The organism is Rhizobium atlanticum, from assembly GCF_030182485.1.
Taxonomy (GTDB): Bacteria; Pseudomonadota; Alphaproteobacteria; order Rhizobiales; family Rhizobiaceae; genus Rhizobium.
The window spans coordinates 226301-454199 of the sequence record NZ_JAQJCJ010000001.1; the positions used below are offsets into that span (position 1 = coordinate 226301).

A 227899-nucleotide genomic window follows, 5' to 3' on the forward strand; every position below is an offset into this window, starting at 1 on the left:
AACACCCATCACGGCATGACCAATGCGGTTGTCATGCCGGCGGTGCTGCGCTTCAACCGCGCCGCGATCGAGGAGAAGATCGGCCGTGCAGCCGCCTATCTCGGCATATCGGGCGGCTTTGACGGCTTCTACGACTATGTGCTGACGCTTCGTTCCGAGCTCGGCGTGCCGGAGACGCTGACGGCGATGGGAATCGCGCCCGACCGCATCGACGAATTGTCGGCCATGGCGATCGAGGATCCGAGTGCCGGCGGCAATCCGGTGGCGATGACGCTCGAAAATACCAAGGCGCTTTTCAAGGATTGCTTCTGACAAGATCGCGGCGGACCTGCAGACCGGCCCGGAAAGCTCTTGCTTTCCGGGCCTTTTCGTCTCGGAAACATTCTGAATTTTAGGGATGTGAAAAATAAAGGCTGCAATTTCGCCGCGCGCGTTCGCAATTTGTTAACCATGATTGTAAAGGATGGGTTAACCGCACGATGCTCCGACAGTGCGCACAAGAGCGATGCCGGCTCGCGCCATTTCCTCCGAGGACCGAACATGCCAGTCATTACATTCGCAAATACCAAGGGCGGCGCCGGCAAGACGACCGCTGTTCTGCTGCTCGCGACCGAGCTTGCCCGTCAGGGCTATCGCGTGACCATTCTGGATGCCGATCCGCAGCATTGGATTTCACGCTGGCACGAGATATCGGGGCACGTGCCCAATATTTCGGTGATCGATTTCGTGACGACCGCCTCGCTGCCGCAGCATATCAGCGAGAACAAGCATAATACCGACTATTTCATTGTGGATCTGCCGGGGGCCCGCAATCCGCTGCTTGCCACCGCCGTCGGCCTTTCCGATCACGTGCTGATCCCGATCCAAGGCTGTGCCATGGATGCGCGCGGAGGCGCGCAGGTGCTCGAACTGCTGCAGTATCTGGACGAGAAGGCGGGCATCAAGATCGGTCATTCGGTGGTGCTGACCCGGGTCAACTCGATGGTGACGACGCGGGCGCTGCAGCTCGTCAAGTCGCTGCTCAGCGAGCGGCACGTGCCGGTGCTGGACACGGCGATCATCGAACGTTCGGCCTTCCGCGACATCTTCGACTGTGGCGGCACGCTGCAGACCATGGACCCCACGCGCGTCAGCAATCTCGACAAGGCGCGTGAGAACGCCACCTGTTTCGCCGAGGAAATCATGCGCAAGGTGCCTGTTCGGTTGACAGCCTCGGCTCGCATGGCGACAGCGGCCTGAATACCCAAGCATTGAAACAGAAAGGCTGTCGGAGCGATCCGGCGGCCTTATCGTTTGTGACCAGTTTGGCTTTGGCTCAGTCGACGAACTCGACCGTCACACCGGGCTTGACCATTTTCGCAAGCTCGGTTGCATCCCAGTTGGTCAGGCGAATGCAGCCGTGGCTCTGGGTGCGCCCGATCTTGGAGGGCTCTGGCGTGCCGTGGATGCCGTAGGTCGGCTTGGAAAGCGCCATCCAGACGGTGCCGACCGGGCCGTTCGGGCCTGGGGGGATGTTGAGGATCTTGTCGTTGGCGCCCTGCTGAAAGTTGATCTTCGGGTTGTAGGTATAACCGGGATTGAACGCGACGCGCTCGACCGTCACCGTGCCGGACGGGGAGGGGGTGTCGGTTGAGCCGATCGAAGCGGGGTAGGCGGCGATGAGATTGCCGGCGCCGTCATAGGCGAAAACCTGTTTGCGCCCCTTGTCGGCGATGATGCGGGCGACCTCGCCGGTCTTCATCTCGCCTGGATTGACGACCTTGATCACCGTGCCGGGAACGCTGAAATCGGCGCCGGGGTTCATCTCCTTAAGGAAGGCCTCGTCCATATGGAAACGCTCGGCCAGCATTTCAGTGGTCGAGGTATAGGCGAGCGACGGCAGCAGCGCCTTATGCGAATAATCTTCCGGGATCTCCGCGACGAAGGGGCCGGCGGCATCGGCCGGCGTGATCGTATAGCTGACGACGGGCAGGCCGCCGTTCATGCGCAGCTCTTCCAGAATGGCATCGGTGTCATTGGGATCAAGATTTGACCCCGTCATCTGATTATAGGCATAAATGCCCTTGGTGACGTTCGAACCCATGTGCCCGTCGATGACGCCAGGAGAGATGCCGGCGCGGTCGAGGAAGACCTGCAGCGCGACGATCTCGGGCTTCGATTTGTTCTTCAGCGTGATCACGGGCTCGTCGGGTGCTGCCTTCGGCGCATCGGCGGGCGGGATCTGCTGATCGGGATCGATCGAGGCGTAATCGTCGCCCGACTGCGGATTGCCGATGCTGTTATCGTCCGGATAGGGCTCCTCGCCGAGCGGCAGGCGCTCGATCGCTGCGTCGCGCGGAATGCCGCCGGTGACGGCGCCACGCTCGGAATAACGCGTGTCGCCATAGGGGTTGTCGTCCGCATAGTAAGGATCGTTGCCGCCTTGGTCAGCATAGACCTCGCCTGGACGGGAACGGGGCGGATAGTAACCGCGGGCGCGCATTTCGGTGGCGACGACGTTGCCGTAGGCGTCGATCAGCACGCGGTTGCCGCTTCGGTCGCGAGCATAGGCAAAGCCGCGGGGGACATAATCGAGGATTTCGCCGTTCGGCGTGACCAGCACGACATCGCTCTGGCGGCGGTCACGAAACTGCTGCGCGCCAGCCTGCGGTGCTGCAGCCGCAACGGCTGCCAGCAGGGCCGCAAGCGAAAATGCCGACTTCAAAAAGCGATTCACGTCTCACACCTCGAACAGTGACTGGCCGACACACACCCGCGAATTTTGACGCTAGTGTGGAATTTATGAAAGCGTGCTGAACAAAATATGAAAATCCCTAAGATTTCCTTTTACTCATAAACGTTTGCATCCTTGTGTCCGTTCCGCAAAATCCACGGTTGCGGCAAAAGCGCAAGAGGAGAACGGCGCCGATTGACGAAGGCCAGTGCGAAACCTAACGCTACGGCGGCCGATAAATCCTTGAGGAGACCCGAGATGATTGAATTTGCCGCTGCAAGCGGGCCGCGCCTGATGCTCGATGAAACATCGGTGCTGGATATCGGCGGATGCATCGTCGACGGTGTTGACATCGCGCCAAAGCGCGCCATTCCCGACGATGGGGATCCGCGAATCGACCACTCGCTCGAAGGTTTTCTCTTCACCTGCGGGCCGGATCATATCCGCCATCGCCAGACGATCGCCGGCCGTGCCGACGGCAAGGTCTATCCGCTGCACGGATCGGCCTCCGGCCACGCCGCCAAGATCCTGTGGACGAAATACGAGAATGGCAATGCCGAATGCCGCGCCGATATCGACATCATCACCGTCGAGGGATTGCCGCAGCGCATCGAGCGGCTGTGGCGGATCGACGGCGTGAACGGCGAGGTGCGGCTCGAAGACCGGGTTATCAATACCAGCGATCAGGTGGTGCCGACCTTCCTGATGTACCATATGAATGTCGGCGGCAGATGGCTGGACGACGGCACGCGGCTCGAAGGCCGGATGCTGGAGAATGGCGGCTTCCCCTGGACATTCGGCGAGGAGCCGGGCGGCATCTTCTGTGTGCCGGCGACGGCGACGGCGGAGGGCTTGGCGGAAGTCCGGCTCGGGCCGATCGCCGCAATCGGCGGCAGGACGCTCAGCGTGCGCTTTCGCGCCGATACGCTGCCTTATCTGCAGGTCTGGCGAAACCAGAAGGCGCCCGCTCATATTATCGGCATCGAGCCGGTGTCGCATCGCTGGGTATCGCGCGACGAGCTTCAGGCGGCCGGTGAATTTAACATGCTCGCCCCAGGCGAAAGCCGCAGCTATGCGCTGACCTTTGCGTTCCTGTGAGTGAAGTGTTGTTGACGCTTGCGGGCCTCCCGTCGTAGACCATCAGCCCACGATCTTTGAGGAGACAAGACGATGGATATTCGCCAGATCGACGATGAATATTCGGTTTCGGGGCAGATCACGCTTGAGGACCTCGACGAGATCAAGGCGCTCGGCTTCAAATCGATCGTCTGCCATCGCCCCGACCATGAAAGCCCCGACCAGACATCATTCTCCGTCATCGAGGCGCGTGCCAAAGAGCTCGGACTAGATATCGCCCACGTGCCGGTTGGACCGATGGGCGTGACAGAAGAGGCGGTGCAGGGAATGGTCGACGCGCTCGATGAATTTCCACGGCCGATGCTCGGCTACTGCCGCTCGGGCGCGCGCTCGACGGCGATCTACCAGAAAACCCACCATATCCGCAGTTGAGCATCGTGCGGGACGCTGATTTTCAGGCGCTGCTCCGCAGCGCCGCCACTTCCAATCACCCAGGAGACGATAATGAGCATTAAGCGTATCGACGTCGGCGCACGTATGAGCGGCGCCGTCATTCACGGCAACACGGTCTACCTCGCAGGCCAGGTGGGCGAGGGCGAAAGCGTCACCGATCAATGCAAGTCGGCGCTCGCCGAAGTCGACCGTCTGCTGGCGGCCGCCGGCAGCAGCAAGTCGAAGATCCTGCAGACCCTCGTCTATCTTTCCGACATTGCTTATTTCGGCGAGATGAACGCAGCCTGGGAAGCCTGGATCGATCCGGCCAATCCGCCGGCACGCGCCACCAGCGAAGCCAAGCTCGCCGCGCCGAAATACAAGGTCGAGTTCATCGTCACGGCTGCGCTCGACTAAGGTCGCCGCAGTTCCGTCTCTCAAAGCCGGTGGGGCAACCTTACCGGCTTTTTGTTTGCGCGATTTCCGAAAGCGTTCTGGTCGGTGTGATCGCTTCCGGATCGAGCTTCACTTCGATGATCGCAGGTTTGCCGCTTGCGCGTGCGCGCTCGAAGGCGGGAGCGAATTCCTCTGTGCTTTCCACCGTCTCGCCGTGGCCGCCATAGGCGCGGGCAAGGGCTGCGAAGTCGGGGTTGGTCAGATCGGTGCTGCTGACGCGACCGGGATATTCACGCTCCTGGTGCATGCGGATCGTGCCGTACATGCCGTTGTTGATAACGATTGCGATGATCGGCAGATCGTAGCGGATGGCGGTTGCGAATTCCTGACCGTGCATCAGGAAGCAGCCGTCGCCAGCAAAACAGATGACCTCGCGCTCGGGAAAGAGCCGCTTGGCGGCCACCGCAGCCGGCAGGCCGTAACCCATCGAGCCGGAGGTGGGGGCTGCCTGTGTGTTGAATCGGCGGAAACGATGGAAGCGGTGCAGCCAGGTGGCGTAGTTGCCGGCGCCATTGGTGAAGATCGTTTCCGGTCCTATATTACTTTCGAGCCACTCCATGATCGGTCCCATATGGACGGCGCCCGGACCCGTGGCCGGCGGCTTCGACCAGGCGAGATAGACCTGATGCATATGCGCGGTCCGCTCCGCCCAGCGCGGCTCGGCTGGGGCTTCGAGATCGGCGAGTGCTTCGACAAAATCGGCGGGGCTGGCGCAGATGGCAAGATCGGGACGATAGACGCGGCCGAGCTCCGACGGGTCCGGATAAATATGAACGAGCGACTGGGCCGGGTAGGGGATGTCGAGCAGCGTATAGCCGGAGGACGGCATTTCCGACATGCGGCCGCCGAGCAGGATCAAGAGGTCGCTCTCCTTGATCTCCTTGGCGAGCCCCGGATTGATGCCGATGCCGACATCGCCGGCATAACAGGGGTGAAGATGATCGAACAGCATCTGTCGGCGGAATGAACAGCCTACCGGCAGCTGAAAACGTTCTGCGAAGGTTGCGAAATCGGCGACGGCATCGGCATCCCATCGCGTGCCGCCGAGGATTACCATCGGCCGTTCGGCTTTGAGCAGGCGCAGATAAAAATCGTCGATCTGGCTGCGGCCGGGATGGGCCTCGACGCTGGCATAATGCCTGGCGCGGGGCGCCTCGACCTCGTCGCGCAGCATGTCTTCCGGCAGTGTCAGCACTACGGGGCCGGGACGGCCGGAGGTTGCGACCGCAAAGGCGCGGGTGACGAATTCGGGAATGCGGGCGGCGGCGTCGATCTCACCAACCCATTTGGCGAATTCGGTGAAGGCGCGGCGGAATTCGACCTCTTGAAAAGCCTCCCGTTCGCGCGCCTCTCGCTGCACCTGGCCGATCAGGAGGATCATCGGGATCGAATCCTGCTTGGCTATATGCAGGCCGGCGGAGGCGTTGGTGGCGCCGGGGCCGCGGGTCACCATGCAGATGCCCGGCTCGCCGGTGAGCCGGCCCCAGCAATCGGCCATCATCGCCGCCCCGCCTTCCTGCCGGCAGACGAGGACGTCGATATCGCTGTCGCGCAATGCGTCGAGAACGGCGAGGAAACTCTCGCCAGGCACGCAGGAGAGACGTTTGACGCCATTTGCCTTCAGCGCCTCGACAATCAACTCCCCGCCAGACTTTTTCATGATGATACCTTCTTCATGACGATGCCTTCCTCTCAAGCTCGGCCAGTTCCGCCAGAATTTCCTCTCTATGCTCGCCGAGACGCGGGCTGGGCCTGGCGTAGCGCAAAGGTGTTTCCGACAGCACGACTGGCGTCCTGACCCCGGGGATGACGGTGCCGGCGGAATCGGCAAGGTCGATGCGCAGACCGCGAGCTTTCACCTGCGGGTCGGCGAACATTTCCTCGATCGTGTTGATCGCGCCTGATGGAACCGCGTTCTGCTCGCAGGCCTTCAGGAGATTCGCTTTCTGCCATTTCAGCGTCTCGGTGGAGATCAGGCGGCGCACCTCGCCGCGGTTGGCGACGCGGGCTTTGTTGGTGGAGAAACGCTCGTCATCCGCGATCGTCTCCAGGCCGAGGATGGTAGAGAGGCGGCGGAACTGGCCGTCGTTGCCGACGGCCAGGATGAGATAACCGTCGGCCGTCGGTACGACTTCATAGGGCGAGATGTTCGGATGGGCGTTGCCGAGGCGGGTCGGTGCGGCGCCGGAGACGAGGTAATTCATGTTCTGATTGGCGAGCACGGCCGATTGCACGTCAAGCAGGGCCATGTCTATCAACTGGCCTTCGCCGGTTTTCGAGGCATGGATCAGGGCGGCCTCGATCGCCGAGACGGCATAGATGCCGGTAAAGATGTCCGCGATCGCCACGCCCGCCTTCATCGGCTGGCCGTCCGGCTCGCCGGTGATCGACATGAAGCCGGACATGCCCTGAACGATGTAATCGTAGCCGGCGAATCCGGCATAGGGGCCGGTCTGGCCGAAGCCTGTGATCGAGCAATAAACGAGCCTCGGGTTCACCTCGCGAACGCTGTCGTAATCGAGCCCGTATTTGACGAGGCCGTCGACCTTGAAATTCTCGATTACCACGTCGGCAGTGGCTATGAGACGACGGACGAGCTGCTGGCCCTCAGGGCTCTTGAGGTCGGCGGTGATGGAGCGTTTGCCGCGATTGGTTGCGTGGTAATAGGCGGCCGAGAGATTTTCGCCGTCCGCACCTTCGACGAAGGGCGGCCCCCATTGGCGAGTATCGTCGCCGCCGTCGGGATTTTCAACTTTGATGACGTCGGCGCCGAGATCGGCGAGCATCTGGCCCGCCCAAGGGCCGGCCAGCACGCGGGCAAGCTCAATCACCCGGATGCCGGTAAGCGGCGGCTTTTTCGTCGCGGTCTCGGTCATGGTCCTCCCGTCCAGTGTCTACGGCGCCAGCGTCACCTCAGATGTATCGGATACGGGCTTTGAAGCAAAGCGGCGCTCTCGCCAGAGGATGTAGAAGCCCGACGCCATGATGATCGTGATGCCGAGCCATTTGACGGCATCCGGAAAGTCACCGAAAACAAGCCAAGCGAAGATCGTAGCTGAGACGATCTCGAAATATTGCAGCGGTGCCAGCGTCGACGCCGGTGCTGCCCGATAGGCGTAGACGCCGAGGATTCCGGCTGTGGCGGCCATAGCCCCGACGCCGGCGACATAGAACCAGGCGCTGCCCACGGGCATGACGGGATCGAAGAGATCGGAGCCGCTTCCTTCACCGATAAAAAGCAGGAGGGTGCAGAAGAGCAAGCCCCAGATGCCCATCTGAAACTGCATCGACCAAGGGTCCTCGCTGTGTGAGAGGACGCGGGTCATCAACACGAAGGTCGCGACGCAGAGCGCCGTCAGGATGGGCAGGAGCGCGATGTAGCCGACCTCTTCGAAACTCGGCTGAATGATCAGCATCGCCCCGAAGAAGCCGACGCCGCAGGCGGTGTAACGCCGCCAGCCGATCGTCTCCTTGAGGAAAATGCCGCCGAAGATGGTCACGATGATCGGCTCGATGAAGAAGATCGCGATCGCGTCGGCGACCGCCATGTATTTCAACGTGGTGACGAAAGAGATCATCGAGACGGTGATGATGAAGCCGCGGATGGCGTGGAACAGGCTCTGACGCCAAGAGAAATCGGCAAAGCTGCGCCGCCATAGCACGATCGGCAGCATGCAGAGCGCCTGCACGACGAAGCGCCCGGCGGTGATCTCGGCTGACGGGACGGTTACGACGGCAAGCTTGGCGAAGATATCGATGAGCGGCGAGACCATCACCGACAGAAACATCAGCGCCAGCCCTATTGTCACTTCGGAGGCGGACGAAGCGGCGCGGGCGGAGGGGCTACTCATGACGGATTCTTTCTGGCTTTGGATGTCGCGAGTGCCTCTTCGCACCAGTCCGCGAAGGCTGCGATCGCCGCATCGGCGCCAATTTCGTTCAGCGTCTCATGCCGCATACCCTGATATATCACTGTACTGATACGAGAGAAGCCTCTGGCTTTCAAATTGTTTGACAGCCAGCGCACGGCTTTTCCACTCTCCGTCGCGGGATCATCGGCGCCGCCGACGAGATGGATTGGCATATCACGCGGCAGCCGATCCAGATGGAGTTTCTGCGGCGCGCGAAAAGTCAGCTCGAAGAGATCGAGCCAGAGCGAGACTGATGCGTCAAAGCCGCAGAGCGGATCGGCGATATATTTGTCGACTTCATCGGCGTGGCGCGACAGCCAGTCGAACTCGGTGCGGCGGTCCGGGATCGATTTTCCCCAAGCTCCGAAGGTGAGCTTCGGCAAGAGGCCGCTCGGGACGTCGGAGCCCTTCAGCATACGTTCCGCAAGGAGGATCGCCTGGGCGGCTCGGCCGGCAAGGCCGACTGCGAAATTCGAATTCCAGACGGCGACAGCATCGAAGTCGGAGGGAGCGGTGACGGCGGCATTGAGCGCGATGAGGCCGCCCATCGAATGGCCAAATAGGATCACCTTCAGGCCGGGATTGCGCGAGGCCGCATGGGCGCGCATGGCAATGACGTCGCCGATCACCCGATCGACGCCATTCCAGCGGGCGAAGCGGCCGATCGGCGCATCCGGCGCGGTCGTCTCGCCGTGGCCACGGTGATCATGGGCATAGACGTGATAGCCGCGCCCCGCCATCGCCTCGGCAAAGCGGCCATAGCGCTTCGAATGCTCCGCCAGGCCATGCGATATCAACAGGATGCCGCGTGCCGGAGCGGCGGCTTCGGCATGGTGATAGGCCAGAGACGCTTCCCCTATGGCGAGCCTTTGCGTATCAGAAAACATCCGGATCCTCCCTGCCGCAGCAGAGCAGATCGCTACTGCATAATTCCTTAAAGCGGAATCGATTTAAGCAGAATATTCTGCAACCTAAGTGCGACAGCGTCCGTGCGTAACTCAAGAACAGGGAGCTTCCCGGAATAGCCGACTGTTTCCGACGACGCAGTCGAGAACAAATTCCAGGATAGTTGCGATTCAGGGTTGCTGCCGTTTATGCTTTGTGCTTATCTGTTCCTGCATTGTTCTTCTTTGGGGGTTGAAATGAGCAGCATGCAGTTGCGTACCTTTACATTCGCCGTGTCGATGATCCTTGCCGGCGCTGCCGTGGCGCAGGAGGCCGAGGGCCGTACCCGTTTCATTCTTGCTGCGAGCTGGCAGCCCGCCTTCTGCCAGACGAACCAGAAGAAGCCCGAATGCGCCAGCCAGACCGGTGAGCGCCATGACGCGACGAATTTCTCACTGCATGGCCTGTGGCCGATGCGGCAGGATTATTGCGGCGTCAGCGACGATCAGAAGGCTGCCGACAAGGACGGCAAATGGGATACTTTACCTGATGTCGCGCTTTCGGCCGAGACGAAGGCGTCGCTTGCAAAGGCGATGCCCGGCACGCAGTCCGGCCTCGAACGGCACGAATGGATAAAGCATGGCACCTGCACGAAAATGAGCGTGGAGGATTATTTCGGCGTCGGCGTCCATCTGGTGGATGCGCTCAACACATCGGCCGTGCGCGATCTATTTGCCGCCAATATCGGCAAGACGGTCAAGGCGGAGGCGATCAAGGCTGCTTTCGACAAAAGCTTCGGGCCGGGTGCGGGCGAGCGCGTCAAGATGAGCTGCCGGCGAGCCGGCAGTGTCAGGGTGATCAGCGAGTTGACGATCGGACTGTCTGCGGATGCGGGAGCGGCATCGGCCAAAAGCGCAAGCCTTGCCGATCTGATCCGGGGCGGGGGAAAAACCTCGTTCGGCTGTGACGAGGGCGTTGTCGATGCGGCGGGCTTCTGACCGGAATCCGGCGTAAACGGGTTTCGGCGTTGCTCACAGGCGCTGTTTCGCCTACATAGCGGCACGAAACGAAGTTTCCCGCCCGGAGCAGCGCAGCATGGCACGTCAATTCATCTATCATATGTCCGGCCTCAACAAGGCCTATGGCAACAAGAAGATCCTGGAGAACATCCACCTTTCCTTCTACCCGGATGCCAAGATCGGCATCCTCGGACCGAACGGCGCCGGTAAATCCACTGTGCTGCGCATCATCGCCGGCCAGGACAAGGAGTATACCGGCGAAGCCTGGCTCGCCGAGGGTGCCACAGTCGGCTATCTCGAGCAGGAGCCGAAACTCGACCCCACCAAGACGGTTTTCGAGAACGTCATGGAAGGTGTTGCCGCGAAGACGGCGATCGTCGATCGTTACAACGAATTGATGATGAATTACTCTGACGAGACAGCGGAAGAGGGGGCGAAGCTCCAGGACATCATCGACAGCCAGAACCTCTGGGATCTGGAAAGCCAAGTCGAGATGGCGATGGAAGCCCTGCGCTGCCCGCCGCGCGATGCCGAGGTCACCAGCCTGTCCGGTGGTGAGCGCCGCCGCATCGCACTCTGCCGCCTGCTGCTCTCGCAGCCGGATCTGTTGCTGCTCGACGAACCGACTAACCATCTGGACGCCGAAACCATCGCCTGGCTCGAAAAGCATCTGCGCGACTATCCCGGCGCCGTGATGATGATCACCCACGATCGCTACTTCCTGGATAACGTCACCGGCTGGATCCTCGAACTCGATCGCGGCCGCGGCATCCCTTACGAAGGCAACTACTCCGCCTATTTGCAGGCCAAGGCCAAGCGCATGCTGCAGGAAAACCGCGAAGAGGCATCGCGCCAGAAGGCGATCAGCCGCGAGCAGGAATGGATTGCTTCCAGCCCGAAGGCTCGCCAGGCCAAGTCGAAGGCGCGTATCAAATCCTACGAGCAGTTGGTGGAGGCGGCCGAGAAGCAGCGTCCCGGCGACGCGCAGATCATCATCCCGGTCAGCGAACGGCTCGGCCAGGTGGTCATCGAGTTGGAAGGCATCACCAAGGGCTTCGAGGGTCGCACGCTGATCAACGACCTGTCGATCAAGCTGCCGCCGGGCGGCATCGTCGGCATCATCGGCCCGAACGGCGCCGGCAAGACGACCCTGTTCAAGATGATCACTGGCCAGGAAAAACCGGATAGCGGCTCGATCCGCATCGGCGAGACCGTGCATCTAGGTTATGTCGACCAGAGCCGCGACGCGCTGGCCGCCGACAAGACGGTCTGGGAGGAAATCTCCGGTGGCGCCGAAATCATCAAGCTCGGCAAGTTCGACATGAACTCGCGTGCCTACTGCGGCGCCTTCAACTTCAAGGGTGGTGATCAGCAGCAGAAGGTCGGCAATCTCTCGGGCGGTCAGCGCAACCGCGTGCACCTCGCCAAGATGCTGAAGGCCGGGGGCAATGTTCTGCTGCTCGACGAACCCACCAACGACCTCGATACGGAAACGCTCGGCGCTCTCGAAAACGCGCTCGAGAATTTCGCCGGCTGCGCCATCATCATCAGCCACGACCGCATGTTCCTCGACCGTCTGGCGACGCACATCCTGGCTTTCGAAGGCGAGGGCCATGTCGAATGGTTCGAAGGCAATTTCGAAGATTACGAGCAGGACAAGATCCGCCGCCTCGGCCCCGACGCCCTCAATCCTGGCAGTCAGGCTCACAAGCGCCTGACGCGCTGATCCTGCTTTATTTCTGCTTGCAAAGGCCCCGGTTAGACCGGGGCTTTTTCATCTCAGGCCCTGTCGCAATTTGCGCAGGCAATTTCGCGAACAGTGTGAATTCCCGCTTGCCACCGCTTTTCAAATCACATAAAGATATCTTTATATCTTGATTGGGCTGATGATGAGCGAACCTTTGAAGCTGGGACTGGATGGGCTGGTGGACGTCTTGAAGGCGGCCGGCGAACCCACGCGTCTGCGTCTTCTGGCGCTTCTCGACGGCGGCGATCTGACGGTGACCGATCTTACCGAAATTCTCGGTCAATCGCAGCCACGCATCTCCCGCCACCTGAAACTGCTCGGCGAGGCTGAACTGATCGAACGCTATCAGGAAGGGGCCTGGGCCTATTTCCGCCTCAAACAGGACGGCAAGGCGGCCATGCTGGTGCGGGCATTGCTGAGACACGTCTCCGAGAATGATCCGACCATCCTTCGCGACGGCGAGCGGCTTTCACAGGTCAAGCGCCAGCGGGCCGAGCGGGCGCAGGCCTATTTCAGCCGCAACGCCGCCGAATGGGACGAGCTTCGTCGCCTGCACGCGGCCGATGAGGAGGTCGACGCCGCCGTCATTCGGCTGCTCGGCAACCAGCCGATCGATTCGCTGCTGGATCTCGGCACCGGCACCGGCCGCATCCTCGAACTCCTGTCCGGGCTCTACCGCCGCGCCGTCGGTGTCGACGCCAGCCGCGACATGCTGAGCGTGGCGCGCGCCAATCTCGACAAGTCGCGTATCACCAAGGCGACGGTGCGCCACGCCGATATCCTCAACCTTCCGTTCGAGGGGCAGGATTTCGACCTGGTGACGATCCATCAGGTGCTGCATTTCTTCGACCAGCCGGAGATAGCGATCGCGGAAGCGGCGCGCATGCTGCGGCCGGGCGGGCGGCTCGTGGTCATCGACCTCGCACCGCACACGCTCGAATATCTCCGCGACGAACATGCCCATGTCCGTCTCGGCTTTTCGCACCAGGCGATGTCCGACTGGCTGCGCAAAGCCGGGCTCGACGTCGAGCAGGTCGTCGATCTTCATCCGGGTCAGCAGGGCGGGCAGGGGTTGACGGTCACCGTCTGGCTCGCGCGCGATCCGAGGCGCCTCATGGCTTCGCAGACCAGCGAAGGCGCCGAAGCTACATTTGCCGGGAGAGTATGAACATGGCTTTGAAAAGCGAAGGACGCGGGCGCAACTTCGGGATCTCCTTCGAGTTCTTTCCACCGAAATCGGAAGAAATGGAGGCGCAGCTCTGGGATGCCGTCGCTAAGCTGCAGGACTGGGATCCGGATTTCGTGTCGGTGACCTATGGCGCCGGCGGCACCACCAAGGCGCCGACGCTGTCGGCGGTGACGCGCTTCCTGTCGCAGACGCCGCTTGCCACCGCTTCGCACCTGACCTGCGTCGGTGCGACGAAGGAGGAAACGCATCAAATGATCGATACGTTTCGCAAGGTCGGCGTAAAGCATTTCGTGGCGTTGCGCGGCGATGCGCCTGGCGGCGTCGGTGCGCCCTATCAGCCGCATCCCGGCGGTTACGCCAATGCCGCGGAACTGGTGGCCGGTCTCAAGTCGGTCGGTGATTTCGAGATTTCCGTCTCCGCCTATCCGGAAAAACACCCGGAAAGCCGTGATACGGCCGCCGATATCGAGATGCTGAAGCGCAAGGCCGATAACGGCGCTGACCGGGCGTTGACGCAGTTCTTCTTCGACAACGACAATTTCGAGCGCTACCTGGAGCGGGTGCGCGCCGCCGGCATTTCGATCCCGATCGTGCCCGGCATCATGCCAATCCAGAACCTGACGCAACTGAAGCGTTTCGCCGGCGCCTGTGGCGCGGTCATCCCGGCCTTCCTCGATGAGCGTTTCGCGGGCTTCGACGACAAGCCTGAGGATCGGGCAAAGGTCGCGGCCGAAGTTGCTGCCGAGCAGATCGAGGATCTCGTCCGGCGCGGCATCGGTGATTTCCATCTCTATACGATGAACCGCGCGCCGCTGGTTTCCGCGGTGCTCGACAACCTCGGCTACTCCCGTCGGGCGCCAAAGAGCGCGGGCGCCGCCGCCTGATCCTTTCAGATGTTCAAAAGTGAAAAAGCGCATGTCGGGCGGGACATGCGCCTTTTTCGTTGGCGGATTGATCAGGGGAGTTTAGGCACTATCAGCGCTACCAGCCCGTCAGCTCAAATAAAGAGCATGGACAGGACGAAAGCAAACGCTGCACTGACCAACAGAACATTCAAGGATTGCGTGAGTCCCATGTCTGTCTCCTCGCGTTAACCGGCCGATATTATGTCTGAAATATGTCGATTGAAAAGCGGATTTTATGCTGCGCTGCCGAAGCGGCCGGCGGATGAGGCGAATAGTGTTTTCGCAAACTATTGATATCACGAGATGATTTCGTGCTTATTTTTGTTCACAGATTTTAACGCGGCGTTAAATCGGGCGATTGCGGATTTACCTATGCGCCCGAAACATGGCGGCTCGGCAACCGGTTGAAAACATAGGGAATATGCAACCAGCTTTCAGGCAGCTTTCACCAGCAGGCGGTAGGCGCGGCCATCGAGGATGACAAGGCCCAAACCGATCAGCGCCATGCCCGCGAATTCGCCAACCGCCAGCCGTTCTCCGAGGAAAAGCACGCCGAGCAGGATGGCGCTCGGAGGCACCAGCAGGGTAACAAGCGAGGCGTTGGTGGCGCCCGCCGCCGCCATGATCCGGAAATAGAGAATGTAGGCGAAGGCGGTCGACACCAGCGCCAACGCCAGGACGGCGAGCAGGATATCGAGCGGCGGCAAGGAGAGCGTCCAGGGGCGATCGGCCATTAGCGACAGCGGCAAAGTGATCAGCGAGGACGCGGTCAACTGGCCGGCTGCGGTGACCGGTGCCGGAACGTCCTTGAATCGCTTGCCGTAGGTGGCTGCGAACCCGTACGAGATGGCGGCAAGCACAGGGAGCAGCAGCGCCCAAAGGGGGGCTTGGCCGCTGGCCGACAGGCCAGGGCCGACCAGTACGATCGTTCCGGCGAGGCCGACGAGGCAGCCGGCGATCTTGGCCGAGGACAGCTTTTCGTCGGAGGTGAGATAATTGGCGATCAGCACGGTCCAGATCGGCGTCGTTGCGTTCAGGATCGCCGCAAGGCCGGCGCCGATGCGGGTCTGGCCGAAGAAGATCAGCGCATGCGGCAGGGCATTGTTGATCAGCCCTAGGATCAGGAATTCGCGCCAGCGGGCTTTCAGGGTCGAAAAGATATCGAAACGGCCGGCGATATAGACGTGCAGCGCCAGCCCGGCCAGCAGCAGACGGAGGAAGACGAGCGTCAGCGGCGGGATATGCTGGACGGCGATGCGCGCGAAGAAAAAGGAGCCGCCCCAGATAAGACCAAGCAGGAGCAGCAGGCTCCAGATCCAGGCACTCATTTGGCTGTCCATGCCATCTTCCTCCATCCAAAGCCGCATCGTCTAGACCCGGCGTCGCTCCTCAGCATTATGCTTTAACGCGGACGGTAAGCGGCACCACCCGTTTCTTGCGAAACGAGCGGCGGGAGTGGCAGAGGCGATCAGAGAGCGTTGAGAAGGGCAGGCGTCGCCCAGCCGTCGGCCGGTATGCCCAAGCGCTGCTGTTCCTTCTGGATTGCGATACGCGTGCCGGAACCGAGAATACCGTCGATCTCGCCGACATCGTGGCCGAGTGACTGCAGCTTGGTCTGCAGCGTCTTCATCTGGTCGTTGGCAAGACCCTGTTCCGGTGTGCCCTTGAGATAGGTCGGGGCGCCGGAAAGGCGGGTGGCGAAATAGGCGGCCGACGTCGTGTAGATGAACGATTTGTTCCATTCGAGATAGATCTTGAAATTGGGATAGGCGATGAAGGCCGGTCCCATGCGGCCCTGCGGCAGGACCAGATCGCCCTCCAACTCACCGAAGGCCGTGTTTCCGTCGCGCGGCTTGACGCCGAGCGCGAACCACTCGCTCGCCTTCATTGCGCCGCCAAGGCCGGATTTCTCCCAAGGCAGGTTGTCGGACAGGGTGACTTCCTGCAGCCAGGGCTGACCGCGCTCGAAGCCGAGATGCTGGATGAATTTCGCTGCCGTCAGAATGGCGTCCGGGCCGCTCTGCTTCAGGCGGACATGGCCGTCGCCGTCGCCATCCATGCCATAGGCGATGATGTCGCGCGGCAGCATCTGAACCTGGCCTATCTCGCCGGCCCAGGCGCCGGTGTTGGTGGCGGGGTCGAGGTCGCCGTGCTCGACCATCTCGATCAAGGCGATCAGTTGCGGGCGGAAGAGCTCCGGGCGGCGGCAGTCGTGCGACAGCGTCACCAGGGCATTGCGGGTGTTGAAATCGCCCTGGACGGCACCGAAATCGGTTTCCATCGCCCAGAATGCAGTGATCACGCCTGGGGGAACGCCGAATTCCTGCTCGGCCCGGGCAAAGACGTCGGCATATTGCTTCATCTTCTGGCGGCCGATGTCGAGGCGGGCCTGGCTAACGGTACGCTGCGAGAATTCGAGGAAGGTCTGCTTGAAGACGCCCTGGGCGCGGTCCCGGCTCAGGACCTTGGGATCGATTTCGGCGCCGGCCAGCGCCTCGTCGGCGGCTGCGGCGCTGGCGCCTGCGGCCACCGCATCAGTCTTGACGCCCTGGAGGAAGGCCGACAGATCGCCGCCGCAGGGAGCTGCTGGAGCCGAGGCCGTGGGCGCCTGCTGGGCGGCCGCGCCGCCTGCAAAAGCAAGGGCAAACAGGAGGGCGAGTGCAGAGCGGCTTGTGAGCGAGCGGTGCATGAAGGCGGTCCTTATAGCAAATGGATATCCGTCGCTTTCACAGAGGAATGTGACGGAAGCAAGAAAGATTGAAAGACGTTACTAAGAATTTCTATCCTTGGAAACGGCCGCGACCCAATTGTTCCAGTTCTTCGCGCTGCCGGCAAAGACGTTGATGTCGGTCGGCCCCTTGATGCCTGGAATAACGCCGGTCGAGGTATATTGCCAGAAGGCCCAGCGTCGGTCGGAATAGGTCACTTCGGGATGTTTCGCCACCGAGCGGACCCAAAAATGATAATCCTGGAAATAGCCCGCGAGATTGTCGCGGTGGAAATCCACCGAAGTATAGATGATCGGGCGCTTGCCGTAGTAAGCCTCCAGCCGGTCCATGAAACGCTGCATTTCGGAGCGCACCGTTACCGGGTCGGGACGATAGCGGCAGGTCTTCGATTCGGCGTTCCATTCGACATCGAGCACCGGCGGCAGGCGCATGGCCTCCTTGGGCACGTTGCGGATGAACCAGTCGGCCTGCTCATCGGCCGAGGAGCAGAAATAATAGAAATGGTAGGGGGCGTGCGGGATGCCGGCGGCGCGCGCCTCGCGCCAATATTCGTCGAAGCGCGGATCGACCCTGTCCTTGCCTTCCGTCGCCTTGATGAAGGCGAAGCCGACGCCGGAATTCCTGACCGTCGCCCAATCGATGTCACCCTGCCATTTGGAGATGTCGATGCCGTGGATCGCGTTCTGCTGCGGATGCTTCGGGCCGAAATCCTGCGGATCGGTGTCCTGGAAGCGCGTCTTCGGCTTTATCGATGCGGTTTCGAGATAGTCATGACCGGAGGAGGAGCAGCCCGCCAGCAGGATGGCCAGAGGCAGAACGCAAAACAAAAGCCGGCGCATGGGTATCCCGTCGTGAACCGAATGATCTCCTTGCCCCACAGCCTGACCTTCGAAAATGACGAGCCCAGCAGAGGAATAACCCTCTTTTCATCATATCAACGTAAAAAATCGGTTAGTTTCAAGCGAATTATGAGCGCTTGCTGATAATGGCCGCCCGCCAGGCGTAACCGCCGCCGACTGTTTCAAAGGACAATCGCGCATTGTGTTCCTCGGCCTGCGCTTCCAGGACCTCCTGCAAATCGGCGCGCGGAGTGACATGGAATTTCGCAAGCCAGGCCTGCAGCATGCGGCGGAACCAAGGCGGCAGGCCTTCCTGCTGGCCGAAATCGACGATATGCAGCTGGCCGCCGGGATTGAGTGCGGCGATCGACGCATCGACGGCGCGTTCCCAGTCCGGGATCATCGACAGGGCATAGGAGATCAGGATGCGGTCGAAGCCGCTGACGCCGAATTCGCGTGGGGTAAACGCCGTGGCATCGGCGACGCGGAATTCCGGAATCGTCGCCTTGGTGGCGAAGGTCTTGCGAGCCGAGATCAGCATTTCTTGGGAAATGTCGAGGCCGAACAGCTTGGCGCTCGGGAAATGCCTGTGAGCCAAAGCCATGTTGCGGCCGGTACCGCAGCCGACTTCGAGCAGGGTGCCGCTGTCTGGCACGTCGAGATTGCGAATCGTGTTGTCGCGGCCGAGGAGGTAATATTTGCGGGTCAGGTCGTAGATATGGCGCTGGTAGCGGTACATGCCATCCATCAGGCTGGCATGTTGATTGCTCTTTCCTGCCGTCTCGGCTCCGATCTTGCTCACGCCTTCTTCCCGTAAATGTGGAAGCCGCCGTAGATCGCCGAGCGATCCAGCGCGGTCAGCTCTCGCGACTTCTCTTCGAAATAATCCCATTGGTCGTGGATCGAAGGTGACAGACGGCCTTCGATGATGCTTCTTTCGGCGGCGGTACGGAAGATTGCGCGAGCGCCTTCGCGCGCCGTGCGGGTGATCTCCCGCCAGACGTCGTTCAGCTGTCCGTCGGTCATCCAATCCTGCGCGTCGAGCAGGATATAACGGTCGCGGGAAGCCGCCGGCTCGCGGGCCAGAAGTTCGGTGAAGCTTGCGTGGTGGACGTTGACGCGGTCGATATTGGCGCGGATCACCTCGTAGTGCTCCGGCTTCAGATAGGTTGGCAGCGGGCCTTCTTCTTCGGTGCCGTAGCGGCGACCGAAGGCCTGCCAGGCGAAATAGTTGTCGCGCATCGGGAAATGACAGGCGAGCTTTTCCAGGCGATGCTTCAGCACCGGCGCGATCGAATGATCGTCAGCAAGACTTACGAGCTCATCATATTGCTGCGGCGGAATGCCGAGGCCGAAGAGTGAGCTTTTGCGGCCGGTGATCCAGCGTACGACCGGCTTTTCGAACAGGGGTGCGATCTGCTCGTCGAAGAACTGGCGCTGCTCGCGGATCGAACGAGTTTTGGTCATTTCGCGCAGCTTGACGCCGTGCAGACGGGCAAGGAGGTGGGCAGCACCGATGAAGCGGCCGAGCAGGCCGGTTTCATAGATGTTGCGGTCGAAGACAGTGACGCGGCGGCGACCGAACTTGCGGCCGTTCCAGTAACTGCGCGTCGCCTCGTCGAGTTTGGCAGCGAGATGCTGATCATAAGCGCGGCTGTTCGATTTCTCGTTCGGCATCGCCAGGAAGCGGATGAGATCGGCGTGACAGGGAAGGTGCTTGAAGGCGGCAAGCTTCAGGCGGTTCAGCGCGATATGGTGCGGGTTGAGGTCGACGACGTCGATCGAAGCCGGCGCCTTGGAGAGATAGGCGAGCATGTTGCAGCCGCCCGAACCGATGGTGACGATGCGGTGATTGGGCTTCAACTCCATCGCCTGCATGTCGAGATCCGGATCCTCCCAGATCTGCGGATAGACGAGGCCGGAGAAGAGAAGACCGAAGAGCCGCTCGGAGAAGCCCTCCTTCGAAAAAGGCTTGTGGCGGAGAAGGGCGTCCTTGAGTTTCCGGTTCTTGCGGAAGCCGGCATCCGGTGCAAATTCTGACATGAGTCTGTCACCTTTTTAGCGTTCAGGGCGTGTAGCGCGCCACTGCTACAGTTTGATGACGTGGGCTGTGGGCCTGCGCCGTTCGAGAACATCGCCCTCCTCGGAAAGTGATTGGGTGACGGAATATTCTTCGCACCGCGCCCTTTCCGGCAGCCGGAATTCCTGCTTCTCTCCAAGCATTCGGAGGAATGCCATGCGATTTGTCCTGCGTGTCCTGAAGGCGCTTGCTCTCCTTGTCGTTCTCATCGTCGTTGCCGGCGCCGCCTGGCTGTTCGTCCGGCCGCCGGAGCTTCTGCGCGTCGGCGGCGGCTATGCCGCCAAGATCGTCTGCTCCAATGTCTTCATTGCCGGCCGGGAGGCGGATGATGTGCTCCATGACGATGTCCAGGCGCCCGGAAATCCGTTGCTTCGGCTGATGAGTGTAAGCGTCAATCGCGAAAACAGCCGTGTGACGGCGCGCTTCATGGGGCTGTTCGCGCCGAGTTACGCCTTCTATCGCAGCGGTCTCGGTTGTACGAGCGTGCCGGACGGCGACTTCGAGGCGGCGGCGAATGCCGTGCCCTTCGATGCGACGGTCAAAGCGGAGACGTATGATGCCTTATGGCCGCAGGGCGAGGGCGTAGGTGATCCCGACGAGAAGATCGCCGCGCTGCTGGGCGATGCCGGACTTTCCGGCCCGGCGATGCGGGCGATCGTGGTGGTGCGTGACGGCCGCATCGTCGCCGAAGCCTATGGCGCCGGATTCTCGGCGAAGACGCCGCTGATCGGCTGGTCGATGACGAAGACGGTTAATGCCGCGATCCTGGGACGGCTGATGCTCGACGGCAAGATCTCCTTCGACGATGATCATCTTCTGGCGCAGTGGAAGGACGATGCGCGCGCCAATATCAAAGTTTCCGACCTGCTCGGCATGGAGAGCGGCCTCGCCTTCAATGAGAATTATGGCGAGGTCGCGGATGTGACGCGCATGCTCTATCTCGACCCCGACATGGTGTCGTTGCCGGCCAATGCCCCGATAGAGGCGCCGCCGGGGCAGCGCTTCCGCTATTCGAGCGGCACGGCGGTGCTCTTGTCGCGTATCTGGATGGACAGGGTAGGCAATGCGCCGGCAGCCTTGTCCTATCCGCACGACGCGCTCTTCTCCCCTCTCGGCATGACGAGTGCCGTCTTCGAACTCGACGCGCGCGGCACCTTTGTCGGAAGCTCCTATCTCTACGCGACGGCGCATGATTGGGCCCGCTTCGGGCAGTTCCTGTTGCAGGATGGCATGTGGAACGGCCAGCGGCTGTTGCCGGAGGGCTTCGTCGGCGCCATGCGCACGCCGACGGCGGCGTCGAACGGCCGGTATACGCAAGGTCAGGCCTGGCTTGCGCCCGGTGGCTCGAGCGCCGCGTTCGGGCTGCCCGAGGATACGTTCTGGCTCACGGGGCATGACGGGCAGAGCATGGCGATCGTGCCTTCCGCCAATCTGATCGTCGTCCGGCTCGGCCTGACGCCGGGCTGGCTCGGCTATCAACCGCAGACGCTTCTGAAGGCAGTCCTGGCGGCGTTGCCGCAAGCGCGAGCGCCGCAACAGCAAGCCGAATCACACCGGCAGGCTCAGCCGCAGCCGTAGGCTACGACCGCTGTTTCAATTGGTTTGTTTTGGTAGCTGCCAGGTTTCAGTAATTACCCTGGGCGACATCATTCATGCCCTTGCGCTTGGCGTCGTAGTAATAGCCGCGCGCATAGAGGCGGACAGCGTCGTCTTCCTTGTTGTCGGAGACGAGCCAGGCGCCGCGCAGATATTTTGCGGCATATTTAATGTTGGTCTCGGCGTCGAAGAGGCCGCCCGGCGCACCGTCATAGCCCATAGATTTGGCGGTGTTGTATTTGATTTGCATGAGGCCGAAATAGCCGCGCTTGTTGTAAGCCTTCGGATTGTAGCGGCTCTCGCGATGGACGATGCGGTGGAGCAGCGTCTCGGGAATTTCGTAGATCTTCGAATATTTCTGGATGAGCTTGGTGACGAAGCTCTTCTCGACTGTCGGCGCATCGTCCCTGTCGTCGTCGCTGAACATCGGGGGAGCCGTCGGCGGATCGATCGGTCCTGACTCGTCGAAGCCGTAATCCATGGAACGCGGCGTGGTGTCGACTGCGGCAAGTGCTGCAAGCGCGCTGTTCTGCGGGGTGGCGGCAAAGGCAAGCTGCGTCGCCGGCTGTGACGGCGTTCCCGGGCGCGGCGTCGGCACGACGGATTGGATCGCTGTCATCTCGGGCGTCAGGGGGATCTGCGCATAGGCCGCCGGCTGTATGCCGGCCTGCATGGTCAGATCGGCAGGCTGGGAGCCCGGCGCGGTCGGCATCGCCGTTGCTGTGAGCGACGGAGCTGCCTGGGGAAGAACGCTGCCGGCGATCGCCTGGCCGGCAGCACCTTCAGCTGTCGGGACTGCGGCAAGCATCGCATCTTCGCCGGGCTTCGGCGTCGGCACCACGGTCTGAGCGGCTGTCAGTTCGGCCTGAGAGGTATATTCGACGCTCGTGCAGCCGGTGATCACGCCGCAGCAGAGCACCGTAGAAACGACAAGACTGCGTTTCAGGCCGGACAATCCGATCGCTACCATTCCGTCACTTTCGTGAAATCGCGCCGCCCCGGCAGCGTTATAAAAGTTACTAAAAAGCTTAAACCCGATGACCCCATTAACCTATTCGTTGCATTCCGGCAACCACGGAATATTTCTAAGCTGCAATAGCGCGATACCCGGATTTCTAAGCCGCAATACGGCGATACCCAGCCGTGACGGCGCCTGCAGCGATCAGCAGGGTGCCGCCGGTGCGGTTCACGGCGCGCTGAACGCTCGCCTTGCGAATCAGTCCGCGAGCGGAATGGGCCAGAAAAGCGTAGGTGGCGGCGTTGAGGATCGCCAGCACCAGGAAGGTCGCTTCCATGATCGCCATCTGCCCGAAGAAGGGCAGGGTCGGGTTGAGGAACTGTGGCACGAAGGCGACGAAGAAGACGATACTCTTCGGATTTAGGGCGGTGACGATATAGGCGTGGAGGAAGATCTTAAGCGACTTTTCCTCCGGCAGATTGTCGTTGTCGGCGACCGGCTCGCCAATCACCGGAGCCCGCCAGAGCTTGATTCCCAGCCATATCAGGTAGGCGCCGCCGATCCACTTCAAGAGGGTGAAGAGGGCGGCGGAGGTGGCGAGCACCGCGCCGAGACCGAAGAGGGACGCGGTCATTGCGGTGAAGTCGCCAAGCGCCACGCCGCTCACCGTCGCAAAGGCCGTCCGGCGGCCATGACCGAGCGCATAGGAGACGACGAGCAGTATCGTCGGTCCCGGTATGGCCAGCATGATGGCGGATGCGGCAGCAAAAGCGAGCCAGGCTTCAAGCGACATGGAATCTCCTCCTATTCCGTCGGGAACAAGCAAAGACACCATATTAGCCGTCCGTCAATCATGCTTCTTTGTATTTCTGGCCTATATTGTGCATGACTTCTGCAAACCATGCCGCCGACAGGTCAAAAGCTTTGCCACCTTTGATGCGGGGAAATTCTATAGTGCGCAACTTACCGTTCTGCGCTTCGTCATGGCCGGTGACGCCGGAAACCTTATTGAGCGCGCTTTCGACGGCGAGATCGACCATACTCTGGATCAGCCTGAGGTCGTCGGCATTGGCAGGGGCCGAGCGAGCGAAATAGCCCGATTTCTGCACCAGCGAACGCTCTGCGTTCAGCAGGCTGGCGAATTGCTTCTGGAACCAGGCGCCGACATTGATCGTGTCGATCTTCACGTGACCGAAAGCGTCACGCTTGACGGTCTCACCCGCAGCTTCGCGCTCGGCGACGATGGCGTCGAGGCAGGCGCCTTCCGAGACGAAGACGGTGGCATGGCCCGTGCGGTCCATGATGTCCTTCAGGCGGGCGGCCTCGGCGTCGAGGTCGAAGGCCATTTCGGGCAGATAAACGGCGTCGATGCTCTTCAGATGCGCGTCCATCATCAGGCCGTCGACATATTGGTTGCGGCTGGTGCGCTGAAGATAGGCACGGGCGGTGGCTGCCGTCAGCCAGCCGCAATGGCGGCCCATCACCTCATGGATGACGAGCGTGCGCGGCGCGGCCGTCTGCTCATTGCTGACATTGTCGAAGAAATGCGCGCCGACTTCGGCGGCCGTCCAGGCGCCGAGCGACTGGCGGATGGGGACGACATCGTTGTCGACCGTCTTCGGCAGACCGACGACCGTCAGGTCGTAGCCGTTGGCGGCGAGGTAGGCGGCAAGGTCGGCGGCGGTGGTATTAGTGTCGTCGCCCCCGATCGTGTGGAGAATGGTAATGCCGTCATCGGCAAGACGCTCGGCGGCGACCCTCAGCGGGTTCTCGCCTTCCTTGACAAGGCCGCGCTTGACGCAGTCCGCGGCATTGGTGAGCTTGACGCGGCTATTGCCGATCGGTGAGCCGCCATATCGGTGCAGCAGCGGCGCCGTTTCCCGCATTTCACTGGTGATCTCGATGCGGTCACCGAGCAACACGCCCTGATAACCGGACTTATAGGCGACGATGTCGATTTCGGGCGCGACGTCGCTGTAGCGTTCGATGAGGCCGCCAACTGCGGAGGAAAGACAGGGCGCCAGGCCTCCGGCGGTCAGCATTGCGACTTTCTGTTTGGCCATGATCCCTCCTATGGTGTTCAGTGCGGCAGCGTTAGCTAGCGCATGGATGCGGCAGGGAAAGGGCTCTGTAAAGTAAAGAATTTACGAAAAAAGCGGCTTTTTGCCGGGTTGAACGGCGAAGGTGTCGCGAAGTATCGATATAATCGTTTCAAGCCTGCTTTGCTTGTCGGGAACTGTTTGTGGAAATCGGCGGCTAAGTATCGAGTGGAATCGTGCGGCACTTTCTTACGGCAGATCCGGCGAAAGCGACCGACGGCTTGCTGCGATGCAATAATTACCGAATTGTGAAAACTGTTTTCGATCCTATGACCAATCGTCGCCTTGCAAAGGCTCAGATTCTTTGGTCAAGCTGATTGCTCATACCTGACAGCGTGCGAGAGATTTTCGATGTCCTTCTGGGAAAAACTGTTGAATGCCATTGGCAATACCGCGGGCAATGCGCTTTCCGCGGTCGTCGAGGCGATCCGAACGGTTTTCGAAGGAGATCCCGAAACCCGGCGCAAAGTGGCGTTTTCTGTGGCGATCATTGCGCTTTCGGCCAAGATGGCCAAGGCCGACGGCGTCGTCAGCGAGAAAGAGGTCGAGGCCTTCCGCGAGATCTTCGAATTTCCCGAAGATCAGGCCAAGAATGTTGCCAGGCTCTATAATCTCGCACGCCAGGATGTCGCCGGCTACGAAGCTTATGCCGAGCGGCTTTCGACGCTCTGCGTTACCTGCGCGGCCAATTGCCCGGTGCTGGAAGACGTGCTCGACGGCCTGTTCCACATTGCCAAGGCCGATGGGCTGATTCACGAGAAGGAGCTGAATTTCCTCAGCCATATCGCCGAGATCTTCCAGATGAGCGAGACACGTTTCGAGCAGATCGCCGCTCGCCACGTCTCGTCCGGCGGCGATCCCTACAAGGTGCTCGGCGTGTCGCCTTCCGACGACTTTCCGACGATCCGCCGCCGTTACCGCGGCCTCGTCAGCGAGCACCACCCAGATCGACTGATCTCGCGCGGGGTGCCGAAGGAGTTTCATTTGATCGCCAATGAGCGCATGGCCGCGCTGAACGCAGCCTATGCGGCGATCGAGAAGGAACGCCGCGCCGCATGACCTCTTTCGAGGCCGATTACCGAGGCGCTTACGTGCGGCCGTCTCCCAACCACGGCGAGCGGGCGGACGGGCGCCGTCCCGATATGATCCTACTGCACTATACGGGTATGCCGACGGCCGATGGTGCGCTCGACTGGCTCTGTCGGGACGAGAGCCAGGTTTCCAGCCATTATTTCGTGCACGAGAATGGCGAGGTGATTCAGCTCGTGCCCGAGGCGCGGCGCGCCTGGCATGCGGGCAAGAGCAGTTGGCACGGCGAGAGCGATATTAATTCGCTGTCGATCGGCATCGAAATTGCCAATGCCGGTCATCCCGGCGGCCTTCCCGACTATCCGAAAGAGCAGATCGCAGCAGTCATCGAATTGTGTCACGACTGTGTCAAACGTTGGTCGATTGCGCCGGAAAGAGTGCTCGGGCATTCCGATGTCGCACCGATTCGCAAGGTCGATCCGGGCGAAAAATTCCCTTGGGCCGAGCTTCATCGGGCGGGTGTGGGCCATTGGGTCGAGCCAGCGCCGATCACCGGTGGGCGTTTCTTTCAGCGCGGGGACGCCGGCCAGCCGGTGCAAGCGCTGCAGTCGATGCTGTCGCTGTATGGTTACGGCACTGAGATTACGGGGGAATTCTCCCAAAAGACGGCCGGCGACGTGGAAGCCTTCCAGCGACATTTCCGGCCCGAACGGGTGGACGGGATCGCCGATTTCTCGACGATCGACACGCTGCACCGGCTGCTGTCGGCGCTACCGCGTTACTCCTGATTCTCGGCAATTACTGAAACGCGAAATTTCGCATCGCAGCGCGAAATTCGGCCTGCCACATCATTTCCCTATTATCTCCTCATTGCGATGGTCTAAGAACGTCCGCCAAGCGGTGCTCGGGGTTGTTTTTCGAGTTAAACCACGGGCGGTATGTGAAACGATAAGAATTACCGTGAATCCCGATCGGTTCTTGATCTGGTATTCATTGTGACAGCGAGGCGCGCGTCCGGAAATTCTTTGGGTCGGAGTGTTCAAGACTACATGAGAAAACTGATTGTTGTTGCTGCAACATGCGTTGGCATGGTGCTGGCGGGAAATAGCTTTGCGTTTGCGAATGATTGGGGTGTGCGAGCCGATGCGCCGGTGAAGAAAGTCGAGCGTCCTTCGAAGAAGGCAGAGCGTCCGTTGAAGAAAGCGGAACGTTCGGTCAAGCCGGCGAAGCGTCCGCTCAAGACGGCGGAACGCCCGCTGAAGACGGTCGAGCGCCAGAGCGGTTATCCCGTCGCCAATGTTTCCGGCAATTCCTATTCCGCGCTGATCAGCAAATATGCGAACCAATATGCTGTACCGGTTGCGCTTGCGACCGCGGTCATCCGCGTCGAAAGCAATTTCAATCCGAATGCACGCGGCAGCCACGGTGAAATCGGGCTGATGCAGATAAAGCCTGCAACGGCCCGCATGATGGGTTATTCCGGCAGCGCCAAGGGCCTGTTCGATCCGGAAACCAACATCAAGTACGGCATGAAATATCTGGCTGCTGCTCATGATCTCGGTGGTGGAGAGACCTGCAACACCATCCTCAAGTATAATGCCGGCCACGGCGCAACGCGCATGAACCCGGTCTCGAAGACGTATTGCGGTAAGGTCCTGGCAATGCTCGACTGAACCGCCGAGCGGACCGGAGGAAAATCCTCCGCCGCTGTTTTTGCGATATGAATCGGCACGCGCGCCATGATATCCCAGCTGGAAACGAGGTGGGCCACCTCGAGATGAGGTGAGATATGGCAGTCGATTTCAGGTTCATCGTCATCGGGCGCGGCATGATGGGGGCGGCGGCGGCACGGCACCTCTCCTCCATGGCCGACGGCATCGCGCTGATCGGCCCGCCGGAGCCCGAGGAGCGCAAGGTCCATCACGGCGTCTTTGCCAGCCATTATGACGAAGCACGCATTACCCGCACCTTCGACGGCAATCTTACCTGGGGAACCTTCGCCGCGCGGGCGCTCGGGCGCTACCGCGAGATCGAGGCGAAGAGCGGCATTTCCTTCTTTTCGGAAGTCGGCTGCCTCTTTGCCGGTCCGCCGCCTAGGGATGAGCAGGATTTTCTTCTGAGGGCGCTGGCCGTCAGCCGGAGGCTCGGCAGCGATATCGAAACCGTCGCGCCGGCGGAGCTCGGGCAGCGTTTTCCCTATCTTACCGTCGGTCCTGATTTCAGTGGGTATTTCGAGCGCAAGCGCGCCGGGCACATCAATCCGCGGGCCCTGGTGCGCGCGCAAGCCAGGCTTGCCGAGGAGGGCGGCGTCTCGCTGATCGACGCGACCGTGACATCGGTGCGCGATACAGGCTCCCATGTCGAGGTGACGGCCGGCGACAGAAGCTACAGCGCCGAGCGCGTGTTGGTCGCGGCCGGGGCTTTCAGCAATTTCCACGCCCTGCTGCCGCGTCCCGTCGATTTGAGAGTGATGGCTCGCACCGTTGTCTTCTACGAAATCGGCGAGCGCGAGATGGCGGTTTTCGGCGATATGCCGTCGACCATCGTGCTTGGCGACCGGGAGGAGGACCACATCTATATCCTGCCGCCGGTGCGTTATCCCGACGGCAAGACCTATCTGAAGCTTGGCGGCGATACCGAAGCGCTTTCCTTCAGCCGGCTGGAAGAGGCCGGCACGTGGTTCCGTTCCGACGGCAGCGTGGCCGAGCGCGATCATCTCTCGCGCATCGCCCTGCAACTGATGCCGGAGCTTGCCGGCTGTCCGGTCACGTCGGCTCCGTGCGTGGCGAATTTCACGCCGACCGGTTATCCCTACGTCGGCTTCACGCCGTCGCCGCGGGTCGCAGTGCTGACCGGCGGCAATTTCGTCGCGGCCAAATCCTCCGATGAACTCGGGCGTCTCGGCGCCGTGCTTCTCAGGGAAGGGCGGCTCGGGGATGAGGATTTCGGCCGCGAGCTGACGCCAGTCTTCACTTGAGAGGAATATCATGGCAGTCGATTTCAAATATATCGTCGTCGGCCGCGGGCTGATGGGAGCCGCTGCCGCGCGGCATCTGGCGCGGCAGACGGATGGTGTCGCGGTGATCGGCCCGGACGAGCCTGGTGATCGCAAGGCGCATCAAGGCGTTTTCGCCAGCCATTACGACGAGGGGCGCATTACCCGCACAATCGATCCCGACCGCAACTGGGCGCTGCTCGCCAATCGCTCGATCGGTCGCTACCGGGAGATCGCGAACGAGAGCGGCATCGACTTCTATCGGGAGGCCGGCTGCGTCGTCGTCGCGCCTGATGGAAGCGATTATCTTGAAAGGACTCGGCAGGCCGCCGTTTCGCTCGGCGTCGAGACCAGGCTTCTGGACGTGGGCGGATTGAAGACTTCATTTCCCTTCTTTGCCTTTCCCGCCGGCAGTGCAGGTGTGTTCGAGGCGAGGGGCGCCGGACATATCAGTCCGCGCAAACTGGTGAATGCGCAATCACTGCTGGCAGAAAGGGCAGGCGCGACTGTCATCCGGGATCATGTGGTCTCGATCCGCGAGGAGGGCGGGCTGGCGACCGTCAACACTGCCGGAGGCCTCACCTATCGCGGTGAAAAGGTGCTGCTGGCGGCGGGGGGATTTTCCATTGCGGAGAATCTGTTGCCACGGCCAGTTGCCATGACGGTTTACGGCCGGACCGTCACGCTATTCCAGGTCGGCGAGGCTGATGCGCTCCGGCTTGGGGCGATGCCGTCACTCATTCTCGACGTGCCCGGCATCCACATCTATCTGCTGCCGCCGATCCGTTATCCCGATGGCAAACTCTACCTGAAGATCGGCGGCGATCCCGACGATCTGATTTTACACAACGACATCGAGATGCGGGCCTGGTTCAGGACCGAGGGGCGCGAGAGCGTGCGCTCGCATCTGCAGCGCATCGTCGCCGACCTCGTGCCTGATATGACGCCGCTGTCGATTTCGACGGCCGCCTGCGTCGTCTCGTTTACGGAAAGCAGCTATCCGATGATCGGCTATACCTCTTCGCCCAGGATTGCGGTGCTGACGGGCTGCGCCGGCACCTCGGCCAAGAGTTCGGACGAAATCGGCAGGCTCGGTGCGGAGCTGCTTTTGTCAGGCAGAATCAACGAACAGGGCTACTCCACGGATTTCACACCTAATTTCCGTTAAGCCTGTCCCCTATATTTCAGTAGCAATTACGGGCTCTCTCGTTTATGGGAGCCCTGCCAGTTGGCCGGGCAGCCGCGCTTTACCAATGCCGAAAGGCGGTAAGGTGAGGAAAGTCCGGGCTCCACGGAAACACGGTGCCGGATAACGTCCGGCGAGGGCGACCTCAGGGAAAGTGCCACAGAAAGCAAACCGCCTGTCATGACAGGTAAGGGTGAAAGGGTGGGGTAAGAGCCCACCGCATCTCCGGCAACGGATATGGCACGGTAAACCCCACCGGGAGCAAGACCGAATAGGGATGACGCGGCGGGCCGAAAGGCTCTCCGGCCGGTTTCCAGGCCAGTCATCCGGGTGGGTTGCGTGAGGCAGCGTGCGAGCGCTGCCCCAGAGGAATGGCTGCCACGTTCCGGTTCACGCCGGAGCCATACAGAACCCGGCTTACAGGCCAACTGGCGATTAACATCCGTGCTGCTGCAGGGCCGGGACTTCACCCTAAGCTGCTGAAACCAGCTGTTTTCAAGCTAATATTAACACACTTTCTGGCTGTTTGTTTGTGTCACGCTACCAATGCGCGCCATGCTGAAAATGACGCCGCTAACCCTTTGTTAAACTTAACAGCTTATAAATGTTTGATCACGCGTCCGTTGCAAAACGGGCGTATCCCATTGACGCCCATATGGTCCCATGCTATCCCAAATGCGCACTGCATCAGGGCAATCATTTGCCCATTCATCGCAAAGCAAAGGCGTCTTCCTTTCCGGATGCGTCGGGTGGGATTTGGCTCATCCGGCTTGCGAAGCTGTGCCTGATATTGGGACTTTCGGGCGTCTTTTTGTCCGGCTCCCTGCGGAAACGGATGTTTCGAGTCATGAGCCGCTTCCTTTCGAACGCGACCAACAGGATCGACGCCAAGGGCAGGGTTTCCGTGCCCTCGGCATTCCGTTCCGTGCTGGCGCAGCGCAACGTCCAGGAGCTCTACTGTTTCCAGGACTTTGTGTTTCCGGCGATCAGCGTCGGCGGCCCGGATCTTCTCGAAAGATTCGAGCGGCAGATTGCTGCGGAAGATCCGTTTTCGCCGGACGCGAACGCGATGTCGCTTCTGATCCACGGAGGCGGGGTCTTCATGAAGCTCGATGCCGAGGGGCGGCTAATGGTCACGGATTTCATCCGCGACTTCACCGGCGTCTCGGACGAAGTGACCTTCGTCGGTCGGGCGGATCATTTTCAGCTCTGGCAGCCGCAGGTATTCTTGGCTGCGCAGGCGCAGGCACGAGGGGAGCGCAAGCTGGCGGGCAAGCGTTCCTGAAGGAACGAGGGAACGGAATGGTGACGAATCCTGGCGGAGGTTCAGCTGATGCCGGTGGCGGACCGGTTCGTCACATTCCTGTTCTTCTCAATGAAGTCCTCGCGGCGCTCTCGCCCGCACCCGGCAAGCTGATTCTCGACGGTACATTCGGCGCGGGTGGTTATAGCGCGGCCATTCTTGCGGCCGGCGCCGAGGTGATCGCGCTCGATCGCGATCCCAGCGCAATTGCCGCAGGCCAGGCCATGGTTGCCGCCCATGCCGGTCGTCTCACGCTCATTCACTCGCAGTTCTCGAATCTCGCCGATTATGCGCCGCGGGGCGGGCTCGACGGCGTCGTGCTCGATATCGGCGTCTCTTCCATGCAGATCGATGAGCCCGAGCGCGGATTCTCCTTCCAGAAGAGCGGGCCGCTCGACATGCGCATGTCGGCAACAGGTGTTTCGGCCGCCGATGTCGTCAATCGCGCCAAGGTCGCGGATCTGATCCGCATCTTCCATTTTCTCGGTGAGGAAAACCAGGCGCCGCGAATCGCACATGCGATTGAGAAGCGGCGCGAGGAAAAGCCCTTCGAAACGACCCGCGATCTTGCCGGCCTCATTGAGCTGGTCACCCCGCGCAAGATGAAGGACAAGATCCATCCCGCGACGCGCGTCTTCCAGGCCTTGCGCATTTTCGTCAATGACGAGCTCGGGGAACTGGCGCAGGCATTGTTTGCGGCGGAACGAGCTCTGAAGCCCGGCGGCCGGCTCGTCGTCGTGACCTTTCATTCGCTTGAAGACCGCATCGTCAAGAAATTCTTCTCCGACCGCGCCGGCAAGGCGACGGGCTCGCGGCACCTGCCGGCCGCACATGAGCGGGCGGCGACCTTCACGGCGATCGGCAAGCCGATGGTTTCGGCGAGCGAGGCGGAGGCCGAAGCCAATCCGCGCGCCCGCTCCGCCAAGCTGCGCGCAGGCCTGCGGACGGAGGCGGCCGCCGAGGCGGCGGATATGTCGCTCTTCGGGTTTCCCAATCTTGCCTCTCTTGGAAAGCTCGGAGGTTGACATGCTGAAAACGTTCGATCTCGTGCTCATCGGCGTCATGACGGCGACTGCCGCCGTCACCTACACGATCAAGCATCGCGCCGAATTGAAGCTCGAGGAGGTTCATCGCCTCGAAGCCGAGATCAAACTCGAGAAGGACACAATCGATCTTCTCAAGGCCGATTGGGCGCTGCAATCGCAGCCGAACCGGCTGGAGCGGCTGGTCAACGCCTACAATGCGGAATTGCAGCTGCAGCCGACGGATTCGACGGCGCTCGTGCATGCGAAGGAGCTGCCGATGCTGAAATCCGAGGTTCCGGTACCCGACGTAACGGAGGCCAAAGCCGGTGCCAAGGGTGCGACCGTGGCCAGCGCCAAAGGCGCGACCGGCAAAGCGCAGCCCCCGCCGATGCCCGTGCCACGCGGCGCAGCACAGCAGCGAGACGCTGTCGAGCAGCGTGGTGTGGTGGCGGATGAAGCAGACGAGATCGAAACGGGGTCGGTGGAATAATGTCGTTTCTTTCCCGCATCATGGTCCTGAAGAGCCAGGCGCATTTCTCCGCCGGCGTCTATAACCGCTTCGGCGGCCCTTCTGCCGGCGTGGCCATCGAGGGGTCGCGCAAGAAGAAGACGGGGCAGGCAAAAAGCCGCGTAGGGCTGCTGATCCTTGGCTTCATGGGTCTCTATGTCGTCATCGGTGGCCGTCTGGTCGAATATGCCATGAAGGATCAGGAGGTCGTCTCCAGCATCCTGCCGCCCGACCGGCTGATGGCCTCGCGGCCCGACATTCTCGATCGCAACGGCGAGGTGCTGGCGACCGACATCCGAACGGTCTCGCTGTTTGCCGAGCCGAACAAGATCGTTGACGTCGACGAGGCGGTGGAGAAGCTTGCAACTGTTCTGCCGGAGCTCGACGTCAAGGACACCTACAAGAAGCTTTCCGTCAAGAGCTCGCATTTCGCCTGGCTGCGCCGGCAGCTGACGCCGAAGCAGCAGAGCCAGATCCTGGCGCTCGGCATTCCCGGCATCGGCTTCCGGCCGGAGAAGCGCCGCTTCTATCCCGGCGGCTCGACCGCGGCGCACATCCTCGGCTATGTCAACATCGACAACCGCGGCGTGGCCGGCATGGAGAAGTTTATCGACGACCAGGGGCTCGCCGATCTCGCCTCGGTCGGGATGACGAGCGACCAGCCGCTGGAGCCGGTGCGGCTGTCGATCGACCTGCGCGTGCAGAACATCGTTCGCGATGCGGTCGTCAACGCCGTCAACAATTTCCAGTCCAAGGGGGCCGGCGCGGCTGTTATCGACGTGCACACCGGGGAAGTGCTCGGCATGGCATCGGCCCCCGACTTCGATCCGAACAATCCGCAGGAGGGCGCCAAGGAAGGCTGGCTCAACCGGATGACGAACGGCACCTTCGAAATGGGGTCGACGTTCAAGACCTTCTCGCTGGCGATGGCGCTCGACAGCGGCAAGGTGAAGATGTCGGACACATTCGACGCCAGCAAGCCGATCTATATCGGCGGCTTCACCATCCATGACTTTCACGGGCAGCGCCGCTGGCTGACTGTTCCCGAAATCTTCCAGTATTCCTCGAACATCGGCACGGCGCGCGTGATCGATCTCGTCGGCATCGACTCGCAGAAGGATTATCTGACCAAACTCGGCCTGTTGACGAAGATGCAGACCGAGTTGCCGGAAGTGAAGATGCCGAGCCAGCCGCGTGTCTGGAAGAAAATTAATTCGATCACGATTTCCTTCGGTCACGGTGTTTCGACGACCGCGCTGCAGACGGGCGTGGCGGCGGCTGCTCTGGTGAACGGCGGCAAGCTGATCGAGCCGACATTCCTGCCGCGCACCCGCGAAGAGGCCGATCAGATCGCCAAGCAGGTGCTCAAGAAGTCGACCAGCGACGAAGTGCGCTACCTTCTGGATTTCAATGGCTACAAGGGGTCGGGGCGCGTCGCCCGCGTGCCGGGCTTTGCCGTCGGCAGCAAGACGGGTACGGCGGACAAGGTGGTGAACGGGCGTTATTCCTCGACGCTCAACTTCAACTCCTTCATCTCCGCCTTCCCGATCGATAATCCCCAATATGTCGTCATCACCTTCTGCGACGAGCCGAAAACAGGCGAAAAGCAATATGGTGGAACGATCTCCGCCGGTACTGCCGGCCCGATCGCTCGTGAGATCATCCGCCGCGCGGCTCCCATTCTCGGCATCGAGCCGAAATTTGGGGAGGGCGGTTCGGCCTTGCTGGTGTCTTATTGAGTGTGAATGAATACCGACGCCGATTCGCGAGGGGTGAACCGGCTTCAAGAGAGAAAAGTGCGTTCGATGAAATTGCGAGACCTGGCCGGAGATCAGTTTCCGGAACTTGAAGCACAGCTCGAAGGCCCGGCAGGCTTGCTTGATATCTCAGGCCTGTCTTCGGATAGCCGCAAGGTGGAACCGGGCATTGCTTTTGTCGCGGTCGCCGGCACCAAGGCGGATGGCGCGGGCTTCATCGCGGATGCCGCCGGCCGCGGGGCGGCCGTCGCGATCACCTCCCAGGCTGTCGATGCTCCCATCCCGGTGCTTGCGGTCAAAGAACCGCGCCGCTTTCTTTCCATCGCCGCCGCCCGCTTTTACGGCAGGCAGCCTGAAACTATGGTCGCCGTCACCGGCACGGCAGGCAAGACTTCGGTCGCCTCTTTTACCCGCCAGATCTGGGCACATGCCGGTCATGCAGCCGCGATGATCGGCACAACAGGTGTCGTTTCGCCGACGCGCAATGAATATGGCGCGCTGACGACGCCGGATCCGGTGTCGTTGCACAAACTACTGGCCGAGCTCGCCGACGAGGGTGTTACGCATGCCTCGATGGAGGCTTCCAGTCACGGCCTCGACCAGTGCCGTCTCGACGGTGTCAGGCTCGCCGCCGCAGCCTTCACCAATCTCGGCCGCGATCACATGGATTATCATCCCACGATCGAGGCCTACATGTCCGCCAAGATGCGGCTGTTCGATACGCTGCTGCCGAAGGGTGCGCCGGCGGTCGTCTTCGCGGACGATCCGTGGTCGGCGCAGGCCATCAAGGTGGCTGCCGATGCCGGTCATGACGTCCGCACCGTCGGGCGCAGGGGTCAATATCTGTCACTGAAACGCGTCGAGCATTTCCGCCACAAGCAGACGGCCGAGATCCATATCGGTGACGAGATCTTCGAGGTGGATATTCCACTGGCCGGCGATTTCCAGGTCGCCAATGCGCTGGTCGCGGCAGGCCTTGCCATGTCCACGGGGGTCGAGCCGAAGGTCGCGATGGCGGCGCTTGAAAAACTGGCCGGCGCGTCCGGCCGCCTCGAACTGGTCGGCCATACCAAAGATGGCGCACTCGCTTATGTCGATTATGCCCACAAGCCGGATGCGTTGGAAAATGTGCTGAATTCGGTGAGGCCCTTCACCACCGGCCGCGTCATCGTCGTCTTCGGCTGCGGCGGCGACCGCGACCGAGGCAAGCGGCCGATCATGGGTGAAATCGCCTGCCGCCTTGCCGATGTCGTGATCGTCACCGACGATAATCCGCGTTCGGAGGAGCCGGCTGCGATCCGGGCCGAGATCATGGCGGCAGCAGGTTGCGCCTCCGAGATCGGCGATCGCGCCTCGGCTATCCGTGAGGCGGTTGGCATGCTGAAATCCGGCGATACGCTGATCGTCGCCGGCAAGGGGCACGAGGAAGGGCAGACGATCGGGAGCGTCACACTGCCGTTCTCCGATCATGCGGAGGTGCGCAAGGCCTTGGAGGAACTGAAATCTTGAGCTGGCTCTGGACGACCGAGGACATGATTGCAGCAATGGCGGGGCGCCCTTTCGGCACTTTGCCCGAAGGCATCACCGGCATTTCCATCGACAGCCGCTCGATTACATCAGGCGAAGCGTTCTTCGCCATCAAGGGTGATCGTGTCGACGGTCACGACTATGCATCGATGGCGATGGCGAACGGCGCGTCGCTTCTCGTCGTCAGCGAGGCGAGGCTTCCTGCCCTCGGCCGCCTGACGGTACCGATGATCGTCGTCGACGACGTGCTGGCGGCACTCGGGCGTCTGGGGCAGGCTTCTCGCGAGCGCTCGCGGGCAAAGATCATCGCCGTCACCGGTTCCGTCGGCAAGACGACTACCAAGGAGATGCTGCGGCACGTGCTGTCGCCATCGGGCAAGGTGCACGCCTCCGTCGCTTCCTTCAACAATCACTGGGGCGTGCCGCTGACCCTGGCGCGGATGCCTGATGACACGGATTACGGCGTCTTCGAAGTCGGAATGAATCATCCCGGCGAGATCCGACCGCTGGTGGCCATGATCCGTCCCGATGTCGCCGTCATCACGACGATCGCACCGGCGCATCTCGGCAATTTCAAGAGCATAAAGGAGATCGCTGCCGCGAAAGCAGAGATCTTCGAGGGGCTCGAGCCCGGCGGCCATGTTGTGCTCAACCGGGACAATGACCAGTTCAATTTCCTCGATCGAACCGCGCAGTCGCTCGGCATCGAGCATATTCATTCCTTCGGCCAGCATGCCAAGGCGGAATTCCGGCTGGCGGAATTCAACGGTGCGGACGAGAATTCGACACTATGGCTGACGATCGGCGGGGAGACGCTGGAGGTGGCGATCGGTGCGCCGGGCCGTCATATCGCCGAAAATGCGCTCGCTGCTCTCGGTGTCGTCACGATCGTCGGCGTCGATCTGGACAAGGCGATTGCGGCACTTGCGACGCTGAAGCCGGAAAAGGGCAGGGGCAAACGCCACCGGCTGTCGATCGGCGGCGGTAACGGCAGCTTCACGCTGATCGACGAGAGCTACAATGCCAATCCCGCCTCTATGCGGGCGGCGATCGCGTTGCTCGCAGCTGCCGAGCCGACTGGGCGCGGACGCCGTATCGCCGTGCTCGGAGACATGCTCGAGATGGGCGAGTATGCCGAAAAGGTCCACAGCGATCTCGCCGGACCGCTGCTTGCGGCCGGCATCGAACATGTCTGGCTCGCAGGCGCCGAAATGGCTGCGCTGAAGGAATCACTGCCGGAAAGCGTCCACGTCCAGTATTGCGAAAAGACGGACGACATGACGGACTATGTCTTGAATTCGGTCGCTCCGGGCGACGTGTTGATGGTGAAATCGTCTCTGGGCATTGGTTTCGGCAAGATCGTCGCCGCGCTCCTTGACAAGTTCCCGCCATTTGCCGACACGCAACGCGAACTTTGATCGGGTAAACAAGGGGCCCTGAATGCTGATCTGGCTTGTCGAACTGTCGGAATATTTCAAATTTCTGAATCTGTTCAGATATATCACTTTCCGCACAGGGGCCGCTCTCTTCACCTCCGCATTGATCGTCTTCCTGTTTGGGCCGACGATCATCAATTCGCTGCGCATCCGCCAGGGCAAGGGCCAACCGATCCGCGCCGACGGGCCGCAGACGCATTTCAAGAAGGCCGGCACGCCGACCATGGGCGGCCTGATGATTCTTGCCGGCATCGTCGGCGCTTCGCTGCTCTGGGCCGATCTTTCCAACGTCTATGTCGTCGCCACGCTGCTGGTGACGCTGGGATTCGGGGCGATCGGCTTCTATGACGATTATCTCAAGGTGACCAAGCAGAGTCACAAGGGCTTCTCCGGCAAGGCGCGCCTCGGCATCGAGTTCGTCATTGCCGGTATCGCGGTCTATTTCATGATGCGCACGGCCCTTGCCTCCGGGGCAGCGGGCTCGACCTTTGGCTCTTCAATCGCCTTTCCATTCTTCAAGGACTTCCTGATCAATCTCGGCATCATGTTCGTCGTCTTCGGCGGATTCGTCATCGTCGGCGCCGGCAATGCCGTCAACCTGACGGATGGCCTCGATGGGCTTGCCATCGTACCTGTGATGATCGCCGCCGCCTCTTTCGGCGTCATCGCCTATCTGGCCGGCAACGTCGTGTTTGCGAACTACCTGCAGATCAATTTCGTGCCCGGTACCGGCGAGCTTGCCGTCGTGCTCGGCGCCGTCATCGGCGCCGGCCTTGGCTTCCTTTGGTTCAACGCGCCTCCCGCCGCCATCTTCATGGGCGATACCGGCTCGCTTGCCCTCGGCGGCACGATCGGCACAGTTGCCGTCGCCACCAAACATGAGATCGTCATGGCGATAATCGGTGGTCTTTTCGTCATGGAGACGCTGTCGGTCATTATCCAGGTGGGCTTTTTCAAGATGACCGGCCGGCGCGTCTTCCTGATGGCGCCGATCCATCATCACTTCGAGAAGAAGGGCTGGACCGAGAGCCAGGTGGTGATCCGTTTCTGGATCATTGCCGTCGGCCTCGCTCTGCTCGGCCTCTCGACGCTGAAACTCCGGTGAGGCGGCGATGATCCCGGTCACGACGCTCAAAGACAAGAAGGTCGCGCTCTTCGGGCTCGGCGGCTCCGGTTTTGCCACTGCCCGCGCGCTGGTCGCCGGCGGCGCCGAGGTGACGGCCTGGGACGACAATCCTGACAGCGTCGCCAAGGCCTCGGCGGAAGGCATCAAGACGGAGGATCTGCACAATATCGACTGGGGTCAGCAGGCGCTGTTCGTGCTGTCGCCCGGCGTGCCGCTCACCCATCCGAAGCCGCACTGGACAGTGGACCTTGCGCGGGCGGCCCGCGTCGACATCGTCGGCGACGTTGAGCTCTTCGTGCGCGAGCGCCGCGCCCATGCGCCGGATTGCCCCTTCATCGCCATAACAGGCACCAACGGCAAATCGACGACGACGGCGCTGATCGCCCACATACTGAAATCCGCAGGCTACGACACCCAGCTCGGCGGCAATATCGGCACGGCGGTGCTGACGCTCGATCCGCCGAAGGCGGGACGCTATTACGTCGTCGAATGCTCTTCCTACCAGATCGATCTGGCGCCGACGCTGAACCCTTCCGCGGGCATCCTGCTCAATCTGACGCCCGATCATCTCGACCGTCACGGCACGATGCAGCACTACGCCGACGTCAAGGAACGCCTGGTTGCGGGCAGCGATGTCGCGATTGTTGGCATCGACGACAGCCATTCGGCATTGATTGCGGACCGCATCGAGCGGGCTAATGTCAAAGTGGTCCGCATCTCGCGCCGGAGTGTGGTGGCTGACGGTATTTATGCCGAGGGCACCAAGCTCGTTCAGGCCGCTGGCGGCGCCATGCTGCCTTTCACCGATCTCGACGGCATCCAGACGCTGCGTGGCAGCCACAATGCGCAGAATGCCGCCGCGGCCGTTGCCGCCTGCCTTGCCATCGGGGTTTCCGCCGACGCCATCCGCGCCGGCCTTGCCTCCTTCCCCGGCCTTAAGCATCGTATGCAGCCTGTGGGCAAACGAGGCCGCGTCGTCTTCGTCAACGATTCGAAGGCGACGAATGCCGATGCGGCCGCACCGGCGCTTTCAAGCTACGATCGCATCTACTGGATTGCCGGCGGCTTGCCGAAGGCGGGCGGCATCACGACGCTGGCGCCCTATTTCCCGCGCATCGCCAAGGCCTATCTGATCGGCGAGGCGGCGGCGGAGTTCGCCGCCACCCTCGGCGAGGCCGTGCCCTACGAGATCTCCGGCACGCTGGAGCGCGCAGTCGTACATGCGGCGGCCGACGCGGAGCGCGACGAAGCTGCTGCTTCCGCCGTGATGCTATCCCCGGCTTGCGCAAGCTTCGACCAGTATAAGAATTTCGAAGTCAGGGGCGATGCCTTCGTCAGCCATGTGGCCGCCCTTGACGGAATGACGATGCTGATCGATCCGGCAATAGGAGAGAAATGACATGGTAAGCCGCGCGGAACGTGGGCCTCTGGCCGATTGGTTCTGGACCATCGACCGCTTCTTCCTGGCGATGTTCATCTTCCTGATGGGCATCGGCTTCATGCTGTCGTTTGCGGCATCTCCAGCTGTTGCCGAGCGCATCGGGCTCGAACCCTTCCATTTCGTCAAGCGTCATGCGGCCTTCATGATCCCCTCGATCGCCGTCATGCTCGGGCTGTCCTTCCTGACGCCGCGCCAGGTGCGGCGAACCGCAATCCTGCTCCTGATCATCTCGCTTGCGATGATGGTGCTGGTGCTGTTCGTCGGCCAGGAGGTCAAGGGCGGCAGGCGCTGGATCTGGATCGCCGGCCTTTCGATCCAGCCGTCGGAATTCATGAAGCCCGCTTTCGTCGTCGTCTGCGCCTGGCTGTTTGCCGAGCATGCGCGTCAGCCTGAAATCCCCGGCAATCTTTTTGCCATTATCTTGTTCGGCATTGTCGCCGCGCTGCTCGTTGCGCAGCCCGACCTCGGCCAGACCATCCTGACGACCGCCGTCTGGGGTGGCATGTTCTTCATGGCCGGCATGCCTTGGATCTGGATCATGCTGCTCGGCATCGGCGGCGCCGGCGGTCTGCTCGGCGCCTACTACGTCTTTCCGCACGTTGCGCTGCGCATAGACAAGTTCATGACCGGCGAGGGCGACACGTTCCAGATCGACACGGCCCGTGAGGCGATCATCCGCGGCAGCTGGTTTGGTCAGGGACCGGGCGAGGGCATTGTGAAGCGCATCATCCCGGACGCGCATACCGACTTTATCTTCTCCGTCGCTGCCGAGGAATTCGGCATCGTCTTCTGCATGGCGCTCGTCGCGCTGTTTTCCGTGCTGGTGCTGCGCGGCCTGTCGCATGCCTATCGCGAGCGCAACGATTTCAACCGTTTTGCCGTCGCCGGTCTCGTGCTGCAGATGGGCATCCAGTCGATCATCAACATCGGCGTCAATCTCGAGCTGCTGCCGGCAAAGGGCATGACGCTGCCGCTTATCTCCTACGGCGGCTCGTCCATGGTGGCGATCTGCGTCACCGCCGGCTTTATTCTGGCGCTGACGCGCCATCGCCCGGAAAAACGTGCGCAGGACCGGAGCCTCTTCCGCGTCCCGCACGGAATGCCCGCGGAGTAAGAGGTCATGAGCAAAGGCATCGTGCTGCTTGCCGCCGGGGGGACCGGCGGCCACGTGTTCCCGGCGGAGGCGCTGGCCTTCAAGCTGAAGGAGCGTGGTTATTCGGTGCATCTCGTCACCGACAGCCGAGCCGAACGTTATGCCGGCAAGTTCCCGGCCGAGCAGATCCATGTCGTGCCGTCGGCGACGATCGGCTCGAGGAACCCGGTCGCCGTCGCCCGCTCGCTATGGACGCTGTGGAGCGGCATGCGAGCGGCCAAAAGGCTGATCCAGCGGCTGAAGCCGGTGATTGTCGTCGGCTTCGGCGGTTACCCAACCGTGCCGCCGCTGCTGGCCGCCACGCGGCTCGGCGTTGCCTCGATGCTGCATGAGCAGAATGCGGTCATGGGCCGGGCAAACAAGGCGCTGGCTCCGCGCGTCAAGGCGATTGCCGGCGGCTTTCTGCCGGAAAGCGGCGATGCTTTTTCCGAGAAGACGGTTGCAACAGGCAATCCCGTGCGCCCGGCGATCCTTGCTGCGGCCGAGCAGCCCTACCTGCCCTCGCATCCCGGCGAGCCGTTCAATCTTGTGGTCTTCGGCGGCAGCCAGGGCGCGCAGTATTTTTCCAAGGCCATGCCGACGGCGATCAGCCTGCTCGACGACGGCCTGCGCGCACGGCTCAGGGTGACTCAGCAAGTGCGCCCTGAGGATATGGAGATGGTCAGCGGCTGCGTCGCCAAGCTGGAGATGGGAGCCGATATCGCGGCATTTTTCAACGATATGGCGGAACGCCTTGCCCGGGCACATCTGGTGATCTGCCGCTCCGGCGCCTCCACGGTCTCGGAAATCTCCGTCATCGGACGCCCGGCCATTCTGGTGCCTTATCCGCATGCGCTCGACCATGATCAGGCGGCAAACGCCGCCGCGCTGGCTGCGACCGGAGGAGCGAAGGTGATCCCTCAGTCGGAGCTTTCGCCTGAACGCATCGCCTCTATACTGAGCCATGTGATGAACGATCCGGACAAGCTTTCGCACATGGCGGCGGCGGCCAAGCTCGCCGGAAAACCGGATGCGGCGAACTTGCTTGCCGACATGGTTGAGGCTATTGCCGCCGGCAAGACAGTCTCGGAATTCAAGAGGACACGCGCATGAAACTGCCGAAGGCGATCGGTCTCGTCCATTTCATCGGCATTGGCGGCATCGGCATGAGCGGCATTGCCGAAGTGCTGCACAATCTCGGCCACAAAGTGCAGGGATCGGATCAATCAGACAGCGCCAATGTGCAGCGCCTGCGCGACAAAGGCATTGAGGTCTTCGTCGGCCATCGCGCCGAAAATCTGGGCGATGCCGAAGTCGTCGTCGTTTCGACGGCGATCAAGAAGAGCAATCCGGAACTCATCGCCGCGCGTGAAAAGCTGCTGCCGGTGGTGCGCCGCGCCGAAATGCTTGCCGAGCTGATGCGCTTCCGCAATGCGATCGCCATCGGCGGCACGCACGGCAAGACGACGACCACCTCGCTGGTCGCCACCCTGCTCGAGGCTGGCGGGCTCGATCCGACAGTCATCAATGGCGGCATCATCAACGCCTACGGCACCAATGCCCGCATGGGCGAGGGCGAGTGGATGGTGGTCGAGGCCGACGAATCCGACGGCACCTTCCTGAAGCTGCCCGCCGATGTCGCCGTCATCACCAATATCGATCCCGAACATCTCGACCATTACGGCAGTTTCGACGCCGTGCGCGCCGCCTTCCGGCAGTTCGTCGAAAACGTGCCGTTCTACGGCTTCGGCGTCATGTGCCTTGATCATCCCGAGGTGCAGTCGCTGGTCGGCCGCATCGAGGACCGCAAAATCATCACTTATGGCGAGAACCCGCAGGCCGACGTGCGTTTCAAGAATGTGCGCATCGACGGCACGCGCTCTATTTTCGACGTCGAGATCCGCCGCCGCCGCACCGGCCAGAGGACCGAGCTCAAGGGGCTGGTCATGCCGATGCCCGGCCGCCACAATATATCGAACGCCACGGCGGCGATCGCGGTCGCCAACCGGCTCGGCATATCGAGCGAGGCTATCGCCAAGGGGCTTGCCTCCTTCGGCGGCGTCAAGCGCCGCTTCACGCTGACCGGCGAATGGAACGGCGTGCAGATCTTCGACGATTACGGCCACCATCCAGTCGAGATCAAGGCGGTGCTGAAGGCGGCCCGCGAGGCCTGCAAGGGGCGCATCATCGCCGTCCATCAGCCGCACCGTTACACGCGTCTCGCCAGCCTGTTCGAGGAATTCGCCGCCTGCTTCAACGACGCCGACAGCATCTTCCTTGCGCCCGTTTATGCGGCGGGCGAGGATGCGATCGAAGGTATCGACTCGATATCGCTCGTCTCGCGCATCAAATCCGGCGGCCATCGCGACGCCCGCTTCCTCGCTTCGGCGGAGCTTCTGCCGCAAATGGTTGCGGAGGTTGCAAAGCCTGGCGATTTCGTGGTTCTGTTGGGGGCTGGGAGCATCACATCATGGGCAGCAGCACTGCCCAAGCAACTGGAAGGCCTATCGGGAAAGTCCGCATGAAACAGGTGAATGGGGAAAAGCTTCTCGCGTCTCTCGGAGACGGTGTAAAGGATATCCGCGGCCGGATCACGCCGGATGCCCCCATGGATCGCGTCACCTGGTTCAGGGCCGGGGGGCTGGCCGAACTGATGTTCCAGCCGCATGACGTCGACGATCTCATTGCCTTCCTGAAGATATTGCCGGAAGAGGTGCCGCTGACGGTGGTCGGCGTTGGCTCCAATATCCTGGTGCGCGACGGCGGCATTCCCGGCGTGGTGCTGCGCCTGTCGGCCAAGGGCTTCGGCTTCGTCGAACTGGCCGGTGAAAACCGCATCCTTGCCGGCGCCATCTGCCCGGACAAGCATGTCGCGGCGATGGCGATGGACAATGGCATCGGCGGCTTTCATTTCTTCTATGGCATACCCGGCGGCATCGGCGGCGCGGCGCGCATGAATGCCGGCGCGAACGGCGTCGAGACGCGTGAGCGGCTGATCGAGGTTAACGCCGTCGACCGCAAGGGCAACAAGCATGTGCTTTCCAATGCAGAGATGGGCTATTCCTACCGGCATTCAAAGGCACCCGCCGATCTGATCTTCACTTCGGTGCTGTTCGAGGGCTATCCGGAAGACCGCGCCCAGATTCGCGCCGAAATGGACGCTGTGCGCAATCACCGCGAGACGGTGCAGCCGGTGCGTGAGAAAACCGGCGGCTCGACCTTCAAGAACCCGCCGGGCCATTCGGCCTGGAAGCTGATCGATGAGGCAGGCTGCCGCGGCCTCGTGATCGGCGGCGCACAGATGTCGTCGCTTCACTGCAACTTCATGATCAACATGGGCCAGGCGACGGGCTACGATCTCGAATATCTCGGAGAGCAGGTGCGCCGTGAGGTCTTCGAGAAAGACGGCATCAAGCTCGAATGGGAGATCAAGCGCCTCGGCGTCTTCATGCCCGGTCGGGAAGTGCGCCCGTTCCAGGGCGTGACGAGCGAATAAGCTATTCTACTGCCTGTTTGAGGCCTTCGCGCGGGGTGACGACGGGTGACCAGCCGAGAACGTCGCGCGCTCGGGATATGTCGACCTGCAGCGAACCACAGAGGCGCTGATAGACGGCTTCCTTCCCGAGTGCCTTTGCCGCCATGTGCAGCAGTGCAGGCGGGAGGGGGGCCAGCATCGGCTTGACGCCCATCCCCGCGGCAATTCCCCTGATGAGATCAGGCGTCGAGAGGTCCTCGCCATCTCCAGCAAGGAAAGTCTCGCCCGCAGCGGCGGGATGGTCCATGCAGGCGATGATCAGATCGACGAGATTTTGCACTGCGACCAATGTGCGGCGGTTCTTTAGCGAAGCGAAGGGGAGCGGCAATTTCCTGCGGACAAGATTGACGAGCAGCGCGAAGTTGCCGCGTGCGCCGGGACCATAAACCAGCGGCGGGCGGATGATGACGACTTCCATGCCGGTGCGCGCTGCGATTTCGCGCAGGCCGATTTCGCATTCCAGTTTCGAAATGCCGTAGGGATCGATTGGGTTCGGCCTGTCGTCGTGCCGGAACGGCCGGTCGGTCTCTTCTCCGTTGACCTTGATGGTGCTGATGAAGACGAACCTCTGCACGCCGGCGTGGGCGGCTTGTTCGGCGAGATTGAGCGCGGCGGCGGTGTTGACCCGGCGGAACTCCGCTAGCGGATCGGCTGCGCGGTCGTTCATGATGTGAACGCGGGCGGCGAGATGGACGATGACGTCGACGCCTTCAAGCGCGGCTGTCCAATCGGTTCCGTCGGTAATTTCAATCGGAAAATGCGCTACCTCAGGCGGAAAGGGAGAGGCCTGGGATCTCGTGGTCGCCACGAGCTCGCAAGTCTTGTCTATGTGCAGTCGTTTGACAAGCGGACTACCGACGAAGCCGGCTGCGCCGGTGACGAGGCATCGCATGATTTTCTCCCTGCTCACCCATGCGTCTTCGCTAGCCGGAAGTGATATCGGCATCAATAGAAAAGCGGTGACCGCGCCGAGACCCTTTGCATTAATCAAATCGAGTCGCTGGCCGCCGCCTCACTGTTGCCGGTATCCGGCTGAGAGATGACACCCGATTCTGTTGACTGATTCCATCGCGACTGAGCGCAATTGGGTATGTCGTTGAATGAATGGGCTTTTTCGATTCCGCTCGGGTTCAGTTCCCGGGCGCGAAGGGAATGGTTGCACAATCAGCAAAAGTTAAAAGGCCGCATAACTCCGGGCTAACAGTTAACGAAAGTAAACACTTCATTAACCATAATGATGCTCTAATGCATGTGAGGCCCGGCAAAGGCGCGAACGACGCAGACAGCTTCGCGCAAGCGTCGATTTCAAAAGTGGAAGTTATTTTTGGGGGTGTTGATGAGTCGCAAGCATGTCGCTGTCCTGATGGGCGGATTTTCCTCGGAAAGGCCTGTCAGCCTTTCCTCGGGAAAGGCTTGCGCAGAGGCCCTCGAAGCCGAAGGCTTCAAGGTGACGTGCATCGACGTGGCGCGCGACGTCTCCGAGAGGCTCGCGGCGCTGAAGCCCGATGTCATCTTCAATGCGCTGCATGGGCCCTTCGGGGAGGATGGCACCATCCAGGGTATCCTCGAATATCTCGAGATCCCCTATACGCATTCGGGCGTGCTTGCCTCGGCTCTGGCGATGGACAAGGACAAGGCGAAGCTTGTTGCCGCTGCCGCCGGCATTCCGGTCGCCGAATCGCAGGTCATCAATCGTTTCGCTTTTCCTTCGGTGCATCCGATGAAGCCGCCCTATGTGGTGAAGCCGGTGCGTGAAGGGTCGAGCTTCGGCGTCGTGATCGTCACCGAAGATCAGACGCATCCGCCGCAGGTCGTCAGTTCGCCCGAATGGCGCTATGGCGAAGAGGTGCTGGTCGAGCGCTATGTCTACGGCCGCGAGCTCACCTGCGGTGTCATGGGCGAGACTGCGCTCGGTGTCACGGAGGTGGTGCCGCAGGGACACAATTTTTATGATTACGATTCCAAGTATGCTGCGGGCGGTTCAAAACACGTCATCCCGGCGAAAATTTCACCGAATATTTACCAAAAAATACAAACATTGGCGCTAAGGGCGCATCAGGCAATCGGTTGTCGCGGCGTCAGTCGGTCCGACTTTCGTTACGACGATCGTTTCTCCGAAGACGGCGAAATCATCTGGCTGGAGGTCAATACCCAGCCAGGCATGACTCCTACCTCGCTCGTGCCCGAAATGGCCGGTCATGCCGGCTATTCCTTTGGTGAGTTTCTCCGGTGGATGGTGGAGGACGCGTCTTGTTTGCGTTGACGGTCAAGAGGATAGGGCGCCCCAGCCATCATGCTGTGCTTCCGATCGTGGAAGTCGAAGAGCGGTTCGTGCTGCCGCGTCCGCTGCGCCGCGTCACTCGTTTCTTGATCAGCCTCGGTAGCGGCCGCATCTACATTCCGGCCCATACCGGGACGGTGTCGGCGCTTGCCTTTTTGGCTGCGACCGGCCTCTACGGTATGTCGCTCGGCGGTCACACCGAAGCCGTCGCGCAGGCCACGACGACGGCCGCAGGTTTTGCGATCGAGGATGTGAAAGTCTCCGGCAATTCGGAAACCTCCGAAATCGAGATCCTGCAGCTGATCGGCCTCGACGGCACGACCTCACTGGTCGCGCTCGACGTCGATGCGGCCCGCCGGAAGATCGCGCACCTTCCCTGGGTCGAGAATGTCGAGGTTCGGAAGATCTATCCGAGGACAATCGAAGTGAAGCTTAAGGAGCGTGAGGCCTATGCGATCTGGCAGCACGGGCAGGAGCTTTCGCTGATCGAGAAGAACGGCAGCGTCATTGCGCCGTTGCGCGACAACAAATTTTCGTCGCTGCCGCTCGTCGTCGGCCGCGACGCCGAGACCGCGGCGGCTTCGCTCGACGACGCCTTCGCGAAGTGGCCCGACGTGAAGGCCCGCGTGAAGGCCTATGTCTGGATATCGGGCCGTCGTTGGGATCTGCACATGGATAACGGCGTCATCGTCAAGCTGCCGGAAGACGGCATCGATCAGGCGCTGGCGACGCTTTCGAAGTTCGACAAGGAGCATCAGCTCCTGGAGCGGGACATCGCCGCGGTCGATCTGAGATTGCCCGACAGGACCGCGATCCAGCTGACGCCGGAGGCGGCGGTCCGCCGGCAGGCGGCGGTAACGGAGCGTACCAAGGAATTGAAGAAGGCGGGGCAGAATATATGAGCTTGTTCGGTTCATCCCATTTCGGATTGCCGCGCTTGAAGCCGCTTTCGTCGAAGCGGTCGCATGTCGTTTCGGTGCTCGACATCGGCTCGACCAAGGTCGTCTGCATGATCGGCCGGCTGACGCCGCGCGAGGAAAGCCAGATCCTGCCGGGCCGCACGCACAATATCGAAATCATCGGCATCGGCCATCAGCGCTCCCGCGGCATCAAGACCGGCGTCATCGCCGATCTCGATGCGCTGGAAGGCGTCATCCGTCTTGCCGTCGATGCGGCGGAGCGTATGGCGGGGCTGACCGTCGAGAGCCTGATCGTCAACCTGACGGCCGGCCGCCTTGGCAGCGACATCTACACCGCGACGATCGATCTCGGCGGTCAGGAAGTCGAGCTTAACGACCTCAAGAAAGTGCTCTCGGCTGCCTGCCAGCAGTCGCTGCGCCAGGACCGCTCGGTGCTGCATTCGCTGGCGACCGGCTTCTCGCTCGACGGCGAGCGCGGCATTCGCGACCCGCTGGCAATGTACGGCGATGCGCTCGGCGTCGACATGCATGTCGTGACCGCGGAGCGCTCGGCACTGAAGAACCTCGAGCTTAGCGTCAATCGCGCGCATCTTTCTGTCGAAGGTATCGTCGCGACGCCTTATGCATCGGGCCTTGCCGCTCTCGTCGACGACGAGGTCGAGCTCGGCTGTGCGGCGATCGACATGGGCGGCGGCACGACGACGATCTCGGTCTTTGCCGAAGGCAAGCTCGTTCATACCGATGCCGTCGGGCTCGGCGGCCATCATGTCACCACCGACCTCGCCCGCGGCCTTTCGACCCGCATCGAGGATGCCGAGCGGCTGAAGGTCGTGCATGCCTCCGCGCTCTTGAATTCCTCCGATGAACGCGAGCTGATCTCGATACCGCCGATCGGCGAGGATGATCGCGACCAGCCGTCGCAGGTACCGCGGGCGCTGGTTTCGCGCATCGTATCGGCCCGAATCGAAGAGACGATGGAACTGATCCGCGACCGTATCCAGCGTTCCGGCTTCAGCCCGATCGTCGGAAAACGCGTCGTGCTGACGGGAGGCGCGAGCCAGCTGACCGGCCTAGCCGAGGTGGCGCGGCGCATTCTGGCCCGCAACGTCCGCATCGGCCGGCCGATGGGCGTCTCGGGACTGCCGACGGCGGCCAAGGGCCCGGCCTTTTCGACGGCCGTCGGCCTGATGATTTATCCGCAGGTCGCGGACATGGAGACACATGCGTCACAGAGCGGTCTGCTCATGTCGCTTGGGGGAAATAACAGCCGCATAGCCCGCATGGGCCAGTGGCTGAAGGAAAGCTTCTGAAATTTGCGTAATTGGCCGGCGTGGCGATGCGGCCAGAGAGAGAAGGAACAGGTACCATGACCATCAAGCTGCAAAAGCCTGACATCACAGAGCTGAAGCCGCGCATCACCGTGTTCGGCGTCGGCGGCGGCGGCGGCAACGCCGTCAACAATATGATCACCGCAGGCCTCCAGGGCGTCGACTTCGTCGTTGCCAACACGGATGCGCAGGCGCTGACGATGACGAAGGCCGAGCGCATCATCCAGCTCGGCGCCAACGTCACCGAAGGCCTCGGCGCCGGCTCGCAGCCGGAAGTCGGCCGCGCGGCCGCCGAAGAGTGCATCGACGAGATCATCGATCACCTGAACGGCACGCATATGTGCTTCGTCACCGCCGGCATGGGCGGCGGCACCGGCACCGGTGCTGCTCCCGTCGTCGCGCAGGCCGCCCGCAACAAGGGCATCCTGACGGTCGGCGTCGTCACCAAGCCGTTCCATTTCGAAGGCGGCCGCCGCATGCGTCTGGCCGAGATGGGCATCCAGGAACTGCAGAAGTCTGTCGACACGCTGATCGTCATTCCGAACCAGAACCTCTTCCGCATTGCCAACGACAAGACGACCTTCGCCGACGCTTTCGCCATGGCCGACCAGGTTCTCTATTCCGGCGTTGCCTGCATCACCGACCTGATGGTGAAGGAAGGCCTCATCAACCTCGATTTCGCCGACGTCCGCTCGGTGATGCGTGAAATGGGCCGTGCGATGATGGGCACCGGCGAGGCCTCCGGCGCCGGCCGCGCGTTGCAGGCAGCCGAAGCGGCAATCGCCAACCCGTTGCTCGACGAAACCTCGATGAAGGGTGCCCAGGGCCTGCTGATCTCCATCACCGGCGGCCGCGACCTCACACTCTTCGAAGTCGACGAAGCTGCGACCCGCATCCGCGAAGAAGTCGATCCGGACGCCAACATCATCCTGGGCGCCACCTTCGACGAATCGCTCGAAGGCATCATCCGCGTCTCGGTCGTCGCGACCGGTATCGACCGGGCGATCAGCGAAGCCGCCGAGCGCAACTTCCAGCCGGCCGCCAGGCCCGCTATCCGTCCCTCCGCGGCTGTTGCTCCGGCAGCGGCCGCAGCTCAGCCTGCGCCGGTGATGCAGGCACCGAAGGCCATCGATCCGATCGCGCAGACCATCCGCCAATCCGAGATGGAACGTGAGCTCGAAATTCCGGCCCCGCGTGCCAGCGCCCCCGTCCAGCAGCCTGCTGCGCAGCAGGAAGTCTTCCGTCCGCAGAGCAAGATCTTCGCGCCTGCACCGGAAGCTCCGGCCATGCGGCCTCAGGTGCAGCAGCAGGCTCCGGCGCCGGTAATGAGCCAGCCGGTGATGAGCCAGCCCGTCCAGCATCAGCCCATCCAGCAGCAGCCGATCCGACAGGAGCCGATTATCCGGCAGGCGGCTGAACCGGTGCGCATGCCGAAGGTCGAGGATTTCCCGCCGGTCGTCCAGGCTGAACTCGACCACCGCACCCAGCCGGCTTCGGCGCATCAGCAGGAAGAGCGCGGCCCGATGGGCTTGCTCAAGCGAATCACCAATTCGCTTGGCCGCCGCGACGATGACGCGGTTGCCGCCGACATGACCGCCGCACCGCCGGCCGCATCGCAGCAGCGCCGTCCGTTGTCGCCGGAGGCAAGCCTCTATGCGCCACGCCGCGGCAATCTCGATGATCAGGGTCGTGCAGTTCCGCAGGCTCGCATGATGCAGGAAGACGATCAGCTGGAAATTCCGGCATTCCTGCGCCGCCAGTCGAGCTGAAATATCGCGGCCTTCGGCACCGTTCATGCCCGGGATCCAGGTCCCGGGCATTGCTGTTTTCGGCCGAGAATTCCTGAGCGATATCAATCGTGTGACTTCGTAACAAAACGAAAGAAACAGTGATTTGGATTGGAGCGCCGGCGCACGTAAATATGGCGCAAGAAAACTGCGCTGGGAGTCGTCTAGACGAGGCTCTTTCTGCAGAAAGAATGATAACCGCGCCGTGGCACCAACCGCTGGAGCGGAAAAATAAAGGCAGATTTTATGGCTATTGGCTTGCTGGGTTTTCAAACGACGGTATCGCGTCCGGTGACGCTCTCGGGCATCGGCGTTCATTCGGGCGCGAATGTCTCGATCACGCTGAACCCGGCCGAAGCGGATACTGGCGTCGTTTTCCAGCGCCTGCATGATAATGGCGACATCACCGAACTGAAGGCCGTCTCCTCGCAGGTCGGCAATACAGACCTCTGCACGGTGCTCGGCTTCTCACCCACGCATTCAATCGCGACGATCGAACATGTCATGGCCGCCGTCTATGCGCTCGGCCTCGACAATGTCCTCATTGAGGTGCAGGGCGCAGAAATGCCCATCATGGACGGCAGTTCGCTGCCCTTTGTCGAAGCGATCGAGCAGGCCGGTCTCATCTCGCTCGGCGTCAAGCGTCGCTATATCCGCATCACCAAGCCGGTGCGGATCGAGCATGGCGGCTCCTGGAGCGAATTCCGTCCCTATGACGGCACGCGCTTCGAAGTCGAGATCGATTTCGAATGCCCGCTGATCGGCCGGCAAAAGTGGGCCGGCGACCTAAACGCCGCCGTCTTTAAGTCCGAACTTTCCCGCGCCCGCACCTTCGGTTTCATGCGTGATGTTGAACGTCTCTGGGCATCGGGACATGCGCTCGGTTCTTCGCTTGAAAATTCCGTCGTCATCTCGGACGACAATACCGTCATCAATGTCGAAGGCCTGCGATATGCCAAGGACGAGTTTGTTCGCCACAAGACGCTTGATGCCGTTGGCGACCTGTCTCTCGCTGGCGTCCAGTTCATCGGTTGCTACCGATCCTATCGTGGCGGCCATAAGATGAATGCCAATGCTTTGAAGGCGCTGCTCGCCGATCCCTCCGCCTACGAGGTGGTCGAGACCTCGACGCCGCGCCAGCGCGTCGCCGCTCGTGAACTGATTGCCGTCAACGCTTCGGAATTCGCTCCCTGGTCGGCATGACCTCCAGCATATTCTCAAGACCAGGCCGCCTCTTCCCGGAGGCGGTTTTTTTATGTCGGCCCGAGTCTGTGGTGATAGGGCTTTTCTCGCAGTTGCTTAGCTGCCACAGGTCGGCAAGAAGGTGAAAAGCCAGCCAATCCGGCGGCGGCTGCCACAAAAATGCGTTAATGCCTTATCATTGCGTTGCTCTTGATGCACATTTGTGGCTAGAAACGCCAGCGAGGCGTGGCTGTCGTGGAGCGAGCGGCGGCAGTGGGGTTCTTTTGAATGGCTTATGCAGGATCTGAAGGTATGATGAAGACAGCGCGCGCTTTGTTCGCATCGCTTCTGGTGCTGAGCGCAGGCGCCTCGATCTCCGGCTGCCAGTCGGATCCCGATATCGACATCACCAAGCTTGGCCTCGAAACCGATCCGCCTGACGTGCTCTACACCCAGGGCCTTGCCAATATGAAGGCGGGCAACATGGCGGAAGCAGCGCGCAAGTTCGATGCAATCGATCGCGAGAACCCATTCTCCGAATGGGCGCGCAAGGCGCTGGTCATGAGCACCTTTGTCAAATACCGCCAGGGCAAGCTCGATGATGCGCTTGCCTCGGGTAATCGCTACATGTCGCAATATCCGAAGTCCCAGGACGCTGCCTATGTGCAGTATCTCATCGGTCTCACCTATTCCAAACAGATCGTCGACGTGACCCAGGACCAGCGCGCCTCGGCCAAGACGATCGAGGCGATGCAGGCTGTGATCGACAACTACCCGAACTCCGAATATGTTGATGACGCGCAGGCGAAGATCCGCTACGCCCGTGATCAGCTCGCCGGCAAGGAAATGCAGATCGGCCGCTACTATATGGAGCGGAAGGAATATCTCGCCGCAATCTCGCGTTTCCGCATCGTCGTCGAGAAATATCCGACTACGAACCAGATCGAGGAAGCCTTGGCCCGTCTCGTCGAGGCTTATTACGCCATGGGTATCGTCGACGAGGCGCAGACCGCGGCAGCCGTTCTTGGTCACAACTATCCGGACAGCCAGTGGTACGCCGATTCCTACAAGCTGCTGCAGACAGGTGGCGCCGAGCCGCGTGAGAACAAGGGCTCCTGGATCGCTGCGGCAGGCAAGAAACTCCTGCTCGGTTCCTAAGTCCCATGCTGATCCAGCTTTCGATCCGCGATATCGTCCTGATCGAGCGGCTGGATCTTGCCTTCGAGACCGGTCTGTCCGTGCTGACGGGCGAGACCGGCGCGGGCAAATCCATCCTGCTCGACAGTCTTTCGCTGGCGCTCGGCGGGCGCGGCGATGGCGGTCTGGTGCGCCATGGCGAAGACAGGGGCCAGGTGACGGCGGTGTTCGATGTCGGCATGGACCACGGGGCGCGGGTGCTCCTGCGTGAAAACGGCATCGACGACGAGGGCGACCTGATCTTCCGCCGTCAGCAATCGGCCGATGGTCGCACCAAGGCCTATGTCAACGATCAACCGGTGAGTGTGCAACTGATGCGCCAGGCCGGCCAGATGCTGGTCGAGATCCACGGCCAGCACGATGATCGCGCTCTTGTCGACACGAATGCCCATCGCAACCTGCTCGATGCCTTTGCCGGCCTCACCGATGAGGTTGCTGAGGTCTCCCGCCTGTATCGTATTTGGCGCGACAGCGAACGGACGCTGAAAAAGCATCGCGAGAAGGTGGAAAGTGCGGCGCGCGAGGCTGACTATCTGCGTTCCTCTGTGGCAGAGCTGGAGAAACTCTCGCCACAGGACGGCGAGGAGGACGAACTCGCCGAAAGCAGGCAGAGGATGATGAAGGCGGAGCGAATCGCCGGCGACATCGCCGAAGCCTCCGAATTCCTGAACGGCAATGCCTCGCCGGTGCCGCATATCGCCTCGCTGGTGCGCAGACTGGAGCGCAAGAGCCATGAAGCGCCCGGGCTGCTCGAAGACACCGTGACGTTACTCGATGCTGCGCTCGACCAGCTTTCCAATGCGCAGATGGAAGTCGAGGCAGCGCTGCGCAAGACCGAATACGATCCGAGAGAACTGGAGCGGGTGGAGGAGCGGCTTTTCGCGCTCAGAGCCGCGTCGCGCAAATATTCCGTGCCCGTCACCGAACTGCCGGCGCTTGCGGTGCGCATGATCGCTGATCTCGCCGATCTCGATGCAGGCGAGGAGCGGCTGGCGCATCTGGAAGCGGAGGTCGGTCTGGCGCGAGAGAATTACGATTCGGCGGCGCGCTCGCTTTCCGACAAGCGCCATCAAGCCGGCACTGCGCTGGCTGCTGCCGTAATGGCCGAACTGCCGGCGCTGAAGCTCGAACGCGCTCGTTTTATGGTCGAGATCACCACGGATGCGCAGGAGGCGCTTCCCGAAGGCATCGACGTCGTCGAGTTCCATGTCCAGACCAATCCCGGCACGCGCCCCGGCTCGATCATGAAGGTGGCCTCCGGCGGTGAGCTGTCGCGTTTCCTGCTGGCGCTGAAGGTGGCGCTCGCCGATCGCGGCTCCGCCCCAACACTCGTTTTCGACGAAATCGATACCGGTGTCGGCGGTGCTGTGGCCGATGCGATCGGCCAGCGGCTGAAGCGGCTGTCCGAGCGGGTCCAGGTGCTGTCGGTCACACATGCGCCGCAGGTCGCGGCGCGGGCGGCAACGCATCTGCTGATCTCCAAGGGGCCGGCGGCCGAGGGTTCCGAAAAAATCGCCACGCGCGTCGCAAGGATGGCGCACAAGGATCGCACCGAGGAGATCGCCCGCATGCTCGCCGGCGCCTCGGTAACGGAAGAGGCGAGGGCGGCGGCGAAGCGGCTGCTGGCCGGTAACGGCTGATTGCCGCAGCCGGCACGCTGACAAATACCCCGCTTCGCGCTATGCCGATTGCTCCGATTAGCAGCGATCCGTTGCCATGCGCCTTTTCCATTTCAGCGATAACTCCGGCATCGCAGCGTTCGAGCCGCGTGCCGTTCGCATCCCCTCAATCCGCCCGGCCGGCCAGGAATGGCTGAACGGTCCGCTCGTCTGGGCGATCGATGCCGATCATGACTTCATGTATCTCTTTCCGCGAGATTGCCCGCGGATCCTGATCTGGGCCACGTCCGGGACGCCGGAAGCCGAGAGGCGGCATTGGCTTGCAGGTTCCCGGGCAGCAGCCTATGTCGAGCGTCGTTGGCTGGAACGGCTCTCGGCTGTGACAGTTTATCGTTACGCGCTGCCGGCCGAAGGTTTCGAGGAGCTCGGCGATGCGGGCATGTGGGTGGCTCGCCGGCGTATAGTTCCGATCGAATGTACCGCCATTTCGCGGCTCGACCGAGAATTCATGCCGCGCGGAGTGGAACTGCGGGTGGTCGACAGTTTGCAGCCGCTGAAAGGCCTGTGGGACAGCGGACTGCATGTCAGCGGCATCCGGCTGCGCAACGCCTTGGATTGGGAATAGGCTGGAAGGCAGTCCTCACTGGTCAGGGTAAGCAGCCTCTCTTTTCATCCGGCGATTTTGCTCTAAAAACAATGCAGATTTCTGGCCAGATTCTCTGGAGTGATGTTCCATGCCCACCGAAGGTTCCGCCATCGACACGTTGACGATCGAAGAGGCTGCCGCCGAGCTCGAGCGGCTGGCAAGGGAGATCGCGCACCACGACGCGCTCTATCACGGCAAGGACCAGCCGGAGATTTCAGATGCCGATTACGATGCGCTGAAGCGCCGCAACGATGCGCTGGAAGCGCGGTTTCCCGAGCTGATCCGTGAGGACAGCCCGTCGCGACGGGTCGGTGCTGCGCCCTCGGTCACCTTCTCGCCCGTCGTCCACGCGCGGCCGATGCTGTCGCTCGACAACACGTTCTCACAGGAGGACGTGCAGGATTTCGTCGCCGGGGTCTATCGCTTCCTCGGCCGCCTGCCGGACCAGTCGATCGCTTTTACCGCCGAACCGAAGATCGATGGGCTATCGATGTCGATCCGCTACGAGAACGGGAGACTGACGACGGCTGCGACGCGCGGTGACGGCACCACGGGGGAAAACGTCACCGCCAACATCCGCACCATATCCGAAATTCCCAACCAGCTGCCGAAGGGTGTCCCCGCAGTCGTGGAAATCCGCGGCGAGGTTTATATGGCCAAGAGCGATTTCCTGGCGCTCAACCGCCAGATGGAGGCGGAGGGCAAGCAGACCTATGTCAATCCGCGCAACACGGCGGCGGGATCGCTGCGCCAACTCGACGCCAAGGTGACGGCGAGCCGCAAGCTGAAATTCTTCGCCTATGCCTGGGGCGAGATGTCGGACATGCCGGCCGACACGCAATTCGGCATGGTGCAGACCTTCAAGGACTGGGGCTTCCCGGTCAATCCGTTGATGAAGCGGCTGAATTCGGTCGCCGACATCCTGGCGCATTACGACGAGATCGGCCTCAAGCGCCCGGATCTCGATTACGATATCGACGGCGTCGTCTACAAGGTCGACAGCCTAGAACTGCAGCAGCGCCTCGGCTTCCGCTCGCGAAGCCCGCGGTGGGCGACAGCGCATAAATTCCCGGCCGAGCAGGCCTTCACCGAGGTCGAGAAGATCGAGATCCAGGTCGGCCGGACCGGTGCGCTGACGCCTGTGGCCCGGCTGAAGCCGATCACGGTCGGCGGCGTCGTCGTCACCAACGCGACACTGCACAATGAGGACTACATCAAGGGCATCGGAAATAGCGGCGAGCGCATCCGGCCGAAGGAGCACGATATTCGCGAGGGCGATACCGTCATCGTCCAGCGCGCCGGCGATGTCATTCCGCAGATCCTCGACGTGGTGATGGAAAAGCGTCTCGCCGAGGCGAAGCCATATGATTTTCCCAAGACCTGCCCGGTCTGCGGTTCGCATGCGGTGCGCGAGGTCAATGAGAAGACCGGCAAGATGGATTCGGTGCGCCGCTGCACGGGCGGCTTCATCTGCCGGGCGCAGGCGACGGAGCATCTGAAGCATTTCGTTTCGCGCAACGCCTTCGATATCGAGGGGCTCGGTTCGAAGCAGATCGACTTCTTCTTCGAAAATGAAGATGCGTCGCTGCAGATCCGCACGGCGCCCGATATCTTCACCTTGGAGAAGCGCCAGGCGCAGTCGCTGACCAAGCTGGAGAATATCGACGGCTTCGGCAAGGTCAGCGTCGGCAAGCTCTATGCGGCGATCAACGAGCGGCGCAGCATTGCGCTCCACCGTTTCATCTATGCGCTCGGCATTCGCCATGTCGGTGAAACCACGGCAAAACTCTTGGCGCGCTCCTACGGCACCTATGAAGCCTTTGCGGCCGCGATGAAGGAGGCCGCACCGCTTTCCGGCGACGCCTGGAACGATCTCAACGCCATCGAGGGTATCGGTGAGGTCGTGGCGCGCGCGATTGTCGAGTTCTACAAGGAGCCGCGCAACATCGAAGTGATCGGCCGTCTGCTTGAAGAAGTGACGCCCGCAGCGGCCGAGCAACCGGTGACGACGGGCAGTCCTGTGGCTGGCAAGACCGTGGTCTTCACCGGCTCGCTCGAAAAATTCACCCGCGACGAGGCGAAGGCAAGGGCCGAAAGCCTCGGCGCCAAGGTCGCGGGATCGGTGTCGAAGAAGACCGACATCGTCGTTGCCGGTCCCGGCGCCGGCTCGAAGCTCGACAAGGCGCGCGAACTCGGCGTCCAGACGATGGATGAGGATGAGTGGCTGGCGCTGATTGGCGGGTGAGGAAGCCGGCGTCAGAATGCCCGCATCCTGTTCGGCGTTGCCTCGGCCTTGTGCGAGGATCTGCTGCGTCCGTTGCCAATGCTCGGGATAAGCCGGGCAAGCCCAAGCATGACGAGGGATGCGGATAGACCCGTCCGACTCAGGTCCTCAGCCGCGCCATCGTATAGGCATCGGCATAGTGTCCGGCGCGATATCCGAAAGCACGCAGATGCCCTTCCTTTTCGAAGCCGAACTTCTCATAGAGAGCGATCGCAGCCGCGTTGTCGGTATAGACGGTCAGTTCGAGCCGCTTGATGTCGAGCCAGTCGTCGGCGGCGTCGACCATTGCGCCAAGCAGGATCCGGCCGAAACCGCGACCTGTGAAATCGTCGTGCACGCCCATGCCGAGGCTGGCGACGTGCTGGCGACGGCCGCTAAGGCGATTGAGGCCGCAATTGCCGACGATCTTGCCATTTAGAGTCACGACAAGGTTGAGCGCGCCCGCCGACGGGTTTTCCATGTTCTTGCGGACCTCCTCAATCCGCTGGTAAGGCGGCCTCAGCGTGCCGGCCCGATAGCCCGGTAAATTTATAAGATCGGTGATCTCTTCGGCGTCGGAAAGGCGCACGGCTCGCACGACGACACCGTCGGGCAGGGGCGCCCGGCCACGGGGTTCATTCTCTTCGTTTTCAGGCATGGGCATCTCTCCTTGGGTCACAGCGAGGAGAGCCGGGATTTTTTGGAAAACCCTGCTCGCCTCGGCAGGGTTCTCGGGATGATCGGGCTAGTGACGCATCATCGCTCCCGCGTACCCTGGAGGGGTCGTGGCGATATGATGCATGGTATGCGTCACAGAGTTGATCATGCGCGAAAGCTTCCCCATCCGCGTGCAGATGTCAATAGGCCGGGATTTGCCTTCGCCTCCGGCTGACATTATGCCGGTAGGGCAGACGATTCGGATTTTACCCTTGAAGACCATTGCCATCGATTTCGAGACAGCCAACGAGCAGCGCGGCAGCGCCTGTTCTGTCGGGCTTGCCTGGATCGAGGAGGGTAGGGTGACGCGCGTCGAGGAGCGGCTGATCCGACCCAGAGACATGCGCTTTTCCGGCATGAACATCGCGATCCACGGAATTCGGCCGGAGCATGTCGAGGATGCGCCTGAATTTCCCGAGGTGATGGACGAGTTCTACGACGATATCAGCGGCGCGATGATGATCGCGCACAATGCGGCATTCGATTTCAGCGTCTGGCGGGCGAGCCTCGATCTCTACCGGCAATCCTATCCTGAGCTGACCTATCTCTGCAGCCTGAAGATGGCGCAGCGCATCTGGCCGCATTTCCTCTCGCATCGGCTGAACCTGATCGCCGAGCATCTCGGGCTGCGCTTCATGCACCATAATGCCGCCGAGGATGCGGCGGTTTGCGCGGCTGCGGCGATCGAGATGGCAAGGGCGGTCAAGGCGAAGGCCGTGGAAGCAATCCCGGCGCTGATCGGTATGACGCCGGGGCGGCTGACGGCGCGTGGCTATGCGCCCTGCACCTGCCGGAAGGCCTGAACGCCCCGCAACAACAGCGATTTCTTGCAAAGCCCAGGTGCATGCTTATCTAGAATGCGGATCATCCAGGGAGCCGCCATGACCAAGCTTCGCACGTTTCTTCTCGCCGCATTTTCCTTCGCCGCTATTTCCGCGGGCGCCGCCTCGGCCGAAGTCGTCGGCAAGGTCGGGGTCGACTGGATCGGCAACGACATCATCGTCGAGGCACTCTCCGACCCGGAGGTCAAGGGCATCACTTGCCACGTCACCTATTTCGATCGCAGCCTGATCGATCGGTTCAAGAACGGCAACTGGTTCGAAGATCCGTCCAACAATTCGATCGCTTGCCGCCAGACCGGACCGATCGAGATCGGCAACATCGACCTCTCCAAGGACGGCAGCGAGGTGTTCCGCCAGGGCATGTCGCTGATCTGGAAGACGCTGGTTGTCAACCGCATCTACGACAAGGCCAACGACACGCTGATCTATCTCGCCCATTCGCGCCAATTGACCGATGGTTCGGCGAAGATGTCGATCTCGACCGTTCCGCTTTATGGGCAGAGCGTGACTTGGAAGAATGGGAAGCCATAGGGGCTGGAGATCCTTTCTTCTGATGTGCCGTCCGCGTCCTCATCCGACCCTTCGCGCCACCTTCTCTCCGCGGGGGAGAAGGGGTAAGCCGCATCGTCTCCGCATAGTTGAAGGCTTGGGGTGCTACGTCCCCTCTGCCCGTCGGGGTGAGGGGCCGCTCACGCAAAGCATGCGTACTTTTCTGACGAAAAACAGGAAAGGCCCGGACGAGCCGAGCCTTTGAATTTCGTATCTAAAAGAATATCAAGCCGCCTGGTTCAACTCGTCGGCGATGACCGTATCGAGGTTGAGGAAGCAGACCATGGTCTTCTCGAGTGCGACGATGCCGCGGCAGAAGGCGCGCTGGGCTTCCGGGATGATTTCCGGCGGCGGCTGCAGGTCTTCGCTCTTGATGGTCATCATGTCGGAAACCTGTTCGACCAGCAGGCCGACCAGCTTGCCGGCGATGTCGGTGACAATGATCGCCGAGCGCTCGGAGGGTTCGGTCATCTTCATGCCGAGGCGGCAGGCCATGTCGATGACCGGGATCACCGCGCCGCGCAGGTTGATGAGGCCCAGCACGTAGGGCGGGGTATGCGGCATCGGCGTCACCGGCGCCCAACCGCGGATTTCGCGGATGGCCATGATGTCGATGCAGAATTCCTGGTCGCCCAGATGGAACGAAACGATTTCGAGATAAGCGCCCGACTGCTTGATGGCGTTGTTGTTCATGATCAGAATTCTTCCCAGTTGTCCCCGGCGGGAGCGGCGATGGCTTTGGCGGCAGAACCGCCGTTGAATGCGCCCGCGACTTTGCCGATCAGGCTGCGTGCGGGAGAAGGTCTCGAATGCGAGGCGGCGGTTGCCTCTCGCGGCGTTTGCCGGGCGCTCATGCCCTCGCCGGTTTTGAACTGCTTGATCAGTTGCGTCAGATTTTCGGCGTCGACGGCGAGCGTATGGCTTGCGGCATTCGTCTCTTCCACCATGGCCGCGTTCTTCTGCGTGACCTGATCCATCTGGCTGATCGAAGTATTGATTTCGTTCAATCCGACTGATTGTTCGCGCGCAGAGGTTACGATTGATTTAACATGTTCGTCGATGCGCAGAACATCTTCGCCGATCTGGCGAAGCGCTTCACCCGCGGCTGTCACCAGTTCGCCGCCGATCTTCACTTCCTCGCCGGATTTTCCGATCAAGGTCTTGATATCCTTGGCAGCACCCGCAGCACGGCCGGCGAGTTCGCGCACTTCTTGGGCAACGACGGCGAAGCCCTTGCCGGCCTCGCCGGCGCGCGCTGCCTCGACACCGGCATTGAGCGCCAGGAGGTTCGTCTGGAATGCGATTTCGTCGATGACGTTGATGATCTTGCCGATCTCGCGGGAGGCGCCCTCGATTCGCTCCATCGCGGCCATCGCATCACCGACAACGATGTCCGACTTCGCGGTATTCTCGCGGGTGTGAGAGACCATGTGGCCGACTTCCTCGGCGCGGCTCGTGGCGTTACGGACGGTGGCGGTGATCTGGTCGAGGGCTGCCGAGGTTTCTTCCAGGGAAGCGGCCTGCTGCTCGGTGCGCTTGGCGAGATCGTCGGCGGCGGCGCGCATCTGGCGGCTGTTCGCCTCGATGGAGCTGCTGTTGATGGCGATGTCACTCATCGCCTTGCGCAGCGTCGCGGTCGTCTGGTTGAAGTCCAGGCGCAAGCGCTCCAGCTCTTCGCGGAACGGCTGGTCGATGGTCACGGTCACGTCGCCGCCCGAAAGGCGGGTAAGGCCGGCGCCGAGAGCGGCGACGGCGGCGCTGAGCGCTTCGGCGTCGGCGAGCTTGGCGGCTTCGCGGGCACGGTGCTCAGCATCGCTGCGCTGTCTGTCTGTCTGGGCTTGGGCTTCAAGGTCGCGCTTCTCGATAGCGGCGAGGCGGAAGCCGTCGGCGGCGCGAGCCATCTCGCCTATTTCGTCGCCGCGGGTCCTTTCAGCGACGTTGCTGGCGAGATCGCCGTTCATGATGCGCTGCATGCTTTCGCGCACGGCGTCGATGCCACGCCGGATCGAGCCGCCATGGACATATTGCAGGACACCCATGACGAGGATGGCTAGGACGCCGAGGCCGATCTGCAGGATGAGGGCCTCTCGCGACACGGCATTGGCAAGCTCGACATGCTGCTGGGCGAAAACCGTGCCTTCAGCGGCGAGCTTGTCGAGGGTCGCGGTCAGCTCTTCGCCGGCGCCGTCGATCGCGTCGTCGATTTTGTCGAATTCCGCATCAGCCGCGCCCTGCTGAACCAGCGCGACGAGATCGACACGTATTGCCTTGCCGATTGCGGCGACATCGGCGTCATAGCTCTTCAACAGGCTGTCGACTTGCATTTCATTCGCAAGAAGGTGCATCTCTTTCGAACCACCCGAAAGAGCAGTCAGCGAATCACCGATTAGTTTGATGCGCTCGGGCTCGACGGCCTTGCTGTCCTTGTCGACGATGATGTCCATCGCGGCCAAGACCATCGTCAGATTCGCAAGGCGCATGTCGCCGATATGGTTGACGCTCGCCTGGATCTCGCCGGCGCGGCGCAACGCCGTATCGACCCGCATGTTCTCGTACCAGCCGACGCCGAGCATCGTTCCGAAACCGATGAAGGCCGCACCGCCCAGTGTCCAGAGCCTCTGGCTGACCGACAGGCTCTTGCGCACCGATGAATTCGTCATGAAAAGACCCCTCCACAAACCGCTCGGGTTTATGTCTTTCTTACCCTCATGCGGACGTCCGGAGGTTTCGCCACTCGGCAGACTTCATGTCAGAACGGCTCGACCGGGCCGCACGCACTGCTAAATATAGATGTGACGGCTTAAGCCTTTCCTAATGATGTTTATTGTGAGACCGTCGGTTCGGGCAGAAGGGAAGTCGTTCAGGCGCAATGCTTTTTTGATGAACGCCAAGTCTGGCAGACTGACTTTCGGGTGATCGACGGCTGCGGTTCGTGAGACAATTAATCACGGGTCAAAAAACATATTCTTGAATTGCGCGCCTTCGGCCGAGACGATAATCACGCTGGCAGGGGCGGGTGGCACATCCGCCCGATCGAGGATCACGCCATGAAGAGATTCCGCGTCGCCGTCTGGATCGGTGTTCTGATACTTGCCGGGATTCTCGGCGCGGTGAGTTATTCCATGAAGTCGCGGGACGTCGTGGCGGAAGCTCCCTTCGGCGTGCCTTTCACGTTGGTTTCCCAGAGCGGCCAGCCGATCACCGAGCAGGCGCTGCGCGGCAAGCCGACTGCGCTGTTCTTCGGCTTTACCCATTGCCCGGAAGTTTGCCCGACAACGCTGTTCGAACTGAACGGATGGATGGAGAAGGTCGATCCCGACGGCGACAAGCTGCAGGCCTATTTTGTGACCGTCGATCCGGAGCGCGATACGCCTGAGATCATGAACGATTACGTGTCCAACGTTTCCAAGCGAATTACCGGCATTTCGGGCCCACCGGACAAGATCGCCGAGGTCATCAAGGGGTTCCGCGTCTATGCCAAGAAGGTGCCGGTCGACGAGAAGGATCCAAACGGCGACTATACGATGGATCATACTGCGTCGGTCTTCCTGCTCGATTCCGCCGGGCGGTTTTCCGGAACGATCGCCTATGGCGAAAATCCGGACACGGCGGTAAAGAAGCTGGAGAATCTCGTCCATAAGGGGTGATGGCTTCAGCGTGATGGGACGTTGGCTCGACCGATGGCGGGCAAGGGAAAAGGGAAAGACCGCCTATCGTGAGTGAAATCCGCCTTTACGTGTCGACCACCGAAAGCCAGGCCGAAGCGATCCTCGATCTCCTGACCCAAGTCTTCGGCGAAGAAGACTTTGCCATCGGCACCACCGAAATCGATGAGAAGAAGGATATATGGGAGGCCTCGGTCTATATGATGGCCGAGGACGAGGCGGATGTGCGCTCCCGCATCGAGGCAGCGCTGAAGGTCGCTTTTCCCGATGCTCAGCTGTCGCGAGAAGTCATCCCGGATGTTGATTGGGTGGCGAAGTCGCTGGAGGGCCTGAAGCCGGTCAGGGCGGGGCGCTTCCTGGTGCATGGCTCGCATGACCGAGACAAGGTCCGCTCCGGTGACATCGCCATCGAGATCGATGCCGGCCAAGCCTTCGGTACCGGCCATCACGGAACGACGGCCGGTTGCCTGGAGATGATCGATGCAGTGATGTGTTCGCGCCGGGTTCGCAATGCGCTTGATCTCGGCACAGGCAGTGGCGTCCTGGCGATCGCGGTGCGTAAGCTCAAAAACATCCCGGTGCTTGCGACCGATATCGATCCGATCGCAACGCTGGTCGCGGCTGAGAACGTACGACGCAATGGCATCGCGTCTGGCATCGTCACGAAGACCGCACCGGGGTTCCATTCGACGGCCTTCTCGGAGAATGGCCCCTTCGACCTCATCATCGCCAATATTCTCGCCCGGCCCTTGATTCGGATGGCGCCAAAGCTCGCCACGCATCTTGCGCCCGGCGGATCGGTGATCCTTTCAGGCATTCTCGCGTCACAACGGTGGAAGGTGATCGCCGCCTATAGCGGCGCGCGGCTCCGCCATGTCAGGACGATCTGGCGGAACGGCTGGGTGACGATTCATTTCGATCGGCCTTGAGGAGGGAGAGGATCGGGGCGACGGGTGCGACTTACTCCCTCTTCTCCCAGGCGGGGAGAAGATGCCCGAAGGGCAGATGAGGGGTGAGCGGCTAAGCCGCGAATGCGCTGAGCGCAAGCGAAGGGCAATGAAGGGTGCGCCGGCGCCCCTCATCCGACCCTACGGGCCACCTTCTCCCCGCTGGGGAGAGGAGGGAACAAGTCGTGACGTCAGTTGTCCCACAGGATAGTGCGGTTTCCGTGCCGTTCTCAAAAGAAAAAGGCGGCGCCGATGGCACCGCCTTGGACCGGTCTTCCGGTCAATGCCCGCGAGCTCGAAGGAGGAGGAGCGCTCGAGCGGGCTCTACTGCATTCCAATAGGCCGGTCCGGGAGGGAGGAGACGGACAGGCTTTAAGCTTAGAACGCGTAGCTGGGCGCGCCCTGGTGGCGCGTGACGCGCTGGCCGGCACCGAGAAGCTTGAGGCTGTCCTCATTCTGCGGGCGGCGGGCGCCGATCACGTGACGCACAGTCTGGCGTTCGCCAGCCTGCACCGGGCTGCTGTATGCGAAGCGCGAGAGAGAGGCGGTCATTTCAAAAATTCCTTTGTTTGCTGGCTCATCCGAACCGTTCGATGGTGGCTATATAGCTATTCTGAAATGCGGAGGCAGAGGGTTTTCATCATGGGAGCCATGCGGCCAATGCATAAAGCGTGCCAAATTAACTTTTGGCGTCACAGTTCCGTCAAAATGCCGAGCAGGCCCAACGGTTTCGCCTCGTTTCGTCGCTTTTTCTCCCCATCGATTTAAATTTCGCTAACATGGCCGGCATCCCGTTAACCAGATTCGTTTCAACCATTCGGATTTCCAGCATGTTCCAGTCTTTCGAAGTCACCTCCACGCCGCAGTTCGGCAAGGAACGAGTTTCGGCGCTGCGCGCTACTTTCGATTCGCTAGGCATCGATGCTTTCCTCGTGCCGCGCGCCGATGAGTTCAACGGCGAATATGTTCCGGCCTGCTCCGAGCGGCTGGCATGGCTGACGGGTTTCACCGGCTCGGCGGGCATCGCGCTGATCATGCGGACGCAGGCGATCGTCTTCGTCGACGGGCGCTATGTGACGCAGCTCGCCGAACAAGTCGACGGCTCGGTGTTTTCGGGCGGCGATCTGGTGAACGAGCCGCCGCATGTCTGGCTTGCCGCAATCGGAACTAAGGGGCTGAGGCTCGGCATCGATCCCTGGCTTCACGCCGGCGCGGAGGTACGGCGTCTGGAAAGCGTACTGGCGGAGATCGGCGGGAGGTTGGTCTTCCTGCCGTACAATCCGCTCGACAGGTTGTGGAGCGATCGGCCTGCCGAGCCGCTCGGCGCCGTCACCATCCAGAATGTCGCCCAAGCCGGCGTGCTGGCAAGCGATAAGATTGCGACGATTGCCGCTGATCTTTCGAAGAAGAACCTCGCCGCGGTGCTGATTGCGGATCCCTCCTCGGTTGCCTGGATCTTCAATATCCGCGGTGCCGACGTGCCGCACACGCCGCATCCGCTGGCGCGCGCCATCATCCACGCCGACGGGCGGTCCGAACTCTTCCTCGACAAGCGCAAGACTGGAATCGAGACTGAGGCTTATCTCGGGCAGATATGCACGCAACTTCCGCCATCGGCGCTCGAAGAGAGGCTTGCTGCCGTTTCCAGGGATCGCCGCGTGCTGATCGATGCTGATATCGCCTCCCATGCGCTGGCGGAGATTATCCGCAAGGCGGGCGGCGAAGTGGTGGAAAGCGCCGACCCCGCTAAGCTGCCGCGCGCGGTGAAAAACGACGTGGAAATCAACGGCTCGGCCGCTGCACATCTGCAGGATGGAGCAGCGATGGTGGAATTCCTTTATTGGCTGTCGCAGGAGAAGCCGGGCAGCGTAAGCGAGATTTCTGCTGCCGAACATCTGGAGGCGGTGCGCGCTCGAGTCGGCCAGAGCATGCAGAATCCGCTGAAGGATATATCCTTCGATACGATCTCGGGCGCCGGCGAACATGCGGCGATCATGCATTATCGCGTTACCACCGCGACCAACCGGATGATCGAAGCAGGCGAACTTTTCTTGATCGATTCCGGTGCGCAATACATCAACGGCACGACTGATATTACCCGCACGGTCGGGATCGGCACGGTGTCAGAGGAGCATCGCCGTTTCTTCACGATGGTGCTCAAGGGCATGGTCCAGATCAGCACGGCACGTTTCCCGAAGGGTACACGCGGCTGCGACCTCGATCCGCTGGCGCGCATCGCGCTGTGGAGGGCAGGCGCTGACTTCGCCCATGGCACAGGCCATGGGGTCGGCTCCTATCTCTCTGTGCATGAGGGGCCGCAACGCATTTCCCGGCTTTCGACGCAGGAGCTGCTGCCCGGCATGATCCTTTCGAACGAGCCCGGTTATTACCGGCCCGGCAGCTTCGGCATCCGTATCGAAAACCTGATCTATGTGCGCGGCGCCGAGGAGATCGAAGGCGGCGACATGCCGATGCTCGGCTTCGAGACGCTGACCTTCTGCCCGATCGACCGCAGCCTCGTCATTCCCGAGCTTCTGACCCATGATGAGCTGCATTGGTTCAACGACTATCACCGCCGCACATGCGAGGCGCTGATGCCGCTGATCCACGATTCCGACGTCAGGGCGTGGCTCGAAAACGCGACGCTGCCGCTCGAATATTAGGCAACAGGCGGCGGAACACTGCTTTCGGGCTGCAAGGCCGCGCACTTTCAGGCGCAAGGCCGGGGTTCATGCGCCGATCGTGTAGCGCCATGCCATCACGACAACCCAAGCGGCAAGCAGCATCCATGTATGGGAAATGCGCAGGCCGACGAACAGAGCGACGATCAGCGCCAGTTTCGATTCCCAGCCGCCGATGAAGAAGGCAGGTGCGACAAGAGTGGTCAGCACGGCGGCCGGCACGGCGTTCAGCGCCGCTTCCATGCGCGGGGGAATGCTCTTCATTCGGGTGATGAGGATATAACCGCCGATGCGGGTGGCGAAGGTAGCGACTGCTGCGGCGAGTATGACGAGCGCCATATGGAGATCGAATTCCATGGCTCAGACCTCGGGCACTTCGGATTGAAGGGCGTCGGCTTCGAGATCCGGCACCTCGCGCGACAGCGGCAGCAGGGCAGCCAGCACGATGCCGGCGGCCGCACCCAGGCTGACATGCCATGGCGAGCCGACATAGCGGTAGGCGAGCACTGATGCTACCGCGCTGACGAGCGCCACCGGCAGGAAGTTGTCGCGCTTGCGGAAGCCGAGGACGATGCCGAGGAAATAGGCCGGCAGCAAGATATCGAGTCCAATTGCCTTGGGATCGCCGATGAAGCCGCCGAGCAGGCCGCCGGCGACGCTGATCAGCACCCAGGGAATGTAGATGATGACGCCGAAGCCGAGATACCAGGCGAAGGTAAGCGGTTTGCCGGCTTCGCCCCGCTTGACTGCCTCGGCAAATTGCGGATCGACGAGCAGGAAAAAGGTGAAGAACTTCTGCACCGGGGTGAAATGGCCGATGTAGCGTGCTAAGGCCGCCGAATAGAGCACATGGCGAAAATTGACGGCCAGGATCGACAGCACGATCAGCCAGGCATGAACCTTGTGGCCGAAGAGTTCGATTCCGACCATCTGGCTGGCACCGGCATAGACCGTTGCGCTCATGAAGGCGGCCTCGGAAAGCGACATGCCGTTTTCAACCGCCAGTGCTCCGAACAGCGCGCCAAAGGGCGCCGATGCCAGCGCAACGGCCGAGCCGCCCCGCAAACCTTCAACAAAGTCGGCGCGATTCATGTGAGTGTCCTGTTGGAAATTCAGGTTTTCCTTATGGGCTAGGGTCTTCCACGGCAATTGAATTTCGTTGATTGACCGATCGATTTCGCTGAAGCATCAACGTCGTGATTGCATTTGTCGGAGAACCAGGCATGCAGAAAATCGAATTTTCCAGGGAAGAAAAGGCTGAGATCGTTTCGCGCATCCGCGCTTATTTCGACCGCGAACTGGATCCCATCGGCACCCTGCCGGCCGAATTTCTGCTCGATTTTTTTACCGAGGAGATCGGGCCTTACTTCTACAATCGAGGGCTGAGAGATGCCCAGGCTGCCTTACTGAAGAGAATGGAAGACGTGGCCGAAGATATCCATCTTCTCGAGAGAGAGCAGAAATCCAGCGCCTGAAAATCAGACGGCAGGCCTGCTTAACGCCAAATTATGGCTGCGGCGATACGGTCGGCGCTTTCCTTCACCAGGTTGGTGTCATTTGACCCTGATTGTCTCTGTTATTGATGAACCACGATCCGCCAGGCTTGCCAAGGCGATGCTCTTCCTCGCCTGGCTTGCGCTGGCGTCTGCGCTTTGCTGGTCCGAAACGGTATGGCGTGACGAAGTTCGCGCATTGTCACTGGCCCTTCAGGGAGACAATTTCGCCGCTATGCTTCGCCAACTGCAGGGTGAGGGGCATCCTGCCCTGTGGTATATCCTGCTGCGCGCCGCCTATGTCATAGTCGGCTCACCCGTCGTCTTGAAAATCGTCGCACTGACGATTGCGGCGGCCGCCGCCTACCTTCTTGTTTTCCGGTTGAAACTGCCCCTTCCCATCATGCTGCTGTCGCTGTTCAGCAGCTTCTCGATTTTCGATTATGCGGCGATGTCGCGAAATTACGGCATCAGCATGCTGGTGGTCTTCCTTATCGTCCTGAGCTGGGAGAGGGGAGCACGCAAGGGGATATTGCTCGGCTTGTTGTTTGCCTTGCTGGCAAATACCAATGTCCACTCGGTCGTCCTCGTCGGCGGCTTTCTCGCCTATTGGTTTTTCGATCTGGTTCTGGCGCGGCCAAGCCCCCCTTTGAGCGCATATCGGGGCTTTGTGACAGCTGCTGCCATTGCCGCGGTCGGCGTTGTTCTGTGCGTCATGACAGTCTATCCGACCTTCAACGATGCCGGGCAGAACGATCTCGCGGACAAGAATTTCGCTTTGCTTTTCTTTTCTGCCTTTACCGCGGCCAGTTCCTATTTCATGGCATTCTACCCCGACCGGGTCCTTGAACTGATCGTGGCTGATCCATTGCTCGCCCGGATTTTCGCGTCGCTCATGGCTGTGCTCATCTATGGCAGTCTGTTGGGGCTGGCCAACCGGCGACCGGCGATGTTCGCAGCAGCACTGGTTCTCCTCGGGCTTTCCCTGCTTTTTACGCTCGTTTATCCAGGTAGCTACAGGCATCAGGCGCTGTGGCTGGTCTTCATGATCGCAATCACCGCTTTGACCCAGCCCCCTCGGCTCGGCCCCGTCGATGTTGCCGGCACCGAAGCTGCCGTCGTCGTGAAGATCGGGCATCTGTGCTTGATGATATTGCTCGCGCTGCAGGTCGCTTCCGGCATCGAGAGGGTCCATCAATTCCTTTTCAGCGATATGCCGCTCAGCCGAGCCCAGGATCTCGGCTCGTTCATTCAATCTCGTCCTGATCTCAAGGATGCGATCATCATGGCGGATCCCGACTATCTCGTTGAAGCCTTGTCCTATTACGTTTCCAATCGCACCTATCTTCCAAGAGAGGAACGGTTCGGTGCCATTGTGCATTATACCCGCAATGCGCGGCTTTCTCTCAGCCTTGCCGACATTCAGCAGACGGCGCGGCAGTTGCAGCAAAGCGAGCATGCCCCCGTCGTCATTCTTCTCTCACAGCGGCTTGACCGAATTGCCGCGCCGGTCTCATTGCGCGAAAGTTACAATTGGCTGCTGTCCCTGACGCCAGAGGACATTTCCGCATTCCGGAGCGAGACGACCCTCGTCAAGCGCTTCCGCCCCGTTGCCGGCAGCGATGAGACATTCGACGCCTATTTGTTGAAATAGTCGGCGATCGCAAGCTCATTGGCGCAAGGCATCTGCGCTTTTAATCACAGCGATGCCATGCGCCCGCATCTCGTCGATAGCGGCGGCAACACCTTCGGGGGTAATGCCGCGACTTGCATCCTCGATGAAGCGCACGCGCACACCAGGCATCATCTCGAGCGCGTCGAGCGCCGAGAACTTGACACAGTAATCGGTCGCCAGCCCGCAAACGTCGAGATCGGTGACACCTTGTTCCTGGAGAAAATTGGAAAGACCGGTCGAAGCATCCCGGTCATTGTCGCGGAATGCCGAATAGCTGTCGATCCTGGGATCCTCGCCCTTCTGCTGGATCAGGTCGATCTCTTCGGATCTCAGGTGCGGATGCAGTTCGGCGTCGAGCGTACCCTGGATACAGTGGTCGGGCCACATCATCTGTGGCTTGCCGGACAATTCGCCCATCTCGAAGGGAGCGGCGCCCGGATGGGCAGAGGCGAAACTGCCGTGGCCGGGCGGATGCCAGTCCTGCGAGGCGACGATCAAATCATATTTGCCGCTGTCGATCAGCCGGTTTGCGACGGGAACCACCTTGTCGCCGTCCGGCACCGGCAGATTGCCGCCGGGACAGAAGCCGTTTTGGATATCGACGAGCAGCAGCGCTTTCATCAAGGCCAATCCCTTCGCGTTATTGCAATGCAAATGCCAAATGCACCGAACACACCACTAGTGGATTTCCCAGCGCGGGTGCGCAAGTGTTAATTCTAGTACCTCCGGTAGTGGCTGGTCGAAAAAGCACACGCTAATGCAACCGTGGATATTGGTCGCGCTGACTCTCCTCTCGAAATGGCGGGAGCAGAAGGTTTTACGCTGCGGGATCTCCCCGGCAGAGCCTGATTTTCCCGATGTCAGCCTTCATCGGTTTACCGGCTGAGGTGCTGCAGCACCGTCTTCGACGGCGACGTCCGCTCGAGCTTGCCCGCCGCCGCGATTTCTGCCTTCTTGGCTCATCAGCAAATCGAGATTGAAGCCATGTCCGAGCCTCAAGCAGATGAAAAGATCGATGCCACCTTCCGCAATGGCTCGCTGACTGCGACCGGGATCATTCTTGGTTTCTCCCTCAATTTCATCAGTCTCTGGGTGTCCAATCCCAATGACTGGAGCCGCGTCGATCTGCTACCGATGTCGTTCCTGACCGTCGGTATCGCCATTCAGGTGAAGGTATTTGCCGATCTGCTCGCGCGCGACTCCCTGCTCGCCGCAAAATATGACCGGGCTCGGCGACTGTTCCTGATCGGGCTGTCGATCGTCGCCGTCGGAATGGGGATCGCCCTGCTGAACGATATTCTCGGACTCAGCAGTATGCGGATGTTCGGGTAAGGGTTCCCACGCGGTATCACCGCAAATCACACGCGCTCGACGAACCCGTCCAGCACCCGTTTCTGGCCGGCGCGATCGAAATCGATCGTCAGCTTGTTGCCTTCGATGCCAGTGATGTTGCCGTTGCCGAATTTCAGGTGGAAGACGCGGTCGCCGAGGGTGAAGCGCGACGGCTCCGAGGACGTGGACTTCGCCACCAGTTCGCCGTCGATCATGCGCCCCTTCGGGCCGCTTTCGCCGTAACCGATGCGTTCGACGGCGTGGCCGGAGCGGGTGCCCCAATTATCGCGCGTGGCGTCGGTCCTGTTGGCCTGCGCGCGTTTCCAGCCGGGGGTCGAATAGGAGTTGGCGAAAGGTTCGGCCTTGTCGAAGCGGGACTGGCCGTAGCCGCCGCGGCCGTAAGCGCCGTAGCTCTGTTCCATCTCGGCGACCTCGACATGGGTCTCCGGCAGTTCGTCGAGGAAACGCGAGGGCAGGGTCGATTGCCAGAGACCGTGGATGCGGCGGTTGGAGACGAACCAGATGTGGCAGCGGCGTTTGGCGCGGGTGATGCCGACATAGGCGAGACGGCGTTCCTCCTCCAGGCCGGCGCGGCCGCTTTCATCGAGCGAGCGCTGGTGCGGAAAAAGGCCTTCCTCCCAGCCGGGCAGGAAGACGGTGTCGAATTCCAGGCCTTTGGCCGAGTGCAGCGTCATGATCGAGACGGCGTCGAGGTTCTCGTTGGTCTCGGCATCCATCACGAGGGAAACGTGCTCGAGGAAGCCGCGCATCGACTCGAAGCTTTCCATCGAGCGGATCAGTTCCTTGAGGTTTTCGAGACGGCCCGGGGCTTCGGCGCTCTTGTCGTTCTTCCACATGTCGGTATAGCCGGACTCTTCGAGGATCTGCTCGGCAAGTTCGGTATGCGGTGTGTTTTCAAGCAGCTCCTGCCATCGGCGGAAGGATTGAATCACGTCGAAGAGGGCTTTGCGCGCCTTTGGCTTCAGCTCGTCCGTTTCGATGATGTCGGCCGCTGCCGCCAGCATCGGGATGTCGCGGGCGCGGGCATAATCATGCAGCGCACGCACCGTCGTATCGCCGAGGCCACGCTTCGGCGTGTTGATGATGCGCTCGAAGGCGAGGTCGTCGGCCGGTTGTGCGACGAGCCGGAAATAGGCCATGGCATCGCGGATTTCGAGGCGCTCATAGAAGCGCGGGCCGCCAATGACTCGGTAGTTGAGGCCAAGGGTGACGAAGCGATCTTCGAATTCGCGCATCTGGAAGGAGGCGCGCACCAGGATCGCCATGTCGTTCAGCAGATGCTTGCTGCGCTGGAGTTGCTCGATCTCCTCGCCAATGGCGCGGGCTTCCTCCTCGGAGTCCCAGGAGGCGTGAACCTGCACCCTGACGTCATCGGGATCGGTGCGATCGGTGAACAGCGTCTTGCCCAGACGCCCTTCATTATGGGCGATCAGATGGGCGGCGGCACCGAGGATATGTTCGGTCGATCGGTAGTTGCGCTCGAGCTTGATCACCTTGGCGCCTGGGAAATCCTTCTCGAAGCGAAGAATATTGTCGACCTCCGCACCGCGCCAGCCATAGATCGACTGGTCGTCGTCACCGACGCAGCAGACATTCTGTGGCTCGCCCCTGCTGCGCTGGGCCAGCAGCCTCAGCCACATATATTGGGCGGTGTTGGTATCCTGATATTCGTCGACGAGGATATAGCGGAAGCGGCCGTGATATTCCTTTAGGAGATCCGGATTCTTGCGGAAGATCGCGATCGGATGCATCAGCAGGTCGCCGAAATCGCAGGCGTTCAGCGTCGACAAGCGCGCCTGATAGGCGAAATAGAGATCGCGGCCGCGGCCATTGGCGAAGGCGCGGGCATCGCCTTCGGGAATATCGGCCGGTCCGAGGCCCTTGTTCTTCCAGGTGTCGATCATGCCGGCGAACTGCTTTGCCGGCCAGCGCTTGTCGTCGAGACCTTCGGCCTGGATCAACTGCTTGATCAGGCGGACGACGTCATCGGTGTCGAGGATGGTAAAATCGGAACTGAGGCCAACCAGCTCGGCATGGCGGCGCAGAAGCTTGACGCCGATCGAATGGAAGGTGCCGAGCCAGGGCATGCCTTCGACGGCGCCGCCGACGAGCAGGGCGATGCGCTCCTTCATCTCGCGCGCGGCCTTGTTGGTAAAGGTGACGGCGAGGATCTGCGACGGGAAGGCGCGGCCGGTATTGAGGATGTGCGCGATGCGGGTCGTCAGCACACGTGTCTTTCCGGTGCCGGCGCCGGCGAGCACGAGGACAGGACCTTCCAGCGTTTCGACGGCTTCAGTCTGTTCCGGGTTCAGTCCAGCGAGATAATCCGGCCGCTTGCCGCCGTCGCGCGCCGCCATGGCGCGGGCGGCGATGCGGCCGCCAGCGGCGGGTCTTCCGGCTGCAGCGACGGACGGGTGCGGCTTGCGCGCCACTTCGCCGGGCTCTTCGTCGAAGAAGGGAATATCGTCGAAACTATTGCTCATGGCGCGTAATGTAGTGATTCGGGAAGGAAAGACCAGAAAAGATGTTCTGCTTTCATTCCCGAACCACCACTATTGCCTGGGTGCGGGTGGCGAGGCTGCCGCGGGTGAGCGGGCGAAAAATTCCGATCCAGCCTGTCGGAACCGGCGCCGACCAGACGTCCTCGAAGCACGGACAGAAGTCCGGGATACTCGCCGACAAGGAGGCTGTCTATGCCGAAGGTCATTGCAAATCTCTGGTTCGCCGAGCAGGCACGCGAAGCCGTCGAATTCTACGTGTCGATCATTCCGGATTCCAGGATCGGCCGCACCACCATACTTCCGGCGGAAACGCCGAGTGGGCCTCCCGGCAGCGTCGAGCTGATCGAATTCACGCTCGGCGACCAAGCTTTCCTGGCGATGAAGGCCGGCCCGCTCGATAGCTTCAACCACTCGTTCTCGATCGCGGTTCTTCTCGATAGCCAGGCGGAGATCGACCGGATATGGGATGGCTTCCTCGCCAATGGCGGCACGCCGGAGGCATGCGGCTGGCTGAAGGACCGCTGGGGCCTGTCCTGGCAGATCGTGCCGCGCGCTCTCTCGGAGATGATCGCCGACGAAGATCGCGAGCGGGCAAGGCGTGTCACCGAAGTCATGCTCGGGATGGTCAAGATCGATGTGGCTGCGCTGGAGAAAGCGTTCAACGGCTGAGAGCCGGGAGGCGCGCGATCGCAATAAACCGGGCGGGGGTTACTTCGCCCGGTTTCATCCTGCGGGGGCGCGCTCACTGCCCCGCAATCAGAGGCGGCTTGCTCTTGCCGGCGGGAAATCGCCGATTTTCCACGGCTCGAATCACGGGCGCTATTGCACACCTTTTTGACCTTCATGTCACGTCGCTAAATGTGCTGATATCGCGACGCCCCTTTTCTCAACTACAATAAGAAACAGTTTCGTAGAGTAAAAAAATACCGGTGCATGCACAATTTTGTGCATTGCCACAAACGGCCGGTCAGCGTGGAATATACCTACGAAACTATTGATTCTTAGGAACGCCGTGGCCATCTCGATGGTTATACGGCTTAGAGCCTGCGGCATAACCTTAATGGAGGTCCCATGCTGAGTGAATCCGTATTCGATGCGTTTACCCGCAGTTATGAAGCGCGTCGCGAAAGCGACATGTCGGTCTCGGAATATCTTGATCTCTGCAAGACCGATCCGATCGCCTATGCCAACGCCACCGAGCGTCTGCTCGCTGCCATAGGCGAACCACAGATGGTGGACACCGCCAAGGACGCGCGCCTCGGCAGGATCTTCATGAACAGGACGATCCGGGTTTATCCGGCCTTTGCCGGTTTTCACGGCATGGAAGAGACAATCGAACGCATCGTCTCCTTCTTTCGGCATGCAGCGCAGGGGCTCGAGGAGCGCAAGCAGATTCTTTATCTGCTCGGTCCGGTCGGGGGCGGCAAGTCGTCCTTGGCTGAGCGGCTGAAGCAGTTGATGGAAGTGCATCCGATCTATGTGCTGAAGGCGGGCGAAGAGATCAGCCCCGTGTTCGAAAGCCCGCTTAATCTCTTCGATCCGGAGACGATGGGCCCGCTCCTGCAGGAGCAATACGGAATCCCGCAGCGGCGGCTGAACGGATTGATGAGCCCGTGGTGCCTGAAACGGCTCGACGATTTCGGAGGCGATATCTCCCGATTCCGCGTCGTCAGGATACAACCCTCGCGATTGCGCCAGATCGCAATTGCCAAGACCGAGCCAGGCGATGAAAACAACCAGGACATCTCCTCGTTGGTCGGCAAGGTAGATATCCGCAAGCTGGAAACCTACTCTCAGAACGATCCGGATGCCTACAGCTATTCGGGCGGGCTGAACCGCGCCAATCAAGGCGTGCTCGAATTCGTGGAGATGTTCAAGGCGCCGATCAAGATGCTGCATCCGTTGCTGACGGCAACGCAGGAGGGCAACTATATCGGCTCAGAGAATATCGGCGCCATACCTTTCTCCGGAATCGTCCTTGCTCATTCGAATGAGGCGGAGTGGCAGACTTTCAAGGCCAACAAGAACAATGAGGCCTTCATCGACCGTATCTGCGTGATCAAAGTGCCCTATTGCCTGCGGGTGACAGAAGAACAGAGGATCTACGAAAAGCTGATCGAGGGATCGGAACTGGTGGACGCACCATGCGCCCCGGCAACGCTCGAAATGCTGGCGCGTTTCTCCGTTCTTTCGCGTCTGCGCAAGCACGAGAATTCGACCTTCTTCTCTAAGATGCGCACCTATGACGGGGAGAGCCTGAAAGAAAGCGATCCGCGTGCCCGCAGCGTCCAGGAATACCGGGATGCTGCCGGTATCGACGAAGGCATGGACGGAATATCGACCCGCTTCGCCTTCAAAGTGCTCGCCTCCACCTTCAATCACGACACGACTGACATTGGCGCTGATCCCGTCCATCTGATGTATGTGCTGGAACAGGCGATCCGTCGCGAGCAGTTTCCCGATGATGTCGAGAAGCGTTATCTGGAGTTCATCAAGGCCGATCTTGCGCCACGCTACGCAGAGTTCATTGGCAACGAGATACAGAAGGCCTATCTTGAATCTTATGCGGACTACGGACAGAATCTGTTCGACCGCTACGTAGATTATGCCGATGCCTGGATCGAAGATGTGGACTTCAAGGATCCCGATACTGGTCAGCTTCTCGACCGCGAGCTCCTCAATCAGGAGCTGACGAAGATCGAAAAGCCGGCGGGAATCGCTAATCCGAAGGATTTCCGCAACGAAATCGTCAAGTTCTCACTGAGATCGCGGGCAGCGAATGGCGGAAAAAATCCGTCATGGACGAGCTACGAGAAAATCCGGGAAGTCATCGAGAAGCGTATGTTCTCGCAGGTCGAAGATCTCTTGCCGGTGATTTCCTTCGGATCGAAGAAGGATTCGGAAACAGAAAAGAAGCATAGCGAATTCGTCTCGCGCATGGCCGCGCGAGGTTACACGGAACGGCAGGTTCGGCGCCTCGTCGAATGGTACATGCGCGTCAAACAGGCAAGTTAATGCGGAGCCATTATGCACATTGTCGACCGGCGGCTAAATCCGCGCGGTAAAAGTCTGGAAAATCGTCAGCGGTTCCTTCGACGCATGAAGGGAGCCGTGCAGCAGGCGGTGAAACGTTCGCTGCAAAATCGAAACATTCGAGACGTGCTCGACGGCGGGGAGATCAGCCTGCCGATCGATGGGATGGCAGAACCAAGCTTTCGAAGGGGTGAAGGCGGCATCGCCGACCACATCCTGCCCGGGAACCGGGCTTTCGTCGAGGGGGACATCATTCCCCGGCCGCCGGGCGGGAAGGGCGGAAAACCAAAAGATGCAGGCGAGGGCGACGGTGAGGATGGCTTTCGTTTCGTACTGACGCGGGAGGAATTCCTCGATGTGTTCCTTGACGACCTCGAATTGCCAGACCTCGCCAAGCGGCGTCTAGCCGAAACCGAGGAGGAAACTCCGTTCCGGGCCGGCTATTCCGTATCAGGGTCGCCTTCCAACATTGCCGTCGGCCGCACGACAAAGCTGGCAATGATGCGCCGCGTTGCGCTTGGCCGCCCACGCCGCGAAGAAATCGAAGCCCTGCAGCGGCAGATCGAGGAATGCAAGGACGAGGAGACCCGTCTGGCGCTTGAGACAAAACTCAAAGCCCTGACGGAAAAAAGCCGGCGCATTCCCTATATCGATCCGCTTGATGTCCGCTATCGCCGCTTCGAAAACGAGCCGAAGCCAGTCGCGAAAGCGGTGATGTTCTGCCTGATGGACGTGTCAGGCTCCATGTCGGAGCACATGAAGGACCTCGCGAAGCGATTCTATCTGCTGCTCTACCTTTTCCTGTCGAAACGCTACAAGAAGGTGGAAATCGTCTTCATCCGTCATACCGACAGGGCTGAGGAGGTCGATGAGGAAACCTTCTTCTACGGCCCGGCGACGGGTGGCACGCTGGTTTCGAGTGCGCTTGCCGCAATGCGGGCAATTATCGCAGCGCGTTTCGACCCGGCGGAGTGGAATATTTATGGTGCCCAGGCCTCGGATGGCGACAACGCCCATTCGGACGGAAATCTGACCGGGCAGCTGCTGCGCGAGATTTTGCCGCTATGCCAGTATTTCGCCTATATCGAAGTCGGCGAGGAGGGCGGCGATTCTTCAATATCGCGATCGCCGCTGTGGATGCTCTATGATGGGATCCGTTCCGAACCGCTGCCGCTTTCAATGCGCAAGGTCTGCCGGCGAAGCGAAATATTCCCTGTTTTCCACGATCTCTTCCAGAAACGTGAGGCACAGTCGAAGGTGACGCCATGACCATGACGGTGAGGCCAAGAGAGCGGCTCCTATTCGAGGGGGCCGACTGGGACTTTGCAACGCTGCAGCGCATCCACGATGCGTGCGAAGGGATCGCGCTCGGTGAACTCGGCCTCGATGTCTATCCGAACCAGATCGAAGTCATTACCTCGGAGCAGATGCTGGATGCCTATTCCTCAACCGGGATGCCGCTCTTTTACCGTCATTGGTCCTTCGGAAAGCACTTCGCGCATCACGAGACCTTCTACCGCCGCGGGATGCGCGATCTTGCCTACGAGATCGTCATCAACAGCTCTCCCTGCATCTCCTATCTGATGGAGGAAAACACGGCGACGATGCAGACGCTCGTCACCGCCCATGCGGCCTTCGGCCACAATCACTTCTTCAAGAACAACTATCTCTTCAAGCTCTGGACCGATGCCGAGGGAATTCTTGATTATCTCGATTTCGCCAAAGGCTATATCACCCGCTGCGAAGAGCGCTACGGCGAGACGGCGGTCGAAAGAACGCTCGATGCGGCGCATGCGCTCATGTCGCATGGGGTGCATCGATATGCCGGCAAGACCACCATCGACCTTCGCCAGGAGGAGAAGCGGGAACAGGAGCGTCGCGCCCACGAGGAGCAGATGTTCAACGATCTGTGGCGCACGGTTCCCGTCGGGAAGGCGAAGAAGACGGGTGACATAGGCTTGGAAAAGCGGCGCGCCGCGCTCGGTCTCCCGCAGGATAATATCCTCTATTTTCTCGAGAAATCTGCGCCCCGGCTGCAGCCGTGGCAGCGAGAGATCCTTCGCATCGTGCGCCACGTCGCGCAATATTTCCATCCCCAGCGGCAGACCAAGGTGATGAACGAGGGAACCGCCACCTTCGTCCACTATCAGATCATGAACCGACTTCACGAGCGGGGGCAGATCAGCGACGGCAACTTCCTCGAATTCCTGAAGTCGCACGCCAATGTCGTCTTCCAGCCAAACTACGACGATCGGCGGTTCTCGGGTTTCAATCCCTATGCGCTTGGTTTTGCGATGATGCAGGACATCGAGAGGATCGTCACGAAGCCGACGGAAGAGGACCGGGCATGGTTTCCCGATATCGCGGGAAGAGGCGACGCGATGGGGGTCCTGCGCGACATCTGGGCGAATTACCGCGACGAAAGTTTCATCAGTCAGTTCCTCAGTCCGAACCTGATCCGGCGGTTTCGGCTGTTCCATCTCTACGACGACCCGGAACAGACCGAAGGTGTGCTGGTTTCGGCAATTCACAATGAACGCGGCTATCTGCGCATTCGCCGCCAGCTCTCCCGCGAATACGATATCGGCTGGACCGATCCGGCAATCGATATCGTCGATGTCGATCTCGCCGGCGACCGTCGCCTGTTGCTGCAGCATATCGTCATGAACGGCTGCTATCTGCAGGAAGGTGACACGAAGCTTGTCCTGCAACATCTTGCCGATCTTTGGGGCTACGATGTGCTGCTTCAGGAAATCGACGGTTCGAGCAGCGTGGCGAAGGAACACACGGCAAGCCCGCGCAAGATCGTTCAATGATCCGGTTTTTTGCAACGTGTCGGGCTAAAGCGCATCGTACGCCTCCATCCTTTGTCCGCATCCGGCGGCGATCGGCAATTATCGATGGCAACAAACACAAAGGCTGCGTAATTTAACGCCGCTGCAATCGTTCATATTGGTCTCCACTCAACCCAATTCCACCTTGCAGCGACCTTTCGGGATAGCGCAAAGGCGAGCGACAATGAGTGAAACGCGGCGGAAGCTGACGACGATCTTCTGTGCTGACGTGCAAGACTACACACGGCTGATGGGGGCCGACGAGGAGGGGACGCTTGCGACGCTGAAGCGCTGCCGCGACGCGATGGCACATTTGATCGAGAGCCATGGCGGCCGCGTCGTCAACACCTGGGGCGACGGACTGATCGCCGAGTTTCCGAGCGTCGTCGAAGCCGTGCGCGCGGCCGTCGATACCCAGAACGAACTTGCCGGCTTCAATGCCGGCCGCCCGAGCGACGGGCGCATGCTCTTCCGCATCGGCATCAATCTCGGCGACGTGATCGTCGAAGGCGATGACATTTATGGCGACGGCGTCAATATCGCCGCGCGGCTGCAGACGTCGGCTTCGCCCGGAGGCATCGTAATATCAAGCACCGTCTACGATCAGGTGCGCAACAAGGTGGCTGTTGGTTTCGAGTTTCTCGGGCCGCTGACAGTGAAGAACGTCGAAGAGGGCGTGCCGAGCTACGCGGTCAAGATCGGCGAGGGAGGCGACGAAACGCCGCCTGCCGAACGACCCGCCGCCCGGCAACAGCCAGCCGCCGCCGTCACGGCCGAGGCAAGGCCGGTGTCCGCCGGACGGAGGCTGTTTGCCGTGCTTGGCGTCATCGCCGTCGTGCTGCTCTTCATCAATCTCCTGTCGTGGCAGGGTGTTTTCTGGGCGCGCTTTCCACTGCTTGCGATAGCCGCTGTTGCAGCGCTCGCCTGGAATCGTGAACAGACGCGTTTCGACCGCAGGATGGCTACGCTCGCGATTGTGGCGCTCGGCATCATCGGCATCAACGTCCTCACCTGGAGCGGGACCTTCTGGGCGGTTTGGCCGATACTGGGGATCGCAGCGACCATCGGCCTGCGGTGGTCGCTGCGTCGATAGCCAGTTCTTCACTGGTTTTGATGGTTATCTCGCTTCAGTAACAACGGCGAAAGAGGTTTTTGAGTTTCGTTCAAGCAAAAGTGAGCGGCCGGGTTATTTCCAATCTTCGCTGATATTACAAATCGGTAATGCCGGCCGCTTATGCTTGTCGGTAAGCTGTAAACGCGCGATATTGTCGCATCAGATGGGAAGCTTGATCCCGCAGCGCCTCTTTCGACCGACCCTGGTCCAACCTCGAGTCCCTCCGGAGACGTGAATGGCCTTTTGGAAGCAGTTTATACTTTCACTCATCGTCATCATTGCCGGCTTCGCCGCGTGGGTTTTCCTTGCGCCCGGCGCCGGCGATAAGATGCGTGATGCCGGCATCCCCGACAGTCTCGTTTCGAAGATTGCGCCGAAGGCCGAGGAGACTGCGGACGCCGGTGCTTCCGCCGGGGCACAGGGACAACGGGGCGAGGGGCAAGGACAGGGTCAAAACCGCCGCGGCGGCGGGCGCAACAGCGCCATTCTCGTCGCGACGGAAGCCGTCGTCCAGGGCGTCGTCAACGATCGGCTGAATGCCATCGGTACAGGCGATGCGATCCGTTCCGTCGCGGTAACGCCGCAGGCATCGGGCACGATCCGCGAAATCCTCATCAAGTCGGGCGACAGGGTGAAGGCCGGGCAGGTGCTTGCCAAGCTCGACAGCGAGGAGCAGGTGATCGCCCGCGGCCAGGCGGTCGTGGCGGTGAAGGCCGCGGTCGAGAAATCCAATCTCTATCACAACATCAAGTCCAGCGTGTCGCGCATGGACGTCTTCGATTCCGAGATCGCCGAGCAGGGCGCGCGACTGCAGTTGCAGGCCGCCGAACTCAATCTCGCCCGACGCAATATCACGGCCCCGATCGACGGCATCGTCGGCATCGTGCCTGTCAATATCGGCGACAATGTCACCACAACCACGCCGATCGTCACACTGGACGATCGGTCGGAAATCCTCGTCGATTTCTGGGTGCCGGAGCGTTTTGCCAACACGGTTGCGGTCGGCCAGCCGGTTGAGGCGATGTCGGTGGCAAGACCGGGGCAGATGTTTTCCGGCGTGATCGAGGCTGTCGACAACCGCATTGATGCGGCAAGCCGCACGCTGCGCCTGCGCGCCCGGATCGACAACGCTTCCGACGAGCTGCGCGCCGGCATGTCCTTCAGCGTCAGCATGAAATTCCCTGGCGACAAATATCCGGCGGTCGATCCGCAGTCGGTGCAGTGGGATTCTCAAGGGTCCTTCGTCTGGCGCGTGGCCGACGACAGGTCGCACAAGGTGCGGGTGAGCGTCGTGCAGCGCAATCCCGACTTCATTCTCGTCAAGGCCGACCTCAAGGACGGCGACAAGATCGTGACGCAGGGCCTGCAGCGCGTGCGTGAGGGTGGCGCGGTGCGTGTTTCCGCCGATGTTGCCGCGAGTGGGGAGGTCGCCACCCAATGAACGTGACGGAACTGCCTCAGGACCGAGCGTCGAGCAAGCAGAGTTTCACCGCGCTTTTCGTTCGCCGACCGATCCTGGCGCTGGTGTTCAATACGCTGATGGTCGTCGCCGGCCTTGCAGCCTATGTCGGCGTCGAGGTGCGGGAGCTGCCTGATGTCGACCGTCCCGTCGTCACCGTGCGCACCACTTTCGACGGCGCTTCACCGCAGACGATCGACCAGGAACTGACCAAGGTGATCGAGGGTGCAGTCGCCCGCGTCAGCGGCCTGAAGTCGATCTCCTCGACCTCATCCTTCGGCCAGAGCCGGGTGACGCTCGAATTCTCCGATGCGATCGATCTCGCGGTCGCCGCCAACGACGTGCGCGATGCAATCGGCCGCATCACGCAGAACCTGCCAGACGAGGCCGATGCGCCGCAGATCGTCAAGGCGGATTCGGATTCTTCGCCGATCATGCGCCTTGCCGTCACCTCTACCAAGCTCAACATGGACGACCTGACGCAGCTCGTCGAGAACGAGGTGATCGATCGTCTCGCCTCCGTCGATGGCGTCGCGGATGTCGAGGAATATGGCGACCAGGAGAAGGTCTTCCGCGTCGATGTCGATCAGGGGGCGCTCGCCAGCCGCGGGCTCACCATCGGCGACTTGACCAAGGCGCTCGACAATGCCGCGCTCGACGTGCCGGCGGGCTCGCTGAAGAGCGCGACGCAGGATATCGTCGTGCGCGCCACCGCCAATCTGCAGACGCCGGCGGATTTTTCCGATGTCATGCTTCAAGATCGCGTGCGGCTGGGCGATGTCGCGACGGTGACGCTCGGGCCGCGTGACGGTGACACGGCGCTGCGCTCGAACGGCAAGCCCGGCATCGGGCTTGGCATCATCCGTCAGGCGCAGTCGAACACGCTGAACATTTCGACCGGCATCAAGGCGGCCGTCGAGCAACTATCGAAGACGCTGCCCGAGGGAACGACGATCGCCATCACCAGCGACGATGCCGTCTTCATTCAGGGGGCGATCCATGAGGTGGTGCTGGCGCTGGTGCTCGCCGCAGTCATCGTCACCGCCGTCATTTATCTGTTCCTGCGCGACTGGCGAGCGACACTGATCCCGGCGGTCAGCATGCCGGTGGCGCTGATCGGCACACTGGCTGCCATCTATATGGTCGGCTTCTCGATCAACATCCTGACGCTGCTCGCCATCGTGCTGGCGACCGGCCTCGTCGTCGACGACGCGATTGTGGTGCTCGAAAACATCGTGCGCCGGCGCGCCGAGGGCATGGGACCGCGCGCGGCCGCCGTGCTCGGCACGCGCGAAGTGTTCTTCGCAGTTATCGCCACGACAGCGACGCTGGCGGCCGTCTTCATCCCGCTTTCGTTCCTGCCGGGGCAGGTCGGCGGTCTCTTCCGCGAATTCGGCTTCGTGCTCGCCTTCTCGGTCGGACTATCGTCGATCGTGGCGCTGACGCTTTGCCCGATGCTCGCCTCGCGCATGCTGACGAAGCCGATGATTGAGGATCACGGAGCGCTCGGTCGCTTCGGCGGCGCGCTCGCCCGTTGCTACAAATGGGCACTGCACGGATGCCTCAACGCGCCCTTCGTGGTTATCCTGGCCTCGGTGATGTTTGCCGGCGCGGCGCTCATCGCCTTCTCGACGGTCAAAAGCGAGCTCACGCCGGAAGAAGACCGGTCACTGGTGATGATGCGGCTGACGTCGCCGCAGGGATCGAGCCTCGAATATACCCGCGACAAGATGCAGCTCGTCGAGGAATATCTGCAGCCGCTGGTCGATAGCGGCGACATCCGCAACGTCTTCTCGATCTCCGGACAGGGCGGCTCGCTGAACAGCGGCTTCATGGTGCTGACGCTTGCTCCCTGGGGAGAGCGTCACCGGACGCAGGCCGAGATCGTCGGCGACATCAATCAGGCGGCGGCGAAGGTGCCGGCGCTGCGCGGCAATGCCATATCTTCCAACAGCCTGCGCATCCGCGGCGCCGGCAGCGGTGTGCAGATGGCGCTTGTTGGTAACGATCACGAGGCGCTGACGGCGGCGGCCGCCAAGCTGGTGCAGGCGCTCGACGCCACCGGCCAATACGATACGCCGCGGCTCACCAACGAGCCCAGTCAAGCGCAGGTGTCGGTGGCGATCGACCGCGAGCGTGCTTCCGATCTCGGCATCGACATCACGGGGCTGTCGACGGCGATCCAGTCGCTGCTCGAAGGGCGCTCGGTGGTCGATGTCTTCGTCGACGGCGAATCCTATCCCGTGCTTTTGACTTCGACGACGCGGCCGATCGATGATCCCACGGATCTCGAAAACGTGTTCCTGAAAACCGGTGACGGCAAGATCGTGCCGATGTCCGTCATCGCCACGATGAAGGAAGGATCGGTCGCGCCGCAGCTGAACCGCGAGCAGCAGCTCGCCTCCGTCGCGATCACCGCCGGCCTCAAGAACGGCATGTCGCTCGGCGATGCCGTGAAACAGGTGACGGGACTTGCCGAGCCCCTGCTGCCGCCCGGCGCACGTTTGCTGCCGCTTGCGGAAGCCGCGACGCTGGAAGAGAATTCGAGCGGCATGGCGCTGACCTTCGGGTTTGCCATCGTCATCATCTTCCTGGTACTCGCCGCCCAGTTCGAAAGCGTGCTCTCCTCGGTAATCATAATGTCGACGGTGCCGCTCGGCCTTGCCTGCGCCGTCTTCGCTTTGATCATCACCGGTTCCAGCCTGAACATCTACAGCCAGATCGGCCTGGTGCTGCTCGTCGGCGTGATGGCGAAGAACGGCATCCTGATCGTCGAATTCGCCAATCAGTTGCGTGACAGGGGCGAGAACGTGCGCTCTTCGATTGAGAAGGCCTGCGCGCTGCGCCTTCGCCCCGTGATGATGACGATGATCGCCACCATCCTCGGCGGCGTGCCGCTGGTCTTTGCCCACGGCGCGGGTGCGGAAGCGCGCGTGGCGCTCGGCTGGGTGATCGTCGGCGGCCTGGGCTTCGCGACGCTGGTGACGCTGTTCATCACGCCGGTCGCCTATCTCCTGCTTGCCCGCTTCGCCAAGCCGCATGCCCACGAGGAGGCGCGCCTGCACGAGGAGATGTCGGTCGCGACGAGGCTGCTCCCAGCCCCCGACGAGGAGCAGCTGCAGGCCGCCGAGTAAGCCTTCCATGCGCATTGAACACGCCGCCGGATTGCCATTCGGCGGCGTTTCTTATGGAGTATGAAGCCTTGCGGAATAAGATAAATTTCCTCTGAAGATTAGCCGTTTTTTAAGCATAAGCGGCAATCATCGTGGCCAGGAACCGACTGGCCTTCTTCGTTTCTTGAAGGCAATGCGCTGGAGACCCAGCGACCCCGGACATGAGTGTCTGTGCGGAAGGTTCATCCCTGTTCAGTTGCGTTCTGTTGTGTTTTTGGAGTCTAGTTCCGTGAGTATTTATCAGCGCGTCTCCGTTGATGCGGCGCTCCATGTGCTGCGTGATATCAATCGCAATATGACGGTCACGCAGAACCACATCACGACAGGCATGCGTGTTGCCAAAGCGGCCGACAATGCTGTTTATTGGTCGATCGCCACCACCGCGCGCACCGACAACAAGGCCATTTCGGCGGTCCAGGACGCGCTCGGCATGGCGGCTGCGACAATGGGCACGGCCTATACCGGTGTCCAGAACGTCATCGACGTTGTCTCCGAGATCAAGGCCAAGCTCGTCGCCGCCACCGAGGACGGGGTCGACAAGAACAAGATCAACGAAGAACTCAAGCAATTGCAGGAGCAACTGCGCAGCGTTTCGGAATCGGCGACCTTCAACAGCGACAACTGGGTGATCCTCACCAATGATGCGACGCCGACGCAGCCGCGCCAAATCCCGGCCTCCTTCATCCGCAATGCCGACGGCACGGTCTCCGTGGGCATGCTGAGCTACCATATCGACAACACGCCTGTGGGGGCGACGACCTCCAAGGATGCGCGCTACCTGATCGACGATCGGGCCACTGGTTCCGGCGAATACGGCGTGTTGACCTCGGCCTATTTCGCTACGGAACTCGGCGCTTCGCAGGACTACGTGCTGATGACCAGCAAGAACGGCACCACCACCGGCCAGGTGGTGATTTCCGTCTCTTCAAGCACGACGAAAGGTCAGCTCAGCGAAATGATCAGCGTGGTCGATGCCGCCCTAACGCAGCTGACCACGGTCGGATCGGCCTTCGGCGCGCTGGAAAAACGCATCGAGCTGCAGAACGACTTCGCCACTCAGCTGCACGACAACATCACCGCCGGCATCGGCCGGCTCGTTGATGCCGACATGGAGGAGGAGTCGAGCAGATTGAGGGCGCTGCAGACGCAGCAGCAGCTCGGCCTCCAATCGCTGAACATTGCCAATGCGACCTACGACACGGTCAGGCAGTTGTTCCAGAATTTCTAAGGGTGAGATTGGGCGCTTGGAGCGGCACTGCAATGTTTGTTGTTTGAGGTCCGAGTATCTCGGAGGAAGATTTGGCGCGCCCGCCGACCCGGTAAAAACTGGTGATATCCGTGCCTTGCTGCAACATGGCTGCTGTTTCGGCGCCTGAAATTCCCCTATCAAGGGAACATCTTCATTTTCTTGCCGTAATCCTTGCCATTTGCTCGCATCAGTTTTGAACGGAGACCGTCCTGTCCATGATCAAGAAATTCATACTTCTGGCTGTCGCAGCAAGCTATCTCAGCGCCTGCACGACGACCGATCCCTATACTGGTGAGCAGAAGGTTTCCAATACAGCGGGCGGTGCTGCGCTCGGCGCGCTCGGTGGCGCTCTTGTCGGCGTGGCCGTTGGCGGCGGCGGGCATGGCAAGCGCAACGCAGCGCTGATCGGCGCCGGTATCGGCGCGCTGGCCGGCGGCGCGATCGGCAACTACATGGACCAGCAGGAAGCCGAGCTTCGCGCCCAGCTCGAAGGTACCGGCATCTCCGTCACCCGCCAGGGCGACAACATCATTCTCAACATGCCCTCGAACATCACTTTCGATGTCGACCAGGACGCGGTGAAGCCGGGCTTCTATCCGACGCTGAATTCGGTGGCGATCGTGCTGCGCAAGTTCAACCGCACCCTGATCGACGTCAACGGCCATACGGATTCGACCGGCAGCCTGCAGCATAACCAGGACCTGTCACAGCGCCGCGCGCTTTCGGTTGCCGATTATCTCGGCGGCCAGGGCATCGACCAGCGCCGCGTCTCCGCCGTCGGCTTCGGCCCGTCCCAGCCCGTCGCCTCCAACGCGACCGAGGCCGGCCGCGCCCAGAACCGCCGCGTCGAGATCCAGATCGCGCCCATCACGCAGGGCTGAGCAGGCGCTCTCTCAGACAACAGAAGGCCAGGCTCGCCCTCGGCCTCTTTCGTTTCTGCTGATCGCATCAATGCTGCATCGTCGCGCCTTTGGTGATCTTGTCGACAATCTTCTTGTCGGCTCTGATCGCAATGCCGACGATATTGGCGTCGTCAGGGGCATACTCGGCAAAGACGGCGCGGTTGGCGGCGTCATGGCCGGTGGCAAACATCTCCTCGATGAATATGGAGGCGGTTACCTCACGTTCCAGCGCGCGGCGGTGGATGGTCGATATCGTCGCTTCGTCGGCGGAAAGCACGATGATTGGCTGGATCGATAGCGGATTGTAGAGATTGCCGGCGCGGTCCTTATACGGCTCTCCGATGATCTCGGGATATTGTCCGGCGATGCCCGTCGACAGGAAGGCTGTGACGTTCAGCTTCTGCCAGCCGGCAAGATTGTTTCGCAGGACGATCGCAATTTTGGTATCAAACATTCCAGTCTCTCTCATCAGGGTATCGAAACGCGTTGAGCCAGGATCTAACGCCGCAGGTCTTCGAGGGTCTTGAACGTTTGTGCGAGCCGCAGGTGGGCAGCGGCATGCTGGCCGCGCCCGCTGGCAGCGGCATCCTGACTGCGCCCTCCTTTCCCGGCATCGAGCGTATCGAGGCGCAGTTTTCCGGCAACGTCTTCGAGCCGCATCGGCACGATACCTATGCGCTTGGTGTCACGCTGCACGGCGTTCAGACTTTCACATATCGCGGCGAGCGGCGCTTCAGCCTGCCGGGGCAGGTGATCGTGCTGCATCCCGACGAGGAGCATGACGGCGGTGCGGCGACCGAGGCCGGGCTGCATTACCGCATGCTCTACATGGAGCCTTCGCTGCTGACGGAATGCCTTGAGGCGGAGAAGATCGGGCTTCCCTTCGTCGAGCAGCCCGTGATTGCCGATAGTGCGCTGGCGAAGGTGCTTTTGGGAGCGCTCGGCGCACTCGATCGGGAGCTGGAAGAGCTTTTCGTCGACGATTTCGTCAGCCACGTCGCCGGCGGCCTGTCACGGCATTCGCAGATGCGCCGCCGGCCACTGGGCACGGTTGCCTGGCGGCAGGTGCGGGCAGCACGCGATTATCTGGAGGCGCATGCGCTGAGGCCCGTGCGCTCGGGGGAACTGGAGAAGATTACCGGCCTTGACCGCTTCACGCTGTCACGGCATTTCCGCACGGCCTTTGCCACCAGCCCGCACCGCTACTTGCTGATGCGGCGCCTGCAGCAGGCGAGGGCGCTGATAGGTACCGGCGAGGGTTTTGCCGACGTGGCGGCCGCGACGGGTTTTGCCGACCAGGCGCATTTCAATCGCCATTTCAAGAAGGCCTACGGCGTCACTCCCGGCCAGTGGGTCAGTCTCAGACGGGGTTTTCCGCAAGGCCGGAACGGCGCGCGATAAAGCGGGCAAGCGCCGGCCCGATCAGCAGAATGACCAGGAAACGGCCGGTCTGCATGGCCATGACAAAGGGCACGTCGACATCGCTTGATGCAGCGATGATGGCGACGGAATCGGCGCCGCCGGGGCTGGTGGCGAGATAGGCGGTCAGGGGATCGATGCCGGCGAAGACGTGCAATGCCGCCGCCATGCAGCCGCAGAGCGCCATCAGCAGCACGATACAGGCAGCGACCCGCGGCAGGGCCCGCGCCACGTGGCTGATGATCGAGCGGGTGAAGCGCAGGCCGATGCTCCAGCCGACGAGCGCATAGGCGATGGCAAGCAGCCACATAGGCAGCTCGATCTTCAGGATGCCGATGCCTTGCAGGAAGGCACCGAGAAAGAGCGGCACGATGATCATGCCCCCCTGGATTCGCAGGAGGCGCACGCCATAAGCGCAAGAGCCAGCAAAGGCGATCGTCGCGGCAAAGGCTGGCCAGTCTACCGGGGGGAAGAGGACGAGCGGCGGCGGCTCGCCGCCATCGGTGGCCACCCAGAGGCGCGAGATCACCGAGGCGCCGACGGCGACGAAGACGACGCGCAGATATTGCATGAAGGCGACGAGACGGGCATCGGCGCCATAGGCTTCCGACATGATGACCATGGCGGAGGCCGCACCCGGCGAGGAGCCCCAGACGGCGGTCGTTCCGGGCAGCACCTGCCAGCGTGTCAGAAGCCAGCCGAGGCCGGTGGCTATGGCGATGACCGAGAAGACGAACAGCAGGAAGAGCGGCGCGTCCTTCACCATGGCGCCTAAAATATCAGGGGTGATGGTGCGCGCCATCATCAGGCCGACGAGGACCTGACCGAACTGCAGCGGCAGAAGCGGCACGCGAAGCTTTCCCTTGCCGACGGTCAGCGTCAGCACCATGGCCGCGACCATCGGCCCGATCAGCAGCGAGGCGGGCAGGGCCGAGAGTTCGAGGAAGATGGTAAAGGCTGTGGAAAGCGCGAGCAGCAACGCCCATTTCGGCAGGCCGGCATCCCGCAGCAGGCGGTGCGCGTGGCTGAGTGGCATGAATCCCCGTGTGTTTCTCGGCCGGTGCCAAGCCCTGAGGCTGAAGATGGGAGGAAGCTCCGGCATGACGAAGAGAGGCCGGCTCAAGGGCCGGTCGGTGCTGCTTCGGTATAGGCGGGCGCCGCGAGCGCGGTCAATTGCGAAATCTGGCTTCCGGCGAGGCAGCATGCGAATTTGATTCAAGCCTCGCATCAAGTCCTTGTTATCTCATCTGAGTCGAACATGCTGGACGAGGAAATCGAGCAGGGCGCGCACACGCGCCGGCAGCGGTCCGCCCTGTCCCATATAGACGGCATAAAATTCTTCGATATCGCCGGGATTGGCGGCTTCCAGTACCGGCACCAGCCGGCCGGCATCGATATCGGCGCGCACGGTGAAGGCGGCCAGCCGCGCAAGACCGGCGCCAGAGAGCGCGAGATGGCGCATGGCTTCCCCGTCTCCAACCTGCACGCCCGGCGTGATCGGCACGGACACGGTTTCGCCGTTCTCGCGCAGCGGCCAGCCCTCGACGGCGCGGGCGTAGGAAAAGCCGATGCGGCAATGGCGGCTGAGATCGGCGACGCTGCGCGGTTCGCCATGACGACTGATATATTCGGGCGAAACGACAATGAGCTTGCTAGTGGTGCCGAGCTTGCGGGCAATCAGGCTGGAGTTCTTCAAGGGGCCGGTGCGGATCGCAACGTCGGCGCGTTCTTCCATCAGATCGACCACCCTGTCGGTGTGAGCGATATCGAGCGTAACGGCGGGATGAAGCGCCATGAAGGCGGGCACGAGTGGCGCCAGCACATGATTGCCGAAGGAGCCGCTGGTATTGATACGGATGCGGCCCGAGGCCTGTTCGCGTGACGACGCCTGGCGCTCGGCCTCGGCGATATCGGCAAGGATGGCGATGCTGCGCTCATAGAAGGCGCAGCCCTCCGGCGTCAGTTGCAGCTTGCGGGTCGAGCGGTTGACGAGGCGGACGCCGAGGCGCGCCTCCAGCCGGGCGACGAGCTTGCTCACGGCCGACGGCGTCATGCGCCGCGCCGAGGCGGCTGCGGAAAAGCCGCCACGCTCGACAACACTGACGAAGACTTCCATTTCCCCCGAGCGGTTGATGTCCTGACGGCCCATGATGAATTCAAGTCACAGATGATGTTCTGTTTCGCAATCTATATCAACGGAAATGCCGGGTCTATCTCGGAGGAAACACAGGAGACAGATCGATGGAGTACAGAAATCTCGGCGCATCGGGCCTCAGAGTGCCGGTCCTTAGCTTCGGCGCGGGCACGTTCGGCGGCAGCGGTCCGCTGTTCGGCGCCTGGGGCAATACCGATGCCGAAGAAGCCCGGCGGCTCGTCGACATCTGCCTCGAAGCCGGCGTCAATCTCTTCGATACGGCCGATGTTTATTCGGCCGGCGCTTCCGAAGAGGTGCTCGGCCAGGCGATCCGCAGCCGGCGGGATGCCGTGCTGATTTCGACCAAGACCGCGCTACCGATGGGCGAGGGGCCGCAGGATTGGGGCACGTCGCGGGCGCGGCTGATCCGGGCGACGGAGGATGCACTGCGACGGCTCGGCACCGACTATATCGACCTTTTGCAGCTTCACGCCTTTGATGCCTCGACCCCGGTCGAGGAGGTGCTGTCGACGCTCGACAGCCTCGTCGCCGCAGGCAAGATCCGCTATGTCGGCGTCTCGAATTTTTCCGGCTGGGAGCTGATGAAGTCGCTCGCGGCGGCCGAGCGCTGGGGCCATCCGCGTTATGTTGCCCATCAGGTCTATTATTCGCTGGCGGGTCGCGACTATGAATGGGAGCTGATGCCGCTCGGCGCCGATCAGGGCGTCGGTGCCCTCGTATGGAGCCCGCTCGCCTGGGGGCGGCTTACCGGCAAGATCCGCCGCGGTGAGCCGCTGCCGGCCGCCAGCCGATTGCACGAGACGGCCCAGTATGGCCCACCTGTCGACGACGAGAGGCTGTTCGACATCATCGAGGTGCTGGATTCGATCGCAGCGGAGACCGGCAAGACGGTGCCGCAGATCGCGATAAACTGGCTGCTCGGCCGGCCGACGGTATCGAGCGTCATCATCGGCGCCCGCAACGAAGATCAACTCAGGCAGAACCTTGGCGCGGCCGACTGGAGCCTGTCGAAGGATCAGATCGAAAGGCTCGACGCGGTCAGCGCGGTGACGGCGCCTTATCCTTATTTCCCCTATCGACGGCAGCAGGGCTTTGCGCTCCTCAATCCACCGATCGTCTGAGGCGGTCGGCCCGGCCTGTCCATGGCTCCTGGTCTACAACAAAAGGGGAGTGAAATCTTTTCCCAATCTTAACTGGACAGCCGCTTTGACTTGCCCCATACCCAGCCTGCTGCATATCTCCTGTAACGGAATCGATGTAAGACGAAATTATGCAGCAATTTTAAAGTTCTACAGCGTCCATTTACGTCTGAGCGGACGTGCGGCGCAGTAGTCTGCGGGACGCGGTTCGTCTACGCGGAATGGCAGGGAGAACAAAGGGATGGCGCTGAAGGACGCAAGGGCTGGAACACGCAACGAGGCGGGGATATCCGCTGTGCTCGGTATTCTCAAGCAGAGCTTCGGCGAGCGTTTCCAAACCGGCCAGTCCTTCCGTGAACAGCACGCCCATACGACCACCTATATTCCGCCGCTACTGCCCGATGGCGTTCTCTTTGCCGAAAGCGCCGAAGATGTGAAGATGGCGGTCAGGGCCTGTGCGGCGCACAAGGTGCCGGTGATCGGTTTCGGCACCGGTTCCTCGCTGGAAGGTCAGGTCAATGCCGTCAACGGCGGTATTTCGATCGATCTCAGCCGCATGAGCCGGGTGCTTGAGGTCAATGCGGAGGATCTCGACTGCACGGTCGAGCCCGGTATCACCCGCGAGGCGCTAAACGTCCATCTGCGCGATACCGGCCTGTTCTTTCCGATCGATCCCGGCGCCAATGCCTCGATCGGCGGCATGGCGTCGACGCGGGCCTCCGGCACCAATGCGGTGCGCTACGGCACGATGAAGGACAATGTGCTTGCCGTCACCGCAGTCACCGCCAATGGTGAGGAGATCCGCACGGCGCGGCGCGCCCGCAAGTCTTCGGCCGGCTATGACCTGACGCGGCTCTTTGTCGGCGCCGAGGGCACGCTCGGCATATTGACCTCGGTGACGCTGCGCCTGCAGGCGATCCCGCAGAAGATTGCCGGCGGCGTCTGCTCCTTTCCGAGCATCAAGGCGGCCTGCGACGCCGTCATCATGACGATTCAGATGGGCATTCCGGTGGCCCGCATCGAGCTGCTCGATGCTGTGCAGATGCGGGCGTGCAACGCCTATTCCGGGCTGTCTTATGCCGAAAGCCCAACGCTTTTCCTTGAATTCCACGGCACCGACGCGACCGTGCCGCTGCAATCGGCAGCCTTCGCCGAGATTGCGGCTGAATGTGGCGGGAGCGAGTTTCTGTGGACCGCCAATGCCGAGGAGCGGACCAAGCTCTGGAAGGCGCGTCATAACGCATACTTTTCCGCGAGGGCGCTGGCGCCGGGGCTTGCCGCACTTTCGACCGATGTTTGTGTTCCGATATCGAGGCTTGCCGATTGCGTTTCCGAAACGCAGGCGGATATCGAGGAACATGGGCTGCTCGGCCCTATCGTCGGCCACGCCGGCGACGGGAATTTCCATGTGCTGCTGTTGTTCGACGACAAAAGCGCCGGAGACATCGCCAGGGCCGAGAGCTTCGTTGAGCGGCTCAACCGCCGGGCACTCGATATGGACGGAACATGCACCGGGGAGCACGGGATCGGGCAAGGCAAGATGGCCTTTCTGGAACAGGAGCTCGGAGGCTCGGTGGATCTGATGCGACAGGTGAAGCAGGCGCTCGATCCGGACGGCATCTTCAATCCCGGCAAGATTTTCCACCAAGGCTGAAAACGGAATATTCTCATGAACTTGGGCCTTGCCCATCGCATGAATAGCGCTAGTGTCGACAACAGAACCCTGAACAGTGTCGGCAACACAATCCCGAATGGAGAATCCTTGCATTGGTAGGCCGGTTCCTCGTCTTTTTGGGGGGAGTGATCGTCGTAGTGCTGTTTGTGGCGCTGCTTGCGCCGTTGTTCATCGACTGGACGGATTTCCGGAAGAACTTCGAGGATCAGGCAAGCCGCATCATCGGTAAGAAAGTCACCGTCCACGGCACGGTGGATGCCCGTCTGTTGCCGTTTCCGTCGGTGACGCTGCATGATGTGCGTGTCGGTCAGGAGGCTGACGGCACGCCGATCGTCAAGGTCGAACAATTTTCCATGGATGCCGAGCTTGCTCCTTTCCTGTCCGGCGAGGCGCTGATCTTTGATATGCGCGTCGTCAATCCGAAGGTGCGCCTCAGATTGCTCAAGGACGGCACACTCGACTGGATGCGCGGCAGCCGCGCCGAAATACCGGCCAAAACAGTCGTTCTCGAAAATGTGCATGTCAGCGGCGGCGAAGTCGATTTCCTCGACGACCAGTCGGGCCGGGCGCGCCGCATCACCGGCTTGAATGCGGAGATGTCGGCCAAATCGCTCGCCGGCCCCTGGCGCGTCGAGGGCGATGCGGCCCTCGACGGCGAACACGGCAATTTCTCGATTTCGAGCAGCCAGCCGGACGAGAAGGGCGTGCTGCGCATGCGCACGAAGCTGTCGCCGGACAAACATCCGGTCAGTATCGATCTCGACGGCGAACTGAAGCTGGTCGACCGCAAGCCGAACTATCAGGGCCAGCTTTCGGCGGCGATCGAAAACCGCAACAGCGCCAGGTCGGCCAACAAGAACGAGCAGCCGCCGAGGCTCAAGGGCCGCTTCGAGCTTACCAACGAACGTATCCGCATTCCCGAATACCGGATGGAGATCGGCCCGACGGACGATCCCTATGTGATAACCGGGGAGGCGACACTCGATACCGGCAACGCGCCTGAGTTCTTGTTGACCGCTGACGGGCAGCAGATAGACGTGAACCGCATCGGCAATCAGGGCGCGGCCGGCAAGACGACGCGGGATGCCGCGGTTTCGGCGCGCCAACGGTTGAATTCTCTGATCGATATCGTCGCGCAGGTGCCGATCCCGCAGGTGCCGGGTAAGGCAAGCGTCAAGCTGCCGGCCATCGTTGCCGGCGACACAACGCTACGCGATGTGCAACTGGAGCTGGAGCCGGCCGGTACCGGCTGGATGATCGACAGCGCCGTCGGCACGCTGCCAGGGCGCACGCAGGTGGAAGGCAAGGGCAAGCTGCTTCTGCAGGGAGACCCCTCCTTTAACGGCCAGATCGTGGTGGCCTCGAACCAGCCAACGGGGCTGGCTTCCTGGCTGGCCGGATCGGTCGACCCGGCCATTCGGCAATTGCGGCAGGCGGGTTTTTCCGCCAATGTCAGCCTGACTCATGAATTGCAGCGTTTCGAAAATCTCGAAATCGCCATCGGATCGGCGACGCTGAAGGGCCGCCTGGAACGGCAGTCGATATCCGGCCAGACGCCGACCCTGTCGGTGGCGCTGAATGGCGACACGCTCGATCTTGACGCGCTGCAGGCGCTGGCTGGTCTCGCGACCGGGCAGGAGAGCGGCGACAATGTCCTCGACCATAAGATCGCCGCGCAGCTCAAGGCCGACAGGTTCACCGCCTTCGGGGTTGACGCCGAGAATGTCGAGACCACCTTCACGATTGCCGACGGGGCGCTTGCGGTCGACCGGCTGTCAGTCAAGAATCTCGCGGGCGCCGAGCTGACGGCGACCGGCCGGGCAGAAGGTTCGCTGCTCGACTATAAGGGTGCGGGTGAGATCACCTTCAAATCGGCCGATCCCGGCGGTTTCTTCACCATGCTGCGCGAGCATCTTCCGCACCATCCCGTGCTCGATCGGCTGGTGCGCAATGCCGGCTGGTACGGCAATACGGCGTTGCGCGGTGCGCTGACGCTCGGCGGCGACGAGGGCGATGCGATGACAGTGACGCTGGCCGGCGTCTCGAACGGCAGCCGGGTGAACCTTGACTACCGCATGTCCGATCTCCTGGCGCTGACCGGCAACGGCACGACGAGCCTTGAGGCGACGCTCGAAAACGCCGTGCCATCAATCCTGTTCGGTCAGGCCGGGCTCGACCCGCTGCCGGTCGATGTCGGCGCGAATGGCCGCCTGACCCTCAAGGTGAAGGCGTCGGGCAACGATCCTGCCGATGCGGCGCTGACCTTTGCGACCGACCGGACCTCGTTTACCGCAAAGGGCAAGGTTGACGTGCGGCCGGAGAGCTTCATGAATGGCCAGATCGCGCTTTCGCTCGACAGCGCCGATATCGACCCCTATCTCATCATGAACGGTATTGCCCTGCCGCAGACCGGAACGGGGTTGCCGCTCGGCCTGCAGGTCAATGCCGCCGTCGATAGCGACAAGATCGTTTTGTCCGATCTCAAGGGACATGCGGCCGACAACGCGTTTTCCGGTGCGCTGACCTTCGATCGCAAGGCTGCGAAGACAACGGCGAGCGGCGAGCTGACGCTTGCCAAGGCAGATGCCGGCTGGCTCGGCGAGGCGGTGTTCGGCCAGATCGTCGATCCCGCCAGCGGCACGCTGTCGAAGGCGCCTCTGGGCCTGCCCACCTTCAAGGATCTGGACGTCAGGGTGAAGCTGTCGGCCAAGGAATTCTGGCCCGGCCTGCCGGAAATAGCCGTGTCCGATTTCACCAGCAACGTCGCCTATAAGGGCGACGAGTTGCAGCTCAACGACATGGCCGGCAACTGGGAAGGCGGCAAGCTCTCCGGCAATCTTCTCTTCACCAATGCCGACGGCACCGGTTTCCTGCAGACGAAGCTGGCGCTTGCCGATTCCGATCTCGCCGGGGTCATCTGGCTGCGTGACGGCGCACCGGTCGCCAACGGCAAGTTCGGATTGTCGCTGTCGTTGGAGGCCTCGGGCAAGACGATCAGTGAGATCGCCAGCTCGCTCAATGGTTCGGGGGAGCTGAGACTCGGCGATATGAGCATACGCGGACTTAACCTTGCCATTCTTCCGCCGCTGCTTGCCGCCACCGACCCAATGCAGGAACAGATCAACGCCGGCAAGGTGCATCCGATCGTCGAGACGTTGCTCAACAACGGCGAGGCGAAGTTGCCGCCGCTCGGAATACCCTTCAACGTCACCGACGGGACGCTCAGGGTGCAGAATGTGACCGTGGCCAACGATCTGGCCCGGGTTACCGCCGACGCGCAGATCGCCTTGCCGGAGCAGCGGATCAGCGCGACGGTCGGTATCGGCCTCAATCCAGGCGCGGAGGCGCTTCCTGGTGTCGAACCGGCGCTGCGGCTGAACTTTTCCGGCATGTTGCCGTCACCCGGCAAGACGATGGACGTGACCGATATCACCAGCTACCTGTCGCTGCGTGCTTTTGAGCGCGAGCGGCGGCGGGTCGAGCGGCTGCAGGCGATCGTGCTCGAAAAGCAGCGCCTGCGCCGCGAGGTGGCGCTCTATCGTTTCAATGACGCCGAGCGCGTCAGAGCGGCGGAAATCGAACGGCAACGGCAGGCTGAGGAAGAGCGGCTGCGAAGACTGGCGCAGGAGACAGCTGCGCAGAAGGCTGCTGCCGAGGCGGAGGCCGCACGTGCGGAGGCAAAAGCCAAGGCTGATGCGCAGGCGAGGGCGGCCGCCGAGGCGGAGGCGGCCCGGCGCTCCGGGCAGATGCAGCCCGGTCAGCTCGATTTCGACCATCTGCCGGGCATTCAGGCGCAATGAAGACGCGTGGGGTTTGCGTCGCCTGATATTTCAGATTTTTATTTGAATTCCCGGCGTCACGGTCGGCCGCCACAGCCGGCTTTCGCCCACGAAAGCACATGGAGCCGCAGCGCTGAGGATAGGTTGCTGGCCGGCGGGCGGTGGTCGTCGATCTCGGAAATCAGGGCGGCAAGCGACATGGAACGGCTTGCCGCAATCGTCTTCAGCTCGGCCCAGAATTCATCTTCCAGCGAAAAGCTGGTGCGATGGCCATGCAGTGTCGCCGAGTGCTTGCGGATCATCAGCCGGTTCACATCGCAATCGGCTTGGAGGATCGATTCAAGGAAATCGCGCAAGTGGCTGATCGCCGATTCGTTTCCGGCTCTTCAAGCTTTGCGTGAAGCTTCATGCGCCGTCGTCATCCGTCTCGATCCGGCCATCGCGGTGAGCCTTGTCGGCCTTCTCGTTCAGAGTGCGGGTGAGCTGCTTTTCGGCCTTGGTGCGGCCAAAGGAAATACGGTTCTGCTCCGCCTGCTTCTCCTTTTCGGAGCGGGCCTGCTTTTTGCGAAACTGACGCAGATTGATGATTTCGGCGCTCATGCGCGAGGCTTGATCCTTATGAAAAAGGGAGGCTCGGCCTCCCTTTGAAATCACTGCTTCTTGCGGAAGGAGTCGAGCGAGACGACGGAGCCAGGTTTTTTCTCTTCGCTGTCGGCCGGTTTTGCGCCGGCGGCTTCATCGGACTTTCCTGCCGCGTCGACGGGATAGGCGGTGATCTCACCGGACGGCAGTTCCTCGCCGTCGGCGAGCGGCACGTCAAATTCGAGCTCGAAATTGACCGAGGGATCATAGAAGCCGCGGATCGCATTGAACGGTATGACCAGCTTCTCCGGAACGTCGGAGAAGGAAAGGCCAATTTCGAAATGCGTTTCGGTGATCTTGAGATCCCAGAACTGATGCTGGATGACGATAGTCATCTGCTCGGGATATTTGGACTTCAGGTGCTGGGAGATGCGCACGCCGGCGGCACCCGTGAGGAAGGTGATGAAGAAGTGGTGGTCGCCGGGCAGACGACCCGTCGTTGCCACCTCCGCCAAAACCTTGCGGATGACGCCGCGAAGTGCATCCTGCGCCAGAATGTCGTAGCGGATATGATCCTGCCCCATGCTTTTCCTGTCTTTCGTCGGTTCTGAAGTCTTTTCACAAGGTTTATGGCACGTTCAGGCGCCTTGGGAAAGTCCGGAGCCGAGTCACGCATAGATCAGCATACATGATTTCAGTCTGAGGGAGAAGGTGAAGGCTTCTGTTGCCAGGTGCCTTCGGACCCCGCCTAGAGGTGCGAACCACTAGGACTTTGATTGAAGTGTCACACCGCGATTAAGCAGCGAGACGAGCTTCCGCATAGTTGTCGTTTGCAACTACAATTTTAGCCCGATAACGGCGGTACAATGCCGAGCAAAAAGTCGATCTTTACACCCTTGTCGATCCTATTTCGCCCCCATCAGAAGCCGGCCTTGATACCGCCGGTTTTTGGTGGAGGCGCCGGGTACCGCCCCCGGGTCCAATAGGTTTATTACACCGCTCATTTATTGCCATAGCCGGCCCGAGAGCCAGCAGGGCTGATATAGTGATTTCCTTCGTCCAAGGAAAGGGCAAACGTCATAAAAGCTTTATGTCGGGCGGAAGAAAGAACGGGAAAATATCCGCCTGCGATTGGTTTCCTCAAGGTGAAGGCTTAAATTGGAGAAAATGGAATCAGCGCGACATGCAGCAATATCTCGATCTCCTCTCCCATGTGATGGAAAAAGGCTCCGACCGGGGCGACCGCACCGGCACCGGCACGCGTTCGGTCTTCGGCTACCAGATGCGCTTCGATCTCGAGGAAGGCTTTCCCGTCCTGACGACGAAGAAGCTGCATCTGCGCTCGATCATCCACGAGCTTTTATGGTTCCTGAAGGGCGAGACGAATATCCGCTATCTCAAGGAGAACGGCGTCTCGATCTGGGATGAGTGGGCCGACGAGAACGGCGATCTCGGGCCGGTCTACGGTGCCCAGTGGCGCTCCTGGCCGGCACCGGACGGTGGCCATATCGATCAGATCGCCAATCTCGTCAAAGGTATCATCAACAATCCGAACTCACGCCGCCACATCGTCTCAGCCTGGAATCCGGCCGAGGTCGACCAGATGGCGCTGCCGCCCTGCCATTGCCTGTTTCAGTTCTACGTGGCCGACGGCAAACTCTCCTGCCAGTTGTACCAGCGCTCCGCCGATATTTTCCTTGGCGTGCCCTTCAACATCGCCTCCTATGCGCTTTTGACGATGATGGTGGCCCAGGTGACGGGGCTCAAAGGGGGCGATTTCGTCCACACCCTCGGCGACGCGCATCTCTATCACAATCATTTCGACCAGGCGAAGCTGCAGCTGACGCGTCGGCCAAAGCCGCTGCCCTTCATGCGGATCAATCCTGAAGTGAAGGATATCTTCGGGTTCAGGTTCGAGGATTTCGAGCTGATCGGCTATGAGGCCGATGCCAATATCAGGGCGCCGATCGCCGTCTGAGCCGGGACTTTTCATGGCCGAGATCCGCAGGACCATCATCGCCGCCGTCGCACGCAACGGGACCATCGGCCGGGAAGGCGACATGCCATGGCGGCTATCGAGCGATCTCAAGCGCTTCAAGGCGCTGACGCTCGGCAAGCCTGTCGTGATGGGCCGCAAGACTTATGACTCGATCGGCAAGCCGCTGCCGGGGCGGCCGAACGTGGTCATTTCGCGACGAGCAGCGATCGAACACCCCGATGTCGGCATGGCCCATTCGCTGACCGAGGCGATGGACGCTGCCGACAGATTGGCGCTGCAAACCGGGGCCGGCGAAATCTGCATCATCGGCGGCGGGCAGATCTATGCTCAGGCCATCGATCTTGCCGATCGGCTGTGCATTACGCATGTCGAGGCCGATCTTGACGGCGACGCGTTTTTTCCGGCGATCGATCCGGGCGTCTGGCAGGCGGGGGAGGTAGTCGCCGTGCCCGCTGGCGAGAAGGACAGCTACCCCACGCGCTACGTCGTCTATGAACGCCGTCGCGCCTGAAAACGAACTATTTTCCAATTAAATTGACCAAGTTTCTCACGCTGCGTTGAAAGCCGGTGCGGCGATACCTATAACGGTCACCAACGCATCGGCCGGTCAGCCCCCACGGTCCCGAATGCGGGGAAGACTTAACGAACAACGAGGTTTTGATGCCCTGGAGCAATCAGAATGGCGGCGGCGGCCCTTGGGGCGGCGGCGGTAACAATCAGGGACCATGGGGCCAAGGGCCGAACCGCCCACGTGGCGGCAAGGGCGGACCGCCTGATCTGGAAGACATCATCCGGCGCGGTCAGGATCAGCTGCGCAATATCGTGCCCGGCGGTTTCAATGGTGGCGTGGCGGCGATCGTCGTGGCGATCGTCGCTGTTTTCTGGCTGATCCAGTGCGTCTACACCGTCCAGCCGGACGAACGTGGCGTCGAGCTGCGCTTCGGCAAGCCGAGAGAAGAGATTTCCATGCCCGGCCTGCATTTCCGCATCTGGCCGATGGACGCGGTCGAGATCGTGAAGGTGACCGAGCAGCAGCAGAATATCGGCGGACGCAACAACAGCAATTCGACGGCTGGACTGATGCTTTCCGGCGACCAGAACATCGTCAACGTGCAGTTCTCCGTGCTCTACACGATCAATGACCCGAAATCCTATCTTTTCCGTCTCGAAAATCCGGCTGAAACGCTGCAGCAGGTTTCAGAAAGCGCCATGCGCGAAATCGTCGGCCGGCGCCCGGCACAAGATGCCTTCCGTGACAATCGCGGACCGATCGAAACCGAAGTGCGCAACATCATCCAGGATACGATGGATCGCTATGGCGCCGGCATTGCGATCAACCGCGTGACGATCGAGGACGTCGCACCGCCGCGCGACGTGGCCGATGCCTTCGAGGAAGTGCAGCGTGCCGATCAGGACAAGCAGCGCCTCGTGGAGGAAGCGAACCAGTACGCCAACCAGAAGCTCGGCCAGGCCCGCGGTGACGCGGCCCGCATCCGCGAAGCCGCAGCGGCCTATAAGGACCGGATCGTCAAGGAGGCTGAAGGTGAAGCGCAACGCTTCGTTTCGATCTACGACGAGTATTCCAAGGCTCCTGACGTGACGCGGGAGCGGCTGTTCCTGGAAACGATGGAACAGGTGCTGAAGGGTTCCAAGAAAGTGATCATAGACCAAAAGGCGGGCGCCGTGCCTTATCTGCCTCTCAATGAGGTCGGCAGGCCGACGCAGCAACAACAGCAGCAGGGAGGCTGAGACCCATGTCGAACAGACTTCCGGTAATTCTGATCCTCCTGGCGGTCGTGCTGGTCGGGATCTATTCCTCGGTCTTCGTGGTGAGTGCCCGCGAACAGGCCATCGTCGTTCGCTTCGGTGAAATCCAGTCGGTCAAGACTGACCCTGGCATCTATTTCAAGCTGCCTTTCGCTTTTGCCGATGCCGACAGGGTGCAATACGTGCCGAAGCAGGAACTGCGCTTCGATCTTGACAATATCCGTGTCCAGGTTTCCGGCGGCGCATTTTATGAGGTAAATGCCTTCCTCATCTACCGTATCAATGACGCGCGCCGCTTCCGCGAAACCGTTTCGGGCGACAGGGAGGCGGCAGAAGCGCGGCTTCGCACGCGCCTCGATTCCGCCTTGCGCAGGGTCTACGGCGTGCGCAGCATCGAAGCCGCGCTCTCCCGGGAACGGGTGGCGATGATGCTCGAGGTTCGCAACGAACTCCAAGCCGATGCGGAGACGCTCGGAATCACGCTCGACGACGTGCGCATCAGCCGGACGGACCTCACTCAGGATGTTTCCGAGCGCACGTACAACCGCATGCGGGCCGAGCGACTGGCGGAGGCCGAACTGCTGCGGGCGCAGGGCACTGAGGAAGGCCAGCGCCGCCGCGCCATCGCCGACCGCCAGGTCGTTGAGCTGACTGCCGGCGCACAACGCGACTCCGAGATCCTGCGTGGCCAGGGCGATGCCGAACGCAACCGCGTCTTCGCCGAGGCATTCTCAAGGGACCCGGGTTTCTTCGAGTTTTACCGCTCGATGGCGGCCTATGCGGCGACGCTTTCGTCGCAGGACACAACGCTGGTTCTGTCGCCGGATTCGGAATTCTTCCGCTATTTCAACAACGCTGCCGGCGCCGCGCCGGCGAGCCCGGCTGCGTCGGCTCCCGCAACGCCCGAAGCAACCGCTCCGGCGCCAGCCCAGCCGGCGAACTGAAAACACCGGGATCTGTTTCCCTCCAAGATCGAGAAAGGGTCGGCCCACCGCCGGCCCTTTCGATTTCAAGAGGTAAGGCCGGGCTTTTGTGATGGTCCGTCAGATTGCACGGGGATTTCGCGAAAAGGTGATTTCACCCTCCATCATTCCGCCTTATGCTGGTGCTGAATATGCGCATTTACGCCTTATGAGGAAGCTTGATGGCCCCGACGATTCGCTTGCCCTTCAGACGAACGCTCGCGCTTCTGGCCAGCGCCACCATCCTGGCGCAAGCCGGCGTGAGCGGGGTTGCTTTTGCGCAAACCACGCCTGAAACAGCAGCGCCCGGGGTTGCCGCGCCTGTTCCGGCTGCTCCCACGCCACCTGCATCTACCACGCCGCAGCAGACGCCACCGGTTCAGACCGTCATGCCGACCAACGGTCCGGCTTCCGTTGCCGATCTCGCAGAAGGGTTGCTCGATGCTGTGGTCAATATCTCGACCTCGCAGAATGTGAAGGATGACGAAGGGGGCGGCCCGGCGACTCGTGCCCCTGACGGGTCACCATTCCAGGAATTCTTCAACGACTTCTTCAACAAACAGCAGGGCAACAAGGGCCCCAACCATAATGTCAGCTCGCTTGGATCCGGTTTCGTCATCGATCCGGCCGGCTATATCGTGACCAACAACCATGTGATCGAGGGCGCCGACGACATCGAGGTCAATTTCGCCAACGGCTCGAAGCTCAGGGCGAAGCTGATCGGCACGGATACGAAGACTGATCTTTCCGTGTTGAAGGTCGAGCCGAAGACACCGCTGAAATCGGTGAAATTCGGCGACTCCAGCGAGATGCGCATCGGCGACTGGGTCATGGCGATCGGCAATCCGTTCGGCTTCGGCGGTTCGGTGACGGTCGGCATCATTTCCGGGCGCGGCCGCAACATCAATGCCGGCCCCTACGACAACTTCATCCAGACGGATGCGGCGATCAACAAGGGCAATTCCGGGGGGCCGCTCTTCAACATGAAGGGTGAAGTGATTGGCATCAACACGGCGATCATCTCGCCGAGCGGCGGCTCGATCGGCATCGGCTTCTCGGTACCGTCCGAACTTGCTTCCGGCGTCGTCGAGCAGTTGCGCCAGTATGGCGAGACGCGGCGCGGCTGGCTCGGCGTGCGCATCCAGCCGGTGACAGACGACATCGCCGACAGTCTCGGGCTCGACACCGCCAAGGGCGCACTGGTCGCCGGCGTCATCAAGGGCGGTCCCGTCGACGACGGCTCGATCAAGGCGGGCGACGTCATTCTGAAATTCGACGGCAAGGCGGTCAATGAAATGCGCGACCTGCCGCGCGTCGTGGCGGAAAGCACGGTCGGAAAAGAAGTCGACGTCGTGGTGCTGCGCGACGGCAAGGAGCAGACCGTCAAGGTGAAGCTCGGCCGGCTCGAAGACAGCGATCAGGCGGCATCCGGCGATGCAGCGCCGGATGGCGTGATCACCCCTGATCCCGACGAAAACGACGATATGGATCAGCCGGATACTGGCGATCAGGCAGCGCCCGCACCGGGCACACCGGCGCCGGACCAGCACCAACAGGGCCAGGTATCGCCGGATGCGGCCATGCCGAAGAACGTGCTCGGATTGTCGCTGTCGCTCCTCAGTCCCGAAACACGCAAGGCTTTCGGCATCGCCGAAAGCGTCGACGGCGTCGTCGTGACGGAGGTGGAGGCCGGCTCCGCCTCGGCCGAAAAGGGGTTGAAGCCAGGGGACGTTATCGTCGAGGTGGCACAGGAGTTCATGAAATCCCCGGATGCGGTCGCGGCCAAGGTGAAATCGCTGAAACAGGAAGGGCGCCGCAACGCCCAGCTGATGATCGCATCGGCAAACGGCGATCTGCGGTTCGTTGCGGTGCCGATGGAATAGGAGAACTGCGGCGGTGGCGACTAGGTGCCGCCTTCCTGTTCTCGCTCAACTCCTCCCGCATTCCTGTGACATCCCTCGGGCAAAGCCCTGAGGCCACAGGAATGCGGGAGGAGGGGCGCGTTTCGGCCTTCTTAACCCATCACGAAATCGGTCTTCCGATAACCCTGGATATAAAGAAGTGCCGTCAGGTCGGCGTGATTGATGCGCATCTGCGCCTGAGCGGCGACAGTGGGCTTGGCGTGGAGGGCGACGCCGGAGCCGGCGAGCTGCAGCATGCCGAGATCATTGGCGCCGTCGCCGACGGCGATTGCCTCCTGTGGCGAAATGCCGAGGCTTGCTGAAATCTCGTTCAGCGCATCCACCTTTGCCTGCTTGCCGAGGATAGGTTCGGCGACGAAGCCGGAGAGAATGCCATCCTCGTCCAGCAGCGTATTGGCGCGGTTTTCGTCGAAGCCAAGAGTGGCGGCGATGCGGCTGGTAAAGACGGTGAAGCCGCCGGAGACGAGGGCGGTGTAATGACCTTTCGATTTCATGGTGGCGATCAGCTCCGGCCCTCCCGGCGTCAGCGTGATGCGCTTGGCGATGACCTCGTCGACAACCGAGATCGGCAGTCCTTTCAAGAGGGCGACGCGCTCGCGCAGGGCGGGCTCAAAGGCGATCTCGCCATTCATGGCGCGGGCGGTGATGTCGGCGACCTTCTCCTTCAGGCCGACTTCTGCGGCGAGTTCGTCGATGCATTCCTGGCCGATCATCGTCGAATCCATGTCGGCGATCAGCAGCTTCTTGCGGCGGCTGTCCTGCTCCTGGATGACGAGGTCAATTGGGGCGCTCGAAATGACGGCGAGAAGATTGGCCTCGGCCGCTTGCGCATCCGCGCCGTCGCGCAGTGCGATGTCGCAGGCAACGCCGTCGGCCAGCCAGTAGAGGCCGGAAGCGGTTACTGCCTCGGCCGCTTGTTCGGCAATGCCGGGAGTAAGCACAGGATTTGACGGATTGGCAACAAGCGTGGCAACGAGGGCCATGATGGAAAACCTTCTGAGCGTAGAGAACGCGATCCTGATAACCGGGCCGACCGCCAGCGGCAAGTCCGCCCTTGCCGTGGAATTGGCCAAGCGCCATGACGGCGCGGTCGTCAATGCCGACAGCATGCAGGTCTACGATACGCTGCGGGTGCTGACCGCGCGTCCGTCGGAAGAGGAGATGCAGGGCGTGCCGCATCATCTCTACGGTCACGTGCCGGCGGGGGCCGGCTATTCCACAGGCGCCTGGCTGCGCGATGTCTCGGCGCTTTTGCCGGCCCTCAGGGCCGCCGGGCGGCTACCGGTTTTCGTCGGCGGCACCGGGCTTTACTTCAAGGCGCTGACCGGCGGTCTCTCCGAGATGCCTGATATACCGGAAGTACTGCGGGAAGACTTGCGCACGCGACTCGTGGAGGAGGGGCCGGATGCGCTTTACGTTGAGCTTTGCGAGGCCGATCCCGCCATGGCGACAAGCCTCAACCGCCAGGACGGTCAGCGCATCGTCCGGGCACTGGAGGTCATCAAAGCGACGGGACGCTCGATCGCCGATTTCCAGGTCCGGTCCGGACCTGTGGTGATCGATGCCGACGAGGCCCGCAAGATAGTCGTTCTCCCGGACCGGGCGGTGCTGCATGCTCGCATCAATGGCCGTTTCGAAAAGATGCTGCAACAGGGTGCGGAAGACGAGGTGAAGGCGCTGCTTGCGCTCGACCTACCGGCCGATGCGCCCGTCATGAAGGCCATCGGTGTGTCGCAGATCGCGGCGATGCTGAAGGGCGAGATGACCCGCGACGAGGTGCTGGAGAAGGGGGCTGCGGCGACACGGCAATATGCCAAGCGGCAAATGACCTGGTTCCGCAATCAGATGGACGAAAGCTGGGAGCGATTGACGCTTTAGCATGAGGCTATATCGTCTGGCTCGTTGCCAATCAACTGTCTTTCAGGATCGCATCATGCCTGCCATTTCTACGTTCCATGGCCTCTCGGCCTTTCCGCCGACGCCTGCCGATCCCGATGGCCGGGTCGACCTTGAGGGGCTCTGCCGCTTGCTGGCCCCCCTGTGCGAGTCAGATGTGGCCTCCATCGGCCTTCTCGGCAGCACCGGGATTTACGCCTATCTCACGCGCGAGGAGCGGCTGCGGGCCGTCAAGGCGGCGGTCCAATGCGTCAACGGCCGTGTTCCACTCCTCGTCGGCGCCGGCGCCCTGAGAACGGATCATGCCGTGGATCTCGCCAGGGACGCCGAGGCTGCCGGCGCGGATGCGCTTCTGCTTGCGCCTTTTTCCTACACGCCGCTGACCCAGGAAGAGGTCTACCAGCACTTCCTCGCTGTGGCCAAGGCAACCAGACTGCCGCTCTGCATCTACAACAATCCCGGCACGACGCACTTCATCTTCAGCCGCGAGCTTCTGCAGCGCCTCTCCGATGTCGAGACGATCAAGGCGGTAAAAATGCCGCTGCCGGCAGACGGTGATTTGCTTGGGGAGCTTGCGACGTTGCGGGAAAAGACCGATCTCGCGATCGGCTACAGCGGCGATTGGGGTGCGGCGGAGGCACTGCTTGCAGGCGCAGACGCTTGGTACAGCGTTATCGGCGGGCTTCTTCCCCGCGTAGCGCTCGCTCTGACCAAGGCCGCGATCGCCGGCAATGACGGCGAGGCGCGCCGGCTCGATGGTCTTCTGCAGCCGCTCTGGGACGTGTTCAAGGCGTTTGGAAGCATTCGCGTGGTCTATATGCTGGCCGAGCATCTCCTTGGCGTTCGGGCGGAGCTTCCCCGACCGCTCCTGCCGCTTGGGCCGGCGGATCGCCAGCGTGTGCTCGATGCTGCCCGGCCGTTGATCGCCCTGGAGCATCAATCCTTGTTGTAAAGGCTGCTCAGCGGCTTTTTCAGGATGCTTTCACGCAGAGACGGGCCGGGTTCCCGGCGGGTGATCTGCGGCTGGTCGGTCGGCGGCGCCGGCCGAGGAAAGACCGGCTCCTCGCGACGCAGTTCGCGGCGCAGCGCGTCCAACCGCGGATCGATCGGGGCCGGTTCGGCCGGGTCCAGCCGCGGCGCCTGCGGCAGCAATTCGCGCCGGTAGGATTGGAGTGGCGCCGAAGCCGGTGCCGACGGGGTAACGGGTTTGGCATCGGAAGCATCGTGGGTTTCCTGAGCCTCGTCGAAATCTGGCATGGATGCCGCAACGCTCTGCTGAAAATTCGAAATGTCAGGCCCGACGGTCACCGCCCGCATGCGGGTGACGATCTTGCGCAAATCGACCGTATCGGGATCTTCCTCGCTATGCTTGCTGTTGGCGCTGGCGGCCTTCGGCAGGAGGTTCTCTTCAACACGGGAGAAGCGCATCCGCATCGGCACGCTGATCGCCTCGCCGAAGGCGATCGCCTCACCGTTGCCGATCGAGGAGATGAAGCTCGTCGTCGAGATCGATGAATTCGGGATGGCTGAACGAATGATTTCCTGGTCACGGTCATTGGCAAGGCGCATGGCAAAGAGCGTCGAGCACTGTGACAGGATCGTCTGGTCGAGCTCGCCTGGCCGCTGAGTGATGATGCCCAGCGAGACACCGTATTTACGGCCCTCCTTGGCGATGCGGGCGATCGCCTGGCGCGTAGGGATGAAGCCGAGGTTCGGATCGGACGGGATGTAGCGGTGGGCTTCCTCGCAGACGACGAGCATGTGGATGGCGCCGTCACTCCACAACGCCACTTCGAAAGCCATGCGGCAAAGCACGGAGGCGACCGAATTAACGACTTCGGAGGGAATGCCGGCAAGCTGGAAAGTGCAGATTGGTCTGTTATCTCCGGGGATGCGGAAGATCTGCGCGATGGTATCGGTGATCGTGTCGCTGATCGTGTTGTTGGAGAACATGAAGTGATAGCGCGGATCGTTGATCGCGGCGATGAGGCGCATCTTCAGCGACCGCAGGGAGGGCTTTTCCGCTCGGCCTTCCAGGCGGCCGATGCGCTCGTCGATCAGCGCCAGCAGATCGGCCATGCGGTAGGGAACCGGCGTATCGGCGGTGATCGAGCTCTTTTCCGTCGTGCGGCGCACCAGCGAGTTATCGCTGCCGCGGAAGGCGCGTTTGGCCTCCGGCATGATGTCGCGCAGCATGTCGAGCTCTTCGGGCACGGGCAGGCGGCCGCGAAAGACGACTTCGGCAAATTCCTCCAGCCGCATCAGCCAGAAGGGCAGGTCGAGCGTATCCGTATCGATGGTGACGGCGTGCTTGGGAAAGGCGGCGGCGAATTCATTGTGCGGATCGAGGATCAGTACGCGCAGCTTCGGATCGGCCGCGATCGCCTTGTGCAAAAGTAGCGATACGGCGGTCGACTTGCCGACGCCGGTCGAGCCGACGACGGCGAAATGCTTGGAGAGCATTGACGGGATGTGGATCGCCGCATCGATGCTTTCATCCTGCGTCAGCTTGCCGATGATGGCGGTCGTCCCCGTTCCGGCATCGTAGATGCGCATAAGGTCGGCGGCGCGGATGCGATGGGCGATGGCGCCGAGATAGGGATAACGTGAGATGCCGGTCGAAAATTCCTCGCGCCCGTCCTCATCGACGCGGACTTCGCCGAGAAGCTCGGTCTCGATCCTGAACTTGTTGTCCTCGCCTTCGCCCCAGGCATGGCTGCCGGTGTTCATTTGATAGACCAGGGCGACGACACGGTTGCGGCCGACGCTGATCGAAATCAGCCGGCCGACGGACCAAAGTTCTGTAAGATCGGTGCCGCCCTCAACGGCGACAGCGGCAATCGTGGCCCTGGAGCCGCTGCATGCAACGACGCGGCCGAGAAAGCGATTTCCCGGCGTATGGCCGTCGCGTCGATCGTGCTCGCCTGCCTTGCCAGACATGCGCAAGTCGTTGTTGGGCAAAGGCTACTCCTTGCGGTAGCGTTAAAGGATAAAGTCGATCCTTTAACAAATCCTTCATCCTATCGATTTTGGGAGGCCGTGGCCCAGGCAGTTTTTTATTGCGGCATGCGTTGACGCTGCGAAATTTTCTGTCTATCACTGCCGGCCATGAAAATCGCAACGGCTCTTATCGTGGTGGGAAGGCGCATGGGCAGGATGGTGTGACCATCCGGCGACAGCCACCCATGCGCTAGATGACAGGCTCCTCCGGGGCCTTTTTTTGTGCCCGAAATCGGGCTCCCGGCCACAAACGCAAATCCAGCATCAAACGGAACAGACACAGATGAGCACGGACAATCAGGCGGCAGGCAATCGGATGACGGGAGCGGAGATCGTTCTCAAGGCGCTGAAGGATAACGGCGTCGAACATATCTTCGGCTATCCCGGCGGCGCGGTTCTGCCGATCTATGACGAGATCTTCCAGCAGGACGAGATCAAGCACATTCTCGTTCGCCACGAGCAGGGGGCCGGCCATGCGGCCGAAGGCTACGCCCGCTCCACAGGCAAGGTCGGCGTCATGCTGGTGACCTCTGGTCCTGGCGCCACCAATGCGGTCACGCCGCTGCAGGATGCGCTGATGGATTCGATCCCGCTCGTCTGCCTGACCGGCCAGGTTCCGACCCCATTGATCGGCTCCGACGCCTTCCAGGAATGCGACACGGTCGGCATCACCCGGCCCTGCACCAAGCACAACTGGCTGGTCAAGGACGTCAACCAGCTCGCCGCCATCATTCATGAGGCCTTCCGCATCGCCCAGTCCGGCCGTCCAGGCCCCGTAGTCGTTGATATTCCGAAGGACGTGCAGTTTGCGACCGGCACCTACACGCCGCCCGCCGATTACGCGATCCAGAAGAGCTACCAGCCGAAGATCCAGGGCGACCTCAACCAGATCCATGCGGCGATCGAGATGATGGCGAATGCGCGCCGTCCGATCATCTATTCCGGCGGCGGCGTCGTCAATTCCGGTCCCGAGGCCTCCAAGCTGCTGCGCGAGCTGGTCGAGCTCACCGATTTCCCGATCACTTCGACGCTGATGGGCCTCGGCGCCTATCCGGCTTCGGGCAAGAACTGGCTGAAGATGCTCGGCATGCACGGCTCCTACGAAGCAAACATGGCGATGCATGATTGCGACGTCATGGTCTGCATCGGCGCCCGCTTCGACGACCGCATCACCGGCCGTCTCAACGCCTTCTCGCCGAATTCGAAGAAGATCCATATCGATATCGATCCGTCCTCGATCAACAAGAACGTCCGCGTCGACATCGGCATCCGCGGAGATGTCGGCCATGTCCTCGAAGACATGGTCCGCCTGTGGCGGGCGCTGCCGAAGAGGCCGGAGAAGGGCCGCCTCGAGGATTGGTGGAGCGATATCGCCCGCTGGCGGGCGCGCAATTCCTTTGCTTATACCAAGAGCAACGATGTGATCATGCCGCAATATGCGCTGGAGCGGCTCTATGCGCATACCAAGGACCGCGACACCTACATCACGACCGAAGTCGGCCAGCACCAGATGTGGGCCGCGCAGTTCTTCGGCTTCGAACAGCCGAACCGCTGGATGACCTCGGGAGGCCTCGGCACGATGGGCTACGGCCTGCCGGCGGCCCTCGGCGTGCAGATCGCCCATCCCGAAAGCCTCGTCATCGATATCGCCGGCGATGCCTCGATCCAGATGTGCATTCAGGAAATGTCGACGGCGATCCAGTACGACGCGCCGATCAAGATCTTCATCATGAACAACCAGTATATGGGCATGGTGCGACAGTGGCAGCAACTGCTGCACGGCAACCGCCTGTCGCACTCCTATACGGAAGCGATGCCCGATTTCGTCAAGCTTGCGGAAGCCTATGGTGCGGTCGGACTGCGCTGCGAAAAGCCGGACGAGCTCGACGACGCCATTATCGAGATGATCGAAGTCAAGAAGCCGGTCATCTTCGATTGCCGCGTCGCCAATCTCGCCAACTGCTTCCCGATGATCCCCTCCGGCAAGGCGCATAATGAAATGCTGCTGCCCGACGAAGCCACCGACGAAGCCGTCGCCAACGCGATCGACGCCAAGGGCCGTCAGCTCGTATAACGATAAGGTAGGAACCCAGGACCATGAACGCACATCTTCAGCCCACGGGCTCTGCCTATTTCATCTCTCCGGAAACGACCGCAGTCGAGAGCCATACACTTTCGGTTCTCGTCGACAACGAGCCCGGCGTCCTTGCCCGCGTCATCGGCCTGTTCTCCGGCCGTGGCTATAATATCGAGAGCTTGACGGTCTCCGAGACCGAGCACCAGGCGCATCTGTCCCGCATCACCATCGTAACGCGCGGCACGCCTCATGTGCTGGAGCAGATCAAGGCGCAGCTCGAACGCATCGTCCCTGTTCACCGCGTCGTCGATCTGACGGTGCGGGCCCGCGAACTCGGTCAGGACCGGCCGATCGAGCGGGAAGTTGCGTTGGTCAAGGTGATCGGCGAGGGCGAAACGCGAGCCGAGACGCTACGGCTTGCCGATGCCTTCCACGCCAAGGTGGTGGACGCGACGATCGATCACTTCATTCTGGAGATAACGGGCAAATCCTCCAAGATCGACCAGTTCATCGCGATCATGAAGCCGCTCGGCCTGATCGAAGTCTGCCGTACCGGCATTGCTGCCATGAACCGTGGCGCGCAGGGGATGTGAGCCTGCTACCGCTGTTAGTCCGTGCCGATTAGCTGCCCCTCACCCTACTTCTCCCGTAAACGCGGCGAGGGGACGTGCGAAACGCAACATCGAGGTGGATGAAGCCGACTGGCAGCCGCTGTAGATCACAGCATCTCCAGCGGCTTTTTCCCGGCCGGCGGCGGGAAGGCAGCGTCGAGCGCTTCCCAATCGTCGTCGGTGATATTAAGCGAGACACAGTCGCGGTTTTCGCGAACACGTTCGGCATTCCAGGTCTTCGGGATGGCGATGACGCCGTCGCGTTTCAGCAGGAAGGCGAGCGCCAGTTGGGCGGGTGTCGCCTGGTAGGCCTTGGCGATGTGGATCAGTTCCGGATGATGGAGGATATGGCCCTGCTCGATCGGCGAATAGGCCATGACGGGAATGCCGCGGCTTCGACACCATGGCAGGAGGTCGAATTCAATGCCGCGGCGAGAGAGATTGTAGAGCACCTGGTTGGCGGCGACATTGACGCCATCCGGCACGCCAAGCAGTTCCTCCATGTCATCAGTGTCGAAGTTGGAGACGCCCCAGGCGCCGATCTTGCCTGACACCTTTAACATTTCGAAGGCGGCGACGGTCTCGGCGAGTGGATAGTTGCCGCGCCAATGCAGGAGATAGAGATCGATGCGGTCCGTGCCGAGGCGTTCGAGGCTGCGTTCGCAAGCCTCGATCGTGCCTTTCAGGCTGGCATTCCAAGGATAGACCTTGCTGACAATGAAGACCTCGTCGCGCCGTCCCCTGACCGCCTGGCCGACGATTTCCTCGGCGCCACCATCGCCATACATTTCGGCGGTATCGATCAGCGTCATGCCTAGATCGATACCGGCTCTGAGGCTTTCGATCTCGGTCTTGGCATGGCCGGCATCCTCGCCCATGGCCCAGGTTCCCTGGCCGAGCACCGGCACTTCCGCGCCGTTCGGGATTGTGATCGATGGGATAGGGTCGTCCTGCATGGTTTTGATCCTGGTCAGGAGATTGGGCTGCGCCGCTATCTTTCAAGTAATCCTGTCACTATGACAATGATGTAATGGTATCGGCGATTTAGGACAGTTATGCTGACCTAAATAAAGCGGGCTGCTGGAAAAGCCGGCTTCGGGAGGTTTCATGCCGCTGGATACGTTTCTCGCTCTCGTTCTCTTCGCCTTTACGACGTCGATCACGCCGGGGCCGAACAATATGATGCTTTTCGCTTCGGGCGTGAATTTCGGCTTCCGCAGGACTGTCCCGCATATGTTCGGCATCGGCGCCGGCTTCTTCTCGCTACTCATTGCCGTTGGTCTCGGGCTCGGTGCGCTGCTGCACACGATACCGATGCTCTATACCGTGCTGAAATTCGCCGGCGGCGCCTATCTCCTCTGGATCGCCTGGAAAATCGCTTCGTCGCGTTCGCTCAGCGAAGGCAAGAGCGGTGCGGCGCCAATGTCCTTTGTCTCGGCGGCGGCTTTCCAGTGGATCAATCCGAAAGCCTGGGTGATGGCGGTCACCGCAATGGCGACCTATACGAATCCGGAGCTTTATCTCGTCAGCGTGTTGATCGTCGGCCTGGCTTTCGCGGTTGTGAACGTGCCGAGCGTCTCAAGCTGGGCAGGCTTCGGCTCGGCGCTCAGGGAATGGCTTTCCGATCCGGTGCGGCTGAAGTGGTTCAATATCAGCATGGCCGTGCTTCTGGTGGCGAGCCTCTGGCCGATGCTAAAATAGAGCGATCGACGGTTTCGTCAGCATCAGCCAGAAAATGCCGAGGACGGCCGAGAAAGCCGGAAAGCCGAAAACGAACCAGATGCGGTAGAGGCTGTAATAGTGCGGCGGCAGGGCGCTTCCCGAGCTTGCCGCGGCGCGGGCGAGGTCGCGCAGTCGGATCTGCATCCAGACAACCGGCAGCCAGAACAGACCGGTGACGACATAAAGCAGCAGTGACAGCGCAATCCAGCCCTCCGACAGGTCCCAACCGATCGACCGCGCCAGGAGATAGCCACTCACCGGTTGGAGAAGAGCGGCGGTCGCCGTGAAGACGGTGTCGGCGATGACGACGGTCGCGGCGACATGGGCGATCAGCGCGGGCTCGCGTGTGCGGTGCGCCATCACCATGAAAAAGGCGATGCCGGCGCCGGTGCCGAAGAGCACGGTTGCGCCGATCACATGGGCAAGCAGCAGCCATTGCTCGAGCATCAGCGTTCATCCAGGGTGGCAAGCGCGGTGAGCGTCAGCAGGATCGATGGCAGCACCTTGACAAGGGGGCCGAGCGGATCGAGCCAGAAGGCGGGTTCGAGAAGTGTGCCGCCAGTGAGATAGGCCAATGAGACGGCCAGCATGCCGAGAAGGGCGCGTCTGGCAAGCGGGCGGACAAGGACTGCGGCGCCGAGCGCGATGTCGATCAGGCAGGTGAGAAGCGTCAGCGCCGTTGCGGCCGCGTCCGGCATGAAGGGCAGGAAGTGGGCGGAGGCCTTCTGCACCGCCAGCAGCGGGATCAGGCCGGAGAGCAGCCAGAAGGCCGACAGGCCCGAAATGACGAGCGGCTTCAGCAGATAGAGCCGGGCGAACCAGAGATCCTGCACGCCGGAAGGATTGGCTGAAAGCGTTGCCGCGGCTGATGTCGCGGCAAGGCCGCTCTCCGCCTTCGCGCTTTTAATGCCTTCCGACATGACGGTCATTGCCGTCGAGCGCAGCGGCGACCGCCAGCCGAGCAGGCCCGCGACATCGGCGAGCCATGTCACGGGCTGCGCCAGCCGCGGAGCAAGCGAAAAGACGCGGGCGGGCGGCAGGCCCAGCCATTGCCGGTGAAGGCGCACGAGATCGGCGAGCGTCAGCACCTCGTCGGCGGCAAGAACGATATCCCCGCGCAGATCGCCTGAAACCGCCCGCGACACGGCTTCCGCCACGTCGTCCACCGACAGGGTTTCGACCCCGCTTTCGGCGTGGATGAGCGGCAGCGCCAAGGGGAAGGCGGCAAGCGCCCGGATGAGCGACGAGCCGCCATGGGCATTGCGGCCGAGAACGAGGGCAGGGCGTAGGATGAGGTGGGGCAGGCCGCTTGCCGCCAGCGCCTCATCGGCCCGCCGCTTGGTGGCGAGGAAAGGCAGATCGCCGGCCGCGCCCGCCGTCCTTGCCGATATCTGCACCATCAAAGGCTGAGAGCGTTTCGCAGCGGAATAGAGCGCCAGCATCGCATCTCCCTGTGTGGCTGCCAAATCATCCGACAGGCCGTCCTGCAGCGCGCCGGCGCAATTGACGACGGCATGCTGGTCCTTCAGGAGATCCTCCCAGTCCTCGGCCTTCGTCATGCGGGACAGATCGGCCCGCCGCCAGTTTATCGCAGGCTGCTTCAAACGCGCACGCTCAGGATTGCGGCCGAGCCCGGTCACGGCATGCCCATCGGCCGCGAGCCGGGCCGCGACGACGGAGCCTATGAAGCCGGTTGCGCCGAGAATCAGGATGTTCATGGCTGGAGATTAGCGGAAAAGTTTAAGGGGGATAGGAGGGGTTGGCGGGTGCTTGGGGTGTGATAGAAAAGGGGATGTTTGCGCTGCTTTCCACGGGCGATACTTTGAGAAGGGCGGGGCCTTGCAATGATTCCCCTTCTCCCCAGCGGGGAGAAGATCCTATCTGTCGTTTGGGAGAACATCGCATTGCACGACCATGATCACGACGACCATCACAACTACGACAATCACCACGACAACCGCTACTCCGACATGCAGGCGCGCGTCAAAGCGCTGGAGACGCTGCTGACGGAGAAGGGGTTGATCGATCCGGGGGCAATCGATGCGATCGTCGAGACTTATGAGAGGAAGGTGGGGCCGCGCAACGGTGCGCGTGTCGTCGCGAAAGCATGGAGCAACCCCGAATTCGCGGACTGGCTGAAACGCGATGCGACGGCGGCGATTGCGAGCCTTGGGTTTACCGGCCGGCAGGGCGAGCATATGCGCGCCGTCTTCAATACGCCCGACACCCATAACCTGATCGTCTGCACGCTCTGCTCCTGTTATCCCTGGTCGGTGCTCGGCCTGCCGCCGGTCTGGTACAAGGCTCCGGCCTATCGCTCGCGCGCCGTCATCGATCCGCGCGGCGTACTGGCCGAATTTGGGCTGGTGCTGCCTGCGGAGAAAAAGGTCCGCGTCTGGGATTCGACGGCGGAGCTGCGTTATCTCGTAATCCCCGAGCGGCCGGCGGGCACGGAAGGGTTGGATGAGACCTCATTGGCCGATCTCGTCAGCCGCGATGCGATGATCGGGACGGCGATCGCGGGCAGCTCGAAAATTTCAGCTGCCGGCAGTCCGGAGGCTCTGCCATGAACGGACCCCACGATCTCGGCGGGCAGATGGGTTTCGGGCCTATCGCCCCTGAAAAGGATGAGCCCTCTTTCCATGCCGACTGGGAGAAGCGGGCTCTCGGCATCACGCTTTCCTGCGGCGCTTTCGGCGCCTGGACGATCGATGAGAGCCGGCATGCCCGCGAAAATATTCCGCCGGCCGATTATCTTGCCGCCAGCTATTACGAGATCTGGATCCGCGGCGTCGAAACGCTGCTCGAACGGCACGGTTTTGCGACGCGCGAGGAGTTGCTGTCTGGGCGCAAGCTGCAGGAGGGCGCGACGCCGAAACGGGTGCTGAAGGCCGAGATGGTACAGGCGGTTCTCGCGAAAGGCGGGCCATGCGATCGTCCTGTCGAGGCCGCGCCGATATTTGCGGTCGGCGAGACGGTGCGGACGAGGAATTTCAATCCGGCCACCCATACGCGCTTGCCCCGTTATGCCAGGGCCAAGACCGGCATCGTCGAAGCGGTGCAGGGTTCCTTCGTCTTTCCCGATGACAATGCGCATGGCAAGGGCGAGAACCCGCAATGGCTCTATACCGTCATCTTTGATGGCACGGAGCTCTGGGGTGAGGGTGCCGACCCGTCGCTGACGGTCTCGATCGATGCATGGGAGAGCTATCTTGAGCGTGTGTGAAATACCCTCTAAGCTCTCGCAACCGCCGGGTTTACCGAAGTCGCCGGAGGGTAATCCTGTTTTCCCTGAACCTTGGGCGGCTGAAGCCTTCGCCATAACCGTGCATCTGCTTGAGAAGGGGCTGTTTTCCTGGGCCGAGTGGGCCGAAACCCTTTCGCGGGAATTGCATCAGCCAGGCCGAGCCGAGGACGGCAGCGATTATTTCGACTGCTGGGTGGCGGCGCTCTCGGACCTGCTGGTCAGTCGCGGCGTGGCGGATGCATCCCTACTCCTCGACCTGCAGAAGAGCTGGCAGCGGGCGGCCGAAGCGACGCCGCATGGCAAGCCGATCGAGCTTGCCAACGATCCGCTGCGCTAAACGTCATGACGGGAACTGCCGATAGCACTCCTCGGCCACCGCGCGCAGCGCTTCGCGCGAGATTTCGCCGGTGACGGCATAACCGAGTTCGCCGTCGATCCAGTAGAAGGTTTCGAGATTGCCCGATGAGGCGAAGCGGAAGCTCGTCGTGCGGTTTTCCCTGTTGCGGCCGACCATGACGGTCAGGCGCTCGCCGGCCTGGTTCTCGTACATGAACATCGCGCCCGCCCGGCCGTCGACCGGCAGCAGGCGGCCGCCGACCAGCTTGAAGCCGAGGGGCTGCAGGTTCGGGATCTTGAGGTTCTCGATCGCCAGGCGCTTGCCGAGCCAGGTGGCGAGATGGGCTTCCTCGTCGGCGAAGACCTCGACGGGATGACGGACCTCGGCGGCATAGACGGTAAAGGCGGTCTCGGCCTGTTTCGGGAAGGTTTCTGAGCCGGTAAGCTGCAGCTCCGGCTTTTCTAGAAGAGCCGGGCCATAATACCCGCTGACGGCGCCGAGCGCAAAAACGAGGAGGGCCGCGGCGGCGAGTGCCCAGCGCTTCCGCGTGGGTGCGACCGCGCGTGAGGGCGCAACGAGCAGAGGATCAGTGTCCCTGGCCTTCTCGTACCCGGCAAAGAGGGAACGGATGCCTGCGTTCTGCGCCTGCCATTCGGCGATCATCGCCGCTTCGTCCGGGTTGTCCGCGAGGTAGGTCTCGATGCGGGCCCGCGAGCTTTGCGGCAACTGGCCGTCGGCATAGGCGTGGAGATCGGCTTCGGTGACGATCGGGTTGGTCTCGTTCATTTCGGTCTCCGAAGCGTAATGACGTTATCGGCCTTCAGATGCTCGGCGACGCGCCGGCGGGCGCGCGACAGGCGCGACATGACGGTGCCGATCGGGATATCGAGAGCGGCGGCGACCTCGCTGTAGCTATAGCCCTCGATGACGACGAGCATCAGCACGGCGCGGTGCTCCTCCGAAAGGCTGTTCAGCGCATCGTTGAGCCGGGCGCGCTCCAGCGGATCGGCCGGCGGTTCGGGCGCTGCCATATCCTCCGCAGCATTGAGCTCGACCAGGCCGTCGCGCGCCTTGCCGCGCCGGCCGTTGCGATAGAGATTGGTCATGATGGTCAGGACCCAGCCGCGCAGGTTGAGGCCGCGCCATTGGCCGCGGCGCGCCAGGACCTTCTCGACACAGTCCTGGAGCAGGTCCTCGCCATCGGCATCCGAGCGCGTCAGGCTGCGCGAATAGCGCCTGAGCGAGGGCAGGAGGGCCAGGATCTGGCCCTCGAACGTTTCCGGTGCGGGTATCTTCACGCCGGTTCCCTTGGCGTCAAGGTTTTGCGAGGTCCCAGTTGCCGCCGACACCGTCGCCGGTGATGTCGCCGGCCTTCTTGTCCTTGACCCAGTAATAAAGCGGCATGCCGTCCTTGGCCCATTGCTTCTTACCATCCTTGCGTTCAATGATCGAATATGCACCATCGGCCTTGGCATCGGAAGCGGCCATCAGCGGCGGCCAGTTCTTGGCGCAATCGCCGTTGCAGTTGGAAACGCCCTTGGCGTCTTTCTTGAAGGTGTAGAGGGTCATGCCATTTTCGCCGGCAAGCACCTTGCCCTTGGCGGTTTCGACTTCCTTGACGGGAGGGGCTGCGAAAGCAGCTGTCGCGGCAAGCGCGGCTGCCGCCGCGACGGACAGGAATTTCACGGATGTCATGATGTCTCTCCTCAGGTTGGGCACGCAATGCTGCGATACCTGATATGAGACACGGGGCGAGGCGGTTTTATTCCCGGCTGAGCGAAAGTTTTTCGCGCGCTCAGGATGAGGCTGGAGAGAGGCCGCGGAGAGCACAATACAAGCGAGGGATGCGATCTGCTCGGCGAAGGTGGACATCTTCGTTGTCTGCCGGTCATTTACATCATGCAGCTTTGCGGATATCCTGTATCCTTAATTTGGTTCGCAGAACCAGCCATTATGAGTTGCTGAATGATCCTGAAAAGCCAGGTCGAGTGGGCGCTGCATTGCTGCGCCATTCTCGCGGGCCTGCCCGAGGGCAGGTATCTCTCCACCAAGGCGCTCGCCGAGCTTCACGGTCTGCCGAAGGAATATCTCTCCAAGGCGCTGCAAAGCCTTTCGCAGGCCTCCCTGGTCGATACCACGCTCGGCCCGAGCGGGGGCTACAGGCTTGCGAGATCCCCATCCGAGATCAACTTCCTTGATATTGTCGAGGCTGTGGAGGGAAAGGCGCGTAGCTTCACCTGCACGAATATCCGCGAGAACAATCCGTGCCGGCCGGCAGGCTATTGCGACAGTAAGCCTTGCCCGGTTGCGCGCGTCATGTGGGAAGCCGACGAGGCTTGGCGAAATACGTTGAGAGCCGTCCGGCTCTCCGATCTTGTCGGCACCTTATCCGAGGAGGTGCCGGCGGACATCTGGCAAGACACGTTCCAATGGGTGCTCCAGCGCGCCGGCTGATCATGCCCTGAAGATGGTTCTGATGGTGTTCAGGATGGCATGCGCGTTGCGGACCTGTTCCGCAGGCAGGCCAGCGCTGTCGCGGAAGCGTTCGGCGCGGCCGGCGAGGGCTTCGGCGATTTCTTCGGCCAAACCGGGTCGTCGGGTGAGCAGCGGCGCGAAGGCTTCCTGGTCGATTTCATAGACCGTCGCCGGGGTCAAGGCCTCCAAGGTGCAGACTTCCTGCATGCCGACGAGCAATCCTGTCTCGCCGAAAAAATCGCCCGGTGCGAAGCGCCCGCGCTCTTCGCCTTCGCGCCGCGCCACGATGATGCCGGCGCGCACCATCATCAGCGAGGGCAGCATTTCGCGCTCCCGCACGATCACATCGCCCTTGCGGAACTGCCGGAGAGTCGTGGTTTCAGCAAGTTTCTGCTTTTCATCAGATGTCAGTGTCGCAAAGACCGGAATGGCTTCGATCAGTGCAAGCGGCGTGACTGTCGGCGGCCTGGCGTTTTCTTCCGTCGGCAGATCGGCGGTCAGCACATGGGCGGCGGGCGAAACCGCCAGAAGCAGGCCGGCGGATTTGCAATGACGATAGACGAGATCGAGTACCTCGTTTCGCGCCGTCACGCGCTGGCTGGGGCTCGTCACCCGAAACAGCAGCTCGACCTCGAGTGCGGTGGCATCCAGCCCTTTCAGCGCGACGACCGGCGCAGGCTCCCGGACAATCGAATTGCAGCTCGTGAGCGCGGCGAGCATGATCTGGCGGATCGATGCCGGCATCCGGGTCGGGGCGATGCGGACGGTGAGGATCAGCAGATGGGTCTCGTCCGGCCGGCTGACATTGGTCAGGCCGAGTTTCGCCAGGAAGCTGTTGGGCAGGACGACGACATTGTTGGCGCCGGTCAGGATGTGTGTCGCGCGCCAGTTGCTTTCGACGACGCGCCCTTCCGTGCCGTCGCTTAACAGAATCCAGTCGCCGATGACATAAGGCCGGCCGAGCGTCAGCGCGATGCCGGAAAAGACGTCGGCAAGCGTGTTCTGAAGCGCCAGGCCGAGAATGATGGCGACCACGCCTGATGTCGCGACGAGGGTGCCGATCGGCACGCCGAAGACGTAGGCGAGGATCGAGAGCGCGATGCCGATATAGACGATGCCGACGACGAGATCCTGGAGCAGGCGGGCCTCACGCGGGCTGCCCTCCAGCACCAGATAGAGCCTGATGAAGCCGATGACTGCCCATGCCAGATGGACCCACCAGAGCGATTTCGCCAGGATGACGAGTAGGGCTCGCGGGTCCTCGGATTGATACCCCCCGAAACGATGCGGTTCGATGCCGCTGCCGACGAGGATCAGCGTCATCACCGCAAAGAAGAGGATCTGCACCACCAGCCGCGTCGTCGGCCGCTGACTGGAGAGGAAATACCAGACAATGATGCCGGCAAAACCGACCACGATCAGGGACATCAGCGGCCTACCGAAGAGCGCGTCGTAGTTCATCTCTGTCTGTCTCCGGAAGGGGCGGCGGCACATGATTCAGCGTGTCGGCCACCCGCGAAAGCGGCCGGCTCTCCGCGGGTGGCCGTCAGCGAATACTCACTTTTTCAGCGGGAAAGTCAGTTCTTTCTGATCGGTGTCGACGACGAAGACGGCGAGCAGGCGGGCGGGCTCTGTCTCGCTGCCATTGGCGCTGACGCCATGGCGGTCGCCCGGCATTTCCGAGAAGCTTTCCCCGGCCTGATAGACCTTGACCGGGCCGTCATTGACCTGGCTGCGGATCGATCCTTCGAGCACGGTGGCGTAGATGAAGGCCGAGTCCGGGTGGGTATGGCCTTCGGAGAAGCCGCCCGGGCCGTATTCGACCAGCACGCCCTTGATGCTCTTGCCCGGCACGTCCGGCAGTTCGTGCTCATAGACGAGCGTCACCTTCGCGGATTTGCTGCTGTCGTGGGCGGCGCCACCGGTCGCTGTGAGAAAGGCGAGTGCGGCGGCGAGCATTGATGTCCTGATCATGGGAATCTCCTGTGTTGCTGGGATGGAGAGGACGCGCCCAAGCGACCGCGTCCTGAGGCAAGTCAATCACTTCGACTGGCTGATTTTGCGAACCACTCTTCGAAGGTGATCGTACCGAGCCGCGGATTGTCGTCGGAGACGAGCGACTGATCGTTCAGCTTTGCGCCGAAATATCGCGCCTCGGCGTCGGCCTCGACAGTCCTCGGGTCCTTCATCGCTTTCAGATAGCTGGCGACGAGATCGCTGAGGCGAGCGCGCTCGGGACCCGATATCTCGATTGTCTTGTTGGCGGGGGCGGAGAGCGCCACGTCGGCCATGGCGTCGGCAACGTCATCGGAGGCGATCGGCTGCACATAGGCCGGCGACAGGCGGACCGTCTGGCCGACGGTGCCGGACTGGGCGATGCCGTTCAGGAATTCCATGAACTGCGTCGAATGCACGATGGTATAGGGAATACCCGAGGCCCTGATCAGCTTTTCCTGAGCGAGCTTGCCGCGGAAATAGCCGCTTTCCTGCAGGCGCTCAGTGCCGACGACCGACAGCGCGACATGATGCTTGACGCCAGCGGCCTTTTCGCCGCCGAGAAGATTGCGTCCCGAGGTCTCGAAGAATTCGAGCACGGCCTTGTCCTCGAAGGAGGGTGAATTGGCAAGATCGAGCACGACCTCTGCGCCCGCAAGCGCTTCCGCCAGTCCTTCTCCGGTGATCGTGTTGACGCCTGAGTTCGGCGAGGCGGCAATCACCTCATGGCCGCGCTTGCGCAGGCGCTCGACGGTTTTCGAACCGATGAGACCGGTTCCGCCAATGACAACGATTTTCATAACGGATCTCCTTTCGCTGCCGGGGTGCGGCAGCGTCAAAATGAATCTTCTCAATGAATTGCGAGGGTTAGTTCAGGCCAGCCTTATCGAGGCCGTAGGCCTTGTCGGCCGTGCCGGGCACAGTCTTGAAGCCGACATTGACGCGGTTCCAGGCATTGATTGCCATGACCACGAAGGTCAGGTCGGAGATTTCCTTTTCGGAAAGCTGGCCGCGAACCCGCTCATAGATCTCGTCGGGAACGCCGCCCTCCGGCAGCTTCGTCAGGGCTTCGGTCCAGGCCAGCGCGGCGCGCTCGCGGGGAATGAACAGGTTCGATTCCCGCCAAATAGCGACGTGATAGATCCTGAGCTCACTCTCGCCGAGGATTTTGGCCTGCTTCACATGCATATCGAGGCAGAAGCCGCATCCGTTGATCTGCGAAGCGCGGATCTCGACCAGGGCCTGCAGCTTCTCGTCGATCACGCTGCTGCGGAGCGCCATGCTGAATTCCATGAACTTCTTGAAGAGCTCGGGTGACTGCTGGGCGTAGTTCAATCGCTGGGTCATGTCTTTCTCCTCTAATTAAGGACATTTAATATCCTTATGGATAAAAGATATCCTTAATTGCTGGACTGTAAAGTCATTCTCGCTTAGTCTGGCGGCATAAAGCCTATGCGCAAAAGTATGAGGAGGAGGGGATGGATATCGTTTCGGCATTACGGACCTTTCAGCGCGTCGTGGAGACGGGCTCGTTTTCAGCCGCGGCGCATGATCTCAATGTGACCCAGCCCGCAGTCTCCCGGCAGGTTGCGGCACTCGAGGGCCATTTCAACACGCGCCTGCTGCATCGCACGACGAGCGGCCTGTCGCTGACGGCGGAGGGCGAGAGGATGCTGCCGATGGCGCTCCGGATTCTCGAGGCGGTGGAAGAGCTCGGCGATGCCGCCGGATCGGATGGAGCGATCGCTTCGGGCAAGGTCAGGCTCAGCGTTCCTGCACCGCTCGGCCTCTATCTCAGCGAGCGGTTGGGCGATCTTCTCGCCGCTCATCCCAAACTCTCGGTCGAACTGCTTTTCAGGGAGCAGAGCTCCGATATGATCGAGGAGCGCCTCGATCTCGAAGTGCGCCTTGGCCCGGTCGCCGACAGCAGCCTCGTCTGCCGGCGGATCGGCTGGACGACGGCCTTCCTCGTCGCGTCTCCCGCCTATCTCTCGCGCAGGGCGGCTCCACGCGCCCCGAAGGACATCAAGGATCATGAATGCCTGTGCTACGCGAGGGCAGGCGAGGCCAACACATGGTCCTTTTCGAACGGCTCGGAAGATATATCGGTCAGGATCTCGCCGCGCCTGACCGCATGCAACGCCGTCGCCATTCACAGAGCCGCCCTTGCCGGCGCGGGACTGGCGGTGCTCTCCCACATCATCGCCATGTCCGATATCGCCGCCGGCCGGTTGATCCAGGTGATGAAGGATTTCCAGCCGAGCCGGCTGCCGGTCACCGTCGTCTATCCCTCGCGACGTAACATGCCGCTGCGCGTCAAGACCGTTCTGGATTTTGTGATGGATGCGATGGGGCAGGACCCGTCCATGTGTGCAGGCGCCGCGGACCGGGCCTGGAACGGATGAGCGCCGGGATCTGCCGTCGTCGGCCATGCCGCGTCAGTTTCCGCCTTGCCTAAGTCAGGCGAATCCTGCCAAGTCGTCTGATCATGCAATTTGCGCCGCAACAAGACGAAGCCCTGAAGGCTGTTTCGAAATGGCTGAACGAAGGGCGCTCGCCGCTCTTTCGCCTGTTCGGCTACGCCGGAACGGGCAAGACGACGCTTGCCCGGCATTTTGCCGAGAATGTCGACGGCGACGTCCTGTTTGCCGCTTTTACCGGCAAAGCCGCGCAGGTGCTGCGTTCGCGCGGCGCCTCCAACGCCAAGACCATTCATTCGTTGATCTACCGCCCGCGCGGCGAGGAAGCGGTGGAGGACGAGGAAACCGGCAAGACCTCGATTGCGCCAATGTTTGCGATCAACCGGCAAAGCCCGGTGGCGAAAGCGGCGCTGATCATCGTCGACGAATGCTCGATGGTGGACGAGGCGCTCGGCAAGGACCTGATGAGCTTCGGCACGCCGATCCTGGTGCTCGGTGATCCCGGCCAGCTGCCGCCGGTTTCGGGCGGCGGCTACTTCACCAACCAGGAGCCGGATTATCTCCTCACCGATATACACCGGCAGGCCCGCGACAATCCGATCATCAAGCTCGCCATGCAGGTGCGCGAAGGCAACGAGATCATGTATGGCGACTACGGCACGGCCAAGGTGATCTCAAAGAACGAGGTGACGCAGCAGCTCGTGCTCGATGCCGACCAGGTGCTCGTCGGCACCAACCGGACGCGGCGGCGCTACAATCAGCGCCTGCGCGAGCTGAAGGGCTTCAGCGCCGATTATCCGCAGACCGGCGACAAGCTGGTCTGTCTTCGGAACGATCCTGCCAAGGGCCTGCTCAACGGCTCGCTGTGGCAGGTGATGACCTCGTCCAAGGAAACGACGAAGCCCGGCATCAATCTGCTCGTCCGTCCCGAGGACGACGACATGGATCGCGGGGCGGCTAAGATCAAGCTGCTCAAGCAGGCCTTCGAGGATGTCGAAGGCGAGATCCCCTGGAACACCCGCAAGCATTACGACGAGTTCGACTATGGTTATGCCCTGACCGTCCACAAGGCGCAGGGCTCGCAATGGAACGACGTCGTGCTCTTCGACGAGAGCTGGGCCTTTCGCGACACGCGGGAACGCTGGCTGTATACGGCGATCACACGTGCGGCGGAGACGCTGACGATCGTTCGCTGATCCCGATCGGGGCCGGCCCCTCATCTGCGTTCATCGCTGCGAACCGGACAGTTATGGTTTAAAGTGGAAGGAGACAGTGGCGCTCGTCAGGGGAATTAAGCCTGCACGATGCCCAGCAGCACGGCCTTGGCGATCGCCTGGAAGCGGTTGTTGGCGCGGAATTTCAGGATGATTCCGGCCTCGAGATCCCTGGTCTCATCATGCTTCAGATCGAGTGCCCGGGCGATGCGCTGGGTGGAATAGCCCTCTGCCATCAGTTCCAGGCAACGCAGTTCCTGCGCGGTCAGGCTGGAACTGTCTTGATTGTCGTTGAGCGGCTGCGTCTCCATGCCGTCGTCGAAATCCAGGAGATCGCCGACCTGCTGGAGCTGGCGGTGCAGCGTCGACATTTCGGCCGTCAACTCGCGCTTGCGCACCTGCAAGACCTCGCGGAACATCGCCTCGGCCGATTCCTGCGAATCGGCGTTGCGAAGCTCGTCCATCAGTTCCTGGATAACTGCAATCGGCATGCCTGTCTCGCGGCAGACGGTGATGACGGCCATGCGCATCACGTCGTCCTGGCCATAAACGCGCATCAGGCCGATGCGATTGGCCGAGATCAATCCCTTTTCTTCGTAGAAATGCAGTGTCCTGTGCGTAACGCCGAATGCGTTGGCCATATCGGCGATAGGCACCGGACCTTCCGGCAGATCCGGCGGCAGCGCGGCCAAAGGCAGGAACCGGTATTTCGACCGGGCCTCCGAAGCGACACCGGCGGCAGCAAACAGGCGTTTGGAACCGTCTGGCATGAACCCTCCTAGGGCAGCTTGTTGCACCTCATGCGGTTTTGCCAGTTGCTTCCCGGTCGCGGCGAGTGGGGTTTCCTCTGAGCGTCTTCTATGGGAAAGAAGCAGTACGCGGCCTACGTTTACGCGACACAATGTCCACGTTATGCGTGAACGATCTTTTTTATAAGTGCTAAAAATAATCTCTTTTAAATGGGATAGCAACGCGACGGGGCGCTCTACAGGTTTTGCGCGAAGGTTCCAGCAAAACACGCGCTGCGCCCGCCGCATCTTCGCAGCCGGCGGGAACCGCTATTCCTGGTACGCCCATCACTGTTGTAATGCCGATCCATCAATATCGGCGTCGCATTCATCTGCGATTCTCGTTGGCCATTGCCGGGCACTTGGCTTAAAAAGCGGGGCCCCCCGTTTCCGAGACCGATGGATAATCCGCCATGCCAGCCAAGCTCTCCGTGAACCTCAACGCCATCGCCATGCTGCGCAACCGGCGCGATCTGCCCTGGCCGAGCGTCGAAGCCCTCGGGCGCATAGCCCTTGCATCAGGCGCCAGCGGTCTGACGGTGCATCCGCGCCCCGACCAGCGCCATATACGATTTGCCGACTTACCCGTCATCCGCAACCTGATCGACGACGAATTCCCGAAGGCCGAGTTCAACATCGAGGGTTATCCCACAGAGGAATTCCTCGAACTCTGTGCCGGCGCTGCACCCGAGCAGGTGACGCTGGTGCCCGACGACCCATCGCAGGCGACCTCCGATCACGGCTGGGACTTCCGCAAACACCAGGCGTTCCTCACCGATGTCGTCGTGCGGCTGAAGAAGATGGGATGCCGGGTCTCGCTCTTTGCCGACGGCGACGGCGATGCGGAAGCGGTCAAGATCGCCAAGGCGGTCGGCGCCGACCGGATCGAACTTTACACCGGACCGTATGGCGGCTGCTACGACGCGCCGGAGCGGGCAGCCCCGATCCTCGAAGCGCTGGGAAAGACTGCAGACGCGGCGCTGGCGATCGGTCTTGCCGTCAATGCCGGGCATGATCTGACGGTCGCAAACCTGCCTGATCTGGTGAAGCGCATTCCTGATCTTGCCGAAGTTTCCATTGGCCATGGGCTGACCGCCGATGCGCTGGAATATGGCATGGCGGAAACGGTGCGGCGGTTTTGCAGGGCTTGTGGGCAGAAGGTTTGATGATGGCGTCCGGCGACGGTACGGCGGTATCAACTGGTTTTGTCGTCGCATCGGTAGCGCCTGGGGTTAACCCCTCTGTCCTGCCGGACATCTCCCCCACAAGTGGGGAGATCGGCTGGGCGAGATGGCTTCTCCAAACAACTACCCTATAGCTGCCGCGCTAGGGTAGCGAGGGAGCGATGGTCTAACCTCCTGCCACTCTCCCCACTTGTGGGGGAGATGCCGAAGGGCAGAGGGGGTGTCACACGGCACTCCCTCCTCCTCCGTCATTCGTGTCCTCAGGGCTTTACCGCGCGATATTACAGGAATTCACGCACGGCGCGTCCGCGCCGTGCGTAATTTATTCGACGTGGAGCTTTCTCGCTCGCGCTGCATCCCTGCGACGTTGCGCAGGGATGCATATCGGCTCAATGCCCCCCGGCGCTGTCAGCCGCCGTCAGTGCAGCCTTATGCGCCACGAAGAAATCCTTCAGCGGCAGCGGCTGTCTACCCGTTAGTTTGGTGAAGTCTCCGGTCACGATCTCGAATTTGCCGGCGCGGATGTTGGCGTCGGCGGAGACCAGCATGTCGGCGATGAAGCCGGGGAGGCCGGCGCCGCGGATGCCCTGGCCGAGCTGTTCGTCCGTGACGTCGACCACATCGAGCGGCTTGCCGGCGGCTTCGGAGACGGTGGCGGCGACCTGCCGATTGGTCAGCAGTTCAGTGCCGGTCAGCGTGTAGGTGGCGCTTTCGGCGGTGCCGGAGGCAAGGGCTGCGGCGATCGCCAGGGCGCAGTCGTCGCGCGATATCGTCGAGATTTTGCCATCGCCCGTGGCGCTGAACCATTTGCCGCCCTGTAGATTGTGGGGCATGCCATGCAGATAGTTGTCGTGATACCAGGCGTCGCGGATGATCGTGTAGGCGAGGCCGCTCGCCTTGATAGCATTTTCGGTGCCGAGATGGTCGGGCGCGAAAGTGACGAGCGAATCGTCGGGCGCCGGCATCGAGGTGTAGGCGATGTGCTTGACTCCTGCCTTGGCGGCGGCAGCGACGGCGGCCTTGTGCTGGGCCAGACGCTTGCCTGGGGTGTCGAGCGCGTCGGTGCTGATGATCAGCAGCCGGTCGACGCCGGCGAAAGCCTTTTCCAACCCTGCCGCGTCATCGAAATCGGCCTTGCGGGTGACGACGCCCTTGTTTGCGAGCTCGGCGAGCTTCTCGGGGCTGCGCGTTGCCGCGACGATGTTGCCGGGGGCAACCCTGTAGGTTTCGATGAGGTGGTGGATGACACGCTGGCCGAGCTGTCCGGCGGCGCCGGTGACCAGGATGGTTTCGCTCATGGGGTCGTTTCCTTTTGCGTTGGGCGAGGTGGTCTCAAAAAGAGACTAACTCTAGAATAGGAATTGACTTCGCGGTGTAAAGGAGGCAGTTTTTCGGCTCTACGTTACCAAAAGGGAACCAGCAGATGAGCGGCACGGTCCTCAGTCTGAAGAACAAGATGGCGGGGGCGCGGCGCGAGATCGACCTTGCCGACCTCGATTTTTCCAATTGCCCGGTTCGGGACATGATGCAGCAGATCGGCGGCAAATGGTCGACGCTGCTGCTCGAGGTGCTGGCGGCCGAGCCCCGTCGGTTCGGCGAACTCAGGCGGATGCTGCCCGACATCTCGCAGCGTATGCTGACGCAGACGCTGCGCGATCTGCAGAGGGATGGTTACATCGCCCGCGAGGTCTTCCCGACCAAGCCGCCTAGCGTCGAATATTCTATGACCGATCTCGGCCGCTCGCTCTATCAGCCGCTGTCGGAGCTTCTGAACTGGGCGGAAGCGAATCACGATGCCGTTCGCGCCGCCCGTTCGCGTTTCGATTCCGCAGAGAGCTAAGCTTTGCCGCGGCGGCCTTCCGTCAGGAACAGCAGGAAGGCCAGTGCCGGGAAGGCGAAACCGATCCAGGCCGTCATCGTCCAGCCGCCGGTCGCATAGGCCCAGCCGCCGAGCGCCGAGCCGAGCGCGCCGCCGGCAAAGAAGGTGGCCATGAAGAGGCCGTTCAGCCGGCTGCGATGTTCCGGGTTCAGTCCGTAGATGGCGCGCTGGCCGCAGACGAGATTGGTCGTTACCCCGAAATCGAGCATGATCGCCGCCACCGTCAGAAGGATCAGGGCGGTGAGCGAGCCGTCGCCTGCGAAATGACTGATCACGAAGGAAACCATGCCGAGCAGCATGGCGATCGTCGTGGCGATCCTGGTCATGCCGCGGTCGGCAAGCCGGCCGGCGATCGGCGAGGCGACGGCGCCGGCCGCGCCGGCGAGCGCGAAGAGGGCAATGCCGTTCTGCGTCAGGCCGAAGGCCGGGCTTGCGAGCAGCAGGGGCGTCGTCGTCCAGAACAGGCTGAAGGCGCCGAACATGCCGGCCTGATAGAGGGCGCGGCGCTGCAGCACGCGCGAGGTCATCGCCAGATGGGCCATGGAGGCGAGCAACTCGCCATAACGCAGCTTTGTCTTCGGCACACGGACCGGCAGGTTGGCGCGCAGCACGATGGCGAGCACAAGCATCAGCCCGGCGGTGAGGTAATAGACGACGTGCCAGGAGGAAGCTTGGGCGACGAAACTTGCGAAGGGCCGCGCCAGCATGATGCCGCAGAGCAGACCGCTCATGACATTGCCGACGACCTGGCCGCGTGTGGCATCGGGCGCCATGTTTGCGGCAAAGGGTACGAGTACCTGGACGGCGACCGAGGCGAGGCCGATGGAGAGCGAGGCGGTGAGGAACATCGCAGGCGTCGTCGACAGTGCGGCGCCGATGAGAGCCGCGGCAGAGACGGCGATCAGCAGCAGCACCAAGCGGCGGTTTTCCGTGAGATCGCCAAGCGGCACGATCAGCAGCAGGCCGAGTCCGTAGCCGATCTGCGTCAGCGTGACGATCAGGCCGGTGGCGGCGGGCGTGAAACCGAGATCGGCGCTGATCGGGCCGGCAAGCGGCTGGCCGTAATAGAGATTGGCGGCCACCAGCCCGCAGGCGGCGGCGAAAAGGAAGGTGAGCCAGGGGGACAGCGTTCGTGGAATGGCCTTCTCAGGCGTCGTGGCTGAAATGCTCATCGGAAACTCCGGTATCCAAGGATTTGCGAGGATTGAATGCAAAAATGCTGGCTGCGGCCACCCGATCCTTGATCTGATGCCGTTATTTTCGATCGTCTGGGGCCTGACCTCAGGTCACGAGGTTCATCGACGCTTCGGCCGCGGCGAGCATCTCCTGCCTGCCGCGTCCTGTTTTGCCGATGACGCGCAAGCCCTTGGTGAAGCAAAGAAAGGCGAGGGCGGCGGCATCGGGGTCCACGGTCTGCGGAATGGTGCCGTCGGCCTGGCCGAGGCGGATGAGATCGGCCATCAGCTTCTCGTCGGCGGCAAAGGCGGTCGCGACGTTGGCGGCGGCTTCCTCGTCGAGCAGGGAGAAATCGTTGGCACCGCCGACGACGAGGCAGCCTTTGCGGCCGGCATCGCCATAGGAGAGCTCGGTATAATACATCACCATCTGGAAGACTTTTTCGCGGCCCGTCTGCACAGACGCGATCATCGCTTCCAGACGCCGGCGGCCGAGCTGGCGGTAGCGCGCAAAGGCGGCAAGAAAGACGCCGCGCTTATCCTTGAACGCCTTGTAGATGCTGCCCGAAGCGAGATCCATCGCCTCGGTCAGATCGCTGATCGAGGTGGCGTAGTAGCCGCGTTCGGAAAAGACCCGCAGGGCCGCATCCAGAGCGGCGTCCATATCGAACTCGCGCGGACGGCCACGACTGCGAGCTTTTCCATCTGAGGTGAGGTTGTCAACGGTCATGATCCCTAATTAGGAAATGTTCGTTTCCAAATCAAGCGAAATTTCTGTGATGCAGCAAATCAGAGGGTGAGAACCCAGTTCTGGCCGTTCGCCTCGGGGCCGAACATGTTATGTCTCTCCTCGGAGACAAGGCGGAATCCAGCCTTGATGTAGATGGCACGGGCGGTATCGAGCATGTCGTTGGTCCAGAGGGAAAGCTCGCGATAGCCCTTCTGCCTGGCGAAACGGATGCATTCGTCGACCAGCAGCTTGCCGAGCCCAAGACCGCGGGCTGATTTGTCGACATAGAGCAGGCGTAGCTTGGCGACGCCGTCGCCGCCATTGGTGACGAGGACCGAGCCGAGATTGATGCCGCCGCGCTCGGCAATCCAGCAATATTCGAGCGCCGGATCGAAATTGGCGAGGAATTTTCCGGCGACGTCGGCGACCAGCGCCTCGAAGCGCAGGTCCCAGCCATATTCCTCGGCGTAGAAGCGGCCCTGGCTCTGGACGATCCAGCCGATATCGCCGGCGCGATGGGGGCGGAGGATGGCCGGCGCCGGTTTGACGGCCGGATCGAGCAGAGCGCGGATCGTGCCCATAGCCGAGACGACGGCCTGCGGCTCACCCTCGGCCAGCGTGTCGAAACGGGCTGCAATCTGCGCATTGGCGCGCCGGCCGAGTTCCTCGAACTGCTCTCGTCCCTGATCGGTGACAGTGATGACCTGGCTGCGTAGATCGGCCGGGTCGGGGCTGGTCTCGATCAGCCCCTCGGCGCGGAAACGCTTGAGGATGCGGCTAAGATAGGCCGGGTCGAGATGCAGGTCGCGCACGAGGCCGGCGGCGCTGACGCCGTCATGCGAGCCGATCTCAAACAGGATGCGGGCATCGGTCAGCGTAAACGGCGAGTCCAGATAGGCCTTGTTCAAGAGGCCGAGGAAGTTCGTGTAGAAGCGGTTGAAATCGCGGGCGGTTTCAATGAGCGGGATATTGGACATGGCGAAGGTCTCCAGGTGGAGACACCGAGGTTGCCGACAAAACCCGCGACTTCTCTTTCGTCATGCTCTGGCATCCCCGAGCATCTGCCGTCAGTCGATAGGCAGCAGATCCTCGGCACAAGGCCGAGGATGACGCCGGGTGAGATGAGGCGCGTCAACAACTGACAAAAGTCTCCGTATGAAGACTTTTGTCACGCATTTAGTGGACTGAGTCAACTAAATTGTCGCTGCGATTCAGGCGGCTTCTTCTTCCGTTTTTTCCTCAGCCCCAAAAGCGAACTCGACTGCCGCGCGCGCATGGATCGTCGTCGTGTCGAAGCCCGGCAGCGGCAGGCGGTCAGGATCGAGGATCAGGCAGATCTCGGTGCAGCCGAGGATGATGCTGTCGGCACCTCTTTCCATGGCGCGGTCGATGATCGCGATCAGCTTTTCCCGTGAACTATTGCGCACCCTGCCGGCGCAGAGCTCGTTGAAGATGATGTCGTGCACGGTGGTGCGGTCGGCAGCATCCGGCACCATAATGTCGAGACCGAGGCTCTTCATGCGGTCGGCGTAAAAACCGTGCTCCATCGTGTAGCGGGTGGCGAGCAGCAGCGGGCGTTTGCGGCCGGCGGCATGCAGCGATTTCGCCGTCTCGTCGATAATATGGATCAGCGGCACGGAGATCTTCTTCGCAACCTCGTCAGCGATCAAATGCATGGTGTTGGTGCAGATGAGGACGCAGCCGGCGCCGCCTACCTGCAGGCGCAGAGCCACATCGGCGAGGCGGCGGGCGGCCATGTCCCAGTCGCCGGCCTTCTGAAGCGCGACGATTTCCTCGAAATTGACAGAATGCAGGATGAGCTCGGCCGAGGCGAGGCCGCCTTTGCGGGCGCGCACCATCTCGTTGACCAGGCGATAATATACCGCCGAACTTTCGAAACTCATGCCGCCGATCAGGCCGATCGTTTCCATCTCTTCATGCTCCCATGCTTCAACTTCGAAAATGATGCCGCAATGCTGGCGCGGCGTGTTTGCGTTATTTGTCCTTCACGCTTAATGTGTGCTATAAAATTGCGCGATTTTGAAAAGTCACGCAAAACGAAGGCGCAAGGCTGACTTGACACACATGCTGGACGATCGCGACAGACGTATTCTCGACATGCTGCAGACGGATTCAGGTATATCCGTCACCGACCTCGCGGAGCGCGTGGCGCTTTCCGTCTCAGCTTGTTCGCGGCGCATTCAGCGGCTGGAGGAGACCGGCTATATCGCCAGACGCATCGTCGTGCTCGACCGCGAAAGGATGGGCGTGCCGACCACGGTCTTCGCGCTGGTCAAGACGGCCCATCATTCGGACGAATGGACGGAGAGTTTTCGCAGAATCATCAGAGATATTCCCGAGATTGTCGAGGCGCACCGGTTGACCGGCAATCACGATTACATCCTCAAGATCGTGCTGCCGCGCGTCGAGCATTACGATGTCATCTACAAGCAGATCGTCCGTAAGCTGGAACTTTTCGACGTGTCGGCTTCGATTTCGATGGAAATGTTGAAACATGGGATGGCGATACCCGTGGGTTACGCTCGGTGAACAGCGGTATGCTGAAAAGCAGGGTTGGGTCGCCCGAGGGGCCGTTACCCTGACTGCCATCGATAGGAATTGATTTTTCTCGATCCGGAACATTTTTCGATGTATTATGTTCACCTTTGGTTCAGGAGGAGGGGAGGATATTTCCTCCTCTTGAAGGAGGAGGAGAACAATCATGAGAAAGCTGACTGTCGTTACGTTATGCTTGATCATGGGTGCCCCCGGCATCACGCCGGCACAGGCGTTTCCGGCTATCAATCCACCCAGGATCGAAGCGCAGCAGCAAATCGAGCATGTGCGATGGCGCGGCCACGGCGGCCACTGGGGTGGCGGCTATTACGGAGGCGGCTATCACGGCCATCATCACCATGGATCGGATTGGGGCTGGGCCTTAGGCGGTCTGGCCGTAGGCACCATCATCGGCGGCGCCTTGGCGCAGCCCTATTACGGCTCGTACTACGGTTCACCCTACGGCTATTACGGCTCGCCCTACCGCTATTACGGTTCGCCCTACGGCTATTACGGCTCGCCTTACCGCTATTATGGCTCGCCGTACCGCTATGGCGGCTATTATGGCCGGCCCTATCGGGCCTATGCATATGGAGGGGGCAGCAGTCACGTGAGCTGGTGCTACGCCCGGTATCGTTCGTACCGGGCGTATGACAATACCTACCAGCCCTATTATGGCCCCCGTCGTCAGTGCGTCGGTCCCTATTGATTGGCACTGACGCCGTCTGCATTATGAACTGTTTTCAGGCCGCCCAACTTCTTCCGATCCGTTGGGCGGCCTTCTTCGACTGCGATCGGCGCAGGGGAGACATGCCGAAACGGCGGTTGCAACCTTCGCGGCGAAGGCCACATTGGCTCTCAGCGAAATGACGCAGAAGGGCAGGTCATGGGCGATCATCATGTGGTTGTTGTCGGCGGCGGTTTCGGCGGACTGCAGCTCGTCAACGGGTTGAAGGGCGCAGGGGTGAGGATCACGCTCGTCGATCGACGCAACCATCATCTCTTCCAGCCGCTGCTCTATCAGGTGGCGACGACCATTCTCTCCACCTCGGAAATCGCCTGGCCGATCCGCCGCCTCTATGCCGACCGGCCCGACGTGACCGTGCTGCTCGGCGAAGTCGCCGATGTCGACAGCGGCGCGAAGACGGTTTCGTTACGCAACGGCATGACTCTCGGATACGACACGCTGGTGCTGGCGACCGGCGCGACACATGCTTATTTCGGCCGTGACGAATGGGAGCCGGTAGCGCCCGGCCTGAAGACCCTGGAGGACGCGACGACGATCCGCCGGCGGGTGCTGCTTGCGTTCGAGAAGGCGGAGCTGGAGGCCGATCCGCTCGTGCGCGACGCGCTGCTCACCTTCGCCATTGTCGGCGCTGGGCCGACCGGCGTCGAGCTTGCCGGCATCATAGCCGAGCTCGCGCATTTCACGCTGCCGAACGAATTCCGCAACATCGATACGCGCAAAACCCGCGTCGTGCTGGTCGAGGCCGGCCCGCGGGTGCTGCCGACCTTCGCCCAGGAGCTTTCGGCCTATGCCCAGAAGGCGCTGGAGAAACTGGGGGTCGAGGTCCTCCTCGGCAAGCCGGTGACGGAGTGCGGCGCCGACGGCGTGCAGATCGGCGAGACCTTCATCCCGAGCCGGACGATCGTCTGGGCCGCCGGCGTCACAGCTTCGCCGGCAGCTCGCTGGCTCGGCGTGCCGGCCGACCGGGCAGGGCGTGTGGTCGTCGAAGAGGATCTGAGCGCGCCCGGCCTGCCCGATGTCTTCGTCATCGGCGACACCGCCTCGGTGATGCGCGAGGACGGCAAGCCGGTGCCGGGTATCGCACCCGCAGCAAAGCAGCAGGGCGCTTATGTCGCCAAGGTCATCCGCGCGCGTCTTTCGGGCAAGCCGGCGCCGGCGCCCTTCCGTTACCGGCACCAGGGGAGTCTCGCGACGATCGGCCAGAGTGCGGCGATCATCGATTTCGGCCGGATCAAGCTGAAAGGCTGGATTGCTTGGTGGATTTGGGGCCTCGCCCATATCTACTTCCTGATCGGCACCCGCTCGCGCTTCGCTGTCGCCTGGAGCTGGCTGTGGATCTATCTCAGCGGTCAGCACAGCGCCCGGCTGATCACGCAGCGGGAGACGATGCGAGAGGAGGCGTAGGTTTTCTTCTTTTCGTCAGCTGAAGGACGGCGGGAGAGGGCGCGCCGTGTGGCACCCCCCTCTGCCCTGCCGGGCATCTCCCCCACAGGTGGGGAGATCGGCTGGGCGCGATTGTTCCCCAAACAACTACCGCATCGTTATTCGATACAGCAGAGAGGGATCGATGATCCAACCGCTTGTCGATCTCCACCCTTGTGGGGGAGATGCCCGGCAGGGCAGAGGGGAGCGCCTCACGGCACGCCGACACAGCAAACCAGCCGGCGCACCCGCAGCGTAAATGCAATACACCCAAGCTTGACATATCTCTGCACCCAGCCTTAGCATCCCGCCCGCGTCCTTCCACCACCTGGGTGTCGCATCCAGCCGTAACAACGGACAGAGGTTCCAATGCGCCGAGCCACTTCTCACGAAAATCACATCCGGATTTCTGAGAAATTGGTGGTTCATGCGCACTTTGAATCTGGGCATCCTCGCCCATGTGGATGCAGGCAAGACTAGCCTTACCGAAAGACTGCTTTTCCACGCTGGCGTCATCGACAAGCTCGGTAGCGTCGATAGCGGCGATACGCAGACGGACAATCTCGAACTCGAGCGGCAACGCGGCATCACGATCAGGGCCGCGGTGGTGTCGTTTAAGATCGGCGACAGGACCGTCAATCTGATCGATACGCCAGGCCATCCCGATTTCATCGCCGAAGTCGAGCGCGTGCTGGGATTGCTGGATGCCGCGGTCGTCGTCGTCTCGGCGGTCGAAGGCGTGCAGGCGCAGACGCGCGTGCTGGTGCGGGCGCTGCGGCGGCTCGGCGTGCCCTTCGCATTCTTCGTCAACAAGGTCGACCGGCTCGGCGCCCGGTATCAGGAGGTGATGGAGGCGCTTGCCGCGCAGCTCTCGGTCCGGCCGGTCGCCATGTCTTCGGTCGTTAATGCCGGCACCAAGCTCGCCTCGGTCGAGGCGTTGGCAATAGGTCGTGAGCCGCTTTTTTCCGCGCTTTGCGAGGCGCTCGGGGAAAACGACGAGGCATTGCTTGATGACTATGTGCTCGCTCCCGATCGGCTGACCGAGGAAAGGCTCGGGACGTCCCTGGCAGATCAGATGGCGCGGGGCCTGATACATCCCGTCTTCGCAGGCGCTGCGATGACCGGCGCCGGCATCTCAGCCCTGGCATCGGCCATCCCAACGATCTTGCCCGGGCGACACCCCGACCCGGATGGTCCGGTCGCCGGCAAGATCTTCAAGATCGAGCGCGGTTGGGGCGGCGAAAAGCTCGCTTATCTCTACTTGAGCTCCGGCACGGTGCGGCTGCGGCAATATCTGGATCTGCCGAAAGGCCCGGAGAGAGTGACCGCGATCCGGCTCTTCGAGGAAGGCCGTAGCCACGGTGTCGAGAGCTTCCGCGCCGGGCAGATCGCATGCGTCAGCGGCCTAATCGGCGGTCGGATCGGCGATGCGGTAGGCGACGATCCGGGCGCCGGCGGAAGGGCTCACTTCGCGCCACCGACGCTCGAAACCCGCGTCCTTGCCCGCCGGCCATCTGAGAAGGCGGCGCTGTGGCTGGCGCTGAACCAGATGGCCGAACAGGATCCCCTGATCAATCTGCGCCGGAACGAAGACACCGACGAGGTCTTCGTATCGCTCTATGGTGAGGTACAGAAAGAGGTTGTCCAGTCGACCCTGCTGGCGGATTACGGCATCGAGGCCAGCTTCGAGGAAAGCACAGTCATTCTGGTCGAGAGGCCTGTGGGAATTGGGACCGGTCTGCAGGCTCTTTTCAAGGAGCCCAATCCGTTTCTCGCCACCGTCGGCCTGCGGGTCGAGCCGCGTCCTCCGGGGGCGGGCAACAGCTTTGCGCTCGAAGTGGATGTCGGCCAGATGCCCGCCGCCTTTTACCGGGCGGTCGAGGAAACCGTGTTCGAAACGCTGAAGCAGGGTATGTCAGGCTGGCAGGTCGTCGATTGCCACGTGGCGATGACGGCGGCCCGGCACAGCTCGCCAGCAAGCACTGCCGCAGATTTCCGGCAGCTGACGCCCTGGGTGCTGGCAACGGCGCTTTCGAACGCGCAGACGGTGCTTTGCGAACCGGTCGACCGCTTTCATCTCGAAACGCCGGCGGAGAGCTTGAGCGCCGTGCTCACCCTGCTTGCGAGATCAGCCGCGACAACGTCGGATTCGGTGATCGCCGAGGGCGTTGCGCGGTCCGAAGGCACCATGACGTCTCAGATGGTAAGAAGCGTCCAGCAGCAGTTGCCGGGGTTGACGGGCGGGACGGGGGTGATGGAAACCGCTTTCGATCACTATGCGCCGACCGCTGGCCCGCCGCGCCTGCGCCGGCGCTCGGGGCCTGATCCATTCAACCCTGTCGAATATCTGTTGCGCCTGCGCGGGAATGTCTAAGTCGCGCTCGATTGGGGAACATGGCCCTTCCCCGCCTATTATTATCTCAGAGCCCGGAGGCTTCCATGCCCGATATCAATACGTTTCTCACCTTTTATGTTGCCGTTCTGGCCATTCAGCTGTCGCCGGGGCCGGACATGATGCTTGTCATCGGGCGAGGTGTCGGGCAGGGCCGGCGCACCGCTCTTCTGAACGCGGTTGGCATCACGCTCCTTGCCGGGGCGATCCAGATCTTGTTGCTGATCCTGGGCGTAGCCTCGCTGCTTCAAGCCTCGCCGCTTGCTTTCGACATTCTGCGCTGGGCGGGAGCCGTCTATCTGGTCTGGCTGGGCGTCAAGCTCCTTTGCGGAGCGGGGCGGCATGGCGACGGCGCACGGGCTGCGGCGCAGTCCGTCTCGACCGCGGCGGCGCTTCGCGAGGGCACGATCAACAATCTGACCAATCCGAAGGCGCTCGTCTTTCTCTTCGCCTTTCTTCCGCAATTCGTGAACCCTGAGAGTTCCTGGCCGGTGGCGGTGCAGCTTCTTGTTCTCGGGGCGGTGACCAAGCTTTCGAACTTCGTCATCCTCGGCGCCGTCGCATTCGGCGCGGGCGCGTTCGGCGGCTGGCTCTCGCGCCGGCCGATGCTGATCGTTTGGCAGGAGCGGTTCGCCGGTATCGTTATGATCCTCCTCGGTCTTCGCCTTGCCTTTTCAGGGGATGCCCGCCCCGTCCGATAACTGCCATCTTCCATAAAAACAGCCGTCGAAGTCGAGCTTTCCACGACTTCGGCGGCTGCGGCATTTCACATCAGGGCGGCTGCCTGAGCAGCCGCCTTCCATTTCCTCACGCCGCCAGCGAGGCGATGTCGATGACGAAGCGGTAGCGGACGTCGCTCTTCAGGACGCGTTCATAGGCTTCGTTGACCTGGTCGATGTTGATCTTCTCGATCTCGGAGACGATGTTGTGCCTGCCGCAGAAATCGAGCATTTCCTGGGTTTCTTTGATCGAGCCGATCATCGAACCGGAGATGCTCTTGCGGCCGGGAATGATCGAGAAGGCGTGCACAGGGATCGGGTTTTCGGGCGCGCCGACGACGACGAAGGAGCCGTCCACCTTGAGAAGGCCGAGATAGGCGTTCCAGTCGATTTCGGCGCTGACAGTGCAGATGATCAGGTCAAAGGTACCGGCGAGCTTGGTGAAGGTTTCCGGGTCGTTGGTGGCGTAATATTCCTTGGCGCCGAGCTTCAGACCGTCTTCCTTCTTGGAAAGGGTCTGGGAGAGAACGGTGATGTCGGCGCCCATCGCCGAACCCAGCTTGACGCCCATGTGCCCGAGGCCGCCCATGCCGACGATCGCGACCTTCTTGCCGGGACCGGCGTTCCAGTGGCGCAGCGGCGAATAGAGCGTGATGCCGGCGCAGAGCAGCGGTGCGGAGGCGTCGAGCGGAAGGTTGTCCGGGATGGACATGACGTAGCCTTCCTTGACAACGATCGAGTCGGAATAGCCGCCCTGGGTGCGCGTCTTGCCGTCGGCTTCGAAGTCGTTGTAGGTGCCACAGAGGCCCGGCATATACTGTTCGCGGTCGAGATCGCGCTCGGCGCAGCCGACGCAGGAATCGACGAAGCAGCCGACGCCGACACGGTCGCCGACCTTGAACTTGGTGACGGCGGAGCCGACGGCCGAGACAATGCCGGCGATCTCATGGCCCGGTACGATCGGATAGACGGCGTTCTTCCACTCGTTGCGGACGGTGTGAATATCAGAATGGCAGATGCCGGCGAACTTGATGTCGATGACGACGTCGTCGGGTCTGGGGTCGCGGCGCTCGAAGGTAAAAGGGGTCAGCGGTTTGGAAGCATCGGTCGCGGCATAGCCTCTTGCGATAGGCATGGGAACCATCCTTTTTCGGTTGTGGGGTGGGGTTGAGCGGGATGGCGCACTATTGCCCGGAACGCGGCGAGGGCGTTAGAGTGATCCTCTCAGCTTTTTGCACGATCCTGCAAAAGTGGGGTGCCTGCCTGTTTGAGAAATGTTCCAGACACTCTAAATGACGGCAGTAACGACGGCGTCGAATAGTTGACAGAAAGAGTTGCCGCATGACCTTGCCTTTCAGCCCCTATCAGGAGATCGTCGGCCTCGCGATGCGCTTTGCGCCCAGCGACGGCGAGTTCTCGACCCCTATCGGCAATCTTCATATCAGCCGCAGGTCGAAGCCCAGCGATCCCTTGCACAGCAGCTACCGACCCTGCTTCGCCTTCGTGCTGCAGGGGGCCAAAAGCCTGCAGCTCGGCACGGAAATGATCAGCTACGGCACCGGCGATTATCTCTTGACCTCGCTCGATCTGCCGGTCGCCTGGCGGGTTACGGAGGCAAGTCCCGAGGTGCCGCATCTCTGTCTCGGGATGGCGATTGATTCCGAAAAGCTGCTGGAGCTGCTCAGCCGCATCGATGTTCCGCGCCCGGCCTCCCATACCGACGGGCAGCGCGGAATGGTGGTGAGCGTCGCGCCGCCGGAACTCATGGATGCCGCCGTCCGCCTGCTGCGCTTGCTCGATCGTCCAGGCGACATTCCCGCCATGGCGCCGCTGATTGAACAGGAAATCCTTTACCGGGTGCTGACCGGGCCGCATGGAGCCCGGCTGATCAACATCGCCACGGCAGACAGCCACAGCAACCGGATTGCGCGCGCCGTCGCCTGGCTGAAGGAGAATTTTGCGCGGCCGCTGCGCATCGAGGATCTGGCCGAACGCGTCAATATGAGCGTGTCGTCCTTCCATCACCACTTCAAGTCGGTGACGGCGATGACACCCGTCCAGTATCAGAAGCAACTTCGCCTGCACGAGGCGCGCCGGCTGATGCTGGTCGACCGGCTCGATGCCGGCACTGCCGGCCATCGCGTCGGCTATCAAAGTCCCTCGCAATTCAGCCGCGAATACAGCCGCCTCTACGGCGCTTCGCCGGCCCGCGATATCGACGGCGTGCGCGAGATGGTGGCAGCGGAATAGACGCCGGTGGCTGCAGCCAAAGCGCGGTATTAAAGGATGCTTGACGTTTCCCGGCTAGGCTGGCGCCATCAAACAAACAGGCACCGCCGTCCGCATGACGCAAGCACCGTTTCTTTCCATCGTCGCGCCTTGTCACAACGAGGAAGAGGGTCTGCGTGAATTCTGCCGCCGTGCGGCCGCGGCTGCTCGGAGCGTCGCCGGCGATGCATTCGAGATTATCCTCGTCGATGACGGCTCTTACGACGGCACCTGGGAGATCATCTCGGAACTGGGGACAAAAGTGCCGCAGGTGCTCGGCGTTCGCCTCCTGCGCAACCACGGCCATCAGCTGGCGTCGACGGCGGGCCTTTCCGCTTCGCGAGGCGAGCGCGTTCTCCTGATCGACGCCGATCTTCAGGACCCGCCCGAGCTGCTTTTGATGATGATGCCGATCATGGAGCGCGGCGCCGACGTCGTCTACGGCCAGCGCACGCGCCGCGAAGGCGAAACCTGGTTCAAGCTCGCGACTGCTTCGCTGTTCTATCGCGCGCTTTCCAGGCTCGCTTCCGTGACCATTCCGCGCGACACTGGTGATTTCCGGCTGATGCGCCGGCGCGTCGTCGATATCCTGCTGGCGATGCCGGAGCGCGATCGCTTTATCCGCGGCATGGTGAGCTGGATCGGCGGCCGGCAAGTGGCTCTGCCTTATGAGCGGGACGCGCGCTTTGCAGGCTCGACGAAATATCCGCTGCGCAAGATGATCAATTTCGCGCTGGATGCGATCACCAGCTTTTCGACGACGCCGCTACGCATCGCCACATGGCTCGGCATGATCAGCGCCGGCATGGCGATGGCGCTGCTCGTCTATACTTTCGTTCGCTGGCTGCAGGGCGAGACGGTCACCGGCTGGTCGTCCATCATGGCCGCCGTTAGCGCGTTCAGCGCCATCCAGCTGATCTGCATCGGCATCATCGGGGAATATCTCGGCCGTCTCGTCCAGGAGAGCAAGAGGCGGCCGATGTTCATGATCGAAACGATCCTGCGGGGCAGCGAACACGCCGAGCTACCGGCCGCTTTTTCGGAGATGAGCGCCGGCGACAAGCGCGCTGCGCTGGATGCGCTCCTGGCATCTGGCGAGCCGCCGCGCCCGCAAAAGAACGGCCGGATCGGATAATGGACCGGATCGCCACGTCCGACGCGGTCGCAGCCAGGTCCGATGCATCGACGGTCAGGCAGGATTCCACCATTGCGATCGTCCTATTCGTCGCATTTGCGGCGGCTCTGGTCATGTTGTTTCCTTTTCCGCCGATCCTCGATTACGCCAATCATTACGCCCGCATTTGGCTGCTTTCCGGCGGCATCGGCGAGCGGCCTTTTCCCGAGATCTATGCGGTTGACTGGAACCGCACCTTCACCAATGTCGGCATCGACCTGCTGGCCCTCTGGTTGGGGCCGCTCGTCGGGGCAGACAGGTTGGCGCGGGTTCTGCTTTTCCTAGCGATCGTGTTGCCGCCGCTCGGTGCGATCGGGTTGCACCGCGCGCTGTTCGGCGGCCGGCACTATTGGCAGATCGCCATGCTGTCGCTTGCCTGGTGCGCCACGATGGTCGGCGGCTTCATCAATTTCCAGATCGGCCTCGGCATGGCCTTGTTCTTCGCGTGCATCGACCTGCGGCTGCAGGGTGGAAATCCAGTCTGGATTTTTGCCTGGCGGCTCGCCGCCGCACTGCTGCTGACGGTGATGCACATCTTCTCGCTCGGCTTCTATATCGCGATCGTCTGCGGCCTCGAATTTTCCTGGCGCATCGACATATTGCGATCGAAGGCGGGGTTGGCGAGGCTCACCGGCCGTCTGGCGCTGGCGATCAGTGCCTGTACCCTGCCGCCACTCGCTTTGTACCTCCGCACTGCTGCCTTGCCGGATGCCGGCGGGAGCAGCCTTGGACTTGCCTGGAACGATGGCCTCATCCTGATCCTGATAAACCTTGTCTCCGCCATCACGACCTATGTTCCGTTGGTGGACGTCGTGCTGATTCTGCCGCTGATCTTTATCTGCACGCGGGCCGCACGTGCGGGGGACATGCAGGTGCATGCGGGGCTCGCTGTTACCGCCTGCGGATTGTTGCTTCTTTCCTGTATTTCGCCGCGACACGCTCTCGGCACCGGCTGGATCAGCTGGCGCTTTCCGATCATGACGGCGCTCGTCGCCATGGCGATGGTGTGCCCGTTTGCCAATTTGACACGCCGGCAGGCGCTGTCGCTGGCGCTGATCATCAATCTCGCGGTGTTCGGCCGAGCCGGCTGGCTCGGCTGGAATTGGTGGCTGGCGCAGAAAGATGTCGCGGCTGTCGAGGCTGTGCTGAAAAAGCTGCCTGCCGGCGCTGCCGTGCTGCCTCTGGGGCATGAACCGGAGGCTGCCAGCAGCCTTGCCCATTCCAATCGGCACTTTGCCTGGGGATTGGATACCTTCCGGCATCTGCCGACGCTCGCCGTGCCCTTGTCGCATGCTTTCGTGCCGACGCTCTTCACGGCAAAGGGCAAACAGCCGCTTTCCGTCCTGGCGCCGTGGTCGGAAATCGCGGTTCCCGAGGGCAATCTGGTGTCGATCGGCGTACTTTCATGCCCGGCAATGATACGGCAGTATGAGGGCTTTACGCCCTATCTTTCGGATTGGCGCAGGCGTTTCGATTTCATCCTCGTCGCCAATGCCGATATCCCTGACCGCTACGTCGGCAGCTCGATGCCGGCGGGACTGACGCTTGTCGAGGATGCCGGTTTCGCCAAGCTTTATGCGATCGATAAGATAATGCCGGCGGAACCTCTCTCGATCCCGGCCGGTTGCGCCAGAGCGTCTTAGACTAGGCTACCGATGCCGTGCATGTTCGGCTCTACGAACTGCCGCTCGTCCTGAGCTCGCCAGCAAGCTGTTGTGCTTGCCGTGCCGTGTCTTCATCGCAAATCAACACGTTGCCGAGACCGGACAGCAGCACGGCCGCGATTGCCTGCGCCTTGTTCAGGCCGCCTGACGCAAAGACGACATTGGGAATGGCGCGCAGGGCTTCCAGCTCGGGAGCGATCGCGCATCTGTTGATCGCATGTTCGATCGGCCGCCCTGTCTTGTCGATGAACTGGCCGAGAACATCGCCGCAGGCACCGGCTGCGAGCAATTCCTCGATGTTGATGTTGCGTGGCAAGCCGTAGCGCATCAGCAGCGAACGCTCGGTCATGTCGCCGATGCTGAGCACGATGACGTCATTGGTCTCGATCTGTCGAAAGGCCGATTCAAAAACATCCTGCTGGATGATTGCCGTCCGCGATTCCGGGCTGCCGGCATAGATCGGTGCAGCAAGATAGGAGCATTCCGCATTGAGCTGGCGGGCAAGGTCGCTTGCAATGTCAAAGGTATTGATTTCGATGCCGTGCGTCAGCCCGCCCATGACCGAATTGACGCAGATATCAGGCCGTCTGAGCGAAGGCATATGCCGCACCATTTCGCGGAGGGTCGCTCCCCACCCGACGCCAACGCCGTGGATATTGCCGGCGTTCAGCAACTGGACGAGATAATCGGCCGCCGCCTGGCCGAGCAGGACGGGAATGAGCTCTTCGTCCTCCGGTGTCGGTACGATGATCGCGCGATTTAGAGAGAATTCCGCCGCCAGCTGCTGCTCCAGGGCGACGCATGAGGTCAGCCGGGAATTGAGGGTGATCGTCACAAGGCCGGATCGGCGAGCCTCGGCGATGATCTTGTTGACGCGAAGCCTGTTGGTCGAAAGCGCTTCTGCGATTTCGCCCTGCGTGCGTCCCTCCATGTAATAGAGCCAGACCACGCGCACCTGCATCTGCTCGTCCGAGAGCGCTACGGGCGCGGAAGAAGCACTTCTGTTCTGTGACATGCGATAATCTGCGCCTCCGCTTCGACGCCATGGATCTCAAATCCCCGGAGCTTGTCAATCGCAGGCGCCCGTCGTCAGCCGCTTCACCTGTAAGTCGGTTCTCCGGCCGGTCGACTTGTTGAAGGGATGCAAGGCTTCCATGCCTACATGACACGAAATGCGGTCGTTTTCCCGCAGATGTCGATCAGTAGGCACGCTCGCGACGATGCGCTTCCGGCTTTCGTGGATGCGCAGATGCACGTTGTTCTCATCGCCGACGGTTTCGATCAATTCGACATGGGCATCGAACCGGAGATCATGCGCCGATCCGGCGCCGAGGTTGATCGAACCGGGTCTGATGCCGACGAGATCCGTGTCTCTCGGAAGGGCGATTTCGCAGGGGCCGAGTTCATCCAGTTCGATCAGGTTCATCGGCGGAGAACCGATGAAGCCGGCAACGAAGACGGTTTCGGGACGGCGATACACCTCGATCGGTGTCCCGATCTGCTCGATTCGGCCGCCGTTCATGACGACAAGCCTGTCGGCGAGCGTCATCGCCTCGAGCTGGTCGTGCGTCACATAGAGGCTGGTCGTCTTGAGCTGCCGCTGCAACCTCCGAATTTCGACGCGCATTTGCACGCGAAGCTTCGCATCCAGATTGGACAAGGGTTCGTCGAAGAGGAAGGCGGCGGGATCGCGGACGATAGCGCGGCCCATGGCGACGCGTTGGCGCTGTCCGCCTGAGAGCTGACGGGGGCGTCGCTCGAGAAATTCGCCGATTTCCAGAATGTCGGCGGCGTCAGCGATCCGCCGGTCGATCTCGTGGCGAGGAACGTGGCGGTTCTTGAGTCCGTATTCGAGATTCTGCCGAACGGTCATGTGAGGATAGAGCGCGTAGTTCTGGAAGACCATCGCGATGTTGCGGTCGGCCGGATCGACCTGGCCAACGTCATTGCCTGAAATCCTGAGGTGCCCGGAGCTTATGGCTTCGAGGCCCGCAATCATCCGCAGCAAGGTCGATTTTCCGCATCCTGATGGGCCGACCAGCACAATCATTTCGCCGTCCGCGACAGTCAGATTGATGCCTTTCACTGCCGGAACCGGTCCGTAGTTCTTCTTCAGGTCGATCAGTTCGATAGCCGCCATGGTATCCTTCCTCCGAGGTCGTCATACATTTGTAACACGCTATTGACATTTGTAACAAGTGACCCCAACCTTGTTTTATCGCCGCTCTGGGAGGGGTTGACCGGCGCTCCACGCACCGGTCGGCGAACAAAGGCAATGGAGAGGAAAACGAAATGACGGCAATGTCTTTAATAGGATCCCGTTTCGGACGGACAATCCGGTCATTCGCGGCGGGCGCTGCACTGGTGGGGCTCGGGCTGACGAATGCAGGCCACGCCAGCGCCGCCGATCGCGTCAAGATCGAATGGTGGAATGCGGCAGGCGGCCGCTTGGCCGAAATCACCACCCAGCTGATTAAGGACTTCAACGCCTCGCAGGACAAATACGAGGTCGTCGGCATCGGCAAAGGCAATTACGAGGAGACCATGGCGGCGATGGTGGCCGCCTACCGCGTCCATCAACAGCCGGTTCTGATCCAGGCCGCCGAGCGCGGGTTCCTCACCATGTACAATTCCGGCGCCATCATTCCAGTGCCGCAGCTGATGGAGAAGGAAGGCTACAAGGTCGACTGGAATGATTTCGTCGCGCCGGTCGCGGGCTTCTATCTGGTCGACGGCAAGCCGGCGGCGATGCCCTTCAACAGCTCAACGCCGATCTTCTGGTACAATGCCGATCACTTCAAGGCAGCCGGCTTCGACAAGCCGGGCGAGACCTGGCAGGAGCTCGACAGGCAACTGCGCGCTATCAAGGAGAAAGGTGTCTCGAAGTGCCAGATGGCGCTTGCGAACGACTTCTACTGGAGCCTGATCGAGAACTACGCGGCGATCCAGGACCAGCCTTACGGTACCAAGGCGAATGGCTTCGGCGGCCTCGACACCGAATTCATCTTCAACAAGAGCCCATTGGTGGTCGGTCAGGTGACACGCCTCAAGACGTGGATGGACGCCGGCATCCTGCAGATCGCCGGGCAGGGGCTCTCGCCAGACCAGCTGTTCACCTCTGGAACCTGCTCGACTTATGTGGCCTCCACCGCGGCGCACGCCGCCGTCGAGAGCGGCGCGAAATTCAATTGGAGCGCAACGTTCCTGCCGCATGAGGAAGGCATCGAGCCGAAAAACAGCACCATTGGCGGCGGGGCCCTCTGGGTTCTCAAAGGCAAGTCGGAAGAAGAATATGCCGGCGCGGCGGCCTTCCTGAACTTCGTCGCCTCACCGAAGACGCAGGTCTGGTGGAGCAAGCAGACAGGCTATGTCCCGGTGACGAACACAGCCTATGAGCAGGCCAAGTCCGAGGGCTACTTCAAGGACCACCCGACCCGCGAGATCGCCATTCTCCAGCTCACGCGCGGTACCCCGACAGACAATTCGCGCGGCTTCCGCTTCGGCAATCATAACCAGTCGATGGCGCTTCTGGTGGAAGAGATCCAGGGCGTCTGGACCGGCCAGAAGACCCCGCAGCAGGCACTGGATGCGGCGGCGGCGCGCGGAAACCAGATCCTTCGCCAGTATGAGCAGCTTCATGCAGCAAAGTAGAACCTTGGGAAGGATGGAAGGCGCCGCCCGGCGCCTTCGCATCCCCGATCTTCTGTCGACGGGCCGCTCGGTCGCGCAGCCGTCGGAAGCCGGATTAAAGTCCGCCCACTTCAACAGACCGTGGCTTGCCTTCGGCCTGGTTGCGCCGCAGCTGCTGATCCTCCTGTTCTTCTTTTTCATACCTTCTTACAAGGCGCTGTCGCTGGCCTTCGTTCAGGTCGATCCGTTCGGCGGGACACAAATTTTCGTCGGGCTCGCAAATTTTTACAATCTGTTCGCAAGCCCGGAATATCGCGCCAGCGCGCTGTTCACGCTCTGGTTCACCGTTGCACAGAACGGCGCGACCCTTCTGCTTGCCGGGCTGTTTGCCTTCGCGACCGATTTTGTGATTAGGGGCAGGGGGATCTACAAGAGCATCATCCTCCTTCCCTATGCGATCGCGCCGGTCATATCAGGGGTTATCTGGGCCTTCCTGTTCAATCCGGCGGTGGGACCGATCGCGCAGTTCCTGCACGGACTCGGCTTTCAATGGGATCCGAACCGGCGTCCTTTCGATGCGCAGCTTCTGGTGACGATCGCCTCGGTCTGGAAGAACGTCTGTTACGACTACATCTTTCTTGTCGCCGCACTGCTGGCCGTGCCTGTCTCGCTTCTGGAGGCGGCAAAGCTCGACGGTGCAAGACCCGTCCGGCGCTTTTTCACGATTTCGCTTCCGCTGATTTCGCCGACGGTCTTCTTCCTCGTGGTAATGAACTTCGTCTACGGGCTGTTTGAAACCTTCGGCATCATCGATGCCGTCACGCGTGGCGGCCCGGCGGGAGCGACGAACAGCCTGGTCTACAAGGTCTACCAGGACGGCTTCGTGCAACTGGATCTCGGCTCGTCCGCCGCCCAATCCGTGCTGTTGATGCTGATCGCCATCCTCTTCACCATCGTCCAGTTCCGCGCGCTCGAGCGCAAGGTCAATTACCAGGTGTAGTCATGCCCGAACGTCATCTCGGTCTTTCGATCTTTTGTCATGCCGTGCTGCTGATCGGCGCGATCTTCGTTTGCCTGCCCCTCTACTTCGCGTTCGTCGCGGGGTCGCTGACCTTGCAGGAAGTTCAGCAGGCGCCGTTCCCGGTGACGCCGGGTGAGCATTTTTTGGAGAACCTGGCGGCCGCCTGGCAGCAAGGGGAGTTCTCCCAACTGTTCCTGAATTCGATCATCGTCACCGCCGGCATCGTCATCGGCAAGCTTGCGATCTCGCTGATTGCCGCGTTCGGCGTGACCTATTTCCGTTTCCCGTTTCGCATGACGGCGTTCTGGCTGATCTTCGTGTCGCTGATGCTTCCGGTCGAGGTCCGCATCATCCCGACTTATGAGGCGGTCGCCGATGCCGCCGGCCCGATCCGCTGGCTGGCCGGGACGATCGGCCTTGCCGGTATCCTCGAACAGCTGACGGGATACAGCATCGAAGCCTCGTTGAAATGGAACATGGTCAACAGCTATGCCGGCCTGATCCTGCCGCTGATCGCCTCTGCCTCGGCGACCTTTCTGTTCCGGCAGTTCTTCCTGACCGTTCCCGACGAGCTTTGCGAGGCGGCCAAGCTCGACGGCGCCGGTCCGCTGAAATTCTTCAAGGATATCCTTCTTCCGCTGTCGAGCGCCAACATTGCGGCCCTGTCGATCATCCTGTTTCTCTACGGCTGGAACCAGTATTTGTGGCCGCTGCTCTTCACCACCGACAAGGAGATGGGAACGGCGGTGCTCGGGCTGAAGCAACTCGTTCCCGTCTCGGACTCCGCACCTGCCTGGAACATTGCGATGAGCGCGGCGCTTCTCGTTATGCTTCCGCCTGCGGCAGTCATTCTCTTCATGCAGCGCTGGTTCACCAAAGGACTGGTGGACTCCGGAAAGTAACACGCCGAATCTCAAGGATATCAAGACGATGGTGCTTATCATCGGCCACCGCGGTGGCCGCAATCTCTGGCCCGAGAACAGTCTTTCGGGTTTCCGTAACCTTGCGCAAATGCCGGTCGATGGCGTGGAATTCGACGTCCACCTGACACGATCGGGAGAAATGCTCGTCATACACGACCCGACGCTCGATCGCACGACCAATGCGCAAGGCCCGGTCGCCGACCTTAGTTCCGGAAAACATCGCGAAGTCCGGCTCAAGGAGAGCGGCGGGGAGACGATTCCGACTCTGGACGAGGTACTTGCCGTCTTCAAGGACACCACGCTCGAGCTTCATATCGAACTGAAGACCCATGCTGGAACGCCTTATGAAGGGCTTGCCGCCAAAGCCTTTGACGCTATCAACCGGCTTGAGCTGGCGGAGCGCTCGATCCTGACAAGCTTTCATCCCGACGTTCTTGCCGACATTCGCAAGGCCGCTCCCGGAATTCGCGCCTTATCCTCCTTCGATGCCAATTCGGCCGAGCGCCTCGGCCTGACCAGCGGTCTCAGCCTGATGAAGCAATGTTCGGATATCATCGCCGTCGAAATGTCTCTTCTTCAGGCGCAATGGGAAGAGATCACCCGGCTTGTTCCGCTCGACCGCCTCGGCGCATGGGTTCCGAACGAAATCAGCGACCTCGAATACTGGCTTGCGAAGCCGATCCGGCAGATCACCACGGACCGGCCGGATCTCGCCTTGCAGGCGCGGAGATGAGACATGCTCACTAGTGGTGTCGATTATCCCGGTATAACGGGGGCCATGAGTAGCATCGATCTGGTGATCTTCGATTGCGACGGCGTGCTGATCGACAGCGAACCGATCGCCAGCCGCACGCTGGCGGAGACGCTGCAAGGCGCCGGCATTGCGATCACCGCGGCGGAGGCGCATGCCAAATTCACCGGCAATTCGGAAAGCATCATCGCCGAGATGTGCCGACGCGAATATGGAATCATCGATGTCGCCGCGCTGTTTGAGGCATGGCATCGTCATCTGTTCGAGGAATTTGCCCGCTCGCTGACGCCGATCCCCGGCATTTCCGAGGTCGTCAAGAGCCTCGACCGTCCGAAATGCGTCGCATCGAACAGCACGATGCGGCGGCTGCGCAACAGCCTCGGCAAACTCGATCTCTGGAGTGCCTTCGCCGAAGGCGTCTTCAGCGCCGAATTCGTATCCCGGCCGAAGCCGGCGCCTGATCTGCTGCTGCATTGCGCCGAGCGTTTTCGAGCCCGGCCGGCCAGATGCGTCATGATCGACGACAGCGTCCACGGCGTGGCGGCGGCAATCGCCGCAGGCATGACGGCCATCGGATTCGTCGATCCGGCCGATCCGAGGCCCGGCCGCCGCGCGGTCCTCGATGCCGCCGGCGCTGCCGCGGTGGCGACAGGAGCAGGGGAGCTCACCGCCATTCTGGAACATGTCGGAGGGATGCTGTGATGGCCCCCGGGGTGGAGGGCGCGCTCAGCGCCCAGTCTCCTTGCTATGTCGCCGCAGGCGCGTAATGTCAGCCTCCCTGGAGGCGTGGATCGTTCCAGACAACAGACTTTGAAATTCGACCGTAGCTGCTAATCAATCCGATCTTTGACGATCCGAAAACGAGAGATCATGAGCGACACATCTCATACCTCAGAGACCGGCGCTAAATATGTCATCGGCGTCGATGTCGGCACCGGCAGCGCCCGGGCCGGCCTGTTCGATATGGCCGGCAGCATGCTGGCCTCCGCTAAGCGGAATATAAGCCTGTTTCATGAAGCCGGCTCCATGGTCGAGCAATCGAGCACCGAAATCTGGAGCGCCGTTTGCGCGGCAGTGCGAGAGGCGGTTGCCGCAGCCGGCGTCGATCCGGCTTCAGTGGTCGGGCTCGGTTTCGACGCCACCTGCTCGCTCGTCGTCCTCGGCGAAGGCGGCAAGCCGCTTCCCGTCGGGCCTTCGGAAGATCCGGAACGCGATATTATCGTCTGGATGGACCATCGTGCTGTCCCGCAGGCGGAGCGCATCAATGCGTTTGGCCATGACGTGCTGCGTTATGTCGGCGGCCGTATTTCGCCCGAAATGGAAACACCCAAACTTCTCTGGCTGAAAGAAAACCGCCCCCAGGTTTTCGATGCTGCCTGGCAGTTTTTCGATCTTGCGGATTTCCTCACCTGGCGGGCAACCGGCGATCTGTCGCGCTCGACCTGCACGGTCACCTGCAAATGGACCTATCTCGCTCATGAGAAGCGGTGGGACAGCGGTTATTTCCATCAGATCGGTCTCGGCGTGCTGGCGGAGGAAGGGTTTGCCCGCATCGGCAAAGTCATTGTCGAGCCCGGTTCGGCGCTCGGCCAGGGGCTGAGCACGGCTGCGGCGGAGGAACTCGGGCTGACGCCCGGAACTGCCGTGGCAGCCGGGCTGATCGATGCTCATGCGGGCGGTGTCGGAACCGTCGGCGCCGATCCGCGAGCCAACCTTGCCTATGTCTTCGGGACCTCTTCCTGCACGATGACATCGACGACAGAACCGTCTTTCGTGCCCGGTGTCTGGGGGCCCTATTATTCGGCAATGGTGCCTGGCCTCTGGCTGAACGAGGGAGGCCAGAGCGCCGCCGGTGCGGCGATCGACCATCTCCTCTCCTTCCATCCCGCGGCCAGCGAGGCGAGGGAGCTTTCGAACAGCGCCGGCGTTGCGCTGCCGGTCCTGCTTGCCGACATGGCCACCGACAAGGCGGGCCGTTCTTCCGACGCCGTCAGGCTGGCGGCCGGGCTGCATGTCGTTCCCGAATTTCTCGGCAACCGCGCGCCCTTTGCCGATCCGCATGCCCGGGCTGTTATCGCCGGTCTCGGCATGGAGCGGGATCTCGACGGCCTGGTCTCGCTCTACGTCGCGGGGCTTTGCGGCATCGGCTACGGCCTCAGGCAGATCATCGAAACACAGGCCGAGGCGGGCGTCACCGTCGACAACATCGTCATCAGCGGCGGCGCCGGCCAGCACGATTTCGTCCGCCAAGTGCTCGCCGATGCGAGTGGCAAGCCAGTGGTGGCGACGAAGGCCGAGGAGCCGGTATTGCTGGGAGCGGCCATTCTCGGCGCTGTCGCCGGCCGGCAATTTGCCGATGTTGGCGAGGCAATGAGCGAGCTCACCAAGGTGGAAAAGCGTTTTCAGCCGTCAGAGGGCGAGATTTCAGATCTTCACCGCAAGCGTTACGAAGCGTTCAAGGAGCTTCAGACTTTGGCGCGCAAGCTTCGCAGCGATGGCTGACAGCGCTGCGCGACAAATGCCGCCGACTAGTTATTGATGGCGATGATCGCCCAATGGCTTTCCTCGCAGGCGTTGTCGTCGCAGACTGCACCCATCCAGACCGCGCCATTTGCAAGCATGACTCCTTCGCTGCTGACGAAGAGATCCTCATATTGCTGGCGCCCGACAGCGCGACGGGTCTCCGGCATCACCAGATCGTCGAAATTCTCGATGAAATCCTCGGCGTTTTCGACATTATAGGTTTCGCCATCTGCCTTTACGCTCAGGGGATATTCGGCAAGGCCTGCGATGGTCTCGGCATCGCCGGTTCGCATCGCCTGGACGAGCTGGCGCAGCGGCCGGTCGAAGCCGGCGGCATCGGCGTGCAATTCCTCGATGCGGTTATAGACTTCACTATCCGACTGCGCGGCGGCGCGACCGGTGAAGGGCGTCGTTGCCAGGAGCATCGCTCCGGCTAGGAGAAGAGCAGCAGGTAGACGCGACATAAAAGGCTCCCGGCAAATGACATTATGCAGCATTATGGAATCTCAATCAGGTGTCCGCCTATCCAATTCTGGTGTGCCACCGGCCTTTCCCGTATAAAAATCTGCCGGGCCTGCTTGACGGCCTGATCGGATTGCCGCATAAAGGTTGCGAACCGTACCGTACGGTACGTATATGGGAGCCATGACCGTGTCCGTCGATATTGCTGAGCCGAGCGAATTTTCGTCGCGCCAGAACGCCGTTCTGGAGCAGGCACTGCGTCTGCTCGTTGATGGCGGCGAGAAGGCGCTGACGACCTCGGGTGTTGCGCGCGCCGCCAATTGCTCGAAGGAAAGCCTCTACAAGTGGTTCGGCGATCGCGACGGCTTATTGTCGGCGATGATCGCCTATCAGGCGAGCAAGGTGCGCACATTCGAGCGCAACGGCGAACGGCTTACGGCGACGAGCCTGCACGACCATGTCGTCATCTTCGCCCGCGATCTGCTGGAAGTGCTCGCCGGCGACGTCTCGCTGGCGCTGAACCGGCTGGCGATCGGCCAATCCCACCGCGACGGCTCGAAGCTCGGCAAGCTCCTGCTCGAACGCGGCCGCCGCCAGATTGACCGGCGCGCCATGGCGCTGATCGATGCCGGCAAGAGGGCAGGGCTCCTGCGCTTTGCCGATGCCGACGAAGCCTATCACACGCTTTACGGCCTTGTCGTTTCCGACCTGCATGTGCGCATGCTGCTCGGCGAACCGGGCCTCAAGGATACCGCACGCCAGGCGGAGAGGGCGGTGACCGCCTTCCTCCGGCTTTACGGCACGGAGAAGGTTCTGGCGGAGATGCCGGCTCTCGGCTGATTTCGCCTTAATGACAGTCAACAGGACAAGCACAAGGGAAGGAACTTCAAATGCGCGTCTATTACGATCGTGATGCCGATCTCAACCTCATCAAGGCCAAGAAGGTCGCCGTCATCGGCTACGGCTCGCAGGGCCGCGCCCATGCGCTGAACCTGAAGGACAGCGGCGCCCAGAACGTCGCCATCGCGCTCAAGGCCGGTTCGCCCACCGTCAAGAAGGCCGAGGCCGATGGCTTCAAGGTCATGACCGTCGCCGAAGCCGCCGGATGGGCCGACCTGATGATGATGGCGACGCCGGACGAACTCCAGGCCGACATCTACAAGTCAGACATCGCTCCGAACATCCGCGACGGCGCTGCCATCGCTTTCGCCCACGGTCTCAACGTTCACTTCGGCCTGATCGAGCCGAAGGCTTCCGTCGACGTCGTCATGATCGCCCCGAAGGGCCCAGGCCACACGGTTCGCGGCGAATACCAGAAGGGCGGCGGCGTTCCCTGCCTCGTTGCCGTTCATCAGAACGCCTCCGGCAACGCCCTTGAACTCGCGCTCTCCTACGCCTGCGGCGTCGGCGGCGGCCGTTCGGGTATTATCGAAACCAATTTCCGCGAAGAGTGCGAAACCGACCTCTTCGGCGAACAGGTCGTTCTCTGCGGCGGCCTCGTCGAGCTCATCCGCGCCGGTTTCGAAACCCTGGTTGAAGCTGGTTACGCGCCTGAAATGGCCTATTTCGAGTGCCTGCACGAAGTGAAGCTGATCGTCGACTTGATCTATGAAGGCGGCATCGCCAACATGAACTACTCGATCTCCAACACGGCCGAGTGGGGCGAATACGTCACCGGCCCGCGCATCATCACCGAAGAAACCAAGGCTGAGATGAAGCGCGTGCTTAAGGACATCCAGACCGGCAAGTTCACCTCCGAATGGATGCAGGAATACCGGTCGGGTGCGGCCCGCTTTAAGGGCATCCGCCGCAACAACGACAGCCATCAGATCGAGGAAGTCGGCGCCAAGCTGCGCGGGATGATGCCCTGGATCGGCAAGAACAAGCTGGTCGACAAATCGGTCAACTAAGCTGTTTCAGCGAAGCAAAACGGAAAGGCCGGAGTAAAAGCTCCAGCCTCCAGACTGCAGATAACCCCCGGCTGAGCTGGGGGTTATCTGATTCATTGCGACATACTGAAGAAAGCTGCTCCCGAACCAAGAGGCGAGCTGCGGTTTGTTGGGAACGGAACTGGAGTTGGTCGGTTAGTGGAATCTATTCGATCTGCTTCAGGGACCAGATGTCTAAGGCCGGAATTCTTACCTTTCATCGCTGCATAAATTATGGCTCCTATTGGCAGGCACGCTGTCTGGCCGAAGGCCTCGCGTCCATGGGAGTAGAAGCCGTTCTTCTCGAACACATGTCTGATCGCGTGAACCGCGCGGAATGGCAATGCGCGCTGAAACCGCTGCTTCCTGCCGCAACGCCGAAGGAAGACTACCCGCTCTACAAAGCGAAGATCCGGAAATTCTTTCAATCGTTTGCGAGCTTGCCTCTTTCATCGCCGTTTCCCTTGGAGAATCCAGCCGCGATGGACGACTATTCGCTCATCGTCGTCGGCAGCGACGAGGTGTGGAACCTTCGCCATCCCTGGTATGGCGGGTATCCGGTGTTTTATGGAGAAGGCCTGCGATGCGGGCGTCTTGTCTCCTATGCCGCGACGTTTGGAAGTCTGACATCGTCGGAGCGACTGGAGGGGTGGGCGGAAAAGCTGCGAAAGTTCTCTCATATTTCCGTCCGGGACCTCCATTCGGAGCGGATCATCCGCGAGACATTGGGAATAGAGCCCGAACTCGTTCTCGACCCCTGCCTGCAATTTCCGCAGACGATGAAGGCGAGCCGGGATGACGGGGAGGCGGCAGCCTATATAGCCGTCTACGGCCACAGTTTTCCCACATGGTTTCAGGATACCGTGCGCCGGTGGGCAGGAGACCGGGACTATCCGCTTATCAGCATCGGCTATCGGAACGACTGGGCCGATGAGCAATGGATTGATGCCGGCCCGGAGGACTTCGCCAGCTTTATTTCCGAAGCAAAGGCTGTCGTGACGAACTTCTTTCATGGATGCGTGTTCTCGCTTGTCAACGAGAAGCCGTTTGCATGCGTCCTCTCCGATTACCGTTCCAACAAGATTCGCGATCTAACGCGGCTCGTCCGAGCTGAAGATCATGTTCTGACCGAAGATACGACTTCCACGCATCTGGATGGCATCCTCGGCAATCCCCTTCCTATGGGCATTTCGCAGCGGATATCTTCGCTGCGCGACACATCCAACGCCTATCTCAGCCATGCCTTGCAATAGCTCCGGTCAAAAGAATCGGCTCGCGCCGGGCATCGCTCCCAAGGATATTGCAGGCTCCGGCTGCTGCATCGGCTGCGGCTCCTGTGTCGCAAGGTCAACGCGACCTGATGTGCACATGGAACTCGACCGGTACGGGCAGATGAAGCCGGCAGGCCCGAAGACATGGTTGCAGGCCCGTGATGAAGATTTTGCGCGAATTTGCCCGTTTTCGCCGGTGGCCCGGGACGAGGATGAATTGGCGGCTGAATGTTTTGCCGGTGCGAAAAACCGAAACGCTCTGCTGGGTCGTTACGAGGTTGCCTTTGTCGGCCATGTCGAGGAAGGGGAATACCGTTCGAACGGCAGCTCCGGCGGCATGGTCACCTGGGTGGCAGCGGAATTGCTGCGCCTGGGGCTTGTTGACGGTGTTGCTCACGTTAAGGAGAGCGATGATCCGCAATCGGAACGGCGCCTGTTTCATTATTCGCTGTCACGTGATCTGCAGGAACTTCAGGCGGGCGCTAAATCTCGATATTATCCGGTCGAACTTTCCGGAGTACTTCAGTCCATTCGCGAGGCGCCGGGCCGGTATGCCGTGGTTGGGATTCCTTGTTTCATCAAGGCGGTGCGACTGGCCTGTGCCGATGACCCAGTATTGAAGGAGCGAATTGCCTTCACGCTTGGGCTGTTTTGTGGCCACATGAAAAGCGCGCGAATGGCCGAGAGCTTCGCATGGCAGATGGGGCAGAACATCGGGAAGGTTAAACGGCTCGACTACAGGAAGAAAACCCAGGATCGGCCTGCGAATTGGTATCGGGCTGAGCTGACACTCGAAAACGGCGAGACGTGCGCCCAGGACTGGTGGCATCTGGTCGATGGGGACTGGGGTGCGGGTTTCTTTCAGAACTCCGCCTGCAATTTCTGCGACGACGTCGTGGCAGAAACCGCAGATATCGCTTTCGGGGATGCCTGGAAGGAGCCCTACTCCTCTGATGGGAGAGGAACGAACGTGGTGATCGTCCGCTCAACAGCACTTCTAGATGTGATCCATGCGGGGATTGCTGAGAAGAGGATCGCACTGTCTTACGTCGATTCCGACTTTGTCGTAGCCACCCAGGCCGCCGGATTCCGCCAGCGTCGCGAGGGTCTCGCATTCCGGCTGAGCTGGCCTCGCATGGGCATGCGCCCGCGAAAACGCGTCCGTCCCGGCAGACATGGCTTGTCCCGGCAGCGCATGGCGGTTTACATCATGCGCTATTGGATCAGCTTCTTGAGTCATCGCGTCTTTTCGATCGCCGTTTTCTTGCAAAGCCCCAGACTTTACATTCTGTGGGCTCGTGCTGCCTTGGCATGCTATCAGGGGGTAGCCTATTCCCGAGGACCGATCGGCAGGATAGCGCAGAGCCTGGGTTTAGCCGGCTCCGAGGGACGCACGTGATTCAAGCCCCAGCAGCCGGGCTGCTGACTTGGCAACGCGCGACACATATCCGCTGTCCTGGCGTGGCGCGTAACGTTGTACCATTTCTTCGCAGAACCCGGCGAATTCTTCGGGCACCAGGGGCGCGCTGGTATGGTGCGGCGCGATACCTCTATGCTCCGGCGTGAAGCAGAATGTCACCGTTACGTCGAAATCTTCGAGAGCCTGCATCTGTCGGTCGAACCAATCGAGGGCATTGGGCCGGAATCGGTCCGCCCAGGAAAGCCCGGTGCGCACAGATTTCACGCCCAGCCGCCTCATCCAGGCAGCAGCCTCATCCAGCCGCGGGTCTTCGAAGTGAAACCATTGGACCAGGCCGAAATCCGGCGTGTGTTTGGCAAACTCCTCAAGCGCCGGTTTGGGCGTTCCGTCTTCGCGCAGAATGCCCATATAGTAGTGCCGATAGTAGGAGGAGCCTTCGGCTTCGCGATGACGCGTTGTTGCCTCCCATGATCGAGGGAGGTCGTAGAGGCTGTACCATTGGCAGCGCTCGACTTTGCCCTTGAGCAACTCGGCAGTTCGTTGCAGGCCCCACAATTGCACTTCCTCCGCACCGAAGGTCGAGACGCCCACTTCGCTGACCCAGATCGGCAGATCGGTGACGGCGCGTATTTCGTTGATTTTCTCCGGCCACTCGTGAATTTGCCAGAGATTCCAGTCGAGGGGAAAACCATGCAGCGCGACGGCATCGAGGTGATCGAGCACGCCGTAATTCTTCATGCGGCTGATGAAGAAGGGGTCGATTGGAGATATTCCGCCGAGCACCTTCGTCAGTTCCGGATTCTTGGCTGCGATGGCATCGGCCGCCAGGATTGCCATTTGCGCAAACAGGCTCCATTCAGGATCGATCTCCGGATCCCAGTGCGATTTGTTGTTCGGCTCGTTCCAGATCATCGTGGCTTCGATCATTTGACTTCCCCGGGCAGGATTTAACGAACGGGTTATAAGGTCACTTCGTTGAGCGTCATCACTTTTGCACCCCAGTCGCCGACCACAACGGTGGTGACGGAGGCCGGTGCAATATCAAATCTGGGCCAAGCGTCGATTGGCAGTCCCAGAACATGGCTGACAGCCGCCTTGATGACATCGGCATGAGACACCAGCGCTAAGCGCCTATCGTTGCCGCGACGGGCCAATGTCTCTATGAGCCCGAAAATCCGAGTTTGGACGTCCAGCATCGTCTCGCCTCCTGGCGTGCGGACGAGGCTGCGTGTGGTATTCCATCGGCGCCAAAGGGGATCATCATTGAGAACTTCGAAGGTTTTTCCGGACCAGTTGCCAAAATTCACTTCGTCCAATGCATCGTCTGTTTGCGGCAGAGACAGGCCACAGGCTGATGCGATACCTACTGCAGTCTCCCGTGTTCGTTCGCGCGGGCTGGTGTAGATCTCATTGATGTCCTCTCGGCGCAGCCTCTCCCCGAGACGCTGAACTTGCGAGCGTCCGGATTCGCCAAGCGAAATACCGGCTGTACGGCCCGCCAGGAAATTCCCGACATTGTCGTGCGCTGCGTGACGAACCAGGAAGAAAGTTGCCGTCATTCCGCGGCTCCGCGCAGAACATCCTCCTCATCGTCGATGAAATTCTGCGTCCGGCGGCGGGCCTCGTAATCGGTGAACTGCTGCGGCGGCGATTTCATGAAATAGCTCGACGGCCCTGTCAGAGCTCCGCCCAGGCCTCGGTCGAGGGCGAGTTTCGCGCAACGTATTGCATCGATGACAACGCCGGCTGAATTGGGCGAGTCCCACACTTCAAGCTTGAGCTCCGCATTGAGCGGCACGCCCCCGAAAGTGGTGCCCTCGAGCCTGATATAAGCCCATTTGCGATCGGTGAGCCAGGGGACGTGGTCACTTGGTCCGACATGTACATCGTCGGCAGGAAGCGGAATATCCAATTGGCTGGTGACCGACTGGGTCTTGGAGATCTTCTTTGATTCCAGCCGCTCGCGCTCCAACATATTGAGGAAATCAGTGTTTCCGCCGAAATTGAGCTGATAGGTGCGATCCACACGGACGCCCCGTTCGCGGAAGAGATTGACGAGCATTCGGTGGACGATCGTTGCCCCCACCTGGCTCTTGATATCGTCGCCGATGACCGGCAGCTTCCGGGCGGCGAACTTCTGCTGCCATTCCGGTTTGGAGGCTATGAATACCGGAATGCAATTGATAAAAGCGCAACCTGCCGCCAGCGCCTGTTCGGCATACCACTTGGTTGCTTCTTCCGAGCCAACGGGAAGATAGGAAACTAGCACGTCCGTCCCGGTTTGCCTGAGGATTTCCGCTACGTCCGCCGACGGCTCCGCCGATTCCTCGATCCGATCCTGGAGATACTTCCCTATCCCATCCATCGTCCTGCCGCGTTTCACCTCGACGCCAAGCGGAGCGACATCTGCGAAACGCTGCGTGTTGTTTGGTTCGGCGTATATCGCCTCCGCGACATCGCGCCCTACTTTTGAAGCGGCGACGTCGAAGGCCGCGGATATCTCAATATCGTGCACATGATATCCGCCGAGATCAACGTGCATGAGACCTGGAACCGGCTCGTTTTCCCGGGCGTTATCATAGTAGGTAAGTCCTTGAACCAATGACGAGGCGCAATTGCCAACTCCCACCAATCCAACACGAATGGATTTCGAACGCATGGTTCCCTCCAAGGGCTGCTTGCTGAGGCATCTACAAAGCTAACAAGCGGGAACTGCGCCGGTTCCCGATACCTTCCCGTTTTTTTCGATCGCGTCTGACGATGATCCAACCAGCTCGGGCAGGCATTGCTGCAAGGAAGGAGGACCGGATGCTGGTCTATGGCGATGTCGAGCACATCGAGAACACAGCAGCAGTACGCGCATCGATTTCAAGATTGATGATGGCGTGCATCGAAATGCAGCCGAGCCGGCAGCGCCACGAAACCCTGGTTCGAGCATTCATCCTGACTGGAGAACTGGTTCAGGGACTGGCCGATCAGGAATTCGGGGGAAAAGGCGCGGACGATATCTCCGAGCTTCAGGATGCAGGCGCGAAATTTCTGCGCATGCAGGCACGGGAGATCATGCGATCGTGGCGAAACGGGTTTTCCGGCAGTTTGTCCTTTCCAGAGGATTGGACAACCAAACTCGAATCTCTCGCCAGCGCCGATCCGGTGCGAATGAAGCGCGCAGAGGGCTACGCCTTTTATGCTTTGTATCCCGAGAGCTATATCGAGGCGGCTTCGATCTCAAACTTGACGTCTAAAACAGTCGTCATCGGGATCCGAAGCATCGGGACCGGACTCGCGGCTCTGGTTTCTGCAGCCTTGGATGCCGAGCCGGCCTATTCGCTGCGCCCGACTGGCCACCCCTTCGAGCGGTACGTACGCGTCACACCGGCTCTTTCCGAGCGGATTCTCGCCGACCATCGCACCGATTTTGCCATCGTCGATGAGGGGCCGGGGCTATCGGGGAGCTCGTTCGGCTGCGTTGCGGACTGGTTGCAGGCCAACGGCGTGGCGTCTGATCGGCTTCATTTTTTCCCGAGCCACACGGGTGAACTAGGCCCGCATGCAAGCGAGCCGCATCGGACCCGTTGGCGGGATCGGCCACGCCATGTCGTCAGCTTCGACGAGCTGACCCTCAAGACCCAAGATCCAAAACATCGTCTGCAGACATGGGCGGCCGATGTTGTCGGCGTTGCGCGTTCGTCCTGGCGGGACCTCTCCGGTGGCGCATGGCGCGCGGTTCGGTATCGTGATCCTTCACATTGGCCGCCGAGCTATATGCAGATGGAAAAACGCAAATTCCTGATGGAAGCCGAAGGAGGGGCGTGGCTTGTCAAGTTTGCCGGGCTTGGCGGGAGCGACTCGGACAAGGCCAGAAGAGGCTCCTTGCTGAGCGAAGCCGGTTTTATTCCGAAGATTGCCGGTACCTGTTACGGATTTGTCATCGACGAATGGCTGGATGGAACGCCCCTCGACCATAGTGGTGCAAGCAGGCGCGACATCGCGGATCACCTCGGACGTTATCTCGGTTTTCGTGCCCGTCACCTCCCGGCGCAAAACGCCGGCGCGTCGATCCAGAAACTGTGTGAGATGGCGATTTTCAATATTGCGGAAGCGGCAGGATCGGATACGGCAGAAAAATTGGGGTGCGTGATAAGCACGCCCGAGCGGCTGGCCGGACGATTGCGACGGGTCGATACGGACAACCGGCTTCACCCATGGGAATGGCTGACGACCACCAGCGGGCGCATCGTGAAGACGGATGCGCTCGATCACAACGCGGCCCACGATCTGATCGGGTGCCAGGACATTGCCTGGGACGTCGTGGGCGCCTGCGTGGAATTCGAACTCTCGAGTAAGGAGCGTTATCGTCTTGCCGATCTCGTCGCTCAGGAAGCGGACTGCGATTTGCGCGATGATGTGCTCAAGCTTTTCGAGGCATGTTATCTCGGTTTCCAGATAGGTTTGTGGTCGCAGGCGAGGGCGAGCGTCGATGACGCCGAGAGGGAGCGGATTGAAAGCACCATCAAACGCTACCTGGACCGCCTGCCGCAGTTGATCGGAGCCTGACTGCGGAAGCGGTCTGGATCCGAAGTTTTTCAGCAAAGTGACGGAGGCGGTTCCGCCATCGGGTGGCGGCTTCCATGTTCCACCAGATAAACTTCCCGTTCCGGATTGGCACGAATGACAAACCCGGCGCTTCTCAGCATCGCTTCGACCGCCGCCTTGTTCGGAATGAACCAATTTGTGGGGTCGCCAGCGTAACGTTCTTCCAAGAAATACACTTTGGGAAAGCCGCGCTGCTCAAATGCTGTCGTGTTGAAGAAGTCGTAATTTTCGCTGAGTGCCGCGACTTCCTCTTCCCCCGCTGCATGCATTGAAACAGCATCTGGCCGCGACGACATGCTCATGCAGAAGGTCGAGTGCCAGCAGCGAATGCCGCAGGTGATAAAGGACACCCATGAAAAGGACCAGGTCAAATCTCTCCTTCAGTTTTTCCACCTCGTACACCGACATCAGCTTGAACTCGATATCCTCACCTGTCTGTCTGGCTACGAACTCGGCTTGCCTGAGATAATGCGGGTCGGAGTCAATTCCGACGACCCGTCCGGCATTTCTTCTTTTCATTTCAAGTGAATAGAATCCGGCGTTGCAGCCGATGTCGAGAACGCTGCACCCCCGGAGATCTTCAGGCACAACCTGTTGAAAGTGGGTCCATTTGAATGACGGGTAGTCACCAAGAAAATGATCAGGCGCGGTCTGTACGCCGCTAATTCGCAGGTTGTGAAACCATGGCCTCAGGGCTGCGATGTCCCTTTCCAGTCGAGCCTTCTCGTTCATTCCGTACTCCGATCCGCAGCGTCAATCATTGCTTCGACCGCGCCGCCGAGACGTGTGTCCGGTTACGTTTGAATTTTCTGATCGCCGACCGTATCTGCTCGACGGACCGGGGGCCGATCCCCGCGAGCTTGAGGAGTTCGGCATTCTTCAAATCTGCCAATTGGCTCATTCGGTGAATTCCGCTTCTGGCGAGCGAACGGGCGATCCATCCAGGGAGACAGGTGGTCAATAAGGGATCTTCGGTATCTCCCCCTCCAGTCTTCGTCCGCTTTTGAGATACCTGCGGCATGTTCAGCTTGAGCCGGCTTCGTCAGATGTGGTCGAACCCTCTTGATGGTTTTCGGTTCCCGCTGAAGAAGAAAAACCCGCCAATTGTGTGCGAGATGGTCCTTCTCGGCCGACACACAGATGTCTGGACGGTGAATTTAGTCATCAGAATTGTGCGACGGATTGGTGTTGGGCGGCATATCTCCCGGACGGATGATGCGCGAATTACCGGTGTCCGGCGCCGGTTCCACCATTTCGGTGTCGCCGATGGGAGGAGGCCTGAGTTCGCCGTTGCAGTCATCCAGTTTCTTGGAGAGATCTTGATGGTCATCCGCTGAATCGCGATCCTGGTTTGACTGTGACGGGGCGACGCATTTGTCAGGCGGCGCCTGTGCGTTCGCCTGGAGCGATAGGGGGAGGATCGCCACGGTGAGCGATAGCGCGCTTAGGAGTCGTTTGAACTTCCGGGATGTGGTCGGCATGCCAAACCTCCGTTGGAGTTTATCCGGATGTCATTTCAGACCTTCTTCCGAATTGGGCCTCCACCAAGTCCTTAGGGGCCGGCCGCAGGGGCAATCTGCATCTGCACAGGCTGAAACTTGTCCGGCGGTCCGGAAAGTGGTTTCTGGCCCGTCAAGCGCTCGTCGTCCGAGGCTCGATGTCCCTGGGTTTGGGTGGTGGAATTCGTCGTCTCCGTTCCGATGCCGGGGTTCGAATCGAAAGTCCGCGCCGTGTTCGAATTCGTCGAGCTTTGCGGATTCCCGGAAAGCTGGTCAGTGCTAATTGGCTGCGGCGTAACTTTGCCGTCGGATGAAGCGACGCGCCAAACGGTATTGCCGGCATCATCGGCAACAAGCAACGCTCCCGTCCCATCGATCCCCACTCCGACCGGTCGCCCTTTTGCCTGATCGCCTTGGATAAAGCCTGTGACGACGTCCTGCGCCTTGCCAGATGGCTTGCCATTCTGGAACGGTACGAAGACAACTTTATAACCATTGAAGCTATTCCGGTTCCAGCTGCCGTGCTCGCCGATGAAGGCGCCGTTGGCGTATGCGGCTGGAAGCGCGGAGTTCATCGAGAAGGTCAATCCGAGCGCGGCAACATGGCTGGACAGGGCGTAGTCCGGTCGGATTGCCTTTTCGACCATGTCGGTTCGTGGCGGATGAACGCGAGCGTCGACGTGGTTGCCGTAGTAGCTCCAAGGCCAGCCGTAGAATCCGCCGTCCTCCACAGAGGTCATATAGTCGGGAACGAGGTTTGGGCCGAGTTCGTCACGCTCATTGACGACAACCCAGAGCGCACCCGTTTCGGGGTTGAAGGCAAGGCCGTTCGGGTTGCGCAGACCGGAGGCGAAAACGCGGGCCGCGCCGGTCTGCCGGTCGACCTGCCAGACCGCTGCACGACCTTTTTCTGCTTCGAGCCCGTTCTCAACGATATTGGAATTCGATCCGACCGAGACATAGAGCGCTCGGCCGTCGGGGCTGAGGGCCAGATCCTTCGTCCAATGATGATTAATCGGGCCGCCGGGAAGCGGCGTCAGGATTTTCGGCTGCGCGGCGACCTCGTTCCGTCCGAGTTCGTAAGGGTAGGCCAGGATGGCGCTCGTCGTGGCGACGTAAAGCGTATTGTCTATCCAGGCAAGGCCGAAGGGAGAATCAAGCTCCTTCAGCAGGTCATGGCGTTCATCGACGGTGCCGTCGCGATTGCTGTCACGCAGCAGGGTAATGATATTGCTCTCTTTCTGTTCACCGCTGCCGCCGTGGGCGATCGACATGATCCAGCCGCGGATGAGATCCTTCGGCCGCGAAGTCGGTTCGCCGGTCGGGCCGCGGGACTGGACGACGAGCACGTCGCCGTTTGGCAGGGTATGGACCGTGCGTGGATTGGCAAGGCCCTTCGCATAGGCACTGATCTTCAAGCCGTCGGGAACGGCAGGAGTCTCTCCTTCCTTCCAGCCGACCACTTCCGCGACTTTGAGATCAGATATCAGGGAGGAAGATGGCTCAGGCAGAACCGGATTCGGGCCGATCTGCTGCGACAGATCGAATTCGGCCTCCCGCGCCGACGTACCGAATCCGAGGAAAAGCGATAGAACCGAGGTGGCGAGAATGAGGGATCTCATCATCATACCCTCCAGGCCAATCTGGCATATTTGCGCGCGGAAACAGCGGCTGCCACCAGGCAAAGCGCTGAAGTAACGGCCGAGAGCGCCAGTCCATAAGGCACGACGGCAGTCCATCCGTCGCCGGCATGGACAAGGCTGTTCAGGAAGGCAAGGGCGAGGATGATCAGGTAGAGAAGCACAGACGGGAAAGCCGACCGCAACGGACGGGTGCGGGGCCGCGCGAGGTCAATCAAACCAGCCAGGATCGCAATCACACCGAACACGAGGCCGGCGCACAACAGCCAGGCGGAGAAGTTTTGCCACATGAGGTTGTTGCTCTGCCAGAAGGCGATATCGGTCGCGAGCGCAAGCGTGAAGCAGACGAACGGGAACGGGAGGAAGAGCGACTGTATCGGATAGGCGGCCGCGTCTCTATCGCTGGGTGAAAGTACAGCCATGGCATGCTCCGAAAGGCAAGTGCGCAGATATACGATTCAACCGTGGAGGCAGCGGATGGTTCCGTTGCAGCGGCACTGGCTTACGAACCGCCTCCTCGACGAATTGCGGCTGCTGCCTTTCGCGCGTACCGCCGGAGTGACAATGTAGGGAGGCACTTAACTTCCGTCCGTCATTCCCGTGACATGTGCGGGAGGAGTACGATGTTGTCGCCTGAAAGCGCCGCGGGCGCCAAGACTCCCGTCGGACACGGGGCGAAGCTCCGACCTTTATCGTTGCGCACTCACGATGAGCCAGCGGGTCGGCTTGCCGTCATATCCGCCGCCATCGCTTTCCTCGACGGCGAGGTTGCGCCAGCCGCCTGCCGTCAGAAGCGCCGAAAGCCAATGGGCGGATGGATAGTTGTAATAGCGCCCGAAGCCATCATGCCCTTCGGCTTCTCCCGACTTGAAGCTTGCGTGGAGGATGCCGCCGGTTCTGAGCGCGCGGTGAATGCGGGCGAAGACGTCGGCCAGGGTCGTTCTCGGGACATGAAGGAGGCTCGCTTCGGCCCAGACGCCGTCGAACGCGGCCTCGGCGTTGAGATCCTCAAAGAGCATGACCCTGACCTCCCTGCCGATTCGCGCCTCGGCTTGTGCCGCGAGTTCGGGTGAACCGTCGGTTGGCGTCACATCGAAGCCTTGAGAGAGCATGTAGGCACTGTCCTGTCCGCCGCCGCAGCCAAGTTCGAGGATTGCGGCCCCCGGCGCAAGTCGGGCAAGAAAAGTGTCGAGCTTCTGTTTCGGCAAGCTGAGCGCGCGATTGGCGTATATCGCTGCGTTATTGTCGTAGAAGGCGGAGGTGCTGTCATGGGGCATGGGGAGCGGCCGGTCCGGATCGTCGGTTGGATTGGAGATGCCTTTCGGCAAGCCGGTCGGCGCCGATGATGTCGATGACGAGGATGCCGTCGGGTATTTGCCGGTAGAAGGCGACATGACGCATGTGGAGGAGGCGGCGCAGGCCGGCGCCAAGCGCGTCGCACTCATCGCCCATGGAGGGCACGCGCGAAAGAAGTATTAAAATCCGATCCCAGTCAAGAAGATAGGCATCCGCCTGCGCCTCGCCGAAATGCAGATTGGCATACTCGTCGATGCCTGACAGTACGGCGTCGGCCGTTCGGGTCAGCCTATAGGTTGATGTCACGCAGCTTCACCTTCGTTTCCAACAAAATGTCGGGAATGCGCCGGTCGCTGATACCGCTCTCCTCGGCCTGCCTCAGGATCTCGCGCAGTTCGTCGTCCTCGAGCTTACGATGGTCCTGGTCCTTCGCGATCAGCTCCGCCAGGAATGCGTCGGCGCTGTCGTATCTGCCGCTTGCGACACGGCGCGAGATGTAATCCGCCAGATTATCCGGAAGCGAGATCGTCATTTTCGCCATTGAATTTCCTGCCGTCCGTGCGTGCCGGTTCAGCTGTCCTGATGCCTGTTACGATTCCCCACCCCGTGATAGAAGCGTTGCCGCCCGCCGTCGAGCGCTTGGGTCACATGAGGGCCAGTCTTCTTTAATGATTGCATCGGCGTCGGCGAGTTCGAGAACTGTCGTCAGCCCGGCTGCTTTGAAGGCGAGGCCGAGAGCGGCGCCCACCATGTCAGTGCTGGCGCCGCCGTTCGCGTGAAAGGTCTGAAGGTCAGGCCGGGATGAGGCGCGTCCAGCCGTGCTCATCGTTCGTTACGCCCTTCTGCAGACTGACGAGCTGCTGTCGCAGTTCGCTGGTCAGCTTGCCAGTCTGTCCGTCTCCGACCAGAAACTCGCCGCCGGCATGTCGAACCAGGCCGATGCCCGCCAGGACTGCGGCAGTGCCGCAAGCGAACGCTTCGACAAGCCTGCCGCTGGCGGCATCCTCCTGCCATTCCGCGAAGGAGTAGGGACGCTGCTCCACGCGCAAGCCCCTTTCTTCTGCGAGCACGATGACGGAAGCCCGAGTGATGCCCGGCAGGATCGTGCCGCCAAGGGGCGGGGTCACCATCGATCCATCATTCATCACGAAGAAGACGTTCATGCCGCCGAGTTCTTCGACCCAGCGATGCTCCGCGGCATCCAGGAAGACGACCTGATCGCAACCCCTCTTCGCGGCTTCCGCTTGCGCCACGAGGCTGGCTGCGTAGTTTCCGCCGCATTTTGCAGCGCCGGTGCCGCCGCTGGCTGCACGGGTGTATTCGGTTTCGACCCAAAGAGAGACGGCCTTCGCGCCGCCCTTGAAGTAGGCGCCGACCGGTGAGGCGATGATGCAGAAGATATATTCTTGAGCCGGACGAACGCCGAGAAACGCCTCGTTGGCGAACATGAAGGGGCGAAGGTAGAGGCTGGCGTCGCCAGCCGGAATCCAGGCCTTGTCGACGCGGACCAGTGCTTCGACCGCCTTCAAAAAGAGTTCTTCGGGCACGGGAGGCATCGCCATGCGGGTTGCCGATTGCGCGAAGCGGCGTGCGTTCTCTTCAGGCCGAAAGAGCAGAATCCGGCCATCGTCAGCCTTGTAGGCTTTCATGCCTTCGAAGATTTCCTGAGCGTAATGCAGCACGGCGCTCGCAGGATCGAGCTCCAAGGGTCGCCTGGGCGTAACCTTCGTATCATGCCAGCCCTTGTCGGCCGTCCATCGCGCCAGGACCATGTGATCCGTGAAGATCTTGCCGAAGCCGGGCGTCTCCAGTGCCTGGATGCGGTCGGCGTCCGAGACGGGGGTCTTGTGGAGTTCGATTTTGATTTCGGGAGAGGCCGACATCACGGTCATTGCTGGCACCTTGATAGTAAATTGAATAGTGGCGGCGACACTACCGCCGCCGAGCCGGTTTTGGAAAGGTCTGAAGCAGCCGGTTTCGGCTTGATCAGCGTAATAATCACTTGAGGTGGCTGACTTCGAGCAGCAAATTCGGGAATCGAGCGCCTGCGATCGAGGATGGCGTCACCATCGGTCGATTCGGGAACTTCATTCTTATCGGGAATGACGTTCGCGAATTTCATACCCAGGAATATGTGATCTCCAACTTATCGCATGACAAGAAAATAGGTCAGCATTATTGACATAATTTCCGCCGCATGATTTGTCGGCGGTACAGAAAATACGAGGAAACCTCCATGCTGAACTGGGACACCATGTTTGCGTCGCGCTCATCGCGCATGCGCGCATCCGAAATCCGCGAGCTCCTGAAGCTTCTCGACCAGCCCGACATTATTTCCTTTGCCGGCGGCATTCCGGATCCGGCGCTGTTTCCGGCCGAGGAATTCCAACGGGCCTATGCCGATATCTTCGCAGGTGCCGCCGTCAATTCGGCGCTGCAATATTCGGTCAGCGAAGGCTACAAGCCGCTGCGCGAATGGCTGGTCAAGCAGATGGCCGCCCTCGGCATTCCCTGCGAGCTCGACAATGTCTTCATTGTCTCCGGCTCACAGCAGGGGCTCGATTATCTCGGAAAGCTCTTTCTTTCGCCCAATGATACCGCGCTCGTGACCTGGCCGACCTATCTTGGCGCGCTGCAGGCCTTCAATGCCTATGAGCCGGCCTATGACCAACTGACGCCGAGCGGCAACCGGACGCCCGAGTCCTACCGCGTGGCGGCTGCGGCTGCCGGCGGCAAGGTGAAATTCGCCTATCTCTCCGCAGATTTCTCCAATCCGACCGGCGAAACCGTCGATCTCGCCGGCCGCAAGCGGGTGCTGGCGCTCGCCGAAGAGCTCGACATTGCCGTCATCGAGGATGCCGCCTACCAGTCGCTGCGTTACGACGGCGAGCCGATCCCGCCGATCCTGGCGTTGGAGATCGCCGAGAAGGGCCATATCAACGACACGCGCACGATCTATTGCGGCAGCTTTTCCAAGACGCTGGCGCCCGGCCTTCGCGTCGGCTTCATCGTCGCCAATGCGCCTGTCATCCGCAAGCTGGTGCTGATGAAGCAGGCGGCCGACCTGCATTCCTCAACGATCAATCAGATGGCGATATCCGATGTCGCCGTGCGCGGTTTCGACAAGCAGGTTGCCAAGATTAAAGCGGCCTACAGCCATCGCCGCGACTGCATGCTGGCGGCGCTCGAGAAGTACATGCCCAAGGGCACGAGCTGGACGAAGCCGGAAGGCGGCATGTTCATCTGGATCACGCTGCCGGAAGGCATGGACGGCGCCAAGCTGCTGGCGAAATCGCTCGAGACCGCCAAGGTCGCCTTCGTGCCCGGCAAAGCCTTCTTCGCCGACGGCTCCGGCGCCAACACCTTCCGCGTCAGCTTCTCCTGCGCGAATGAGCAGATGATCGAGGATGGCATTGGTCGGTTAGGTAAGTTGATCACTGAGATTGGTGGGTGAGTGTTGGGAGTGGGGTGCAACAAAACTGTTGTGCCGTATGGCCCTATCCGACCCCTCGGGCCATCGACTGGGGTTGAGCCACGGGTCTCAACCCGTCCTTCGGACCCCCGCTGGGGAGAAGATGGAGCAAGCCGCTCGCTTCTCTTTCCACTGCAGACGTTTCTAGGAAACGAGACCATTCCGCTTCTCCCCATCGGGGAGAAGATGCCTGAAGGCAGATGAGGGGCTGCATGGCACGCCCTCTCATTCCTCATTCCTGTGACGAGCACAGGAATGAGGGAGGGGAGGGAACTGCTTCCGCCCTCTTCTCTGAGGAAAGGACGCTGTCTTTCACCGTGTCATGCCTGATCTTCTCTCGCTATTGCTGGAGATGCGGGCCGAAAAGCTCGAGGTCGGCTTCGCCGAGCCGGTCGCTCGCCGTATTCAGCTGGTGCCAATAGGGATAGATCACCGGGGGCAGGCTGACGGCTTCGAGACGCTTGCGCTCCTCATCCGTGAGTTTCAGCTCGGCAGCGGCGATGTTGTCACGGAACTGGGCTTCGGTGCGCCCGCCGATGATGACCGAGGTGACCGCCTTGCGGCCGATCAACCAGGCAAGCGCCACCTGGGCCGCCGAGACGCCGCGCTCTTTGCCGATTGCCACCAGCGTCTCGACGATGTTCCAGAGGCGGTTTTCGTCGCGGATCGGCGGCTCGGTCCAGCCGGCGAACTGGCGCGTTCCCTCGGGAGCGGCCTGGTTGCGGCGGTGTTTGCCGGAAAGCAGCCCGCCGGCAAGCGGGCTCCAGACCAGCACGCCCAGGCCCTGGTCGATCGAAATCGGCAGCAGCTCGTATTCGGCATCGCGCGCTTCGAGCGTGTAATGGATCTGCTGGCTGACGAAGCGCTGATAGCGATGCTCATTGGCGATGCCGAGCGCCTTCATAATGTGCCAGCCGGAGTAGTTCGAGCAGCCGACATAGCGCACCTTTCCCTGCTTGATCAGCGTGTCGAGCGCTTCCATCGTCTCTTCGAGCGGCGTCTGGCCGTCCCATTCATGCACCTGGTAGAGGTCGATGACGTCGGTCTTCAGGCGCTTGAGGCTCGCCTCGCATTCGCGGATCAGGTGGTAGCGCGACAGGCCGCGGTCGTTCGGACCGTCGCCCATGCCGAAGCGCGCCTTGGTAGCGAGCAGTACGCCCTGCGGCCGCTTGCCGGCGAGCGCATCGCCGATGATGTTTTCGCATTCGCCTGACGAATAGACGTTGGCGGTATCGATCAGATTGATGCCGGCATCGATGCACATATCGATCATCTTTTTCGCCTCGGAGACGCCGAGATCGCCGACCATCTTCGCCCAGCCGACCCCGCCGAAGGTCATGGTGCCCATAGTCAAAGTCGAAACCTTCAGGCCGGAACGGCCGAGCAGACGATATTCCATCGAAACTCCTCCTTCATCAAACGCGATTGACGTACCTCAACGCGGTAGAATGGCAATGGCGGCAGGTTCACGCCTGAGGGCCGGCGAGATTGCCGCCCAGAGACTGCGATCGATCGTGGGGGGCGTGAGCCGCGCGGCAGATCGTACAATATGTGATTGGCTTGTCGACGGGAATCATCCTGAACGGAGCGATCAGGCGGCGGGTCCAGGCCGCGTCAGGTCTCGTCCTTGTTTTTCCTCTGAATGTTGTCGCGAAGCGAAGCGATCGTATCGCGAATCCTGCCGACGGTTTCGACGTCGAGACCGACGGCTTTGGCGATGCAGTCGAACACATGGGTGGCGCGGCTCTTGAGGGCCTGTCCCTTCTGTGTCAGGCGGAGAAGCACCTGGCGCTCGTCGGCGGGGTTGCGATTGCGGGTGACGAGGCCGACATTTTCCAGCCGCTTCAAGAGCGGGGTGAGGGTGCTGGAGTCAAGGAAAAGTGTCTCGCCGAGATCCTTCACCGTGCGGTCATCACGCGCCCACAGGGCCGTCATCACAAGGAATTGTGGATAGGTCAGGTCCAGCTCATCGAGCAGCGGGCGGTAAAGCTGGTTGAAGGCATGGCCTGCCGAATAGATTGAAAAGCAAAGCATTTCATCGATTTTCGGCACGTCGGCGAGATCATTCGTTCGGGTGTTTTTCATCACGCTCTCCTCTGATTTCAATGTAATTTGTGCACGATCTATTTGCAAGCTATTGACGTCCGGCATGCCGTCCTCTATTTAGATAGTGTACAAATAAATCGCTTACAAATAACAAGCCGAAGGGAATGCAGCTGGTGGCTCCCGGTTCGGCTCCCATTGAAACTCAACGACGAAAGGATATGACCCATGTTCAAGTTCGCTGCTGTCGCCGCCCTGGCGGCCGCTCTTCTTTCCGGCGCTGCCGTTGCTCAGCCGACCAAGCCGACCGTCGTCCTCGTTCACGGCGCCTTTGCCGATTCATCCAGCTGGAACGGCGTGATCGAGATCTTGCGCAAGGACGGCTTCCCGGTCGTGGCTGCCGCTAATCCGCTGCGCAGCGTATCGGGCGACGCCGCCTATATATCCGATGTCGTCGGTAGCATTGCGGGCCCTGTCGTCCTCGTCGGCCATTCCTATGGAGGGCAGGTAATCTCGACCGCCGCAAACGGCCACGACAACGTCAAGTCGCTGGTCTATGTCGCCGCCTTCGCGCCGGATGCCGGGGAATCGGTTGCGGATCTCGCCGGCAAGTTTCCCGGCGGCACGCTGAGCGGAGCGCTGGCGGCCCCGGTGAAGCTCAGCGCAGGTGGCGTCGACCTCTCTATCGACCAGGCCAAATTCCATGATCAGTTCGCCAGCGACGTGCCGGCCGAACAGGCGGCCCTGATGGCGGCGGCCCAGCGGCCGATCACCGAAGCGGCCCTGACCGAAAAATCCGGTGAGCCTGCCTGGAAGAAGCTGCCGTCGTGGTTCGTCTACGGCACCGGCGACAAGAATATCCCGGCCGCAGCCCTTGCCTTCATGGCCGAGCGGGCAGGCTCCAAGCGGACCGTCGTGGTCGAGGGCGCGTCCCACGTCGTGATGGTTTCGCAGCCGCAGAAGGTGGCGGAAGTCGTCGAAGAGGCCGCGAAGTAGCGTCTATCGGAGAGGCGACGGCAACGCAGTGGTTTCAGGGCGCAGCGCAGCTGCTGCCTCCTGTCACATCTCTGTCAACGACCACTAATAAGGGAGGGGTGACGCAATTCCCGAGGACCCTCCCATGAAGACGATCGTTTCCGCCGCTGCTCTTCTCGCCGCGAGCCTCCTTGCCGTTCCGGCTTCGGCCGCAAGCCTCGTTCTCTACACCAGCCAGCCTAACGAAGACGCGCAGGCGACGGTCGACGGCTTCATGGCCGCCAATCCCGACATCAAGGTCGACTGGGTGCGCGACGGCACGCCGAAGATCATCGCCAAGCTTCAGGCCGAGATCCAGGCCGGCAATCCGGTCGCCGATGTCCTCCTCATCGCCGACATGGTGACGCTGGAGCGCCTCAAGGAAGACGGCAAGCTGCTCGCTTACAAGTCGCCGGAAGCCGCAGGATACGACGCCAGCCTCTATGACGCCGACGGCTATTATTACTCGACCAAGCTGATCACGACAGGCATCATGTACAACACCTCGGCCGCGATGAAGCCGACGAGCTGGAAGGACCTGACGAAGCCTGAGACCAAGGGCTTCGTTACCATGCCGAGCCCGCTCGCTTCGGGTGCTGCGCTGATCCACGCCCAGACGCTGGCCGCAGTTCCCGGCCTCGGCTGGGATTATTACAAGGCGCTCGCCGAAAACGGCGCGATCGCTGCCGGCGGCAATGGCGCCGTCCTGAAGTCGGTCGCCTCCGGCGAGAAGGCCTACGGCATGGTCGTCGACTATCTGCCGATCCGCGAGAAGGCCAAGGGCGCACCCGTCGAATTTGTCTTCCCGAGCGAAGGCGTTTCGGCCGTCACCGAGCCGGTCGGCATCCTTGCCAGCACCAAGAATGCAGAGGCTGCCAAGAAGTTCGTCGATTACGTGCTCTCGGAAAAGGGCCAGGAAGGCTTCCTGAAGCTCGGCTATATCCCGGCCCGCAACGGCATGAAGCTGCCGGAAGGTTTCCCGGCGCGCGATACCATTAAGGTCCTGCCGATCAAGGCAGCGGAAGCGTTGAAAAATACCGATCAGGATCTGAAGACCTTCTCCGGTATTTACGGCTCGAACTGATCCAGCCATGCAAGGATATGTGAGACCGGGAAACAGCCAGCCCGCCTGGCTGTTTCCTTTTATCGTCATATCAGTCCTGATCTTCAGCATGCTGCCGCTCGCCCGCCTCGCCATGGTCGGGATCGTGGCCTTCGCCAGCGGCGGCGTCATCGATGTGCTGAGCGAACCGTCACTCTGGCAGGCCACCTATTACACCATCGTCACCGCGGTCCTGGGCACGATCATTTCCCTTGCCATCGGCTGCCTCTTCGCCTTCGTGCTGACGCTGACCGATATCAGCGGCAAGGGGTTGCTCAGCTTCTTCTTCGTGCTGCCGATGATGATCCCGCCGCAGGTGACGGCACTTGCCTGGGTGCAGATGTCGGGGCCGTCGAGCCCGCTGTTGAAGGCGCTCTCGCTTGCGCCGCCGCTGGGTTCGCCGCAGCCGCTCTATTCGGTGGGCGGCATTGCGCTGCTCTATGGCGTGCAGCATGCGCCGCTGGTCTATCTGGCGCTGCGCGCCGGGCTGATGACGCTGCCGCGCGACGGCGTCGAGGCCGCGCGGCTTTCCGGCGCCTCGAGCCTCAGGGTGTTCCGCGACATCATCCTGCCGCTGTCTCTGCCCGGCATCATCGCCGGCGCGGCGATCTCCTTCGTCTCCTGCACCGGCAATTTCGGCATTCCCGCCATTCTCGGCATCCCGGCCTCGATCTACACGCTGCCGACGCTCATCTTCACCAAATTCTCTGCCTTCACCAGCCGCACCTTCGGCGATGTCGCCGTGCTCTCCGGCATCATCGCCATGATCTCGGTCGCAGGCTTGATGATCCAGGACCGGGCGCTCAGAGGCCGCGACTATCGCGTCATCGGCCTGTCGGGGGCAAGTGCCGTCTTCGAGTTCGGCCCCTGGCGCTTCGCCTTCCCGCCGCTCCTCTGGGCGATCCTGTTCTTCATGCTGGCCGCCCCCTTCTTCGCGCTTGTTGCCGGTGCGCTGGTGCCGGCTTATGGCGTACCACTCACCTTCAAGACTATGTCGCTGCATGCCTTTCAGGAGATCCTATTCCGGCAGGCGGTGACACGCACGGCCTTCGTTAATTCGCTGTCGCTTGCCGGCGCGACCGCACTTGGTCTGCTTGTGGTGACAGTGCTTGCGGCCTATGCACTGACGCGACGCAGAGACATGGCGTCGCGGATCGTTTCCAGCCTGATCGAGATACCCTATTCGCTGCCGGGCATCGTCATGGCGGTCTCCTTCATTCTCGTCTTCGCGGCACCGATCCCCGTCCTGCACGTCTCGCTCTACGGGACGATCTGGATCATCCTTATTGCCTATTTTTCCTCCTTCTTCGCCGTCAGCCTGAAGCCTGTCGTCAGCGCCTTCCACCAGCTCGATCCAGCGCTGGAAGAGGCCGCGCGGCTTTCCGGCGCCGGCTTCTTTCGCAGGCTTTCCGATATCATCGTGCCGCTGATCGCGCCGGCCGCCGGCGCTTCCGTCAACCTCGTCTTTCTCATCGCCTGCAACGAGCTGACGATCTCGGCGCTGCTCTGGTCGGCCGGCACCCAGACGCTCGGCGTCGCGATCTACAATCTCGACGACAGCGGCAGTTCCGACCTTGCCTCGGCACTGTCAGTACTCGTCGTGCTGATGGTCGTCGTCCTAATGCTGCTCTTGGAACTCCTGTCCAAACGCCTGCCGAAAGGGGTGGTCCCGTGGCGCAACTGATCCTCAACCAGGTGGCCAAGGATTTCGGCACCGGGCGGGCGGCCGTCAGCGGCTTTTCGCTCGATGTGCGCGACGGCGGCTTTCTGGCGCTGCTCGGGCCTTCCGGCTGCGGCAAGACGACGGTGCTGCGAATGATCGCTGGTTTCGAGACGCCCTCCGACGGCTCGATTCATCTCGGTGAGCGGCTGCTGGCAGATGCCGCCCAGTCGCTGCCGCCCGAGAAGCGCAACATGGCGATGGTCTTCCAGTCCTATGCGCTCTGGCCGCATATGAGCGTCGCCGACAATGTCGGCTATCCCCTGAAGGTGCGCGATGTCTCGGGCGAGGCATACCGGGCGAAGGTCGGCGAGGCGCTTTCCACCGTGCGGCTTGCCGATCATGCCGGGCGGCGGCCGGCCGATCTCTCCGGCGGCCAGCGCCAGCGCGTGGCGCTCGCCCGCTGCCTGGTGACGTCGCCCGATGTCGTGCTGCTTGACGAACCGCTCGCCAATCTTGACCGGCACCTGAAGCAGGAGATGGAGGAGACTTTTCGCGACTTCCACCAGCGCTCGGGCGCAACGATGATCTACGTCACCCACGATCAGAGCGAGGCAATGGCGCTGGCGACCGACGTCGCCGTCATGTCCGAAGGACGCTTGCTACAGGTGGCGCCGCCGGCCGAAATCTATGCCCGCCCGGAAGGACGAATCGTCGGCGGGCTGATCGGGCGCGGCGCAATCCTGACGCTGCCTATCATGGGCGGCGAGCGCCATCTGGAGTGGGACGAGCTGCAGGATGCGCTGCAGGCGGCCAATACCGATGGCGCCGATATTCTTGTGCGGCCGGAGGATGTGATCATCGGCGGCGAGGGCGCTCCCGCGACCGTCGAATCCGTGCTGTTCGAGGGCGAGCGCTACGCCGTCAAACTGACGCTCGGAAACGGCCAGACGTTGCGCGCCTTCAGCCGCGCCGTTGTCGGGGCCGGCGAGAAGATACGCGTCGTCATCCGTGCCGGATGGCGGCTTTGACGGAGGCGGGTGACCCTTACGGTCGTTGAAGCTTGGCGATAATGTTGAAAGTCGCCGATGCCTCGTTCTGAATCGAAAGAAGTTGAATATTCTACGCGCCGTGGAAAAACGCGTTGAGGCGATCGGTTCGCCGGGCATGCATTATTCTAGTTCGGATATTTGCGGACTATCGGGGCTTGTAGCCTACCAGACCCGCAGCCGTGCGGAACCGGATGCCGACGCGGCTTGTTTCGGTCCTGGAAGCCAAGCTTATCCGCAATTTTCTTGGCCCTGCCATCTTTTCCTGCGGCGATTGCCGGATAAGGTACTGCGCGCAACCGGACCTTTCTCATGTCGCTCCGCCTCGCCACCTTCAACGTCGAAAACCTGCTGACCCGTTTCGATTTCACGGGTTTTCGCAACCAGCTGCGCCAGGATCGCGTCATCAAGCTTTTCGAGGTGAACAGCGAGGGCGTCTACCAGCAGCTCGAGCAAGCGCGCGTGATCGCCGCCACCGATGATACGAGGCAGATGACGGCGCTGGCGATCGCGGATGCCGACGCCGATATTCTCTGCCTGCAGGAAATCGACAATATGGCCGCCCTTCAGGCGTTCGAATACGGTTATCTCTTCCGCATGGTCGGAAACGGCTATCGGCAGAAATTCCTGGTCGAGGGCAATGACAGCCGCGGCATCGACGTCGCCGTGCTGATGCGCGAGGAAACGCGCGATGGCCAGAAGATCGAGCTTAGAGATATCAGAAGCCATGCGATGACGACCTATCGCGATTTCGATCTCTTCGACGAGGAACTGGCGCTTACCAATCGTATCGACGACAAGATATTCAAGCGCGACTGCCTGGAACTCGACCTCCTGATCGGCGGCAGGCCTTTCTCGCTCTATGTAGTGCATTTCAAGTCGATGGGCAGTGCGCGCGACGGCCTGGACGGCCGGCAATCGACACTGCCGCTCCGTCGCGCCGAGGCGCGCGCCGTGCGCCGCATCATCGAGGACCGCTTCGGCGCCGGCCACACAGCCTCGAAGAGCTTTGCCATCTGCGGCGACATGAACGACTATCAGGAGCGCGTCGACGTCGTTGGGCGGCGTGGCGCCGGCTATCGTTTCGAGCATCAGCTGGAGACCGAGAGCGCGCTCGACGTCTTCAGCCATGACAGCTTTGCTGAAAATGTCGTCCGCCGTCGTCAGCCCCTCGACCGCTGGACGCTTTATCATGCGCGCGGGCCGCAGGAGCAGCACCTCTGCCAGCTCGATTATATCTGGCTTTCGCCCGCACTTGCCGCCCTTAATGCCGGACGCCTGCCCGAGATCATCCGCAGAGGCCAACCCTACCGCACCATCTTCCCGCCGGGGCAGGAGGTGGAGCGTTATCCTCGTACCGGCTGGGACCGGCCGAAGGCCTCCGACCATTGCCCCGTCGTCATGACACTGGATCTACCATGAAAACGAATTTGAAGATAAATTTTCCGAACACTGATTTTCCCGATGATTTCGCCGGCTGGCCGCCGGAAGCTACGGTCTTCCCCATCGCCGGCGTCGATCTCCGCGTCCTGCCCGGCACTCATCCTTTCGTCGCCGCCGAGGAAACGGCGATCCGCGAGAATTGGCTGAGGGAGATCGCCGCCAACCCGGCGCTCTTCGACGGGCGCCTGATCTTCCAGCAGCGGCTGTCGCTCGGCGAGGAGGGAATTTCGGGTGAGGGCTACGTCACGCCTTTTTCCGCCTTCATGTACTGGCGCCGCCAGCCGCAGCGCCAAGGCGGGCTGCACATCTTCGCCTATCCCGTGCTCGAAAGCTCCGACGGCGCGCTGGTTGCGATCCGCATGGGTGCGCACACCGCCAATCCCGGCCAGGTCTATTTCGCCGCCGGCTCGCTGGAACCCGAGGATATCTTCGACGGGCGCTGCGACATCGAGGCCAACATGCGCCGCGAGGTGCTCGAGGAAACCGGCCTCAATCTTTCCGATTCGGTGGCGGGGCAGGGGCTCTTTGCCAGCCACGCCAAGCGTACGGTGACGTTGCTGAGGCTCTTCCGTTTCGACCTGACGGCCGACGAGATGGTCGAGCGGATCGAGGCCCACATGCTGGTCGCCGAAGACAAGGAGATCGCGGGTGCGGTGGCGATCCGATCGGCTGATCGGAACGCTTATCCGTATAACATCGCGATGCTGCCGGTGATTGACTGGTATTTCGGGAAGAGGGGCGCATAGGGCGCGGCAATCAGAGGCCGACCTCGTCCTTCGAGATCCCTTGGGGGGTACCACGCTCGTCAAGCGCTTCGGAGAAAAATCGATTTTCATTAACGATCCCGCGCAAATTGCCGAGTGCAGACGTCTCCGGCCGGCGACGGGTTGTTCTTACCCGAGTTAGCGCCTTGCACTCGGTCGCACGGTCGGGCAGGTTGGCGGCCCGACGATCGATTCAAGGAGGCCGATGTGGCGCGAAGCTACAGCGTCTATGACGTGTTCACCGATCGAAAGCTTGCGGGCAACCCGCTCGCGGTGGTTTTCGACGGCGACGATCTCAGCGACGAGGCGATGCAGGCGATCACCCGAGAGATCAATCTCTCCGAAACGGTTTTCGTGCAGCCTTCGACCAATCCCGCCTACGCGGCGAAGCTCAGAATCTTCACGCCAGGCCGCGAGCTGCCCTTTGCCGGCCATCCCACCGTCGGAACTGCGGTGGCGCTGGCCGAGCGGGCTCATGGCGCAGCGGCCCTCGATCTCGTCATGGTGCTCGAGGAAAACGTCGGGCCGGTGCGTTGCGCCGTGCGGCTGAGGCAGGGTGAGGCGAGCTTTGCCGAATTTGACCTGCCGCGCAAATCGCAGCAAGCCGTCATGCCGCTCGACAAGCTCGGCATCGCCGATGCGTTGTCGCTGAAGGTCACCGAAATCGGCTTTGAAAATCACGTCCCCTCGGTCTGGAGCGCCGGCGTTCCGTTTTTGCTCATTCCGGTGCACGATGTCGGCACGGCTCAGCGGGTGGAATTCGATCCGCAGCTTTGGGAAAAGATTGTGCCCTTCGCCGATGGCGCGCTTGCCTCGGCCTATGTCTACTGCCGCGGCGGCGTCAACCACGTTGCGAAGTTCCATGCGCGCATGTTCGCCAGCGGCATGGGCATCGTCGAAGATCCGGCCACCGGCGCGGCGGCGGCGGCGCTCTCCGGAGCAATCCGCCATTTTGACCGGCTAACGGACGGGCACCACCCGATCATGATTGAGCAGGGCGTCGAGATGGGCCGTCCGTCCTTCATCCACCTGCATATCGATGTCGAAGGCGGGACGATTTCCAACGCGCGGATCGGCGGCCAGGCGGTGCGGCTGGCGAGCGGCACACTTGAGCTTTGAGTTTGCGAGAGCGCCGCGCTCCGTCAGCCGGGACGCTCTATCACCTTGAATTGGCGCATCATCCCTCTCGAAGATCGATTCCGAGTTCTAGGAGTGTGTGCCGCATTTCGGCGCTGCGGAAAAATCTTTGAGATTAACCAAAGAATTTTCGCTGATGCGCTGGACAAGCCTGCCGATCCTGTTTATACGCCCCGTCACACCGCGCAGCCAAGCGCGAACGGGTGATTAGCTCAGTTGGTAGAGCAGCTGACTCTTAATCAGCGGGTCGTAGGTTCGAGCCCTACATCACCCACCAAACCTCTTGATAAGATTGATTGAATAGCGTCAGCGCATGGTCTTGTTTCTAGGCCGACCGCATGTTTCGGCATGACTGGCCGTGTCGACCTGCGCACCCTATCTCTCCCCTATTAACGGGAGGGGTCATGAGAACCGTCATATTCATCGTGGCTTTATCCTTGCCGCTGCCGGCCTTTGCAGCGAGCGCAGTGGAGGTCAAAGCGGGGGACCACAGCTGCAGCGAGCTTGCGCAGATCATCCGGCAGAACAAGAAGGTCTTTGTCCGTGTCGGCCTCGGCGGCCGCAGCTTCCGCTACCCGCCGGCGCAGTGCGACATGGGCGACAAGCGCAGCACGACAAGCGTTGGCGATGCCGAAGGGAGGGCTTGCGTTCTGGACTATGCCTGCGTGTTCGACCCGGCGTCGCCCTATAATTTCCCCTGAAGAATTCGTTCTCAGTTGCGTGGGATTTCATTCGAAACCGCTCACGTTTTCTGCCGTTCATCTCACTCTCACATTCAGGAGTTTCCATGAAAAGCACCTTCTTGGTCTTCGCCCTGTTTCCGTCCGCAGCCCTTGCCGCCGAGGCGGTAGAGGTCAATGCCAGGGATCACAGCTGCAAGGAGCTTGCGCAAATCATCCGTAAGGACAAAGCCGTTTTCGTGCGCATGGGCATCGGCGGTCGCAGCTTCCGTTATCCGCCGGCCCGATGCAATCTGGGTGACAAGTACGACACTGCAACGGTGAGAGATAGAGACGGGAAGATGTGCGTCCTCGACTACGAGTGCGTGTACGATCCGCAGTCCTTCTATAACAGGATTCCCAATTAATATCGGGCTGCAGGGGCGCTTCACGCGGCGACCGTGAAATCGCTCGGTCCTCCCAACAGGCCAAGAAAAAAGGCCGGGCGAAACTCGCACCGACCTTCCTCGATCTGTCTCAATGACCGCTGCCAGTACATCCGTGGTCAGCCGTCAGAGACAAATTTAATAATCTCTAAATAAGTGCCGATTGCGGTTATTCAAGGGCCGGCCGTAGAAAAGAAGCCGTGCCGGCGCGTCACCAGTTCCCCGGGATCATTGCATAGATCCTCCTTGGCGTGTCCTGCCGGATACGCCAAGGAGGCATCTAGCGCGGCTCCTTACGACCGGGCAGCGATTACTGCTGGGCAGGAGCGGCCGGCGGGGTGGCCGGCGCGGGTGCCGGAGCAGGCGTTGCGCTGTTATCGGTCGGAGCGATCGGCTTAGCCGGGGCCGGCTCGGACTGGGTCGTGGAGGCTGTCGTATCCGGCGAAGTGCCGGGAGATGTGCTGCTCCACTGCGAATAGGCGAATGCAGCAACAGCGATCACGGCCAATGCAGCAACCCAAACAACCCACGTATTGCTGCTGCGCGCCGGCGGCGTCGTGCGCAGGTCCAGGTTCGGGTTCAGCGGGCGGTTCGGATCGTTGGCATTATTGGGGTCGTACGTCATGGTACTTTCTCCTCTTTCGGTGTGTGAGAAATGGACGAGCGGGACTTTTGTTCCATTCTTGGGGCGAAGCGTTTGTATTGGCGGGGTTTTTGGGGTTGGAGCGGCTTCTCGAGCGGCAGCGAAAGGCAATTGCGGGGGATGACACCTGAAGAGATCGGTCATTGTCATACGCACAGCACAGCCGCCGCATAGACGCACATAACCTCAGCGGAAGCGTCGTCCTTGACAGGACGGGGTGACTTTGCCAATGCTTTGGGTCTGGGGTTGCGATCACCCCACGAGGCGACATGCTGAAGAATCGCGTCCGGTACAACCGATCAACGGAGGGACGCGTGATGCCGTCATTTCTCGAAATATCTCCCGACAAGCTCAGCCGCCTCATCGGAACACCTGGTGCGCCCTGCATCATCGACGTCCGCACGGACGAGGATTTCGCGCTCGATCCGCGCCTGGTGCCGGGCTCTATCCGGCGCGACCACGCCGAGGTTGCGTCGTGGGCTGATGGCATCGATGCCGATGCCGTCGTCGTGGTCTGCCACAAGGGAGCCAAGCTCAGTCACGGCGTCGCCGCTTATCTCAGGCATGCGGGGATCGAGGCGGAAAGCCTCGAAGGCGGTTTTGAAGCCTGGGCCGCGGCCGGACCAACGGTGCCCGAGGCGAAACTGCCGCGCCGCGACGGGCTGGGGCGCACCGTCTGGGTGACCAGGGCGCGGCCGAAAATCGACCGCATCGCCTGTCCCTGGCTGATCCGGCGCTTCGTCGATCCGAAGGCCGTCTTCCTGTTCGTGCCGGCCCCTGAGGTTGTCGCCGTCGGCGAGCGCTTCGGAGCTGCGCCCTTCGATATCGAGGACGTGTTCTGGAGCCATCGCGGCGAGCTCTGCACCTTCGATGTGATGGTCGAGGAATTCGGGTTGGCGTCCGAACCGCTCTTGCGCCTGGCGCGGATCGTCAGGGCGGCGGATACGGGCAGGCTCGATCTGGCACCCGAGGCGTCCGGTCTGCTTGCCGCCTCGCTCGGCCTCTCCAGAATGTATTCCGACGATCTGGAGCAACTCGAGGCCGGAATGCTTCTCTACGATGCCTTCTTCCGCTGGTGCCGTGATGCGACCGACGAGACCCACAACTGGCCCGCGCTGAAAAAGAGGGCATGAGATGGTCGATATGACGGAGAATGCGCCGGCTGGACAGGCGGGCAAGAAAGACGCGGGCGAGGGGCATCACCACGGCGTTTCGTTCGGGGAGGCCTTCCGGGTGTGGCTGCGCGTCGCCGCCTTGAGCTTCGGCGGCCCGGCCGGCCAGATCGCCGTCATGCACCGGATCATCGTCGACGAAAAGCGATGGATCGGCGAGCACCGCTTCCTGCATGCTCTGAATTATTGCATGCTGCTTCCTGGGCCGGAGGCCCAGCAGCTCGCCGTCTATATCGGCTGGCTGATGCACCGCACATTGGGCGGTCTCGTCGCCGGCGTGCTCTTCGTGCTGCCGGGCTTCCTTTCGATCCTTGGCCTCAGCTATATCTACGCGGCTTACGGCAGCATCGGCATCGTCGCCGGCCTGTTCTTCGGCCTGAAGGCGGCCGTCCTTGCCGTCGTCGTGCAGGCAGTCATCCGCATCGGCAGCCGCGCGTTGAGGAACCGCCTCATGCTTGCCATCGCGGCCGTGGCCTTCGTCGCCATCTTCTTCTTCCACGTGCCGTTCCCGCTGATCGTGCTGGCCGCCGGCATCGGGGGTTTCCTCGGCGGCCAGTTCGGGCTTGCTGCCTTTAGTCCGGGCGGCGGCCATAAGGCCGCAAGCGGCGCGGTGCTGTCGGATGCCGAATCGGCGCTGGGCGAGGGTATTCCCGCGCATGCGCGCGCCAACCTCGCCTGGTCGCTGCGCATATCGGCTATACTGCTCGCCCTCTGGCTGGTGCCGGTCGCCGCCCTTTACGCGTTCTTCGGACAAGGTGACGTCTTCAGCCAGATCGGCCTGTTCTTCAGCAAGATGGCGGTCGTCACCTTCGGCGGCGCCTATGCCGCGCTCGCCTATGTCGCGCAGCAGGCCGTGCAGCATTTCGGCTGGCTGAAACCCGGCGAGATGCTGGACGGTCTCGGAATGGCCGAGACCACGCCGGGGCCGCTGATCATGGTGCTCCAGTTCGTCGGCTTCATGGCCGCCTTTCGCAATCCCGGCTCGCTCGATCCGATGCTTGCCGCCACCCTTGCCGCGATCCTGACGACATGGGTGACCTTCGTGCCCTGTTTCCTCTGGATATTCCTCGGCGCGCCCTTCATCGAAAAGCTGCGCGGCAATGTGGCGCTTGCCGGGGCAATGTCGGCGATCACGGCAGCGGTGGTCGGAGTCATTCTCAACCTCGCCATCTGGTTCGGGCTGCATACGCTGTTTGCCGAAGTCGCGCAGGTCAGTTTCGGCAACCTGCGGCTCGATATTCCCGAGCTGCAATCTGCCGTACCGGCGGCAATCGCGCTTTCCGCCGCCGCCGCCATCGCACTCTTCCGCTTCAAGACCTCGGTTATCACGACGCTCTTCGGCTGTGCGATCGCCGGCATGGTCTGGACACTGGCGATGAATTGATCAGGCCTCTGCTCCCTCGGCGGGAATGCGGGTCGCGAGCATCTTGTCGATGCGCATGCCGTCCATGTCGAGCACCTCGAAGCGCCAGTCTTCGAAGAGGAAGGTTTCGCCGGCTTCCGGGATATGTTGAAGCTGATGCAGCGCGAAGCCCGCCAGCGTATGGAAATCGGCGTCGGGGCGATCCTTGAGGCCGAGCCGTTCGAAGGCATCGAAGGCCGGCATCATTGCGTCGATCAGTAGCGAACCGTCTTCCCGCACGACGATGTCTGGCTCCTCGTCGGCGCCCGGCAGATCGCCGGCGATGGCCTCGAGCAGGTCGGTCTGGGTGACGATACCCTCGAGACTGCCATATTCGTCGACGACGATGGCGAGGCGTACGGGCGACGCCTTGAAGCTGTCGATGACGCGTACGACCTTGGTACCCTCATGCAACACCAGGGGCTGCTTGATCACCTCCAGCGGCCTGACCTTGCCGCCGTCGAGGACCTGATCGAGAAGATCCTTCTTCAATACCATGCCGATCGGTTCGTCGATCGAGCCGCGGGCGACCAGCAACTGCTCATGGCTGCACTCTCGGATCGTCTTCAGAATCTCCGTCTCGCTGTCGTCGGCATCGAACCATTCGATGTCGAGACGCGGTGTCATAATGTCGGAGATCGGCCGGTCGCCGATGTTGAATACCCGCTCGACGAGTTGCTGCTGCACCTGGTTCAGAAGACCTGCCTCCTGGCTCTCGGCGACCAGCAACTTCAACTCCTGCGGCGAGTGGAACGAGGATTCTCCGGTCCCGGCGCGGAGGCCGACCGCCCGCAGCACGAGGTTGCCCATGCCGTTCAAGGTGAAGATCGCCGGCTTGAACAATAGCAGGAAGAGGCCGAGGGGACGCACGACCGCAAGCGAGGTGGCCTCGCTGCGCTGCAGCGCCAGGCTTTTGGGCGCGAGCTCGCCGAGCACGATGTGCAGCGCTGTGATGATGACGAAAGCGATGACGATGGCGACGGTATGGGCGCCGGTCGTTACCCATGGCTCAGGCAGCCAGGAGAGCAGCGGTTCGATCAGGTGGGCGAGTGCCGGCTCGCCGACCCAGCCCAGAGCCAGCGACGAGATGGTGATGCCGAGCTGGGTGGCGGCGAGATTGGCGTCGAGATTGTCGATGGCGCGCTGGAGAGCGGAGGCATTCATGCGACCGGCCGCGACGAGCTCGGCAACACGGCTGCGCCTCATCGAAACCAGTGCGAATTCGGCGGCGACGAAGAAGCCATTGGCAGCGACGAGAAAGAACACGGCTAGTATCCCGACAAAGTCGAAGAGCCCGCCCGCGGATTCGGACATATTTTGCTTACCCCTGAATTGATGCGAGTCCGAAACTACACGCTCGCACAGAGCTGGCAAGGCGCGGCCGCCATTCTTGCGATGCCGCGGCGCTTATCGCTTCGGCGCTTCGAAGAGCTCGACAGGGTTTCCGGCCGGGTCTTCCAGCAGGATCTGCTTGCCGCCGATGCCCTGGACTATGTCGTTGCGAAAATGCGCGCCCGCCTGGCGCAGCTTGGTGACTTCGGCTTCGAGGTCGGCGACTTCGATCTGGATGCGGTTCCATCCGCCGGGCTCCGGTTTTCGTCCGTCGGGCATTGCCTGGGAGGCGCCGCCCGGCCCGGTCGTGCCGCTGACGAGCAGACGAAAACCGTCCCTCGTCAGAATGGCGAAGCCTGGGGCCGGGTGAAGCGCGACCGAGAAGCCGAGATGCCGCGTGTAGAATTCCAAGGCGGCGTCGACGTCGTCAACGATATAACGCATGCTGATGCCAGGCATGATTTCCTCCATCATCTCTTAAGTCGAGCGATCCCATGCGGCGGGTTCAACGGCGCCCGCGCTCGAGCAAAGGCGCGGAGCAACGCTCCGTCATTTGAATCTGCGCCCAATTCCGCAGAAAATCGAATCCGATCTTCGGGGCTAATGCGTGGATTGCGTCGTGTCGGGAAAAGGGCTGTTCGCTGGAACGTATAAGATTGAACTAAGATAAGAGACTAACTACCCAGGCGTCTGATTCCATACCATAACTTAATTTGAGTTTCAGTTTCGGTTCATCTTTTCGGGCCTAATTTGCTCCTGCGCCCGACATGAGGAACCCCACATGAAAAACTCTTCTTTCCGCTTCCTTCCTTCTCTCGCCGATCATCGCCTCCCAAGCCAGCGCGGATGATTTTCGCCGCCCGCCTGTCGTCGTCCAGAAGAAGGTGATCGTCAAAGAGACCTTCGTGCGGCCGCATTGGAACAAGGGATATCGCGTCAATGCCCGCAAACGTCGCCAGTTTCGCGACGTTAACGACTACCGCCGCTACCGCTTGGCGACTCCGCCCCGCGGCTATCGCTGGGTCCGCGCCGACAAAGATTTCCTGCTGATCGGCGTTACCAGCAGGGTGATCTCCAGCATTATCGTCGCACGCTGATTGGGAATGGATGAGGGCGGCGGAGGCCGCCTTTTTCGAGATGGGTGAGGGTATAGAGAATCCGACTGGCCCGAGCCTTCGCGCCTCGATAAGCACCGTCGCTCCCACCGCCCCTCCCTCATTCCTGTGCCCGTCACAGGTATCCAGCCACCGCGCTTATGTGTGGTGAATGACTCAATGCGTCTCTGAATAGGCGTTTCCTGCGCCCAAGGACTTGGGCGCGCTGGATCCCTGTGACGAGCACAGGGATGAGGATGGGTGAGGTGACGCCTGCCCTAAATCTTCCGGTGCACAGCGGCGACGATGCCAAGCAGTCCCTTCGGTCTTCCGGCATCAACCTTCACATCCACCTCATGCGGCAACGGGTGCAACCCCTCGATCGGCGGCGATGGATCGCATTCCTCGCAGACGCAGCGATAGCGTTTGATCGCTGTCGCCTTCATGCCGCCCGCCGGTTCCAGCTGGCGAAGGGGTCGGGCAGGTTGCGCCAGCGTTCAGGTGTGAAGGTATCGCTTTGCACCAGACAGGCGTCGAGTTCGCTCCTGATCCACGCCTCGTCCATCGGGTCGGCGCCGATGAAGACGATTTCCTGGCGGCGGTCGCCCCAGACGGGGTCAAGATAGGGGCCGATGGCGCTGATGAAACCGGGTTCCTCGGGCCATTGTTCGCGCGGCACGGAAGCCCACCACAGGCCCATCTTGGAGGTGCGGACGATCGCGCCCGCTTGGCTGACCTCGCCGACATGGTGTGGCCGCGTCGCCAGCCAGAAGAAGCCCTTGGCGCGCACCACGCCCGGCCATGTCCTGTCGAGAAAGGCCTGCAATTTTGCCGGATGGAAGGGCCGCTTCTCGCGATAAACGAAGGAGCGGATGCCGTATTCCTCGGTCTCCGGCACGTGATCCCTGAAGCCGTGCAACTCCTTGTACCAGAGCGGATGGGTCTCGGCCTTATCGATATCGAAACGGCCGGTGCCGAGCACCTCCTTCAGAGCAACCTTGCCGAAATCCACCTCGATCAGCTTCGCATCCGGATTGAGACCGATGATGATCTTGCGTGCGGCGTCGCGCTGCTCGTCGCTTGCCGTGCCGATCTTGTTCAACACCACGACATCGGCGAATTCGATCTGTTCGACCAGCAGGTCGACGATGGTTCTGTTGTCGCCGTCGCCTGCAGTTTCGCCGCGGTCGGCGAGGAAATCGGCCGAGGCATAGTCGGCCAGCAGATTGGCGGCATCGACGACCGTCACCATCGTATCAAGCCTTGCGACATCGGAAAGGCTCTGACCATTCTCGTCGCGGAATTCGAAGGTAGTGGCAACGGGCAGGGGCTCGGCGATGCCCGTGGATTCGATCAGCAGGTAATCGAAGCGGCCCTGATCAGCGAGAGCGCGCACCTCCTTCAACAGGTCGTCCCGCCGCGTGCAGCAGATGCAGCCATTGGTCATCTCGACCAGCTGTTCCTCGGTGCGCGAGAGATTGGCGCCGCCATCGCGCACGAGCGCAGCGTCGATGTTCACCTCGCTCATATCGTTGACGATGACGGCGACGCGCAGGCCCTCACGATTGGTGAGCACATGGTTGAGCAGCGTCGTCTTGCCGGCTCCGAGAAAGCCGGAGAGCACCGTGACCGGAAGTCTGTTGTCCATGGGAACCTCACTTACGTTAAATGTTATATCATTACACAGATGGCGACGAAAAAAGGCGGAACGGGGTCATCCGCCTCTTTCCGCCTCAGCATTCTCCAGAGCGTCGCATAAGAGTCATGCGCTGGAGAGGCAAGCCTTCATGCTTTCGGCGATGCCGCGCATGAGGGTGAAGTAGAGATCGGGGCCGGCCTTGAGCGTCGCTGCTTCCGGGTCGAGCACACCCGATTTGGCGCTCGTGCCCTCGATGACGACCTTGACCAGGCGTGGCTCGAATTGCGGTTCGGCAAAGACGCAGGTTGCGCCGAGTTCGCCGACCTTACGGTGGATTTCCGACACGCGCTCGGCGCCGGGAATGGTTTCCGGGCTGACTGTGATCGAGCCGGCGACGCGGATGCCGTAACGGTGCTCGAAATACTGGTAGGCGTCGTGGAAGACGACGAAGGGCTTGTCCTTGACGGGGGCGACGGTGGCGGCGATCTCCGTGTCCAGTGCCGTCAGCTTGTCATCAAGCGCCTTGGCATTGGCCTGATAGGTCAGCGCATTGGCGGGATCAGCGGCGACCAGCGTGGTGGTGATGACAGTGGCCATCGCCTTCGCATTCATCGGATCGAGCCAGAGATGCGTATCGAAGGCGCCGTGCCCGTGCCCGTGCTCATGCTCTTCATGATCATCATGATGCGCTTGGCCATTGTCATGTCCGAGCTCAGCCGCATGGTCGTGACCATGGTCATTTCCGGCGGCATCCGCATGCTCGGGAACGCTTTCATGGTTCCCGTCGTCATGCGCCTCGAAGGCGCCGCCTTCGCGGAAGGGCAGCTTGGTCAAACCAGGCGCATTGTCGAGTTCGACGACACTGGCGTTCGAGCCCAGCGCCTCGAGCGGCTTTTCGAGGAAAGCCTCCAGGTTCGGGCCGACCCAGAAGATGACCTTGGCCTCCTGTAGCGAGCGCGCGTTAGAAGGCTTCATGCTGTAGGTGTGCGGGGAGGAGGCGCCATCGACGATCAGCTCCGGCTCACCCACGCCCTCCATGATCGCCGCAACGAGCGAATGAATCGGCTTGATCGAGGTGACGACGACGGGAGCATCGGCGGCCCGCATCGTGCCGGCAAAGAGCAGGGCGGGTATCGCAAGGGCCGGGATGGCGAGGGCAGCCGGTATTCTGAGGGCCAGGCTGTCCAGGGCAGGCCCCAGGGCGCGTTTCATCACATGCTCCGCTTGAATTGCAAATGTTATGTTATTACATCAATTGCGTTATGCTATAACGTGTGCAATAGCAGGATGCAACAGCGCTGTCGGAAAATTTGATGCTCTCTCCCGCAAATACCAAGGGCGAACGGCTGGTTTCGCTCGAAAATGTCGGCGTTCTGCGCGGCGGCCGCTGGCTGGTGCGCGGCGTCGAATTTTCCGTTTCGCGCGGCGAGATCGTCACGCTGATCGGGCCGAACGGCTCGGGCAAGTCGACGAGCGCCAAGGCCGCCATCGGTGTTCTGAAGCCGGATGAGGGCAGGGTGGAGCGACGCCCGGGCCTCAAGGTCGGCTATGTTCCGCAGAAGCTTTCGATCGACTGGACGCTGCCGCTGACGGTGCGCCGGCTGATGACGCTGACCGGGCCACTGCCGGAGCGCGACATCCAGGCAGCGCTCGAAGCCGCCGGCGTCGCCCATATGATAGGCGCCGAGGTTCAGCATCTCTCCGGCGGCGAGTTCCAGCGGGCGCTGATGGCCCGGGCGATTGCCCGCAAGCCCGACCTGCTGGTGCTCGACGAGCCGGTGCAGGGAGTGGATTTCTCCGGTGAGATAGCGCTTTACGACCTCATCAAATCGATCCGCAACGCGAGCGGCTGCGGCATCCTGCTGATTTCCCACGATCTCCACGTCGTGATGGCCGAGACCGATACGGTGATCTGCCTCAACGGCCATGTCTGCTGCCGCGGAACGCCCGAGACCGTCAGCCGCAGCCCGGAATATGTGCGCCTGTTCGGCAGCCGGGCAGCCCAGACGCTTGCGGTCTACAGCCATCACCACGATCATACCCACCTGCCGGACGGCCGAGTGCGTCATGCCGACGGCACTGTGACGGATCATTGCTATCCCGAGGATGGGCATCATGCTCATGGGGGCCATGAACACGCGCATGACCACGGGCATGAGCACGCACATGGCTCCCATGAGCACGGGCATGACCACGCTCACGAAGATCATCATGGGCACGATCACGCGCATGAACACGCCCATTCCCGCAGCGGGGAGGGCCGCCATGCTTGACGATTTCTTCGTGCGCGCCATCCTTGCCGGCGTCGGGTTGGCGCTGACGACGGGGCCGCTCGGCTGCTTCATCATCTGGCGTCGCATGGCCTATTTCGGCGATACGATCGCCCATTCGGCGCTTCTCGGCGTCGCGCTGTCGCTGTTGTTCGAACTCAACCTGACGCTGGCCGTCTTCGCCGTCGCCGCGCTCGTATCGGTGTTGCTGCTCTTCCTGCAGAAGCGCCAGGCGCTCTCGGCCGATGCGCTGCTCGGCATCCTCTCTCATGCCACGCTGGCGATCGGCCTCGTCATGGTCGCCTTCATGAGCTGGGTCCGGATCGATCTCATCGCCTTTCTGTTCGGCGATATCCTTGCCGTGTCCACATCGGACATCGCGCTGATCTGGGGTGGCGGGCTCTTCGTGCTGGCGGCGATCGCCTGGCTCTGGCGGCCGCTGCTCGCGGCCACCGTCAATGCCGAGCTTGCCGAGGCCGAGGGGCTGCGGCCCGAGCGGGCGCGGCTCTTCTTCATGCTGCTGATGGCCGTCGTCATCGCAATAGCCATGAAGATCGTCGGCATCATGCTGATCACCTCACTGCTGATCATTCCGGCGGCTGCAGCGCGCCGCTTCTCGGTCACGCCGGAGATCATGGCAGTGCTCGCCGCGCTGATCGGGGCGGCCGCCGTCGTCGGCGGGCTGTGCGGCTCACTGACCTACGACACGCCGTCCGGCCCCTCAATCGTGGTCGCGGCGCTGATCCTCTTCATTCTCAGCCTGCTTCCCGTCAGGCGCCGCGCGCTCGCGCAAGGACAAGGCTCATGACAACACCGCAACTCACCAAGAACCAGGCGCTGGTTTTCGAAGTGCTCGAGAAGGCCGAGGGGCCGCTCAGCGCCTATACCATCCTCGACAAGTTGCGCGACCATGGTTTTCGCGCGCCGCTACAGGTCTACCGGGCGCTGGAAAAGCTGCTCGAATACGGCGTCGTGCACCGGCTCGAAAGCATCAATTCCTTCGTCGCCTGCGCCCATCCCGGCGACAATTGCCATAGCCACGGTATCGTCGCTTTCGCCATCTGCGAAAGCTGCGGCCAGGTGATCGAATTCCACGACCACGAAGTCGACCACCGGCTGATGGGCTGGGTGCGGGGGCAGAAGTTCAAGCCGGAGAAGACCACGATCGAGATTCGCGGCTTCTGCGAGGCCTGCGCGGCATGAGGTGAGTAACCGTTCCGTTTACAAACGGTGCGGCCATGAAGGAAGGCCGGCAAACCGGCACTCCGTTTGTTGACAACTTTTTTCAGTCCGAGTCATCTCGCCCTGGCTTTCGAGGATCTGCTGCGTGTCCCCGATACGGAGATGCCCGCGACGAGCGCGAGCATCAGGAAATAGGGTCGCTCACTCTGCCGGCTGTCGGGCAACCCCGGCCAACCGCATCAACCGTTCCGATTAGTTTTTTCCCGAACCGCCCTTGCCGGGCCCGCCATTAACGCCCTTTCCAGCCCCGTCGCTGCCCGGGCTCTCATTGCCACCCTTGCCAGCGCCGTCGTTGCCACCCTTGCCAGCGCTATCGTTGCCGCCCTTGCCAGCATCGCCGTTGCTGCCGCTGCCGGCACCGTTGTTGCCTCCGCTGTCCGCGCCGTCCTGACCGCCTTTGCCAGCACCGTCATTGCCGCCGCTGCCTGCGCTGCCTGCGCTGTCGTTGCCGCTATTGCCGGCACCGTCATTGCCTCCGCTGCCCGCGCCGTCGTTGCCGCCCTTGCCGGCACCGCCGTTGCCGCCGCTGCCCGTGCCGTCGTTGCCGCTCTTGCCGGCATCGCTATTGCCGCCGCTGCCCGCGCCGTCATTGCCGCCCTTGCCGGCATCACCGTTGCCTCCGCTGCCCGCGCCGTCGTTGCCGCCTTTGTCGGAACCGCCGTTGCCGGCCTTGCCATGGCCGTGATCTTCCCCGTCCTTGCTGCCGCTGTGATGGTCTTTTCCACCCTTACCGGGTTCATCCTTGGCGTGGTCGTGATCCTTTCCGCCTTTGTCGCGGCCGTGATGATCGTGGTCCTTGCCGCCCTTGCCGCCCTTGTCGCCCTTGCCGCCCTTGCCGCCCTTGTCGCCCTTGCCGCCCTTGTCGCCCTTGCCGCCCTTGTCGCCCTTGTCGCCCTTGTCGCCCTTGCCGCCCTTGTCGCCCTTGCCGCCCTTGCCGCCCTTATCGCCCTGGTCACCGCTGCCGCCCTGGTCGCCACTGCCGCCCTGGTCGCCACTGCCGCCCTGGTCGCCACTGCCGCCCTGGTCGCCACTGCCGCCCTGGTCGCCACTGCCGCCCTGGTCGCCGCTGCCGCCCAGGTCGCCGCTGCCGCCCTCGTGGCCGCTGCCGCCCTGGTCGCCGCTGCTGCCCTGGTCGCCGCTGCCGCCCTGATCGCCGCTGCCGCCCTGATCACCGCTGCCACCATGGTCACCACTGCCGCCCTGATCACCGCTACCGCCTTGGTCGCCGCTGCCGCCACTTTGGCCGACGTCTTTGCTGTCACCGTCATCACCACCGTTGCCATTGCTGACGTGCGAGTTGGTGTTGGATGTCTTCTTGCCACCGACGTCACGGCTGCTGCGATCCTTATCATTCGGACCGAACTTGTTATCAGCCTTTATTGCGCGGGTGGGCATGCACAGCCTGTATTCGAGGCTGCCGCGGACTGCGGCCTTGCAATTAACAACTGTGGGGGCTGCCGTCGCCAAGCTGCTGCTTGCCAGAAGGGACGCCACAGCAAGGCTGAACTTCGCTGCTCTGCTGATCATTTCACTGGTCTCCCAAGGTTAACTAACCGTTAATTGGGAGAATATTTATACTAACAAGGAATTAAAATGAAGAACAAACCAGGATTAACCTGTTCCTTTCATATAATACGGTTAAATTCACAAGTATAAAATTTTAATAAATTTTTATACTGGCTGTGCTATTCTCTGAAGACGAACTGAGGGAATCGGCTATGAAGCGTCTCCTTTCTCTTGCCTTTTTTTTGGTGATTTTATCGCATTTTCATGCAGTTGCCGGATCGTCGCTGCCTGTGACGCGAAGCATCGGCGCGCCGGTGGGATTCGCTTCCGCCTGTGCCAAGTACAGGTGGCTTTGCGGCAGGATGGCGTCACAACAGTTCGACGAGCAGGCTGGGATTGGGCTTCTTCAAAAGATCAATCGTGCCGTAAATCGGCGTATCGTTTCGGCAGAAGATCGCTCTCCCTCCGGAAACGGGGATGTTTGGTCTCTGCCGGTGGCCGGCCGTGGCGACTGTGAGGACTACGCCCTTCAGAAAATGAAGGACCTCGTCGACGCCGGTTTTCCATCGAACAGGCTGGCACTTTCCGTGGTGATTGGACCACACGATCAAAACCATGTCGTTCTGATTGCCCGCACGGCTCAGGGCGATTATGTGCTCGACAATCTCACCAGCGCCGTTAAGCCTTGGCGCACGACGGGTTATACGTTTCTGGCCACCCAGGATTTCCAGTCGCGCACCGGTTGGCGCGTGACGCTTGCCGGTCCGCGCGCCGGCGAGTTCTCGTGATCTGCAAGCCGCAAGGCGGCGCGCGCGCTATCTTTGCCGAAAGCTCAGCCGAGCCAGGAGCAGGCCCGTGACCAAAACCGAACTTGCCGATCTCTATCGCGGCTACATCGCCTGCCTGAACCGGCAGGACTGGCTCAATCTCGGCCAGTTTGTCGATGACAGTGCGGTTCATAACGGCCGGCGGCTTGGACTTGCGGGCTACATCGCCATGCTGGAGCGGGATTTCGATGAGATTCCCGATCTTTCTTTCAGCGTGCGGATGCTTCTTAGCGATCCGCCCTACGTTGCTTGCCGGCTGGGCTTCGACTGTTCGCCGAAAGGAAAGTTTCTCGGGCTTGATGTGAACGGGAGGCGCGTTTCCTTCGCCGAGAACGTGATCTACGAGTTTCGCGGTGGGAAGATCATTGAGGTTTGGTCGGTCATCGACAAGCCGACGATCGAGGCCCAACTTGGGGACGCGCTTTGACCCAGCGGAGCGGGACTTCGTCAGATGATGGCGACGCGCTCGCCGAAGGGCGTGTCCGCGTCGAAATTGCCGGTGCCGATCCGATCGCTTTCACCCGACAATAGCCGCTGTTCCGTCGCGTCTTCGCCGCTTTCTTCCCCTTCGCCGGATAGGGCGTGCCCATGCCGCTTTCCTGGATGTTCGTCTTGGTCGACGAGCAGATCCGCATGCGGAACAAGATTGCCCGCACCATTCGTGTCCGCAACTCCCTTCGATGCCTGCTGGTCGGCGGTGATACGCGACTGGCGGGCGGCAACCCAGGCATTGTCGGGTTCCGAGCCGATCGAGGTGCTGATGCCGACCTTGGTGGGCTCGGACTCGGCGGTGGAGGAGATGCGGTTGACGGCTTCGACCATGGGGCACTCCTGCTGGTGTGAACCGGCGGACCAGTTGAGCCGTCATCCGACCGCTGATTGGCCGATCCGGGATTCAATATTGGGCCTCAGCGGGAAAACGCAAGACGGCATGGCTACTCCCGGAAAAGGCGGAATCAGGTGCAAAGGCGGGAAATTCGACGATGGATTGCATGGCCGGCAAGCTGCCTGGTGCGTGCAAGATGTAAGAATCAGAAACACTTTGTGACTAAGCTACTACAAAAGCTGCGCTTTTCGACTTGCGAGGCAAGTAGAGATGACGGATATTGCTCACATGTTGAGGACGCTCTCATGATCCGAATGATAGAAGACCCTGCCGAACTGGCTGGCGAAGACATCACTGGCAAATATATTCTCCGGAAGCTGAATTATCATTGGTTCGCTTACGGCAAGGCGGCCATCGTGACCGCCTGTAAAGGCACGATCCTCCATCTCGATCGGGAGGAAACGGTTTATTCCGAGCGCTGGGGTCGTCGTGCCTATACCGGGAGCGGTAAGCGTTATCCCGGCGGTATCTGCCCCATTTCGGCGGTCGCCTGTGTTTGCGATACCCCCGATGACGTCAATGCCGTCATTCAGCTGGATGTCGAAGCACAGGACGAATTTTATCAGCTGATCGCCAAGACGGAAGCCAAAGTTCGGGCGCTTGCCGCTTCGTCGGGAGAGAACCAGTTTCTGGAAGCGGCCGAATAGGTACTGCCGCAACGACTGTCAGGCTTTTGCGGCCGCTGCCGACATCAGAAGGCGCTCGCCCCGGTGGAACGGAAAACCCTCATGACGCAGGACCACAGCCAGCCGCGTCGCTCGTTTGCGGCGGCGCCATCGCTCGCTCGCGATAACCGTCGCAGTGATGATTCTCGCACTGTTCTGGCCCGCCGGCACGTTCGCCTGGCCACGCGGCTGGATCTTTCTCGGCCTTTTCCTGGCGCTGACTGCAATCGCGCTCGTCTGGATCTGGCGGACGAATCCGGAATTGTTTGCGGCGCGTAGCCGATATCAGAAGGGAACCAAGCGCTGGGACGCCGTGGTCGCGACGCTGCCGATCATTCTCTTTGCTGCCATTCTTCCGGTCGGCGCGTTCGACGACGGCCGTTTCCACTGGTCGCCGCAACCCTGGTGGGTCGTTGTCCTCGGCTATCTCCTGATGAGCGCGGGCTATCTCGGCCTCACCTGGGCGCAATCGGTCAACCGGCATTTCGAGCCGACGGTGCGCATCCAAACCGATCGCGACCACAAGGTGATCGACAGCGGGCCCTACGCCGTGATCCGCCACCCCGGCTATGCAACCGCCATTTTGCTCGCCGCCGGAGCGGCGCTGTCACTCGCGTCGCTCTATGCGTTGATTCCCGTGGGGCTGCTCGTCGTGGTGCTCTTTGGCCGGACGCTCGGAGAGGGGGCGGAGTTGCGCAAGGGACTTGAAGGATATGCGGAGTATATGGATCGGGTGCGCTGGCGCTGGATCCCGGGTGTTTGGTGAGGGCTGCAATATCCGATTATTTGTCCTTCACATGCGCTCCGTGCACTCGCTCCTGTCGTCGCTCACCCCCCTCATCTGCCTGCCGGCATCTTCTCCCCGTTGGGGAGAAGGGACTCGTGGCAGCGCCTGGAGCCATTCCGCTAGGAAATGATGGTCGGCGGCTCGCTCCCTCTTCGCTGCGGCGGGAGAAGATGCCCGTCAGGGCAGATGAGGGGGTGAGGAGCGGAAGCGGCGCACGTCTTGATCGTAAGCGAAAGGCAAATGAGGCATATTTTCCTGGAAGAGGCGTCCTCTCAATCACCCAATCACCCTGAGATCCCGCGCAAACCGCTGCCAATTCGCCACATAATTTTCCGCCGAGCGGCGAATACCCTCGACAGCCGCTTCGTCAAGCACCCGCACCACACGGGCGGGTGCGCCGACGATTAACGAGTTGTCAGGGAATTCCTTGCCCTCTGTCACCAGCGCATTGGCGCCGACGAGGCAGTTGTTGCCGATCTTTGCGCCGTTGAGAATGGTCGCTCCCATGCCGATCAGCACGTTGTCGCCGAGCGTGCAGCCATGGAGAATGGCGTGGTGGCCGATGGTACAGCCTTTTCCCGTTGTCAGCGGAAAGCCCATGTCGGTATGGGCCATGACGCCTTCCTGGATGTTGGTGCCGGCGCCGATGGTGATCCTCTCATTGTCGCCGCGCAGCACCGAGCCGAACCAGATGCCGACATTTTCGCCGAGTTCGATATCGCCGATCACATGCGCATCCGGCGCGATCCAGTGGAGGCCGGCGGGCGGCAGTTTGGGGGTCAATCCGCCAAGCGCATAGACGGGCATCGGTCTCTCCTTAGATAATGTCGACCGAGAGCGTCGCAACACCGTCGATGCCGCAGGTGATGCGGTCGCCCCTCGCAACCGCGCCGACGCCGGCCGGCGTGCCGGTCATGATCACGTCGCCGGGCGCCAGCACGAAGAGCTTCGAGAGTTCGGCGATGATTTCCGGCACCTTCCAGATCATCTGGTTGAGGTTGCCGTCCTGGACACGTCGGCCGTTCTGCTCCAGCCAGATCCGGCCTTCAGTGGGATGGCCGAGGCGGCTTGCCGGGACGATTGCGGAGACCGGGGCGGATTGCTCGAAGGCCTTGGCAAGCTCCCAGGGACGGCCGAGCTTCTTGGCCTCGCCCTGCAGGTCGCGGCGGGTGAAATCAATGCCGACGGCATAGCCATAGATGCAGCCGAGCGCATCGGCGGCCTGAATGTTCGCCCCGCCCAATTTCAGCGCCAGCACACATTCGACCTCGTAATGCACGTCGTTCGAAAGCGGCGGGTAAGGGAAAGCATTGCCAGCCGGCAGCAGGTTGTCGGGGTTCTTTTGGAAGAAGAAGGGCGGCTCGCGAGAGGGATCGTGACCCATCTCGATCGCATGGTCGGCATAATTGCGCCCGACGCAATAGACGCGGCGCACCGGAAAGCGCTCGTCGCTGCCTTCAACCGGCAGCAGAACCGGTGCGGGACGCGGGATGACGGTGGCAGGATGGGGCATGGCGGGCCTTTCCAGTGCTTATCGAGTCTTTAGCTCATCTTAGACGGAAAACCGCACGGCGGGGAAGCGTTCCCGGCAGATTGACGCTGCAGCCGCAGGGCGATATCGTTTCTGCCATGAGCCGGATTTTCGCAGTCTCCACGACGTCTCCGACCACCGTTTGGCGGTGGGTGGCAGACGCGTGAACTGATCCGTTCATTGCAGAAGACACCAACCCGCCGGAAACGAGCGGGTTTTTTGTTGCCGCTCGTCTTCCGCATTCGAGGACGAGATCGTGGACGAACTTCAGAAACAGAATCTTGCCGAGCGGGCGCTTGCCGCTGCCGGCTGTTGTCTCGCCAGCCGCTATGCAGGGGCTGCCTTTGCATATGTCACCGGCTCCATCATGCGCGGTGAGGGGACCACGTTTTCGGACATCGATCTCGTCGTGGTGTTTCCGTCGCTCCAGACAGCCTGGCGGGAATCGTTCACCGAAGACGGTTTTCCGGTCGAGGCCTTTGTCCACGATCCGCAGACGCTGGCGCATTATCTCCATGCAGATGCGGAGAGCCGCTGTCCGATCATGGTCAATATGGTTGCGACGGGCAGCATCGTAGGGCCGAATATCGAGCGCGCCCGCGCTATCCAGGCAAAGGCGGCGAAAGTGCTGGCGGCAGGGCCGAAACCTCTCGACGGCCCAAGCTACGATATGCTGCGCTATCAGGTCACGGATCTCGCCGACGATCTGCGCGGCGCCCGCCCGCCCGAAGAGATCGCCGCTATCTCAGCACTTCTCTACCAGAAGCTAGCCGACCTCATCCTGCTCGGGCGCGGCGCATGGACCGGCCGCGGCAAGTGGGCGCCGCGCCTCATCAGGAAGCTCGAGCCCCGATTGGCGGCCGAATTCGATACGGCGTTCAGGCTTGCGGTGCAGGGTAACAGCACCCGGTTCCTGGCCTTGGCCGACAGGGAGCTCGACTTACACGGCGGGCGCTGTTTCAATGGCTTCAAGCAGGAGGCTCCGGTGGCGGCGCGGCGGTCGGAAGAGTATCTGTAACATTGGCGAGTGTTCGAGATTGGATGGAAGATGTTTGCGACCGAATTCAAGAATGCCTCTCAGCCGCGAGTGAGGCGTACCGCCAGATTGCTGTTCAGAATTCCCATGCATCGGGATCTCGATTTCCTCACTCGACTTTTTTCGCGGCCGGAAGTGGTCGCGCATCGACCCGTGCCCCGGCCCGATACGCCGGAGGAAAGTGCAGCACGGCTTGCGCGTGACATCGGCCATTGGAAAGATCATGGGTTCGGGCGTTGGGCGGTCGAGTCAGACAATGCCCTAATAGGATTTGGCGGCGTAACCGTTTCCAAGGAATTCGAAGGCGTCAATCTTTCCTATCATCTGCAACCTGATAGCTGGGGGCGCGGATATGCCACGGAATTGGTCAGGGAAACGCTGACCTTTGCCTTCGACGATCTGCAGGCGGAGAAGGTGATCGGATTGGTTCGAACCGCCAATGCCGCTTCGAGACGCATTCTTGAGAAATGCGGCTTCTGTTTCGAGCGCGAGGTGATCCTGCACGGCGCGCCCACCAACATGTACATGTTCGCGAGGTCATCCAGACGCCCACGGTAACAGTGCGCAGGCCCAGGACGATCTCTGCTTGGCACCAGAAGCGGCCACTATGAAAGCCATTTCGCTCGTGCTCAGCTCTTGGTCGCCTCGACTCTGGTCGTTGGCTTCAGCAGGAAAAGGCGAGGATCGATCCGATCACCTGCCAGCGTCCCATCGGCTCAGCCAGAATGAACCGTGCAAGAATCATGGTGATGATCGGGATCAGGGCGATGATGATGCCGGCGGTGGTGGCATCGGCATATTCGAGGCCGACAAAGATCAGCCCCTGGCAGATGGCGAGCCCCATTCCGCCGATGACGAGCAGTTCGAGGCCGCGGGCCCGCACGAGTGCCACCATGTCGCCGAAATGCCGGTGCAAGATCGGCATCAGGATCGCCCAGGCGATCAGCACCCGCCAGAAGCAAAGCGGCCAGGGCGGCATCTCCGAAGAAACCCATTTCGCGGCGATATAGACGCCGGCCAACAGCAGCCAGCAGAAAACCCCCACGGAATAGGCGCCTGCAGGCGAACCGCTCGCCGCCTATTCCGTCTCGACCGTGTCGCGATGGACCGCCAAGACATGTATCACCATGGCCCATTTATGCCACAATTCCCCGGGGGCTGCACAGATGAAGGCGGCGGCACTTCTCCTGTTGCGCGAGGACGACGTTCAGCGTCGGCGGGCCGGCTACGATGAAAACGCAGCATTTCCCGATCACTGGGCGCTTGGGACCGATCGCCGACGAGCCTCGGCCGCTTCGCGCCGTAAGCCGCCGTTCCGCCTCATGCGGGTGATTAGATCACGAATTCCTCTTGGTACGCCTGTGGCTCAGGGACGACCGTAACCTCCACCGGAATGATCCAATTGGCCACGTAGCTCTCGCAGTCGGAACGCTGGAGATCGGGCTGCACGCACCCCGCCGCATCGACCGCGCGACATCGTAGTGTATATCGCCCCACGTCTTCAGGGGTCCACATGTACTCCCACAAGCGCCATGCAAAGGGGCGTTCTGTTTCGAGGAGCCTTGCCTCGCGCCAGCCCCTGCCATCTCCGGTGCAGACCTGAACCTGCCGGACAGCAGCCTCTCCGCTCCAGGCGGCTCCGAAAATCCGGTACGGTTGGCCGACGATGGGATGCGCCCCCTGTACGGGGCGCGCGATCTGCGCTTTGACCTCCATCTCCGCAAGGGGGACCAGCGTAGGTTCCCCGAGGCTGCGCTCCCAACGGAAATAGTCGCGCGCTTGCCAATAGCCAAGGAAGGGTTGCTCCACGACCGTGATATGCGTGATCCACTTGACCCAAGCCATACCGTACCAGCCACCCACGACCGCGCGTAGCGGGTGGCCGTGATCGCGCGTCAACGGCTCCTCGTTCATCGAATAGGCAAGGATCGTGCTGTCAGCGATGGCCTTCTCAAGCGGTAAACTGCGCGCAAAAGCGATGGGGCCGGGAGAAGCCGTTTTCTTGTTCGTGTCGACGACGCCGCTGTCGGCGCCAATGAGCAGAACCTCACGTGCGGTTCGCTTAATACCGGCCAGTTCCAGAATCTCGCGCAGAAGAACACCTGTCCACGCGGCATTGCCGACGGCGCCGTTCTGCCACTGCAGCCCCTCCCTCGGCGGCACATAGTAGACGCGCCCGTTCCCCGCGCATTCGACGACTGCGGTGAATGTCGTGCTCCGCATCGCCTTGATGCTGTCGAGGTCAAGTTCGATCGGCCGCTCCACCGCCCCGTCAATACGCAATCTCCAGTCTCGCGCATCGAGCTCCGGTGACGGAAAATGGTTTCGCACGAAGAACAGCTCGGTTGGGATTAGCCCATCGGAGAGCGACGCAAACGGAAACTCGGTGTTTGGTGGGGACTTCTGTCGAACTATCAGACTGGGTTGCTGTGGTGTCGGCATCGTCCTCGTCTCCCCTTCCAAGAGCACAACGTCGGCTCTCCATTGCGCGAATTCCCTCGGTCACATCGCTCCTCGCAGTGCGTCTGTCGCATTCCGCCTAAGGGCAGCATTCTAGCACATACCGCGCCTTGCTCGGACCGACCTCGACCGGCAGCAAAGAGCCGCTAGTGGTCAACGCGTCACGGCAATTTTGTACCAGCCGCGGACACCGCGCCCCCGCAAAGGACCAAACTAACCAAGAGCCCCTTGCTCCGCGCAAATCCTATCGATCAGTGCATCGAGTTCACCTCTCGGCGGGCGGCTTTTGGCCAGCCGCTGCTTGAGGTGCATGATCGGTTCGGCGAGGATTTCATCGAGGCTCTCGGCACAGGTGAAGTCGCCCGCCACACGCTTGACCTTCGAATTGTCGAAAATTGCCGTCCATGCCTTGTCGCCGAGGAGGGAGCCGATCCATTCCGGATTGTACTTGATCAACGTGTCCGTTGGCACATGGACGATCTTCGCCTCCACGCCGAGCAATCTTGCGATCGTCTTTTGAATATCGTCCCAGATGTGGGCTCTGTCCGAGGTGATGTGGAAAATCTCATTCAGCGCGGCCTTTTTACCGAAAAGCCCGACGAAGGGCACGGCGAAGTCGACTGAGCGGGTGAGCGTCCAGGGCGTGTGGCCGTCCCCGGCCACGATGATGGGGTCGCCGTCGAGCATGCGCCTCGCCATGATATCGCTGTCGCCCATCATGATCGGCAGGCCGGTGCGGACGGTGTGGCTGGGGCGGACGATCGTCCATGCAAGATCGCCGGATTTCCTGAGCAGTTCCTCGCAGGCGATCTTGGCCTTGCTGTAGGGCCAGTAAGGATTGATCGCCGGGGTCTCCTCGGAGATCACGTAATGACGCGGCGGCTTTTCGTAGACCGAGGCCGATGAGATGAAGATGTATTGGCCGCAATTGCCCGAAAAGACCCCGATGTCACGCGACACTTGATCCGGCGTGAAGGCGATGAACTGGCAGACGACGTCGTAATTCGCCCTGGCGAGATCGACATAGGCGGCCGATCCAAGTTCGCCGACGATCGAGGTTACCCCCTCAGGCAAGGCGGCGCTTCTCAGGCCGCGATTGAAGACGCTGACATGATGGCCTTCGGCAACGGAGCGTTCGACGCATGGATGGGAGATCTGGCCGGTGCCGCCAATGAAGAGGACTTTCAAAGCCATGGAGTGACCTCAGGGTCTGTGGGCGGGATATGCGGTCACTCTTCATAGCGCGAAAGAGCTTGATCGTCTTCCGCAAATCGCAGGCCACACTGGCGGTCGGCCTTTCAACGGCGGCAAGCGGCTTCGAACTTGCCGCCGCAGGACCGACAGCGTCTATGCTTGCGCCTTGCGATAGGATGCGACGACGAGCCAGATTGCCGAAAGCAGGAAGTAGAATGCTCCGAATGCCGCATAGGGGACGATATCCAGGATCGTCGGCGCCGTGGTGCCGAGGGACTGGCTGATCATGAAGCCGCCGGCAAGGGCCGATTGGGCGCCGCTAAGGATCATCACCCATTGGGCGCCGTAGAGGCGCCAGCGCCTGACGCCGGTATAGAGTTGCAACAGGCCGGAGAAGATCGCCCAAACGCCGAACGCGGCAAGAACCGCATAGGTGCTGCTGCTGACGGCGATGATGACGGTGAGCGTCATGATCGTGCTGACCACGACATTCAGCGCCTGGGACGGGTTGGCCTTCAGGCCGCCGTTGGCCCGGGCGTCGACCAGATTGGCCAGCGCATCCCACAGAGGGTAGATCACCAGCAGAAAGGCGGCGGGGCCAGACTGACGCCCCAACAGAATGGCGGTGGCAATCCAGGTGACGGAGAATGCGGCACGTGTGAAATAATAGGATGGCAGCCAGTTGGACTGGCTTGAGGAAAAGCTTTGCATCGGAGGGTTCCTTGTTTTTTGGCTACCTACTAGTAGGAAGTCTATTGGATCGAGTCAACGCCATGGCCGGACACCTTCTTGTGAGGGGATGAGGACAGCAATAGGCTTGACAATATGCCTACCAAAAGATAGGCGACGCTATGAAATCAATGGCTTCGACTTCCGATAAAATCCTCGACATCGCACAGTCTCTCATTGTTGCGGGAGGCTATAACGGCTTCAGCTATGCCGATATCTCGGCTGCCATCGGCATCAGGAAAGCGAGCATCCACCATCATTTTCCCACGAAGGCCGATCTCGTCTCGGCGCTGGTGGATCGCTACATCAAGCAGGCGCAGGCGGGTCTGCAGTCTCTGCGCGAGCAGGCCGCAAGCCCGGCCGATCAGCTGCAGTTCTATATCGACTATTGGCACACATGCATTCGGGATGCCTCGCAGCCGTTCTGCGTCTGCGCAATGCTGGCGAGTGAAATGCAAATGCTGCCGGACGAGGTCGCATCCCGCGTCCGCGCGCATTTCCAGAATCTCGCGGGCTGGCTAACCTCGGTGCTGGAGGCTGGGGTCGAGCAAGGCCTGTTTCAGCTGGACAAGCGGCCGGAGGAGCAGGCGCAAATGCTGATGGCATCGGTCCATGGGGCGATGCTGTCGGCGAGGGCTTTCGGCAATGCCGGGGTGTTCATCGCAGTCGTTGCCCCTGAGTTTGCGAGGCTGCGGTCAGCGGGTCGCTAGGATTAACCCCTAGTCCGAAGCCGCCTGCTGGTGAAATCTAGTCCCTCAGGTCATTCCTTGCCATCGGCGGCCAGCCCATCCCGCACGATCGCGTAATAGCCGGCAAGCTCGGGAATATCGGCGGCCAGCTTGTCGAAGACCGGGTCCGACGGGGCGAGCGTGGCGGCATATTTGGCGTCGATGAATGCCTGGTGGGCGGCCAGCGCTTTGGCGTCGGCCTTGTGCACGACGGTGAAGACGGGTGAGGGGGCGGTGCGGCCCTTGACGATGATGCGGTCGAGTTCGACGACGATATAGGTGTCAGCGACCAGCCTTGCGGTTTCCTCGCCGAGCAGCAGCGCCACGCCGTAATTCTTCGAGGCGCCTTCGAGGCGGGAGGCGAGGTTGACGCTGTCGCCAAGGCAGGAATAATCGAAGCGGCGGGTCGAGCCCATGTTGCCGACGATGCACTCGCCGGTGTTGATGCCGACGCCCATCTTCAAGACATGCGGCTTGCGGCCGAGTGCGGCCGCCTCCCGCTCCAGCTGACCGTTCAGACGCGAAATCGCCGCCTGCATGGCGAGCGAGGCGCGCACGGCGTGAAGCGCATGGTCGGGGTCGTCGAGCGGCGCATTCCAGAAGGCCATGATGCAGTCGCCCATATATTTGTCGATCGTGCCGCCGTGATCCATTACCACGTCTGAAAGCGGCGTCAGCAACCGGTTGATCAGGCCGGTCAGCTGCTCCGGATCATCTTTCAGCGTCTCGGCGATCGTGGTGAAGCCGCGCACGTCTGAGAACAGAACCGAAAGCGTGCGTCGCTCGCCGCCGAGCTTCAGCTGCGACGGGTCACTCGACAGGCGCTTGACGAGATCGGGCGAGATGTATTGGGCGAAGGCGCGGGTGATCTGACGCTTGTTGCGGCGCTCCTCGGCGAAATCGAAGGCGGCCTGGCCGAAGACAACCGAGATATAGGCGACCGTCGGGCCGAGCGGTGAAACGAATACATGGGTGAGCCGGATGCCGGCGGCACTGACGGCCGCGAAGGCGAGGAGGGCCGCCACGCTGTTCACGACCGTCAGCCAGCCCGTTGAGCGCCAGACGGTGGCGGCGGCAAGCAGCACCGATATCAGGATGCAGGCGGCTACCGTCGGCAGCCGGGCCTCGGCGATCGACAGGCCGTCGCGGATATTGTCGTAGATCGTCGCCTGGATTTCGACGCCGGAGACTAGCTTGCCGGTATGAACTGTATAGGGTGTGGCGAAGGCGTCGACGCCACCCTTGTCGATCGCGGGCGCATTCTGCAGGCTGAGGCCGACGAGCACGACGCGGTCCTTGAAGTAGCCCGGCGGCAGCAGGTTCTTCGGGTCAAGCGCCTGGTAATAGGAGACCGTGGGATAGCTGCGGGCCGGGCCGAAGGATTGGATAAGCCGGCCGGCAGGCAGCGCTTCGGGCGCCACGCCCGAGGCCTTTGCCAGCATCGCCGCGAAGCCATCCTCATAGCCCGGGATGCGTCGGAAGATGCCGTCACCGCTCAGATCGATCGAGGCGATGCCGGTGACGGCGCCCGCTTCGGTCAATTGCGGCAGGGGTGTCGCCCGGATCAGTTGCGATGCCTGCGGCGTCTCGATCAGCGTCTCGTCGCCGGCCAGCACGACATCGGGGCCGACGGCCCTGGTGATCGCCGCGTCATTATCCGATGATGAGGGTTCGGCCATGATGATATCAAGGCCGATGACGCGGGCGCCGGCGGCGCGCAACTGGCTGATGAGCTCGGCATGCAGGCTGCGCGGCCAGGGCCATTGCGCGTTTATATCGGCAAGCGAGGGTTCGTCGATGGCGACGATGACCGGCCCGCCGGGTGGCGGACGGGGATCGTCGACGGTCGACAGATAGTCGAAGCTTCTGAGCTCCAGCAGCGACCAGGCGGGGAGGCGCGACAGGAGCGAGATGGCGATCAGCGTGGTCAGCGACAGTATCAGGAGCCTGAGATGACGGCTCCTGATCTGCCTAGCCTGCCGGGGCTTGTCCGGCATCCGCATCAGAAGCGGACTTTGAGCGTGCCCTTGAAGGCGCGGCCCCAGCCGGGCACGCCGGGCGTGATCTCGAAGTCCTCATCGAGCAGGTTATAGGCGGCTGCCTCCAGCTCGACCCGCTTGTCGAACGGCTCCCAGACCAGGTGAGCGTCGAGGGTCCAGTAATCGTCGAGCTTGGTGCCGAACCGATCGCCGTCGCGCTCGCCGATATAGTTGGCGGCAACTGTGGCCTTGACCTTGGCTTCGTTCACCCAGGTCAGCGCAATCTGTCCGGAGTTCTGCGGTATGAAGGGAAGGGGGCCACCGTAGATCGGCTCGAGCGGGTCCCTGTTCTCCGAATCCATATAGGCATAGGTGGCGGAAAGACCGAAACCGTTGCCGAGCGCGACGTTGGCAGTGACGGAAGCGCGATCGATGCTGCCGCGCGAAATCGGCAAGCTGGTATCCGAGGGAAGCGAGATCAGCGGAAAATCGATCGAGAAATCGTGGAGTTCCTGATGCTGGTACTCCACCGAAGTGAAGAAGCGGTCAGTCCATTCGGCATCCCATTGTAGGGCAAGCGTATCTGTATAGCCTTGCGGATTGGTGGAGAACTGGTTGGCCTGCAGCCCGAGTATGCCGATTGGGGCAAGGGTCGGCACTGTGGTGTCAACACTTTGCCGCATGAAGGCGGCACGCAGCCAGTGGTTTTGAACCGGCGCCCAGGCGAGGCCGAAGCGCGGCTCCAGCCGGCTGATGTCGATGCCATCGCCTTCCAGGCGCGTGGCAAACAAGGCGTATTCGCCCTTGAGATCGGGCGTGATCTCATGCACCACATCGACATAGGCGCGACCGATACTGACGGTGTTGTTGGCTGTGCTGGGACCGCTGATGACTTCCGGGATGACCGGGAAGAGAGGAATGATTTCATAAGACCGGGATGAGACGGTCTTGCTGGTGTCTATCCACCCACCCTCGATCCCGTATCGCCAGGTTAGCGGCCCGCTGCCGATGGAATGGCTGAGCGCCCCGATGTAAGTTTTGGATGAGATGTCCTCGACCCCATCAAGGACGGGAATGATGTCTGGATCGGGTAGGGGGAAAAGAGGCGCATCGTCGGCTTGAAGAGAGCTTGCTGTCCGCGATCTGGTTTCCGAATAGAGGAATGCACCGTTCAATATATTTTCATAGGCGAAGGTGTGGCTCCAGCCGATGCCGGCATTGGTTAGCTCGTTCTCCACATCGCGGCGGAAATATTCCGACGTTACTATCGTTCTGATCGGAATGCCCGCCAAATTGAACAGGTCCGTCAGGACCGTGCCCTGCGTTTGCGCGTCCAGCGTTCCATCATTCTTGCCATGGTTGACGAAGGCTACCACGCGATCATCAGGCGTGACCGTTGCCGTCAGATAACCGTTGGCGCCCAGCAGCTTGTTGTCCGTCTGGACATCGCCGAAATTCCGGTAGTCGCGGTCGAGCGCCAGCTCTTCCCAGGTCAAGTTGCCGTAGAAGCTGATCGGGATGGTCTCATTGGAATACCCCTGGATATCGGCTTCACCGATACGTCTTGTATGCCCGTCGACGCTGTTGATGCCGCCGCCGAGCGAGCCTTCGATGAAGGGGACATCGAAGAGCGACGCGGAGCGCGAACGGCCGGAGAGCATGTGCGGAGAAATCAGCAAGCCCTGGATGAAGGATGAGTAGCTCGACGCATTGCCGCGGTTCTGGATGATATTGTCGTCGCTGAAGTTGGCGGCGTTTACGAAAGGAAAGATGCTGCCCTTGATCGACTGGTCGATATAGCCGCTGCCTTCGAAAGGATCGAAAACGGCATCGCCATAATAGCGGCCCCAGGCATCCAGGCCCTGCAGTCGGAAGGCGTTGTTCAGCGTCGAGCCGGCGCTTGCATTGGCGCCAAGACCGCTGTAATCGCCGCCGCGGGCACGCGAGCGACGCAGAAATTCCTGGGCATTGCGGATCGCACCATCAGCGTCATAGTCGTCGATGTCGACGGCCGTGCGGAAGGCTGGAATCGCCGGATCGTTGTTGTCCAGTCGGTCGGCATTGTCGAGCGCCTGCTCGGAGGGGATGCGGTCGCCCTTTTCATAATGGGCGGCGGCGAGCATCAGCTGCGATTGCGAGTGGGTGGGGTTGGCGGTGCTGGCGGCGAGCAGGTCTTCCAGCGCCTTGTCGCGCTCTCCTATCTGCAGGTAGTAGCGGCCGCGGGCGAGAATGGCGATGTCGAAGCCCGGCTCGGCGGCGAGCGCCGTGTCGATCTCGCGCTTGGCTTCCTTCATGCGGCCCTGATCGAGATAAAGGATCGCGAGATTGGCATGCGCCACTGGATCTTGTGGATCGAGCGCGATCGCCTTGAGGAAGGCCTCTTCCGCTTCGCCATTGGCGTCACGCGAACTCTGCAGCAGGCCGAGCGAGTTCAACGTGCCCGACGAGCCGGGGGCAAGCTCGATTGCGCGGTTCAGGTCCGCAAGAGCGCCGTCTATATCGCTTTCATAGGCTGCCTTGTATTCGGCGCGGGCGGAGAGCGCCATCGGATGGTCAGGGTCGAGCGCCAGCGAGCGTTCGATCGCTTCCTTCATCTGCTTACGGTCGTCAACGAGCTGCGCCAGCTCGGCGCGGACCGCCGGCAGGGTCGGGTCATCGGGATAGCGCCGTTCCGCTTTCTTTATAATCTCGAGCGCTGCGCGCGGGTTTTCCAGGAAGCCTGCCGTATAGGCCTGCATGATTGCGCCATAAGGGCCGGCGCTATTGGCCGGCGGCGGTTCGGCATGGGCGGGGTCGGCTAGCGAGCGGGCGAAATAGCCACCATATTGCGCCATGTTGCGACGTGTCGGGTCGAGATGCGGCAGGGCCTTCTGGAAGAGCTTTGCGGCATCGCTATAGCGCTTTTCGGAGCCGGCAATGGTGGCATCGAGAAGGTCGACGCGCGCCTGCTGGGCCACTGTCAGCTTGCGGCCGCGGATATTCTGCAGTGTTGCTGTGGCTGCCTGGCGTCCGTCGTAGGCGCTCTGCGCTTCGGCCAGTTCCAACCAGTCCTCGGTGGTGCGGCGCTCGGGAGGCAGCGCCAGCAGGCGGCGACGCTCGGTCGCCATGCGATCGGCTCGCAGCGGCGACGTCGGCAGCAAGTCGAAGCCACCGCGAAGGTCCAAATAAAAGAGCATCTGTTCACGGTCGTCAGGATTGACGCTGAGGATCTTGTGCGGCGCCTGGCCAATGGACGCCACGGCGCCTTCGCCCGCACTGACATCGACGCTGCCCTGCGGGTTGCTGAGCGCCACGCGGCCTTCGAGCACGATCATCGAGGTCTTGGCGTCTTCGACGGTCATCGTCCAGTCGGTGCCGCGGATAGCTGCTGCGGCAGCCGGTGTTTCCACAGTCAGGCCCTGGCCGCCGCGCTCGGCGCGTGCCCAGATGGTGCCGGATTGGAGATTGAGCACCGTATCGCCGCTGGCGGCCATCTTCTTGACCTGCAGCGACGAATTGCGACCGAGGCGGACCTGCGTGTGATCGGAAAAGACAATGGCGAGCTGGCCGTTGGCATTGGTGCGCAGCACGTCGCCGGTCAGGAGATCCTGGTTGATGTCAACGACGCGCCAGTCCGACACGTCGATGAATCGCACTTCCTCACCGGTCTTGCGGGCAATGACTGAACCGGCGACCGGCGTGGCGCGTGGCACGGGATCGGCCATTGCCTGCAGTCCGAAACCAGGCACGGCAAATGCAAGCGCCACCCCGATGCGACAGATGTTACTGGAATAACCCCGCATGTCCTCGACCCCATACCCCGCTTCCCCTTTGTCCGCGTAGAGTGGAAAAGTCAAGCATGTTGCACACGTGTTCTTGCTTTCGCCAACAAGTGTAATATCAGGGAAACACTTTGAGGTATGGAGTATTCAGGTGAGCGAATTTGAAAGTGTCACTGAGGTAATGCTGAGCAATCCCTCGAGCGGGGACGTCAGTACCGAGTATTTCGATCACATCAAGAAAATCAATGACATATTTTATGATCAGATCAAGATATCCGATCAGAAGGCGGCTTATATCTTTACTTTCATGCTCGCCTTTCTGGTAAGCTCCAGCGAGGTGAGGGCCGTCTTCAGCCTGGGGCGCTACACCGGCGGTACGCCGGGCAGCATACTGTTCTCCGGCCTGCTTGCCGCAGCTTCGGTCTTCTCAATGCTGTCGGCGATTCTCGTCGTGCTGCCGCGGCGTCTCGGCACCTCCACGTCGCTGTTCTGGGGCGCCTGGCCCAAGCATCGCGACATGTTCTTCGAGGCGGCTGTCCGCCGTGACGAGCGCTACCTCTTCGACCAGTATTTCGAAAACGCCAACATCCTCTCCGCCATCGCCTGCAACAAGTATCGCTGCGTCACCTTTGCCTTTCGCGGGCTGATGGTGAGCGTGATCGCCTATGTGCTGCTCTTGGCGGCGGGGTGAGAGTGAGGCGGCGACCTCAGGGAGGCAGGGCGCGCCGAGGCACGCCCTGACCATTCAATCCTCGACTTCGAGGACGAGCTCGATCTCGATCGGCACACCTAAGGGCAGGCTTGCGACGCCGAGGACGACGCGGCCGGAGAGTCTTTCATCGCCGAAGACCTGGAGCAGCATTTCGGATGCTCCATCAGCGACCTTCGGGTGGTCGCGGAAATCGCCTTCGGTCGCGATATAGACGCCGAGCTTGACGACGCTGACGACCCTGTCCAGCGAGCCGAGGTACTCTCTGGCGGCGGCGAGGGCGCTGAGCGTCGCCGTTTCGGCGGCCTTCCTGCCGTCCTCTAATGTCAACGCGCCGCCGATGCGGCCGATATACCGCGGCTTGCGGTCGACGACCGGCAGCATGCCGCTGAAGAAGACGAGATTGCCTGTCCGGATCGCCTCGACATAGGCCCCGAAGGGCGTCGGCGGCGGGGGAAGCGTGATGCCGAGGTCCCGCAGCCGCTGTTCCGCGCCGGCTGCCTGCGCTTTTTGATGGTTTACCATTTGCCCAGATGTGCGCCGCCGTCGACGTGCAGCACCTCCCCGGTGATGCGTGGGGCTTCCGTCAGGAAGAGGACCGCTTCGACGATCTCGTCGACATTGGAAATGCCTGCTATCGGAGAGAGCGTGCTCAGGAAATCCTTCGGATTGTCCTTGTGCAGTGGCGTGTCCACGACACCGGGAGCGACGATATTGAAGCGAATTTTCTCGTTCGCATATTCCATCGCCAAGTTTTTGGAGATGGCGTTGATGCCGCCTTTCGTCATCATCGACACCGAAGCGGAGAAGCCGGCGATCGGATGATCGGTCAATGGCGTCGTGATGCTGACGACGCTGCCGCCTGACTTCTGCGCGCGCATCTGTCTGACGGCCAGCTGGGTCAGATGGATGAAACCTTCGAGATTGGTCGAAGACAACGTCCGGAAATCCGTCATCGTGAAATCGACAAACGGCTTGGCCAAGAAGATGCCGGCATTGTTGACGAGCGCGTCGATAGAGCCGAAGCGATCGATCGCGGTCTTTGCAACCCGCGCTGCGGTTTCGGCATCGCCAATGTCGCCATCGACGAGAGCCAGCCGGTCGGAGGCCTCGAAGGCGTCCGAGGCGCTGACCTGGCGCGAGGTGGCGACGACATTGTAGCCGCGCGCGATAAAGGCGTTGACGAGGCCTGCGCCGATACCCTGGGAGGCGCCCGTAACGATGACAGTCTTATCCGTAGTCATGTTGAACTCCGTGATCTGGTTCGGGCAACGTCGCGCCTGATCGGCCGGGTCGCTCGAGATGGGGCCGCCGCGATCGCGCCGCCATCTGGGTTGTGGTTGTTTTCGCAAAGTGAATATGGCGAAAACTCCATTCCCCGATTAGATGGAAATATCTGGATTCTCTTTTGCATCAATGCAAAAATGGGCGCATGGCCGATCTCAACGACATCGCTGTTTTCGTGAAGGTGGCGCAGTATGGCAGCTTCAGCCGTGCGGCCTTTTCCCTCGGCATGCCGGTTTCAACCGTCAGCCGGAAGGTGACGTCGCTTGAAGAGCAGCTCGGCGTGACGCTGCTGCAGCGCACGACCCGCAAGCTCAGCCTTACCGCGCAGGGTCGAGCCTATTACGACAGGTGCAGCGAACCGCTCGCCCATCTTATGGACGCCGAGCAGGCGCTGACGGAGACGCAGAGGAAGCCGGAAGGCTTGCTGAAGATCTCCGTGCCCGTCATCTTCGGGCAGGACGTCTTCTACGAATTCATCTCGTCCTTCCTGAGGACATATCCCGATATCCAGATCGATCTCTTCGTCACCAACCTTTTCCTCGATCTGGTCGCCGAGAATGTCGATCTCGCCATTCGTTTCGGCGAACTCAAGGATTCTTCCATCGTCGCGCAGCGGCTCGGCCGGAGTGTGCGCTATCTGGTTGCGACAACCGACTATCTCGAGGGCAGGGCGCTTCCATCAAAGCCCGAGGACCTGAAGGATCATCGATGCGTGCTCCTGAACGGCCGCAACGGCGAGGCGGATTGGCATCTTGTCAGCGGCCGCAAGTCGGCCCACGTGCGCGTGTCCGGGCCGGTCTCCAGTCGGGACTTCGAGGCGGTCAGCGCCTTTACCTATCGCGGCCACGGTATCGGGCTGCTGCCTTCGACCTATTGCGACGAAGAGATCAACCGAGGCGAGCTCATTCGCCTGCTGCCGGACTGGTCCTCGCCGGAAATCTTCGTGCACGCCGTCTATCCCACCCGCCGCTTCCTGCCGCTGCGCCTGCAGGTTTTTCTGGAAGCGCTGAAGGCGTGGAAGAACCCTTTATGGTCGCCTTTGCGTTGAGGTCCTGGAAAGCTGCATGGCAGGAGAGTCTCTCTCTATGAGTTCCCCGCAGCGGCCTTGAGGGGCAAGGCAGGCGCTCCTGATATCACCGAAAATTGAAACCCCGCACGAGGCCGGGCGTCCTTCGCCGGCCAAGCTGTGTTACATTTCCCTGCTCGATGCGCGGGGATTTGCCGATGCTGACCACACTTGCGGTGCTCATGGGTCTTACCGGAGTCGTGCCGACAGCTGGGGCGGGCGCAAACGAAGTTGATGTGACGCTGGTGCTTGCCGTCGACACCTCGCGGTCAATGGATTTCGAAGAGATCGGCATTCAGCGCGACGGTTATGTCGAGGCGCTCAAGCACAAGGAATTCATCGATGCGGTCAAGGGCGGGCTCACCGGCCGCATCGCCATCAGCTATTTCGAATGGGCGGGCTATGTCGTCCAGGATTCGATGATCGACTGGCAGGTGATTGAGACGGAAGCGGATGCGATCGCCTTCGCCGATAAGCTTGGCGCCCGGCCGATAGCCACGCAACGGCGCACCTCGATCTCAACAGCCATCGATCAGGGCGCCAGCATGATCACCACCGGACCCTTTCGCGGCAGGCGTGAGGTGATCGACGTCTCCGGCGACGGTCCGAACAATTCCGGCAGCCCGGTGACGGGCACCAGGGACAAGGCGATGGCGTCGGGCATGATCATCAACGGGCTGGCGATAATGCTGCGTCCTTCCGATGCTCCCGGAGGGCTCGACAAATATTACGCCGATTGCGTGATCGGCGGCCCCGGCAGCTTCGTGCTGCCGGTCCACAGGATTGAGGATTTCGCCATCGCCGTGCGCCGCAAGCTGGTGCTCGAGATCAGCGGCATTTCACCCTCGCCGACGGTGGAGAGGATAGCCGCCGACGCGCCGACGTCGGACTGTCTGATCGGCGAGAAGCAGTGGCGGGATATATTCGATCGGTGAGTCGCGACCTGATGAGCCCGGAGAGGGTATGCCGTGTGGTTGTCACATGGCATACCGATAAAGCAAAGAAGAAAGCATCTGCCGCTTGAAGAGCCTCACCTTGAGGTGCCGACGGGCAAGGCGGCTGCTCCGTGCCGCCACCTATAACGGCAGCTGCCTGCCGGTCTGTTCGCTGACCATGTATTCGGCGTACCAGTCCGGCCAGTTCTCGTCGTGTTTGCCGCCATTGCGCTTCTCGTGTTCGCCGTGGGCCTCGGCGGCGCGGCGGAGGGCGGCGGCGAGGTCGCTCGATGTCGAGAAGGCGGTCTCATCGGCGTCGATGCGTCCCGGCAGGCGTGTGGTGACTTCCTGGAACAGCCAGCCGTTGCCATCGGGATCCTTGAACGAGGCGAAGGAACGATAGCTGCGGTGGTCGGGGTCGCGGCCGGCGATGCGCAGGCGCCCGAAGAGATAGGGCTCGTCCTTGCCGGCGTAGACGCCTGAAGCATCGTGGAAGACCTCGCTCACCTCGACGCCGCGGGCGATGAGATCGCGCCTTGCGGCCTCGACGTCGGAGACGATGAGATAGAGGCCTTGGGCGGAGCCGGGAGCGGCGGCGGTGACATTCTTGCCGAAGATGATCGCGCAACCGGAGCCCGGTGGGGTGAACTGGATCACGCGGAAATCGGCATCATTGGCGAAGTCGGCGTCGAGCCTCCAGCCAAGGCTCTCGTAAAAACGTTTGGCGCGGTCGACGTCGGAAACGGGAATGACGACCACTTCGAGCTTGGTGTCGACCGGTCGTGTTTTCATGGATTCGGTTAGGGGTTCACTGCGCATTGCATTGCTCATCTTCAGCTCCCTTGAGGTTTGGACGCATTAAGAATGGCGATACATGTCAGGAGCGAGTGGACCACAGCGCGGGTGGAGCGTCGAATCAATTCTTCAGTCGACATGAAGAAGACGGCGGGCCATCCCGCCGTCTGTTGCGCTAGCTTTTAAGCAGCAAGGGCGGCGCGCGTTTTGCCGATCATCAGAGCGGCGCGCGCAGCCTCACGGCCCTTCTCGACGAAATGAGCGCGGTAGATCTGCGTGTGATGCTCGGTTTCCTGATAGTGATGCGGTGTCAGTGAGACCGACAGCACCGGCACGCCGGTATCCATGCCGGCGCGCATCAGGCCATCGACCACGGCCTGGGCGACGAACTCGTGGCGGTAGATCCCGCCATCGACGACGAAGGCGGCGGCAATGACGGCGGCATAGCGCCCGCTCGCGGCAAGATCGCGCGACAGCAGCGGCATTTCGAAGGCGCCGGGGACGTCGAATACGTCGATCTGTTCGGCGGGAACAAGCTGTTGGAAACCTTCGAGCGCACGGTCGACGATATCGGCGTGCCAGCCGGCTTTGACGAAGGCATAACGGGTGGGTGTCATGGTAATCTCCTTTGGCGTACAGACACATCACCCAAGGCGATCACGAGCATCCGCAGCCAGCCCGGAGGGCAGCAGCAGCGCACGTTCTCTTTCATCCGGACTATGACCGTCGGCTCAGGCATCTCACCTGATCTGCTGACCCTTCCGAGGAAGGCGCTCGCGGGCTCGCAATCGAAACTGCATACCGCCGGTAGGGACTTTCACCCCGCCCTGAGAACGGCGCGGACAATAGGGCCAAGGCGGCGGGCTGGCAATAGGGAAGACGTTTTCGTCGGTGGTGGTCATTTGCCCTTCGCTTTCGCTCAAGGCGTTCGTTGCTGATGCTCCTCACCCCCCTCATCTGCCCTGACGGGCATCTCTCCCCGCTGGGGCGAAGGCGAGCAAGTTGCCTGTCCGCGCTTTCACAAGCGACGTTTCTGAAAGGAGCAAGACGCTACCGGATCCCCCTTCTCCCCCCTTGCGCAGCGTGCGCATCCACCTACATGCTTCCGCTGAGGACATCCATGTCGAAAAGGCATGCTGCTCCGCCTCATTGAGGGGTAGAGCAGCAACCATGGGAGAGAGCGATGCCAGAATCTTTCGTCGTGCGCCGCGAGGCGCATCTTGCGGCGCCGCCGGCGGCGGTGTTTGCACTGATGACCGATCCCGAGAAGATCCTGCGCTGGATGGGGACGGAGGCCGAGGTCGAGCCGGAGCCGGGTGGGCTCTATCTCGTCAACGTCACCGGCGCCCGTTTTGCGCGCGGCTCGTTTCGCGAGGTGGTGCCGGTGCATCGGCTTGCCTACAGCTTCGGCTGGGATGGCAGCGAGGTGGTGCCGCCGGGATCGAGCCTGGTCGAGATCGACCTGATCGAGCAAGGAGGCGGAACGCTTTTGCGGCTCACCCATAGCGGTCTGCCGAGTGCGGAGCAATGCGCCGGTCATGAGGAGGGCTGGGCGCATTATCTCGGCCGGCTCACGGAAGTCGCGGCCGGGCGGGACCCGGGTCCAGATCCTTTTTACGGAAGGACATGAACGGTTTTCGGCAGGCGACGGGATGCTCCCCAAGCGCTTGACGCTGCGGGAAGAACGGTCCGCTGCGGTCAAAAAAAGTGCTGCTTTATCGTCCGCAAACATGAACGCGCAGTTCATCTCCAGTTCAATTTGGCGGTCCTAAGGTGATTGCGGCTGGATGAAATGGAGTTTTCGATGAAGGCACTTTCTATCGCGGCTGCCTTGCTCGCTGGCAGCCTCTCGATTGGCACAGCTCAGGCGATGCCGATCGGGGCAATCAAGGTTGAGAGCACTGTCACAAAGGTCGACTACGCCTGTGGTCGCGGCTGGCATCTGACCCGCTGGGGCGAATGCCGGCGCAACTGGCGCCGCCCGCCGCCTGTAGCTTTCTATGGCGGTCCGCCCCGCTGGGGCTGGGAGCGGCGTCATCGCGATTGGGATGGCCCGCGCTGGCGCTATGAGGGGCGCTGGGACCGCGAACGCCGCTGGCGCGATGACTACTAAAACTTTTTGACAGAGGCAAACGAACGAGGGCCGGTGCGATGTTTCGCCCGGCCTTTATCAGCTGAAATAACGCTGCGCTCAGATGCGGCTGACGAGCCAGTGCTTTCCGTCGATCAGTTCTTCGAGCTCGGCCGGATCCTTGACACCGAACTCGAACCATTCGACGAGTTCCTTCGCCTTCCGTTTGCTTTCTTCGGCTGTAAACTCGATCCCATAACGCGCGCACCAGCGCCGAAGGATCGACGTCAGCAGGGTCATGTCATTCCCGTCCAGCGGGTCTTTCGGCCAGTATGTCGTGCCCATAGCAACCCCTCAATCGCTAATGACAAGTTCGCACATAATCGAATCAATGTCGCGCAATTTAAAGGTGTTTATTGGGTTGTTTTCCACCGTGATGAATGGTTTTCCACAGAGTTGTTGGGAGGTGGGGTTGACAGGGTTGCGGAGGGAATCGGCGGGGGCAAGTGCCGATAGGAAATCCACCACAGGTGTCTGGCTGATGTCCCGGGGTTGCCCGCGTCCTGTTGCAATGCCAATGTTAACTCATGGATCTGCCTTCCTCCATTGCCTGGCTGATTGACGAGGCTGCGGCTTCGCCCGGCCCCGAACGGTTTCTGGCCGAGCTCGGGCGCCGGCTGCTGGCCGACGGCCTGGAGCTTTCCGGCGGCGCGCTGACACTTTCGGTGCCGCATCCGATCATAGCGCGGCGCAGCTGGCTGTGGCGGGCGGAAACCGGAGCCGTCATTGAGGCGCTGGGGTTTGCCGCCGCACCGCAAAGCGATGCCGGGCGCGAATGGCTAGCCGGGCTCGGGCCGGTTTGGGAGGAGAGGATTGGAGCTTCGCGGGACGGCGCCGTGCTCGGCTGGGCGGGCATCGGCAAGGGGGCAGGGGCGGACGAATTTTCTCCTGATGAAGCCGCGCGGCTGCAGGACGTCGCGCGTTTTGCTGCGGCGCCGCTCGCAGTCCTTGCGGCGCGGGAAGCGCAGGCGGCGCTGCTGGAAGCCTACCTCGGCCGGCGCAGTGCGGCTCGCGTTCAGTCGGGTGCGCTCGCCCGGGGCACAGGCGAAACCATTCGCGCCGCTCTTCTCTGCGCCGATTTGCGGGATTTCACCGCGCTTTCCCAAGTGACGGAGCCGCAGGCGATGATATCCGCGCTCGACGCTTATTTCGACCGCGTCGCCGGCGCCGTGCATGCCTTCGGCGGCGAGGTGCTGAAATTCATCGGTGACGGCGTGCTGGCGATCTTTCCCGTCACTGCTGCTTCCGGCAACGGGGCAGGAGCTGATCGAGAGGCCTGTGAGGCGGCGCTTCGGGCTGTCGCCGCCTGCCGCGCCGGCATGGTTCATCTCGATCGGATGCGTGAGGCTGAGGGGCTGGCGCCGCTGCCCTTCGGGGCTGCCCTGCATTTCGGCGAAATCCTCTGGGGCAATATCGGCGCCGCCGACAGGCTTGACTTCACCGCCATCGGCCCGGCGGTCAATCTGGTCAGCCGGCTGGAAGGGCTCTGCAAGCCGCTCGGCCACAGCGTGCTGATCTCAGGCGCCGTGGCGGCGAATACCCGGGCTGCGCTGACGCCGCTCGGCGAGCACGCCCTGCGCGGCATCGCCGAGCCGTGCGCCGTCTTCACTTTGGCTGAGGATTGAGCCTGAGATGGGAACTGTCCGCTTGTGCAAGCAGTGCCGTCCCTTCCCAGAAACTGCGCAAAAGAATCATGATTGTTAAACTCCGCTTTTTTGGCTAAAGCCTCTGCCGGTCAGAGGAGTTTTCAGATATGACTCGATACGCACATAAATTTTTCTCGGCCCTCGGCCTGTCCGCAATGCTCGTGGCAGGGGCCGCGCCGGCCGACGACGGCAAGAAAGTCTCGGTCGTCGACGATCGCGGCGTCACCATCGAAGTTCCGGCACAGCCGAAGCGCCTTGCCTCGATTTCCTATTTCGCAGATGACGTCGCGCTGGCACTCGGCATCAAGCCGGTCGCCAGCACCTATATGACGAAAGGCCGCGAGCCCGAATTCCTGCTGGGCCTGACTTCCGGAATGAAGCAGATCGGCCAGCGCGCTAAGCCCAATCTGGAACTTCTCTCCGAAGCCAAACCGGATCTGATCGTCGCGATCCGCCGCTATACGGTCGGCAATGCGGCGCAGCTTCAAAACATCGCGCCCTACGTCGCCTATAATATGGAACTGCTCGAAGAGAGCTACAGCGAGACCGCCGCCCTTTCCAAGCTGCTCGGCCAGCCCGAACGCGGCGAGCAGCTGAACGCCGAATTCCGCAAGCATCTTGCGGAATTTGCCGCCAAGGCGCCGAAGGGCGTTCACCCGCGCTTCCTGATCATGTGGGGCGGCGCGACACCCTTCGCCTTCCACACGGAAAATACCTCGGCCTCGATCGTCGCCGCGATCGGCGGCGACAATGTTCCGGGGCCGAAAACTCCGGGCGGCGAGTTCGGCATCGACCTCAGCCTCGAAACCATGCTCGAGAAGGATCCGGAGGTCATCTTCGTCTATGATTCCGGCCCGGATCGCCCGCATGAGAGCAACCCGATCTGGTCGCAGCTGTCGGCAGTCAAGAACAACCGCGTCTTCTACGTCGGCGACCAGTGGGTCGAGACCAACGGCCCGATCGCCCGCGAAATCGTGCTGCGCGAGGCTGCGCACTACCTTTACCCCGACACGTTCCCGGCTGTCGATGTCAAGGCCGAGGCTGCCAAGCTGATCCCGGCCGAACTGCAGAACTAAGTCCAAGGAAAAGGCCTGCGATGAGCCCCCGGCAATCATTCCTGGCCATAGGGCTCATTGTCGCCGCCGCGATGCTGGCGGCGATGCTCGGCTTGCTGGTTGGCGCTAAGACGCTTTCGGTCGAGACAGCGCTGCGCGTGCTCCTGGCGCCCGACGGCAAGCTCGAATCTCTCCTCGTCTGGACGCTGCGGCTGCCGCGCAGCCTGGCGGCGGCCGCCGGCGGGGCGGGCCTTGCCGTTTCCGGCTACTTGCTGCAGACGCTGACGCGCAATCCGCTGGCCGATCCCGGCATTACCGGCGTGACATCCGGGGCGGTCGCGCCGATCGTCTGCTGCTTCGTCTTTCTGCCCTGGCTTTCGCCTGCCTATTATCCCTTCATCGGCCTTGCCGGCGGGGTCTTGGCTGCCTCGGTGACATTCTGGGTTTCGCGCGGCGGGCAGGGGCGGCCGCTGCAGCTTGCGCTCGGCGGCGTCAGCGTCTCGCTGTTCTTAAGCGCGATCACCACCTATGTGCTGCTCTTGACCGGGCCGCAATCGGCATCGCTGCTCTTCTGGCTCGCCGGCGGCTTCCAGGGGCGCAGCTGGTCACATGTCCTCTATATGCTGCCCTGGACGATCGCCGGGGTTGCCGGGGCGCTCCTTCTGCGGCGCGTCATCGGCATGTTCATGCTGAGCGATCATGCGGCGGCCGGCATGGGCCTGCAGCTCGGTCTGTGGAAGCCGCTCATCCTCATTCTTGCCGTCATTCCGGTCGCGGGCGTCGCGCCGATCGCCGGGCCGGTCGCCTTCGTCGGCCTTGCCGCTCCCCACATCGCCCGGCTGCTGAAACCCCGCGGCACGGGTTGGGAGATCGGGTTGAGCGCCTCGCTCGGCGCGCTGATCGTGACCGTCGCCGATGTTTTCGCGCGCAGCATCGCCATCCCGCGTGAACTGCCGGTCGGCATCGTCACCGCATTGCTCGGTGGTCCGGTCTTCATCTATCTCGTCCAACGCGGGCGGCTCAGCCTCGCGGGTGAGACGCGATGAGCGCGCCGGCATCGACATCGGCCGGTCAGGCAAGCTTCGGCATGACAGCTGCGCTCGCCGTATTAACAGTCCTCTCAATTGCGGCGACGATCTTTCTCGGCGTCGCCGACATTCCCATGGGGGACGTCGCGGCCGTTCTGAGCGGCGGCGGCTCGGCGGAGGCGCGGCTGATCATTCTGGATATCCGGCTGCCGCGCATCGCCACCGGCATCCTAGCCGGCATTCATTTTTCGCTGGCGGGATATCTCTTGCAGACCATCACCCGCAATCCGCTTGCCGATCCCTCGCTGATGGGCGTGTCGCAGGGAGCGACACTGTCGGTGACGATCTTTCTGCTGTTTACCGTCTATATTTTCGAGCCCGGCTCGAACACGCTGGCCGAACTGCCGGTCGCATGGCTGCCGGCGGCAGGGCTTGCCGGCGGCCTACTCGCCGGCGGCGTCATCTATCTGCTCGCCTTCCGCCTCGGCCTCAGCGCGCTACGCATCACGCTCTGCGGCGTGGCGGTCGGCGCGGTGTTGCATGCGGTGGCGATCGGCCTCATCGCCGGATGGGGATCGGCCCGCATCGAGATCATTCTCGAATGGCTATCCGGCAGCCTTTACGCCCGCAGCTGGGATCACGCGCTCTTCCTGCTGCCCTTCACCATCGCCGGCCTCACCATGCTGCCGGTGATCTACCGGCCGTTGATGCTGCTGCAGTTCGATGCGCCCGTCGCCCGGTCCTTCGGGCTCGGCTATCGCAGGCAGTTCTCGATCGTGCTGATCGTCTCCTGCGCGCTTGCGGCAAGTGCCGTCGGCGCGGTCGGGCCGATCGTCTTCGTCGGCCTCATCGTGCCGCATCTCGCTCGCTTCCTGGCCGGGCGGAATTTTAGGCTGTCGCTGGCGCTGACGATCGTGCTCGGCGCCGTCGTCGTCGCGCTCGGTGATCTCATCGGCCGGCTACTCGGCCATGCCGAGGAAATCCCGATCGGCGTGGTCACGGCCGTTTTCGGCGTGCCGCTTCTGCTCGCGCTGCTGCGCAAAACCATGTGAGGCCGAAATGCCATTGTCCTGTTCCCACCTCACGGTGATGTACAACAAGCGCAAAGCTCTCGACAGCTTCAGCCTTTCGCTCGAAAAAGGGGAGATCCGGGCGCTGATCGGGCCGAACGGCTCTGGCAAGAGCACGGCGCTGCATGCGCTGGCCGGTCTCATCCGGCCGGCGGAGGGCAGGGCGTCGCTCGACGGCGTTGCCGTCGCTTCCATGTCGCGCCGGATGCTGGCGAAGAAGCTTGCTTTCCTGCCGCAGCAGCCGACCGCGCCCGACGAGATGACCGTCGCCCAGCTCGTGCGCCAGGGCCGCTATCCCCATGTCGGTCTGTTCCGCTCTTACGACAGCCGCGACGAAGAGGCGATCGAATGGGCGCTCGAAAGCACCGGCCTGTCTGATTTTGCCGATCGTAGCCTGCGCGAATTATCCGGCGGGGAGCGACAGAGGGCGTGGATTTCGGCCGCTCTCGCCCAGGAGGCGGAAATCCTGCTGCTCGACGAGCCGACCTCCTTCCTCGATATCGGCTATCAGGTCGAAGTGCTCGATCTCGTACATCGGCTGAGCCGCGAAAAGGGCGTCACCGTCGTCATGGCGATCCACGACATAAACCAGGCGATCGCCGTCAGCGACCGCATCTCGCTGCTCGAAAAGGGGCAGCTCAGGTTCGACGGCGCGCCACGCGAGCTTGCCGAGCGCAACCTCATCCAGGACATCTTCCGCGTCAGGGGCCGTTTCGTCCTGCTCGCTCCAAATAGTGCGCCGCATTTCGATGTGGAACTGATGAAACTTCAGCCAGCAGTGTTTAGCGCTTGACCAGCCTGAAGACGATTTTTGTTTGCGTGTAGTAATTCAGCGCATCGGCAAAGTCCGGCGTCCAGCCATCCGCGACGAAGGGAATGAATCCGTCATATTCGAGTTTGCGGGCGGAGACGTCGAAGCCTGCCTTTTCGAAGGCGCGGCCGTAATCGGTGATCGACCGATCCTGAACGACGGTATTGGTGCGGTTGGCGACAAGCTCGCGCCATTTCGGCCAGAGCGGATTGTCCGTGTGGCAGCCGGTCACCGCATAATAGACGCCGCCCGGCTTCAGTGCCTTGCGGATATCGGCAGCGTGCGCGTCGATGTCGGGGACGAGGTAAATGACCTCGTGGCTGAGGGCGAGATCGAATTCGTCGCTCCAGCCCTCCAGCCTGCCGCCGACCTGATGCTGGATCGGCAGATTGCCTTTCAGCGTCTCGGCCTTGGCAATAGAGGTTTCGGCGATGTCGATACCCAGCGCCTTGCGGAACGGGCGGATCGCATAGAGATGCCGCAGCAGGCCGCCCTGGTTGCAGCCGAAATCGAGCACGCTCTTTTCGGAAAGGTCCCGCTCGAGCATGAGATCGATCAGGTGGCGCCAGATCGGAGCATGCCCATCGGCCATCCTGTCTTCGGCATCGGGGTCGATATACCACGTGCCGATGTTTTTCTGCGCTTCCTCAGCCATCCCTTGCCCTTGTTTCATGCGGATCGTGGCGATGCTCTTAGGGCGCGTGATGATGCTTGACTAGGGCCGAAGCCGGTTTTCAAGCGCCTTTCGGAGGTCGAATAGTTTTGCAACGAAATATTTGCAAAGATATATTTGCGATTATATGATGGGTCATGAAAGAGCAGAAGTCCGAACCTGCCGCCGATGCTGTTGCCTCGCGCACCGTCAGCCGTGTCGTGCCCGAACCGACTGCGCTGAAGGCTCTGGCGCATCCCGTTCGGCTGCGCATGCTCGGCATGCTGAGGATCGACGGCCCCGCCACTGCGACGCAGCTCGCCGTTCGGTTAGGCCTGAACAGCGGCGCGACCAGCTATCACCTGCGCCAGCTCGCCCAATACGGTTTCATCGAGGAAGCGCCGCATGTCTCGCGGCGCGACCGCTGGTGGCAGGCCCGCCACGAGCTGACCTCGGTTCCCCCGAGCGAATCCGAAGGCGAGGCGCTCGATCTCGACATGGCCTTCAACCAGGCGGCTCTCTCGCTGCAGGTCGGCCAGATGCAGCAGGCGCTGGAGGAATATGCCGAGCTGCCGGCGGAATGGCGCAGGGCGACAACGGCCGACGACATCATCATCCCAATGACGGCGGAACAGGCCGAGGCTCTGACGAAGCGGCTGACAGGCATCATCCTTAAAGCGATGCGGGCCGCCCCGCCGCTGGGGGAGGCGACTTCCCGGAATCCTGGCATGGTTCCCTTCTATGTCATGCTGCACGCCTTCCCCTATCCGGGCCGGCTGCCGCACTGCGAGCGGGAGGACGAGCGGTGAGAGAAGGCAGGCCATTCCTGGCGCTTGCCGCCGCAGAGACACTTTCACTTTCTGGCACCCGGGTATCGACCATCGCCATTCCCTGGCTCGTGCTGAGCGCCACAGGCAGCCCGATGCTGACCGGGCTGACGGCGATGATGGAGATGCTGCCTTATGTGCTCGCCAAGGCGCTCGGCGGGCCGCTGATCGACCGCATCGGCGCCAAGCGCATCGCGATCATCTGCGACACGGCCTCCGTGATCGCGGTCGGGCTGGTGCCGCTTCTCGATCTCTTCGCTGTGCTGACCGTGCCGGTGCTGCTGCCCCTCGTCTTTGCCATGGGTGTGCTGCGCGGGCCCTCCGATGCCGCCAAGCAGGCGATGGTTCCCGATATCGCTGCGCTGGCAGCCGTGCCGCTCGAGCGGGTGACCGGCACCTCCAGCGCCATCGAACGGCTGGCCTCAACGGTGGGCGCTGCCGGCGCCGGCGCATTGATCGGGTTGATAGGCCCGGGTCAGGCGCTCCTCGTCAACGCCGCCACCTTCGCCGCCGCAGCGCTGGTCGTCGCGACCGGCATACCCGGCATGCGGCGCGCTCCCGATCGGTCCGTCGCGCCGTCGGGCAAGCTGCCTTCCTATCTCGACGATCTCCGGGAAGGCTGGCGTTTTCTGCGCAGCGACGCCGTGCTCGTCAGCATTGTCACCATGGTGGCGATCACCAATCTGCTCGATCAGGCCTATCACGCCGTGCTGCTGCCCGTCTGGACGAAGAATGCCGGGCATGGGCCGGAGCTGCTCGGAGCGATGTTTGCCGTCTTCTCCGGCGCTTCCATCGCGGGCGCGGCGATTGCCGCTGTTATCGGCGAACGCATGCCGCGTCTGATCGTCTATACCGTGGCCTTCCTCCTGACCGGATTTCCGCGCTTCCTGGTGCTCGCGGTGGATGCGCCGCTCGGCTCCGTGTTTGCAACACTCGCAATAGCAGGCTTTGCCTCCGGTTTCCTCAACCCGATCCTGTCGGCGGTGATCTTCGAGCGGATCCCCAAACCGCTGACCGGGCGCGTCACCGCGATGAACACCGCCCTGTGCTTTGCTCTCATTCCCTTCGGCGGCCTCGTCGGTGGCGCGCTGATCAGCACAATCGGGCTTGGCGCGGCGCTGCTCCTCTGCGGCCTCGCTTACCTCGCCGCGACCCTCTCTCCGCTGGCGCTCAAGAGCTTTCGCGGTTTTGACAAGGCGGTGGCATCAGCGCCGCGCGGGCCTAGCCTTGACCTCCGATTTCCTCGATCAACAGATCGATGAAGCAGCGGACGCGCGGCTCCAACACGCCTTTGTCGGAATAATGCGCCACGATTTTCGTGTCGTCGGTTTCTAGATCAGGGAGGACTTGCCGGAGACGGCCGGCGGTCAAATCGGCGGCAATGAGGAAGTTCGGCAGGAGCGCGATCCCGAAGCCGGCCAGGGCAGCGTCGTGGAGGGCTTCACCGCTGTCGAGTCTCAGGCGGCTGCGCCCCTGCGCCTTGATCCAGCCGCCACCGCTGCGAAAGCGCCAGCCCTGCCTTTGGCCGCGGCTGGTGAAGAACAGGCAGTCATGGGCGGCCAGATCCGCCATATCATTGGGGACGCCGCGTTCGGTGAGATAGGAGGGCGAGGCGCAGAGCAGCACCTTGTCACTGGCGATCACGCGCGTGATCAATCGGCTCTCGGCGGCCGACGACTTCGCGCCAATCCCGATCGCCAGATCGAAGCCATCCTCGACGATGTCGGCGGCGTGATCGGTGAAGCTCACTTCGACCTGCACGTCGGGCCACGTGCGAAGATATTTTTCGAGTAAAGGGAGCATGACCAGCCGCCCGAAGACATCGGGAACGGCGAGCCTGAGAACGCCTCGCGGCAAACCAGTTCGCCCCGCAATGCTCGCCTCCGCCTCGTCGACCGATGCCAGGATCTGCAGCCCCTGGTCATAGAACACTCGTCCTTCATCAGTCAGGCTGAGTGTCCTCGTCGTGCGGTTGAGCAGGCGCGCGCCGAGCCGCTCCTCGAGGCGGGTGACGGCCTTTCCCGCCGCCGAACGGGAGAGGCCCATGGCCTGCCCCCCGGCGATAAAGCTTCCGGCATCGACGACGGCCATGAAGATCAGGATGTCGTTCAGGTTCGT

General features: G+C 61.6%; 214 protein-coding genes, 1 tRNA gene, 2 other RNA genes, 3 pseudogenes and 1 riboswitch (2 of these 221 cut by a window edge). Of the genes and pseudogenes, 131 read left to right on the forward strand and 89 right to left on the reverse strand.

All coding sequences use genetic code 11. The features are described from left to right. Positions 1 to 312, forward strand: the 3' end of a protein-coding gene (locus tag PH551_RS01090) for an iron-containing alcohol dehydrogenase (protein ID WP_085778813.1). It extends 843 nt beyond the left edge of the window; the window shows 312 of its 1155 coding nt (coding positions 844-1155); the start codon falls outside the window, past its left edge; the stop codon is at positions 310 to 312. Between the two features lie 228 nt (positions 313 to 540). Beyond that, positions 541 to 1239 (forward strand): ParA family protein, encoded by a 699-nt coding sequence (locus PH551_RS01095; RefSeq protein WP_085860059.1) that lies wholly within the window; start codon positions 541 to 543, stop codon positions 1237 to 1239. A 76-nt stretch (positions 1240 to 1315) separates the two neighbouring features. Here the strand turns inward: PH551_RS01095 and PH551_RS01100 are convergent, their stop codons facing one another. After that, entirely contained in the window at positions 1316 to 2716 is a 1401-nt protein-coding gene (locus tag PH551_RS01100) for a L,D-transpeptidase (protein WP_085778811.1), read from the reverse strand. Between the two features lie 255 nt (positions 2717 to 2971). Here PH551_RS01100 and PH551_RS01105 point away from each other — a divergent pair, with 255 nt between their 5' ends. From PH551_RS01105 to PH551_RS01115, 3 genes are all read left to right on the forward strand, one after another. Next, entirely contained in the window at positions 2972 to 3811 is an 840-nt protein-coding gene (locus PH551_RS01105) for a DUF4432 family protein (protein ID WP_285191527.1), read from the forward strand. Positions 3812 to 3883: 72 nt separating this feature from the next. Next, the gene (locus PH551_RS01110; protein ID WP_085778809.1) at positions 3884 to 4222 is read left to right on the forward strand and encodes a protein tyrosine phosphatase family protein; all 339 of its coding nucleotides are present in this window, start codon (positions 3884 to 3886) and stop codon (positions 4220 to 4222) included. 72 nt (positions 4223 to 4294) lie between these two features. Further along, positions 4295 to 4639 (forward strand): RidA family protein, encoded by a 345-nt coding sequence (locus PH551_RS01115; protein WP_097597936.1) that lies wholly within the window; start codon positions 4295 to 4297, stop codon positions 4637 to 4639. A 40-nt stretch (positions 4640 to 4679) separates the two neighbouring features. On the opposite strand, the gene PH551_RS01120 is transcribed toward PH551_RS01115, so the two are convergent. From PH551_RS01120 to PH551_RS01135, 4 genes are read right to left on the reverse strand one after another with little or no spacing between them, the layout of a single operon-like run. Beyond that, entirely contained in the window at positions 4680 to 6338 is a 1659-nt protein-coding gene (locus tag PH551_RS01120; RefSeq protein ID WP_285191528.1) for a thiamine pyrophosphate-binding protein, read from the reverse strand. 13 nt (positions 6339 to 6351) lie between these two features. Further along, positions 6352 to 7554, reverse strand: coding sequence for a succinate--glutarate CoA-transferase (caiB, locus tag PH551_RS01125; protein ID WP_285191529.1), 1203 nt, complete (start codon positions 7552 to 7554; stop codon positions 6352 to 6354). 18 nt (positions 7555 to 7572) lie between these two features. After that, a complete protein-coding gene (locus PH551_RS01130) occupies positions 7573 to 8529 on the reverse strand; it encodes a DMT family transporter (protein ID WP_285191530.1) in 957 nt (318 codons plus the stop codon). Further along, entirely contained in the window at positions 8526 to 9476 is a 951-nt protein-coding gene (locus PH551_RS01135; RefSeq protein WP_285191531.1) for an alpha/beta hydrolase, read from the reverse strand. Before PH551_RS01135 ends, PH551_RS01130 begins: the two co-directional genes overlap by 4 nt. A gap of 255 nt (positions 9477 to 9731) precedes the next feature. Here PH551_RS01135 and PH551_RS01140 point away from each other — a divergent pair, with 255 nt between their 5' ends. The 4 genes from PH551_RS01140 (at position 9732) to metF (ending at position 14313) form a co-directional block, all read left to right on the forward strand. Next, positions 9732 to 10472, forward strand: coding sequence for a ribonuclease T2 family protein (locus PH551_RS01140; RefSeq protein WP_285191532.1), 741 nt, complete (start codon positions 9732 to 9734; stop codon positions 10470 to 10472). A gap of 97 nt (positions 10473 to 10569) precedes the next feature. Beyond that, entirely contained in the window at positions 10570 to 12219 is a 1650-nt protein-coding gene (gene ettA, locus PH551_RS01145) for an energy-dependent translational throttle protein EttA (RefSeq protein WP_011426118.1), read from the forward strand. A gap of 163 nt (positions 12220 to 12382) precedes the next feature. Further along, entirely contained in the window at positions 12383 to 13408 is a 1026-nt protein-coding gene (locus PH551_RS01150; RefSeq protein WP_085780130.1) for an ArsR/SmtB family transcription factor, read from the forward strand. A 2-nt stretch (positions 13409 to 13410) separates the two neighbouring features. Beyond that, the gene (gene metF / locus PH551_RS01155; protein ID WP_085778801.1) at positions 13411 to 14313 is read left to right on the forward strand and encodes a methylenetetrahydrofolate reductase [NAD(P)H]; all 903 of its coding nucleotides are present in this window, start codon (positions 13411 to 13413) and stop codon (positions 14311 to 14313) included. Between the two features lie 455 nt (positions 14314 to 14768). Here the strand turns inward: metF and PH551_RS01160 are convergent, their stop codons facing one another. From PH551_RS01160 to PH551_RS01185, 6 genes are all read right to left on the reverse strand, one after another. Then, positions 14769 to 15674: a DMT family transporter gene (locus PH551_RS01160; protein WP_285191533.1), complete on the reverse strand. Its 906-nt coding sequence runs from the start codon at positions 15672 to 15674 to the stop codon at positions 14769 to 14771. 128 nt (positions 15675 to 15802) lie between these two features. Beyond that, on the reverse strand, positions 15803 to 17023 hold the full coding sequence (locus PH551_RS01165; RefSeq protein WP_285191534.1) for a lytic murein transglycosylase: 1221 nt from the start codon (positions 17021 to 17023) through the stop codon (positions 15803 to 15805). A gap of 81 nt (positions 17024 to 17104) precedes the next feature. Beyond that, positions 17105 to 17902, reverse strand: a complete 798-nt coding sequence (locus PH551_RS01170) for a glycoside hydrolase family 25 protein (RefSeq protein WP_285191535.1) — start codon at positions 17900 to 17902, stop codon at positions 17105 to 17107. 127 nt (positions 17903 to 18029) lie between these two features. Next, positions 18030 to 18704, reverse strand: a complete 675-nt coding sequence (locus PH551_RS01175) for a class I SAM-dependent methyltransferase (protein ID WP_285191536.1) — start codon at positions 18702 to 18704, stop codon at positions 18030 to 18032. Continuing rightward, positions 18701 to 19945, reverse strand: coding sequence for a BtaA family protein (locus tag PH551_RS01180; RefSeq protein ID WP_285191537.1), 1245 nt, complete (start codon positions 19943 to 19945; stop codon positions 18701 to 18703). Before PH551_RS01180 ends, PH551_RS01175 begins: the two co-directional genes overlap by 4 nt. Positions 19946 to 19990: 45 nt before the next feature. Then, complete coding sequence (locus tag PH551_RS01185; RefSeq protein WP_285191538.1) at positions 19991 to 20140, reverse strand: hypothetical protein; 150 nt, start codon at positions 20138 to 20140, stop codon at positions 19991 to 19993. Here PH551_RS01185 and PH551_RS01190 point away from each other — a divergent pair. Further along, complete coding sequence (locus PH551_RS01190; protein WP_285191539.1) at positions 20139 to 21560, forward strand: serine hydrolase domain-containing protein; 1422 nt, start codon at positions 20139 to 20141, stop codon at positions 21558 to 21560. The two genes, PH551_RS01185 and PH551_RS01190, sit on opposite strands and share 2 nt — an antisense overlap. Positions 21561 to 21606: 46 nt before the next feature. On the opposite strand, the gene PH551_RS01195 is transcribed toward PH551_RS01190, so the two are convergent. The 3 genes from PH551_RS01195 to PH551_RS01205 form a co-directional block, all read right to left on the reverse strand. Next, positions 21607 to 22548 carry a lytic transglycosylase domain-containing protein gene (locus tag PH551_RS01195; RefSeq protein ID WP_221112211.1) on the reverse strand — a complete coding sequence of 314 codons (942 nt, stop codon included), beginning with the start codon at positions 22546 to 22548 and terminating at the stop codon, positions 21607 to 21609. A gap of 145 nt (positions 22549 to 22693) precedes the next feature. Further along, on the reverse strand, positions 22694 to 23329 hold the full coding sequence (locus PH551_RS01200; RefSeq protein ID WP_285191540.1) for a LysE family translocator: 636 nt from the start codon (positions 23327 to 23329) through the stop codon (positions 22694 to 22696). Between the two features lie 58 nt (positions 23330 to 23387). After that, a complete protein-coding gene (locus PH551_RS01205; RefSeq protein WP_285191541.1) occupies positions 23388 to 24599 on the reverse strand; it encodes a pyrophosphate--fructose-6-phosphate 1-phosphotransferase in 1212 nt (403 codons plus the stop codon). Positions 24600 to 24986: 387 nt separating this feature from the next. Here PH551_RS01205 and PH551_RS01210 point away from each other — a divergent pair, with 387 nt between their 5' ends. The 18 genes from PH551_RS01210 (at position 24987) to murB (ending at position 44596) form a co-directional block, all read left to right on the forward strand. Then, on the forward strand, positions 24987 to 25694 hold the full coding sequence (locus PH551_RS01210; RefSeq protein WP_285191542.1) for a J domain-containing protein: 708 nt from the start codon (positions 24987 to 24989) through the stop codon (positions 25692 to 25694). After that, the gene (locus tag PH551_RS01215) at positions 25691 to 26452 is read left to right on the forward strand and encodes an N-acetylmuramoyl-L-alanine amidase (RefSeq protein WP_285191543.1); all 762 of its coding nucleotides are present in this window, start codon (positions 25691 to 25693) and stop codon (positions 26450 to 26452) included. Before PH551_RS01210 ends, PH551_RS01215 begins: the two co-directional genes overlap by 4 nt. Positions 26453 to 26713: 261 nt before the next feature. After that, the gene (locus tag PH551_RS01220; protein WP_088681326.1) at positions 26714 to 27337 is read left to right on the forward strand and encodes a lytic transglycosylase domain-containing protein; all 624 of its coding nucleotides are present in this window, start codon (positions 26714 to 26716) and stop codon (positions 27335 to 27337) included. Positions 27338 to 27453: 116 nt separating this feature from the next. Beyond that, entirely contained in the window at positions 27454 to 28641 is a 1188-nt protein-coding gene (locus PH551_RS01225; protein WP_285191544.1) for an NAD(P)/FAD-dependent oxidoreductase, read from the forward strand. 10 nt (positions 28642 to 28651) lie between these two features. Further along, positions 28652 to 29827, forward strand: a complete 1176-nt coding sequence (locus tag PH551_RS01230; protein WP_285191545.1) for an NAD(P)/FAD-dependent oxidoreductase — start codon at positions 28652 to 28654, stop codon at positions 29825 to 29827. 56 nt (positions 29828 to 29883) lie between these two features. Continuing rightward, positions 29884 to 30281: RNase P RNA component class A (gene rnpB, locus PH551_RS01235), an RNA gene on the forward strand. Between the two features lie 411 nt (positions 30282 to 30692). Further along, positions 30693 to 31130, forward strand: coding sequence for a division/cell wall cluster transcriptional repressor MraZ (gene mraZ, locus PH551_RS01240; protein ID WP_221112217.1), 438 nt, complete (start codon positions 30693 to 30695; stop codon positions 31128 to 31130). Positions 31131 to 31147: 17 nt separating this feature from the next. Then, on the forward strand, positions 31148 to 32173 hold the full coding sequence (rsmH, locus tag PH551_RS01245; RefSeq protein ID WP_285191546.1) for a 16S rRNA (cytosine(1402)-N(4))-methyltransferase RsmH: 1026 nt from the start codon (positions 31148 to 31150) through the stop codon (positions 32171 to 32173). A gap of 1 nt (position 32174) precedes the next feature. Further along, a complete protein-coding gene (gene ftsL / locus PH551_RS01250; RefSeq protein WP_085778784.1) occupies positions 32175 to 32663 on the forward strand; it encodes a cell division protein FtsL in 489 nt (162 codons plus the stop codon). Next, positions 32663 to 34420: a peptidoglycan D,D-transpeptidase FtsI family protein gene (locus PH551_RS01255; protein ID WP_097597955.1), complete on the forward strand. Its 1758-nt coding sequence runs from the start codon at positions 32663 to 32665 to the stop codon at positions 34418 to 34420. Before ftsL ends, PH551_RS01255 begins: the two co-directional genes overlap by 1 nt. Positions 34421 to 34426: 6 nt before the next feature. Continuing rightward, the gene (locus PH551_RS01260) at positions 34427 to 35947 is read left to right on the forward strand and encodes a UDP-N-acetylmuramoyl-L-alanyl-D-glutamate--2,6-diaminopimelate ligase (protein ID WP_285191547.1); all 1521 of its coding nucleotides are present in this window, start codon (positions 34427 to 34429) and stop codon (positions 35945 to 35947) included. Further along, on the forward strand, positions 35944 to 37383 hold the full coding sequence (locus PH551_RS01265) for a UDP-N-acetylmuramoylalanyl-D-glutamyl-2,6-diaminopimelate--D-alanyl-D-alanine ligase (protein ID WP_285191548.1): 1440 nt from the start codon (positions 35944 to 35946) through the stop codon (positions 37381 to 37383). Before PH551_RS01260 ends, PH551_RS01265 begins: the two co-directional genes overlap by 4 nt. A 22-nt stretch (positions 37384 to 37405) precedes the next feature. Next, positions 37406 to 38506 carry a phospho-N-acetylmuramoyl-pentapeptide-transferase gene (gene mraY / locus PH551_RS01270; protein ID WP_085778781.1) on the forward strand — a complete coding sequence of 367 codons (1101 nt, stop codon included), beginning with the start codon at positions 37406 to 37408 and terminating at the stop codon, positions 38504 to 38506. A 7-nt stretch (positions 38507 to 38513) separates the two neighbouring features. Then, positions 38514 to 39926 carry a UDP-N-acetylmuramoyl-L-alanine--D-glutamate ligase gene (gene murD / locus PH551_RS01275; RefSeq protein ID WP_285191549.1) on the forward strand — a complete coding sequence of 471 codons (1413 nt, stop codon included), beginning with the start codon at positions 38514 to 38516 and terminating at the stop codon, positions 39924 to 39926. 1 nt (position 39927) lies between these two features. Then, positions 39928 to 41082: a putative lipid II flippase FtsW gene (gene ftsW, locus PH551_RS01280; protein WP_085778779.1), complete on the forward strand. Its 1155-nt coding sequence runs from the start codon at positions 39928 to 39930 to the stop codon at positions 41080 to 41082. A 6-nt stretch (positions 41083 to 41088) separates the two neighbouring features. Then, positions 41089 to 42213, forward strand: a complete 1125-nt coding sequence (gene murG / locus PH551_RS01285) for an undecaprenyldiphospho-muramoylpentapeptide beta-N-acetylglucosaminyltransferase (protein WP_285191550.1) — start codon at positions 41089 to 41091, stop codon at positions 42211 to 42213. After that, positions 42210 to 43625, forward strand: coding sequence for a UDP-N-acetylmuramate--L-alanine ligase (gene murC, locus PH551_RS01290; RefSeq protein WP_183701716.1), 1416 nt, complete (start codon positions 42210 to 42212; stop codon positions 43623 to 43625). Before murG ends, murC begins: the two co-directional genes overlap by 4 nt. Then, positions 43622 to 44596, forward strand: a complete 975-nt coding sequence (gene murB / locus PH551_RS01295) for a UDP-N-acetylmuramate dehydrogenase (RefSeq protein WP_064810823.1) — start codon at positions 43622 to 43624, stop codon at positions 44594 to 44596. Before murC ends, murB begins: the two co-directional genes overlap by 4 nt. Position 44597: 1 nt before the next feature. Here murB and PH551_RS01300 read toward each other — a convergent pair whose 3' ends face one another. Next, positions 44598 to 45527, reverse strand: a complete 930-nt coding sequence (locus tag PH551_RS01300; RefSeq protein WP_285191551.1) for a UDP-glucose 4-epimerase family protein — start codon at positions 45525 to 45527, stop codon at positions 44598 to 44600. A gap of 444 nt (positions 45528 to 45971) precedes the next feature. On the opposite strand from PH551_RS01300, the gene PH551_RS01305 reads away from it, so the two are divergent. The 9 genes from PH551_RS01305 to ligA all read left to right on the forward strand — a co-directional run bounded on the left by PH551_RS01305 (position 45972) and on the right by ligA (position 57840). Further along, positions 45972 to 46898 (forward strand): D-alanine--D-alanine ligase, encoded by a 927-nt coding sequence (locus tag PH551_RS01305; RefSeq protein ID WP_097597961.1) that lies wholly within the window; start codon positions 45972 to 45974, stop codon positions 46896 to 46898. Further along, positions 46886 to 47818, forward strand: a complete 933-nt coding sequence (locus PH551_RS01310) for a cell division protein FtsQ/DivIB (RefSeq protein ID WP_285191552.1) — start codon at positions 46886 to 46888, stop codon at positions 47816 to 47818. The genes PH551_RS01305 and PH551_RS01310 overlap by 13 nt, the downstream gene beginning before the upstream one ends. Beyond that, positions 47815 to 49146, forward strand: a complete 1332-nt coding sequence (gene ftsA, locus PH551_RS01315) for a cell division protein FtsA (protein ID WP_064803798.1) — start codon at positions 47815 to 47817, stop codon at positions 49144 to 49146. Before PH551_RS01310 ends, ftsA begins: the two co-directional genes overlap by 4 nt. A gap of 56 nt (positions 49147 to 49202) precedes the next feature. Beyond that, positions 49203 to 50933, forward strand: a complete 1731-nt coding sequence (gene ftsZ / locus PH551_RS01320) for a cell division protein FtsZ (protein WP_285191553.1) — start codon at positions 49203 to 49205, stop codon at positions 50931 to 50933. A gap of 264 nt (positions 50934 to 51197) precedes the next feature. After that, on the forward strand, positions 51198 to 52154 hold the full coding sequence (gene lpxC, locus PH551_RS01325; protein ID WP_085778772.1) for a UDP-3-O-acyl-N-acetylglucosamine deacetylase: 957 nt from the start codon (positions 51198 to 51200) through the stop codon (positions 52152 to 52154). 267 nt (positions 52155 to 52421) lie between these two features. Beyond that, positions 52422 to 53291 carry an outer membrane protein assembly factor BamD gene (locus tag PH551_RS01330; protein WP_285191554.1) on the forward strand — a complete coding sequence of 290 codons (870 nt, stop codon included), beginning with the start codon at positions 52422 to 52424 and terminating at the stop codon, positions 53289 to 53291. 5 nt (positions 53292 to 53296) lie between these two features. Beyond that, positions 53297 to 54970: a DNA repair protein RecN gene (gene recN, locus PH551_RS01335; RefSeq protein WP_285191555.1), complete on the forward strand. Its 1674-nt coding sequence runs from the start codon at positions 53297 to 53299 to the stop codon at positions 54968 to 54970. A gap of 76 nt (positions 54971 to 55046) precedes the next feature. Further along, positions 55047 to 55574, forward strand: a complete 528-nt coding sequence (locus tag PH551_RS01340; protein ID WP_285191556.1) for a DUF6886 family protein — start codon at positions 55047 to 55049, stop codon at positions 55572 to 55574. Positions 55575 to 55683: 109 nt separating this feature from the next. Next, positions 55684 to 57840 carry an NAD-dependent DNA ligase LigA gene (gene ligA / locus PH551_RS01345; RefSeq protein WP_285191557.1) on the forward strand — a complete coding sequence of 719 codons (2157 nt, stop codon included), beginning with the start codon at positions 55684 to 55686 and terminating at the stop codon, positions 57838 to 57840. Positions 57841 to 57979: 139 nt separating this feature from the next. Here the strand turns inward: ligA and PH551_RS01350 are convergent, their stop codons facing one another. Then, the gene (locus PH551_RS01350) at positions 57980 to 58516 is read right to left on the reverse strand and encodes a GNAT family N-acetyltransferase (protein ID WP_097597966.1); all 537 of its coding nucleotides are present in this window, start codon (positions 58514 to 58516) and stop codon (positions 57980 to 57982) included. A gap of 271 nt (positions 58517 to 58787) precedes the next feature. Between PH551_RS01350 and PH551_RS01355 the strand changes: the two genes are divergently transcribed. Then, entirely contained in the window at positions 58788 to 59378 is a 591-nt protein-coding gene (locus PH551_RS01355) for a 3'-5' exonuclease (protein WP_285191558.1), read from the forward strand. A 78-nt stretch (positions 59379 to 59456) separates the two neighbouring features. Further along, entirely contained in the window at positions 59457 to 59948 is a 492-nt protein-coding gene (locus PH551_RS01360; protein WP_085780127.1) for a CreA family protein, read from the forward strand. Between the two features lie 243 nt (positions 59949 to 60191). Here the strand turns inward: PH551_RS01360 and PH551_RS01365 are convergent, their stop codons facing one another. Together PH551_RS01365 and PH551_RS01370 are read right to left on the reverse strand one after the other, a co-directional pair. After that, entirely contained in the window at positions 60192 to 60659 is a 468-nt protein-coding gene (locus tag PH551_RS01365) for a chemotaxis protein CheW (RefSeq protein WP_004668786.1), read from the reverse strand. A gap of 2 nt (positions 60660 to 60661) precedes the next feature. Next, complete coding sequence (locus PH551_RS01370; protein WP_285191559.1) at positions 60662 to 62626, reverse strand: methyl-accepting chemotaxis protein; 1965 nt, start codon at positions 62624 to 62626, stop codon at positions 60662 to 60664. Between the two features lie 387 nt (positions 62627 to 63013). On the opposite strand from PH551_RS01370, the gene PH551_RS01375 reads away from it, so the two are divergent. Next, complete coding sequence (locus PH551_RS01375) at positions 63014 to 63613, forward strand: SCO family protein (RefSeq protein ID WP_285191560.1); 600 nt, start codon at positions 63014 to 63016, stop codon at positions 63611 to 63613. A gap of 68 nt (positions 63614 to 63681) precedes the next feature. Further along, the gene (locus PH551_RS01380; RefSeq protein WP_285191561.1) at positions 63682 to 64560 is read left to right on the forward strand and encodes a 50S ribosomal protein L11 methyltransferase; all 879 of its coding nucleotides are present in this window, start codon (positions 63682 to 63684) and stop codon (positions 64558 to 64560) included. Between the two features lie 396 nt (positions 64561 to 64956). On the opposite strand, the gene PH551_RS01385 is transcribed toward PH551_RS01380, so the two are convergent. Then, the gene (locus PH551_RS01385; protein ID WP_004668779.1) at positions 64957 to 65130 is read right to left on the reverse strand and encodes a hypothetical protein; all 174 of its coding nucleotides are present in this window, start codon (positions 65128 to 65130) and stop codon (positions 64957 to 64959) included. Positions 65131 to 65408: 278 nt separating this feature from the next. Between PH551_RS01385 and PH551_RS01390 the strand changes: the two genes are divergently transcribed. Next, positions 65409 to 67241 carry an aminopeptidase P family protein gene (locus PH551_RS01390; protein WP_285191562.1) on the forward strand — a complete coding sequence of 611 codons (1833 nt, stop codon included), beginning with the start codon at positions 65409 to 65411 and terminating at the stop codon, positions 67239 to 67241. A 66-nt stretch (positions 67242 to 67307) separates the two neighbouring features. Here the strand turns inward: PH551_RS01390 and PH551_RS01395 are convergent, their stop codons facing one another. Both PH551_RS01395 and PH551_RS01400 read right to left on the reverse strand, forming a co-directional pair. Beyond that, positions 67308 to 67616 (reverse strand): AzlD family protein, encoded by a 309-nt coding sequence (locus PH551_RS01395; protein WP_097597971.1) that lies wholly within the window; start codon positions 67614 to 67616, stop codon positions 67308 to 67310. 3 nt (positions 67617 to 67619) lie between these two features. Then, a complete protein-coding gene (locus PH551_RS01400) occupies positions 67620 to 68351 on the reverse strand; it encodes an AzlC family ABC transporter permease (protein WP_285191563.1) in 732 nt (243 codons plus the stop codon). Positions 68352 to 68482: 131 nt separating this feature from the next. Here PH551_RS01400 and PH551_RS01405 point away from each other — a divergent pair, with 131 nt between their 5' ends. Further along, positions 68483 to 68734, forward strand: a complete 252-nt coding sequence (locus PH551_RS01405) for a DUF2164 domain-containing protein (RefSeq protein ID WP_221112233.1) — start codon at positions 68483 to 68485, stop codon at positions 68732 to 68734. Positions 68735 to 68816: 82 nt separating this feature from the next. Continuing rightward, a complete protein-coding gene (locus PH551_RS01410) occupies positions 68817 to 70406 on the forward strand; it encodes a hypothetical protein (protein WP_285191564.1) in 1590 nt (529 codons plus the stop codon). A gap of 15 nt (positions 70407 to 70421) precedes the next feature. Here PH551_RS01410 and pncA read toward each other — a convergent pair whose 3' ends face one another. After that, positions 70422 to 71048, reverse strand: a complete 627-nt coding sequence (gene pncA / locus PH551_RS01415) for a bifunctional nicotinamidase/pyrazinamidase (RefSeq protein ID WP_285191565.1) — start codon at positions 71046 to 71048, stop codon at positions 70422 to 70424. A gap of 363 nt (positions 71049 to 71411) precedes the next feature. On the opposite strand from pncA, the gene PH551_RS01420 reads away from it, so the two are divergent. Then, a complete protein-coding gene (locus PH551_RS01420; protein ID WP_097598119.1) occupies positions 71412 to 71759 on the forward strand; it encodes a hypothetical protein in 348 nt (115 codons plus the stop codon). A 26-nt stretch (positions 71760 to 71785) separates the two neighbouring features. On the opposite strand, the gene PH551_RS01425 is transcribed toward PH551_RS01420, so the two are convergent. Further along, positions 71786 to 74263 carry an ATP-dependent helicase gene (locus tag PH551_RS01425; protein WP_285191566.1) on the reverse strand — a complete coding sequence of 826 codons (2478 nt, stop codon included), beginning with the start codon at positions 74261 to 74263 and terminating at the stop codon, positions 71786 to 71788. A 210-nt stretch (positions 74264 to 74473) separates the two neighbouring features. Between PH551_RS01425 and PH551_RS01430 the strand changes: the two genes are divergently transcribed. The 9 genes from PH551_RS01430 (at position 74474) to PH551_RS01470 (ending at position 88024) form a co-directional block, all read left to right on the forward strand. Then, complete coding sequence (locus PH551_RS01430) at positions 74474 to 74950, forward strand: VOC family protein (protein ID WP_285191567.1); 477 nt, start codon at positions 74474 to 74476, stop codon at positions 74948 to 74950. A gap of 402 nt (positions 74951 to 75352) precedes the next feature. After that, positions 75353 to 77296, forward strand: coding sequence for a PrkA family serine protein kinase (locus PH551_RS01435; RefSeq protein ID WP_085778757.1), 1944 nt, complete (start codon positions 75353 to 75355; stop codon positions 77294 to 77296). Positions 77297 to 77308: 12 nt separating this feature from the next. Then, positions 77309 to 78583, forward strand: a complete 1275-nt coding sequence (locus tag PH551_RS01440) for a YeaH/YhbH family protein (protein ID WP_085778756.1) — start codon at positions 77309 to 77311, stop codon at positions 78581 to 78583. Then, positions 78580 to 80130 (forward strand): SpoVR family protein, encoded by a 1551-nt coding sequence (locus PH551_RS01445; RefSeq protein WP_285191568.1) that lies wholly within the window; start codon positions 78580 to 78582, stop codon positions 80128 to 80130. The genes PH551_RS01440 and PH551_RS01445 overlap by 4 nt, the downstream gene beginning before the upstream one ends. A 202-nt stretch (positions 80131 to 80332) precedes the next feature. Then, positions 80333 to 81241 (forward strand): adenylate/guanylate cyclase domain-containing protein, encoded by a 909-nt coding sequence (locus tag PH551_RS01450; RefSeq protein ID WP_285191569.1) that lies wholly within the window; start codon positions 80333 to 80335, stop codon positions 81239 to 81241. A 256-nt stretch (positions 81242 to 81497) separates the two neighbouring features. Beyond that, entirely contained in the window at positions 81498 to 82703 is a 1206-nt protein-coding gene (locus tag PH551_RS01455; RefSeq protein WP_285191570.1) for an efflux RND transporter periplasmic adaptor subunit, read from the forward strand. Next, complete coding sequence (locus tag PH551_RS01460; protein WP_285191571.1) at positions 82700 to 85855, forward strand: efflux RND transporter permease subunit; 3156 nt, start codon at positions 82700 to 82702, stop codon at positions 85853 to 85855. The genes PH551_RS01455 and PH551_RS01460 overlap by 4 nt, the downstream gene beginning before the upstream one ends. A gap of 268 nt (positions 85856 to 86123) precedes the next feature. Further along, the gene (locus PH551_RS01465) at positions 86124 to 87122 is read left to right on the forward strand and encodes a flagellin N-terminal helical domain-containing protein (protein ID WP_085778751.1); all 999 of its coding nucleotides are present in this window, start codon (positions 86124 to 86126) and stop codon (positions 87120 to 87122) included. Between the two features lie 236 nt (positions 87123 to 87358). Next, positions 87359 to 88024, forward strand: coding sequence for a YiaD family glycine zipper/OmpA-like lipoprotein (locus tag PH551_RS01470; RefSeq protein WP_085778750.1), 666 nt, complete (start codon positions 87359 to 87361; stop codon positions 88022 to 88024). Positions 88025 to 88091: 67 nt separating this feature from the next. Here PH551_RS01470 and PH551_RS01475 read toward each other — a convergent pair whose 3' ends face one another. Then, a complete protein-coding gene (locus PH551_RS01475) occupies positions 88092 to 88499 on the reverse strand; it encodes a DUF2000 family protein (protein WP_085778749.1) in 408 nt (135 codons plus the stop codon). Between the two features lie 32 nt (positions 88500 to 88531). On the opposite strand from PH551_RS01475, the gene PH551_RS01480 reads away from it, so the two are divergent. Continuing rightward, entirely contained in the window at positions 88532 to 89446 is a 915-nt protein-coding gene (locus PH551_RS01480) for an AraC family transcriptional regulator (protein ID WP_285191572.1), read from the forward strand. Here the strand turns inward: PH551_RS01480 and PH551_RS01485 are convergent. Together PH551_RS01485 and PH551_RS01490 are read right to left on the reverse strand one after the other, a co-directional pair. Next, a complete protein-coding gene (locus PH551_RS01485; RefSeq protein WP_285191573.1) occupies positions 89406 to 90500 on the reverse strand; it encodes an AbrB family transcriptional regulator in 1095 nt (364 codons plus the stop codon). The two genes, PH551_RS01480 and PH551_RS01485, sit on opposite strands and share 41 nt — an antisense overlap. A 207-nt stretch (positions 90501 to 90707) precedes the next feature. Beyond that, positions 90708 to 91613, reverse strand: coding sequence for a LysR family transcriptional regulator (locus PH551_RS01490; RefSeq protein WP_285191574.1), 906 nt, complete (start codon positions 91611 to 91613; stop codon positions 90708 to 90710). A gap of 92 nt (positions 91614 to 91705) precedes the next feature. Between PH551_RS01490 and PH551_RS01495 the strand changes: the two genes are divergently transcribed. From PH551_RS01495 to PH551_RS01505, 3 genes are all read left to right on the forward strand, one after another. Continuing rightward, positions 91706 to 92740, forward strand: coding sequence for an aldo/keto reductase (locus PH551_RS01495; protein WP_285191575.1), 1035 nt, complete (start codon positions 91706 to 91708; stop codon positions 92738 to 92740). Between the two features lie 259 nt (positions 92741 to 92999). Beyond that, a complete protein-coding gene (locus tag PH551_RS01500) occupies positions 93000 to 94412 on the forward strand; it encodes an FAD-binding oxidoreductase (protein WP_285191576.1) in 1413 nt (470 codons plus the stop codon). 113 nt (positions 94413 to 94525) lie between these two features. Beyond that, positions 94526 to 98233 carry an AsmA family protein gene (locus PH551_RS01505; protein WP_285191577.1) on the forward strand — a complete coding sequence of 1236 codons (3708 nt, stop codon included), beginning with the start codon at positions 94526 to 94528 and terminating at the stop codon, positions 98231 to 98233. A 56-nt stretch (positions 98234 to 98289) separates the two neighbouring features. Here the strand turns inward: PH551_RS01505 and PH551_RS01510 are convergent, their stop codons facing one another. The 4 genes from PH551_RS01510 to ssrA form a co-directional block, all read right to left on the reverse strand. Further along, positions 98290 to 98514, reverse strand: a complete 225-nt coding sequence (locus PH551_RS01510; RefSeq protein ID WP_285191701.1) for a ribbon-helix-helix domain-containing protein — start codon at positions 98512 to 98514, stop codon at positions 98290 to 98292. Between the two features lie 103 nt (positions 98515 to 98617). Beyond that, entirely contained in the window at positions 98618 to 98812 is a 195-nt protein-coding gene (locus PH551_RS01515) for a DUF4169 family protein (RefSeq protein ID WP_085778743.1), read from the reverse strand. Positions 98813 to 98862: 50 nt separating this feature from the next. Next, a complete protein-coding gene (locus tag PH551_RS01520; RefSeq protein WP_285191578.1) occupies positions 98863 to 99378 on the reverse strand; it encodes an SspB family protein in 516 nt (171 codons plus the stop codon). A 126-nt stretch (positions 99379 to 99504) separates the two neighbouring features. Beyond that, positions 99505 to 99866, reverse strand: a transfer-messenger RNA (tmRNA) gene (gene ssrA / locus PH551_RS01525). Between the two features lie 111 nt (positions 99867 to 99977). Between ssrA and PH551_RS01530 the strand changes: the two genes are divergently transcribed. The 5 genes from PH551_RS01530 to PH551_RS01550 all read left to right on the forward strand — a co-directional run bounded on the left by PH551_RS01530 (position 99978) and on the right by PH551_RS01550 (position 105405). After that, a complete protein-coding gene (locus PH551_RS01530) occupies positions 99978 to 100772 on the forward strand; it encodes a thymidylate synthase (RefSeq protein WP_285191579.1) in 795 nt (264 codons plus the stop codon). 13 nt (positions 100773 to 100785) lie between these two features. Then, on the forward strand, positions 100786 to 101304 hold the full coding sequence (locus PH551_RS01535) for a dihydrofolate reductase (protein WP_285191580.1): 519 nt from the start codon (positions 100786 to 100788) through the stop codon (positions 101302 to 101304). Between the two features lie 149 nt (positions 101305 to 101453). Beyond that, positions 101454 to 102542, forward strand: coding sequence for an FtsH protease activity modulator HflK (hflK, locus tag PH551_RS01540; protein ID WP_011426043.1), 1089 nt, complete (start codon positions 101454 to 101456; stop codon positions 102540 to 102542). 5 nt (positions 102543 to 102547) lie between these two features. Beyond that, on the forward strand, positions 102548 to 103504 hold the full coding sequence (gene hflC, locus PH551_RS01545; RefSeq protein ID WP_285191581.1) for a protease modulator HflC: 957 nt from the start codon (positions 102548 to 102550) through the stop codon (positions 103502 to 103504). Positions 103505 to 103704: 200 nt separating this feature from the next. Beyond that, entirely contained in the window at positions 103705 to 105405 is a 1701-nt protein-coding gene (locus PH551_RS01550; protein ID WP_285191582.1) for a Do family serine endopeptidase, read from the forward strand. 131 nt (positions 105406 to 105536) lie between these two features. Here the strand turns inward: PH551_RS01550 and serB are convergent, their stop codons facing one another. After that, entirely contained in the window at positions 105537 to 106427 is an 891-nt protein-coding gene (serB, locus tag PH551_RS01555) for a phosphoserine phosphatase SerB (protein WP_221112248.1), read from the reverse strand. On the opposite strand from serB, the gene miaA reads away from it, so the two are divergent. Both miaA and PH551_RS01565 read left to right on the forward strand, forming a co-directional pair. Then, on the forward strand, positions 106426 to 107322 hold the full coding sequence (gene miaA, locus PH551_RS01560) for a tRNA (adenosine(37)-N6)-dimethylallyltransferase MiaA (RefSeq protein ID WP_285191583.1): 897 nt from the start codon (positions 106426 to 106428) through the stop codon (positions 107320 to 107322). The genes serB and miaA overlap by 2 nt on opposite strands. 55 nt (positions 107323 to 107377) lie before the next feature. After that, on the forward strand, positions 107378 to 108292 hold the full coding sequence (locus PH551_RS01565; protein WP_285191584.1) for a dihydrodipicolinate synthase family protein: 915 nt from the start codon (positions 107378 to 107380) through the stop codon (positions 108290 to 108292). On the opposite strand, the gene PH551_RS01570 is transcribed toward PH551_RS01565, so the two are convergent. Next, positions 108277 to 110301, reverse strand: coding sequence for an ATP-binding protein (locus tag PH551_RS01570; protein ID WP_285191585.1), 2025 nt, complete (start codon positions 110299 to 110301; stop codon positions 108277 to 108279). The genes PH551_RS01565 and PH551_RS01570 overlap by 16 nt on opposite strands. 322 nt (positions 110302 to 110623) lie before the next feature. On the opposite strand from PH551_RS01570, the gene PH551_RS01575 reads away from it, so the two are divergent. Both PH551_RS01575 and ilvN read left to right on the forward strand, forming a co-directional pair. Then, on the forward strand, positions 110624 to 112414 hold the full coding sequence (locus PH551_RS01575; protein ID WP_097597997.1) for an acetolactate synthase 3 large subunit: 1791 nt from the start codon (positions 110624 to 110626) through the stop codon (positions 112412 to 112414). Between the two features lie 23 nt (positions 112415 to 112437). Further along, positions 112438 to 113010 carry an acetolactate synthase small subunit gene (gene ilvN / locus PH551_RS01580; RefSeq protein ID WP_011426035.1) on the forward strand — a complete coding sequence of 191 codons (573 nt, stop codon included), beginning with the start codon at positions 112438 to 112440 and terminating at the stop codon, positions 113008 to 113010. A 125-nt stretch (positions 113011 to 113135) separates the two neighbouring features. Here ilvN and PH551_RS01585 read toward each other — a convergent pair whose 3' ends face one another. Next, positions 113136 to 113984 carry an aldo/keto reductase gene (locus PH551_RS01585; RefSeq protein ID WP_285191586.1) on the reverse strand — a complete coding sequence of 283 codons (849 nt, stop codon included), beginning with the start codon at positions 113982 to 113984 and terminating at the stop codon, positions 113136 to 113138. Between the two features lie 151 nt (positions 113985 to 114135). Between PH551_RS01585 and PH551_RS01590 the strand changes: the two genes are divergently transcribed. Continuing rightward, on the forward strand, positions 114136 to 114729 hold the full coding sequence (locus tag PH551_RS01590) for a LysE family translocator (protein ID WP_085778731.1): 594 nt from the start codon (positions 114136 to 114138) through the stop codon (positions 114727 to 114729). Here the strand turns inward: PH551_RS01590 and PH551_RS01595 are convergent. Further along, on the reverse strand, positions 114721 to 115197 hold the full coding sequence (locus tag PH551_RS01595; RefSeq protein ID WP_285191587.1) for a DUF2269 family protein: 477 nt from the start codon (positions 115195 to 115197) through the stop codon (positions 114721 to 114723). The genes PH551_RS01590 and PH551_RS01595 overlap by 9 nt on opposite strands. Further along, positions 115197 to 116468: an SDR family oxidoreductase gene (locus PH551_RS01600; protein WP_285191588.1), complete on the reverse strand. Its 1272-nt coding sequence runs from the start codon at positions 116466 to 116468 to the stop codon at positions 115197 to 115199. Before PH551_RS01600 ends, PH551_RS01595 begins: the two co-directional genes overlap by 1 nt. 186 nt (positions 116469 to 116654) lie before the next feature. Here PH551_RS01600 and nthA point away from each other — a divergent pair, with 186 nt between their 5' ends. The 3 genes from nthA to PH551_RS01615 are packed head-to-tail and all read left to right on the forward strand — an operon-like array spanning position 116655 to position 118334. Further along, positions 116655 to 117320 (forward strand): nitrile hydratase subunit alpha, encoded by a 666-nt coding sequence (nthA, locus tag PH551_RS01605; protein ID WP_285191702.1) that lies wholly within the window; start codon positions 116655 to 116657, stop codon positions 117318 to 117320. Next, the gene (nthB, locus tag PH551_RS01610; RefSeq protein ID WP_097598003.1) at positions 117317 to 117976 is read left to right on the forward strand and encodes a nitrile hydratase subunit beta; all 660 of its coding nucleotides are present in this window, start codon (positions 117317 to 117319) and stop codon (positions 117974 to 117976) included. The genes nthA and nthB overlap by 4 nt, the downstream gene beginning before the upstream one ends. Further along, a complete protein-coding gene (locus tag PH551_RS01615; RefSeq protein ID WP_285191589.1) occupies positions 117963 to 118334 on the forward strand; it encodes a nitrile hydratase accessory protein in 372 nt (123 codons plus the stop codon). The genes nthB and PH551_RS01615 overlap by 14 nt, the downstream gene beginning before the upstream one ends. A gap of 3 nt (positions 118335 to 118337) precedes the next feature. Here the strand turns inward: PH551_RS01615 and PH551_RS01620 are convergent, their stop codons facing one another. The 3 genes from PH551_RS01620 to PH551_RS01630 are packed head-to-tail and all read right to left on the reverse strand — an operon-like array spanning position 118338 to position 120029. Next, complete coding sequence (locus PH551_RS01620) at positions 118338 to 119120, reverse strand: anti-sigma factor family protein (protein WP_285191590.1); 783 nt, start codon at positions 119118 to 119120, stop codon at positions 118338 to 118340. After that, complete coding sequence (locus PH551_RS01625; protein WP_085778724.1) at positions 119117 to 119632, reverse strand: RNA polymerase sigma factor; 516 nt, start codon at positions 119630 to 119632, stop codon at positions 119117 to 119119. Before PH551_RS01625 ends, PH551_RS01620 begins: the two co-directional genes overlap by 4 nt. Before the next feature lie 16 nt (positions 119633 to 119648). After that, positions 119649 to 120029, reverse strand: a complete 381-nt coding sequence (locus PH551_RS01630) for a COG4315 family predicted lipoprotein (RefSeq protein WP_085778723.1) — start codon at positions 120027 to 120029, stop codon at positions 119649 to 119651. A 270-nt stretch (positions 120030 to 120299) separates the two neighbouring features. Here PH551_RS01630 and PH551_RS01635 point away from each other — a divergent pair, with 270 nt between their 5' ends. Then, positions 120300 to 120788, forward strand: coding sequence for an RrF2 family transcriptional regulator (locus PH551_RS01635; RefSeq protein WP_085778722.1), 489 nt, complete (start codon positions 120300 to 120302; stop codon positions 120786 to 120788). Here PH551_RS01635 and PH551_RS01640 read toward each other — a convergent pair whose 3' ends face one another. The 4 genes from PH551_RS01640 to PH551_RS01655 form a co-directional block, all read right to left on the reverse strand. Continuing rightward, positions 120789 to 122270 (reverse strand): cyclic nucleotide-binding domain-containing protein, encoded by a 1482-nt coding sequence (locus tag PH551_RS01640; protein WP_285191591.1) that lies wholly within the window; start codon positions 122268 to 122270, stop codon positions 120789 to 120791. A 96-nt stretch (positions 122271 to 122366) separates the two neighbouring features. Next, positions 122367 to 122783, reverse strand: coding sequence for a cupin domain-containing protein (locus PH551_RS01645; RefSeq protein WP_285191592.1), 417 nt, complete (start codon positions 122781 to 122783; stop codon positions 122367 to 122369). 62 nt (positions 122784 to 122845) lie between these two features. Continuing rightward, positions 122846 to 123604 carry an SDR family oxidoreductase gene (locus PH551_RS01650; protein ID WP_285191593.1) on the reverse strand — a complete coding sequence of 253 codons (759 nt, stop codon included), beginning with the start codon at positions 123602 to 123604 and terminating at the stop codon, positions 122846 to 122848. Between the two features lie 67 nt (positions 123605 to 123671). Continuing rightward, positions 123672 to 124151 (reverse strand): carboxymuconolactone decarboxylase family protein, encoded by a 480-nt coding sequence (locus PH551_RS01655; protein WP_085778718.1) that lies wholly within the window; start codon positions 124149 to 124151, stop codon positions 123672 to 123674. A gap of 131 nt (positions 124152 to 124282) precedes the next feature. Between PH551_RS01655 and PH551_RS01660 the strand changes: the two genes are divergently transcribed. Together PH551_RS01660 and PH551_RS01665 are read left to right on the forward strand one after the other, a co-directional pair. Then, the gene (locus PH551_RS01660) at positions 124283 to 125209 is read left to right on the forward strand and encodes a LysR family transcriptional regulator (protein WP_085778717.1); all 927 of its coding nucleotides are present in this window, start codon (positions 124283 to 124285) and stop codon (positions 125207 to 125209) included. 83 nt (positions 125210 to 125292) lie between these two features. Next, a complete protein-coding gene (locus PH551_RS01665; protein ID WP_285191594.1) occupies positions 125293 to 126420 on the forward strand; it encodes an ATP-dependent DNA helicase in 1128 nt (375 codons plus the stop codon). A 95-nt stretch (positions 126421 to 126515) separates the two neighbouring features. Here the strand turns inward: PH551_RS01665 and PH551_RS01670 are convergent, their stop codons facing one another. Further along, positions 126516 to 127208 carry a MerR family transcriptional regulator gene (locus tag PH551_RS01670; protein ID WP_085778715.1) on the reverse strand — a complete coding sequence of 231 codons (693 nt, stop codon included), beginning with the start codon at positions 127206 to 127208 and terminating at the stop codon, positions 126516 to 126518. A 431-nt stretch (positions 127209 to 127639) separates the two neighbouring features. Here PH551_RS01670 and PH551_RS01675 point away from each other — a divergent pair, with 431 nt between their 5' ends. Further along, on the forward strand, positions 127640 to 128392 hold the full coding sequence (locus PH551_RS01675; protein ID WP_285191595.1) for a pyridoxine 5'-phosphate synthase: 753 nt from the start codon (positions 127640 to 127642) through the stop codon (positions 128390 to 128392). Positions 128393 to 128799: 407 nt separating this feature from the next. On the opposite strand, the gene PH551_RS01680 is transcribed toward PH551_RS01675, so the two are convergent. Beyond that, positions 128800 to 129708, reverse strand: a complete 909-nt coding sequence (locus tag PH551_RS01680) for an SDR family oxidoreductase (RefSeq protein WP_285191596.1) — start codon at positions 129706 to 129708, stop codon at positions 128800 to 128802. A gap of 125 nt (positions 129709 to 129833) precedes the next feature. Here PH551_RS01680 and PH551_RS01685 point away from each other — a divergent pair, with 125 nt between their 5' ends. Further along, positions 129834 to 130250 carry a winged helix-turn-helix transcriptional regulator gene (locus PH551_RS01685; RefSeq protein ID WP_285191597.1) on the forward strand — a complete coding sequence of 139 codons (417 nt, stop codon included), beginning with the start codon at positions 129834 to 129836 and terminating at the stop codon, positions 130248 to 130250. Here the strand turns inward: PH551_RS01685 and PH551_RS01690 are convergent. The 4 genes from PH551_RS01690 to PH551_RS01705 all read right to left on the reverse strand — a co-directional run bounded on the left by PH551_RS01690 (position 130247) and on the right by PH551_RS01705 (position 134125). Next, positions 130247 to 131461 carry an MFS transporter gene (locus PH551_RS01690; protein ID WP_285191598.1) on the reverse strand — a complete coding sequence of 405 codons (1215 nt, stop codon included), beginning with the start codon at positions 131459 to 131461 and terminating at the stop codon, positions 130247 to 130249. The genes PH551_RS01685 and PH551_RS01690 overlap by 4 nt on opposite strands. A gap of 109 nt (positions 131462 to 131570) precedes the next feature. Continuing rightward, positions 131571 to 132194 (reverse strand): TetR/AcrR family transcriptional regulator, encoded by a 624-nt coding sequence (locus tag PH551_RS01695; protein WP_285191599.1) that lies wholly within the window; start codon positions 132192 to 132194, stop codon positions 131571 to 131573. A 59-nt stretch (positions 132195 to 132253) separates the two neighbouring features. Then, a complete protein-coding gene (locus tag PH551_RS01700) occupies positions 132254 to 133171 on the reverse strand; it encodes a bifunctional helix-turn-helix transcriptional regulator/GNAT family N-acetyltransferase (protein WP_285191600.1) in 918 nt (305 codons plus the stop codon). A gap of 234 nt (positions 133172 to 133405) precedes the next feature. Continuing rightward, a complete protein-coding gene (locus PH551_RS01705; RefSeq protein ID WP_285191601.1) occupies positions 133406 to 134125 on the reverse strand; it encodes an aspartate/glutamate racemase family protein in 720 nt (239 codons plus the stop codon). Between the two features lie 154 nt (positions 134126 to 134279). Here PH551_RS01705 and PH551_RS01710 point away from each other — a divergent pair, with 154 nt between their 5' ends. The 5 genes from PH551_RS01710 (at position 134280) to PH551_RS01730 (ending at position 140013) form a co-directional block, all read left to right on the forward strand. Then, positions 134280 to 134744, forward strand: coding sequence for an Lrp/AsnC family transcriptional regulator (locus PH551_RS01710; RefSeq protein WP_285191703.1), 465 nt, complete (start codon positions 134280 to 134282; stop codon positions 134742 to 134744). Positions 134745 to 134916: 172 nt separating this feature from the next. Further along, positions 134917 to 135459, forward strand: coding sequence for a BA14K family protein (locus PH551_RS01715; RefSeq protein WP_285191602.1), 543 nt, complete (start codon positions 134917 to 134919; stop codon positions 135457 to 135459). A 177-nt stretch (positions 135460 to 135636) separates the two neighbouring features. Next, positions 135637 to 136902, forward strand: a complete 1266-nt coding sequence (locus tag PH551_RS01720) for an NAD(P)/FAD-dependent oxidoreductase (protein ID WP_285191603.1) — start codon at positions 135637 to 135639, stop codon at positions 136900 to 136902. 445 nt (positions 136903 to 137347) lie between these two features. Beyond that, positions 137348 to 139294, forward strand: a complete 1947-nt coding sequence (locus tag PH551_RS01725) for an elongation factor G (protein WP_285191604.1) — start codon at positions 137348 to 137350, stop codon at positions 139292 to 139294. 65 nt (positions 139295 to 139359) lie between these two features. Beyond that, entirely contained in the window at positions 139360 to 140013 is a 654-nt protein-coding gene (locus tag PH551_RS01730) for a LysE family translocator (RefSeq protein ID WP_285191605.1), read from the forward strand. A 106-nt stretch (positions 140014 to 140119) separates the two neighbouring features. Here the strand turns inward: PH551_RS01730 and PH551_RS01735 are convergent, their stop codons facing one another. Beyond that, positions 140120 to 141166: an NAD(P)-dependent alcohol dehydrogenase gene (locus PH551_RS01735; protein WP_285191606.1), complete on the reverse strand. Its 1047-nt coding sequence runs from the start codon at positions 141164 to 141166 to the stop codon at positions 140120 to 140122. 206 nt (positions 141167 to 141372) lie between these two features. On the opposite strand from PH551_RS01735, the gene PH551_RS01740 reads away from it, so the two are divergent. From PH551_RS01740 to PH551_RS01750, 3 genes are all read left to right on the forward strand, one after another. Continuing rightward, positions 141373 to 142281: an AraC family transcriptional regulator gene (locus PH551_RS01740; protein ID WP_285191607.1), complete on the forward strand. Its 909-nt coding sequence runs from the start codon at positions 141373 to 141375 to the stop codon at positions 142279 to 142281. 94 nt (positions 142282 to 142375) lie between these two features. Beyond that, positions 142376 to 143434: a glycosyltransferase family 2 protein gene (locus PH551_RS01745; protein ID WP_285191608.1), complete on the forward strand. Its 1059-nt coding sequence runs from the start codon at positions 142376 to 142378 to the stop codon at positions 143432 to 143434. Further along, on the forward strand, positions 143434 to 145116 hold the full coding sequence (locus tag PH551_RS01750; protein WP_285191609.1) for a hypothetical protein: 1683 nt from the start codon (positions 143434 to 143436) through the stop codon (positions 145114 to 145116). Before PH551_RS01745 ends, PH551_RS01750 begins: the two co-directional genes overlap by 1 nt. 31 nt (positions 145117 to 145147) lie before the next feature. On the opposite strand, the gene PH551_RS01755 is transcribed toward PH551_RS01750, so the two are convergent. Continuing rightward, a complete protein-coding gene (locus PH551_RS01755) occupies positions 145148 to 146152 on the reverse strand; it encodes a sugar-binding transcriptional regulator (RefSeq protein ID WP_285191610.1) in 1005 nt (334 codons plus the stop codon). A 54-nt stretch (positions 146153 to 146206) separates the two neighbouring features. Beyond that, entirely contained in the window at positions 146207 to 147277 is a 1071-nt protein-coding gene (locus tag PH551_RS01760) for a sn-glycerol-3-phosphate import ATP-binding protein UgpC (RefSeq protein WP_285191611.1), read from the reverse strand. 152 nt (positions 147278 to 147429) lie between these two features. Here PH551_RS01760 and PH551_RS01765 point away from each other — a divergent pair, with 152 nt between their 5' ends. The 6 genes from PH551_RS01765 (at position 147430) to PH551_RS01790 (ending at position 153964) form a co-directional block, all read left to right on the forward strand. Next, positions 147430 to 148788, forward strand: coding sequence for an extracellular solute-binding protein (locus PH551_RS01765; protein ID WP_285191612.1), 1359 nt, complete (start codon positions 147430 to 147432; stop codon positions 148786 to 148788). A gap of 13 nt (positions 148789 to 148801) precedes the next feature. Beyond that, positions 148802 to 149767: an ABC transporter permease subunit gene (locus PH551_RS01770; RefSeq protein ID WP_285191704.1), complete on the forward strand. Its 966-nt coding sequence runs from the start codon at positions 148802 to 148804 to the stop codon at positions 149765 to 149767. 2 nt (positions 149768 to 149769) lie between these two features. Beyond that, positions 149770 to 150690: an ABC transporter permease subunit gene (locus PH551_RS01775; RefSeq protein ID WP_285191613.1), complete on the forward strand. Its 921-nt coding sequence runs from the start codon at positions 149770 to 149772 to the stop codon at positions 150688 to 150690. 28 nt (positions 150691 to 150718) lie between these two features. Then, positions 150719 to 151444: a glycerophosphodiester phosphodiesterase family protein gene (locus tag PH551_RS01780; RefSeq protein ID WP_285191614.1), complete on the forward strand. Its 726-nt coding sequence runs from the start codon at positions 150719 to 150721 to the stop codon at positions 151442 to 151444. Between the two features lie 3 nt (positions 151445 to 151447). Continuing rightward, positions 151448 to 152164 carry an HAD family hydrolase gene (locus PH551_RS01785; protein ID WP_285191615.1) on the forward strand — a complete coding sequence of 239 codons (717 nt, stop codon included), beginning with the start codon at positions 151448 to 151450 and terminating at the stop codon, positions 152162 to 152164. 168 nt (positions 152165 to 152332) lie between these two features. After that, positions 152333 to 153964 carry an FGGY-family carbohydrate kinase gene (locus PH551_RS01790; protein ID WP_285191616.1) on the forward strand — a complete coding sequence of 544 codons (1632 nt, stop codon included), beginning with the start codon at positions 152333 to 152335 and terminating at the stop codon, positions 153962 to 153964. Positions 153965 to 153990: 26 nt separating this feature from the next. Here the strand turns inward: PH551_RS01790 and PH551_RS01795 are convergent, their stop codons facing one another. Next, positions 153991 to 154449, reverse strand: coding sequence for a hypothetical protein (locus PH551_RS01795; protein ID WP_285191617.1), 459 nt, complete (start codon positions 154447 to 154449; stop codon positions 153991 to 153993). Between the two features lie 172 nt (positions 154450 to 154621). Here PH551_RS01795 and PH551_RS01800 point away from each other — a divergent pair, with 172 nt between their 5' ends. The 4 genes from PH551_RS01800 to PH551_RS01815 all read left to right on the forward strand — a co-directional run bounded on the left by PH551_RS01800 (position 154622) and on the right by PH551_RS01815 (position 159045). Further along, entirely contained in the window at positions 154622 to 155287 is a 666-nt protein-coding gene (locus PH551_RS01800) for a TetR/AcrR family transcriptional regulator (protein WP_285191618.1), read from the forward strand. Between the two features lie 50 nt (positions 155288 to 155337). After that, positions 155338 to 156357, forward strand: coding sequence for a ketol-acid reductoisomerase (gene ilvC / locus PH551_RS01805; RefSeq protein ID WP_138393227.1), 1020 nt, complete (start codon positions 155338 to 155340; stop codon positions 156355 to 156357). Positions 156358 to 156566: 209 nt separating this feature from the next. After that, positions 156567 to 157628, forward strand: coding sequence for a polysaccharide pyruvyl transferase family protein (locus PH551_RS01810; RefSeq protein WP_350223840.1), 1062 nt, complete (start codon positions 156567 to 156569; stop codon positions 157626 to 157628). 115 nt (positions 157629 to 157743) lie between these two features. Continuing rightward, positions 157744 to 159045 (forward strand): Coenzyme F420 hydrogenase/dehydrogenase, beta subunit C-terminal domain, encoded by a 1302-nt coding sequence (locus tag PH551_RS01815; protein ID WP_285191620.1) that lies wholly within the window; start codon positions 157744 to 157746, stop codon positions 159043 to 159045. Here the strand turns inward: PH551_RS01815 and PH551_RS01820 are convergent. The 3 genes from PH551_RS01820 to PH551_RS01830 are packed head-to-tail and all read right to left on the reverse strand — an operon-like array spanning position 159019 to position 161725. Further along, positions 159019 to 159993 (reverse strand): beta-xylosidase, encoded by a 975-nt coding sequence (locus PH551_RS01820; protein ID WP_285191621.1) that lies wholly within the window; start codon positions 159991 to 159993, stop codon positions 159019 to 159021. The genes PH551_RS01815 and PH551_RS01820 overlap by 27 nt on opposite strands. A gap of 32 nt (positions 159994 to 160025) precedes the next feature. After that, complete coding sequence (locus PH551_RS01825) at positions 160026 to 160625, reverse strand: histidine phosphatase family protein (protein WP_097598037.1); 600 nt, start codon at positions 160623 to 160625, stop codon at positions 160026 to 160028. Further along, positions 160622 to 161725, reverse strand: coding sequence for an inositol-3-phosphate synthase (locus tag PH551_RS01830; protein ID WP_285191622.1), 1104 nt, complete (start codon positions 161723 to 161725; stop codon positions 160622 to 160624). The genes PH551_RS01825 and PH551_RS01830 overlap by 4 nt, the downstream gene beginning before the upstream one ends. A gap of 149 nt (positions 161726 to 161874) precedes the next feature. On the opposite strand from PH551_RS01830, the gene PH551_RS01835 reads away from it, so the two are divergent. After that, the gene (locus PH551_RS01835; protein WP_285191623.1) at positions 161875 to 163623 is read left to right on the forward strand and encodes a hypothetical protein; all 1749 of its coding nucleotides are present in this window, start codon (positions 161875 to 161877) and stop codon (positions 163621 to 163623) included. A gap of 29 nt (positions 163624 to 163652) precedes the next feature. Here PH551_RS01835 and PH551_RS01840 read toward each other — a convergent pair. The 9 genes and pseudogenes from PH551_RS01840 to PH551_RS01880 all read right to left on the reverse strand — a co-directional run bounded on the left by PH551_RS01840 (position 163653) and on the right by PH551_RS01880 (position 170219). Further along, positions 163653 to 164394, reverse strand: a pseudogene (locus PH551_RS01840) (TIGR04290 family methyltransferase). 425 nt (positions 164395 to 164819) lie between these two features. Beyond that, positions 164820 to 165143, reverse strand: a complete 324-nt coding sequence (locus PH551_RS01845; RefSeq protein ID WP_085778683.1) for a hypothetical protein — start codon at positions 165141 to 165143, stop codon at positions 164820 to 164822. Positions 165144 to 165214: 71 nt separating this feature from the next. Beyond that, on the reverse strand, positions 165215 to 166786 hold the full coding sequence (locus tag PH551_RS01850) for a PQQ-dependent sugar dehydrogenase (RefSeq protein WP_285191624.1): 1572 nt from the start codon (positions 166784 to 166786) through the stop codon (positions 165215 to 165217). Then, positions 166786 to 167223, reverse strand: a complete 438-nt coding sequence (locus PH551_RS01855) for a DUF2231 domain-containing protein (RefSeq protein WP_285191625.1) — start codon at positions 167221 to 167223, stop codon at positions 166786 to 166788. The genes PH551_RS01850 and PH551_RS01855 overlap by 1 nt, the downstream gene beginning before the upstream one ends. Positions 167224 to 167490: 267 nt before the next feature. Then, entirely contained in the window at positions 167491 to 168078 is a 588-nt protein-coding gene (locus PH551_RS01860) for a class I SAM-dependent methyltransferase (protein WP_285191626.1), read from the reverse strand. After that, entirely contained in the window at positions 168068 to 168403 is a 336-nt protein-coding gene (locus PH551_RS01865; RefSeq protein ID WP_085778679.1) for a type II toxin-antitoxin system RelE/ParE family toxin, read from the reverse strand. Before PH551_RS01865 ends, PH551_RS01860 begins: the two co-directional genes overlap by 11 nt. Beyond that, positions 168387 to 168638 carry a ribbon-helix-helix domain-containing protein gene (locus PH551_RS01870; protein ID WP_183702550.1) on the reverse strand — a complete coding sequence of 84 codons (252 nt, stop codon included), beginning with the start codon at positions 168636 to 168638 and terminating at the stop codon, positions 168387 to 168389. Before PH551_RS01870 ends, PH551_RS01865 begins: the two co-directional genes overlap by 17 nt. 250 nt (positions 168639 to 168888) lie before the next feature. Then, positions 168889 to 169989: a branched-chain amino acid aminotransferase gene (locus PH551_RS01875; RefSeq protein ID WP_085778677.1), complete on the reverse strand. Its 1101-nt coding sequence runs from the start codon at positions 169987 to 169989 to the stop codon at positions 168889 to 168891. Then, positions 169986 to 170219, reverse strand: a complete 234-nt coding sequence (locus PH551_RS01880; protein ID WP_285191627.1) for a hypothetical protein — start codon at positions 170217 to 170219, stop codon at positions 169986 to 169988. The genes PH551_RS01875 and PH551_RS01880 overlap by 4 nt, the downstream gene beginning before the upstream one ends. Before the next feature lie 114 nt (positions 170220 to 170333). On the opposite strand from PH551_RS01880, the gene PH551_RS01885 reads away from it, so the two are divergent. Next, entirely contained in the window at positions 170334 to 171551 is a 1218-nt protein-coding gene (locus PH551_RS01885) for an aminotransferase-like domain-containing protein (RefSeq protein ID WP_285191628.1), read from the forward strand. 358 nt (positions 171552 to 171909) lie between these two features. On the opposite strand, the gene PH551_RS01890 is transcribed toward PH551_RS01885, so the two are convergent. Beyond that, positions 171910 to 172968 carry an aldo/keto reductase gene (locus PH551_RS01890; protein WP_285191629.1) on the reverse strand — a complete coding sequence of 353 codons (1059 nt, stop codon included), beginning with the start codon at positions 172966 to 172968 and terminating at the stop codon, positions 171910 to 171912. Positions 172969 to 173183: 215 nt separating this feature from the next. Continuing rightward, positions 173184 to 173654 (reverse strand): MarR family winged helix-turn-helix transcriptional regulator, encoded by a 471-nt coding sequence (locus tag PH551_RS01895; RefSeq protein WP_085778673.1) that lies wholly within the window; start codon positions 173652 to 173654, stop codon positions 173184 to 173186. Positions 173655 to 173840: 186 nt separating this feature from the next. On the opposite strand from PH551_RS01895, the gene PH551_RS01900 reads away from it, so the two are divergent. The 10 genes from PH551_RS01900 (at position 173841) to PH551_RS01945 (ending at position 182868) form a co-directional block, all read left to right on the forward strand. Beyond that, positions 173841 to 174608 carry an alpha/beta fold hydrolase gene (locus PH551_RS01900; protein ID WP_285191630.1) on the forward strand — a complete coding sequence of 256 codons (768 nt, stop codon included), beginning with the start codon at positions 173841 to 173843 and terminating at the stop codon, positions 174606 to 174608. Between the two features lie 124 nt (positions 174609 to 174732). Further along, on the forward strand, positions 174733 to 175710 hold the full coding sequence (locus PH551_RS01905) for an ABC transporter substrate-binding protein (RefSeq protein WP_085778671.1): 978 nt from the start codon (positions 174733 to 174735) through the stop codon (positions 175708 to 175710). A gap of 7 nt (positions 175711 to 175717) precedes the next feature. Then, complete coding sequence (locus tag PH551_RS01910) at positions 175718 to 177412, forward strand: ABC transporter permease (RefSeq protein WP_285191631.1); 1695 nt, start codon at positions 175718 to 175720, stop codon at positions 177410 to 177412. After that, the gene (locus PH551_RS01915; RefSeq protein WP_285191632.1) at positions 177400 to 178419 is read left to right on the forward strand and encodes an ABC transporter ATP-binding protein; all 1020 of its coding nucleotides are present in this window, start codon (positions 177400 to 177402) and stop codon (positions 178417 to 178419) included. Before PH551_RS01910 ends, PH551_RS01915 begins: the two co-directional genes overlap by 13 nt. 330 nt (positions 178420 to 178749) lie before the next feature. Further along, positions 178750 to 179859: an endonuclease/exonuclease/phosphatase family protein gene (locus PH551_RS01920; protein ID WP_285191633.1), complete on the forward strand. Its 1110-nt coding sequence runs from the start codon at positions 178750 to 178752 to the stop codon at positions 179857 to 179859. Next, positions 179856 to 180626: an NUDIX hydrolase gene (locus PH551_RS01925; protein WP_285191634.1), complete on the forward strand. Its 771-nt coding sequence runs from the start codon at positions 179856 to 179858 to the stop codon at positions 180624 to 180626. The genes PH551_RS01920 and PH551_RS01925 overlap by 4 nt, the downstream gene beginning before the upstream one ends. Before the next feature lie 225 nt (positions 180627 to 180851). Continuing rightward, entirely contained in the window at positions 180852 to 181763 is a 912-nt protein-coding gene (locus PH551_RS01930; RefSeq protein WP_085778666.1) for a PhzF family phenazine biosynthesis protein, read from the forward strand. A 219-nt stretch (positions 181764 to 181982) separates the two neighbouring features. Then, positions 181983 to 182058 (forward strand) — tRNA-Lys (locus PH551_RS01935). A gap of 127 nt (positions 182059 to 182185) precedes the next feature. Beyond that, entirely contained in the window at positions 182186 to 182482 is a 297-nt protein-coding gene (locus PH551_RS01940) for a hypothetical protein (protein ID WP_285191635.1), read from the forward strand. A gap of 86 nt (positions 182483 to 182568) precedes the next feature. Continuing rightward, on the forward strand, positions 182569 to 182868 hold the full coding sequence (locus PH551_RS01945) for a hypothetical protein (protein WP_285191636.1): 300 nt from the start codon (positions 182569 to 182571) through the stop codon (positions 182866 to 182868). Positions 182869 to 183196: 328 nt separating this feature from the next. Here the strand turns inward: PH551_RS01945 and PH551_RS01950 are convergent, their stop codons facing one another. Continuing rightward, the gene (locus PH551_RS01950) at positions 183197 to 183511 is read right to left on the reverse strand and encodes a hypothetical protein (RefSeq protein WP_085778663.1); all 315 of its coding nucleotides are present in this window, start codon (positions 183509 to 183511) and stop codon (positions 183197 to 183199) included. 335 nt (positions 183512 to 183846) lie between these two features. On the opposite strand from PH551_RS01950, the gene PH551_RS01955 reads away from it, so the two are divergent. Continuing rightward, positions 183847 to 184662, forward strand: coding sequence for a chromate resistance protein ChrB domain-containing protein (locus PH551_RS01955; RefSeq protein ID WP_285191705.1), 816 nt, complete (start codon positions 183847 to 183849; stop codon positions 184660 to 184662). A 1-nt stretch (position 184663) separates the two neighbouring features. Then, positions 184664 to 186085: a chromate efflux transporter gene (gene chrA / locus PH551_RS01960; RefSeq protein ID WP_285191637.1), complete on the forward strand. Its 1422-nt coding sequence runs from the start codon at positions 184664 to 184666 to the stop codon at positions 186083 to 186085. On the opposite strand, the gene PH551_RS01965 is transcribed toward chrA, so the two are convergent. After that, a complete protein-coding gene (locus PH551_RS01965; protein WP_285191638.1) occupies positions 186086 to 187417 on the reverse strand; it encodes a hemolysin family protein in 1332 nt (443 codons plus the stop codon). Between the two features lie 93 nt (positions 187418 to 187510). Beyond that, on the reverse strand, positions 187511 to 187894 hold the full coding sequence (locus tag PH551_RS01970; protein ID WP_285191639.1) for a VOC family protein: 384 nt from the start codon (positions 187892 to 187894) through the stop codon (positions 187511 to 187513). Between the two features lie 362 nt (positions 187895 to 188256). Between PH551_RS01970 and PH551_RS01975 the strand changes: the two genes are divergently transcribed. Next, a complete protein-coding gene (locus PH551_RS01975; RefSeq protein WP_285191706.1) occupies positions 188257 to 188532 on the forward strand; it encodes an RcnB family protein in 276 nt (91 codons plus the stop codon). Between the two features lie 275 nt (positions 188533 to 188807). On the opposite strand, the gene PH551_RS01980 is transcribed toward PH551_RS01975, so the two are convergent. The 3 genes from PH551_RS01980 to PH551_RS01990 form a co-directional block, all read right to left on the reverse strand. After that, positions 188808 to 188975, reverse strand: a complete 168-nt coding sequence (locus PH551_RS01980) for a hypothetical protein (RefSeq protein WP_285191640.1) — start codon at positions 188973 to 188975, stop codon at positions 188808 to 188810. Beyond that, the gene (gene zigA / locus PH551_RS01985; RefSeq protein WP_285191641.1) at positions 188972 to 190177 is read right to left on the reverse strand and encodes a zinc metallochaperone GTPase ZigA; all 1206 of its coding nucleotides are present in this window, start codon (positions 190175 to 190177) and stop codon (positions 188972 to 188974) included. The genes PH551_RS01980 and zigA overlap by 4 nt, the downstream gene beginning before the upstream one ends. A gap of 114 nt (positions 190178 to 190291) precedes the next feature. Then, entirely contained in the window at positions 190292 to 191380 is a 1089-nt protein-coding gene (locus PH551_RS01990) for a zinc ABC transporter substrate-binding protein (protein WP_285191642.1), read from the reverse strand. 101 nt (positions 191381 to 191481) lie between these two features. Here PH551_RS01990 and PH551_RS01995 point away from each other — a divergent pair, with 101 nt between their 5' ends. The 3 genes from PH551_RS01995 to PH551_RS02005 are packed head-to-tail and all read left to right on the forward strand — an operon-like array spanning position 191482 to position 193641. After that, positions 191482 to 192441: an ATP-binding cassette domain-containing protein gene (locus tag PH551_RS01995; RefSeq protein WP_285191643.1), complete on the forward strand. Its 960-nt coding sequence runs from the start codon at positions 191482 to 191484 to the stop codon at positions 192439 to 192441. Next, positions 192434 to 193246, forward strand: coding sequence for a zinc ABC transporter permease subunit ZnuB (gene znuB, locus PH551_RS02000; protein ID WP_285191707.1), 813 nt, complete (start codon positions 192434 to 192436; stop codon positions 193244 to 193246). Before PH551_RS01995 ends, znuB begins: the two co-directional genes overlap by 8 nt. Then, entirely contained in the window at positions 193243 to 193641 is a 399-nt protein-coding gene (locus PH551_RS02005; protein ID WP_285191644.1) for a Fur family transcriptional regulator, read from the forward strand. The genes znuB and PH551_RS02005 overlap by 4 nt, the downstream gene beginning before the upstream one ends. 231 nt (positions 193642 to 193872) lie before the next feature. Here the strand turns inward: PH551_RS02005 and PH551_RS02010 are convergent, their stop codons facing one another. Next, complete coding sequence (locus PH551_RS02010; RefSeq protein WP_285191645.1) at positions 193873 to 195207, reverse strand: hypothetical protein; 1335 nt, start codon at positions 195205 to 195207, stop codon at positions 193873 to 193875. Positions 195208 to 195398: 191 nt separating this feature from the next. Here PH551_RS02010 and PH551_RS02015 point away from each other — a divergent pair, with 191 nt between their 5' ends. After that, a complete protein-coding gene (locus tag PH551_RS02015; RefSeq protein ID WP_285191646.1) occupies positions 195399 to 195974 on the forward strand; it encodes a transglutaminase-like cysteine peptidase in 576 nt (191 codons plus the stop codon). Positions 195975 to 196041: 67 nt separating this feature from the next. Further along, the gene (locus tag PH551_RS02020) at positions 196042 to 196440 is read left to right on the forward strand and encodes an ester cyclase (RefSeq protein WP_285191647.1); all 399 of its coding nucleotides are present in this window, start codon (positions 196042 to 196044) and stop codon (positions 196438 to 196440) included. Between the two features lie 20 nt (positions 196441 to 196460). On the opposite strand, the gene PH551_RS02025 is transcribed toward PH551_RS02020, so the two are convergent. Further along, positions 196461 to 196835: a hypothetical protein gene (locus PH551_RS02025; protein ID WP_285191648.1), complete on the reverse strand. Its 375-nt coding sequence runs from the start codon at positions 196833 to 196835 to the stop codon at positions 196461 to 196463. Between the two features lie 309 nt (positions 196836 to 197144). Between PH551_RS02025 and PH551_RS02030 the strand changes: the two genes are divergently transcribed. Next, the gene (locus tag PH551_RS02030) at positions 197145 to 197546 is read left to right on the forward strand and encodes a hypothetical protein (protein ID WP_183702442.1); all 402 of its coding nucleotides are present in this window, start codon (positions 197145 to 197147) and stop codon (positions 197544 to 197546) included. An 81-nt stretch (positions 197547 to 197627) separates the two neighbouring features. Next, a pseudogene (locus tag PH551_RS02035) lies at positions 197628 to 198330 on the forward strand (isoprenylcysteine carboxylmethyltransferase family protein). Between the two features lie 297 nt (positions 198331 to 198627). Here the strand turns inward: PH551_RS02035 and PH551_RS02040 are convergent. Both PH551_RS02040 and PH551_RS02045 read right to left on the reverse strand, forming a co-directional pair. Next, the gene (locus tag PH551_RS02040; protein ID WP_097598064.1) at positions 198628 to 199158 is read right to left on the reverse strand and encodes a gamma carbonic anhydrase family protein; all 531 of its coding nucleotides are present in this window, start codon (positions 199156 to 199158) and stop codon (positions 198628 to 198630) included. Positions 199159 to 199168: 10 nt separating this feature from the next. Continuing rightward, positions 199169 to 199864, reverse strand: a complete 696-nt coding sequence (locus PH551_RS02045) for a fumarylacetoacetate hydrolase family protein (RefSeq protein ID WP_085778646.1) — start codon at positions 199862 to 199864, stop codon at positions 199169 to 199171. 274 nt (positions 199865 to 200138) lie between these two features. On the opposite strand from PH551_RS02045, the gene PH551_RS02050 reads away from it, so the two are divergent. Then, complete coding sequence (locus tag PH551_RS02050; protein ID WP_285191649.1) at positions 200139 to 200900, forward strand: nucleotidyltransferase domain-containing protein; 762 nt, start codon at positions 200139 to 200141, stop codon at positions 200898 to 200900. Positions 200901 to 200930: 30 nt separating this feature from the next. Continuing rightward, positions 200931 to 201476 carry a GNAT family N-acetyltransferase gene (locus tag PH551_RS02055; RefSeq protein WP_285191650.1) on the forward strand — a complete coding sequence of 182 codons (546 nt, stop codon included), beginning with the start codon at positions 200931 to 200933 and terminating at the stop codon, positions 201474 to 201476. Positions 201477 to 201591: 115 nt separating this feature from the next. On the opposite strand, the pseudogene PH551_RS02060 reads toward PH551_RS02055, so the two are convergent. From PH551_RS02060 to PH551_RS02075, 4 genes and pseudogenes are all read right to left on the reverse strand, one after another. Further along, positions 201592 to 202047: pseudogene (locus tag PH551_RS02060) on the reverse strand (EamA family transporter); the annotation flags it as partial. Positions 202048 to 202250: 203 nt separating this feature from the next. Continuing rightward, on the reverse strand, positions 202251 to 203360 hold the full coding sequence (locus tag PH551_RS02065; protein ID WP_285191651.1) for a sulfite oxidase: 1110 nt from the start codon (positions 203358 to 203360) through the stop codon (positions 202251 to 202253). A gap of 231 nt (positions 203361 to 203591) precedes the next feature. Beyond that, positions 203592 to 204572: an SDR family oxidoreductase gene (locus PH551_RS02070; RefSeq protein ID WP_085778645.1), complete on the reverse strand. Its 981-nt coding sequence runs from the start codon at positions 204570 to 204572 to the stop codon at positions 203592 to 203594. Positions 204573 to 204725: 153 nt separating this feature from the next. After that, positions 204726 to 205283, reverse strand: coding sequence for a DUF308 domain-containing protein (locus tag PH551_RS02075; RefSeq protein WP_085778644.1), 558 nt, complete (start codon positions 205281 to 205283; stop codon positions 204726 to 204728). Positions 205284 to 205423: 140 nt separating this feature from the next. Between PH551_RS02075 and PH551_RS02080 the strand changes: the two genes are divergently transcribed. After that, positions 205424 to 206011 (forward strand): TetR/AcrR family transcriptional regulator, encoded by a 588-nt coding sequence (locus PH551_RS02080; RefSeq protein WP_285191652.1) that lies wholly within the window; start codon positions 205424 to 205426, stop codon positions 206009 to 206011. Positions 206012 to 206061: 50 nt separating this feature from the next. Here the strand turns inward: PH551_RS02080 and PH551_RS02085 are convergent, their stop codons facing one another. Both PH551_RS02085 and PH551_RS02090 read right to left on the reverse strand, forming a co-directional pair. Beyond that, on the reverse strand, positions 206062 to 208032 hold the full coding sequence (locus PH551_RS02085; RefSeq protein WP_285191653.1) for an adenylate/guanylate cyclase domain-containing protein: 1971 nt from the start codon (positions 208030 to 208032) through the stop codon (positions 206062 to 206064). Continuing rightward, entirely contained in the window at positions 208032 to 211790 is a 3759-nt protein-coding gene (locus PH551_RS02090; RefSeq protein WP_285191654.1) for a FecR domain-containing protein, read from the reverse strand. The genes PH551_RS02085 and PH551_RS02090 overlap by 1 nt, the downstream gene beginning before the upstream one ends. A 130-nt stretch (positions 211791 to 211920) precedes the next feature. On the opposite strand from PH551_RS02090, the gene PH551_RS02095 reads away from it, so the two are divergent. After that, the gene (locus PH551_RS02095; RefSeq protein ID WP_097598071.1) at positions 211921 to 212460 is read left to right on the forward strand and encodes a Pycsar system effector family protein; all 540 of its coding nucleotides are present in this window, start codon (positions 211921 to 211923) and stop codon (positions 212458 to 212460) included. A gap of 54 nt (positions 212461 to 212514) precedes the next feature. Here PH551_RS02095 and PH551_RS02100 read toward each other — a convergent pair whose 3' ends face one another. Both PH551_RS02100 and PH551_RS02105 read right to left on the reverse strand, forming a co-directional pair. Further along, positions 212515 to 213003 carry a RidA family protein gene (locus tag PH551_RS02100; RefSeq protein WP_285191655.1) on the reverse strand — a complete coding sequence of 163 codons (489 nt, stop codon included), beginning with the start codon at positions 213001 to 213003 and terminating at the stop codon, positions 212515 to 212517. Further along, positions 212997 to 213722 carry an SDR family NAD(P)-dependent oxidoreductase gene (locus tag PH551_RS02105; RefSeq protein ID WP_285191656.1) on the reverse strand — a complete coding sequence of 242 codons (726 nt, stop codon included), beginning with the start codon at positions 213720 to 213722 and terminating at the stop codon, positions 212997 to 212999. The genes PH551_RS02100 and PH551_RS02105 overlap by 7 nt, the downstream gene beginning before the upstream one ends. 188 nt (positions 213723 to 213910) lie before the next feature. Here PH551_RS02105 and PH551_RS02110 point away from each other — a divergent pair, with 188 nt between their 5' ends. Together PH551_RS02110 and PH551_RS02115 are read left to right on the forward strand one after the other, a co-directional pair. Then, complete coding sequence (locus PH551_RS02110; protein ID WP_285191657.1) at positions 213911 to 214813, forward strand: LysR family transcriptional regulator; 903 nt, start codon at positions 213911 to 213913, stop codon at positions 214811 to 214813. 176 nt (positions 214814 to 214989) lie between these two features. Further along, the gene (locus tag PH551_RS02115) at positions 214990 to 215766 is read left to right on the forward strand and encodes a DUF1194 domain-containing protein (protein ID WP_285191658.1); all 777 of its coding nucleotides are present in this window, start codon (positions 214990 to 214992) and stop codon (positions 215764 to 215766) included. Between the two features lie 141 nt (positions 215767 to 215907). Here PH551_RS02115 and PH551_RS02120 read toward each other — a convergent pair whose 3' ends face one another. Beyond that, positions 215908 to 216597, reverse strand: coding sequence for a VOC family protein (locus PH551_RS02120; protein WP_285191659.1), 690 nt, complete (start codon positions 216595 to 216597; stop codon positions 215908 to 215910). 146 nt (positions 216598 to 216743) lie between these two features. Further along, entirely contained in the window at positions 216744 to 217178 is a 435-nt protein-coding gene (locus PH551_RS02125; RefSeq protein WP_064694549.1) for a 6,7-dimethyl-8-ribityllumazine synthase, read from the reverse strand. Positions 217179 to 217257: 79 nt separating this feature from the next. Next, positions 217258 to 217400: riboswitch (FMN riboswitch) on the reverse strand. 344 nt (positions 217401 to 217744) lie between these two features. Here PH551_RS02125 and PH551_RS02130 point away from each other — a divergent pair. Together PH551_RS02130 and PH551_RS02135 are read left to right on the forward strand one after the other, a co-directional pair. After that, positions 217745 to 218191 (forward strand): SRPBCC family protein, encoded by a 447-nt coding sequence (locus PH551_RS02130; RefSeq protein WP_097598074.1) that lies wholly within the window; start codon positions 217745 to 217747, stop codon positions 218189 to 218191. Between the two features lie 174 nt (positions 218192 to 218365). Further along, positions 218366 to 218674, forward strand: coding sequence for a GCG_CRPN prefix-to-repeats domain-containing protein (locus PH551_RS02135; protein ID WP_097598132.1), 309 nt, complete (start codon positions 218366 to 218368; stop codon positions 218672 to 218674). 78 nt (positions 218675 to 218752) lie between these two features. Here PH551_RS02135 and PH551_RS02140 read toward each other — a convergent pair whose 3' ends face one another. After that, positions 218753 to 218977 (reverse strand): alpha-amylase family protein, encoded by a 225-nt coding sequence (locus PH551_RS02140; RefSeq protein WP_064803538.1) that lies wholly within the window; start codon positions 218975 to 218977, stop codon positions 218753 to 218755. A 242-nt stretch (positions 218978 to 219219) separates the two neighbouring features. Between PH551_RS02140 and PH551_RS02145 the strand changes: the two genes are divergently transcribed. The 5 genes from PH551_RS02145 to PH551_RS02165 all read left to right on the forward strand — a co-directional run bounded on the left by PH551_RS02145 (position 219220) and on the right by PH551_RS02165 (position 224284). Then, entirely contained in the window at positions 219220 to 220317 is a 1098-nt protein-coding gene (locus PH551_RS02145; protein ID WP_285191660.1) for an adenylate/guanylate cyclase domain-containing protein, read from the forward strand. 128 nt (positions 220318 to 220445) lie between these two features. Further along, on the forward strand, positions 220446 to 221414 hold the full coding sequence (locus PH551_RS02150) for an ABC transporter substrate-binding protein (protein WP_285191661.1): 969 nt from the start codon (positions 220446 to 220448) through the stop codon (positions 221412 to 221414). A gap of 20 nt (positions 221415 to 221434) precedes the next feature. Beyond that, positions 221435 to 222439 (forward strand): FecCD family ABC transporter permease, encoded by a 1005-nt coding sequence (locus PH551_RS02155; protein ID WP_285191662.1) that lies wholly within the window; start codon positions 221435 to 221437, stop codon positions 222437 to 222439. Continuing rightward, positions 222436 to 223473: a FecCD family ABC transporter permease gene (locus PH551_RS02160; RefSeq protein ID WP_285191663.1), complete on the forward strand. Its 1038-nt coding sequence runs from the start codon at positions 222436 to 222438 to the stop codon at positions 223471 to 223473. Before PH551_RS02155 ends, PH551_RS02160 begins: the two co-directional genes overlap by 4 nt. Before the next feature lie 7 nt (positions 223474 to 223480). Further along, positions 223481 to 224284, forward strand: coding sequence for an ABC transporter ATP-binding protein (locus PH551_RS02165; protein WP_285191664.1), 804 nt, complete (start codon positions 223481 to 223483; stop codon positions 224282 to 224284). Here the strand turns inward: PH551_RS02165 and PH551_RS02170 are convergent. Further along, complete coding sequence (locus tag PH551_RS02170) at positions 224274 to 224957, reverse strand: class I SAM-dependent methyltransferase (protein WP_285191665.1); 684 nt, start codon at positions 224955 to 224957, stop codon at positions 224274 to 224276. The genes PH551_RS02165 and PH551_RS02170 overlap by 11 nt on opposite strands. Positions 224958 to 225112: 155 nt before the next feature. On the opposite strand from PH551_RS02170, the gene PH551_RS02175 reads away from it, so the two are divergent. After that, positions 225113 to 225763: an ArsR/SmtB family transcription factor gene (locus tag PH551_RS02175; RefSeq protein WP_285191666.1), complete on the forward strand. Its 651-nt coding sequence runs from the start codon at positions 225113 to 225115 to the stop codon at positions 225761 to 225763. Continuing rightward, on the forward strand, positions 225760 to 227043 hold the full coding sequence (locus PH551_RS02180) for an MFS transporter (protein WP_285191667.1): 1284 nt from the start codon (positions 225760 to 225762) through the stop codon (positions 227041 to 227043). The genes PH551_RS02175 and PH551_RS02180 overlap by 4 nt, the downstream gene beginning before the upstream one ends. On the opposite strand, the gene PH551_RS02185 is transcribed toward PH551_RS02180, so the two are convergent. After that, on the reverse strand, positions 227003 to 227899 hold the 3' portion of the coding sequence (locus PH551_RS02185) for a LysR family transcriptional regulator (RefSeq protein ID WP_285191668.1). Its footprint extends 9 nt past the window's final position; the window shows 897 of its 906 coding nt (coding positions 10-906); its start codon lies beyond the right edge, outside the window — the gene reads right to left on this strand; it ends in the stop codon at positions 227003 to 227005. The two genes, PH551_RS02180 and PH551_RS02185, sit on opposite strands and share 41 nt — an antisense overlap.

Coding starts and splice junctions, on each gene's coding strand:
- PH551_RS01095 (WP_085860059.1), top strand. CDS start 541: ATGCCAGTCATTACATTCGCAAATACCAAGGGCGGCGCCGGCAAGACG.
- PH551_RS01105 (WP_285191527.1), top strand. CDS start 2,972: ATGATTGAATTTGCCGCTGCAAGCGGGCCGCGCCTGATGCTCGATGAA.
- PH551_RS01110 (WP_085778809.1), top strand. CDS start 3,884: ATGGATATTCGCCAGATCGACGATGAATATTCGGTTTCGGGGCAGATC.
- PH551_RS01115 (WP_097597936.1), top strand. CDS start 4,295: ATGAGCATTAAGCGTATCGACGTCGGCGCACGTATGAGCGGCGCCGTC.
- PH551_RS01120 (WP_285191528.1), bottom strand. CDS start 6,338: ATGAAAAAGTCTGGCGGGGAGTTGATTGTCGAGGCGCTGAAGGCAAAT.
- caiB (WP_285191529.1), bottom strand. CDS start 7,554: ATGACCGAGACCGCGACGAAAAAGCCGCCGCTTACCGGCATCCGGGTG.
- PH551_RS01130 (WP_285191530.1), bottom strand. CDS start 8,529: ATGAGTAGCCCCTCCGCCCGCGCCGCTTCGTCCGCCTCCGAAGTGACA.
- PH551_RS01135 (WP_285191531.1), bottom strand. CDS start 9,476: ATGTTTTCTGATACGCAAAGGCTCGCCATAGGGGAAGCGTCTCTGGCC.
- PH551_RS01140 (WP_285191532.1), top strand. CDS start 9,732: ATGAGCAGCATGCAGTTGCGTACCTTTACATTCGCCGTGTCGATGATC.
- ettA (WP_011426118.1), top strand. CDS start 10,570: ATGGCACGTCAATTCATCTATCATATGTCCGGCCTCAACAAGGCCTAT.
- PH551_RS01150 (WP_085780130.1), top strand. CDS start 12,383: ATGAGCGAACCTTTGAAGCTGGGACTGGATGGGCTGGTGGACGTCTTG.
- metF (WP_085778801.1), top strand. CDS start 13,411: ATGGCTTTGAAAAGCGAAGGACGCGGGCGCAACTTCGGGATCTCCTTC.
- PH551_RS01160 (WP_285191533.1), bottom strand. CDS start 15,674: ATGGACAGCCAAATGAGTGCCTGGATCTGGAGCCTGCTGCTCCTGCTT.
- PH551_RS01165 (WP_285191534.1), bottom strand. CDS start 17,023: ATGCACCGCTCGCTCACAAGCCGCTCTGCACTCGCCCTCCTGTTTGCC.
- PH551_RS01170 (WP_285191535.1), bottom strand. CDS start 17,902: ATGCGCCGGCTTTTGTTTTGCGTTCTGCCTCTGGCCATCCTGCTGGCG.
- PH551_RS01180 (WP_285191537.1), bottom strand. CDS start 19,945: ATGTCAGAATTTGCACCGGATGCCGGCTTCCGCAAGAACCGGAAACTC.
- PH551_RS01190 (WP_285191539.1), top strand. CDS start 20,139: ATGCGATTTGTCCTGCGTGTCCTGAAGGCGCTTGCTCTCCTTGTCGTT.
- PH551_RS01185 (WP_285191538.1), bottom strand. CDS start 20,140: ATGGCATTCCTCCGAATGCTTGGAGAGAAGCAGGAATTCCGGCTGCCG.
- PH551_RS01195 (WP_221112211.1), bottom strand. CDS start 22,548: ATGGTAGCGATCGGATTGTCCGGCCTGAAACGCAGTCTTGTCGTTTCT.
- PH551_RS01200 (WP_285191540.1), bottom strand. CDS start 23,329: ATGTCGCTTGAAGCCTGGCTCGCTTTTGCTGCCGCATCCGCCATCATG.
- PH551_RS01205 (WP_285191541.1), bottom strand. CDS start 24,599: ATGGCCAAACAGAAAGTCGCAATGCTGACCGCCGGAGGCCTGGCGCCC.
- PH551_RS01210 (WP_285191542.1), top strand. CDS start 24,987: ATGTCCTTCTGGGAAAAACTGTTGAATGCCATTGGCAATACCGCGGGC.
- PH551_RS01215 (WP_285191543.1), top strand. CDS start 25,691: ATGACCTCTTTCGAGGCCGATTACCGAGGCGCTTACGTGCGGCCGTCT.
- PH551_RS01220 (WP_088681326.1), top strand. CDS start 26,714: ATGAGAAAACTGATTGTTGTTGCTGCAACATGCGTTGGCATGGTGCTG.
- PH551_RS01225 (WP_285191544.1), top strand. CDS start 27,454: ATGGCAGTCGATTTCAGGTTCATCGTCATCGGGCGCGGCATGATGGGG.
- PH551_RS01230 (WP_285191545.1), top strand. CDS start 28,652: ATGGCAGTCGATTTCAAATATATCGTCGTCGGCCGCGGGCTGATGGGA.
- mraZ (WP_221112217.1), top strand. CDS start 30,693: ATGAGCCGCTTCCTTTCGAACGCGACCAACAGGATCGACGCCAAGGGC.
- rsmH (WP_285191546.1), top strand. CDS start 31,148: ATGGTGACGAATCCTGGCGGAGGTTCAGCTGATGCCGGTGGCGGACCG.
- ftsL (WP_085778784.1), top strand. CDS start 32,175: ATGCTGAAAACGTTCGATCTCGTGCTCATCGGCGTCATGACGGCGACT.
- PH551_RS01255 (WP_097597955.1), top strand. CDS start 32,663: ATGTCGTTTCTTTCCCGCATCATGGTCCTGAAGAGCCAGGCGCATTTC.
- PH551_RS01260 (WP_285191547.1), top strand. CDS start 34,427: ATGAATACCGACGCCGATTCGCGAGGGGTGAACCGGCTTCAAGAGAGA.
- mraY (WP_085778781.1), top strand. CDS start 37,406: ATGCTGATCTGGCTTGTCGAACTGTCGGAATATTTCAAATTTCTGAAT.
- murD (WP_285191549.1), top strand. CDS start 38,514: ATGATCCCGGTCACGACGCTCAAAGACAAGAAGGTCGCGCTCTTCGGG.
- ftsW (WP_085778779.1), top strand. CDS start 39,928: ATGGTAAGCCGCGCGGAACGTGGGCCTCTGGCCGATTGGTTCTGGACC.
- murG (WP_285191550.1), top strand. CDS start 41,089: ATGAGCAAAGGCATCGTGCTGCTTGCCGCCGGGGGGACCGGCGGCCAC.
- murC (WP_183701716.1), top strand. CDS start 42,210: ATGAAACTGCCGAAGGCGATCGGTCTCGTCCATTTCATCGGCATTGGC.
- murB (WP_064810823.1), top strand. CDS start 43,622: ATGAAACAGGTGAATGGGGAAAAGCTTCTCGCGTCTCTCGGAGACGGT.
- PH551_RS01300 (WP_285191551.1), bottom strand. CDS start 45,527: ATGCGATGCCTCGTCACCGGCGCAGCCGGCTTCGTCGGTAGTCCGCTT.
- PH551_RS01305 (WP_097597961.1), top strand. CDS start 45,972: ATGAGTCGCAAGCATGTCGCTGTCCTGATGGGCGGATTTTCCTCGGAA.
- ftsA (WP_064803798.1), top strand. CDS start 47,815: ATGAGCTTGTTCGGTTCATCCCATTTCGGATTGCCGCGCTTGAAGCCG.
- ftsZ (WP_285191553.1), top strand. CDS start 49,203: ATGACCATCAAGCTGCAAAAGCCTGACATCACAGAGCTGAAGCCGCGC.
- lpxC (WP_085778772.1), top strand. CDS start 51,198: ATGGCTATTGGCTTGCTGGGTTTTCAAACGACGGTATCGCGTCCGGTG.
- PH551_RS01330 (WP_285191554.1), top strand. CDS start 52,422: ATGGCTTATGCAGGATCTGAAGGTATGATGAAGACAGCGCGCGCTTTG.
- recN (WP_285191555.1), top strand. CDS start 53,297: ATGCTGATCCAGCTTTCGATCCGCGATATCGTCCTGATCGAGCGGCTG.
- PH551_RS01340 (WP_285191556.1), top strand. CDS start 55,047: ATGCGCCTTTTCCATTTCAGCGATAACTCCGGCATCGCAGCGTTCGAG.
- ligA (WP_285191557.1), top strand. CDS start 55,684: ATGCCCACCGAAGGTTCCGCCATCGACACGTTGACGATCGAAGAGGCT.
- PH551_RS01350 (WP_097597966.1), bottom strand. CDS start 58,516: ATGCCTGAAAACGAAGAGAATGAACCCCGTGGCCGGGCGCCCCTGCCC.
- PH551_RS01360 (WP_085780127.1), top strand. CDS start 59,457: ATGACCAAGCTTCGCACGTTTCTTCTCGCCGCATTTTCCTTCGCCGCT.
- PH551_RS01365 (WP_004668786.1), bottom strand. CDS start 60,659: ATGAACAACAACGCCATCAAGCAGTCGGGCGCTTATCTCGAAATCGTT.
- PH551_RS01370 (WP_285191559.1), bottom strand. CDS start 62,626: ATGACGAATTCATCGGTGCGCAAGAGCCTGTCGGTCAGCCAGAGGCTC.
- PH551_RS01375 (WP_285191560.1), top strand. CDS start 63,014: ATGAAGAGATTCCGCGTCGCCGTCTGGATCGGTGTTCTGATACTTGCC.
- PH551_RS01385 (WP_004668779.1), bottom strand. CDS start 65,130: ATGACCGCCTCTCTCTCGCGCTTCGCATACAGCAGCCCGGTGCAGGCT.
- PH551_RS01390 (WP_285191562.1), top strand. CDS start 65,409: ATGTTCCAGTCTTTCGAAGTCACCTCCACGCCGCAGTTCGGCAAGGAA.
- PH551_RS01395 (WP_097597971.1), bottom strand. CDS start 67,616: ATGGAATTCGATCTCCATATGGCGCTCGTCATACTCGCCGCAGCAGTC.
- PH551_RS01400 (WP_285191563.1), bottom strand. CDS start 68,351: ATGAATCGCGCCGACTTTGTTGAAGGTTTGCGGGGCGGCTCGGCCGTT.
- PH551_RS01405 (WP_221112233.1), top strand. CDS start 68,483: ATGCAGAAAATCGAATTTTCCAGGGAAGAAAAGGCTGAGATCGTTTCG.
- pncA (WP_285191565.1), bottom strand. CDS start 71,048: ATGAAAGCGCTGCTGCTCGTCGATATCCAAAACGGCTTCTGTCCCGGC.
- PH551_RS01420 (WP_097598119.1), top strand. CDS start 71,412: ATGTCCGAGCCTCAAGCAGATGAAAAGATCGATGCCACCTTCCGCAAT.
- PH551_RS01425 (WP_285191566.1), bottom strand. CDS start 74,263: ATGAGCAATAGTTTCGACGATATTCCCTTCTTCGACGAAGAGCCCGGC.
- PH551_RS01430 (WP_285191567.1), top strand. CDS start 74,474: ATGCCGAAGGTCATTGCAAATCTCTGGTTCGCCGAGCAGGCACGCGAA.
- PH551_RS01435 (WP_085778757.1), top strand. CDS start 75,353: ATGCTGAGTGAATCCGTATTCGATGCGTTTACCCGCAGTTATGAAGCG.
- PH551_RS01440 (WP_085778756.1), top strand. CDS start 77,309: ATGCACATTGTCGACCGGCGGCTAAATCCGCGCGGTAAAAGTCTGGAA.
- PH551_RS01445 (WP_285191568.1), top strand. CDS start 78,580: ATGACCATGACGGTGAGGCCAAGAGAGCGGCTCCTATTCGAGGGGGCC.
- PH551_RS01450 (WP_285191569.1), top strand. CDS start 80,333: ATGAGTGAAACGCGGCGGAAGCTGACGACGATCTTCTGTGCTGACGTG.
- PH551_RS01455 (WP_285191570.1), top strand. CDS start 81,498: ATGGCCTTTTGGAAGCAGTTTATACTTTCACTCATCGTCATCATTGCC.
- PH551_RS01460 (WP_285191571.1), top strand. CDS start 82,700: ATGAACGTGACGGAACTGCCTCAGGACCGAGCGTCGAGCAAGCAGAGT.
- PH551_RS01470 (WP_085778750.1), top strand. CDS start 87,359: ATGATCAAGAAATTCATACTTCTGGCTGTCGCAGCAAGCTATCTCAGC.
- PH551_RS01475 (WP_085778749.1), bottom strand. CDS start 88,499: ATGTTTGATACCAAAATTGCGATCGTCCTGCGAAACAATCTTGCCGGC.
- PH551_RS01485 (WP_285191573.1), bottom strand. CDS start 90,500: ATGCCACTCAGCCACGCGCACCGCCTGCTGCGGGATGCCGGCCTGCCG.
- PH551_RS01490 (WP_285191574.1), bottom strand. CDS start 91,613: ATGGGCCGTCAGGACATCAACCGCTCGGGGGAAATGGAAGTCTTCGTC.
- PH551_RS01495 (WP_285191575.1), top strand. CDS start 91,706: ATGGAGTACAGAAATCTCGGCGCATCGGGCCTCAGAGTGCCGGTCCTT.
- PH551_RS01500 (WP_285191576.1), top strand. CDS start 93,000: ATGGCGCTGAAGGACGCAAGGGCTGGAACACGCAACGAGGCGGGGATA.
- PH551_RS01510 (WP_285191701.1), bottom strand. CDS start 98,514: ATGATCCGCAAGCACTCGGCGACACTGCATGGCCATCGCACCAGCTTT.
- PH551_RS01515 (WP_085778743.1), bottom strand. CDS start 98,812: ATGAGCGCCGAAATCATCAATCTGCGTCAGTTTCGCAAAAAGCAGGCC.
- PH551_RS01520 (WP_285191578.1), bottom strand. CDS start 99,378: ATGGGGCAGGATCATATCCGCTACGACATTCTGGCGCAGGATGCACTT.
- PH551_RS01530 (WP_285191579.1), top strand. CDS start 99,978: ATGCAGCAATATCTCGATCTCCTCTCCCATGTGATGGAAAAAGGCTCC.
- PH551_RS01535 (WP_285191580.1), top strand. CDS start 100,786: ATGGCCGAGATCCGCAGGACCATCATCGCCGCCGTCGCACGCAACGGG.
- hflK (WP_011426043.1), top strand. CDS start 101,454: ATGCCCTGGAGCAATCAGAATGGCGGCGGCGGCCCTTGGGGCGGCGGC.
- hflC (WP_285191581.1), top strand. CDS start 102,548: ATGTCGAACAGACTTCCGGTAATTCTGATCCTCCTGGCGGTCGTGCTG.
- PH551_RS01550 (WP_285191582.1), top strand. CDS start 103,705: ATGGCCCCGACGATTCGCTTGCCCTTCAGACGAACGCTCGCGCTTCTG.
- miaA (WP_285191583.1), top strand. CDS start 106,426: ATGATGGAAAACCTTCTGAGCGTAGAGAACGCGATCCTGATAACCGGG.
- serB (WP_221112248.1), bottom strand. CDS start 106,427: ATGGCCCTCGTTGCCACGCTTGTTGCCAATCCGTCAAATCCTGTGCTT.
- PH551_RS01565 (WP_285191584.1), top strand. CDS start 107,378: ATGCCTGCCATTTCTACGTTCCATGGCCTCTCGGCCTTTCCGCCGACG.
- PH551_RS01575 (WP_097597997.1), top strand. CDS start 110,624: ATGAGCACGGACAATCAGGCGGCAGGCAATCGGATGACGGGAGCGGAG.
- ilvN (WP_011426035.1), top strand. CDS start 112,438: ATGAACGCACATCTTCAGCCCACGGGCTCTGCCTATTTCATCTCTCCG.
- PH551_RS01585 (WP_285191586.1), bottom strand. CDS start 113,984: ATGCAGGACGACCCTATCCCATCGATCACAATCCCGAACGGCGCGGAA.
- PH551_RS01590 (WP_085778731.1), top strand. CDS start 114,136: ATGCCGCTGGATACGTTTCTCGCTCTCGTTCTCTTCGCCTTTACGACG.
- PH551_RS01595 (WP_285191587.1), bottom strand. CDS start 115,197: ATGCTCGAGCAATGGCTGCTGCTTGCCCATGTGATCGGCGCAACCGTG.
- PH551_RS01600 (WP_285191588.1), bottom strand. CDS start 116,468: ATGAACATCCTGATTCTCGGCGCAACCGGCTTCATAGGCTCCGTCGTC.
- nthB (WP_097598003.1), top strand. CDS start 117,317: ATGAACGGACCCCACGATCTCGGCGGGCAGATGGGTTTCGGGCCTATC.
- PH551_RS01620 (WP_285191590.1), bottom strand. CDS start 119,120: ATGAACGAGACCAACCCGATCGTCACCGAAGCCGATCTCCACGCCTAT.
- PH551_RS01630 (WP_085778723.1), bottom strand. CDS start 120,029: ATGACATCCGTGAAATTCCTGTCCGTCGCGGCGGCAGCCGCGCTTGCC.
- PH551_RS01635 (WP_085778722.1), top strand. CDS start 120,300: ATGATCCTGAAAAGCCAGGTCGAGTGGGCGCTGCATTGCTGCGCCATT.
- PH551_RS01640 (WP_285191591.1), bottom strand. CDS start 122,270: ATGAACTACGACGCGCTCTTCGGTAGGCCGCTGATGTCCCTGATCGTG.
- PH551_RS01645 (WP_285191592.1), bottom strand. CDS start 122,783: ATGATCAGGACATCAATGCTCGCCGCCGCACTCGCCTTTCTCACAGCG.
- PH551_RS01650 (WP_285191593.1), bottom strand. CDS start 123,604: ATGAAAATCGTTGTCATTGGCGGAACCGGTCTCATCGGTTCGAAAACC.
- PH551_RS01655 (WP_085778718.1), bottom strand. CDS start 124,151: ATGACCCAGCGATTGAACTACGCCCAGCAGTCACCCGAGCTCTTCAAG.
- PH551_RS01660 (WP_085778717.1), top strand. CDS start 124,283: ATGGATATCGTTTCGGCATTACGGACCTTTCAGCGCGTCGTGGAGACG.
- PH551_RS01665 (WP_285191594.1), top strand. CDS start 125,293: ATGCAATTTGCGCCGCAACAAGACGAAGCCCTGAAGGCTGTTTCGAAA.
- PH551_RS01670 (WP_085778715.1), bottom strand. CDS start 127,208: ATGCCAGACGGTTCCAAACGCCTGTTTGCTGCCGCCGGTGTCGCTTCG.
- PH551_RS01675 (WP_285191595.1), top strand. CDS start 127,640: ATGCCAGCCAAGCTCTCCGTGAACCTCAACGCCATCGCCATGCTGCGC.
- PH551_RS01680 (WP_285191596.1), bottom strand. CDS start 129,708: ATGAGCGAAACCATCCTGGTCACCGGCGCCGCCGGACAGCTCGGCCAG.
- PH551_RS01685 (WP_285191597.1), top strand. CDS start 129,834: ATGAGCGGCACGGTCCTCAGTCTGAAGAACAAGATGGCGGGGGCGCGG.
- PH551_RS01690 (WP_285191598.1), bottom strand. CDS start 131,461: ATGAGCATTTCAGCCACGACGCCTGAGAAGGCCATTCCACGAACGCTG.
- PH551_RS01695 (WP_285191599.1), bottom strand. CDS start 132,194: ATGACCGTTGACAACCTCACCTCAGATGGAAAAGCTCGCAGTCGTGGC.
- PH551_RS01700 (WP_285191600.1), bottom strand. CDS start 133,171: ATGTCCAATATCCCGCTCATTGAAACCGCCCGCGATTTCAACCGCTTC.
- PH551_RS01705 (WP_285191601.1), bottom strand. CDS start 134,125: ATGGAAACGATCGGCCTGATCGGCGGCATGAGTTTCGAAAGTTCGGCG.
- PH551_RS01710 (WP_285191703.1), top strand. CDS start 134,280: ATGCTGGACGATCGCGACAGACGTATTCTCGACATGCTGCAGACGGAT.
- PH551_RS01715 (WP_285191602.1), top strand. CDS start 134,917: ATGAGAAAGCTGACTGTCGTTACGTTATGCTTGATCATGGGTGCCCCC.
- PH551_RS01720 (WP_285191603.1), top strand. CDS start 135,637: ATGGGCGATCATCATGTGGTTGTTGTCGGCGGCGGTTTCGGCGGACTG.
- PH551_RS01725 (WP_285191604.1), top strand. CDS start 137,348: ATGCGCACTTTGAATCTGGGCATCCTCGCCCATGTGGATGCAGGCAAG.
- PH551_RS01730 (WP_285191605.1), top strand. CDS start 139,360: ATGCCCGATATCAATACGTTTCTCACCTTTTATGTTGCCGTTCTGGCC.
- PH551_RS01735 (WP_285191606.1), bottom strand. CDS start 141,166: ATGCCTATCGCAAGAGGCTATGCCGCGACCGATGCTTCCAAACCGCTG.
- PH551_RS01740 (WP_285191607.1), top strand. CDS start 141,373: ATGACCTTGCCTTTCAGCCCCTATCAGGAGATCGTCGGCCTCGCGATG.
- PH551_RS01745 (WP_285191608.1), top strand. CDS start 142,376: ATGACGCAAGCACCGTTTCTTTCCATCGTCGCGCCTTGTCACAACGAG.
- PH551_RS01750 (WP_285191609.1), top strand. CDS start 143,434: ATGGACCGGATCGCCACGTCCGACGCGGTCGCAGCCAGGTCCGATGCA.
- PH551_RS01755 (WP_285191610.1), bottom strand. CDS start 146,152: ATGTCACAGAACAGAAGTGCTTCTTCCGCGCCCGTAGCGCTCTCGGAC.
- PH551_RS01760 (WP_285191611.1), bottom strand. CDS start 147,277: ATGGCGGCTATCGAACTGATCGACCTGAAGAAGAACTACGGACCGGTT.
- PH551_RS01765 (WP_285191612.1), top strand. CDS start 147,430: ATGACGGCAATGTCTTTAATAGGATCCCGTTTCGGACGGACAATCCGG.
- PH551_RS01770 (WP_285191704.1), top strand. CDS start 148,802: ATGGAAGGCGCCGCCCGGCGCCTTCGCATCCCCGATCTTCTGTCGACG.
- PH551_RS01775 (WP_285191613.1), top strand. CDS start 149,770: ATGCCCGAACGTCATCTCGGTCTTTCGATCTTTTGTCATGCCGTGCTG.
- PH551_RS01780 (WP_285191614.1), top strand. CDS start 150,719: ATGGTGCTTATCATCGGCCACCGCGGTGGCCGCAATCTCTGGCCCGAG.
- PH551_RS01785 (WP_285191615.1), top strand. CDS start 151,448: ATGCTCACTAGTGGTGTCGATTATCCCGGTATAACGGGGGCCATGAGT.
- PH551_RS01790 (WP_285191616.1), top strand. CDS start 152,333: ATGAGCGACACATCTCATACCTCAGAGACCGGCGCTAAATATGTCATC.
- PH551_RS01795 (WP_285191617.1), bottom strand. CDS start 154,449: ATGTCGCGTCTACCTGCTGCTCTTCTCCTAGCCGGAGCGATGCTCCTG.
- PH551_RS01800 (WP_285191618.1), top strand. CDS start 154,622: ATGGGAGCCATGACCGTGTCCGTCGATATTGCTGAGCCGAGCGAATTT.
- ilvC (WP_138393227.1), top strand. CDS start 155,338: ATGCGCGTCTATTACGATCGTGATGCCGATCTCAACCTCATCAAGGCC.
- PH551_RS01810 (WP_350223840.1), top strand. CDS start 156,567: ATGTCTAAGGCCGGAATTCTTACCTTTCATCGCTGCATAAATTATGGC.
- PH551_RS01815 (WP_285191620.1), top strand. CDS start 157,744: ATGGAACTCGACCGGTACGGGCAGATGAAGCCGGCAGGCCCGAAGACA.
- PH551_RS01820 (WP_285191621.1), bottom strand. CDS start 159,993: ATGATCGAAGCCACGATGATCTGGAACGAGCCGAACAACAAATCGCAC.
- PH551_RS01825 (WP_097598037.1), bottom strand. CDS start 160,625: ATGACGGCAACTTTCTTCCTGGTTCGTCACGCAGCGCACGACAATGTC.
- PH551_RS01830 (WP_285191622.1), bottom strand. CDS start 161,725: ATGCGTTCGAAATCCATTCGTGTTGGATTGGTGGGAGTTGGCAATTGC.
- PH551_RS01835 (WP_285191623.1), top strand. CDS start 161,875: ATGCTGGTCTATGGCGATGTCGAGCACATCGAGAACACAGCAGCAGTA.
- PH551_RS01845 (WP_085778683.1), bottom strand. CDS start 165,143: ATGCCGACCACATCCCGGAAGTTCAAACGACTCCTAAGCGCGCTATCG.
- PH551_RS01850 (WP_285191624.1), bottom strand. CDS start 166,786: ATGATGAGATCCCTCATTCTCGCCACCTCGGTTCTATCGCTTTTCCTC.
- PH551_RS01855 (WP_285191625.1), bottom strand. CDS start 167,223: ATGGCTGTACTTTCACCCAGCGATAGAGACGCGGCCGCCTATCCGATA.
- PH551_RS01860 (WP_285191626.1), bottom strand. CDS start 168,078: ATGCCCCATGACAGCACCTCCGCCTTCTACGACAATAACGCAGCGATA.
- PH551_RS01870 (WP_183702550.1), bottom strand. CDS start 168,638: ATGGCGAAAATGACGATCTCGCTTCCGGATAATCTGGCGGATTACATC.
- PH551_RS01875 (WP_085778677.1), bottom strand. CDS start 169,989: ATGACCGTGATGTCGGCCTCTCCCGAAATCAAAATCGAACTCCACAAG.
- PH551_RS01880 (WP_285191627.1), bottom strand. CDS start 170,219: ATGAAATTCGCGAACGTCATTCCCGATAAGAATGAAGTTCCCGAATCG.
- PH551_RS01885 (WP_285191628.1), top strand. CDS start 170,334: ATGCTGAACTGGGACACCATGTTTGCGTCGCGCTCATCGCGCATGCGC.
- PH551_RS01890 (WP_285191629.1), bottom strand. CDS start 172,968: ATGGAATATCGTCTGCTCGGCCGTTCCGGCCTGAAGGTTTCGACTTTG.
- PH551_RS01895 (WP_085778673.1), bottom strand. CDS start 173,654: ATGAAAAACACCCGAACGAATGATCTCGCCGACGTGCCGAAAATCGAT.
- PH551_RS01900 (WP_285191630.1), top strand. CDS start 173,841: ATGTTCAAGTTCGCTGCTGTCGCCGCCCTGGCGGCCGCTCTTCTTTCC.
- PH551_RS01905 (WP_085778671.1), top strand. CDS start 174,733: ATGAAGACGATCGTTTCCGCCGCTGCTCTTCTCGCCGCGAGCCTCCTT.
- PH551_RS01910 (WP_285191631.1), top strand. CDS start 175,718: ATGCAAGGATATGTGAGACCGGGAAACAGCCAGCCCGCCTGGCTGTTT.
- PH551_RS01920 (WP_285191633.1), top strand. CDS start 178,750: ATGTCGCTCCGCCTCGCCACCTTCAACGTCGAAAACCTGCTGACCCGT.
- PH551_RS01925 (WP_285191634.1), top strand. CDS start 179,856: ATGAAAACGAATTTGAAGATAAATTTTCCGAACACTGATTTTCCCGAT.
- PH551_RS01940 (WP_285191635.1), top strand. CDS start 182,186: ATGAGAACCGTCATATTCATCGTGGCTTTATCCTTGCCGCTGCCGGCC.
- PH551_RS01945 (WP_285191636.1), top strand. CDS start 182,569: ATGAAAAGCACCTTCTTGGTCTTCGCCCTGTTTCCGTCCGCAGCCCTT.
- PH551_RS01950 (WP_085778663.1), bottom strand. CDS start 183,511: ATGACGTACGACCCCAATAATGCCAACGATCCGAACCGCCCGCTGAAC.
- PH551_RS01955 (WP_285191705.1), top strand. CDS start 183,847: ATGCCGTCATTTCTCGAAATATCTCCCGACAAGCTCAGCCGCCTCATC.
- chrA (WP_285191637.1), top strand. CDS start 184,664: ATGGTCGATATGACGGAGAATGCGCCGGCTGGACAGGCGGGCAAGAAA.
- PH551_RS01965 (WP_285191638.1), bottom strand. CDS start 187,417: ATGTCCGAATCCGCGGGCGGGCTCTTCGACTTTGTCGGGATACTAGCC.
- PH551_RS01970 (WP_285191639.1), bottom strand. CDS start 187,894: ATGCCTGGCATCAGCATGCGTTATATCGTTGACGACGTCGACGCCGCC.
- PH551_RS01980 (WP_285191640.1), bottom strand. CDS start 188,975: ATGAAGGCGACAGCGATCAAACGCTATCGCTGCGTCTGCGAGGAATGC.
- zigA (WP_285191641.1), bottom strand. CDS start 190,177: ATGGACAACAGACTTCCGGTCACGGTGCTCTCCGGCTTTCTCGGAGCC.
- PH551_RS01990 (WP_285191642.1), bottom strand. CDS start 191,380: ATGAAACGCGCCCTGGGGCCTGCCCTGGACAGCCTGGCCCTCAGAATA.
- PH551_RS01995 (WP_285191643.1), top strand. CDS start 191,482: ATGCTCTCTCCCGCAAATACCAAGGGCGAACGGCTGGTTTCGCTCGAA.
- znuB (WP_285191707.1), top strand. CDS start 192,434: ATGCTTGACGATTTCTTCGTGCGCGCCATCCTTGCCGGCGTCGGGTTG.
- PH551_RS02005 (WP_285191644.1), top strand. CDS start 193,243: ATGACAACACCGCAACTCACCAAGAACCAGGCGCTGGTTTTCGAAGTG.
- PH551_RS02010 (WP_285191645.1), bottom strand. CDS start 195,207: ATGATCAGCAGAGCAGCGAAGTTCAGCCTTGCTGTGGCGTCCCTTCTG.
- PH551_RS02015 (WP_285191646.1), top strand. CDS start 195,399: ATGAAGCGTCTCCTTTCTCTTGCCTTTTTTTTGGTGATTTTATCGCAT.
- PH551_RS02025 (WP_285191648.1), bottom strand. CDS start 196,835: ATGGTCGAAGCCGTCAACCGCATCTCCTCCACCGCCGAGTCCGAGCCC.
- PH551_RS02030 (WP_183702442.1), top strand. CDS start 197,145: ATGATCCGAATGATAGAAGACCCTGCCGAACTGGCTGGCGAAGACATC.
- PH551_RS02040 (WP_097598064.1), bottom strand. CDS start 199,158: ATGCCCGTCTATGCGCTTGGCGGATTGACCCCCAAACTGCCGCCCGCC.
- PH551_RS02045 (WP_085778646.1), bottom strand. CDS start 199,864: ATGCCCCATCCTGCCACCGTCATCCCGCGTCCCGCACCGGTTCTGCTG.
- PH551_RS02055 (WP_285191650.1), top strand. CDS start 200,931: ATGTTTGCGACCGAATTCAAGAATGCCTCTCAGCCGCGAGTGAGGCGT.
- PH551_RS02065 (WP_285191651.1), bottom strand. CDS start 203,360: ATGCCGACACCACAGCAACCCAGTCTGATAGTTCGACAGAAGTCCCCA.
- PH551_RS02070 (WP_085778645.1), bottom strand. CDS start 204,572: ATGGCTTTGAAAGTCCTCTTCATTGGCGGCACCGGCCAGATCTCCCAT.
- PH551_RS02075 (WP_085778644.1), bottom strand. CDS start 205,283: ATGCAAAGCTTTTCCTCAAGCCAGTCCAACTGGCTGCCATCCTATTAT.
- PH551_RS02080 (WP_285191652.1), top strand. CDS start 205,424: ATGAAATCAATGGCTTCGACTTCCGATAAAATCCTCGACATCGCACAG.
- PH551_RS02085 (WP_285191653.1), bottom strand. CDS start 208,032: ATGCGGATGCCGGACAAGCCCCGGCAGGCTAGGCAGATCAGGAGCCGT.
- PH551_RS02090 (WP_285191654.1), bottom strand. CDS start 211,790: ATGCGGGGTTATTCCAGTAACATCTGTCGCATCGGGGTGGCGCTTGCA.
- PH551_RS02100 (WP_285191655.1), bottom strand. CDS start 213,003: ATGGTAAACCATCAAAAAGCGCAGGCAGCCGGCGCGGAACAGCGGCTG.
- PH551_RS02105 (WP_285191656.1), bottom strand. CDS start 213,722: ATGACTACGGATAAGACTGTCATCGTTACGGGCGCCTCCCAGGGTATC.
- PH551_RS02110 (WP_285191657.1), top strand. CDS start 213,911: ATGGCCGATCTCAACGACATCGCTGTTTTCGTGAAGGTGGCGCAGTAT.
- PH551_RS02115 (WP_285191658.1), top strand. CDS start 214,990: ATGCTGACCACACTTGCGGTGCTCATGGGTCTTACCGGAGTCGTGCCG.
- PH551_RS02120 (WP_285191659.1), bottom strand. CDS start 216,597: ATGAGCAATGCAATGCGCAGTGAACCCCTAACCGAATCCATGAAAACA.
- PH551_RS02125 (WP_064694549.1), bottom strand. CDS start 217,178: ATGACACCCACCCGTTATGCCTTCGTCAAAGCCGGCTGGCACGCCGAT.
- PH551_RS02130 (WP_097598074.1), top strand. CDS start 217,745: ATGCCAGAATCTTTCGTCGTGCGCCGCGAGGCGCATCTTGCGGCGCCG.
- PH551_RS02135 (WP_097598132.1), top strand. CDS start 218,366: ATGAAGGCACTTTCTATCGCGGCTGCCTTGCTCGCTGGCAGCCTCTCG.
- PH551_RS02140 (WP_064803538.1), bottom strand. CDS start 218,977: ATGGGCACGACATACTGGCCGAAAGACCCGCTGGACGGGAATGACATG.
- PH551_RS02145 (WP_285191660.1), top strand. CDS start 219,220: ATGGATCTGCCTTCCTCCATTGCCTGGCTGATTGACGAGGCTGCGGCT.
- PH551_RS02150 (WP_285191661.1), top strand. CDS start 220,446: ATGACTCGATACGCACATAAATTTTTCTCGGCCCTCGGCCTGTCCGCA.
- PH551_RS02155 (WP_285191662.1), top strand. CDS start 221,435: ATGAGCCCCCGGCAATCATTCCTGGCCATAGGGCTCATTGTCGCCGCC.
- PH551_RS02160 (WP_285191663.1), top strand. CDS start 222,436: ATGAGCGCGCCGGCATCGACATCGGCCGGTCAGGCAAGCTTCGGCATG.
- PH551_RS02165 (WP_285191664.1), top strand. CDS start 223,481: ATGCCATTGTCCTGTTCCCACCTCACGGTGATGTACAACAAGCGCAAA.
- PH551_RS02170 (WP_285191665.1), bottom strand. CDS start 224,957: ATGGCTGAGGAAGCGCAGAAAAACATCGGCACGTGGTATATCGACCCC.
- PH551_RS02175 (WP_285191666.1), top strand. CDS start 225,113: ATGAAAGAGCAGAAGTCCGAACCTGCCGCCGATGCTGTTGCCTCGCGC.